At 71.2% G+C, this 230686-nt stretch carries 189 protein-coding genes and 4 pseudogenes (2 of these 193 cut by a window edge); 123 read left to right on the forward strand and 70 right to left on the reverse strand.

Annotation, left to right across the window (positions count from 1 at the left end):
• On the reverse strand, positions 1 to 339 hold the beginning of the coding sequence (locus JOD54_RS17995; RefSeq protein WP_204451638.1) for a sensor histidine kinase. The gene continues 1416 nt to the left of window position 1, outside the view; 339 of the gene's 1755 nt are visible here — the first part of the coding sequence; it begins with the start codon at positions 337 to 339; the stop codon falls past the left edge of the window.
• A 199-nt stretch (positions 340 to 538) separates the two neighbouring features.
• Here JOD54_RS17995 and JOD54_RS18000 point away from each other — a divergent pair, with 199 nt between their 5' ends.
• The 4 genes from JOD54_RS18000 (at position 539) to JOD54_RS18015 (ending at position 8487) form a co-directional block, all read left to right on the forward strand.
• The gene (locus JOD54_RS18000; protein ID WP_204451639.1) at positions 539 to 2311 is read left to right on the forward strand and encodes a PAS domain-containing sensor histidine kinase; all 1773 of its coding nucleotides are present in this window, start codon (positions 539 to 541) and stop codon (positions 2309 to 2311) included.
• Positions 2308 to 2997, forward strand: a complete 690-nt coding sequence (locus JOD54_RS18005) for a response regulator transcription factor (RefSeq protein WP_204451640.1) — start codon at positions 2308 to 2310, stop codon at positions 2995 to 2997. The genes JOD54_RS18000 and JOD54_RS18005 overlap by 4 nt, the downstream gene beginning before the upstream one ends.
• Positions 2998 to 3343: 346 nt before the next feature.
• Positions 3344 to 4720: a helix-turn-helix domain-containing protein gene (locus JOD54_RS18010; RefSeq protein WP_204451641.1), complete on the forward strand. Its 1377-nt coding sequence runs from the start codon at positions 3344 to 3346 to the stop codon at positions 4718 to 4720.
• A 266-nt stretch (positions 4721 to 4986) separates the two neighbouring features.
• Positions 4987 to 8487, forward strand: a complete 3501-nt coding sequence (locus tag JOD54_RS18015) for a M28 family peptidase (protein WP_239573418.1) — start codon at positions 4987 to 4989, stop codon at positions 8485 to 8487.
• A 117-nt stretch (positions 8488 to 8604) separates the two neighbouring features.
• On the opposite strand, the gene JOD54_RS18020 is transcribed toward JOD54_RS18015, so the two are convergent.
• Positions 8605 to 9732, reverse strand: coding sequence for an LLM class flavin-dependent oxidoreductase (locus JOD54_RS18020; RefSeq protein ID WP_204451642.1), 1128 nt, complete (start codon positions 9730 to 9732; stop codon positions 8605 to 8607).
• A gap of 198 nt (positions 9733 to 9930) precedes the next feature.
• On the opposite strand from JOD54_RS18020, the gene JOD54_RS35105 reads away from it, so the two are divergent.
• From JOD54_RS35105 to JOD54_RS18090, 14 genes are all read left to right on the forward strand, one after another.
• Positions 9931 to 11622 (forward strand): sugar nucleotide-binding protein, encoded by a 1692-nt coding sequence (locus JOD54_RS35105; protein ID WP_204451643.1) that lies wholly within the window; start codon positions 9931 to 9933, stop codon positions 11620 to 11622.
• A 629-nt stretch (positions 11623 to 12251) separates the two neighbouring features.
• Positions 12252 to 13292 (forward strand): glycosyltransferase family 2 protein, encoded by a 1041-nt coding sequence (locus tag JOD54_RS18030; protein ID WP_204451644.1) that lies wholly within the window; start codon positions 12252 to 12254, stop codon positions 13290 to 13292.
• Between the two features lie 76 nt (positions 13293 to 13368).
• Complete coding sequence (locus JOD54_RS18035) at positions 13369 to 15303, forward strand: primary-amine oxidase (RefSeq protein WP_204451645.1); 1935 nt, start codon at positions 13369 to 13371, stop codon at positions 15301 to 15303.
• A 305-nt stretch (positions 15304 to 15608) separates the two neighbouring features.
• Complete coding sequence (locus JOD54_RS18040; protein WP_204451646.1) at positions 15609 to 16310, forward strand: ABC transporter ATP-binding protein; 702 nt, start codon at positions 15609 to 15611, stop codon at positions 16308 to 16310.
• 63 nt (positions 16311 to 16373) lie between these two features.
• A complete protein-coding gene (locus JOD54_RS18045; RefSeq protein WP_204451647.1) occupies positions 16374 to 18143 on the forward strand; it encodes a branched-chain amino acid ABC transporter ATP-binding protein/permease in 1770 nt (589 codons plus the stop codon).
• A 65-nt stretch (positions 18144 to 18208) separates the two neighbouring features.
• Positions 18209 to 19372, forward strand: a complete 1164-nt coding sequence (locus JOD54_RS18050) for an ABC transporter substrate-binding protein (RefSeq protein ID WP_204451648.1) — start codon at positions 18209 to 18211, stop codon at positions 19370 to 19372.
• 45 nt (positions 19373 to 19417) lie between these two features.
• Positions 19418 to 20284: a branched-chain amino acid ABC transporter permease gene (locus JOD54_RS18055; RefSeq protein ID WP_204451649.1), complete on the forward strand. Its 867-nt coding sequence runs from the start codon at positions 19418 to 19420 to the stop codon at positions 20282 to 20284.
• Positions 20285 to 20363: 79 nt separating this feature from the next.
• The gene (locus JOD54_RS18060; RefSeq protein ID WP_239573420.1) at positions 20364 to 21494 is read left to right on the forward strand and encodes a zinc-binding dehydrogenase; all 1131 of its coding nucleotides are present in this window, start codon (positions 20364 to 20366) and stop codon (positions 21492 to 21494) included.
• Positions 21491 to 22468, forward strand: a complete 978-nt coding sequence (locus JOD54_RS18065) for a methyltransferase (protein WP_204451650.1) — start codon at positions 21491 to 21493, stop codon at positions 22466 to 22468. Before JOD54_RS18060 ends, JOD54_RS18065 begins: the two co-directional genes overlap by 4 nt.
• Positions 22465 to 23214: an SDR family NAD(P)-dependent oxidoreductase gene (locus tag JOD54_RS18070; protein WP_204451651.1), complete on the forward strand. Its 750-nt coding sequence runs from the start codon at positions 22465 to 22467 to the stop codon at positions 23212 to 23214. The genes JOD54_RS18065 and JOD54_RS18070 overlap by 4 nt, the downstream gene beginning before the upstream one ends.
• A gap of 6 nt (positions 23215 to 23220) precedes the next feature.
• Positions 23221 to 25374, forward strand: coding sequence for a N,N-dimethylformamidase beta subunit family domain-containing protein (locus JOD54_RS18075; protein WP_204451652.1), 2154 nt, complete (start codon positions 23221 to 23223; stop codon positions 25372 to 25374).
• A gap of 13 nt (positions 25375 to 25387) precedes the next feature.
• Complete coding sequence (gene lipP1, locus JOD54_RS18080) at positions 25388 to 26359, forward strand: LipP1 family hormone-sensitive lipase (protein ID WP_204451653.1); 972 nt, start codon at positions 25388 to 25390, stop codon at positions 26357 to 26359.
• Positions 26356 to 27327: an aldo/keto reductase gene (locus tag JOD54_RS18085; RefSeq protein ID WP_204451654.1), complete on the forward strand. Its 972-nt coding sequence runs from the start codon at positions 26356 to 26358 to the stop codon at positions 27325 to 27327. The genes lipP1 and JOD54_RS18085 overlap by 4 nt, the downstream gene beginning before the upstream one ends.
• A gap of 154 nt (positions 27328 to 27481) precedes the next feature.
• A complete protein-coding gene (locus JOD54_RS18090; RefSeq protein ID WP_204451655.1) occupies positions 27482 to 28513 on the forward strand; it encodes a helix-turn-helix transcriptional regulator in 1032 nt (343 codons plus the stop codon).
• 752 nt (positions 28514 to 29265) lie between these two features.
• On the opposite strand, the gene JOD54_RS18095 is transcribed toward JOD54_RS18090, so the two are convergent.
• On the reverse strand, positions 29266 to 29811 hold the full coding sequence (locus JOD54_RS18095; RefSeq protein WP_204451656.1) for a dihydrofolate reductase family protein: 546 nt from the start codon (positions 29809 to 29811) through the stop codon (positions 29266 to 29268).
• 20 nt (positions 29812 to 29831) lie between these two features.
• Positions 29832 to 30599 carry an MBL fold metallo-hydrolase gene (locus JOD54_RS18100; protein WP_204451657.1) on the reverse strand — a complete coding sequence of 256 codons (768 nt, stop codon included), beginning with the start codon at positions 30597 to 30599 and terminating at the stop codon, positions 29832 to 29834.
• A 198-nt stretch (positions 30600 to 30797) separates the two neighbouring features.
• On the opposite strand from JOD54_RS18100, the gene JOD54_RS18105 reads away from it, so the two are divergent.
• Positions 30798 to 31463 carry a L,D-transpeptidase family protein gene (locus JOD54_RS18105; protein ID WP_204451658.1) on the forward strand — a complete coding sequence of 222 codons (666 nt, stop codon included), beginning with the start codon at positions 30798 to 30800 and terminating at the stop codon, positions 31461 to 31463.
• Between the two features lies 1 nt (position 31464).
• On the opposite strand, the gene JOD54_RS18110 is transcribed toward JOD54_RS18105, so the two are convergent.
• The 7 genes from JOD54_RS18110 to JOD54_RS18140 all read right to left on the reverse strand — a co-directional run bounded on the left by JOD54_RS18110 (position 31465) and on the right by JOD54_RS18140 (position 38854).
• Positions 31465 to 33384 carry a caspase family protein gene (locus tag JOD54_RS18110; RefSeq protein WP_204451659.1) on the reverse strand — a complete coding sequence of 640 codons (1920 nt, stop codon included), beginning with the start codon at positions 33382 to 33384 and terminating at the stop codon, positions 31465 to 31467.
• 18 nt (positions 33385 to 33402) lie between these two features.
• Positions 33403 to 33792 carry an effector-associated constant component EACC1 gene (locus JOD54_RS18115; RefSeq protein WP_204451660.1) on the reverse strand — a complete coding sequence of 130 codons (390 nt, stop codon included), beginning with the start codon at positions 33790 to 33792 and terminating at the stop codon, positions 33403 to 33405.
• A gap of 37 nt (positions 33793 to 33829) precedes the next feature.
• On the reverse strand, positions 33830 to 35257 hold the full coding sequence (locus JOD54_RS18120) for an aldehyde dehydrogenase family protein (RefSeq protein ID WP_204451661.1): 1428 nt from the start codon (positions 35255 to 35257) through the stop codon (positions 33830 to 33832).
• Positions 35254 to 36705: an aldehyde dehydrogenase family protein gene (locus JOD54_RS18125; RefSeq protein ID WP_204451662.1), complete on the reverse strand. Its 1452-nt coding sequence runs from the start codon at positions 36703 to 36705 to the stop codon at positions 35254 to 35256. Before JOD54_RS18125 ends, JOD54_RS18120 begins: the two co-directional genes overlap by 4 nt.
• Before the next feature lie 157 nt (positions 36706 to 36862).
• The gene (locus JOD54_RS18130; RefSeq protein ID WP_204451663.1) at positions 36863 to 37396 is read right to left on the reverse strand and encodes a DUF3558 domain-containing protein; all 534 of its coding nucleotides are present in this window, start codon (positions 37394 to 37396) and stop codon (positions 36863 to 36865) included.
• Positions 37397 to 37411: 15 nt separating this feature from the next.
• A complete protein-coding gene (locus JOD54_RS18135) occupies positions 37412 to 37789 on the reverse strand; it encodes a hypothetical protein (RefSeq protein WP_204451664.1) in 378 nt (125 codons plus the stop codon).
• A 99-nt stretch (positions 37790 to 37888) separates the two neighbouring features.
• Positions 37889 to 38854 (reverse strand): AraC-like ligand-binding domain-containing protein, encoded by a 966-nt coding sequence (locus JOD54_RS18140; protein WP_204451665.1) that lies wholly within the window; start codon positions 38852 to 38854, stop codon positions 37889 to 37891.
• A 264-nt stretch (positions 38855 to 39118) separates the two neighbouring features.
• Between JOD54_RS18140 and hpaD the strand changes: the two genes are divergently transcribed.
• From hpaD to JOD54_RS18200, 12 genes are all read left to right on the forward strand, one after another.
• The gene (gene hpaD, locus JOD54_RS18145; protein WP_239573421.1) at positions 39119 to 39985 is read left to right on the forward strand and encodes a 3,4-dihydroxyphenylacetate 2,3-dioxygenase; all 867 of its coding nucleotides are present in this window, start codon (positions 39119 to 39121) and stop codon (positions 39983 to 39985) included.
• Positions 39982 to 41379, forward strand: coding sequence for a fumarylacetoacetate hydrolase family protein (locus JOD54_RS18150; RefSeq protein WP_204451667.1), 1398 nt, complete (start codon positions 39982 to 39984; stop codon positions 41377 to 41379). Before hpaD ends, JOD54_RS18150 begins: the two co-directional genes overlap by 4 nt.
• A complete protein-coding gene (locus JOD54_RS18155; protein ID WP_204451668.1) occupies positions 41376 to 42032 on the forward strand; it encodes a GntR family transcriptional regulator in 657 nt (218 codons plus the stop codon). The genes JOD54_RS18150 and JOD54_RS18155 overlap by 4 nt, the downstream gene beginning before the upstream one ends.
• A 64-nt stretch (positions 42033 to 42096) precedes the next feature.
• On the forward strand, positions 42097 to 43023 hold the full coding sequence (gene dapA / locus JOD54_RS18160; RefSeq protein ID WP_204451669.1) for a 4-hydroxy-tetrahydrodipicolinate synthase: 927 nt from the start codon (positions 42097 to 42099) through the stop codon (positions 43021 to 43023).
• Between the two features lie 41 nt (positions 43024 to 43064).
• Positions 43065 to 44564 carry a 5-carboxymethyl-2-hydroxymuconate semialdehyde dehydrogenase gene (gene hpaE / locus JOD54_RS18165; RefSeq protein ID WP_204451670.1) on the forward strand — a complete coding sequence of 500 codons (1500 nt, stop codon included), beginning with the start codon at positions 43065 to 43067 and terminating at the stop codon, positions 44562 to 44564.
• A 132-nt stretch (positions 44565 to 44696) separates the two neighbouring features.
• Positions 44697 to 45374: an SDR family NAD(P)-dependent oxidoreductase gene (locus tag JOD54_RS18170; protein WP_204451671.1), complete on the forward strand. Its 678-nt coding sequence runs from the start codon at positions 44697 to 44699 to the stop codon at positions 45372 to 45374.
• On the forward strand, positions 45371 to 46159 hold the full coding sequence (locus JOD54_RS18175; protein WP_204451672.1) for an SDR family NAD(P)-dependent oxidoreductase: 789 nt from the start codon (positions 45371 to 45373) through the stop codon (positions 46157 to 46159). Before JOD54_RS18170 ends, JOD54_RS18175 begins: the two co-directional genes overlap by 4 nt.
• 129 nt (positions 46160 to 46288) lie before the next feature.
• Positions 46289 to 46696, forward strand: a complete 408-nt coding sequence (locus JOD54_RS18180) for a type III secretion system chaperone family protein (protein WP_204451673.1) — start codon at positions 46289 to 46291, stop codon at positions 46694 to 46696.
• 585 nt (positions 46697 to 47281) lie between these two features.
• Complete coding sequence (locus JOD54_RS18185; RefSeq protein WP_204451674.1) at positions 47282 to 51343, forward strand: Pls/PosA family non-ribosomal peptide synthetase; 4062 nt, start codon at positions 47282 to 47284, stop codon at positions 51341 to 51343.
• Complete coding sequence (locus JOD54_RS18190) at positions 51340 to 52701, forward strand: diaminobutyrate--2-oxoglutarate transaminase family protein (RefSeq protein ID WP_204451675.1); 1362 nt, start codon at positions 51340 to 51342, stop codon at positions 52699 to 52701. Before JOD54_RS18185 ends, JOD54_RS18190 begins: the two co-directional genes overlap by 4 nt.
• Position 52702: 1 nt before the next feature.
• Positions 52703 to 53983: an aspartate kinase gene (locus tag JOD54_RS18195; RefSeq protein WP_204451676.1), complete on the forward strand. Its 1281-nt coding sequence runs from the start codon at positions 52703 to 52705 to the stop codon at positions 53981 to 53983.
• Positions 53984 to 55372: 1389 nt separating this feature from the next.
• Positions 55373 to 56902 carry an adenylate/guanylate cyclase domain-containing protein gene (locus tag JOD54_RS18200; protein ID WP_204451677.1) on the forward strand — a complete coding sequence of 510 codons (1530 nt, stop codon included), beginning with the start codon at positions 55373 to 55375 and terminating at the stop codon, positions 56900 to 56902.
• A 235-nt stretch (positions 56903 to 57137) separates the two neighbouring features.
• On the opposite strand, the gene JOD54_RS18205 is transcribed toward JOD54_RS18200, so the two are convergent.
• A complete protein-coding gene (locus tag JOD54_RS18205) occupies positions 57138 to 59453 on the reverse strand; it encodes an Hsp70 family protein (RefSeq protein WP_204451678.1) in 2316 nt (771 codons plus the stop codon).
• A gap of 106 nt (positions 59454 to 59559) precedes the next feature.
• On the opposite strand from JOD54_RS18205, the gene JOD54_RS18210 reads away from it, so the two are divergent.
• From JOD54_RS18210 to JOD54_RS18220, 3 genes are all read left to right on the forward strand, one after another.
• The gene (locus JOD54_RS18210; protein WP_204451679.1) at positions 59560 to 60180 is read left to right on the forward strand and encodes an L-threonylcarbamoyladenylate synthase; all 621 of its coding nucleotides are present in this window, start codon (positions 59560 to 59562) and stop codon (positions 60178 to 60180) included.
• Between the two features lie 164 nt (positions 60181 to 60344).
• The gene (locus tag JOD54_RS18215; protein WP_204451680.1) at positions 60345 to 61295 is read left to right on the forward strand and encodes a hypothetical protein; all 951 of its coding nucleotides are present in this window, start codon (positions 60345 to 60347) and stop codon (positions 61293 to 61295) included.
• Between the two features lie 71 nt (positions 61296 to 61366).
• Positions 61367 to 62128 (forward strand): Calx-beta domain-containing protein, encoded by a 762-nt coding sequence (locus JOD54_RS18220; protein WP_204451681.1) that lies wholly within the window; start codon positions 61367 to 61369, stop codon positions 62126 to 62128.
• 333 nt (positions 62129 to 62461) lie between these two features.
• Here the strand turns inward: JOD54_RS18220 and JOD54_RS18225 are convergent, their stop codons facing one another.
• The gene (locus tag JOD54_RS18225) at positions 62462 to 64075 is read right to left on the reverse strand and encodes a vWA domain-containing protein (RefSeq protein ID WP_204451682.1); all 1614 of its coding nucleotides are present in this window, start codon (positions 64073 to 64075) and stop codon (positions 62462 to 62464) included.
• 68 nt (positions 64076 to 64143) lie between these two features.
• On the opposite strand from JOD54_RS18225, the pseudogene JOD54_RS34230 reads away from it, so the two are divergent.
• Positions 64144 to 65535, forward strand: a pseudogene (locus JOD54_RS34230) (AfsR/SARP family transcriptional regulator); the annotation flags it as partial.
• A gap of 275 nt (positions 65536 to 65810) precedes the next feature.
• On the opposite strand, the gene JOD54_RS34235 reads toward JOD54_RS34230, so the two are convergent.
• Positions 65811 to 66137 (reverse strand): hypothetical protein, encoded by a 327-nt coding sequence (locus tag JOD54_RS34235; protein ID WP_239573423.1) that lies wholly within the window; start codon positions 66135 to 66137, stop codon positions 65811 to 65813.
• On the opposite strand from JOD54_RS34235, the gene JOD54_RS34240 reads away from it, so the two are divergent.
• Complete coding sequence (locus tag JOD54_RS34240) at positions 66125 to 67261, forward strand: tetratricopeptide repeat protein (protein WP_307860151.1); 1137 nt, start codon at positions 66125 to 66127, stop codon at positions 67259 to 67261. The two genes, JOD54_RS34235 and JOD54_RS34240, sit on opposite strands and share 13 nt — an antisense overlap.
• A 284-nt stretch (positions 67262 to 67545) precedes the next feature.
• On the opposite strand, the gene JOD54_RS18235 is transcribed toward JOD54_RS34240, so the two are convergent.
• On the reverse strand, positions 67546 to 68103 hold the full coding sequence (locus JOD54_RS18235; protein WP_204451683.1) for a GNAT family N-acetyltransferase: 558 nt from the start codon (positions 68101 to 68103) through the stop codon (positions 67546 to 67548).
• Between the two features lie 48 nt (positions 68104 to 68151).
• On the reverse strand, positions 68152 to 68616 hold the full coding sequence (locus tag JOD54_RS18240) for a DUF6328 family protein (protein WP_204451684.1): 465 nt from the start codon (positions 68614 to 68616) through the stop codon (positions 68152 to 68154).
• A gap of 97 nt (positions 68617 to 68713) precedes the next feature.
• On the opposite strand from JOD54_RS18240, the gene JOD54_RS18245 reads away from it, so the two are divergent.
• A complete protein-coding gene (locus JOD54_RS18245; protein ID WP_204451685.1) occupies positions 68714 to 69016 on the forward strand; it encodes a GNAT family N-acetyltransferase in 303 nt (100 codons plus the stop codon).
• On the opposite strand, the gene JOD54_RS18250 is transcribed toward JOD54_RS18245, so the two are convergent.
• A complete protein-coding gene (locus tag JOD54_RS18250) occupies positions 69013 to 69516 on the reverse strand; it encodes a hypothetical protein (protein WP_204451686.1) in 504 nt (167 codons plus the stop codon). The genes JOD54_RS18245 and JOD54_RS18250 overlap by 4 nt on opposite strands.
• A 122-nt stretch (positions 69517 to 69638) precedes the next feature.
• Here JOD54_RS18250 and JOD54_RS18255 point away from each other — a divergent pair, with 122 nt between their 5' ends.
• Complete coding sequence (locus JOD54_RS18255; RefSeq protein ID WP_204451687.1) at positions 69639 to 70340, forward strand: maleylpyruvate isomerase N-terminal domain-containing protein; 702 nt, start codon at positions 69639 to 69641, stop codon at positions 70338 to 70340.
• Between the two features lie 4 nt (positions 70341 to 70344).
• Here the strand turns inward: JOD54_RS18255 and JOD54_RS18260 are convergent, their stop codons facing one another.
• Positions 70345 to 71784 (reverse strand): DHA2 family efflux MFS transporter permease subunit, encoded by a 1440-nt coding sequence (locus tag JOD54_RS18260; protein ID WP_204451688.1) that lies wholly within the window; start codon positions 71782 to 71784, stop codon positions 70345 to 70347.
• 90 nt (positions 71785 to 71874) lie between these two features.
• Here JOD54_RS18260 and JOD54_RS18265 point away from each other — a divergent pair, with 90 nt between their 5' ends.
• Positions 71875 to 72591, forward strand: coding sequence for a TetR/AcrR family transcriptional regulator (locus JOD54_RS18265; RefSeq protein WP_204451689.1), 717 nt, complete (start codon positions 71875 to 71877; stop codon positions 72589 to 72591).
• 591 nt (positions 72592 to 73182) lie between these two features.
• On the opposite strand, the gene JOD54_RS18270 is transcribed toward JOD54_RS18265, so the two are convergent.
• The 3 genes from JOD54_RS18270 to JOD54_RS18280 all read right to left on the reverse strand — a co-directional run bounded on the left by JOD54_RS18270 (position 73183) and on the right by JOD54_RS18280 (position 76607).
• Entirely contained in the window at positions 73183 to 73974 is a 792-nt protein-coding gene (locus JOD54_RS18270; protein WP_204451690.1) for a TetR/AcrR family transcriptional regulator, read from the reverse strand.
• Positions 73975 to 74448: 474 nt separating this feature from the next.
• Entirely contained in the window at positions 74449 to 75783 is a 1335-nt protein-coding gene (locus JOD54_RS35585) for a DUF2637 domain-containing protein (RefSeq protein WP_204451691.1), read from the reverse strand.
• A gap of 125 nt (positions 75784 to 75908) precedes the next feature.
• The gene (locus tag JOD54_RS18280) at positions 75909 to 76607 is read right to left on the reverse strand and encodes a hypothetical protein (protein ID WP_204451692.1); all 699 of its coding nucleotides are present in this window, start codon (positions 76605 to 76607) and stop codon (positions 75909 to 75911) included.
• 123 nt (positions 76608 to 76730) lie between these two features.
• On the opposite strand from JOD54_RS18280, the gene JOD54_RS18285 reads away from it, so the two are divergent.
• The gene (locus JOD54_RS18285; protein ID WP_204451693.1) at positions 76731 to 77936 is read left to right on the forward strand and encodes a threonine synthase; all 1206 of its coding nucleotides are present in this window, start codon (positions 76731 to 76733) and stop codon (positions 77934 to 77936) included.
• Here JOD54_RS18285 and JOD54_RS18290 read toward each other — a convergent pair.
• Both JOD54_RS18290 and JOD54_RS18295 read right to left on the reverse strand, forming a co-directional pair.
• On the reverse strand, positions 77933 to 80014 hold the full coding sequence (locus tag JOD54_RS18290; RefSeq protein ID WP_307860152.1) for a diguanylate cyclase: 2082 nt from the start codon (positions 80012 to 80014) through the stop codon (positions 77933 to 77935). The genes JOD54_RS18285 and JOD54_RS18290 overlap by 4 nt on opposite strands.
• 126 nt (positions 80015 to 80140) lie before the next feature.
• Positions 80141 to 81316, reverse strand: coding sequence for a glycoside hydrolase family 19 protein (locus JOD54_RS18295; protein WP_204451694.1), 1176 nt, complete (start codon positions 81314 to 81316; stop codon positions 80141 to 80143).
• 216 nt (positions 81317 to 81532) lie between these two features.
• Between JOD54_RS18295 and JOD54_RS18300 the strand changes: the two genes are divergently transcribed.
• A complete protein-coding gene (locus tag JOD54_RS18300) occupies positions 81533 to 82192 on the forward strand; it encodes a thiaminase II/PqqC family protein (RefSeq protein WP_204451695.1) in 660 nt (219 codons plus the stop codon).
• 209 nt (positions 82193 to 82401) lie between these two features.
• The gene (locus JOD54_RS18305; RefSeq protein ID WP_204451696.1) at positions 82402 to 82821 is read left to right on the forward strand and encodes a histone-like nucleoid-structuring protein Lsr2; all 420 of its coding nucleotides are present in this window, start codon (positions 82402 to 82404) and stop codon (positions 82819 to 82821) included.
• 136 nt (positions 82822 to 82957) lie between these two features.
• Here the strand turns inward: JOD54_RS18305 and JOD54_RS18310 are convergent, their stop codons facing one another.
• Together JOD54_RS18310 and JOD54_RS18315 are read right to left on the reverse strand one after the other, a co-directional pair.
• The gene (locus JOD54_RS18310; protein ID WP_204451697.1) at positions 82958 to 84118 is read right to left on the reverse strand and encodes an RNA polymerase sigma factor; all 1161 of its coding nucleotides are present in this window, start codon (positions 84116 to 84118) and stop codon (positions 82958 to 82960) included.
• Between the two features lie 8 nt (positions 84119 to 84126).
• The gene (locus tag JOD54_RS18315; protein WP_204451698.1) at positions 84127 to 84513 is read right to left on the reverse strand and encodes a YciI family protein; all 387 of its coding nucleotides are present in this window, start codon (positions 84511 to 84513) and stop codon (positions 84127 to 84129) included.
• 239 nt (positions 84514 to 84752) lie between these two features.
• On the opposite strand from JOD54_RS18315, the gene JOD54_RS18320 reads away from it, so the two are divergent.
• The 9 genes from JOD54_RS18320 (at position 84753) to JOD54_RS18360 (ending at position 96892) form a co-directional block, all read left to right on the forward strand.
• On the forward strand, positions 84753 to 86039 hold the full coding sequence (locus JOD54_RS18320; protein ID WP_204451699.1) for a GlnX family signal transduction membrane protein: 1287 nt from the start codon (positions 84753 to 84755) through the stop codon (positions 86037 to 86039).
• The gene (locus JOD54_RS35590) at positions 86036 to 87058 is read left to right on the forward strand and encodes a transporter substrate-binding domain-containing protein (RefSeq protein ID WP_204451700.1); all 1023 of its coding nucleotides are present in this window, start codon (positions 86036 to 86038) and stop codon (positions 87056 to 87058) included. Before JOD54_RS18320 ends, JOD54_RS35590 begins: the two co-directional genes overlap by 4 nt.
• A 3-nt stretch (positions 87059 to 87061) precedes the next feature.
• On the forward strand, positions 87062 to 88180 hold the full coding sequence (locus JOD54_RS18330; RefSeq protein ID WP_204451701.1) for a caspase family protein: 1119 nt from the start codon (positions 87062 to 87064) through the stop codon (positions 88178 to 88180).
• 188 nt (positions 88181 to 88368) lie between these two features.
• A complete protein-coding gene (locus tag JOD54_RS18335) occupies positions 88369 to 90408 on the forward strand; it encodes a serine/threonine-protein kinase (RefSeq protein ID WP_443601568.1) in 2040 nt (679 codons plus the stop codon).
• A gap of 4 nt (positions 90409 to 90412) precedes the next feature.
• Positions 90413 to 91291 (forward strand): PP2C family protein-serine/threonine phosphatase, encoded by an 879-nt coding sequence (locus tag JOD54_RS18340; protein WP_204451703.1) that lies wholly within the window; start codon positions 90413 to 90415, stop codon positions 91289 to 91291.
• Complete coding sequence (locus JOD54_RS18345) at positions 91288 to 92565, forward strand: vWA domain-containing protein (protein ID WP_204451704.1); 1278 nt, start codon at positions 91288 to 91290, stop codon at positions 92563 to 92565. Before JOD54_RS18340 ends, JOD54_RS18345 begins: the two co-directional genes overlap by 4 nt.
• Positions 92566 to 92568: 3 nt before the next feature.
• Complete coding sequence (locus JOD54_RS18350) at positions 92569 to 93198, forward strand: FHA domain-containing protein (RefSeq protein ID WP_204451705.1); 630 nt, start codon at positions 92569 to 92571, stop codon at positions 93196 to 93198.
• Positions 93199 to 93203: 5 nt separating this feature from the next.
• Positions 93204 to 96017, forward strand: a complete 2814-nt coding sequence (locus JOD54_RS18355) for an NACHT domain-containing protein (protein WP_204451706.1) — start codon at positions 93204 to 93206, stop codon at positions 96015 to 96017.
• Positions 95999 to 96892 (forward strand): spermidine synthase, encoded by an 894-nt coding sequence (locus JOD54_RS18360; RefSeq protein ID WP_204451707.1) that lies wholly within the window; start codon positions 95999 to 96001, stop codon positions 96890 to 96892. Before JOD54_RS18355 ends, JOD54_RS18360 begins: the two co-directional genes overlap by 19 nt.
• A 548-nt stretch (positions 96893 to 97440) precedes the next feature.
• On the opposite strand, the gene JOD54_RS18365 is transcribed toward JOD54_RS18360, so the two are convergent.
• The 6 genes from JOD54_RS18365 to efeU form a co-directional block, all read right to left on the reverse strand.
• Positions 97441 to 98304: an IS3 family transposase gene (locus JOD54_RS18365; protein WP_372440260.1), complete on the reverse strand. Its 864-nt coding sequence runs from the start codon at positions 98302 to 98304 to the stop codon at positions 97441 to 97443.
• A gap of 26 nt (positions 98305 to 98330) precedes the next feature.
• Positions 98331 to 98639 (reverse strand): transposase, encoded by a 309-nt coding sequence (locus JOD54_RS36020; protein WP_372440325.1) that lies wholly within the window; start codon positions 98637 to 98639, stop codon positions 98331 to 98333.
• 308 nt (positions 98640 to 98947) lie between these two features.
• Positions 98948 to 99523, reverse strand: coding sequence for an NADPH-dependent FMN reductase (locus JOD54_RS18370; protein WP_204451709.1), 576 nt, complete (start codon positions 99521 to 99523; stop codon positions 98948 to 98950).
• 65 nt (positions 99524 to 99588) lie between these two features.
• The gene (gene efeB, locus JOD54_RS18375; RefSeq protein WP_204451710.1) at positions 99589 to 100824 is read right to left on the reverse strand and encodes an iron uptake transporter deferrochelatase/peroxidase subunit; all 1236 of its coding nucleotides are present in this window, start codon (positions 100822 to 100824) and stop codon (positions 99589 to 99591) included.
• On the reverse strand, positions 100821 to 101969 hold the full coding sequence (gene efeO / locus JOD54_RS18380; RefSeq protein ID WP_204451711.1) for an iron uptake system protein EfeO: 1149 nt from the start codon (positions 101967 to 101969) through the stop codon (positions 100821 to 100823). Before efeO ends, efeB begins: the two co-directional genes overlap by 4 nt.
• Positions 101966 to 102802: an iron uptake transporter permease EfeU gene (gene efeU, locus JOD54_RS18385; protein WP_204456361.1), complete on the reverse strand. Its 837-nt coding sequence runs from the start codon at positions 102800 to 102802 to the stop codon at positions 101966 to 101968. The genes efeO and efeU overlap by 4 nt, the downstream gene beginning before the upstream one ends.
• A gap of 210 nt (positions 102803 to 103012) precedes the next feature.
• Between efeU and JOD54_RS18390 the strand changes: the two genes are divergently transcribed.
• Complete coding sequence (locus JOD54_RS18390) at positions 103013 to 104539, forward strand: serine/threonine-protein kinase (RefSeq protein ID WP_204451712.1); 1527 nt, start codon at positions 103013 to 103015, stop codon at positions 104537 to 104539.
• On the opposite strand, the gene JOD54_RS35595 is transcribed toward JOD54_RS18390, so the two are convergent.
• Positions 104521 to 105933, reverse strand: a complete 1413-nt coding sequence (locus tag JOD54_RS35595; RefSeq protein ID WP_307860154.1) for a phosphotransferase family protein — start codon at positions 105931 to 105933, stop codon at positions 104521 to 104523. The two genes, JOD54_RS18390 and JOD54_RS35595, sit on opposite strands and share 19 nt — an antisense overlap.
• Before the next feature lie 432 nt (positions 105934 to 106365).
• Between JOD54_RS35595 and JOD54_RS18400 the strand changes: the two genes are divergently transcribed.
• Complete coding sequence (locus JOD54_RS18400; RefSeq protein WP_204451714.1) at positions 106366 to 106974, forward strand: immunity 21 family protein; 609 nt, start codon at positions 106366 to 106368, stop codon at positions 106972 to 106974.
• Here the strand turns inward: JOD54_RS18400 and JOD54_RS18405 are convergent.
• The 5 genes from JOD54_RS18405 to JOD54_RS18425 all read right to left on the reverse strand — a co-directional run bounded on the left by JOD54_RS18405 (position 106919) and on the right by JOD54_RS18425 (position 112844).
• On the reverse strand, positions 106919 to 109951 hold the full coding sequence (locus JOD54_RS18405) for an alpha-amylase family glycosyl hydrolase (protein WP_204451715.1): 3033 nt from the start codon (positions 109949 to 109951) through the stop codon (positions 106919 to 106921). The genes JOD54_RS18400 and JOD54_RS18405 overlap by 56 nt on opposite strands.
• A gap of 92 nt (positions 109952 to 110043) precedes the next feature.
• Positions 110044 to 110184 (reverse strand): hypothetical protein, encoded by a 141-nt coding sequence (locus JOD54_RS18410; protein ID WP_204451716.1) that lies wholly within the window; start codon positions 110182 to 110184, stop codon positions 110044 to 110046.
• Positions 110185 to 111526: 1342 nt separating this feature from the next.
• The gene (locus JOD54_RS18415) at positions 111527 to 112129 is read right to left on the reverse strand and encodes a hypothetical protein (protein WP_204451717.1); all 603 of its coding nucleotides are present in this window, start codon (positions 112127 to 112129) and stop codon (positions 111527 to 111529) included.
• Positions 112130 to 112137: 8 nt separating this feature from the next.
• Positions 112138 to 112473, reverse strand: a complete 336-nt coding sequence (locus JOD54_RS18420; RefSeq protein WP_204451718.1) for a fluoride efflux transporter FluC — start codon at positions 112471 to 112473, stop codon at positions 112138 to 112140.
• Complete coding sequence (locus tag JOD54_RS18425; protein ID WP_204451719.1) at positions 112470 to 112844, reverse strand: fluoride efflux transporter FluC; 375 nt, start codon at positions 112842 to 112844, stop codon at positions 112470 to 112472. The genes JOD54_RS18420 and JOD54_RS18425 overlap by 4 nt, the downstream gene beginning before the upstream one ends.
• A 65-nt stretch (positions 112845 to 112909) precedes the next feature.
• On the opposite strand from JOD54_RS18425, the gene JOD54_RS18430 reads away from it, so the two are divergent.
• The 6 genes from JOD54_RS18430 (at position 112910) to JOD54_RS18455 (ending at position 119112) form a co-directional block, all read left to right on the forward strand.
• The gene (locus JOD54_RS18430) at positions 112910 to 113452 is read left to right on the forward strand and encodes a GNAT family N-acetyltransferase (RefSeq protein WP_204451720.1); all 543 of its coding nucleotides are present in this window, start codon (positions 112910 to 112912) and stop codon (positions 113450 to 113452) included.
• 231 nt (positions 113453 to 113683) lie between these two features.
• Positions 113684 to 115108, forward strand: a complete 1425-nt coding sequence (ngcE, locus tag JOD54_RS18435; RefSeq protein WP_239573425.1) for an N-acetylglucosamine/diacetylchitobiose ABC transporter substrate-binding protein — start codon at positions 113684 to 113686, stop codon at positions 115106 to 115108.
• Positions 115105 to 116007: a carbohydrate ABC transporter permease gene (locus JOD54_RS18440; protein WP_239573426.1), complete on the forward strand. Its 903-nt coding sequence runs from the start codon at positions 115105 to 115107 to the stop codon at positions 116005 to 116007. The genes ngcE and JOD54_RS18440 overlap by 4 nt, the downstream gene beginning before the upstream one ends.
• The gene (locus tag JOD54_RS18445; protein WP_204451721.1) at positions 116007 to 116912 is read left to right on the forward strand and encodes a carbohydrate ABC transporter permease; all 906 of its coding nucleotides are present in this window, start codon (positions 116007 to 116009) and stop codon (positions 116910 to 116912) included. Before JOD54_RS18440 ends, JOD54_RS18445 begins: the two co-directional genes overlap by 1 nt.
• Entirely contained in the window at positions 116909 to 118165 is a 1257-nt protein-coding gene (locus JOD54_RS18450; protein ID WP_204451722.1) for a 6-phospho-beta-glucosidase, read from the forward strand. Before JOD54_RS18445 ends, JOD54_RS18450 begins: the two co-directional genes overlap by 4 nt.
• Complete coding sequence (locus tag JOD54_RS18455; RefSeq protein WP_204451723.1) at positions 118162 to 119112, forward strand: N-acetylglucosamine kinase; 951 nt, start codon at positions 118162 to 118164, stop codon at positions 119110 to 119112. Before JOD54_RS18450 ends, JOD54_RS18455 begins: the two co-directional genes overlap by 4 nt.
• Before the next feature lie 48 nt (positions 119113 to 119160).
• On the opposite strand, the gene JOD54_RS18460 is transcribed toward JOD54_RS18455, so the two are convergent.
• The 3 genes from JOD54_RS18460 to JOD54_RS18470 form a co-directional block, all read right to left on the reverse strand.
• Complete coding sequence (locus JOD54_RS18460; protein WP_204451724.1) at positions 119161 to 119892, reverse strand: hypothetical protein; 732 nt, start codon at positions 119890 to 119892, stop codon at positions 119161 to 119163.
• 23 nt (positions 119893 to 119915) lie between these two features.
• Positions 119916 to 120887 carry a fatty acid desaturase family protein gene (locus tag JOD54_RS18465; protein ID WP_204451725.1) on the reverse strand — a complete coding sequence of 324 codons (972 nt, stop codon included), beginning with the start codon at positions 120885 to 120887 and terminating at the stop codon, positions 119916 to 119918.
• 246 nt (positions 120888 to 121133) lie between these two features.
• The gene (locus JOD54_RS18470) at positions 121134 to 122222 is read right to left on the reverse strand and encodes an ABC transporter ATP-binding protein (protein ID WP_204451726.1); all 1089 of its coding nucleotides are present in this window, start codon (positions 122220 to 122222) and stop codon (positions 121134 to 121136) included.
• Between the two features lie 208 nt (positions 122223 to 122430).
• Between JOD54_RS18470 and JOD54_RS18475 the strand changes: the two genes are divergently transcribed.
• The 6 genes from JOD54_RS18475 (at position 122431) to JOD54_RS18500 (ending at position 128540) form a co-directional block, all read left to right on the forward strand.
• Positions 122431 to 123711 carry an ABC transporter substrate-binding protein gene (locus JOD54_RS18475; RefSeq protein WP_204451727.1) on the forward strand — a complete coding sequence of 427 codons (1281 nt, stop codon included), beginning with the start codon at positions 122431 to 122433 and terminating at the stop codon, positions 123709 to 123711.
• A 76-nt stretch (positions 123712 to 123787) separates the two neighbouring features.
• On the forward strand, positions 123788 to 124723 hold the full coding sequence (locus JOD54_RS18480; RefSeq protein ID WP_204451728.1) for a carbohydrate ABC transporter permease: 936 nt from the start codon (positions 123788 to 123790) through the stop codon (positions 124721 to 124723).
• Positions 124720 to 125529, forward strand: a complete 810-nt coding sequence (locus tag JOD54_RS18485; RefSeq protein ID WP_204451729.1) for a carbohydrate ABC transporter permease — start codon at positions 124720 to 124722, stop codon at positions 125527 to 125529. Before JOD54_RS18480 ends, JOD54_RS18485 begins: the two co-directional genes overlap by 4 nt.
• A gap of 73 nt (positions 125530 to 125602) precedes the next feature.
• On the forward strand, positions 125603 to 126022 hold the full coding sequence (locus JOD54_RS18490) for a MarR family transcriptional regulator (RefSeq protein WP_239574777.1): 420 nt from the start codon (positions 125603 to 125605) through the stop codon (positions 126020 to 126022).
• A gap of 107 nt (positions 126023 to 126129) precedes the next feature.
• Positions 126130 to 127779: a glutamate--tRNA ligase gene (locus JOD54_RS18495; RefSeq protein ID WP_204451730.1), complete on the forward strand. Its 1650-nt coding sequence runs from the start codon at positions 126130 to 126132 to the stop codon at positions 127777 to 127779.
• 515 nt (positions 127780 to 128294) lie between these two features.
• A complete protein-coding gene (locus JOD54_RS18500; protein ID WP_204451731.1) occupies positions 128295 to 128540 on the forward strand; it encodes a hypothetical protein in 246 nt (81 codons plus the stop codon).
• Between the two features lie 238 nt (positions 128541 to 128778).
• On the opposite strand, the gene JOD54_RS18505 is transcribed toward JOD54_RS18500, so the two are convergent.
• Together JOD54_RS18505 and JOD54_RS18510 are read right to left on the reverse strand one after the other, a co-directional pair.
• A complete protein-coding gene (locus tag JOD54_RS18505; protein ID WP_307860155.1) occupies positions 128779 to 129222 on the reverse strand; it encodes an anthrone oxygenase family protein in 444 nt (147 codons plus the stop codon).
• A 508-nt stretch (positions 129223 to 129730) separates the two neighbouring features.
• Positions 129731 to 131131, reverse strand: a complete 1401-nt coding sequence (locus JOD54_RS18510) for a M14 family zinc carboxypeptidase (RefSeq protein WP_204451732.1) — start codon at positions 131129 to 131131, stop codon at positions 129731 to 129733.
• Positions 131132 to 131536: 405 nt separating this feature from the next.
• On the opposite strand from JOD54_RS18510, the gene JOD54_RS18515 reads away from it, so the two are divergent.
• Complete coding sequence (locus JOD54_RS18515; RefSeq protein WP_204451733.1) at positions 131537 to 133957, forward strand: chitinase C-terminal domain-containing protein; 2421 nt, start codon at positions 131537 to 131539, stop codon at positions 133955 to 133957.
• A 115-nt stretch (positions 133958 to 134072) separates the two neighbouring features.
• Here the strand turns inward: JOD54_RS18515 and JOD54_RS18520 are convergent, their stop codons facing one another.
• The gene (locus tag JOD54_RS18520; RefSeq protein ID WP_204456366.1) at positions 134073 to 134495 is read right to left on the reverse strand and encodes an NAD(P)-binding domain-containing protein; all 423 of its coding nucleotides are present in this window, start codon (positions 134493 to 134495) and stop codon (positions 134073 to 134075) included.
• On the opposite strand from JOD54_RS18520, the gene JOD54_RS18525 reads away from it, so the two are divergent.
• Both JOD54_RS18525 and JOD54_RS18530 read left to right on the forward strand, forming a co-directional pair.
• Complete coding sequence (locus tag JOD54_RS18525; RefSeq protein ID WP_204451734.1) at positions 134383 to 134688, forward strand: hypothetical protein; 306 nt, start codon at positions 134383 to 134385, stop codon at positions 134686 to 134688. The two genes, JOD54_RS18520 and JOD54_RS18525, sit on opposite strands and share 113 nt — an antisense overlap.
• Before the next feature lie 231 nt (positions 134689 to 134919).
• Positions 134920 to 135483 carry a snapalysin family zinc-dependent metalloprotease gene (locus tag JOD54_RS18530; RefSeq protein ID WP_204451735.1) on the forward strand — a complete coding sequence of 188 codons (564 nt, stop codon included), beginning with the start codon at positions 134920 to 134922 and terminating at the stop codon, positions 135481 to 135483.
• 129 nt (positions 135484 to 135612) lie between these two features.
• Here JOD54_RS18530 and JOD54_RS18535 read toward each other — a convergent pair whose 3' ends face one another.
• On the reverse strand, positions 135613 to 138066 hold the full coding sequence (locus tag JOD54_RS18535; RefSeq protein ID WP_204451736.1) for a tetratricopeptide repeat protein: 2454 nt from the start codon (positions 138064 to 138066) through the stop codon (positions 135613 to 135615).
• Between the two features lie 39 nt (positions 138067 to 138105).
• Positions 138106 to 139299, reverse strand: coding sequence for a DNA polymerase IV (dinB, locus tag JOD54_RS18540; protein WP_204451737.1), 1194 nt, complete (start codon positions 139297 to 139299; stop codon positions 138106 to 138108).
• Positions 139300 to 139345: 46 nt separating this feature from the next.
• Between dinB and JOD54_RS18545 the strand changes: the two genes are divergently transcribed.
• The 5 genes from JOD54_RS18545 to JOD54_RS18565 all read left to right on the forward strand — a co-directional run bounded on the left by JOD54_RS18545 (position 139346) and on the right by JOD54_RS18565 (position 142087).
• Entirely contained in the window at positions 139346 to 139744 is a 399-nt protein-coding gene (locus JOD54_RS18545; RefSeq protein ID WP_204451738.1) for a DUF1801 domain-containing protein, read from the forward strand.
• A gap of 29 nt (positions 139745 to 139773) precedes the next feature.
• On the forward strand, positions 139774 to 140160 hold the full coding sequence (locus JOD54_RS18550) for a MerR family transcriptional regulator (protein ID WP_204451739.1): 387 nt from the start codon (positions 139774 to 139776) through the stop codon (positions 140158 to 140160).
• The gene (gene trxA / locus JOD54_RS18555; protein ID WP_443601569.1) at positions 140157 to 140480 is read left to right on the forward strand and encodes a thioredoxin; all 324 of its coding nucleotides are present in this window, start codon (positions 140157 to 140159) and stop codon (positions 140478 to 140480) included. The genes JOD54_RS18550 and trxA overlap by 4 nt, the downstream gene beginning before the upstream one ends.
• A gap of 72 nt (positions 140481 to 140552) precedes the next feature.
• The gene (locus tag JOD54_RS18560; protein ID WP_204451740.1) at positions 140553 to 141098 is read left to right on the forward strand and encodes a hypothetical protein; all 546 of its coding nucleotides are present in this window, start codon (positions 140553 to 140555) and stop codon (positions 141096 to 141098) included.
• A gap of 191 nt (positions 141099 to 141289) precedes the next feature.
• Positions 141290 to 142087, forward strand: a complete 798-nt coding sequence (locus JOD54_RS18565) for a TRAFAC clade GTPase domain-containing protein (RefSeq protein WP_204451741.1) — start codon at positions 141290 to 141292, stop codon at positions 142085 to 142087.
• A gap of 124 nt (positions 142088 to 142211) precedes the next feature.
• Here JOD54_RS18565 and metH read toward each other — a convergent pair whose 3' ends face one another.
• From metH to JOD54_RS18580, 3 genes are all read right to left on the reverse strand, one after another.
• The gene (gene metH / locus JOD54_RS18570) at positions 142212 to 145817 is read right to left on the reverse strand and encodes a methionine synthase (RefSeq protein WP_307860156.1); all 3606 of its coding nucleotides are present in this window, start codon (positions 145815 to 145817) and stop codon (positions 142212 to 142214) included.
• A gap of 174 nt (positions 145818 to 145991) precedes the next feature.
• Positions 145992 to 146396, reverse strand: coding sequence for a phage tail protein (locus tag JOD54_RS18575; protein WP_204451742.1), 405 nt, complete (start codon positions 146394 to 146396; stop codon positions 145992 to 145994).
• Positions 146393 to 148219 carry a putative baseplate assembly protein gene (locus tag JOD54_RS18580; RefSeq protein WP_204451743.1) on the reverse strand — a complete coding sequence of 609 codons (1827 nt, stop codon included), beginning with the start codon at positions 148217 to 148219 and terminating at the stop codon, positions 146393 to 146395. The genes JOD54_RS18575 and JOD54_RS18580 overlap by 4 nt, the downstream gene beginning before the upstream one ends.
• 10 nt (positions 148220 to 148229) lie before the next feature.
• Between JOD54_RS18580 and JOD54_RS18585 the strand changes: the two genes are divergently transcribed.
• Positions 148230 to 149561 (forward strand): caspase family protein, encoded by a 1332-nt coding sequence (locus JOD54_RS18585; protein ID WP_204451744.1) that lies wholly within the window; start codon positions 148230 to 148232, stop codon positions 149559 to 149561.
• Here the strand turns inward: JOD54_RS18585 and JOD54_RS18590 are convergent.
• From JOD54_RS18590 to JOD54_RS18600, 3 genes are read right to left on the reverse strand one after another with little or no spacing between them, the layout of a single operon-like run.
• Positions 149558 to 150529, reverse strand: a complete 972-nt coding sequence (locus tag JOD54_RS18590) for a magnesium transporter CorA family protein (protein ID WP_204451745.1) — start codon at positions 150527 to 150529, stop codon at positions 149558 to 149560. The genes JOD54_RS18585 and JOD54_RS18590 overlap by 4 nt on opposite strands.
• Positions 150526 to 151551 carry a type III polyketide synthase gene (locus JOD54_RS18595; RefSeq protein WP_204451746.1) on the reverse strand — a complete coding sequence of 342 codons (1026 nt, stop codon included), beginning with the start codon at positions 151549 to 151551 and terminating at the stop codon, positions 150526 to 150528. The genes JOD54_RS18590 and JOD54_RS18595 overlap by 4 nt, the downstream gene beginning before the upstream one ends.
• Positions 151551 to 152231: a methyltransferase domain-containing protein gene (locus JOD54_RS18600; RefSeq protein ID WP_204451747.1), complete on the reverse strand. Its 681-nt coding sequence runs from the start codon at positions 152229 to 152231 to the stop codon at positions 151551 to 151553. The genes JOD54_RS18595 and JOD54_RS18600 overlap by 1 nt, the downstream gene beginning before the upstream one ends.
• 52 nt (positions 152232 to 152283) lie before the next feature.
• On the opposite strand from JOD54_RS18600, the gene JOD54_RS18605 reads away from it, so the two are divergent.
• Both JOD54_RS18605 and JOD54_RS18610 read left to right on the forward strand, forming a co-directional pair.
• Positions 152284 to 153075 carry a UbiA family prenyltransferase gene (locus JOD54_RS18605; protein WP_204451748.1) on the forward strand — a complete coding sequence of 264 codons (792 nt, stop codon included), beginning with the start codon at positions 152284 to 152286 and terminating at the stop codon, positions 153073 to 153075.
• A gap of 282 nt (positions 153076 to 153357) precedes the next feature.
• Entirely contained in the window at positions 153358 to 153717 is a 360-nt protein-coding gene (locus tag JOD54_RS18610) for a hypothetical protein (protein ID WP_204451749.1), read from the forward strand.
• A gap of 749 nt (positions 153718 to 154466) precedes the next feature.
• Here JOD54_RS18610 and JOD54_RS18615 read toward each other — a convergent pair.
• From JOD54_RS18615 to JOD54_RS18625, 3 genes are all read right to left on the reverse strand, one after another.
• Positions 154467 to 154829, reverse strand: a complete 363-nt coding sequence (locus tag JOD54_RS18615; protein WP_204451750.1) for a hypothetical protein — start codon at positions 154827 to 154829, stop codon at positions 154467 to 154469.
• Positions 154826 to 157537, reverse strand: a complete 2712-nt coding sequence (locus JOD54_RS18620) for an FtsK/SpoIIIE domain-containing protein (protein ID WP_204451751.1) — start codon at positions 157535 to 157537, stop codon at positions 154826 to 154828. Before JOD54_RS18620 ends, JOD54_RS18615 begins: the two co-directional genes overlap by 4 nt.
• 111 nt (positions 157538 to 157648) lie before the next feature.
• Positions 157649 to 157909, reverse strand: a complete 261-nt coding sequence (locus JOD54_RS18625) for a hypothetical protein (protein WP_204451752.1) — start codon at positions 157907 to 157909, stop codon at positions 157649 to 157651.
• Positions 157910 to 158524: 615 nt separating this feature from the next.
• Between JOD54_RS18625 and JOD54_RS18630 the strand changes: the two genes are divergently transcribed.
• The 13 genes from JOD54_RS18630 (at position 158525) to JOD54_RS18690 (ending at position 170846) form a co-directional block, all read left to right on the forward strand.
• Complete coding sequence (locus tag JOD54_RS18630; protein WP_204451753.1) at positions 158525 to 159499, forward strand: LysR family transcriptional regulator; 975 nt, start codon at positions 158525 to 158527, stop codon at positions 159497 to 159499.
• Between the two features lie 281 nt (positions 159500 to 159780).
• On the forward strand, positions 159781 to 160734 hold the full coding sequence (locus tag JOD54_RS18635; RefSeq protein WP_239573428.1) for a DMT family transporter: 954 nt from the start codon (positions 159781 to 159783) through the stop codon (positions 160732 to 160734).
• Between the two features lie 44 nt (positions 160735 to 160778).
• On the forward strand, positions 160779 to 161042 hold the full coding sequence (locus tag JOD54_RS18640) for an acyl carrier protein (RefSeq protein ID WP_204451754.1): 264 nt from the start codon (positions 160779 to 160781) through the stop codon (positions 161040 to 161042).
• 6 nt (positions 161043 to 161048) lie between these two features.
• Positions 161049 to 162236: an aminotransferase class I/II-fold pyridoxal phosphate-dependent enzyme gene (locus JOD54_RS18645; protein WP_204451755.1), complete on the forward strand. Its 1188-nt coding sequence runs from the start codon at positions 161049 to 161051 to the stop codon at positions 162234 to 162236.
• 12 nt (positions 162237 to 162248) lie between these two features.
• Complete coding sequence (locus JOD54_RS18650; RefSeq protein WP_307860157.1) at positions 162249 to 163238, forward strand: beta-ketoacyl-ACP synthase 3; 990 nt, start codon at positions 162249 to 162251, stop codon at positions 163236 to 163238.
• A gap of 88 nt (positions 163239 to 163326) precedes the next feature.
• The gene (locus JOD54_RS18655; RefSeq protein ID WP_204451756.1) at positions 163327 to 163653 is read left to right on the forward strand and encodes an antibiotic biosynthesis monooxygenase family protein; all 327 of its coding nucleotides are present in this window, start codon (positions 163327 to 163329) and stop codon (positions 163651 to 163653) included.
• A gap of 60 nt (positions 163654 to 163713) precedes the next feature.
• Positions 163714 to 164889: an acyl-CoA dehydrogenase family protein gene (locus JOD54_RS18660; RefSeq protein ID WP_204451757.1), complete on the forward strand. Its 1176-nt coding sequence runs from the start codon at positions 163714 to 163716 to the stop codon at positions 164887 to 164889.
• Entirely contained in the window at positions 164889 to 165899 is a 1011-nt protein-coding gene (locus tag JOD54_RS18665) for a s-methyl-5-thioribose-1-phosphate isomerase (protein ID WP_204451758.1), read from the forward strand. Before JOD54_RS18660 ends, JOD54_RS18665 begins: the two co-directional genes overlap by 1 nt.
• Positions 165900 to 165941: 42 nt before the next feature.
• Positions 165942 to 166664, forward strand: coding sequence for an acireductone synthase (gene mtnC / locus JOD54_RS18670; RefSeq protein WP_204451759.1), 723 nt, complete (start codon positions 165942 to 165944; stop codon positions 166662 to 166664).
• On the forward strand, positions 166657 to 167274 hold the full coding sequence (gene mtnB, locus JOD54_RS18675; protein ID WP_204451760.1) for a methylthioribulose 1-phosphate dehydratase: 618 nt from the start codon (positions 166657 to 166659) through the stop codon (positions 167272 to 167274). The genes mtnC and mtnB overlap by 8 nt, the downstream gene beginning before the upstream one ends.
• A 4-nt stretch (positions 167275 to 167278) precedes the next feature.
• Entirely contained in the window at positions 167279 to 167848 is a 570-nt protein-coding gene (locus tag JOD54_RS18680; protein ID WP_204451761.1) for a 1,2-dihydroxy-3-keto-5-methylthiopentene dioxygenase, read from the forward strand.
• A gap of 71 nt (positions 167849 to 167919) precedes the next feature.
• A complete protein-coding gene (locus JOD54_RS18685) occupies positions 167920 to 170352 on the forward strand; it encodes an SEFIR domain-containing protein (RefSeq protein WP_204451762.1) in 2433 nt (810 codons plus the stop codon).
• A complete protein-coding gene (locus JOD54_RS18690) occupies positions 170349 to 170846 on the forward strand; it encodes an SEFIR domain-containing protein (protein WP_204451763.1) in 498 nt (165 codons plus the stop codon). The genes JOD54_RS18685 and JOD54_RS18690 overlap by 4 nt, the downstream gene beginning before the upstream one ends.
• A 39-nt stretch (positions 170847 to 170885) precedes the next feature.
• On the opposite strand, the gene JOD54_RS18695 is transcribed toward JOD54_RS18690, so the two are convergent.
• Both JOD54_RS18695 and JOD54_RS18700 read right to left on the reverse strand, forming a co-directional pair.
• Positions 170886 to 171527: a DUF305 domain-containing protein gene (locus tag JOD54_RS18695; protein WP_204451764.1), complete on the reverse strand. Its 642-nt coding sequence runs from the start codon at positions 171525 to 171527 to the stop codon at positions 170886 to 170888.
• Positions 171528 to 171583: 56 nt separating this feature from the next.
• Positions 171584 to 172360 (reverse strand): lytic polysaccharide monooxygenase, encoded by a 777-nt coding sequence (locus JOD54_RS18700; protein WP_204451765.1) that lies wholly within the window; start codon positions 172358 to 172360, stop codon positions 171584 to 171586.
• Between the two features lie 493 nt (positions 172361 to 172853).
• On the opposite strand from JOD54_RS18700, the gene JOD54_RS18705 reads away from it, so the two are divergent.
• From JOD54_RS18705 to JOD54_RS18720, 4 genes are all read left to right on the forward strand, one after another.
• Entirely contained in the window at positions 172854 to 174914 is a 2061-nt protein-coding gene (locus JOD54_RS18705) for a DNA gyrase/topoisomerase IV subunit B (protein WP_204451766.1), read from the forward strand.
• A 69-nt stretch (positions 174915 to 174983) separates the two neighbouring features.
• The gene (locus tag JOD54_RS18710) at positions 174984 to 178388 is read left to right on the forward strand and encodes a DNA topoisomerase (ATP-hydrolyzing) (RefSeq protein WP_204451767.1); all 3405 of its coding nucleotides are present in this window, start codon (positions 174984 to 174986) and stop codon (positions 178386 to 178388) included.
• A gap of 738 nt (positions 178389 to 179126) precedes the next feature.
• Positions 179127 to 181841 (forward strand): helix-turn-helix transcriptional regulator, encoded by a 2715-nt coding sequence (locus JOD54_RS35600; RefSeq protein WP_204451768.1) that lies wholly within the window; start codon positions 179127 to 179129, stop codon positions 181839 to 181841.
• Positions 181842 to 182409: 568 nt separating this feature from the next.
• The gene (locus tag JOD54_RS18720) at positions 182410 to 183546 is read left to right on the forward strand and encodes a S1 family peptidase (protein ID WP_204451769.1); all 1137 of its coding nucleotides are present in this window, start codon (positions 182410 to 182412) and stop codon (positions 183544 to 183546) included.
• A gap of 241 nt (positions 183547 to 183787) precedes the next feature.
• On the opposite strand, the gene JOD54_RS18725 is transcribed toward JOD54_RS18720, so the two are convergent.
• The gene (locus tag JOD54_RS18725; protein WP_204451770.1) at positions 183788 to 186532 is read right to left on the reverse strand and encodes a LuxR C-terminal-related transcriptional regulator; all 2745 of its coding nucleotides are present in this window, start codon (positions 186530 to 186532) and stop codon (positions 183788 to 183790) included.
• Positions 186533 to 186952: 420 nt separating this feature from the next.
• On the opposite strand from JOD54_RS18725, the pseudogene JOD54_RS18730 reads away from it, so the two are divergent.
• A pseudogene (locus tag JOD54_RS18730) lies at positions 186953 to 187411 on the forward strand (dioxygenase family protein); the annotation flags it as partial.
• Positions 187412 to 187728: 317 nt separating this feature from the next.
• Here the strand turns inward: JOD54_RS18730 and JOD54_RS18735 are convergent.
• Together JOD54_RS18735 and JOD54_RS18740 are read right to left on the reverse strand one after the other, a co-directional pair.
• On the reverse strand, positions 187729 to 188532 hold the full coding sequence (locus JOD54_RS18735; RefSeq protein ID WP_307860159.1) for a GntR family transcriptional regulator: 804 nt from the start codon (positions 188530 to 188532) through the stop codon (positions 187729 to 187731).
• Between the two features lie 132 nt (positions 188533 to 188664).
• Positions 188665 to 189642, reverse strand: a complete 978-nt coding sequence (locus JOD54_RS18740) for a GDP-L-fucose synthase family protein (protein ID WP_239573430.1) — start codon at positions 189640 to 189642, stop codon at positions 188665 to 188667.
• On the opposite strand from JOD54_RS18740, the gene JOD54_RS34260 reads away from it, so the two are divergent.
• Together JOD54_RS34260 and surE are read left to right on the forward strand one after the other, a co-directional pair.
• A complete protein-coding gene (locus JOD54_RS34260; protein WP_239573431.1) occupies positions 189641 to 189796 on the forward strand; it encodes a hypothetical protein in 156 nt (51 codons plus the stop codon). The genes JOD54_RS18740 and JOD54_RS34260 overlap by 2 nt on opposite strands.
• 257 nt (positions 189797 to 190053) lie before the next feature.
• On the forward strand, positions 190054 to 190824 hold the full coding sequence (gene surE, locus JOD54_RS18745) for a 5'/3'-nucleotidase SurE (RefSeq protein WP_204451771.1): 771 nt from the start codon (positions 190054 to 190056) through the stop codon (positions 190822 to 190824).
• Positions 190825 to 190843: 19 nt separating this feature from the next.
• Here the strand turns inward: surE and JOD54_RS18750 are convergent, their stop codons facing one another.
• The 3 genes from JOD54_RS18750 to JOD54_RS18760 all read right to left on the reverse strand — a co-directional run bounded on the left by JOD54_RS18750 (position 190844) and on the right by JOD54_RS18760 (position 193661).
• A complete protein-coding gene (locus JOD54_RS18750; protein WP_204451772.1) occupies positions 190844 to 191215 on the reverse strand; it encodes an STAS domain-containing protein in 372 nt (123 codons plus the stop codon).
• Positions 191216 to 191342: 127 nt separating this feature from the next.
• Positions 191343 to 192311 (reverse strand): helix-turn-helix transcriptional regulator, encoded by a 969-nt coding sequence (locus JOD54_RS18755; RefSeq protein ID WP_204451773.1) that lies wholly within the window; start codon positions 192309 to 192311, stop codon positions 191343 to 191345.
• 270 nt (positions 192312 to 192581) lie between these two features.
• Positions 192582 to 193661 carry a PucR family transcriptional regulator gene (locus JOD54_RS18760; protein ID WP_204451774.1) on the reverse strand — a complete coding sequence of 360 codons (1080 nt, stop codon included), beginning with the start codon at positions 193659 to 193661 and terminating at the stop codon, positions 192582 to 192584.
• Positions 193662 to 193923: 262 nt separating this feature from the next.
• Between JOD54_RS18760 and JOD54_RS18765 the strand changes: the two genes are divergently transcribed.
• The 10 genes from JOD54_RS18765 (at position 193924) to JOD54_RS18810 (ending at position 204750) form a co-directional block, all read left to right on the forward strand.
• Entirely contained in the window at positions 193924 to 195018 is a 1095-nt protein-coding gene (locus JOD54_RS18765; protein ID WP_204451775.1) for a hypothetical protein, read from the forward strand.
• Between the two features lie 9 nt (positions 195019 to 195027).
• Positions 195028 to 196041, forward strand: coding sequence for an ABC transporter ATP-binding protein (locus JOD54_RS18770; RefSeq protein ID WP_204451776.1), 1014 nt, complete (start codon positions 195028 to 195030; stop codon positions 196039 to 196041).
• Positions 196042 to 196834: 793 nt separating this feature from the next.
• Positions 196835 to 197614 (forward strand): MlaE family ABC transporter permease, encoded by a 780-nt coding sequence (locus JOD54_RS18775; RefSeq protein WP_204451777.1) that lies wholly within the window; start codon positions 196835 to 196837, stop codon positions 197612 to 197614.
• Positions 197614 to 198423 carry an MlaE family ABC transporter permease gene (locus JOD54_RS18780; RefSeq protein WP_204451778.1) on the forward strand — a complete coding sequence of 270 codons (810 nt, stop codon included), beginning with the start codon at positions 197614 to 197616 and terminating at the stop codon, positions 198421 to 198423. The genes JOD54_RS18775 and JOD54_RS18780 overlap by 1 nt, the downstream gene beginning before the upstream one ends.
• The gene (locus JOD54_RS18785; RefSeq protein WP_204451779.1) at positions 198420 to 199619 is read left to right on the forward strand and encodes an MCE family protein; all 1200 of its coding nucleotides are present in this window, start codon (positions 198420 to 198422) and stop codon (positions 199617 to 199619) included. Before JOD54_RS18780 ends, JOD54_RS18785 begins: the two co-directional genes overlap by 4 nt.
• The gene (locus tag JOD54_RS18790) at positions 199616 to 200638 is read left to right on the forward strand and encodes an MCE family protein (RefSeq protein WP_204451780.1); all 1023 of its coding nucleotides are present in this window, start codon (positions 199616 to 199618) and stop codon (positions 200636 to 200638) included. The genes JOD54_RS18785 and JOD54_RS18790 overlap by 4 nt, the downstream gene beginning before the upstream one ends.
• Entirely contained in the window at positions 200635 to 201627 is a 993-nt protein-coding gene (locus JOD54_RS18795; protein WP_307860160.1) for an MCE family protein, read from the forward strand. The genes JOD54_RS18790 and JOD54_RS18795 overlap by 4 nt, the downstream gene beginning before the upstream one ends.
• Positions 201627 to 202598, forward strand: coding sequence for an MCE family protein (locus JOD54_RS18800; protein ID WP_204451781.1), 972 nt, complete (start codon positions 201627 to 201629; stop codon positions 202596 to 202598). Before JOD54_RS18795 ends, JOD54_RS18800 begins: the two co-directional genes overlap by 1 nt.
• Positions 202595 to 203563: an MCE family protein gene (locus tag JOD54_RS18805; protein ID WP_204451782.1), complete on the forward strand. Its 969-nt coding sequence runs from the start codon at positions 202595 to 202597 to the stop codon at positions 203561 to 203563. Before JOD54_RS18800 ends, JOD54_RS18805 begins: the two co-directional genes overlap by 4 nt.
• Positions 203563 to 204750, forward strand: a complete 1188-nt coding sequence (locus JOD54_RS18810) for an MCE family protein (RefSeq protein WP_204451783.1) — start codon at positions 203563 to 203565, stop codon at positions 204748 to 204750. The genes JOD54_RS18805 and JOD54_RS18810 overlap by 1 nt, the downstream gene beginning before the upstream one ends.
• A 955-nt stretch (positions 204751 to 205705) precedes the next feature.
• Here JOD54_RS18810 and JOD54_RS18815 read toward each other — a convergent pair.
• Positions 205706 to 206236 carry a hypothetical protein gene (locus tag JOD54_RS18815; RefSeq protein WP_204451784.1) on the reverse strand — a complete coding sequence of 177 codons (531 nt, stop codon included), beginning with the start codon at positions 206234 to 206236 and terminating at the stop codon, positions 205706 to 205708.
• A gap of 294 nt (positions 206237 to 206530) precedes the next feature.
• On the opposite strand from JOD54_RS18815, the gene JOD54_RS18820 reads away from it, so the two are divergent.
• The gene (locus tag JOD54_RS18820) at positions 206531 to 207781 is read left to right on the forward strand and encodes a PucR family transcriptional regulator (RefSeq protein WP_204451785.1); all 1251 of its coding nucleotides are present in this window, start codon (positions 206531 to 206533) and stop codon (positions 207779 to 207781) included.
• Positions 207782 to 207794: 13 nt separating this feature from the next.
• On the opposite strand, the gene JOD54_RS18825 is transcribed toward JOD54_RS18820, so the two are convergent.
• Positions 207795 to 208934, reverse strand: coding sequence for a hypothetical protein (locus tag JOD54_RS18825; RefSeq protein ID WP_204451786.1), 1140 nt, complete (start codon positions 208932 to 208934; stop codon positions 207795 to 207797).
• A gap of 128 nt (positions 208935 to 209062) precedes the next feature.
• Here JOD54_RS18825 and JOD54_RS18830 point away from each other — a divergent pair, with 128 nt between their 5' ends.
• Both JOD54_RS18830 and JOD54_RS18835 read left to right on the forward strand, forming a co-directional pair.
• A complete protein-coding gene (locus JOD54_RS18830) occupies positions 209063 to 209701 on the forward strand; it encodes a class I SAM-dependent methyltransferase (RefSeq protein WP_204451787.1) in 639 nt (212 codons plus the stop codon).
• A 94-nt stretch (positions 209702 to 209795) separates the two neighbouring features.
• Positions 209796 to 210965: a PucR family transcriptional regulator gene (locus JOD54_RS18835; RefSeq protein ID WP_204451788.1), complete on the forward strand. Its 1170-nt coding sequence runs from the start codon at positions 209796 to 209798 to the stop codon at positions 210963 to 210965.
• Between the two features lie 44 nt (positions 210966 to 211009).
• Here JOD54_RS18835 and JOD54_RS36030 read toward each other — a convergent pair whose 3' ends face one another.
• The 4 genes and pseudogenes from JOD54_RS36030 to JOD54_RS18845 all read right to left on the reverse strand — a co-directional run.
• Positions 211010 to 211330: a proprotein convertase P-domain-containing protein gene (locus JOD54_RS36030; protein ID WP_372440406.1), complete on the reverse strand. Its 321-nt coding sequence runs from the start codon at positions 211328 to 211330 to the stop codon at positions 211010 to 211012.
• 84 nt (positions 211331 to 211414) lie between these two features.
• A pseudogene (locus tag JOD54_RS18840) lies at positions 211415 to 212215 on the reverse strand (S1 family peptidase); the annotation flags it as partial.
• 68 nt (positions 212216 to 212283) lie between these two features.
• Complete coding sequence (locus JOD54_RS36035) at positions 212284 to 212712, reverse strand: proprotein convertase P-domain-containing protein (protein WP_372440407.1); 429 nt, start codon at positions 212710 to 212712, stop codon at positions 212284 to 212286.
• A pseudogene (locus tag JOD54_RS18845) lies at positions 212695 to 213945 on the reverse strand (M14 family metallopeptidase); the annotation flags it as partial. The pseudogene JOD54_RS18845 and the gene JOD54_RS36035, both read right to left, overlap by 18 nt.
• A 552-nt stretch (positions 213946 to 214497) precedes the next feature.
• Here JOD54_RS18845 and JOD54_RS35605 point away from each other — a divergent pair.
• The 4 genes from JOD54_RS35605 to JOD54_RS18865 all read left to right on the forward strand — a co-directional run bounded on the left by JOD54_RS35605 (position 214498) and on the right by JOD54_RS18865 (position 217758).
• A complete protein-coding gene (locus JOD54_RS35605) occupies positions 214498 to 215403 on the forward strand; it encodes an XRE family transcriptional regulator (RefSeq protein WP_204451790.1) in 906 nt (301 codons plus the stop codon).
• A 48-nt stretch (positions 215404 to 215451) separates the two neighbouring features.
• The gene (locus JOD54_RS35610; protein ID WP_204451791.1) at positions 215452 to 215775 is read left to right on the forward strand and encodes a hypothetical protein; all 324 of its coding nucleotides are present in this window, start codon (positions 215452 to 215454) and stop codon (positions 215773 to 215775) included.
• A complete protein-coding gene (locus JOD54_RS35615; protein ID WP_204451792.1) occupies positions 215772 to 216683 on the forward strand; it encodes a carbohydrate kinase family protein in 912 nt (303 codons plus the stop codon). The genes JOD54_RS35610 and JOD54_RS35615 overlap by 4 nt, the downstream gene beginning before the upstream one ends.
• A gap of 232 nt (positions 216684 to 216915) precedes the next feature.
• Positions 216916 to 217758, forward strand: a complete 843-nt coding sequence (locus JOD54_RS18865; protein ID WP_204451793.1) for an SAM-dependent methyltransferase — start codon at positions 216916 to 216918, stop codon at positions 217756 to 217758.
• A gap of 25 nt (positions 217759 to 217783) precedes the next feature.
• Here JOD54_RS18865 and JOD54_RS18870 read toward each other — a convergent pair whose 3' ends face one another.
• Entirely contained in the window at positions 217784 to 218539 is a 756-nt protein-coding gene (locus tag JOD54_RS18870) for an EI24 domain-containing protein (protein ID WP_307860161.1), read from the reverse strand.
• Positions 218540 to 218624: 85 nt separating this feature from the next.
• Here JOD54_RS18870 and JOD54_RS18875 point away from each other — a divergent pair, with 85 nt between their 5' ends.
• From JOD54_RS18875 to JOD54_RS18915, 9 genes are all read left to right on the forward strand, one after another.
• The gene (locus tag JOD54_RS18875) at positions 218625 to 220496 is read left to right on the forward strand and encodes an ABC transporter ATP-binding protein (RefSeq protein ID WP_239573434.1); all 1872 of its coding nucleotides are present in this window, start codon (positions 218625 to 218627) and stop codon (positions 220494 to 220496) included.
• A 154-nt stretch (positions 220497 to 220650) separates the two neighbouring features.
• Positions 220651 to 220890 carry a hypothetical protein gene (locus JOD54_RS18880; protein WP_204451795.1) on the forward strand — a complete coding sequence of 80 codons (240 nt, stop codon included), beginning with the start codon at positions 220651 to 220653 and terminating at the stop codon, positions 220888 to 220890.
• 561 nt (positions 220891 to 221451) lie between these two features.
• Positions 221452 to 222516 carry a sensor histidine kinase gene (locus JOD54_RS18885; protein ID WP_204451796.1) on the forward strand — a complete coding sequence of 355 codons (1065 nt, stop codon included), beginning with the start codon at positions 221452 to 221454 and terminating at the stop codon, positions 222514 to 222516.
• Entirely contained in the window at positions 222513 to 223310 is a 798-nt protein-coding gene (locus tag JOD54_RS18890) for a LytR/AlgR family response regulator transcription factor (protein WP_307860162.1), read from the forward strand. Before JOD54_RS18885 ends, JOD54_RS18890 begins: the two co-directional genes overlap by 4 nt.
• Positions 223307 to 223657: a hypothetical protein gene (locus tag JOD54_RS18895; RefSeq protein WP_204451797.1), complete on the forward strand. Its 351-nt coding sequence runs from the start codon at positions 223307 to 223309 to the stop codon at positions 223655 to 223657. The genes JOD54_RS18890 and JOD54_RS18895 overlap by 4 nt, the downstream gene beginning before the upstream one ends.
• Positions 223654 to 225411 (forward strand): sodium/solute symporter, encoded by a 1758-nt coding sequence (locus JOD54_RS18900; RefSeq protein ID WP_204451798.1) that lies wholly within the window; start codon positions 223654 to 223656, stop codon positions 225409 to 225411. The genes JOD54_RS18895 and JOD54_RS18900 overlap by 4 nt, the downstream gene beginning before the upstream one ends.
• A 62-nt stretch (positions 225412 to 225473) precedes the next feature.
• Positions 225474 to 225827, forward strand: a complete 354-nt coding sequence (locus tag JOD54_RS18905; RefSeq protein ID WP_204451799.1) for a DUF485 domain-containing protein — start codon at positions 225474 to 225476, stop codon at positions 225825 to 225827.
• Entirely contained in the window at positions 225824 to 227449 is a 1626-nt protein-coding gene (locus tag JOD54_RS18910; protein WP_204451800.1) for a monocarboxylic acid transporter, read from the forward strand. Before JOD54_RS18905 ends, JOD54_RS18910 begins: the two co-directional genes overlap by 4 nt.
• Before the next feature lie 230 nt (positions 227450 to 227679).
• Positions 227680 to 228327, forward strand: coding sequence for an HNH endonuclease family protein (locus tag JOD54_RS18915; protein WP_204451801.1), 648 nt, complete (start codon positions 227680 to 227682; stop codon positions 228325 to 228327).
• Positions 228328 to 228385: 58 nt separating this feature from the next.
• Here JOD54_RS18915 and JOD54_RS18920 read toward each other — a convergent pair whose 3' ends face one another.
• On the reverse strand, positions 228386 to 229102 hold the full coding sequence (locus tag JOD54_RS18920) for a S1 family peptidase (protein WP_204451802.1): 717 nt from the start codon (positions 229100 to 229102) through the stop codon (positions 228386 to 228388).
• Between the two features lie 391 nt (positions 229103 to 229493).
• On the opposite strand from JOD54_RS18920, the gene paaZ reads away from it, so the two are divergent.
• A protein-coding gene (paaZ, locus tag JOD54_RS18925) for a phenylacetic acid degradation bifunctional protein PaaZ (protein ID WP_204456377.1) crosses the window boundary here: on the forward strand, positions 229494 to 230686 show its 5' portion. 832 nt of this gene lie beyond the right edge of the window; 1193 of the gene's 2025 nt are visible here — the first part of the coding sequence; its start codon is at positions 229494 to 229496; the stop codon falls past the right edge of the window.

Consider the following 230686-nt stretch of genomic DNA (forward strand, 5'->3'; position numbering starts at 1 on the left):
GACGATGCTGGGCATCTGCGCGATCACCGCGTCCCGGAAGTCGATCACCCCGCCGTCGGCGCGGGCGGCGTCGAGCGCGGCGGCGACGGTGTCCACCAGCGGCTCCAGCCTCGGGTCGGGCTCGCCGTCGCAGCGCACCGAGACCGCCCCGCCCGAGGTCAGCGCGACGGTGACCGAGGCGTCGGGCACCTCGGTGCCCACGCCAGCGTCGAGCACCCCCGGCAGTCCGCGCAGCAGGCCGAGCGCGGCGTACACCGCCCGACCCGAGCGGTCGGCCCAGGTGACGGCGCGCACCGCGGCCGCGCAGTCCCACGGGGAGCCCGCGGTGGTGTCCGCCATGTGACCTCCTTGATGTGATCAGTGTGGCGAACAGCGGGCACCAGGTCGCGGTGATGACAACCGTTCCGCACCGGATTCGCTACCGGGGTCCACTCGATACGGTGAAAATCGTCCATCGTGGACCGGATCGGCTGGCTCGGACCGGCCGCGCTCGTAATGTGGCTCGGGGGACGCCCCGTACCGCCACTGGAGTGAACCTATGTCGTCTGACCAGGCAGGCCAGCGAGCCAGGCCCGCCCTCGCGGGCCTGCTCGACGAGGCCACCCGCCTGCTCGGCGGCGACGACCCGGCGCAGGTCACCGACCTGCTGCACGAGGCCGTCCGCGGTGGCCTCGACCCCGACGACACCACGGTGCTGCGCTCGGTCATCGGGCTGGTCAGCGCGCTCAACGACCGCGACGACGACGTGGTCCCGCTGCCCCGCTCCGGCCTGCAGCCGGTCGCCGACCGGGCCCTGGTGGTCACCGTCAACCCCGACGGCAGCATGAACGCGGCGCCCGACGCCCTGCGCGACGTGCTCGGCTACCCCCTCGGCACGGTCGACCCGCACCAGCTCGGCACCCTGGTGCACCCGCACGACATCGGCGGCCTGCAGCGCGCCTACGCCTCCCTGGCCGCCTCGCCGGGGTCGCAGGTCGAGGTGGACGTGCGCATCCGGCACGCCGACGGCCGGTGGCTGGTGCTGGCGGTCAGCATGATCAACCTGTTGGAGACCACCGGCATCAACGCCGTGGTCGCCCACGGGCACAACGTCACCGAGAAGCGCGCCGCCGACCGGGCGCTTGCCGTGGAGCGGGCCAGGCTGCGCGAGCTGGTGCTGCACCTGGCGGGCGGGGTGGTCGTCGACGACGGGTACCGGGTGCTGATGGACAACACCGCCTTCGACCGGATCTTCCGCCCCGGCCGCGAGGTCACCGGCGCCACCGTGGCCGAGCTGCTCGACCTGATCGCCAGCGAGTGCACCGACCCGGGCGTCGCCTGGGAGATGCTCGACCGGATGGTGCGCTCCGGGCGGGTGCACCGGGCGGTGCGGCTGCTGCTGGCAGGCGGGCGGGTGGTCACCTGCGACCTGGTGCCGCTGCGGGCCAGCTCCTCGATGGGCACCCTCTGGTACTTCCGCGACATCACCCGCGAGTCGGTGGCCCGCTCGGAGCTGGAGGAGACCAACCGGGCGCTGGAGGAGGCGGCCAACCTCAAGAGCCGCTTCGTGGCCACCGTCTCGCACGAGCTGCGCACACCGCTGACCGCGGTGCTGGCCTTCGCCGAGATGATGGAGGACACCCCGGAGCCGCTCTCGGCCCAGCAGGCCGCGCACCTGGCGGTGATCAGCCGCAACGCCAACCGGTTGCTGCGCCTGGTCGACGACCTGCTGCTGCTCTCGCGGCTGGAGACCCACCAGCTGTCGATGTCGTTCACCGACATCGACGTGGCCGACCTGGTCACCAAGGCCACCGAGAACCACGTGCCGATCGGGGCGCGGGCGGGCATCTCGGTCACCTCGGCGGTGGGCGCGGGCCCGCACATCCACGGCGACCCGGCCCGGCTCACCCAGGTGCTGGACAACGTCCTGACCAACGCGCTGAAGTTCACCAGGGCGGGCGGCGCGGTGCGGGTCGAGGCGCGCTCGGACGCGGCCAGCTGGACCATCTCGGTGTCCGACACCGGCATCGGCGTGCCCGCCGCGGACCTGCCCGGTCTGTTCGAGGCGTTCACCAGGGCCTCCAACGCGGGCGCGGCGGGCATCCCCGGCAGCGGGCTGGGGTTGTCCATCTGCAAGCAGATCGTCGCGGTGCACCAGGGGGCGATGTCCATCGAGAGCACCGAGGGCGTCGGCACCACGGTGCTGGTGACCCTGCCAGCCGAGGTCGGGGTGGACGACGAGCTCGGCGACGCGCGCGGCGGCGAGCGGCGGGGCGGCACGGGGGTCGGGATCAGCGGGGGGATCGGGACCGGCGGGATGGGGCGGCGATGAGCAACGTGCTGGTGGTGGAGGACGAGCCGGACATCGCGCTGGCGCTGCGGGTGATCCTGGAGCGGGCCGGGCACGAGGTGACCGTCGCCCCCGACGGGCGCCAGGGCCTGCGCGCGCTGCACGAGTCGCACCCGACGCTGGTGCTGCTCGACATCGGGCTGCCGGTGATCGACGGCTGGATGGTGCTCGAGCGCATCCGCGACGTCAGCGACGTGCCGGTGCTGCTGCTCACCGCGCACGGCATGGAGGCCGACAAGGTCCGCGGCCTGCGCGGCGGCGCCGACGACTACCTGACCAAGCCGTTCTCCACCAGCGAGCTGCTCGCCCGCATCGAGGCCATCCTGCGCCGCACCGAGCAGGCGGGTGGCACCAGCCAGGCCGAGGTCTACGACGACGGCGTGGTGCGGATGGACCACCGCTCCCGCCGGGTGTTCGTCAACGGCGTCGAGGCCGAGGTCAACGCCACCGAGTACCGGCTGCTGGCGACGTTCGTGCAGCACCGGGGCGCGGTGCTCTCGCCGCGCCAGCTGCTCAACCTGGTGTGGAACGACCCGACCGGCATCGGTGCCGACCGGGTCAAGTTCGCCGTGCTGCGGCTGCGCCGCAAGCTCAACTGGTCGGCCGACGACTCGCCGATCAAGGCCGCCCGCGGCATGGGCTACCGCTACGACGTGCCCAAGTCCTGACCGCCCGGCGATCCGGGCACACCGCCGCGATCCGAGCACACCGCTCGATATCGACAGACCGTACCAATTCGGCCAGCCGCCGCAATGTGGACAATAGGCGCATCGGACGCATTCGCGATGTCCGGTGTCGTGGTGGATGTCCGTTTATCGGTGGTCGTGAATAAGCACCGATATCGCGGCCGAATGCTGACGGTGAATACCGCGAATTGACACGCCGATCTCCGCTGATCGCCGTCTGTTTATTTCCCATGTTCTGAGTGTGGGGCAGAACACACCGGGTTTTCCGGGGCGGTGCTACGCTCCCCGCTTTCGACGGCCCGTGCGGGCCAGGCGAGCGGGAGGCGGCATGGCTGGCCACGCGAGCGGGCAGTCCGCGCACTGGCCCGAGTTCGGCCGCCGGATGCGCGAGTGGCGCAGGCGGGCCGGGCTGACCCAGGCCCAGCTCGGCCTGCGGGTCGGCTACCACCACAGCCTCATCTCCAAGCTCGAGAGCGGCGTCCGGGTTCCCCCCTCCGGCCTGGTCGAATGCCTCGACACGATCCTCGGCGCGGACGGCGAACTGGTCGCGCTGTGCCGCGAACCCGCCCGTGAACCCGAGCCACCGCAACGCACCCTGCTGTCGCTGCTGCCCGGCGCCGGTCAGGAATCGGTGCCGGTCACCGTCCGGTTCTGGCCCGCGGACCTGCCCGTCGACGGTGTCGGCTGCCCGCTGCACGGCCCGGTGGGCTGCCCGGTTCCCGACCTCGACACCGCCCGTGACCTGCTCGCCCTGCTCGGCCCCGGCCGTCGGGCGCCCCGCGGCCTCGACCCCGACCTGACCCACGTGCTGACCGCGTTGCTCGGCGAGTACAGCCGGGTCAGCCTGGAGAGCGAGTCGGCCTCGGTCTTACCCGCGGTCGAGTGGGTGCTGCACGCGCTGACCCGCCTCGGTGACGCCGCCGACGAGCCGCACGCCGCCCACCTGCGGCTGACCGCGCACTACTCGGCGATCGCGGGCAGGCTGCGGATGCACCGGGGGCAGACCACGCTCAGCATGGCCTGGTTCGGCCACGGCCTGGCCCGCGCCGACCTGGTCGGCGACGTCGGCGCCCGGGTCCGGCTGTTGGCCGAGGTCAGCACCCTGGCCAGGCTCGACGGCGACGCCGACACGGCTCTGGCCTGCGGTCGGGCGATGGCCGTCGCCGACACCGCCCGCCCGTGGACCACCGTCCTGGCCCAGTTATCCCTGGCCAGGGGGCACGCGATCGCCGGGGACGACGCCGAGGCGTTACGCGCCATGGCCGCCGCCGAGACCGCGCTGGGGCGGCTGGGGGAGCGCGACCACCTGGAGGTCCCCTGGCTGGTCGGGGACATGGGCAGGCTCCGGGTCGACGCCGCCGCCGGTGCCGCGCTGCGCGACCTGGCCGCGCTCACCGGGGACCGGGCGCTCGCCAGGCAGGCCGTGGTCGTGACCGGGCAATCAGTGGCCCTGGTGCCCGAGCGGATGCGCCCCGCCGCGCTGCTGCTGGCGGTGCGGCTGGCCGACGCGCACGCCTGCGCCGGGGAACCGGACGCCGCGGTGGCGCTCGCCGAGCCGGTGTGGTCCGCGGCCGAGGCGGCGGGCCGCTCGACCATCACCGCGGAGCTCGCCGGGCTGCGCACCAGGCTCGGCCGCCGCTGGGGCGCGGTCGCCTCGGTCCGCGCGTTCGCCGAGCGGACCGGTGGGCATACGGTCCGGCCATAGCAGGAAATGATTCTCGGCGAATCGGACAAATAGAACTCCGGCATTTACCAGGGGCGATGCGGAAAAGCCCCGGTGGGCCCCGTGTGACGAATTTGCCGGTGTTTGACAATCGGTCGTTCCCACTGTGGATTCCATTGACTGTTTCATGGCCATATCTGAATGCTTCGCTGCGCTCGGTGACGTCCCGATCCCCACCCGGCGGTGCTCAGCCCACGAGGCGGGAGCCGGGGCGCGTCGAGCAACACCCTGCCCACAAGGAGTATTCGATGAAGCGCAGAACGATGACGGCCGGGGTCGCCCTGGCTGTCTTCGCCGGGACGGCGGTCGCCTTGACCGTCAGCCCGGTGTTCGCCAGCCAGGAGCAGCAGGCCCAAGCCCAGGACCGCCAGGCGCTCGCCGTCTCCGCCGCCGACCGCGCCGCGGTCAGCGGCGCCGACGCCCTGGCCAAGGGTCCGGACGAGGCGTACTCGCGTGACCTGGTCACGCCGTACTTCAACGACCTCTACTCGGTCTCCTACCAGCGCAGCTACCGCGGCCTGCCGGTCGTCGGCGGCGACGCCACCGTCCTGGCCGACGGCCAGGGCCGGGTCCAGGCGATCATGGCCGCCACGAAGTCGAAGGTGGCCGTCCCGTCCACCTCCGCCGTGGTCACCAAGGCCGCCGCCGAGCAGACCTCGCGCGGCCTGCAGGCCAAGACCACCAAGGTCGAGTCCAGCCGCCTGGTCGTCAAGGTCGTCAACGACGCGCCCAAGCTGGCCTGGGAGCACGTGCTGGTCGGCTCGACCAAGGAGGGTGGCCCGAGCCACCTCAACGTCTGGGTCGACGCCAACTCCGGCGCGGTCCTGGACAAGGTCGAGGACGCCGCCCACGGCACCGTCAACGGTGAGTGGAACGGCAACGTCAACATCGACACCACCAACTCCGGCGGCACCTACCGCCTCGTGGACCCGAACCGCCCGGGTCTGCAGTGCGCTGACTACTCCGGTGGCACCGTCTTCTCGAAGTCCTCGGACTCCTGGGGCACCGGCTCGGAGACGAGCAAGGAGACCGGCTGCGGCGAGCTGATGTACGCCGCCCAGCAGGAGTGGAACATGCTCCGCGACTGGATGGGCCGCAACGGGCACAACGGCTCCGGCCGCAGCTGGCCCGCGAAGGTCGGTCTGAACGAGCAGAACGCCTACTGGGACGGCTCGCAGATCACCATCGGCAAGAACTCCGCGGGCAAGTGGATCGCGTCCATGGACGTCGTCGGCCACGAGTACGGCCACGGCCTGGACCAGAACACCCCCGGTGGCACCTCTTCGGAGTCGGGTCTCGGCGAGGGCACGGGTGACATCTTCGGCGCCCTGACCGAGGCCTACGCCAACAACGCCAAGGACGTCCCGGACTACCTGGTCGGCGAGACGATCAACCTCGTCGGCAACGGTCCGATCCGCAACATGTACAACCCGTCCCTGGTGAGCAACAACCCCAACTGCTACAGCTCCTCGATCCCCAACACCGAGGTGCACGCGGCCGCTGGCCCGCTCAACCACTGGTTCTACCTGCTCGCCGAGGGCAACAACCCCGGCGGCGGCAAGCCGACCAGCCCGATCTGCTCCGGCGGCCCGTCCTCGGTCACCGGCCTGGGCATCAAGGACGCCGGTCGCATCTTCTACGGCGGCATGCTCCTCAAGACCTCGGGCATGACCTACAAGAAGTACCGCGTCGCGACGCTGACCGCCGCGAAGAACCTCGACTCCACCTGCAACTTCTTCAACAAGACCAAGGCCGCGTGGGACGCCATCACCCTGCCCGCGCAGTCCGGTGAGCCCACCTGCACCGGCACCCCGGGCAACGAGTTCAGCGTCTCGCTGAACCCGTCCTCGGGCTCGATCGCCAAGGGCAACTCGGGCACCTTCTCCGTCGCGACCCAGACCACCTCTGGCTCGGCGCAGAACGTGACCCTGTCCGCCTCGGGTCAGCCCTCGGGCGTGACCGTGTCGTTCTCGCCGACCTCGGTGCAGACCGGCTCGTCCTCCACCGCGACCGTCAACGTCGGTTCCTCGGTGGCCAACGGCACCTACTCGATCACCGTGACCGCGGCGGGCGCCACCAGCCACACCGCGACCTACTCGCTGACCGTGACCGGTGGCGGCAACCCGGACCCGGGCGCGCCGAACATCGACGTGGCCGCGGTCCAGGCGCACCTGACCCAGCTCAACACCATCGCGACGAACGCGGGCGGCAACCGCCGCGCGGGTAGCTCCGGCTACACCCAGTCCGTCGCCTACATCAAGGGCAAGCTGCAGCAGGCGGGCTTCACCGTCGCCGAGCAGAGCTGCAGCAGCTGCACCTACGTGTCGAACAACCTGATCGCCGACTGGCCCGGTGGCGACACCGCCCAGACGATCATGTTCGGCGCGCACCTGGACAGCGTCTCCGCGGGCCCCGGCATCAACGACAACGGCTCGGGCTCGGCCACGCTGCTGGAGAACGCCCTGCAGCTCGCCGCCAAGAACCCGACCATGCTCAAGCACGTCCGGTTCGCCTGGTGGACCGACGAGGAGCAGGGCCTCAACGGCTCGAAGTTCTACGTCAACCAGCTGAGCTCGACCGCGAAGTCGCAGATCAAGGCGTACTACAACTTCGACATGGTGGCCTCCAAGAACGGCGGCTACTTCATCAACAACATCAACACCACCGCGGCCGCGCCGCTCAAGGAGTACTGGACCTCGCTGAACCTGGCGCCGCAGGAGAACGTCGAGGGCGCTGGCCGCTCCGACGACTACTCGTTCCAGAACGCGGGCATCCCGTCCTCGGGCTACGCCACCGGTGCGTCGGCGCGCAAGACCGCCGCTGAGGCGCAGAAGTGGGGCGGCACCGCGAACGCCGCCTACGACTCCTGCTACCACAGCTCCTGCGACACCACCTCCAACATCAACGCCACGGCCCTCGACCGCAGCGCTGACGGTGTCGCGTACACGATCTGGAAGCAGGCCGTGGGCACCACCACGCCGACCAACGACTTCTCCGTGTCGTTGAACCCGACCTCTGGCACCGTCCAGCCGGGCAACTCGGCCACCACCACGGTGTCGACCCAGACCACCTCTGGCTCGGCGCAGAACGTCACCCTGTCGGCCACCGGCGCTCCCTCGGGCGTGACCGTGTCCTTCAGCCCGTCCTCGGTGCAGACCGGCTCGTCCTCGACCGCGACCATCAACGTCGGGTCGTCCACCGCCTCGGGCAACTACCAGATCACGATCTCCGGTGTCGGGTCGGCCACGCGTTCGGCGACCTACAACCTGACCGTGGGCAACACCAACCCGGGCAACTGCACCGGCTCGAACGTCATCGTCAACGGCGGCTTCGAGTCCGGCACCTCGCCGTGGACCACCACCTCGGGCGTCATCGACAGCTCGGCGCAGGAGGCCCCGCACGGCGGTTCCTGGAAGGCGTGGCTCAACGGCTGGGGCTCCACCCGGACCGACAGCGCGGCGCAGACCGTCACCATCCCGGCGGGCTGCACCAACTCCACGCTGACCTACTGGCTGCGCATCACCACCAACGAGACCGAGAACGTCCAGTACGACAAGCTGACCGTGACCGTGGGTGGTACCACCGTCGCCAGCTACTCGAACGTGGACGCGGGCGGCTCGTACGTGCAGCGCACGATCAACGTCGGCCAGTACGCGGGTCAGTCGGTCACCGTGAAGTTCAACGGTGTCGAGGACGCGTCGCTGCAGACCAGCTTCCTCATCGACGATGTGGCGCTGCAGACCAGCTGATCACCTGATCGCGACAACTGAATAGCAGAACCGGCGGGGTGGGACTCGAAGTCCCACCCCGCCGGTTCTTGTTCCCCCCGAACGGGTCTGCGGTGGATCCACAGTGGACCCGTGGGTCTAGCTGATCCACTCCTTGGCCAGCAGCTCGAACGAGCGCACCCGGTCGGCGTGCTGGTGGGTGAGCGTGGTGACCATCAGCTCGTCGGCGCCGGTGACCCGCTGCAGCGTGCGCAGCTTGTCGGCGACCTCGTCTGCGGTGCCGACGAATTGGGTCTGGACGCGGTCGTCGACCAGGCCGCGCAGCTCCTCGGTCCACTCGAAGGCCGCCGCCTCGGCCGGGGTCGGGAACGGGATGGCGCCGTCGCCCGCCCGGATGCTGAGCACCCACTGGGCATAGGGCGCGGCGAGCTCGCGCGCGGTGGCGCTGTCCTCGGCGACCACGACGTCCGCGGAGACCATCACGTGCGGCCGCGGGAAGGCCACTGACGGGACGAACGCCGCCCGGTAGGCCTCGACCGCCTCCAGCACCGACGACGGGCTCACGTGGTAGTTCGCGGTGAACGGCAGGCCCAGCTCCGCAGCCGCTTGAGCGCTCGGTCCCGCGCTGGAGCCCAGCACCCAGACCTGGGTGTCGGTGCCCTCCGCGGCGGGGGCGTGGAACCGCGTCCCGTCCTCGGCGGTGTAGCCCGCGGTGAGGAAGGCCAGGATCTGCCGGACCTGCTCGCTGTAGTCGACGTCCTCCTCCCGGGCCCCGAGCAGCCGCTGACCGGCCTCCAGCCTGCGCCGGACCTCCGGGTCGCCCAGGTTCGCCTTGGCCTTGCCGGGGATGAGCAGCCCGTCCACCAGGCGCGCGGGTGCCGCCGGGGCGTTCGCCGCGTTGAACTTGCCCGCCCAGTCGCGGGCCCGGACCAGGCCGGAGCGGCCGAGGCCGAGGTCGACCCGGCCGGGGTGCGCCAGCGCGATGGTGCCGAACTGCTCGGCCACCGAGACCGGGGTGTAGTAGCCCAGCAGCACCGCGCCGGACCCCACCCGGATGCTGCTGGTCGCGCCCGCGATCAGCGCGCTGAGCACGGCGGGCGCCGCCGAGGCCACCCCGCTGGCGAAGTGGTGCTCGGCGACCCAGAACCGCTGGTAGCCGAACTGCTCGGCCCGCCTGGCCAGGTCGATCGTGTCGCGCACCGCCTCGGCAGGCGTGCGGCCGGAGGCCACCGCCGCCAAGTCCAAGATGGACAGTGGGATGGACATGGCTGGTCCCTTCCTCGCCCCGACCTCGATCATCTCGACGCTACCGCCCGGTCGGGGGGTGGTCCGCGATGTGGAACGCCGGGAATACGCACCGCCGGTGACCGGTTGCGCCCGGGTTCGACCCGTTCGGCGCAGTATCGGCGGCCGGGCCGCGAACGATCTTCTCGACGGTGGGACCTGTCCCGGGGGGAGACGCTCTTGTCCGCGGTTGAGGTGCTCGACGACGGTGTGTCGGGTCGGTGGTTGGTCACCGGGGCGTGTGGGCAGCTCGGTGCCCACGTGATGGAACAGCTGGCGCACACGGGTGCCGCTGTGCTGGGGGTCGGCGCGCGGCCGTGCCCCGGTGCGCACGGAACCGTTCTGCCCCTTGACCTCCGCCGCGGTGACGACCTGGACGCGGTGCTGCGCCGGTACCGGCCGACCCACGTGGTCCACTTGGCCGCGGTGTCCGCGCCGGGGCAGGTGGCGCTCGACCCGCGGCGCGGGTGGGCGCTCAACACCGTTGTGGCGCGGCGGTTGGCCGCGTACGCGCGTCAAGAGGACGCGTGGATGCTTTACCCGTCAAGCGATTTCATCTGGGAGGGCACCGCTCGACGGCGCTACCGGGAGCAGGACGCACCCGTGGCGCGGTCCGCCTACGCGTGCACCAAGCTCGCGGGGGAACGGGCTGTGCTGGAGGAGAACGCGGGTGTTGTCGCCCGGTTCTCCTTGCTGCAAGGCGATCCCCTGTGCCCGAGGCAGACGACGTGGACCCGGGTCGGGGCCGCGTTGCGGGCCGGGCGCGAAGTGCCGGTGTGCGCGGACGAGTACCGGACCCCCTTGGCGCTCACCGCGGCGGCGCGGGTTGTCGTTGGCCTGGGGCAGCGACGGGCACGCGGTCTGCTGCACGTCGCTGGGCCGGAGGTGCTGACCCCGCGCGACTTGGTAGCTCGTGTCGCTGAGGGCATCGGGGTGGTGCCGCGGCTGCGCGTGATCTCCCGCCGCGACCTGCCCGGTGGTGCCGAACGCCCGGCGAACATGGCGATGTCCGGTGCGCTGCTGGCCGCCAGGTGGCCGGAGTTGGCGCCGGGACCGCTGCGGGTGCGGCCCGCGTTCGGCGTGGTGATCCCGGTGTACCGGGGCGCGGACGTGCTGCACCGGTCGATCGGGTCGCTGGCCGAGCAGGAGTTCCCCGGCGACCTGCACGTCGCGCTCGCGGTCAACGACGGTGAACCCCGCACGCTGCGCGCCGCCCAGCGGCTGGCCCCCGTGCTGCGCGCCGCCGGTGCCCGCTGCGCCGTGCTGCTCACCCCGCCCGGCCGGGTCCCCGCCATCAACGCCGCCGAAGCCGTGCTGCCCGCAGGCCCCCGCCTCTACCTCGACCAGGACGCCGTCCTCTCACCCGGCAGCCTGACCGGTCTCGCCCGCGCCCTGGCCCCCGGCACCGGCACCCACTTCGCCGTCCCCACCGTCCACATAGCCCACACCGACAGCGTCGTGTCCCGCGCCTACTACCGGACCTGGCGCTCCCTGCCCTACGTCCGCCAATCCCCAGCCACCATGGGCGCCTACGCCGTCTCCGCCCTCGGCCGCACCCGCTGGCCCCACTTCGCCCCCATCCGCTCCGACGACAAGTGGGTCCGCTGGCACTTCGCCCCCGAAGAACGCGCGGTCGTCACGACGGCGAGCTACGAGGTGATCGTCCCGAGAGGGCCCCGCGAGCTGGTAAGGGCACGTCGCCGCTACCAGAAGGGCAACGACGAGCTGACGTCGCTGCCGATGGCGCACGGGGACGGGGAGGGGCGGCATCGAGGAGTGGTGGGCGCCCTGCTGCGCCGACCGGCGTCGGGGGCGGTCTTCCTGGGGGTACACGCGGCGGCCGTGGTGCTGGACCGGTGGTCACCGCGGTGAGGGTGGATGTGGTGGTGCCTGCCCGGGATGAGCGGACGCGGCGCTGGATGTGCTGATGCCCGCTTGGGATGAGGGGGCGCTGGTGGGGCCTGTGTCCGATCGGTGTTGGCCAGTAGCGCCGGGCTGGATGTGCGGGTGGTGCGGGGCTGCGTCGGCGTCGAGCGGCGGGCGGGTTGCCGTGCGGCAGCAGTGGGGCGGGGTGCTTCTGGCCGCGGGGCTATGGAGGGGCGGTCCGTGTGGGCTAGGGCGCGGTGGTGGTGACTTGGGGGCTGGTGGCCGCTTGGGCGAGGTGGGGCTGTGTGGGCATGCGTTGGTTGGCGGGACGGTGGTGCGGGGTGGGGGATGAGGTGCCTGCTCAGGTGATAGGGCGTAGCGGGGGTGGCTCTGGGGCTGGCGGTGCGGGGTGTTCTGGCCGCGGGGTGTGGAGGGGCGGTCCGTGTGGGGCTGGGGCGCCGCGGTGAGGGTGGATGTGGTGCCTGCTCGGGAGAAAGCGGCGTGGCGTTGATCGATCGCGTGGGTGTGGGGCGAGTGCGTGGCATTGGTGCGGGCGGGGTGGCTTCGCGCTGTTGGGGTGGGCGCCCGGGGTTGGTGTCTCAGGAGGCTGGTGTGGGTGTGGGGGATGGGCCGTGATGAGGGTGGATGTGGTGGTGCCCGCTCGGGATGAGGGGGCACTGGTGGGGGCCTGTGTCCGATCGGTGTTGGCCGGTAGCGCCGGGCTGGATGTGCGGGTGGTGGTGGTCGCCAACGGGTGTTCGGATGACACGGGGGAGCGGGCTCGGGAGGCTGGGGCCGTTGTCGTCGAGACCGCGGGGGAGGGGAAGGCGGCGGCGTTGAACGTGGGGTTGGCGCATTGCCGGTCGGGGGCGGTGGTGTTCCTCGATGCCGACACCGTTTTGACGCCGGGGGCTTTGGGGGCGATGGCTCGGGCCTTGGATGTGCCGCGGCCCAGGTTGGTGGGGCCGCGGCCGTTGTTGGTCGAGCCGTCGGGGTGGTTGGCGCGGAGTTTCGCCGCTGTGTGGCTGCGGTTGCCGGGGGTTGCCGGGGATGTTGTGGGGGCCGGGTGTTACGCGGTCAACGCGGCTGGGCGTGCCCTGGTGCCCGAGTTCCCGGACGTGGTCGCCGATGATGCTTGGGTGCGGACCAGGTTCGAGGAGCGGGTCGTTGCCGGGACCTTCCTGTTCGTGCTGCCCAGCGGCCGCGAGCTGATCAACGTCGTGCGGCGGTGGCGGGACGGCAACGCGGCTCTGCCGGAGTCGCCGTCCGCGGGCACGGGCATCAACCTGGCCTTCGTCGCACGTCGGCCGCGCCTGTGGCCGTACCTGCCCGGTTTCCTCGCCGTCCTCGCACTGGGCAGGCGGCAGCGCGGTTGGGCGAGGTCGGAGGCCGTGCGCCACACCGGCCGCATGGCCTCCTCCTACACCTTCCTCACCGAAACGACCCCCACCGCGGACGCCTACGAGCAGCTCCACACCCTGGCGTCGAGGTTCCCCCAGGCTGGTCTCTACGGCGCGGGACCCGGCGACCTGGTCCGGCGCGGCAGGCCGGTCGGTGTCGCGCTGGTGGAGACCCGGCTCTGGGACCGCGTCGGGCGGCCCACCGACCTGGGCACCCTCTACGCCAGGGCCCGCGCGGTCGGCGCCACCCCGATGACCACGCCGCTGGCCCGCTGAGCGGCGTTCCCTGCCGAACAACCGGTGTGCCCCCCACGGCTAGACCGGTCCCGCGATCGGTCGGATACTCGCGACCATGACGGCGACGACACCCCAGGTCCGGCATCCCCTCGACCCCCTGACCGGCGCGGAGATCGCCCTGGTCCGCGCGGTCCTGGTCGACGCGGGCCGGGTTGGCGAGACCACGCGGTTCCCCAGCGTGCTGCTGCTGGAGCCGCCCAAGGCCGAGGTCAGGGCGCACACCGACGGGGCGGCGTTCAGCCGCCGGGCGCAGGCCGTGGTGCTCGACGTCGCCACCGGGGTGGCCAGTGAGGCCGTGGTCGACCTGGTGGCCGGGGCGCTGCTCGACTGGCGCGACCTGGAGCCCGGTGCCGGTCAGCCCGCCGTGCTGTTCGAGGAGTACGACCGCAGCGCCGACCTGGTGCGCGCCGACGAGCGCTGGCAGGCCGCGCTGCGCCGCCGCGGTGTCGAGGACTTCTCGCTGGCCTTCGTCGCGCCGCTGTCGCCCGGGTTCTTCGACTACCCCGAAGAGAAGGACCGCCGGGTCCTGCGGGCGCTGACCTTCCTGCGCGACTTCGAGGAGGACAGCCCCTGGGCGCACCCGGTGGAGGGGCTGCTGGCCAAGGTCGACCTGATCACCGGCGAGGTCATCTCGGTGGACGACGTCGGCGACGTCCCGGTGCCCGCCGAGCACGGCAACTTCGACGCCGCGCACGTCGGGCCGGCCCGCACCACGCTCAAGCCGATCGAGATCACCCAGCCCGAGGGCGTGAGCTACACCGTCGACGGCAACGAGGTCAGCTGGGAGGGGTGGAAGTTCCGGGTCGGGTTCAACGCCCGCGAGGGCCTCACCCTGCACCGCGTCGAGTTCGACGGCGACTCGGTGGCCAACCGGGTGTCCATGGCCGAGATGGTCGTCCCCTACGGCGACCCGGCGCCCTGGCGGTACTGGATCTCCTACTTCGACGCGGGCGAGTACCTGCTCGGCAAGAACGCCAACAGCCTCAAGCTGGGCTGCGACTGCCTGGGCGTCATCCACTACTTCGACGCCGTCGTCGCCGACGACCACGCCAACGCGGTGACCATCCCGCAGGCGATCTGCATGCACGAGGAGGACTACGGGATCCTCTGGAAGCACACCAACATCCTCACCGGCGCCACCGAGGTCCGCCGCTCGCGCAGGCTGGTCGTGTCGTTCTTCGCCACCATCGGCAACTACGACTACGGCTTCTTCTGGTACTTCTACCTCGACGGCACCATCCAGCTGGAGGCCAAGGCCACCGGCGTGGTGTTCTGCGGTTCCGCCGAGCCGGGCAGCACCTCCCCGTACGCCGCCGAGATCGCCCCCGGCCTGATGGCCCCGGTCCACCAGCACCTGTTCTGCGCCCGGCTGGACATGGAGGTCGCGGGGGAGCGCAACACCGTCGACGAGGTCGACGTGGTCGGCATCCCCCTGGGCCCCGACAACCCCTACGGCAACGCGTTCACCACGACCACCACGACGCTGAGCAGCGAGGCGGGCGCCCAGCGGCTGTCCGACGCGACCAAGGCCCGCACCTGGGTCATCCGCAACGACGACAACACCAACCGGCTCGGCAAGCCGCGCGCCTACCAGCTGATGCCGCACACCGGCCCCACGCTGCTGGCCCAGCCCGAGTCCACTGTCGCCGCCAGGGCCGCGTTCGCCACCAAGCACCTGTGGGTCACCCAGCACGACGACGCCGAGCGCTTCCCGGCGGGCGACTACCCCAACCAGCACCCCGGCCAGGCGGGTCTCCCGACGTGGACGAAAGCCGACCGCGACCTGGAGAACCAGGACGTCGTGCTCTGGCACGTGTTCGGCCCGACGCACGTGCCCAGGCCGGAGGACTGGCCGGTGATGCCGGTCGACTACAGCGGGTTCACCCTGCGCCCGCACGGCTTCCGCGACCGCAACCCGGCCATGGACCTGCCCGACGGCGCCAAGTCCTGTTCGCACTGCCCGCCGGGCCAGTGCGGTTGCAATCATTGACCGGACCGGAACCGAGTGCTGACCAAGGAGCTCGCCGCAGGTTGATTCCTGCAACTTGCATCTACAGCTGTTGATCGACCTCGCTCACGCCACCACGCTGGCTGGATAGCGACGAGAACGCGCCCCGCCCTGGACATCCGGGGGCGGGATCCGCGCGTGCGGACGCACGTGCACCGACCGGTGCCGCGCCGTCCCACCGCATTTCGGTATTTCTACGGACACCGTGACCCGCCCCACAGGCGCACGCTGTTCGTCACACCGCCACCGCGCGTTCCCCCCGCTGTTGTCCGAGGATGGTGTTCCCCGTGAGTGTTCTGTCCATTGAGGACGTCTGGGTCGAGCGGTCGGGCCTGCCGATCGTGCGCGGCGCGGCGGTCTCGGTCGGCGCTGGGCAGGTCACCGTCCTGCTCGGTGCCAACGGCGCGGGCAAGACCACCCTGCTCGAAGGGGTCTCCGGGGCGATCCCGATCGCCAGGGGCGCCATCACGCTGGCGGGCGCGCGGGTGGAGAAGCTGCGGGCCTGGCGCCGGGCGCGGGCCGGACTGGCCCACGTCGAGCAGAACCGCACCGTGTTCCGGGACCTGTCCACCGCGGACAACCTGCTCGCCGCCTGCCGCCCCGGCGGCACCATCGACGAGGTGCTCGACCTGTTCCCGGAGCTGCGCAAGCAGATCAACGCCCCGGCAGGCCTGCTCTCCGGCGGCGAGCAGCAGATGCTGGTCGTGGGCAGGGCGCTGCTGGGCAGGCCCAAGGTGCTGCTGGTCGACGAGATGTCGCTGGGTCTGGCGCCGATCGTGGTCGAGCGCCTGGCCAGGGCGATCCGCCAGCTCGCCGACTCCGGGGTCGGGGTGCTGCTGGTCGAGCAGTTCGCCAACCTCGCGCTGGGCATCGCCGACCGCGCGTACGTGATGGCCAGGGGCGAGATGGTCTACGCCGGTGACGGATCGGCCCTGCTGGCCAACGAGTCGCTGCTGCGCGCCCTCTACCTGGGCGACACCCGCGTCTGAGCCCCGCGTTCGCCCCCCCACGACTGGATCCCCCTGAGACCCCGGCGACTGGAGTCACCCGAAGTGGACACTGTGCGTAAGACCCGGCCGAAGGGCGGGTTCCTGGCCGCGGCGGGCCCGCTGGGCAAGCCCCTGCCGCTGGCGCTCGTCGTCGCCGCGGTCGTGGTGGTCGTGCTGTCCGCGGTGGCGAGCACGTCGATGCTGTTCAACCTCACCAGCGCGGCCGTGTCGATCGTGTTCATGCAGAGCTACGGCCTCATCACCGGCCGCGCGGGCGTGATCTCGCTGTGCCAGCTGTCCTTCGCCGCCATCGGCGCCTGGACCGTCGGCTGGGCCAACGTCAACGACGTCCCCGGCGGCCTCTACGTGTGGCTGCTGCTGGGCGGCCTGGTCGCCGTCGTCGCCGGTCTGCTCATCGGCCTGCCCGCGCTGCGCCTGCGCGGGGTGAACCTGGCCGTGGCCACCTTCGCCTTCGCCATCGCGCTCGACGTCGTCTTCGGCGGCCTGAACTTCCCCGGCCAGGACGACTACGACTTCGTCACCCGCCCTGACCTGTTCGACACCGACCAGGCGTACTTCGTGTTCACCGCCATCGTCGCCGCGGCCATCTTCGTCGGCCTGTACTTCCTCGACCGCAGCCGCCTCGGCGGCGCCCTGGTCGAGATCCGCCACTCCGAGCGGGCCGCCGCCGCGCACGGCATCAGCGTCACCCAGGGCAAGCTCGCCGCCTTCGCGCTCAGCGCCTTCGTCGCGGGCATCGGCGGCGGGCTCATGGCCGGTCAGCTCGGTGTGGTCACCGCAGGCAACTTCTCGTCGTTCGCCTCGGTCGCGATGTTCGCCATCGCCCTGTTCGTCGGCACCAACAACGCCGAGGGCGCCATCGCGGGCGGCCTGCTCGGCGCGTTCGTCCCGGTGCTGATGGACGCGATCGGCATCCCGCAGGACCTCGCGTCGCTGCTGTTCGGCCTCGGCGCGATCCAGGTGCTGCGGCTGGGCCAGAGCCAGACCGACCTGATGCGCACCCAGCGCCGCCGCAAGCGGGCCGCCAAGAACCCGCTGCCGCCGATCGCGGCGCCGCCGGTGCCGGTGTTCCCCAAGCGCAGGCCGGTGCGCCCGGTCGGCAGGGGCGCGCCCGCGCTGGAGGTCAAGGACCTGCGGGTCGCCTTCGGCAACCTCGTCGCGGTCGACGACGTGAACCTGGTGCTGCCGCGCGGGCACATCGTCGGCCTGGTCGGCCCGAACGGCGCGGGCAAGTCCACCCTGATCAACACCGTCACCGGGTTCACCGCCAACTACACCGGGCGGGTCCTGCTCAACGGCAAGCGCATCGATGCGCTGGCCGCCCACCACCGGGCCCGCGCCGGTGTCCGCCGCTCCTTCCAGCAGCTGCGCGTGCCGACCTCGATCTCCGTGGGCATGTTCCTGCAGGTCGCGGCCGGTAAGACGCTCCCGGCCAAGGAGATCGCCGAGCAGCTGCGCCTGTTCGGCTGCCCGCCCGCCGACACGCCCATGGAGGCCGTCGACGTGGCCACCCGGCGCCTGCTGGAGGTCGCGGGCCTGGCCGCGGGCCGCCCGCCGGTGCTGCTGCTCGACGAGCCCGCCGCCGGGCACTCCAGCGACGAGACCCGTCTGCTGGTCGAGCGCCTCTCGGAGATCCCCGAGCGCTTCGACACCTCCCTGCTGCTGGTCGAACACGACATCGAGGTGGTCAGGGCCACCTGCGACCAGGTCGTGGTGCTCGACTTCGGCCGGGTCATCGCCGCAGGACCGCCCGAGCAGGTCCTGTCCGACCCCACGGTGATCGCCGCCTACCTCGGCGACGCCACCCGCTGACCCCTCCGGGGCGCGCCCCCGCGCTCCGGCCGTTCACACCACAACCGGGTTCAGGAGTCCTCACCATGAGCAGAGCGTTAGTCAAGATCGGTGGCATCGTCGGTGCCGCGGTCATAGCCACCTCCCTGGTGGCGGGCTGCGGGTCCAGCGGGGACACGATCAAGATCGGCGCCATCGCGGGCCTCACCGGCAACTTCATCACCGAGGAGGTCGTCAAGACCGCGGGGCGGGTCTTCGACGACGTCAACGACGCCGGGGGGATCGGCGGCAAGAAGATCGAGTACATCGTCAAGGACGACGCGGGCAACCCGCAGCGCACCGCCCAGGTCGCCCGCGAGCTCGCCGACGACGGCGTGGTCGCCATGGCCGGGTCCGGCAGCTTCACCGACTGCGACGTCAACGACGCCTTCTACCGGCAGCAGAAGATCAGCTCGGTGATGGCCGTCGGCGCCAGCCCCAAGTGCTACCAGAGCCCCAACATCGCCCCGGTCAACGTCGGGCCGTTCACCCTCATCACCGCGGAGCTGCTCTTCGCCTCCGAGACGCTGGGCAACCAGAAGGTCTGCAACTTCACCGTCGTGCTGCCCGGTTCCGAGCAGGCGGTCAACGACGCCATCGGGCAGTGGGAGAAGATCAGCGGCAAGAAGCTGGTCGTCAACGACACCACCGTGCAGCAGAGCGGCGACCTGACCCCGTACCTGCTCAAGGCCAAGCAGGCGGGCTGCGACGCGGTGCTGTTCAACCCGGGCGAGCAGCTGGTGGTGCCGTTCCTCAAGGCCGCGCAGACCCAGGGGATGTCCGATGTGGACTTCCTGCTGCTGGCCCCGGCCTACACCGAGAGCGTCGCCAAGGCCGTCGGCGGCCTCGGGCTGAAGGTCTACGCCGGTAGCGAGTTCGAGCCGTTCACCGCCGCCAGCGACGCCAACAAGGGCTGGAAGGACGCCGTGACCCGCGCAGGCGCCCAGCCCACCGCGTTCTCCCAGGGCGGCTACCTCGCCGCGCGGTTCGTGGTGGACGTGCTCAAGTCCATCAAGGGCGACATCACCCGCGAATCGGTCAACGAGGCGCTGCGCTCGATGCAGCCGATCTCCAACCCGATGGTGGGCACCCCGTTCATCTTCGGCCCCGGCGAGCGGCACGCGCCCAACCAGGCCTCGAAGATGGTCGAGCTCAAGGACAGCGCCTGGGTCCCGCTCGGCGACTTCATCACGGTCCCGACCTCCTCCTGACCTTTCCCGCTCGGTTCTCACCCCTCTCCCGACCCGGAGGCTGTCGTGCTCCAACTGTCCGCGGCCATCGCCGGGCTGGTCACCGGCGGCGCGTACGCCCTGATGGGGCTGTCCACGCTGCTGACCTACCGGCTGGTGTCGGTGGTGAACTTCGCCCAGGCCGCCGTCGGCGCGTTCGGCGCGTTCGCCATGGTCATCCTCTACGAGGAGGGCTGGCCGCTGGTCCTGGCGGTGCCCGCGGGCATGATCGTGGGCGCGGCGCTGCACTGCGGGCTCGGCGCGATCATGGTCCGCTGGTTCGCCGAGTCGAGCGAGGGTGTCAAGGCCGCGGTGACGATCGCCGTCTACACCGGTCTTGTGGCTGTGGGGCTGCGCCTGTTCGGGGCGCAGCACCCGCACCGCTTCCCCAGCCCGTTCGACGACCCGGCGTTCACCCTCGGTGGCGTGGTGGTCACCTGGACCGCCATCGTCACCATGGTGCTGGCGGTGGTCTTCGCCGCCGCGCCCGCATTCCTGTTGCGCAGGACCAAGATCGGGCTGCTGCTGCGCGCCCAGGCCGAGCGCCCCACCACCGCCGAGTTGATCGGCGTGCGGGTGCCCCGGCTGTCGATGATCGTGTGGGGCGTGGCGGGCGCGGCGAGCTCGCTGGCCATCATGATCATCGCTCCGCAGCTGGCCAGCGACTTCGGCTCCCAGGCCGCGCTGATCACGCCCGCGCTGGCGGCGGTGCTCATCGGCGCGTTCCGCAGTTTCCCGGTCACGCTGCTCGGCGGTCTCGCGCTGGGTGTGTTGCAGGGCTTGGCTAGTACCTGGCAGGCGGTGCAGCAGTTCCGCGGTGTCCTGCCCTTCGTGGTCATCCTGGTAGTCCTGGTCTGGACCCGCAGGGGAGACCGCTGGGACGAGCCCGCGTAATCGTTTGGCCGGGCATCCCTTGTCCAGCCAGCCTCTTTATAGTCTACTGTTGTAGAACAACGGTTCTGGAGGAGTCGGCATGAGGCCACGAGTGACCATGGCCGCGGTGCTGCGTGAGTTCAACGCGCCACTGGAGGTCGAGGAGGTCCCGCTGCCAGCGGACCTCCCGCCTGGCTCCGCGCTGGTGAAGGTGACCCGCACGACCCTGTGCGGCACCGACGCGCACCTGTGGCAGGGCGTGCTGCCCTTCGTCGGGCTGCCGCTGGTCCTCGGGCACGAGATGGTGGGCGAGGTGGTCGCGCTCGGTCCGCACGCCGAACACGACGCGCTCGGCCGACCGGTCGAGGTGGGTACCAGGCTGGTGTGGTCGGAATCGGTGTGCGGACACTGCCACGGCTGCACCGTGCTGCGCGAGCCGGTCCTGTGCTCCGACCGGGGTTACGGGTTCCGGCAGCGGGCGGACAAGTGGCCGTTCGTCATCGGTGGCCTCAGCCAGTACACCTACCTGCCGCCCGGCGCGCACCGACTGGTCGTACCGGAGGGCATGCCCGACACCTGGGCGGCGTCGGCGGGCTGCGCGGTCAAGACCGTGCTGCGCGCCTTCACCAACGCGGGCGGGGTACGGCCTGAGTCCACTGTGGTCATTCAGGGGGCCGGGCCGCTCGGTCTGGTCGGCACCGCGCTCGCCCGCGCCGCCGGTGCGGGTCGGGTGATCACCATCGGCGGGCCGGACACCCGGCTGGCGATCGCGCGTTCCTACGGCGCGGACGTCACCATCTCCGTCGAGGAGGTGTCCGACCCCGACGAGCGGGTGGCCAGGGTCGAGGAGCTGACCGAGGCCCGCGGCGCGGAGCTGGTGTTCGACTTCGCCGGGTCCCCGTCGGCCAACCGCGAGGGCGTGCTCATGTGCGGCCTGCGCGGCAAGCACGTGGTGGTCGGCCTGACCGGGCCCCAGGCCATGCCGGTGCCGATGGACGTGGTGATGAGCCGCGAGATCCAGGTCATCGGCTCGCTCAACGGCGACGTGTCCGACCTGGACCGCTCGCTGCGCTTCCTCGGCGCCTTCAAGGACCGCTTCGACTGGGACGCCATGTTCGGCGCGCCAGTCGGCCTGGCCGGTGCGGACCAGGCCATCAAGGACATGGCGGCGATGACGGCGGTCAAGGCCGTCGTCGACCCCGCTCTCGATCTAGAGGAGATCTCCGGATGACCACTCAGCCCGTCGACCCCAGCCCCCTGGCCGCGGTCGCCTCCGGCTTCATGGCGGCCAAGCAGTTCTTCGCCGCCAGCGAGCTCGGCCTCTTCGCCGCGCTCGCCGACGGCCCGGCCACCTCGGCCGCGGTCGCCGAGACCGCCGGTGTGCCGGAGCGCTCGGCCCGCATCCTGCTCGACGCCATGGTCGGCCTCGAGCTGCTCACCTTCGCCGACGGCCAGTACACCAACACCGCGGCCACCGCCGCCTACCTCGCGGGCGGCGAGGGCCTCGACCTGCGGCCGTGGCTGGCGTTCTGGGACGCGCTGAGCTACCCGCATTGGCTGGGCTACACCGACTCGATGCGCACCGCGCAGCCGCAGCCGTTCGACATGGGTGGCGAGCGCATGGAGACCTTCATGGGCGGTGTGCAGACCTACAACTCGCTGCACGCCCAGCAGTTGGCCGAGGTCTACGACTTCACCGCGCACGAGAACCTGCTCGACCTGGCCGGTCTGTCGACCGCGTTCCTCGACGAGGCGCACAAGCGCAACCCCAAGCTGCGCGGCGCGTTCGTCAGCACCGACATGATGCTGCAGATGGCCAAGGGCGGCGCCCCGGCCGGGTTCGAGGACTTCGTCGAGTTCCACGAGGCCGACCCGCTGACCACCGAGGTCCCGGGCCACTACGACTCGGTGCTGCTCGAGCACGTGCTGCACCGGTTCACCCCCGAGGAGAACAAGACCATCCTCACCCGGGCCCGCGCCGCGGTCGACGCCGGTGCCGCGCTGCTGGTGCTGGACTTCCTGCTCGACGCCACCGACGGCCGCCGCCTCGACCCGGTCCTCGCGGGCGAGTACCTGGTCATCGACGGCACCGTGGTCTACCCCGAGGACGAGGTCAAGGGCTGGCTCGAGGCCACCGGCTGGCGCTGGGTGGAGACCCGCCCGGTGCCCGGTTCGCCCCGGGTGATCATCGCGGAAGCGGTGTGAGCGCGCGCTTCGCGGGCAAGGTCGCCTTCGTGACCGGTGGGGCGGGTGGCATCGGCGGCGCCGTTGCCACCGCCCTGGCGGCGGAGGGCGCCAAGGTCGCGGTCGCCGACCTCGACCTCGACGCCGCCAAGGCGGTCGCCGAGGGCATCGGCGGCCTGCCGCTGGGCCTCGACGTCGGTGACGCCGACAGCGTCGTCGCCGCGGTCAAGGCCGCGACCGACGAGCTCGGCCCGATCGACGTCCTGGTGCACACCGCCGGGATCGTCGGTGGCGGCGGACCGCTCACCGACCTGCCCATCGAGGTGTTCGACGCGGTCAACCGGGTCAACTTCCGCGGCACGTTCCTCATCACCCAGGCGGTGGCCAACGCGATGATCGCCGCGGGCACCGGGGGCGCGATGGTGCACATCAGCTCCGCGGGCGCGTTCTCCCCGACCCCGGGTCTCGGGCACTACGAGGCCACCAAGGCGGGCATGAACGCGCTGATCCGCTCGGCCGCGGTCGAACTCGCCGAGCACGGCATCCGGGTCAACGCCGTGGCCCCCGGCCCGGTCGACACCCCGATGACCAACTTCTCCGCCGCGCCGCCGGAGGCGCTGGCGTTCTGGACCGAGCGGATCCCGCTCGGCCGCATCGCCACCCCCGCCGACCTGGTGCCCCAGGTGCTGCTGTTCGCCTCCGAGGACACCCGGCACATCACCGGCACCGTCCTCGCCGTCGACGGCGGCCAACTGCTGAAGGGATGACCCGCGGTGACTCGTCGCCTGGTCGACCACACAGACGCCCCGATCGTCGCCTACACCGACCGGATCTCCGCCCGGCCCGGTGAGCGGATCAGCGTCCGCGCCAGCTCCACCGAGCCGGCAGCGCGGGTGCGGCTGCTGCTGGTGGACCACGACGGCACGGTCCCGGTCCGGGTCCCGGTCACCGCCGGGCTCCCGGACCGGGTCACCGTGGCGCACGAGCACCTCGACCAGGGCTCCTACGGCCTGGTGCCCGAGCCGCCGACCTTCGCCGACGCCGTGACCTTCGCGGTGTGGGTGTGGCCGACCCTGCTCGGGGCGGGCCGGGTCGGCGTGCTCACCCAGGACGGCGTCGCCGACCTGGGCATCGACGCGACGGGTCGCCCCGAGTTCACCGCGCACACCGACGACGGCCCGGTCACCGTGACCGCGTCGGCGCCGGTGAGCGTGCGCCGCTGGTACCTGCTCACCGGGTCCTACTCCGAGCGCGGTGCCCGCCTGCAGGTCCGCCCGGCGGCCCCGCTGGCCAGGGAGAAGTCGGCCACCGTGGTCGTCGCCCCGCCCCGCGGCGCGCTCAGCGCCGCCGCCACCCCGCTGGTGTTCGCCGCCCGCGTCGTCGACGGGGTCGTCACCGACAACTACGACGGCAAGATCAGCGCGCCCTGCCTGTTCGACCGCGCCCTCGACGCCGCCCAGGTCGCCGAACTGGCCGCCGACACCACCGGCGCCTGGCACCGCGGTGCCGCGGCGCAGTGGGACCTCGCCCAGGACATCGGCGGCGACCGGCTGCTCGACCTCGTCGACGGCAGGCACGGCACCCTCCACAACGGACCCCAGCGCGGGGTCACCGCGCACGACTGGACCGGCGAGGTCCTGGACTGGCGCTTCGCCGACACCGGCTACGGCGCCGTGCACTTCCACAGCAGCGACCTGGAGGACGCGGGCTGGCCCGAGGTCCTGGCCGTCGACCTGCCGGAGGACCTGCCCGGCGGCTGCTACGCCGTCGAGCTCACCACCTCCGCCGGGGTCGACCGCGTCCCGTTCTTCGTGCGACCGCGCGCGGATGCCCCCCGTGCGCCCATCGCCTTCCTCGTGCCGACGCTGAGCTACCTCGCCTACGCGCTCGAACACGTCCACATGCCGTTCCTGCCCGAGGACCCCGCCGAGATCGCCGCCCCGTTCGCCAGGCGCAACCGGCTGCACAGCCTCTACGACCGCCACAGCGACGGCAGCGGCGCCGCGACCGCGTCCCTGCTGCGCCCGCTGCTCGGCGTCCGCGACGACCACGTGTTCCGGCACGCCAGCGGCCCGCACCAGTACAGCGAGGACCTGCACCTGGTCGGCTGGCTGGGTCGCCAGGGCTTCCACTTCGACGTCGTCACCGACCACGACCTCGACGCCGAGGGGGCCGAGGCGCTGGCCGGGTACGGCACCGTCGTCACCGGCAGCCACCCCGAGTACTGGACCGGCGCCATGCTCGACGCCGTCACCGGGCACCTGCACGGCGGTGGCGCGCTGGCCTACCTCGGCGGCAACGGCGCCTACTGGGTCACCGCCGTCCACCCCGAGAAGCGCCACGTCGCCGAGCTGCGCCGCGGCTACTCCGGCGTGCGCATGTGGGAGAGCGAGCCCGGCGAGCTGCACCTGGCCGCCACCGGTGAGCCGGGCGGGTTGTGGGCCGAGCGCGGTCGGTCCCCGCACCGGCTGTTCGGCATCGGCACCTCGGCGGCGGGTCTGACCCAGGGCGGCGCCTACGAGATCGTCGCCAAGCCCGGTGACCAGGCTGTGGACGCGCTGCTGCGCGGCATCGACCGCGACACCCCGTTGGGGCAGTTCGGCGCACTGCTCGGTGGTGCCGCGTCGTTCGAGACCGACGGCTACGACGAACTGCTCGGCAGCCCACCCGACACCAAGCTCCTCGGCCGGGCGCTGCTCGGCGACGCGTACATGTCCGCCGACACCGGCCCCACCACCCCGCACCCGCTGTCGGACCCGGTGGACCGCCGCCGCTCCGACCTGACCCTGCTCGACACCCCCGGTGGCGGCCAGGTGTTCTCCGTCGGGTCCATCGGCTGGTGCGCCGCCCTGTCGCACCGCGGCGACGCCAACGACGTCTCCCGGCTCACCGCCGCGGTACTGCGTTCCTTCGGCACGGATCGATAGGAAGGAGCTCCCGATGCCGTTGCACCCCGAAGCCAAGGCGATCATCGAGGCCACCACGGCCGCGGGCGGGCTCATCCCGGAGCACCTGCCCGCCGCGCAGGTGCGGGCGACCTTCGCCGAGAACTGGCGGATGCCCGACGACCTGGAGCCGGTCGGCCGGGTCTACGAGCGCGCCATCCCAGGACCAGGCGGCGAGCTGCGGGTCCGCGTCTACGAGCCCACCGGCGAGGGGCCGTTCCCCGGTCTGCTGTGGTTCCACGGCGGCGGCTGGGTGATCGGCTCCTTCGCCGAGAACGAGGCCACCTGCCGGACCCTGTGCCGCGAGGCCGAGGCCGTCGTGGTGTCGGTGGAGTACCGGCTGGCGCCCGAGCACAGGTTCCCCGCCGCGGCCGAGGACGCCGACGCCGCGCTGAGCTGGGTCACCGAGCGCGGCGCCGAACTCGACATCGACACCACCCGCGTCGCGGTGGCGGGGGAGAGCTCCGGGGCCAACCTCGCCGCGGTGGCCTGCCTGATGGCCAAGGACCGCGGCGACCGGTTACCGCTGCTGCAGGTGCTGGCCGCTCCGGTGATCGCGCCACCCGCCGACCGGCCGTCCTACGTGGACTACGCGACCGACCACTTCCTCACCCGCTCGTCGATGGAGTGGTTCTGGGCGCAGTACCCGCGCGACGCCGCCGACCTGGACAACCCCTACCTGAACCCGCTGGCCGCGACCGACCTGTCCGGCCTGCCGCCCGCGCTGGTGATGACCGCCGAGTACGACCCGCTGCGCGACGAGGGCGAGGAGTACGCCCACCGGCTGATGGACGCGGGCGTGCCGACCGAACTGGTGCGCTACCACGGCCAGATCCACGGCTTCTTCGCACTGCTGGCCGACCAGCTCAGCATCTCCCCGATGGCCCACCAGCGCGCCATCGACGCGCTGCGCAAGGTCTTCACCCAGGGCTTGACCCTGCAACCCGGTCCCGAGAGGCAATCATGACCACCGTCCCCCGCCGCCGGATCGGCGGCACCGGTCCCGAGGTGTCCGTGCTGTCCATGGGCTCCTGGCACATCTACGACCGGATGCCCTTCCAGGAGGCCGTGGCGATGCTCCGCCGCGCCGCCGACGCGGGCATCACCCTGTTCGACGCCGCCTACTACGGCGGGTTCACCATCGACGGCAACACCATCCCCGAGTCCTACACAGACATCATCTTCGGCCGGGCGATCGAGGTCGCGGGCATCGCGCGCGAAGACTGGAAGCTCTCGGCGAAGCTGTGGCTGCAGGGCTTCCCGGAGGTGTCCTTCGAGTCGCAGTTGGACTTCCTGCTGCCCCGGATCGGCATCGAGCACGCCGACTTCGCCATCCTCGGCGACCTGTTCGGCACCGAACCGGACATGAAGGCGCTCACCGGCGCGCTCGGCGAGCTCATCGCCAAGGGCAAGCTCGGCGGCTGGGGCGTCAACAACTGGTCGGTCGACCACATCCGCGCCGCGCACGAGGCCGCCACCGCGCTCGGGGTGCCCGGCCCGCAGATGGCGCAGCTCAAGTACAGCGTGGTCCGCCGGTCCATCCCCGACGGCGCCCCGTTCCGCGCGCTGGCCGAGGAGATCGGCATCACCATCCAGGCCTCCGACGTGTTCGAGGGCGGCATCCTCGCCGGGAAGCTGACCCCCGATCGCATGATCGGCCGTGACCCGGGTGGCATCCGCGACCAGGTCGCCGCCGCGGCCGTCCGGCTGGAAGAAATCGCTCAGCGTTACGGCGCGACCGCGGCCCAGGCGGGTATCGCGTTCTGCCTCGCCGACCCGCTCACCACCACCGTGCTGTTCGGCACCTCCCGGCTCGCCCAGCTCGAAGCCAACCTCGGCGCCGTCGAGCTGGCCGAGCGGCACGGCGCGGAGATCCGCGAGGCGGTGGCCGACCTGTGGCTGGACAAGGATGTGGTCGACCCCTTCGGTCACTGAAGGTAATCACGCGATAGTACTACCGGGAACACCGGGTTGACCCCAGGCGCACGGAGCGCGATCGGCGGGGGTCACCCGGTCTCCTGGGTATTGCCCCGTTCGGCTCAATGCCCGTAAATTTCTGTAACTGGCATTGGCGCGAGGAGGCGGCCCGATGGACCCGACGATGGTGACGTCGGCGCTGCGGATCGGGGCCGCCCTCGGCAGCGCGGCCGACGTCGAGTGGGACGAGGTGTTCGACGCGATCACCGGCGCCGTCCCCGACGTGTGCGCCGCCCAGGTCGTGGGCTGGGACCCGGTCGTGAGCCGCTTCGTCGTCCTCGCCGAGCGCGGCTACTCCCGGTCGATCTCCCACGACCTCGCCCACGAGCTCCCGCGCACCCGCTGGGGCGGCCAGCTGTTCGACTCCGACGTCCCGCTGCTCATGGACGACGCCCCGCACAACTTCCGCGACTCGCCGCACTACCAGGAGAACCTGCGCCCGGCCGGGCTCGAGGACGGGCTCTCGGCCGCGCTGCGGCTCGACCGGCATCGCGTGGTCGGGATGCTGCACATCAACGCCTCGGTGCAACAGGCGTTCGGCGAGCGCACCCGCGCCTTTGTCGGCGAGCTCGAGCGGACCGTGGCGCGCCGGGTCGACCCGCTGCGGTCGCCGCGCTTCGAGGCCTGGTTCGGCCCGGAGTGGACCGCCAGCCGCCTCGTCCCCGGCGGCACCCCGCTCCCGCTGGCCGACCGCGCCGCCTCGCCGCTGGCCGACGACCCCAAGATCCAGGCCATCGGCGCCGCCTTCGCCGACCTGGGCGTCGGCACCGTCGCGTTCCTCTGGCCCGGCCCCGACGGCTGGTACCGGGTCCGCCTCCTGCGTATCCCCGACGGCGTCCGCACCGGCGTGATCCTGGCCTCGGCCCCCTACGCCAACAACATCGGCCTCACCGCCCGCGAGGTCGACGTCGCCACCGGCATCGTGGCGGGCCTGAGCAACCAGGCCATCGCCGAAAGCCTCGTGGTCAGCCGCCGAACCGTGGAAACGTACGTGGAACGCCTCCTGGGCAAACTCGACTGCCAATCCCGAGGCGAAGCCGCAGGCGTAGCGGCCCGCGCGGGCATAATCCGCCCCACCGCCACCCCCGGCGGCGTAGGCGACCTCCACCGCCTAACCCGCGGCGCCGACCCCCACTGGCCCTAGCAGCTCTCGTGGTTCCGCCGCGTCGCCAGCCCGACCTGCCTCGCGGTATCCACAACCCCCTCAACCATCCACAGATTTTCGCGACCCCCCGCCCGCACTCCCACTCCCGATAGACTGGCCCCGGGGACGCCCCCCAGTGGAGTGGTGGGGGTTGTGGGTCGCGGGGAGGGTCTCCGTTTTGGCTGCGAGGTCACCCGGCTGGGCTGCCGCGAGCGGTTGCGGTGGCGAGCTTCGGGTGCCGCGGTAGAGCCCATCGCCCGCGTGATGCGCCGCGCTGCCGTCGTGGTGGCGCGCAAGCCATGCTTGGCCACCAAGCCCCGAGATGCGCCTCTGGTTGCCCGCAGGAGTTCTGCCGACCCCCACTGGCCCTAGCCGCTCTCGTGTTTCCGCCGCGTTGCCAGCCCGACCCGCCGTTTCGCGGTGTCCACAACCCCCTCCGCCATCCACAGTTTTTCGCCACCCCCCGCCCGCACCCGCACTCCCGATAGACTGGCCCCGGGGACGCCCCCCAGTGGAGTGGTGGGGGTTGTGGCTCGCGGGGAGGGTCTCCGTTTTGGTTTGTGAGCTCACAGGCTGGGCTGCCGCGAGCGGTTGCGGTGGCGAGCTTCCGGTCACCCGCAGGAGAGTCCACCGCCGGCGTGGTGCGCCCGCGCAACGCTCAATCGGCTGACGGCCAGCCAGTGCTAACGGCGTTGTTCGGCCACCGCAGGCGGGGCCACTGCCCCCAGAGCCGCTCGTGTGGTGCCTGGTGACTACCGGCGCGGTTCGTACCGGGTCGCGACCATGCCCGAAGTGAACTCGCGGCGGCCCACCGGCGTCAGGTCGAGGGGCCGGGACAGGCCCGCGAACAGCGTCGGTCCGTAGCCCGCCACCCTGGGGTGCACCAGGAACTCGTACTCGTCGATCAGCCCGAGCTCCGCCAACGCCATCGGCAGCATCACGCCGCCCACGTACACCTCGTCGTGGTCCCCCTTGAGCCGCTCAACAGCTTCGCCCAGGTCGCCGCGTACGAGTTCGGCGTTCCAGTCGACCTGCTCCAACGTGGACGACACGACGTACTTCTTGGCGGCGCTGATGGCTTGGGCGAAGGGCTCCGTCCACTCCGGTTTGGTGCCCGGCTCCGCTGGGGGCCGCCACGCCGATTCCATCATCTGGTAGATCACGCGGCCGAACAGCAGGGCGTCGGCGCGGGCCAGGGTTTCGGCGGCGTACCGGTGCGACTCCTCGTCCGGGTCCACCGCGTTGTGGTCGTAGCAGCCGTCGAGGGTGAGGTTGATCGAGTAGCGCAGGAGACCCATCGGCCCAGCGTACCGACCGCTCACACCGGTGTCGGCGCGCCGGGAGCGAGCCAGCGGAACCGGTCGCGGACCTCCGCCGGGGCGTTCGACAGGGCAGCTTCGACCTCGCCTCGGCCGTCGTGGAAGTGGGACCAGCCCTCGTAGTGGACGGGGATCGCCACCCGGGGCTTGAGCGCCGCGCACAGGGCCACCGCTTCGGCGCCGGTCATGGTGTAGCGCAGCGGGCCGGTCAGCGGGAACCGCACGCCGCCCAGGTGCAGGACGGCGACGTCCACCGACAGCCGGTCGACGACCTGGTCGGTGCCAGCGAACGGGACGGTGTCGCCGGAGATCCACAGCGTGCCGGTGCTGGTGCCCACGGCGAAACCGGTGACCTCGCCGACGACCGGGCGCGACAACGCCGGACCGTGCCTGGCTGGGGTGGCGGTGATCCGCAGCGGCGGCTTGCCCGGTGCTTCGAGGACCGTCTCCGCCCACGGCGCCAACCCGGTGCCGGTACCCAGCCTGCGCGCGCCCGCGACCGTCGTGACCAGCCGGGGCACCGACGGCAGCATCGCGCGCCCCGCGATGTCCAGGTTGTCGCCGTGGTGGTCGTGGGTGAGCAGGACGGCGTCGAGCGGGCCGAGGTCGGCGGGGGAGCGGGCGGGCCCGGCGAGCTTCACCGACGAGATGCCCCAGCCGAACCCGTAGCGGGCTCCCGGCGGGTCGAACGTCGGGTCGGTCAGCAGCCGCCAGCCGTCCACTTCGATCAGGGTCGTCGGGCCGCCGATGTGGGTCACCGTGGTCACGCTGTCACCGCCAGGTCGTGGGAGACCCCATGATCACACCCGGCCCGCACCCCCGGGCAGCCCCCGAACGGCCGCGCTCGCTAACCTCGCCCGAGGTGATCGTCACCAACTGGGGGTGGCGGCCGCGGGTCCGGCGTGCTGGTCGGCCCGTGTGGGTCCATAGTGGACTTCAGGTGAGTCGACCAGGGGAGACGTGCGATGCGGGTGCGCTGGGTTGTCCTGTTGGCGGTGCTGGGGCTGTTCACCGCCCCCGCGACGGCCTCGGCCGCGGCCGGGACGCTGCCGCTGCCCTACTCCGGTGACGCCAACCAGGTGATCACCGTGGTCGCCGCGAGCCCAACCGCGACCACCGCGACCCTGGTCGCCTGGAAGCGCACCGCGACCGGCTGGACCGCCCAGATCGGCCCGCTCAAGGCGTACGTGGGCTCCGGCGGGGTCGGGCAGGCCAGCGAGGGCAGCACGAAGACCCCGGCCGGGGTGTGGGCGCTCACCGAGTCCTTCGGCCACAAGCCCCCCGTCGGCAGCCGCCTGCCCTACCGCCAGGTCGACACCTCCGACTGGTGGGTGTCGGACGTGAACGCGGCCCAGTACAACACCCCGTACCGCTGCGCCCCAGGCAGTTGCCCGTTCAACGAGGCGGCGGGGGAGAACCTGGGCAAGGTCGGCCGCGCCTACGACCGGGCCGTGGTCATGGACTACAACCGCTCCCCGGTCGTCAAGGGCGCGGGCTCCGCGTTCTTCCTGCACGTGAGCACCAACCAGCCCACAGCGGGCTGCGTCAGCCTCTCCGCGCCCCTCATGGAGACGGTGTTCAACTGGCTGGACCCCGCCGCCCACCCCGTAATCAACATCGGCGTCGCCTGACTCAGCCCCGCACCCGCTCCGGCCACAACGCCACCACCGCGGCCGCCACGGCGATCGCGATGTGGACGATCGACAGGGTGACCTCCCGCGAGAACAACGGCGGCTGGATCAACAGCAGCGTCGCGGCCACCGCACCCACCCGCGCGGTCCGCACGGCGAGACGTCCGTTGAGCAGGGGCTGTGCCGCGAGGGCGACGGTCGCGGCGACCGCGTACACCGGCCAGTCGTTGGTCTCCTGGGTGAAGCTGACGCAGGCGTTGGTGATCAGCAGCAGCTGGAAGGCGGCGGTTCGGAACACGGGTTCGCGGTCGCGGGCGCGGACGATCAGATCGGACGTCGCCACCGCGATCAGAATCGCCGCCCCCGGCAGAAGGTCATCCCAGGAATCGCTCCGGTAGAGCATGAGGAGCGTGAGCACACCGCCTACACCGGCTGCGAGCACCCAGTACCAGGCGGGCCCGTGCATCCCGCTGTAGACCAGCAGCGCGACCAGAGCACCGAACAGGCCGTAGGTGAGGACCCGGCCGGGCAGAGTCGGGTCCACGACGGCGAACCTGGTGGTGAACGCGATGATCACCGCCGCAAAGGCGAAACCGGTGCCGAGAAGCAGTTCCTGCGCGCGCTCCTCGCGAACGGCGATCAAGCCCACCAACGTCCCGGCCAGCAGCCAGATCGCCACAGGGCCGACAACGATGAAGGAGAAGGAAAGCGGCGAGGTCACCTGGGTGAGCACAGGAGCGAGTTGGTCTATGTCGCCGGGAATCATCGCCAGCACAACGGCGGCGGCGGCGGCGAGCACGGCACCGATGACCCGCCACACGATTCGGTCGACTGGTTCGCGGGTGGCCTCTGGCCCTTTGAGGACCCATTCCTCCTGTGCGGTGTCATCGTTGGCAGGTTCGGGTGGAGGCTCATGATCCAGGGGTGGAGCCGTGCTCCCAGCCGCAGGAGCTTCGGGCTGGACAGCGGCCAACGCCTGGGTCGCGGCGGCGGCCACGGTGCGGCTGTCGTCCTCGACGAGGGAGTCCAAGGCCAGGTGGGCGGCCAGGGCCAAGCCCTCGTGGCCGCCGGTCAGCAGCCGGGCCAGGTCGTCGACCGCGGCGGCTCGAACCGACCGGTTCGGGTGCAGCACCGCTTCCCGCAGTTCCAGCGGCAACTCCGACGGCACCGACACCGGGCGGCCGCGGCGGGCGATGTACAGGTCGCCCTGCAGGTCGAAGACCCACTTGCCCGGGGTCTGGTTCGGGGTGGCGGCGCGGACCTTGTCGTAGACGTACTCGTAGAGCTCGTCCAGGCCGACCCGGCCGTCTTGGTCGCGGTCGGCGTCGCCGGTGCGCAAGCCCTCGACCAGCGCGCTGGTGAACACCGATGGCGCGCCCGCCGCCGTGTCGGTGAGTTCCTGGCCCTCGAAGGCGTACTCCATCGCGCTCGACGCCGTGATCACCGCGCGGCCGCGGCCCTGGAACTGCTCCTCCAACGCCATCGACGTCCCAGCGCGGGCCACCATGCCCCGGCCGAAGGCGCCCGCGTAGCAGCAGTCCAACAGCAGCACGACCCGGCGCGCCCGGGTGCGGCCCATCAACCGCCGCACGAAGTTGGCCGCGACGGCGGTCGCGCCGAGCCGGTTGAGCTTGGTGCCGGTGGTGGCGAAGTACAGGTCGCCGCTCTCGTCCTTGACGCCGTGGCCGGAGAAGTAGAGCAGCAACAGGTCATCGGGGGCGCGGTCGGCGAAGAAGTCCTCGATGGCCTCGTTGGTGTCCGCCGCGCTCTCGTTGTGCAGCGTCCGGACCGAGAACCCACCGATGTCCGGATCCCCCAACACCCCGGCCAACTGATCGGCGTCCTGCCTGGGCGCCCGCAGCTCCCGCAGCCCGCTGTCCTGGTAGGCGTCATTGGCGACGATCAGCGCGTACCGACCCATGGCCGGTGACCGTACCGGCTACGGCGTGAGCTCCGGCGGCGTGGTCGGCTTGTCGCCCGCGGTGAGGAAGGATTCGATCAGCCGCTGGTCTTTGCGGGCGCGGGCGCCGGTGATCTCCAGGGTGCGGCCGTCCTCGGCGGTGATGGTGAGGGTGCGGTCGGAGGCGCGGGTGATCCAGTCCCGCACCGCGCGGGCGAGTTCCACCAGCACGGGGGAGGAGCTGATCGCGACCACCAGCGTGGTCACCACGCCGGGGTCCACGCCCTTGCTGTGCGCCGGAGGGGCCTCGTCACCCCCGAAGTCGACCGCGTCGACGTCGAGGTCGAGCAGCTCCGACCGCAACTGCCGGGTCAGGCCGTCGGCCTCGGCCGGATCAGCCCCGTGCACGCGCACCGAGATCGACTTCATTGGCCAACGGTAGCGGGGGCGCGGCCCCCGCCACCGGTCAGGTCGCGAACTCGGTGAGCACCATGACCTTGGGCTCGGTGAGGTCCAGCATCGCCGACTGCACGCCTTCGCGGCCGACGCCCGAGTCCTTGATGCCGCCGTAGGGCATCTGGTCGGCCCGGTAGGTCGGCACGTCGCCGATCACCACGCCGCCGACCTGGAGCTTGGCGGTGGCGTGTGCGGCGACCCGCAGGTCGTGGGTGAACACGCCCGCTTGGAGGCCGTAGCGGGAGCGGTTGGCCGAGGCGATGGCGGCGTCGACGGAGGGGACGCGTTCGACGACGATGACCGGGCCGAAGACCTCCTCGGTGACCACGGCGCACCCCTCGGGCACGTCGGAGAGCACGACCGGGTCGATGGCGTTGCCGTCGGTCCTGCCCCCGGTGAGCAGCGTGGCGCCCCTGGTCACCGCGTCGGCGACCCAGTCGCTGACCCGGCGCGCGGCGTCGGCGTTGATCAGCGGGCCGACATGGGTCACCGGGTGCGCCGGGTCGCCGGTCGGCAGGCTCCGCACGTGCTTGACCAGGGCGGGCACGAACTCGTCGTAGACGTCGGTGTGCGCGTAGACCCGCTGCACCGACACGCACGACTGGCCCGCCTGGTGCGTGCCGAACGCGGCGATCCTGGCCGCGGCGCCGTCGACGTCGGTCCAGTCCGGGGCGATGATGACCGGCGCGTTGCCGCCGAGTTCGAGCAGCACGTGCTTGCGCGGGTTGGCGTCGTTGATCCGCCAGCCCACCGCGTCGGAACCGGTGAACGAGATGACCGGCAGCCTCGGGTCGCCGACCATGTCCGCGATCTGGGCGTTGGTCATCGGCAGCACCGACCAGGCGCCCGGCGGCAGGTCCGTCTCAGCGAGCAGTTCACCGAGCAGCAACGCCGACAGCGGGGTGGCAGGCGCGGGCTTGATGATCACCGGGCAGCCCGCGGCGATCGCCGGGGCCAGCTTGTGCGCGACCAGGTTCACCGGGAAGTTGAACGGGGTGATGCCCAGCACCGGACCGCGCGGCACCTGGCGGACCAGGGCCACCCGGTCCTCGGAGCCGGGCTCGGTGTCGAGCCGCTGCACGGTGCCGGAGAACCGGCGGGCCTCCTCGGCGCCCCAGCGGAACGTGGCGACCGCGCGGGTCACCTCGGTGCGCGCCCAGGTGATCGGCTTGCCCGACTCGCCGGTGATCAGCGCGGCGACCTCCTCCAGCCGCTCCTGCAGCCGCCGAGACACGTGGTCGAGAGCGTCCGCGCGCACGTGCGCGGGCAGCGCCGCGACCTCGTCGCGGGCGGCGGCCGCGGCGGCCACCGCCTCCTCGATGTCCTCGGCGGTGGCGTTGCTGGTGACCCCGGTGACCGCGGCGTCATATGGGCTGCGCACGGTCACCGGGGAGTTCGAGGTGCGGGGCTTGCCCGCGACCCAATAGGGGGTGCTCACTGGCCCGCCTGGCCGTAGTGCATCCAGACGCCCTTGATCTCGGTGTACGCCTCGATCGCGTAGGGCCCCATCTCGCGACCCCACCCGCTGGACTTGAAACCGCCCCAGGGCGCGGCGGCGTCGGGGATGCAGGGCATGTTCACGAAGACAGCGCCCGCGCGGATGCCGTCGGCGAGCCGGTGCGCGGTGCGCACGTCATCGGTCCACACGGAGGCCGCGAGGCCGTAGGGGGAGTCGTTGACGCGGTAGAGCAGCTCCTCCTCGCCGTCGTAGTCCAGGACGGTGAGGACCGGGCCGAAGATCTCCTCGCGCACGATCGCCATGTCGTCGGAGACCCCGGCGAAGACGGTGGGGTGGTAGAAGTTGCCCTTCGCGAGGTCACCTTCGCCGCGCGAGCCGCCAGCGACCAGCTGCGCACCGGCGGTGACGCCACCGCGCACGTAAGAGTCGACCTTGGCGAGGTGCTCGGCCGTGACAAGAGGGCCGAGCTGGGTGTCGGCGGCACTGCCCGGCCCGATCTTAAGACCGTCAACGGCCTTGCCCAGCTTCGTGGCGAACTCGTCCACGCGGTTCTTGTCCACATAGAGGCGCGCGAATGCCGCGCAAACCTGCCCGCTGTTGAGCAGGCCCCCCGCCACGGCACCGGCCACGGCGGCATCGATGTTCGCGTCCTTGGCGATGACCGTGGGGGTTTTACCGCCGAGCTCGAGGGTGACCCTCTTAAGGTCGTTGGCCGACGCGGCGACGATGTCCTTGCCGACCGCAGTCGACCCGGTGAAGGAGACCTTGTCGACGCCGGGGTGGCGGACGAGGGCCTTACCGGCCTCGGGGCCGCCGGTGATCAGGTTGACCACGCCAGCGGGGACCCCGGCCTCGGCACACAGCCGGGTCAGGAAGGCGGCGGTCAGCGAGGTCTGCTCCGCGGGCTTGAGCACCACGGTGTTGCCGCACGCCAGCGCGGGCGCCAGCTTCCAGGTCATGATCATCAGGGGGAAGTTCCACGGGGCGATCAGCGCGCACACGCCCACCGGCTCCCGCTTGTCGAACTGCAGCGTGTCCGGGAACGAGACGTTCCGGACCGCGCCGTCGATCTTGGTCGCGAAGCCCGCGAAGTACCGGAAGTGCTCGACGGCGCCGGTCACGCTGACCGCCTTCGCCACCCCCAGCGGCTGCCCCTGGTCCAACGTCTCCAGCGCCGCGATCTCGTCGCCGTGCGCCTCGAGCAGGTCCGCGATCTTCCACAGGATCCGCGCCCGCTCGGTCGCCGGAACCCGCCCCCACACCGGCAGCGCCGCCCGAGCCGCCGCCACCGCCGCGTCGACCTCCGCCGCCCCGGCGTCCACCAGGGTCGCGATCGGCTCCCCGCTGGCGGGGTCCAGGCTCACGAACTCCCCGGCTCCCGTCGGGCGCACCCACTCCCCGTCGATGTAAAGCCCCTCGGTGCGCATCGGCTCCCCTTCCTTGCCGCCATGGACGAACGCGACCCCCAGTCTCGAACGCCACCCCACCATCCCGATTGCTCCCCAGCGCATGCCCGTTGACCACCTGCGCCCGACGACATCGAGGCGGCCCCCGCGTGGGGACCGCCTCGGGGGAGGGGTGCGCCTAGGGAAGCTCGGGCTCCACGAGCTTCGCCGCAGCGAGGGCGGGCGCACACAGCTTCGCGGGATCGGTACCCGCCGCGACCACGTCGATCCGCGATGTCTCGGTGAGCTGGAGGCTCACCACACAGCCCAGGTTGTCCTCATCGATCCCCTGGGCGGCCTTATGCGTGCCGACCTGGACGTCTGTGGTCTGGCTGCGGAGGTCCTTGAGCCCGAGTCCCGGTATGTACGCGACGTCGAGCGTGTAGCTGTCCGCCGACGACTCCTTGCGCACCCGCCAACTGCACGCCGTCGCGCCGGTGATCGTCCTCGGCTTGGGGTCGCCCGTGACGCCGATCTCCTTGGCCGCGGACTCGGTCAGCAGGTCGCAGGGGTCGATCGGGTTGGGTTCAGTCGAGGTGGGCTTGGTCGGACGCGATGGTCCGGAGGTCTGCGTAGTGGGTACTCCTGGCTCGGGCGTCCCCGCAGTCTGCTCGGTGCACCCCGTGAGCAGGACCAGTCCGGCGACGGGCACGAGCAGGAGCGATCGCCTCACAGTCCAGAGACCCCTTCAGTTCAGTCCGCGCGCAGCCTGCTGATCAACCTGTTGATAGTTTGCCATGGCTTGGCGGATGGCCTCCTCGCCCTGGGTGAGGGAGGCGCGTAGCTGCAGCAACTGCGTGATGAAGCCCCGGTCGTCGGTCGCGACCTGTTGCAGGTAGGGCTTCATGATCTCCGCGTTGTTCGAGCTCCCCAGCTGGGCGACCCGAGTGAGCAGGCGCAACTCCACCTGCTGCTCGTCGATCCACTCGATGAGGTTGGCGATGGCTTTCAGCAGGGCTGTGCCGCCGTGTTCGTTGACGGCGAAGCCGCCTCGGGCGGCGGCTGAGGCGAACTCGCCCATCTGCGCTCCGATGGCGCCCGCCACGCCGCCTTCGTTGTCGTGCATCGTGCTCCCCTGGTGTGCTCCCGGGGCGACCCTAGCAACGATGCCCGGCGGGCAACTACGCAATGGCGCGATTGGGGTACGCGGTGTGAACGCGGGGGCTCAGTCGGCGCGGTGGGTGGCGCTGCGTTGGCGGTATTCGGAGGGGCTGAGGCCGTATTCGGTCTTGAAGGCGCGGCTGAGGTAGGAGGCGTCGACCAGGCCCCAGCGGGCGCCGATGGCTCCGATGGCCAATTGCTGCTTCGAGGGGTCGGCGAGGTCTTGGCCGCAGCGCTCGAGGCGGCGTTGGCGGATCCAGCCGGACACGGTGACGCCCGCGTCGCTGAAGAGCTTGTGGAGGTAGCGGGTGGAGATGTGGTGGGCCGCGGCGATCTCGGTGGGGGACAGGGCCGGGTCGTTGAGGTGGGTCTCCACATAGGACTTGATCTTGACCAGCAGTGCGCCTCGAGTGGACTCGGCGGGCACGCCCGAGTAGTCGACGCGGTCGGCGAGGGCGGTGCCGAGGAGGTCGACGACGTTGCGGGCGAGGCGGACGCTGCCGTAGACCTGCGGGTCGTCGAGGTTGCGGGCGAGCTGGACCAGGATGGACGACACGATGCCCGAGACGCCGGAGCCGCCGGAGAAGCGGGTGGCGGTGAGCTGTTCCACGTGGCCGGACGGCAGGCACAGCATGTCGCGGGGGAACATCAAGACCAAAGTGGACGACACGTCGTCGAAGGCCAGGGTGTAGGGCCTGGTCGTGTCGTAGATGGCGAAGTCGCCGGGGTCGAGGGCGGCTTGGCGGCCGTCCTGCGACAGCCGCGCGGTGCCGTGCAGCTGCAGGCCCAGCTTGTACATCTCCGGGTTGGCCCTGGCGATCGCGCGCTGCGTGCGGCGGACGGTGTGCGCGTCGGCGGTGGCCTCGTACACGGCGACGCTGCCCAGGTTCTGCCCGCGCAGCCGACCGCGGAAGGCCGCGCGCTCACCCGGGGCGGCCTCCAGCGGCACGAACGTCTGCGACACCGCGGACTCCCACAGGTCGAACTGCTGCGCCGCAGGCGCGCCCGCCGTCGTCACCGAATACGTCAACGCTGACCTCCTTGCCAGAGTGACACTGCGTGACTGGGAACACTCTGCCCCGCGCCCCGGTCCCGTCAAGGGTCGGCCCCGCACCGAGTCCGACCCGCAACACGTGATGCGCTCCGGGACAACCGCTGTGCACGCCGTACCAACCACCCAACGCCAAACCTGGGTACACCTGTTCCCATCGGCGGCACGCGCCGCCACCGGAGCCGAAATCATATGCGATCGGCTACATGATTTCGACGACGAAGTCCGATGGAGGAGGTCACCATGGGTGAGCTGGTCCTGGCAGCCAAGATCACGCACGTCCCGTCGATCTGGTTGTCCATCCAGCCCGGCAAGAACCACGGCATCCGCAGGCCCGCGGAGCTGGGGTTGGCCGAGGTCGGCCGCCGTGCCCGCGAGCGCGGTGCCGACACCTTCCTGGTGGCCGACTCGCACTGGATGAACAGCATGTCCTTCCACGTCAACGGCAAGGCGCGGCACGCGGGCAGCTACGCCTCGCACGAGCTGCCGCACTTCATCGCCGACCTGGAGTACGACTACGACGGCGCGCCCGACCTGGCCGCGCTCATCGGCGAGGAGATCAACGCCGGTGGACAGAAAGCGATGGTCCACGACGTCAAGGACCTGGGCCTGGAGTACGCGACGCTGGTGCCGATGCACTTCATGAACCGGCCGGAGAACACCGAGGGCGCCCAGCCGCTCAAGGTGCTGCCGATCGGCTGCAACATCTACTCCACCATCGACGAGAACCGCCGCGTCGGCGAGGCCATGCTGCGCGCCATCAAGCGCTCCGACCGCAAGGTCGCGTTCCTGGCCTCCGGCAGCCTCTCGCACCAGTTCCCCACCAACGAGATCTCCTCGCAGTACCTCAACAAGATCTCCAACCCGTTCAACGAGCAGGCCGACCGGGTCGTGCTCGACCAGTGGCGGGACGGCCGGATCGCGGAGTTCCTGGAGACGCTGCCGACCTACAACGCGCGCTGCACCGGCGAGGCGGCGATGGCCGACACCGCCATGATGTTCGGCCTGCTCGGCTGGAAGGACTACAGCGGGAGAGGTGAGCAGCTGTGCGACTACTTCCCCAGCAGCGGCACCGGCCAGGTCATCGTCGACTTCCCGGTCCCGGCGTGAGCGCGCACCCGCTGGGTCTCCAGCCGTCGAAGATCATCGCGGTGCACCTGAACTACCGCAGCCGCGCCGCCGAGCGGGGTCGCTTCCCCGAGGAGCCGTCCTACTTCGTCAAGCCGCCGTCGTCGCTGTCGCACTCGGGCGCCGACCTGGTCCGCCCCAAGGGCACCGTGCTCTCGGCCTTCGAGGGCGAGATCGCCGTCGTCATCGGCAAGCGGGCCAAGAACGTGAGCCGTTCGCAGGCGTTGGACTACGTCAAGGGCGTCGCGGCGGCCAACGACTTCGGCGTGCACGACCTGCGCTACGCCGACCGCGGCTCCAACCTGCGCAGCAAGGGCGCCGACGGCTACACCCCCGTCGGTCCGGTCCTGCTGGACCCGCGCACCGCCGACCTGACCCTGCGCACCTGGGTCAACGGCGTGCTGGTGCAGGAGGCCAAGGTCGACGACCTGCTGTTCGACTTCGCCTACCTGATCGCCGACCTGACCCGCACCATCACCCTCGAGGTCGACGACATCATCCTGTGCGGCACCCCCACCGGCGCCACCGTCGTCGAGCCGGGTGACGTCGTCGAGGTGGCCATCGGCGACACCGAGCGCCTGGTCAACACCGTCGTCGAGGCCGAGGCCGAGCTGCCCAAGCCGGGCGCGCGGCCGCAGGTGACCCCGACGGACCGCTCGATCGCTTACGGCAAGGACGTTCCCGCGATCAGGCCCGAGACCGAGGCGGCGCTCAAGGCGGTGTCCACCGCGACGCTGTCGAGTCAGTTGCGCAAGCGCGGTCTGAACCACACGTTCCTCACCGGACTCGCCCCCGCGCGCCCCGACCTGCGCATGGTCGGCACAGCGCACACGCTTCGCTACCTGCCGTTGCGGGAGGACATGTTCGACGAGCGCGGCGGCGGCATGAACGCGCAGAAGCGCGCCGTCGAGGCGATCGGCGACGGCCAGGTCCTGGTCATCGACTGCCGCGACGAGCACGGCGCGGGCACCATCGGCGACATCCTCGCCCTGCGCGCGGCGCGTCGCGGCGCGGTCGGCATCGTCACCGACGGGTGCCTGCGCGACAGCCCGTCCTTCCGCGAGTTGGAGATCCCGACCTACTCGGCCGGTGCGCACGCCGCGGTCCTGGGCCGCAAGCACGTGCCGTGGGAGATCGGTGTGGACGTGGCCTGCGCCGGTGTGCTGGTGCGCCCCGGTGACGTGCTGGTCGGCGACGGCGAGGGCGTCATCCTGATCCCGCCCGCCATCGTCGACGAGGTCGCCGCGGACGCGCTGGAGATGGAGCGCCAGGAGAAGTTCATCCTGGCCAGGGTCGACGAGGGCGAGTCCGTCGACGGCCTCTACCCGCTGGGTCCGAAGTGGCGGGAAGCCTACGACCGCTGGGACGGCGAATGACCACCCCGGCGCTGGACGGCCGCTCCAAGACCCAGTACGCCTACGAGACGCTCAAGCAGCGCATCGTGGACGGCTGGTACGGCCCGGGCACCCGGCTGGTGTTCGACCGCATCGCCCGCGACCTCGGCGTCAGCGCCGTCCCGGTGCGCGAGGCGGTGCGGCGGCTGGAGGCCGAGGGCTGGGTGGTCTTCGAGCGCAACGTCGGCGCCCAGGTCGCGGGGGTCGACCCGGACCAGTACCGGCACGCCATGCACACGCTGGCGCTGCTGGAGGGCCACGCGATGGCCACCGCGCGGTTCACCCCCGCCGCGCTGACCCGCGCGGCGACCCTCAACGACCGGATGCGCGCCACGCTGGCCGAGTTCGACCCGCTGGGCTTCACCCGGCTCAACCGCGAGTTCCACCTGCTGCTGTGCGGCGGTTGCGCGAACCCGCACCTGCGCGACCTGATCACCCGGGAGTGGAACCTGCTCGACGTGCTGCGCCGCTCCACCTTCGCCATCGTGCCCGGCCGGGCCAGGGAGTCGGTGGACGAGCACGACGAGCTGCTGCGCCTGCTGCGCACCGGGGCGCCCGCCGCCGAGGTCGAGGCGTTCGCCCGCCAGCACAAGCTCAACACCGTCAGCGCCGTGTCCACGGTGTCGTGGCGGTAGCGCTCGCGCCCGACCGGGCGATGCTCTCCCCGCACGTCCGCGAATGTCTACAGTTGGAGACGAAATGAAGTTCCGCGCCACCCCGTCGCTGATCAAGGGGTCGATCGCCCCGGTGGTCACCCCGTTCACCGCCGATGGCGCGGTGGACACCGAGGGCCTGCGCAGGCTCGTGCGCTGGCAGCTCGAGTCCGGCTCGCACGGCATCTCCATCGGCGGCTCCACCGGCGAGCCCAGCGCGCAGAGCGTCGCCGAGCGGATCGCCGCGATGAAGGCCGTTGCCGAGGAGATCGACGACCGGGTGCCGTTCCTGCCCGGCACCGGCTCCACCAAGCTCGAGGAGACCCTGGAGATCACCGAGGCCGCGCACAAGCTCGGCGCCGACCTCGCCCTGGTCATCACCCCGTACTACAGCCGCCCCACCCAGGACGGCCTGATCGCCTGGTACGGCACCGTGGCGCGGGAGTTCCCCGACCAGCCGATCGTGATCTACAACGTGCCCTCGCGCACCGCGGTGGACATCGCGCCGGAGACCGTGGCGACCCTGCGTCGCAGCCACGACAACATCGTGGGCATCAAGGAGACCACCAAGGACTTCGAGCACTTCTCGCACGTGCTGCACAAGTGCGGCCGCGACTTCCTGATGTGGTCGGGCATCGAGCTGCTCTGCCTGCCGCTGCTGGCCATCGGCGGCATCGGCTTCGTCAGCGCGCTGGCCAACATCGCCCCGGCCGCGGTCGCCAAGATGTACGAGCTCTACGTCGCCGGTGACCACGACGGCGCCATCGACCTGCACTACCAGTTGGCGCCGCTGGTGGAGCTGCTGTTCGTCGAGACCAACCCGGCGCCCGCCAAGCACATCCTCAAGGACCTCGGCCTCATCGAGAGCGGTTTCGTCCGCGCGCCGCTGATCGAGCCGACCCCCAAGGGCCTGGAGCGCATCACCGCGCTGCGCGCCCAGGCCGAGCACCTGCTCGTCCGCCCCTCCCTCTGACCGTTGAGCCGACCCCGAGCTGATTCCACCTAGGAGCAACCATGGCCGAGCAGGCTGTTCCCCGCCCCGTCGACCTGCCAAGCGACCTGCGGCACTTCATCGACGGCAAGCCGGCGTCCAGTGTGGACGGTGCGACGTTCCCGGTCGCCGACCCGGTGACCAACGAGGTCTACGGCCGCGTGGCCGCCGGTGACGCCGCCGACATCGACCTGGCCGTCGCCGCGGCCAAGCGCGCCTTCACCGACGGCCCGTGGCCGCGGCTGAGCGCCCGCGAGCGCGCCAAGATCCTGAACAAGATCGCCGACGGCATCGAGGTCCGCGCCGAGCGCCTCGCCGAGCTGGAGTGCTTCGACACCGGCCTGCCGATCACCCAGGCCCGCGGCCAGGCGCACCGCGCCGCGGAGAACTTCCGCTACTTCGCCGACGTCATCGTCGCCATCCACGACGAGGCCTACGTCGTCGGCGACAAGCAGGTCAACTACTCGGTGCGCCAGCCTGCCGGTGTCGCCGGCCTGATCACCCCGTGGAACACCCCGTTCATGCTCGAGACCTGGAAGCTGGCCCCCAGCCTGGCCTCCGGCTGCACCGTGGTGCTCAAGCCCGCCGAGTGGTCGCCGCTGTCGGCGAGCCTGCTGCCGGAGATCATGGCCGAGGCAGGCGTGCCCGACGGCGTGTTCAACCTGGTGCACGGCATCGGCGAGCAGGCGGGCGCCGCGCTGGTCGCGCACCCCGACGTCCCGCGCATCTCCTTCACCGGCGAGAGCGGCACCGGCCAGATCATCATGCGCTCCTCGGCCGACAACCTGAAGGAGGTGTCGATGGAGCTCGGCGGCAAGTCGCCGTGCGTGGTCTTCGCCGACGCCGACTTCGACCGGGCCGTCGACGCCGCGGTGTTCGGCGTGTTCTCCCTCAACGGCGAGCGCTGCACCGCCAGCTCCCGGGTCCTGGTCCAGCGCGAGATCTACGACCGCTTCGTCGAGGCGCTGGGCGCCCGCGCCGCCGCGGTCAAGGTCGGCCTGCCGTCCGACCCGGCCACCGAGGTCGGCGCGCTGATCCACCCCGAGCACTACGCCCGGGTGCTGGAGTACGTCGAGATCGGCAAGCGGGAGTCCCGCCTCGTCGCCGGTGGCGTGCGCCCCGATGGCCTGCCGGAGGGCAACTTCCTGCAGCCCACCGTGTTCGCCGACGTGCGCCCGGACGCCACGATCTTCCAGGAGGAGATCTTCGGCCCCGTGGTCGGCGTGACGCCGTTCGACACCGAGGAGGAGGCCGTCGAGCTGGCCAACGCCACCAAGTACGGCCTCGCCGGGTACGTGTGGACCAGCGACCTGCAGCGCGGCCACCGGGTCGCCCGCGCCGTGCAGTCGGGCATGGTCTGGATCAACTCGCACAACGTGCGCGACCTGCGCACCCCGTTCGGCGGCATCAAGGCCAGCGGCGTCGGCCAGGAGGGCGGCGTGCACAGCATCGACTTCTACAGCGACGTGCGCGCCATCCACGTGGCGGTCGGGGACCTGCACACCCCCCAGTTCGGCAAGTAGTGGGGCGGGCCTCGTGACCCGGTCCCGGACCGGGTCACGAGGTTGGCGCCGGGCGAACATTCGTTGTCCGGCGGCGCACTAGTGACCTTCGACGTGCCGGAAACCGGTGAGCGGGCAATTAGCGTGCCCGCCATGGGCAGCGTGGACGGCGGTTGGCGCCTCGACGGGAAGGTCGCACTGGTCACCGGAGCGGGATCGGGTGCCGGAGCGGCGATCGCCCGCGGCCTCGACGCCGCGGGTGCCACCGTCGCGGTGCTCGACGGGGACTCCACCGGGGCCGAGTTGGCCTCGCGGGGCCTGCGCCGCGGCATGGTGGTGCGCGCCGACGTGACCGACCCGGTCCAGGTCGACGGTGCGGTGCGCGCGGTTGTCGACCACTTCGGCAGGCTCGACCTGCTGGTCAGCAACGCCGGTGCCTGCGAGTGCGGGCCGACCGCCGCGGGCTCCACAATGGACATAACGGACGAGCAGTGGCACGCCGCGCTCGCCGCCAGGCTCGACGGCACCTTCTACGCCACCCGGGCCGCGCTGCGGGCGATGAAGGGCCAGGGCAGTGGCGTCATCGTGACCGTCGCCGCCGGGTGCGGCCACCTCGCCCAGCACGGCGCGGTCGACGGCGCGGTGCGCGGCTTCACCGCCGCGGTCGCGCGCGACGTCGCCCCGTTGGGCATCCTGGTCGGCGGGGTCGCCCCGGACTGCGCCGACTACCTGGTGCCAGACGACATCGCCGCCGCCGTCCTGGGCCTGCTCGGCCCCGGCGGGGAGCGGCTCACCGGACAGACGATCACGACGAGAGGGACGAGCGGATGAGGTTCGCGGACACGGTGGTCCTGATCACCGGCGCAGGCACGGGTATCGGCGCCGCCACGGCGCGGCGCGTGGTCGCCGAGGGCGGCAAGGTCGTGCTGACCGGCCGCCGGGAGGCCCCGCTGCGCGAGGTCGGCGACCCGCTGGGCGACGACGCGCTGGTGGTGCCCGGCGACGCGGCGGACTCCGCGTCGATGAAGGCGGTCGTGGCGGCCACCCTGGAGCGCTTCGGCAGGCTCGACGTGGTGGTGGCCAACGCGGGCGGCCACGGCCTCGGCTCGGCGCTGGAGACCAGCGACGCCAGTTGGCAGCAGGCCATCGAGGTCAACCTGACCACGGCGTTCATCACCATCCGCGAGTCGCTGCCCGCGCTGACCGAGCGCGGCGGGTCGGTCGTGCTGGTGTCCTCGCTGGCCGGGCTGTTCGCGGGCCCCGCCGTCGCCGGGTACGTCACCACCAAGCACGCGCTGATCGGCCTGACCCGCTCGATCGCCCGCGACTACGGCAAGCACGGCGTGCGCGCCAACGCGGTCTGCCCCGGCTGGGTGCGCACCCCGATGGCCGACCTGCAGATGGACGAACTGGCCGCCATCAAGGGAACCGACCGCGACGGCGCCTACGGCATCGCCACCGAGAACGTCCCGCTTGGCCGCCCGGCCACCTCCGAGGAGGTCGCCGCCGTGATCACCTTCCTCGCCTCCAAGGACGCCGCCATCGTCAGCGGCGCCGTGGTCACCGCCGACGCGGGCTCCAGCGCCGTCGACCTGCCCACCATCGCCTTCGACTAGGTCGCGTCCCGACCCCACCAACCACCCGGCGGCGGCCCATGCAGGGGGCCGCCGCCGGTGCTGGGCCGAAGCCGCCGGAAAGCCGACGACCACCGCCACGGTGCGCACCCCGGCCGCTACTCTGTGGCCATGGCGACATGGCGCGAGCTGGTCCAGTACGTGCGCGAGGAGTACGAGGTCATCTCCGACTCCGATGACGAGATCCGCATCCTGTTCAACTTCGAGGAGTTCGACGAGGACGACGAACGCACCCAGGTCGTGATCGTGGCCAGGGAGGTGCTCGACGCCAAGCACGAGTGGGTGCAGATCGCCTCGCCGGTCGGGGTGGCGGACAAGGTGGACCTCAAGGGGTTGCTGGTCGAGATCGGCCAGTCCTCCATCGCCTGCGGCGCGGCCATCATGGGCGACCACGTGGTGCTGCGGCACTCGCTGCCGCTCAAGGACCTCGACATCCACGAGTTCACCGACCCGCTCGAACTGCTGGCGGGGACCGCCGACCAGATCGAGGAGATGTTCTTCGGCGGCGACAACTACTAGTCCCGCCCAGCTACCCACCCCACCGGCGCTCGCCGGTGGGGTTTTTCACGCCATCGGCGGCGGTTAAGCGCACCGGATGGCGGAATGTCCGGTCTGGGAAACCCGGTCAGGGGCATGGGGGGCAATGCGCTCAGGATTTCCTCACCCCGTCATCGGCCGCCGGGGGTGTGTGAATGGCCGTGTCCCCGGCTTTGTTATGGATGGGTGTTATCACGTATTCGCCTTCCTGGTCGCGTGATGCCGCGCCCGGCCCATCTCGTTGCGGCGTTCGGGCCAGCCCGTCCGGCGGTATTCACAGCCCGTTCCGGGCAATCGTGTGAATCCATAAGATCGTGTTATGAGCGAATTCGCTCCACGTTCGAGACTGTTGCCGGTTTCTATTCCCAGAATGGGAACTGTGGGAACGCTGGTCCTTTCGGGTAACCCTGTGTGAATTCCTTTACCCCGAAGGGTCTACATGTGGTTACTTAGCCACGGTTATGTTTCTCGTGTCGCCGGATCTGCGACAACTGTGAATCGCTGTGAACCGTCGGTCGGCGGTCGGGTGGATTTCGCCTGCCCGCTCGAGGTGAAAGGAATTCGATTATGGCAGCACCGGAGTCCGTCGCCGAGGCGCTCGTCGACGACACCGGGGTCCTGGTCGGGGCTGGCCACACCCACGACGCGCGGTGGCGGCGCGGCGAGCGCCTGCAGCACCTGTTCGAGCGCTCGGACCGGCCCGCCGTGGACACCGGTGAGCTGGTCATGACCTACGCCGAACTCGACGACCGGGCCACCAGGCTGGCCCGGTACCTGCTCAGCCGCGGCGTCGGCTCCGGCGACCGGGTCGGGCTGCTGTTCGACCAGGCGTGGCGCTCCTACGTCGCGATGCTCGCCGTGCTCAAGGTGCACGCCGCCTACGTCCCGCTCGACCCGGGGTTCCCCGCCGACCGCGTCGGCTACATCGTCGGCGACGCCGATGTCGCGCTGGTGCTCACCCAGCAGCACCTGCTGCCCGTGCTCGGCGAGAGCGGCACCGCCGTGCTCAGCGTGGACACCGCGGCCGACGCCATCGACGCGCTCGACCCGTCCCCCCTGCGCGCCGACGAGCTCAGCGGCCCGACCGACGACCTCTGCTACATCATCTACACCTCGGGTTCCACCGGCAGGCCCAAGGGCGTCGCGGTCGAGCACGCCAGCATCTGCAACTTCGTCCGGGTCGCGGGCGAGGTGTACGGCATCCGCCCCGACGACCGGGTCTACCAGGGCATGACCATCGCCTTCGACTTCTCCGTCGAGGAGATCTGGGTCCCCTGGGTGGTCGGCGCGACCCTGGTCCCGCGCCCCTCCGGCGCCGCGCTGGTCGGCTACGAGCTCGCCGAGTTCCTCGCCGAGCGCCGGGTCACCGCGTTGTGCTGCGTGCCGACCCTGCTGGCCACGCTGGAGGACGACCTACCGGACCTGCGGTTCCTGCTGGTCTCCGGCGAGGCCTGCCCGCGCGACCTCATCGCCCGCTGGCACCGCGCGGACCGCCGCTTCCTCAACGTCTACGGCCCCACCGAGGCCACCGTCACCGCCACCTGGACCACCGTCGACCCCGACCGCCCGGTCACCATCGGCGTTCCGCTGCCCACCTACTCAGTGGTCATCCTCGACCCCGACCGGACGACAGCCCTTCCGCGGGGGTCCACCGGTGAGATCGGCATCGCCGGGATCGGCCTGGCGCGCGGCTACCTCAACCGCGACGACCTCACCGGCAAGGCGTTCATCGATGACTTCCTCGGCATCGAGAACAACCCCTCCGGGCGCATCTACCGCACCGGCGACCTCGGCCGCGTCGACGACGGCGGCCACATCCAGTACCTGGGCCGCATCGACACCCAGGTCAAGGTCCGCGGCTACCGCATCGAGCTGACCGAGGTCGAATCGGTGCTGCTCAACGCCCCCGGTGTCGTCGCGGCCGTGGTGGACACCCATCGGCCCGACCCCGCCACCACCGAACTGGTCGGCTACTACACCGCCCGCGACGACCTCGACCAGGACGACCTGCGCGCCCACTTACGCAGGCACCTGCCCGGCTACATGGTCCCGGCCTACCTCGAGCGCCTCGACACCATCCCGATGACGCCGAGCAACAAGGCCGACCGCAAGAACCTCCCGGCCCCCAGCGGTTCCCGCAGTTCCTCCACAGTGGACTACCGTGCCCCGGAGACCCCCGTCGAGTCCGCCTTGGCCGAGGAGTTGGCCGCGGTGCTCGGCGTGGAGCGGGTCTCCGCCGACGGGCACTTCTTCACCGACCTCGCCGTGGACTCCCTGCTGATGTCCCGCTTCTGCGCCCGGGTGCGGCAACGCGACGACCTGCCCACCCTGACCATGCGGCAGGTCTACCAACACCCCACCGTCCGCGAACTCGCTGCCGCGCTGCCCACGGCGACCGCGCCCGTGCGGACGCGCGTGCAGGACTCCGTCGACCCGATCCGCGGTTGGCGCTACCTGCTTTGCGGGGCAGCGCAAACGCTTTTCCTGCTGTCCTATGTGTACTTCGCTGCCCTGGTGCTCGACGTCGGCATCGGGTGGATCCTCGCGGGCACCGATCCGCTCGGCATGTACACCCGAGCCGTCGTGTTCAGCGCGGCGACCCTGGTCACCGCATGCACGGTCCCCGTCCTGCTCAAGTGGCTGCTCGTCGGCCGCTGGAAACCGCGGTCGTTCCGGGTCTGGGGGTTGACCTACTTCCGGTTCTGGGTCGTGCGGTCCCTGCTGCGGTTCAACCCGATCCGGCTGTTCGCCGGATCACCCCTGGTCGTGCTGTACCTGCGGGCGTTGGGCGCGAAGGTCGGCTCGGGCGCGATCGTGCTCACCCAGAACCTCCCGGTGTGCACCGACCTGCTGACCATCGGCGACGGCGCCGTCATCCGCAAGGACACCTGGCTCACCGGCTACCGGGCCCAGGCGGGCGTGATCACCACCGGCCGGGTCACCGTCGGCGCGGGCGCCTACCTCGGCGAGGCCGCCGTCCTCGACATCGACACCGCCCTCGGCGACGACGCCCAACTCGGCCACGCCTCGTGCCTGCACCCGGGTACGGCCGTCCCGGCGGGGGAGAGCTGGCACGGCTCACCGGCCCGACCCGCGCCGTCGTCCTTCCGCGCGGACATCGCCGCGAAGGTCACCGCCTGGCGCCGCTTCGGCTACAGCTCCCTGCAACTGGCCACGATGGTCGTGTGGTCGCTGCCGGTCGTCCTGCTCGTCAGCGACCTGCTCTCCGACGCGTTCCTCGCGGTGGCGCCGGTGAACCCCGGCGACATCACCTTCTACGCGGTCCAACTGGCGGCGGCGTCAGCGCTCTACGTCGGTGGTGCCATGATGGGACTCATCGTGGTGACCACAATTCCGAGGCTGCTGAGCCTCCCGCTCAAACCCGATGTGGTCTACCCGCTCTACGGTGTCAAGTACACCCTGCAACGCACCACGACGCGCCTGACCAACTCGCGCACGTACCTCTACCTGTTCGGCGACAGCTCCTACATCGTCGGCTACCTGCGCTGGATCGGCTACGACCTCGGCCGCGTCGAGCAGACCGGCTCCAACTTCGGCGTCGAGCTCAAGCAGGACTCACCGCTGCTGAGCACCGTCGGCTCCGGCACGATGGTCTCCGACGGCCTGTCGGTGGTCAACGCCGACTACTCGGGCAGCGCCTTCCGGGTCCGGCGCACCGAGATCGGGCCGCGCAACTTCCTCGGCAACAACATCGTCTACCCGCCCGGCGGCCGCACCGGCGACAACGTCCTGCTGGCGACGAAGGTCATGGTCCCCACCGACGGGGCCGTCCGCGCCGACACCGGCCTGCTCGGCTCGCCCGCCTTCGAGATCCCGCGCACGGTGCGCCGCGACACCTCGTTCGACCACCTCAAGACCGGGCAGACCTTCCGCGAGCGGCTGGCGGCCAAGAACCGGCACAACCTCGTCACCATCGGCCTGTTCGTGCTGGTCCGCTGCGTCGACCTGTGGGCGGTGGTGGTGCTCAACGCGATCGCGGCCGGCCTGCACCCGCGGTTCGGCACCGTCGCCACCGCCCTCGGCCTGCTCGCCACCTACCTGTTCGTGGTGGCCTTCGGCATCCTCGTCGAACGCGCCGCGCTGGGGTTCGGCCGCCTCAAGCCCCGGTTCTGCTCCATCTACGACCCGGCGTTCTGGCGCCACGAGCGGTTCTGGAAGCTCAGCGCGGGCCGCTACCTGGCCCTGTTCAACGGAACCCCGCTCAAGGTGCTCGTCTGGCGCCTGCTCGGTGTCCGGATGGGACCCCGGGTGTTCGACGACGGGTGCGCCGTCCCCGAGAAGACCCTGGTGACCATCGGCGCCGACGCGGTCCTCAACCCCGGCAGCGTCGTGCAGGGCCACTCGCTCGAAGACGCCACCTTCAAGTCCGACCACATCGTCCTCGGCGCGGGCACCACCCTCGGCGTCGCCGCCTTCACCCACTACGGCACGCGGGTCGCCGAGCACACCGTCGTCGACGCCGACGCCTTCCTGATGAAGGGCAGCGAGACCGACACCGCGTCGCGCTGGCGCGGCAACCCCGCCACCGAACTCACCGGTTCGGACCCCACGACCGTCCCGAACGCCACCCGCCACCCTGCAGAGCTGAACCCGGGAGTGAGCCGATGACCGACCTGATCGCCCAGATGACCCAGCCGCGCGTCGAGGGTGCCCTGCCCGGACCGGGATCGGCGGCCTACCTGGCCCGCCAGGCGCGCACCGAGTCCAACGCGCGCAGCTACCCCAGGGGCCTGCCGATCGCCATCGAACGCGGCGAGGGCAGCTTCGTGCGCGACGTCGACGGCAACGTGTTCATCGACTTCCTCGCCGGGGCCGGGGTGCTCTCCCTCGGGCACAACCACCCCGAGCTGGTGCGGGCCATGGTCGAGCAGCTCGGCTCGCTCACCCACGCGCTGGACTTCCCGACCCCCGCCAAGGACGCCTTCGTCGAGGCGCAGCTGTCGATGCTGCCCCCGGCGATGCGCGAGCGCACCAGGATCCACTTCTGCGGACCCACGGGCGCCAACGCCGTCGACGCCGCGATCAAGCTGTGCAAGACCGCCACCGGGCGCGGCGACATCGTGTCCTTCCAGGGCGGCTTCCACGGCGCCAGCCACGCGGCGATGGCGGTCACCGGTCTGGTCTCGCAGAAGCAGCCGGTCGCCAACGGCATGCCGGGGGTGCACTTCTTCCCGTACTCCTCCTGCGGCCACTGCCCGCTCGGGATGCGCCAGGACACCTGCGAGACCAACTGCGCCACCTACTTCGAGCGCTCGCTGCGCGACCCCAACGGCGGCCTGCCCAAGCCAGCCGCGGTGATCATGGAGCTGGTGCAGGGCGAGGGCGGGGTCATCCCCGCGCGGCCCGAGTTCGTCCGCCGGGTCCGCGCGGTCACCGCCGAGCTGGACATCCCGCTGATCGTCGACGAGGTGCAGACCGGCTGCGGCCGCACCGGCACCTGGTTCGCCTTCGAGCGCTACGGCATCACCCCGGACGTGGTCGTGGCGTCCAAGGCGCTCAGCGGCGTCGGCTCCCCGGTCGCGGTGATCTTCTACGACGAGCGGCTCGACGTGTGGCGCCCCGGCGCGCACACCGGCACCTTCCGTGGCAACCAGCTCGCCTTCGCCGCCGGGACCGAGGCGGTGCGGATCGTGCGCCGCGACAACGTGCTCGGCAACGTCGTCGCCCGCGGTGAGCAGGTCGCCGACCGGCTCGCCGTGCTCGCCGCCCACCCGCTGGTGCGCGAGGTCCGCGGCCTCGGCCTGATGTGGGGCGTTGAGCTGACCGACGCCGCCGACGGCAGGAGCGCCGCCGAGTTGGCCGCCGCGGTGCGCACCGACGTGCTGCACCACGGCCTCATCCTCGAGCTCGGCGGCCGCGACGACCGCGTCGTGCGGCTGCTGCCGCCGCTCAACGTCACCCCCGAGGTCCTCGACACCGCCTGCGACATCCTGCTCGCGGCCATCGCCCGGTTGGAGCGCGGTTGAGATGGCACTCGTGGTGCAGAAGTACGGCGGGTCCTCGCTGGGGACCCCCGAGCGGATCCGGCGCGTCGCCGAGCGGGTGATCGCCACCAGGGCCGCCGGGCACGACGTGGTCGTGGTGGCCTCGGCGATGGGCGACACCACCGACGAGCTGCTCGACCTGGCCGCAGGCGTGTCCGGCGCGCCGGGCCCGGCCCGCGAACTGGACATGCTGCTGACCTCGGGTGAGCGGATCTCCAACGCGCTGCTGGCCATCGCCATGACCGACCTCGGCCAGCCCGCGTGCTCGCTGTCGGGTCCCCAGGCCGGGGTGTTCACCACGCCGGAGCACGGTCACGCCCGCATCGTCGACGTGCTACCCACCCGGGTCCGCCAGGAACTCGACCGCGGCCAGGTCGTGCTGGTCGCCGGGTTCCAGGGCCTGTGCAAGGACACCGACGACATCACCACCCTGGGCCGCGGCGGCTCCGACACCACCGCGGTCGCCATCGCCGCCGCCCTGCGCGCCGACGTCTGCGAGATCTACACCGACGTCGACGGCGTGTGCACCGCCGACCCCAGGGTGGTGCCAGCCGCGCGGCTGCTCGACCGCGTCCCACCGGCGCAGATGCTGGAACTGGCCGCGCACGGCGCGAAGGTGCTGATGCCGCGCTCGGTCGAGTACGCCCGCAGGCACGGGGTCCGCCTGCACGTGCGGTCCTCGTTCACCGACCGGCCGGGGACCCTCGTCGCCGACCGGGCCCACCCCGCGGAGCAGGAGGTCGAGATGGAGCAGACGGCGGTCACCGCGATCGCGCACGACCGGGGCGTAGCCCTGGTGTCGGTCACCGGCGTCCCCGACGACCCGGCCCGCACGGCCAAGGTCTTCCGGGTGCTCGCCGACGCCGAGGTCGAGGTCGGCACCCCGGTGCACAAGGACTCCCGGGGCCGCGTGGACCTGTCCTTCACCGTGCCGCACGGGTCCGCCCCGGCCGCGGTCGCCGCACTGCACGCCGCGGTGGCCGACATCGGCTTCGCCGCGGTCACCTGCGACCAGCGCGTCGGCACCGTGTCGGTGGTCGGCGCGGGCCTGTGCGCCGAGGTCACCGCGACCGTCTGCGAGACCTTCGCGGCGCTGCGGGTGCGGATCGGCCTGCTCACCACCTCCGCGCTGCGGATCACCGCACTGTGCACCCAGGACGAACTGGACCGGGCGGTACGCGCACTGCACGAGGTGTTCGCACTCTCAGCCGACCACGTCGGCGACCACGCCACCGTCTACGCCGGGAGCGGCCGCGGCTGGTGACCGGGCGCGCGGGCGTGTAACACCGCGCCCGCGCGCCGCGACCTGGTGTGTGCGGCCCCGCCCACGTTTTCTGACAGCCCCCCGATCAGCTGGACGGGGCCGCACTCCCTCCCCGCTCGACGCCCCCGTCGAGCCCATGATCACCACCGCCGAGGTCGACCCCGCCGCACCTTCCAGGTCATCACCCCGGCCGGATCTCCGTGGGACATCCTCCAGTCCGAAATGGACTAACCGATGGGTGGAGGTGATGGCAGCTCTGGGGAGAAACACGCCAGCCCGGCGACTGCTCTCAGAGGCCGCTGCCTCTAACTGCTCGATGGGGCGGGCTTGTTGTGCGTGGGGCCCCTGCGCCAGTCGTGGCAGGACCGCAAAGCTGGGGCCGAAGAGCATGGCCCTGCAGCGCGCAGCGCTACGACTGGCGCTCCCCTGCGCAAAACAAGTCTGCCCCATCGAGCCGCCGCGCCCGGCCCAGCCGTCCGGGGCCGGGCCGGCCTGCCTCACCGCTGCTCTCGGAGGCCGCTGCCTCTAACTGCTCGATGGGGCGAACTTGTTTTGCGCGGGGCCCCTGCGCCAGCCGTGGCAGGACCGCAAAGCTGGGGCCGAAAAGCATGGCCCTGTCCGCGCAGAACGCTACGACTGCCGCCACCCCACGCAAAACAAGTCCGCCCCATCGAGCCGTCACATTCAGCCCTCGAGTTGGCCCACCCGACCCAGCCTCCCGAGTTGGCCCGCCCAGCCCCGCCGCCCGAGTCAGCCGCGCCAGCCCCGCCACTGCTCTCAGAGGCCGCTCGCTCTAACTGCTCGATGGGGCGGACTTGTTTTGCGCGGGGCCCCTGCGCCAGCCGTGGCAGGACCGCAAAGCTGGGGCCGAAGAGCATGGCCCTGTCCGCGCAGAACGCTACGACTGCCGCCACCCCACGCAAAACAAGTCCGCCCCATCGAGCCGCCGCACCCAGCCCCCCGAGCCAGCCCACCCAACCCAGCCCCCCGAGCCAACCCACGCAACCCAACCACCCGAGCCAGCCCGCTCAACCCGACCCCCGAGCCAGCCCACCCAACCCAGCCCACCGAGCCCGCCCCGCCAGCCTCACCACCGCTCCTCGGAAGCTGCCCGCATGCTCTGCTCGATGGGGTGGACCTGTTTTGTGTGGGGGAGCGGCACCCGTAGCCTGACCGGCGGCTGGCTGGGCCGTCCCTTTGGCCCCCAGCTTTTCAGGCCCAGCATGGGTGTCGCAGGGGCCCCGCACAAAACAGGTCCACCCCATCGAGCCCACCCACACCACCGCGATCCAGAGCAATGCCGAAGGCGAGCCGACCTCCGAAGTCACCCCACCGCCCCCCAGCTGCAATGTCGCGAAGCGACGAGCCGCCCCCAGCTACCCTGACCCGATGCAGCCCCCCGCCCCCTTCGGCTCCCGCCTCCTCGGCCCAGCCGACCAACGCGGCCCCTCCCTCCGCCGCCGGGTCCAAACGCTGCTCACCATCACCCTCCTCACCGCCAACATCCTCGGCGCCGCCGTAGCCGTCACCCTCTCCACCTGGGTCATCCCCGGCCCACCCCCCACCACCGCCACCCGCCTGATGCTCACCACCGCCGTCCCCGCCTACGTCCTGCTCGCCCTGGCCGTCGGCACCGTCTGGGGCACCAGCCGCGCGCTCCGAGCCCTCCGCTGGGCGACCCACGACCGCACCCCCACCGACCACGACCGCCGCGCCACCCTCCGCGTCCCCCAAGACCTCACCCGCATGCAGGCCACCCTCTGGGCGCTGGCCACCGTCCTGTTCACCACCACGGTCGCCGTCCTGCAACCGGCGCTGGTGTTCACCGTGGCCTTCACCGCCGCTTTCGCGGGCATCGTCGTGTGCGCAAACGCTTACCTGCTCAGCGAATTCGCCCTCCGCCCGGTGGCGGCGCGGGCGTTGGGTGGTGCACCCCTGGCCGAGGAACCGCTGGGCGGCAACGGTGTTCGGGTGCGGATGCTCGGGTTCTGGTGCCTGGGAACCGGTGTGCCCGTCGCGGGGCTGCTCCTCGTCGCCGTCTTCGCCTTGGTGCGCGACACCGTGGTCACCACGAGGCTCGCCGTCACCGTGATCGTCCTGACCGGGGTGGTCCTGGTGGTGGGTCTGCTGGTCACCGAGTTCACCGCCCGCGCGATCGTCGGCCCGGTCCGGTCGGTCCGCGACGGGATGGCGTTGGTGCGCGGGGGCGCGTTGGACACCAGGGTCCCGGTCTACGACGGCACGGAACTCGGGCTGCTGCAGGCGGGGTTCAACCGGATGGCCACCGGGCTCGCCGAGCGGGAGCGGATCCGGGACCTGTTCGGCAGGCACGTCGGCCCGCAGGTCGCCGAGGCCGCGCTCGCCGCCGAGGTCGACCACCAGGTGCTCGACGTGGCCGTGGTGTTCGTGGACCTGGTCGGGTCGACCACGCTGGCGGCGACCAGGCCGCCGACGGAGGTGGTGGACCTGCTGAACCGGTTCTTCGCGATCGTGGTCGACGAGGTGGACCGGCGGGGCGGGCTGATCAACAAGTTCGTCGGGGACGCCGCGCTGGCGGTGTTCGGGGCGCCGCTGCCGCTGCCCGACCACGCGGGGCGGGCGCTGGCGGCGGCGCGGGCGATCGCCGAGCGGCTGCCCAGGGAGTTGCCGTCGTGTCAGGCCGGGATCGGGGTGGCCGCAGGTCCAGCCGTGGCGGGCAACATCGGCGACGAACGGCGCTTCGAATACACCGTGATCGGCGACCCGGTGAATGAAGCGGCCCGGCTCACCGAATTGGCGAAATCGACCCCGGGCGGGCTCGTCGCCTCTTCCCGGGCCGTGGAAAGGGCCGCCGCCGCCGAATCGGCCCGCTGGCGCACGACCGACCGGATAACCCTGCGCGGCCGAACCGAGGACACCCTCCTCGCCGTCCCCGACTAGCGGCTCGACCCGGAAGGTCGACAGGGTCTCGGCCCGCCCACGACGTCGCTGGCCGCATTGCCGAAACGACCGAGTAACCGGGCAGTTGCACGGGGCTACCGGTGTGGAGTCGTCGGGCGGGCGCAGCGTGCTTCCCGGGGCGCCCGAGTCGTCCAGTCAGGCAGCCGCGCCATTCGCTGCGGGCGGAGCGTGAACCCGTTCGGCCCTCCCGTCAGTCCCCAGCAACCTGGCCCGCTCAGCCAGGCAGGCGCACCAGCGTGGCCGGTCCGGTCCGTGAATCCCCAGGTGCGGTGTCCGGCGCGTGTAGCGCGAACCCCTGTCCCACCGGCTCCAGCCAGCCCTCCGCCGCCGCGACTTGTTCCACTCGGGCGCCGTTGACCACCAGGACCTGGGAGATCCCTTCGCTCATCCGCGTCCCCACCCACAGCAGGTCGCCGTCCACCCGCAGCCGTGGTGCCTCCGCCCGGTCCACCGACGCCAAGTTCCCGAGCAGGCCCGGGTAGGTCCCCAGCCCGCGCGGGGCCCGCTCGTCGTACATGTGCAGGGCTAACCCTCGGTTGGGCACCAGCGAGTCCTGCACGACCCCGTAGACCCGGTTGGCCGTCGCCACCCACCTGGCCGCCCCAGCGCGGGGGCGCTCGACGAACAGTGACCGGTCAGGGCCTGCGAATGTCTCCAGGCCGCTGTTGGTGCTCAGGAACCACCCGTCGCGCTCCAAGGCCTGGTGCACCCACAGGCCGGTCGTGTCCTGCTGTTCGGCGATCACCGTCAGTTGCCCTTCGGCGTCGACCGTGCCGATGACCTGGCTGGGGACGATGGTCGAGGTGCGCAGGCCGGTGCGGCGGCGGGTGATCTTGCCGAGGACAACGGCGGCGGTTCGGCCGTCGCCGAGGGCGGTGGGTGGGACCGAGGTGGGCATCGCCTGGTCGAGCAGCCTGCGGCGGACGCCGTCCTCGTTGACGAACCAGGTCGCGGTCGAGCCCAGTGGTCGGGGCACGGCGTTGACCGGGGTGAACGAGGCCGCGGGGCGGATCACCACGACCTGCAGGTCGCCGGTCTCGCCCCACGGCAGGCCGACGGTGTTGTCCACCGGGCCGGTCGAGGGTCCGCGCAGGAACACCCAGCCGTGGCCGCCCTGGGCCAGCAGCCACGGGTCGTGCGCGGTGACCAGGTCGGTGGTCGAGCGGATGATCAGCTCCGGGCTCAGCGCGTGCACCCGGACCACCTGCTCGCGCCGCTCGGCCACCAGCACCAGGTCGTCGGCGATCGCCCAGCCGGTCACCAGGCTCATCGGCAGTTCGCGCTCCACCCGGCCGCCCCGGTCGAGCTTGCGGATCTGGTGACCGCCCGCGCCGACGCCCCAGGTGTAGATCGCGCCGTTGGCCGCCTGGGCGTCGAGCACGTCGGTGGCCAACACCGGCAGGGCACTGGCCCCGGGGCGCCGCGGCGCGGTCACCGGGCGCGCGGTCAGCGTGCGCTGCGCCCACCGGGCGGCACCGAGGGCGACCACCGTCTTCGGGTCCGGCGCGGTGCGCACCAGCCCGTCGTACTGGGCCCGCAGCGCGTCGCGCACCAGCGGGATCCGGCTCGCGCCGCCGGTCAGGAAGATGCCGCGCAGGTCGCGGGGGTCGCGGCCGCTGCCCTCGATGCTCTGCGCGAGCAGCCGCGTCGTCCGCCGCACGTCCTCGCCGACCAGCGCGTCGAACTCGGCGCGGGTGATCCGCACGTCGGTGTCGGCGCCGGGGACGTACTGCACGGCGTCCTCGTGCTCCGAGAGCGACTCCTTGGCCAGCCGCGCCTCGGTCAGCAGGGCGGCGGCCGCGGCCTGCCAGCGCCGGTCCGGGTTGGAGCTGACCTGCTCCCACCACTCGGGGGCGAGCCTGCCCAGTTGGGCGCCGAAGTGGTGGAACACGCGCTCGTCGAAGGTCTCGCCGCCGATCTCCGGGTCGCCGCCGGGGGAGCCGACCACGCTGAAGCCGGAGCCCTCCGCGGTGAGCACGGCGGTGTCGAAGGTGCCGCCGCCCAGGTCGTAGACCGCGACGCTGTCGCGGCCGCCGATCCCGTCGGCGGCGTGCGTGTGGCTGTAGTGCACGGCCGCGGCGACCGGCTCCTCGACCAGCTCGACCGGCCTGCCGGGCAGCACCACCTCGGCGACCTCCAGCAGCACCTGCCGCTGCGCGGGGCTCCACGCCACCGGGTGGGTGAGCACCAGCGACGCGGGCGCCGACCCGTCGAACCGGGTCCTCGCCTCGCCGACGACCAGCTCCAGCAGCGCCGCCAGGGCCCGCTGCGCGGTCACCGGCTCCCCGCCGAGCAGCATCGGGCGGCGGCCGACGTAGCGCCTGGGGTTGCGCTCGCCGCGCTCGGGCCCCCGGCCGACCATGCGCTGGGCCAGGGTGCCCGCGACCAGGGCGCCGGACTCGTCGAGCACGATGGTGGAGGGGATCCTGCGCTCCCCGGACACCTCGAGCGACTCCACCTGCGTGGCGGTCGCGATCGCCGCCGATGAGAAGCTCGTGCCCAGGTCAACGCCAAGACTCCACCGCGTCACGGCGCCCCCGTCCCACTTGATAGCCCATTCGTGTGTACTCCTACAGGATCGCTGGTGGCCGGACGGCGTTTCGGTCCGGGGTGCCCGCGGTCCGTAGACTCCCGCCATGGCGACGTACTTCGACGTGCACCCGGACAACCCGCAGCGGCGCTCCCTGGCCCAGGTGGTTGCCCTCCTGCGCGACGGCGGCCTGGTCGCCTACCCCACCGATTCCTGCTACGCGCTGGGCTGCGCCCTGGGCAACCGCGAGGGCATCGACCGGATCCGGCAGATCCGCAAGCTCGACGACCGGCACCACTTCACCCTCGTCTGCCAGGACTTCGCCCAACTCGGGCAGTTCGTGCACCTGGACAACGCGGTGTTCCGGGCGGTCAAGGCCTCCACCCCGGGCAGCTACACCTTCATCCTGCCCGCCTCCAAGGAGGTCCCCAAGCGGCTGCTGCACCCGAAGAAGCGGACCGTGGGGGTGCGCATCCCCGACCACACCGTGGCCCAGGCGCTGCTCGCCGAGCTCGGTGAGCCGCTGCTGTCGTCCACGCTGCTGCTGCCGGGGCAGGCCGAGCCGATGGTGTCGGGCTGGGAGATCAAGGAGGAACTCGACCACGTGCTCGACGCGGTGCTCGACTCCGGCGAGTGCGGGACCATGCCGACCACGGTCGTGGACTTTTCCGAGGGCGCGCCGGAAATCATCCGGTACGGGGCCGGGGACGCGGCAAGATTTGAGTAGCGGTTTTCGGTTGCACGGTGTGTCTATGCCCACCTTCGTTGTATAACGGGGCTATTACGCTACTGTCTGCTCCCGTGTCGGACCATGACCCTTCACCCGATCAGCCGTTGCGCGAGGTGCCGAAGTTCCCCCCGCGTCCCACGGAGCCGGTGTCGACTCCCGCCGTGATCGTGAGCACCCTGCCGGACGAGCTGCCCTGGTCGCCGAGGACCAGCGCGCGGCCGCCCACCGCCGCGGAGCTCCCCGCGGCCCGGCCTGACGCGGAGATCCCCGCGCAGCCGGTACCCGCCGCTGTGGCCCCCACCGCGGCCGCGCCCCAGCCCGGTGCGCCCGCGGTTGCCCAGTTGGCCATGGCGCAGTCCAGCCCGGTTCACCCCAGCCCGGCTCAGTCCGCCGCGGTTCGGACTGCCACGGGATTGCCCGTGGTGTCGCGGCCGGAGGCCACCACGGTGACCATCCCGGTGGCCCTGCCCTCGCCGAAGCCGGGAACCGTCGGCCCAGGCCCGTCCTGGCTGATAGACCAGCCGCCGAACCGTTCGCGCCGCAAGTGGGTGTACGCGGCCTTAGGCGTGGTCGCCGCCCTCTTGGCCGGGCTCGTCCTGTGGCTGACAGCGGGCAATGACGACCCGCCGCCGGTCACGCCGCCGAAGGCGGGCGGGGAGTACCTGTTCCAGCGGATGGGGGAGACCGTCGAACCCGCCCGCGACAGCGACTGCGCCGAGCACGCCTACGGCAAGGTCAAGCAGTTCCTGATCGCGAACCCGTGCAGGCAGCTGACCAGGGCGCTGTTCATCACCGCCACCGACAGCGGCCGCACGGTCTACACCTCGGTGGCGGTGGTGCGGATGCCGGACCGTTCGACCGCCGAGAAGCTCGAACTCCTGGTGCGCCAGGACGACACCGGCAGCGTCAACGACCTCCTGCGCGAGAAGAAGGCCGTGGTGCCGGGGCTCGACCGCTTGAGCCGGGGTGGTTTCTCGGCGACGACCAGCGACCGCGACGTGGTCATCACCGAATCAGACAGCGCCGACCGCGACGAGGACACCGCCGCGCACAAGGCCGAGATGAAGCGCGTGAGCGTCGAGGCGCTGAGGTTGGCCGAGGAGCTCGGGTAGCCCCTCACAACCGCGCCACAACCGGCTTGCGCTAACTACAGCCGGGGGCGCACAGAGAGAGGGGTAGGTCCATGAGGGCTCTGTTGCTCACGGCGGTCGCGGTCGCCGTGGCACTGCCGGTGGTACCGGCGCAGACCTGGTCGACGGCGGCGTGCGGTCCGGCGGCGGTCTCCGTCGGCGACTACCGGCAGTACGAGGGGACGGGGTCGGGCACGACCCCGTTCTCCTTCACCGTCACCGTGACCACCGCGCCGGGCTGCACCGCAACCGGCTCGGTCGGCTACGTCACCGAGCACACCAGCACCGGCCCGACCGACATCGTCGCCACCTCCGGCACCCTCACCTGGACCGACGCCACCGACGCCAAGCTCGTGGTGGTCGGCGTGGTCCGCGACGGCACCCCGGAGCCGGAAGAGGCGTTCGCGCTGCGCCTGCACTCCCCGCAGAACCTGGTGATCACCCGCGACCGCGGCCGCGGCCAGATCATCGACGACGACCTGCCCGCCGTCGAAACCGGCCTCGACGGCGGCAAGATCTGCTGGCGCTACGAATCCTCCACCGTCGAGGTCGGCGTGCACACCAACACCCCGGCCAGGGCCCCGATCACGATCCACTACCGGACCGTGCACACCGGCGCCAACCCCCCCGGCTACTACCCGGTCAAGGACGGCATCATCACCATCCCCACCGGCAGCACCCGGGGCACCGCCACCATCCGCCTCAAGACCGACCCCAACCTCCCCGACGAACAGTTCTACGTCGAGATCTTCTCCCCGTCGGCGGGCACCCTGGGCCTGTCCCGGGTCCCGATCACGGTGAAGTCCAAGCGATAGGGCGGCAGTACCGGGCCCGGTCACCCCTGGGCGGGGGTGGCCGGGCCTTCCGCTGCCCTGGCCCTGCCACGAGGTTCACGGTTCGGTGGGGAGTCGCACAGCGACGATGCGGTTCAGGGGGCCGGCCGAACTGCTGGCGGTGGGGAACAACACCGCAGAGACACCGGTGTTCCGGTGCCTCTGCGGTGTTCCGGGTTCCACTGCGCGGCTTGCCGCCCCTTGGTTGGCTTCTGGTCCGCGGCCGGGACCCGCGGTCACACGAGGCCGGACATGGGCGAGTGGCCCGGGCACCCCGCGCAGGTGTCCGGGCCACTCGTTTCCCCACCCCGCGGCTTAGCCGGTGGTCAGGCGGAACTCGACCCCGCCGAGGTCCTCGTTCTTCTCATCGGTCTGGTTCACCCGCAGCACCGCTCGGGTCTGCTCGGTGGCGGTGAACTCCAGCTTGGTCTCGAAGCGCTCCTTCGGGTCGATCACCAGGCCGAGGAAGCGGGCCTGCTTGAGGTCGACGATCTCGAAGCGGGATTCGTCGACCTGGCGGACGCCTTCGAGTTTGCCGCCGCTGGCCTTGAAGCGGGCGGCGAGCTCACGGCCGAGGTCGATGGTGACCTTGCCCGCGAAGGGGGTGTCCTGGGCGGTGAAGACCAGGTTGGTCACGGCCCTCGGGTTCGGGTTGGCCAGGGTGAACGGGCGGGTGGTCGGCTGGCCGGGGGTGACCTTGACCGTGTCGACGTTGCGCCAGGCGATGTTGTTGTTGTTGCGGGTGTTGGTCAGCGTGTTGGGGCCCTCGGCGAAGGTCATGGGGTCCGTCGCGGACTCCCAGCGGGCCAGCAGGCAGAAGTGGCCTGGGCCGGGCACGCCGTTCCACGGGACGACCACGCTGGTCACGCCCGCGGGCACGGTCACGTTGACCGCGGTGTTGATGTGCGTCCAGTGCGTCGGCCAGACCGCGGCGCCGCCCTGGGCGGTGTAGTACAGCTTGAGGTTGCCGTAGCCGGTGCCCGAGCCGTTGGGGCCGGGGTTGTTCAGCTTGACGTGGATGAAGCTGTTCGAGCCGACGACCGGGTTGGCGCCCGCGCAGGGGGCGGCGGTCGGGCAGACGGTGATGTCCGGGCTGGTCCAGATCGGGTTCAGGCCGTGCGGTTCCACGCCGGTGTCGGCGGTGTGGTCGCGGATGAACACGTCGGTGCGCCTGCAGTTGCGCAGGGACTGCTGGATGGTGGTCGCGGTGTTGGAGCCGTTGGCCGCCGCGAGGGTGTAGACGCCGCCGGTGGTGTTGGCGTAGTCCTGCATGATCGACACGATCGGTGCCGACACCCCGCCGGTCGGCACGTACACGCTGTTGATCTTGATGCGGTTCTGCGCCTCGAGCGCGCGCTGGTGGGCGTTGGTGACGTCGACCGGGGCGTGCACGTCGTCGAAGCCGCCGGGGGGCGCGTCGGTGACCAGCACGATCATCTTGGTCGCGTTCGAGCGCCACGTGCCGTTGAAGTCGCCGACCTGCGGGCGGCCCAGCGCGGGCAGGTTGTTGATCGCGGTGTTCAGCGCCTCGTCGGAGGCCTCGGGGGTGTTGCCGCCGCCGCCCGCCGCCAGCGCGTTGACCGCGGCGGTCACCGCCGCCTGGTTGCCGGAGGCCAGGTCGTTGATCACCCGGACGTTGTCCTTGAAGCTGACCAGGCCGAGCTTGAAGTCCCCACCGGAGAGCGTCGACACGTCGGAGATGATCGAGTTGATGCCGGTCTTGATGTTGGCGATCGCCGCGCCCATGCTGCCGGTGTCATCGATGACGAAGGTGACGTCCATCGGGCCGCACGGACTCGCCGCGGGCGGCGGGACCGCCTTGGCCACGGCGGGTTCGGCGGTGGCGGGTAAGGCGGGCAGCACGGCGGCGACCATCGCCGCGGTGGCGGCGATGAGCGTCCGGCGGCGCCCGGTTGAGCTGGTCGGCATGGGTCTCTCCTAGCGGGACTCACGGGGTGTACAGGGCTGGCGGAAGCTTGGTCGCCACCGGTTGTGGCATGGTTGTCGCGGAACGCAACCGGCCCCGCGCGGCCCGCGGCACCCCAGCTCAACCACTTGGGTGTTTGCGCAGCGCAGCGGGGTCGTTACGCTCCCTTTACCGAGCGGCGCGGAAGGAGCTGGGCGTGACCCGACCCGGCGAGCTGCGTGTGCTGGGTCCGGTCGAGGCCGTCGGCCCGGCCGGGCGCGCGCTGGTGCACGGCACCCGCCAGCGGGCCGTGCTGGGCGTGCTGGCCCTGCACGCCGGGTCCGTGCTGCCCGCTTCCCGGCTGATCGACGTGCTGTGGGGGGAGAACCCGCCGCGCACCGCGGTCAAGACCCTGCACAGCCACGTCGCCAGGGTCCGGCAGGCGCTCACCGCCTGCGGCTTCCCGACCGTCCTGCGCACCAGGGAGCCCGGCTACCTGCTCGAAGTCGAACCCGAGGTGGTCGACGCGCTGCGCTTCCAGCGGCTGGTCCGCGCGGCCCGCGAGCACCTGGGTCGGGACAGCGCCGAGTCCGCCGCGCCGCTGCTGCGCGAGGCGCTGGCGCTGTGGCGCGGGGACGCCTTCGCCGACGCCGCGCTGGAGAGCTGGGGCTGCGGCGAGGTCGACACCCTGCACGAGCTGCGGCTCTCGGCGGTGGAAGACCTGTGGGACGCCGAGCTGCGTCTGGGTGGGCACGCCGAGGCGGCCAGGGAGTTGCCCAGGCTGGTCGCCGCGCATCCGACCCGCGAGCGGCTGGCCGGGCTGTGCATGCTGGCCCTGCACCGGCGCGGCCAGCACACCGACGCACTCGGCGTCTTCCGCACCCTGCGCGCCAGGCTGGCCGAGGAGTTCGGTGTCGACCCCGGCCGCGAGCTGGTCGACCTGCACACCGCCATCCTGCGCCGCGACCCCGACCTGGACCCCCGGCCCGCCGCGCGCGGCCCGGCACAGTTGCCCGCCAGGGTCGGGCACTTCACCGGTCGTGCGGGCGAGTTGTCCACACTGGACTCCCTGCTGGCGGGCTCCGACGAACGACCTGTCGTGGTGATCTCCGCCGCCGCGGGCATGGGCAAGACGTCGCTCGCCGTGCAGTGGGCGCACAGCGTCGCCGACCGCTTCCCCGACGGGCAACTCTTCCTCGACCTGGGTGGCCACGACGCCGGTCGCGCTCTTACCGCCGCCGACGCCTTAGCGCATCTATTACGAGCATTAGACGTGCCGGACGAGCGCATGCCCGCTGAACTCACCGAGCGGTCCGCGCTCTACCGCTCGTTGCTGCACGGTCGGCGCTGCCTTCTGCTGGTGGACAACGCCGGTGACGCCGAGCAGGTCCTCCCGTTGGTGCCCGGTGGCGGGCGCTCGCTGCTCGTTGTCACGAGTAGGCAGACGTTGGCGGCACTGGGGACCAGACACGCTGTTGTGCCTGTCGCGATCGACAGCCTCGAACACAGCGAATCACTTGAGCTGCTCACCAGGGTCATCGGCGCTGATCGGATCAACAAAGAACCCGGCGCCGCGGCCAGGTTGAGCCGGTTGTGCGGTGGGATGCCGCTCGCGCTGCGCCTCGCGGCGGCCCGCCTGGTCGCGGCTCCTGGCCGATCGGTGGCCGAGTCCGCGGCGGAGCTGGTGGGCGCGGGCAGGCTCGACACGCTCGCGGTGGAGGGCGACACGCGGACGGTCCGAGCCGTGTTCGCGAGTGCCTACGACCCGCTGGAGCCGGGGTGGGCCCGCATGTTCCGACTGCTCGGGGTGGCGCCGGGCAGCACCGTCAGCGCGTCGTTGGGCGCGACGCTGTGCGGGGTTCCGGTGGAGCGCGCGCGGGAGTCCCTCGCGGCGCTGACCACGGCCCACCTGATCACCGAGGTCGACCACGACCGGTTCCGCTTCCACGACCTGGTAAGAGAATTCGCCGCGGGCAGGGCCAAGCGGGACGAACGCGCGCTGGCGCTGTCGCGGCTGGTCGACTGGTACCTGGTTGTCGCGGACGAGGCCAACCGCGTGATCGACCCGAACCGTGACCTGGTCACCCCCCACACTGCGGCACCCACGGTCGCGCGTCCCGTTCGAGGACCGGCACGGCGCGTTGGCCTTCCTCGACGCCGAGCGGCCCAACCTGCGCGCGGTGGCGCAGTGCGCCCGCGAGCTGGGCAGGCTCGACTCGGCCTGGCAGTTCACCTACCTGCTCACCAGCTTCTTCGACGCCACCGGCCACTGGCACGACCGCGTCGAACTCTGCCGCCAAGGCGCCGCCGCCGCGACCGCCCTCGGCGACGCTGTTGCCGAAGCCGAAATGCTGCGCGCCCTCGGCGTCGCCTACTTCATGACCCGCCGCCTACGCGAAGCCCTCGAAACCAACCAACGCGCCCTGCGCACCGTTCGTGCCGCGGGCGACCTCGTAGGCGAGGGGCACGTGCACAACAACATCGCCAACGCCTACGCGGAATTGCGCCGGTTCGACGAGGCCATCGCCGCGCACCGGCTCGCCGTCGCCCGCTGCGCCGAGGCGGGCAGCGACCTCGGCCGGGCCCTGTCGCAGCGCAACCTCGGGCACACCTTCGTCCGCATGGGCCGAGCCGAGGAAAGCCTCGTCCCGCTGACCGACGCCCTCGCCACCTTCCGCGGCCTGGGCAACGCCCGCCTCGAAGCCGCGACCCTCGACACCCTCGGCGAGGCGTGGCTGCAGCGCGGCGACCACCGCACCGCGCTGGCGCACCTCGGCGAGGCCGTGGCGGTGAGCCGGGCCATTGGTGACCGGTGGCTGGAGTGGGAGTCGCTGCTCGACACCGGCCGAGCCCACCTCGACGCGGGCGACATCCCCCAAGCCCGCACACACTTCCGCGAAGCACTGGACCTCAGCCGAGAAGTGGGCGACCGCCACGGCGAAGCCTCCGCCCTCAACCAACTCGGCCGCGTCTACCTCGCCGCCGGTGACCTCGCCGCCGCCAGGGACCACCTGGAACGCAGCCTCTCCATCCGAGCTGCCGTCCCCGACGACTACGAACTCGCCCACCTCCACCGAGACCTAGGCGACCTCGAATCCCGCACCGGCGACACCAGCACCGCCACCCACCACTGGACCCGCGCCCGATCGCTCTACCACCAGGCCAACGCCACCGTCGAGGCCAACGAGCTCGCCGCCCGCATCCCTTAGGTGCCTGCACCGGCTCCGCGGCTGTACCGGGAGGGCAGTGACAGGGCTAAGGTGCCGCCCGCTTTGCGCGGTTCGCCACCCGCCACTGGGTTTCGCGCGCGGCCAAGGAGAATCCCTCTCCTGCGGCACGGCTGCTGGCCACCGGCCCGTGCGCGTGTGCGGCACCGGCTCGGCCGACTGTCATGTGCTGCGTCTCCAGGCCAACCCGCCATGGGTCGCGCGTGTTCGCTCTACCACCAGGCCAACGCCACCGTCGAGGCCAACGAGCTCGCTGCCCGCATCCCTTAGACCTCAGGGAAGTCCCAGCGGTCGAGGAACTCCGGCAGGGTCATGCCGAGCAGGTGGGCGTCCCAGTGCTTGCCGCCGAAGAACTCGTGGGATCGGAGGCGGCCTTCTTCGGTGAAGCCGAGGGATCGGTGCAGGGCCAGAGAGCCCTCGTTGAACTCGTAGACCTTCACCTCGCACTTGGTGAACCTCTGCTCCCCGAACATGTAGCGCAGGAGCAGGCCCACGGCGTCGGCGGCGTAGCCGCGGCGTTGGTACTGGTGGCCGATCCCGATGCCGTAGCTGAACCGGCCCGCGCGGCGGTCGACGCCCGCGGTGCTGAGGCTGCCCACGAGGTGGCCGGTCTCGCGGGATTCGATCGCGAGGTCGAGGTTCTCGCTGACCTGGGTGGACCGGCTCGTCGCGGCTTCGCGGAACCAGCGGGCCGAGCGCGGCGGGTACACCCGGTCGACCGCGCGCATGTCGCCGGTGTGTTCGGCGAAGCCCTGGAAGACCTGCCAGTCTTCCGGTTCGACGCCGCGCAGCCGCACCCGGGTTCCGGTCCACAGCGAGCTCATGCCGCGCAGTCAACCAACGCAGGGCCCGGCGGGGCCAGCGGATATCGGCTACTCGGCGCGTTCGCGGATCGGCACGGCGAACCACAGCAGCATGATCAGCAGGCCGCACACCCCGGCGACGGCGAACGCGCCCCAGCCGCCGATCACCATCTCGGCCAGCAGCAGCACCGACGCGGTGACCGCCAGGGACAGGCACACCATCCCGGCGATCGTGGTGCGCGTGGCCAGCCGCATGATCTCGGCGCGCTTGCCCTGCCGGAACAGGATCCGGTGCCAGGCGGCAGGCGCGGTCAGCAGCCCGACGGACGCGACCGCGAACAGCACCGCCACCAGGTGCGTCGCCCGTTCGAAGGTGTTCGCGTCGCGGGTGTAGACCTCGGTGAACGCGATCGAGAGCAGGAACCCGAACAGGATCTGCACCCCCGCTTGGGCCACCCGCAGCTCTTGCAGCAGTTCGTTGAGGTTGCGGGTCAGCCGCTGCTGGGGCGACTCTTCGGGCTCTGCGGCGGTCATGGGGGCTCCTGCTCGTCGGTGGGGACCTGATCCGAACATTCCTCGCCTCAGCCCCGGGCAAACCGGACAGCGCCGCGGCGACCGTAGGATCGGGCGCATGACCGTCGAAGTGGTGGACGTCGCCGAGCGCGGCCGGTTCGAGGCCCGGGTGGACGGGCGGGTAGCCGGGTTCGCCGAGTACCTGCGCGGCGCTGACCTGGTCGTGTACCCGCACACGGAGGTCGACTCCGCGTTCGAGGGCCAAGGCGTGGGCGGCGTACTGGCCAGGGCCGCCCTGGAGGACGCCCGCGCCCGGGGCCTGGCGGTCTTGGCGACCTGCCCGTTCATCGCCGCCTGGATGCGGCGGCACCCCGAGTACCTGGACCTCGCCTACCAGAACCGGTCCAGCGCCGCCGACTAGCGGCGGTGGTCGGCCAGGATCCGGCGCAGGTAGTCCGCCAGCCCGACCGTGCGGTCGTCGAGCTCCACCTCGACCGGCGCCGGGTAGGGCTCCCACGCCGAGATCAGCGCCCGCACCACCGACCCATCGTGGCGCAGCGCGGCGCTCTCGCCCCGCGCGACCGGCGTGTACACCGGGCGCACCGTGGTCTGCGCCATGCTGATGACCACGCCCCGGCCCAGGCTCCAGCCGCGCACCCCGCCCGGCTCGGCGACCACCCGGTGCCGCACCTTGGCGCCCTCGGTGGTCTCCCGGTGCTCGCCGCGGGGGAGCTTCTCCACGTGCTCGACCGGCAGCGGCGCGGGCAGCAGCCCACCGGCGAACGCCGCCGCAGGGAAGTCGCGCACCGCTTGTTCCACCTGGGCCAACACATCGGGGCCCGCCACCTTGCGCCGCTCGGCGTCGCGGGCCAGCCAGCGGGGCCAGGCGAGCGGGTCGAGCAACGTGCTCAGGTCGATCACGGCGTGATCGTACGTCCGACCACCGGTGGCTCTCATGCGTGGATCCCCTGCGGCATGCGCGGCAGCCTAGGCGCGGCGGGTGAACGCCACCCTCGCGCCGGATGGCGTTACCGTGTTGCCCCATGGACCACGCCGCGGTACTGGTCGACCACACCGCCCGGCTGGCCGCGCTCGCCGCGGCCGACCCGGCCACCGAGATCCCCACCTGCCCCGGCTGGACCCTCGACAAGCTGATCAGGCACGTCGGGCGCGGTCACCGCTGGGCGGCGGCGATCGTGCGCGGCGGCGAGTTCGTCCAGCCCACCGAGGTGCCGGAGGGCACGCCCACCGGTGATCCGGCGGCGTGGCTGGAATCCGCGTCCGGGCTGCTGCTCGACGCCGTCGCCGCGACCGGGGCGGACAGTCCGGTCTGGACGTTCACCGGTCCGCGCCCCGCCGGGTGGTGGCTCCGCCGCCGGGCCTGCGAGGCGGTCGTGCACCACGCGGACGCGGCCTTGGCGCTCGCGTCGCCGTTCACCGCGACCCCCGAGGCGGCCGCCGACACCATCTCCGAGTGGTTGACGCTGCTGGCCGACGGGCTCGCCGACAACCCGATCCTGGCCGAGGGCACCAGCCTGCATCTGCACGCCACCGACGGCGCGGGGGAGTGGCTGGTGCGCCCGGGACCGGTGTGGGAGCAGGCTCACGCCAAGGCGACGGTGGCTCTGCGCGCGCCGGTCACCGACCTCATGCTCGTGCTCCTGCGCAGGAGTCCCCTTGAGACGGTGGAAGTCCTCGGCGACCGCGGTGTCGCCGAGGACTGGTTGGAGCACACCGCTTTCTGAGTCCCTACCCGACTTCGGCGTCCTCCGGGCGCGCCCGCCGGGGCAGCAGGAAGCCGAGCACCGCGACCGCGACGATCAACCCCACCGTCACCCACAGCACGGCCCGCACCGACCCGGGCTGGTCGCCGCTCTCGAAGTGCTGGAAGAACACCGTCCCCAGGACCGCGACCCCGGCGGCGCCACCGAGCTGCTGCACCGCGTTGAGCACCCCCGAGGCCGACCCGACCATCGGCAGCGTCACCCCGGCCAGCACGATGTCGAAGAACGGCGCGATCAGCAGCCCCATCCCGATCCCGCACACCAGCAGCCCCGGCGCCAGGTCCCAGCCGGTCGCGATCCCGGTCGAGCCGAACTCGGCGATCACCAGCACGATCCCCGCCGCCATGATCAGCGCGCCGATCTGCAGCACCGGGCGGCCGTACTTGCGCCCGAGCACCGCCCCGGACAGGCCCGCGCCGATCGCCGCGCCCAGCGCCCACGGCGCCACCGCGATGCCCGCGTCCAGCGCCGACATGCGCAACCCCAGCTGCAGGTACAGGCCGAGGGTGAGGATCAGCCCGGACATCGCCGCGAAGAACGCCACCCCGACGACCAGGCCGCCGGTGAACGCGCGGGAGGTGAACAGCGCCGGTTCGACCAGCGGCGCTCGGCCCGCGCCGTGCCTGCGGACCTGGTGCACCCCGAACACCGCCAGCACCGGGACCGACGCGGCCAGCATCGCGAACATCCAGCCGGGCCAGCCCTGCTCGCGGCCCTGCACCAGCGGGTAGATCAGCAGCACCAGGCCGGTGCTGACCAGCACCATGCCCACCACGTCCACCTTCGGCGCGTGCTCGGCCCGCGACTCCGGTAAGACCTTCCACGCCAGCGCCAGTGCGGCAAGGCCGATCGGCAGGTTGATCAGGAACACCGTGCGCCAGCCCGCGTCCCCGGGGTTCCAGGCGACCAGGGCGCCTGCCAGGATCGGACCGCCCACGCTGGCCAGGCCCATGGCCGGGCCGAACGCGCCGAACGCCGCGCCCAGCTCCTTGGGCGGGAAGATCGACCGGATCACGCCGAAGCCCTGCGGGATCAGCGCGGCGCCGAAGAGCCCCTGCAGCACCCGGCTGACCACCAGCATCGCGGGCGACAACGCCAGCCCGCACAGCACGGACGTGACGATGAACCCGGCCAGCCCGATCAGGAACATCCGCCGCCGCCCGTAGCGGTCGCCCAGGCGGCCGCCGGTGATCAGGCCGACCGCGAAGGCCAGCGTGTACCCGGCCGCGACCCACTGGATCATGGTGCTGCCGCCGCCGAGGTGGTCCTGGATGGACGGTGCGGCGATGCCCACCACGGTCGCGTCCAGCAGGTCCATGATCTCCGCGGCCAGCACCGCGACCAGCACCCACCACCGCCACTTGTACGGCGCTTGTGTCGGCGCCCCCACCTCGATCGCGGTCATCGACCCCACCCCTGATTCTTCTCGAACACCGTTCGTTGACGAACGCTGTTCTACTAGCGAACAGTGTTCGTGTCAACTAGGCTTTCCCGCATGACCGCCGCCGAGCACCCCCCCGAGCCGCCCTGGTGGACCCCGCCGAAGAACAGCGGCCCCCGGCGCTCGCTCACCAGGGCGACGATCCTCGCCGCGGCCCGCCCGATCCTGCGCGCCGAGGGCATCGACGGCCTGAGCATGCGGCGGCTGGCCACCGAACTGGGCACCGGCCCCGCCTCGCTCTACGCCCACGTCGCCAACAAGGACGAACTGCTCGACCTGCTGTTCGACCAGGTCGCGGGGGAGATCCCGCTGCCGGAGCCGGACCCGGCGCGCTGGCGCGAGCAGTTCACCGCCCTGTGGACCGCCGCGCACGAAACGCTCATGGACAACGGCGACATCGCCAGGGTGAGCCTCGGCCGGGTCCCCCTCGGCCCCAACTCCATGCGCGCCGCCGAGACGACAGTGGTGATCCTGCGCGGCGCGGGCATCCCACCTCAGCCGGTGGCTTGGGCGCTGGACGCCGTCCCGCTCTACGTCGCCGCCAGCGCCGTCGAAAACGCGATCGGCGTCGCCCAGGCCCGAGTGGGCAACCCCCCCGAAGAGCACTACGCCAGAGTCGCCGAGTACTTCGCCGCCCTGTCGCCCACGCACTACCCGCTGATGAGCGGCATGGCCCGAGAACTCGCCGAAGGCGGCCGAACCGAGCGGTTCGCGTTCGGCCTCGACCTGCTCGTCCGCGGCCTGGAGTCACACATCGCGCCCCAGGGGTGACGCGAGCTCGCCGGGGGCGGCCTCGAACTGGCGATCGGCCTCGAAGCCGCTCGGCCGAGGGGCGGCCTGGGGCGAGCCGGGCGAAGATGCCTGATCTTGAGTTGTGCGCGACGACCGATGTCGGCCTGCGCGTCGGTGAGGCCGGTCTGGTGGGCAGCCGGTCCTGGTGCGCCGCTCGGCCGGAGGCGTTCGGCCGCACGGTGGCGGCTCGGACGCGTGGGCAGTTGGGCGAGGCACTGCTCCCGGGTGGTGCTGCGCGACGACCGATGTCGGCTTGCGCGTTGGCGAGGCTGAGTCTGGTGGCCAACCGGTCTTGGTGCGCCGCTCGGCCTGGAGGCGTTCGGCCGCACGGTGGCGGCTCGGACGCGTGGGCAGTTGGGCGAGTGCACCTGCTCCCCACTGGTGCGGCCACCGGGACCGACTTGTGCGCCATTGAGACCGACCTCGTCCCGCCGCCGGTGCGGGCCTCGGTGGTCAGCCTTCGAAAGCGCCCGGTCACATGGCGCGAGCCCGGCGGGGGCGCTCGCTACCGGGATCGGTCCACAAGGGGCGGTGGGGCGATCCCGGTCACAGTGGACGGTCGGGTTCGGGTCAGCCCGTCGTGTCGCGGGAGTCGACCAGGGCCTGCACGCCGTCGAGGATGCGGGCTAGGCCGAACTCGAACACGTGCTTGGGGTCCTCCGCCGCTCGGCCGACCGCGCTGACCACGGCGGCGGCGAGCGGGTAGCGGCTCTGGTCGAGCAGCGTGGTGAGGACCGGGTTGTGCGCGGCCCACCACTGCTGCTCGCTGACCCCGCTCTCGCCGTCCCCGCTGGCCTCCACCGCGCGCCGCGCGGAGGTCTCCGCGTGTCCGATCACCAGCGTGAGCACGGTGTCCATCTCGGTTTCGGTCAGCCCGATCCCGGCGACGGTGCCCAGCTCGTAGTCGAACTTGGCGATCACGTTGGGGCCCAGCGGTGGGCGGCTCACCCCGACCCGCAGCATCCACGGGTGCCGGTGGTAGAGCTCCCAGTTCTGCTTGGCGACCTGTTCGAGCCGCTCGCGCCAGCACCGCCGGTTGTCCTCGGGCGACTGCGCGCTCACGCGGTGTGTGTCGGCGTAGACGGTGTCGAGCATCAGGTCTATCAGCTCGGCCTTGCCCGGCACGTAGGTGTAGAGCGACATCGTGCCCACGTTGAGCTTGTCGGCCACCCGGCGCATGGACAGCGCGCCGAGCCCGTCGGTGTCGGCGACCTCGATGGCCGCGGCCACGATCCGGTCGACGCTCAGGTCACGCCTGCCGTTGCGGACCGGCGCCTGGGTCTGCTTGCGCCACAGCAGCGCGAGGCTGCGCGCGGGATCGCCGCCGCCCCCGGTGTGGTCCTTCGTCGCGTCCTTTGCCATGGTGGCCCGATCCTAACTGGTCCGCCTCGGTGCGGTCGGCGACGCACAGGCCCGGGCCAATCCGGCCACCTGCGGATCACCGACCGTGATCGGTCCCAACGTTCTCGTGTGGACGATCGGCCCGCCAGCCCCCGGTGCGCGCCACCCACCGGGACCGCGCTGCCCACGCGGTCCGCCCGGCACCCGATTCGACTGGACCATCCGTCCCCTCCTGTCGTGCATAGGGATACCAGCGGCGGGTGCCCGGGCGGTCGGGAACCGGCCCCGACGCGCCCGGCGCGCGCAGCCGGTCGCCGAACGGGCGGTGCCGCGGCTGCCCCCGCGACCCCGCAGGACCCCCACCGTACCGGAGTTCGTACGGTATACGCCCCCATGCGCGCGGGGCCCGGACCGATTGCCGGTCCGAGCCCCGTTCCGCGAGCGGATTCACGTGGTGGCGACCCCCGCGCGTGTCGATCACGCGGTGGTCGACGGCTACGGCGCGATGGCGCGCAGCGACTCGATGCTGTTGAGCTCGCTCTCGCGCACCGAGACACCCCTGGCGTGGGTGACCCGCCACAGCGTGGTCAGGCTCTGCAGCGGGTGCAGGAACCAGCCCCACGCGCCGATCACCGGCAGCGACCTGGCGACCCGGCCCCTGGCCCGGCGCTCGCTGCGCGAGTGCCAGCCGATGTGCAGTTCGAACAGCAGGATGCCGACCGCGGCTGGCGCGGCGAACATGATCGACGCCTCGATGCCGTAGCCCTTGCCCGCGGCGTGCTCCCAGTTCAGGTACACGCTGCCCGCGAGCAGGGCCAGCAGCGCGAACCGGGGGCCCGCGCCGGAGTAGGGCGACAGGGCGTACCGGTGCGCCAGGCCCGCGACGATCAGCGCGGACGCGTCGAACACCAGCGACACCACGGCGGCCAGCGGGGTGGGGATGCTGAACCCGCGGGCGTACTCGAACAGCGACCACCAGGAGATGCCCATCGCGGCGACCAGCACCACGATCCAGGCCATGTTCGCCGACCACGACAGCACGGTGGGCACCTTCGGCGTCAGCGGCGCCGCGGGCTCCATCAGCGGGTTGTCGATCCGCTCGGCGCGCGCGGTGACGTAGGCGTCGACCGGGGCCTGCTCGGCGACGACGACGGCGTTGCTCCTGGGGGCCTCGGCGAGCGCCTTGGGCTCCTCGGTCCGCTCGTCGTCGTCGGCGTCGACGACGGCCGCGTCGACCTTGGCGGCGTCGACATCGACATCGACATCGTTGGTGTCGGGCTCGGCGGGGTGGGGGGCGGCGGTCGGCGTCGCGGTGTCCGCGTCCGGGGTCACCTTGTCCTGGGTCGCCTCGTCCGGGTTGGCCTTGTCCGGGCTGGCGGTGTCGAGGACGGCGGTGTCGAGGGTCGCGGTGTCCGCGCCGGGGTTTCTGTCGGTGTCCACGGTGTCCGAGTCGGGTGAGGGGATGGGGGTGGGGTCGTCCTGGCGGGGCTGGGCGCCGACCGGGGTGAGGTCGACGACCGTGGGCGACTCGTCCGCCGCGGGGGCCTCCGCGCTCGAGCGCAGCGCGTCGAGTTCGGCGAGCAGTTCCGGGCTCATCGCCACCAGGTCGCCGGTGTCGCCGATGCGGTTCTCGCCGCGCCAGGTGTTGATGATGCCGGTCGCGTAGGCCCGGGTGACGCCGTTGACCCCGTAGGCGGCCAGCCACTGCTGCACCGCGTGCGTGGTCGGCGGGTCGACCTGCGCGCACGCGTAGCGGATCTTGTCGGCCAGGCTGACCGTGGCCGCGATGGCCTCGGCGTGCTCGGGGTCTATGTCGATCTTCGGACTCACCTGCGCGCTCCTGTCGATGGATGGCTGCGGATGACGCGGACCCGGTGTCGAGTCGATGGGTGAGAGCACTCTGTCGGACGCGCTCGGCGGGCGTCCACCCGGGGGGTGCTGGCCGCGACCGAGGATCAACGATCTTGACCGACTCGTGCCCTCGCCGTTATCAAGGTCGACTTCGCAGGCCGCCGCCGGTCCACAGTGGACCGGCGGCGCCAGGTCAGCGCCACCGCGACCACCAGCAGCGACAGCAGCGGGCGCGGTCCGCCCACGATCGTGGAGATCGTGATGTCGCCCACCACCGCGCCGACGGTGGCCGCGAACAGCCACCCGGGTGCGGTCGCGGGTTTGGCCCCGCGCGCCCACGGCGTGCGGCCACCGGGCTTGACCACCGACAACCACGCCTGCGCCGCGATCGCGGCCACCATCACCGCGGTGCCGACCAGTTGCGGCACCGGCGCGACGGCCCGCTCACCCGCGCGCGCCGCGGCCACCAGGTCGTTGAGCCCGGCGGAGAGCACGAAGATGCCGATGTTGAGCTGCGCGACGGTCACCCCGAACTTGGCCAGCACCCACCAGTGCCGGAAGAAACCCCACGCGGTGCCCGCTGACAGCACGATCCCGGTCGCGGCGGAGGCGTTGGCGAACGGCGCGAGCAGCGCGGTGTCCACGACGTGGGCCATCTCCGCGGCGCCGAGCCGGATCGCCGGGTCGTCGGTGGTGTTGCCGACGACCAGCAGCGTGAACAGGACCAGCGCCTGCGCCATCCAGCCGACGGAGGTGATCACGTGCAGCCAGACGGTGCTCTGCCGCCAGCGGTTCTTCCCCATGTCGATCACCGTGGCGCTGGTGGCCGTCGGCGCGGTAGCGGCGTGATCCCGGTCCCGACCCTGGATTCGGCCCCTAGGGGATGCCTACGGTGGGGGGTGAACCGATCCCCTGGAGGGTGTGCTGTGGCGTTCTCGACGCTGTCCCACTTGGAGTGCCCTAAGTGCGGTGCGCACCTCGACGCGGCGGTGGTGCAGGGGACGTGTTCCTGCGGCTCACCCCTGCTCGCCCGGTATGACCTGGATGCCGCGCGGGGGATGGCGCCTGCCGGGCGGGAAGCGACGCTGTGGCGCTACCACGAGGTTCTCCCCGTCGCGTCGCCGTCGGCGGTGATCAGCCTGGGGGAGGGGATGACCCCGCTGTTGCCGCTGCCCGTGCACGGCAAGCGCTTGGGCGTCCCCGATCTCTGGATGAAGGACGAGGGGCTGATCCCCACGGGCTCCTTCAAAGCGCGCGGCGCGGCGGTGGGCGTGTCCCGCGCGGCGGAGCTGGGGGTACGCGGGATCGCCATGCCCACCAACGGCAACGCGGGCGCCGCTTGGGCGCTCTACGCGGCCAGGGCGGGGATGCGCTCGCTGATCGCGATGCCGGTGGACGCACCCGAGATCACCCGCGCGGAGTGCGTCGCCGCCGGTGCCGAGCTCTACTTGGTCGACGGTCTGATCTCGCACGCGGGCGCGCTGATCCGGGAAGCCTTAAAGCAGCGCCCGGACTACCAGGACGTGTCGACGCTGAAAGAGCCGTACCGCATCGAAGGCAAGAAGACGATGGGGTACGAGATCGTGGAACAGCTCGGGATGCGCGCCCCGGACGTGATCCTCTACCCGACCGGTGGCGGGGTGGGGCTGATCGGCATCCACAAGGCGCTCGATGAGATGCGCGCGATGGGCTGGCTCAATCCCGAGACCCGCTTGGTCGCGGTGCAGGCCGAAGGCTGCCGCCCGATCGTCGACGCGTGGGAATCCGGGGCCACCGAAAGCGCCGCCCCCGAAGCACCGACCACGATCGCCTTCGGCATCAACGTCCCCAAACCCCTGGGCGACTTCCTGATCCTGCGCGCCCTCGCGGAGACCTCCGGCACGGCGGTCGCCGTCACCGACGAAGAACTCCTCACCGCACAACGACAACTGGCCCGCGACGAAGGCACCTTCATCTGCCCGGAAGGCGCGGCCTGCTTCGCCGCCCTCACCCGCCTCCGGGAAACCGGCTGGCTCAACGGAACCGAACGGGTGGTGGTCCTCAACACCGGCACCGGCGTCAAGTACCCGGACACGGTGTCGGTGGAAGTTCCCACGGTTCCCGCGGACGGCGCCCTGCCTGGCCCCAGTTAGCTCTTGCCGAGCAGGGGCCTGCTCGCGGCGAGCACTCCCCGTTCCTGCAAGGCCACGAACACCTCCACCAACGCCGGTTCGAACTGCGTGCCGCTGCCCGCCACCAACTCCGCGCACGCCCGCTCGACCGTCACCGCCGCCTGGTACGGCCGGTCCGCCAGCATGGCCACCCAGGCGGTGCACACGGCCACCACCCGCGCCTCCGGCCGGATCTCGCCCCCGCGTAGACCATCCGGATAACCCGTTCCGTCCCAGCGTTCAGCGTGCTGCCGGACCACAGCCGCGACCGCGGTGTGCCCCGGGACCACCGACACCATGCGGTGGCCGTGCTCGGGGTGGGCGCGCACCAAGCCCCACTCGGCTTCGGTCAACGGGCCGGGCTTCACCAGCACCGACCGCGGGATCGCGATCTTGCCGATGTCGTGCAGCCGTCCCGCCAGTTCGGCGGTCCGGGTGGACTCCTCGTCCAGGCCGGACTCGGTGGCCACCAGGCGCGCGACCCTGGCCACCGCTCGGCTGCGCCGCTCACCGGCGAGCAGGGCGTCGACCTCGTCGGCGAGCAGGTGCAGGTAGTCGAGGCCGTCGACCGGGGCCTCGGCCGCGGCGACGCCGAACACGACCTGGTCGCGGCCCGCGTCCTTGGCCGCGTAGAGGGCCCGGTCGGCGATGGACACCAGGTCGTTGGGGTCGGTGCCGTGCGTCGGGTGCACCGCGGTGCCGACCGACACCGTCACCCGCACGCGCTTGCCGGTGGGCAGCGTGATCTCCTCGCCAGCCACGGTCCGGCGCAGCCGCTCGGCGATGATCGGCAGGGTCCGCGCGGTGGCGCCGGGCAGGATCAGCGCGAACTCCTCGCCGCCGTAGCGGGCCAGCACCTCGCCCGCGCGCACGGTGGCCCGCAGCCGCGCGGAGATCTCCACCAGCACCTGGTCGCCAGCCGGGTGGCCGTCGCGGTCGTTGATGGTCTTGAAGTGGTCGACGTCGGCGATCAGCACCGCCACCGAGCCGCCGGTGCGGCGCGCCTTGGCGATCTCCAGCGGCAGTTGCGCCTCGAAGAACCGGCGGGTGTGCAGCCCGGTGAGCGCGTCGGTGATGGCCAGCCTGCGCTGGTCGGACACCAGGGCGGCGAGCCGGGCGATGGTGAGCGCGAACAACAGCGCGCAGGTCCCCGCGACCACCGGTACGTCGCGCACCGACCCGCCCGCCCACTGCGCGAACAGCACCGCGGGGGCGATCAGCGCGGCACCGGACAGGCCCGCGATGCGCACCGGGCTCAGCGGCGCGTCCGGCACCGGCGACGGCTCGGCCATCGCCCGCATCGTCGGGTGCAGCGCGCTCGCGCCCAGCGCCAGGTTGCCGGTCAGCCAGATCGCGTCCAGGAAGTTGCCCGCCTGGAAGGTGCCGTTGAGCTGCTGCACCACGTAGATCGTGTCCGCGGTCATGATCGCGGCGAGCCAGCCGATGAACAGGAAGAACGCGGGCGGGCGCGACCCGCGGCCCAGCAGCAGGCCCAGCGCGACGGTCATCAGCGCCAAGTCCATCACCGGGTAGCCCAGCGAGACGACCTCGACCAGCAGTGGGGCGCCGAGGCGGGTCTGCGGGCCGAGCACGTACAGCCACGACAGCATCGCCGCGACCACCGCCAGCGTCCCGGCGTCGAGCAGACCGGCCACACCGTGCCCGGGGGTGCGGCGGCGGATCAGCAGCACGATCCCGGCCACGGCCAGCGGGTAGTGCGCCAGGTAGAACGGGTCCGCCAGCGACGGGTACGCGGTCACGTCGAAGACGTAGTGCGAGATGTAGAAGATCGCGTCGGCCAGCGCGTAGACCAGTTGGCTCGCCGCGATCAGCAGCCACGGCAACGCGGGCCGCGGCCGGTGCCAGACCATGCCGGTGCACACCGCCACCGCAGCCGAGGTGCTGATCAGGCAGTACAGCACGACCCGCAGCGGGAAGCCGCCCGCGGTCACCGGGGCGAGGTAGTAGCCGACGACCAGTACCGCGCCCACGGCCAGGTACAGCGCCCACAGCCAACGGGCGGCACGCCGGGAACTGGCGGATGCGGCGGAATCGACCACTCGGACAGAGTGGCATAGCGGCTTTCGGCCCCGCGACACGACTCGGCGGGTGATCATCACGTTAGGCCGAACGTGTCACGGGGGCGGCACCGGGTCACCCGGTGGCCGCCCCCGTGGCACGGTGGGTCAGCAGCTCAGGTTCGAGCCCGGGGTGGTGCCCAACAGCTGGGTGAACCGCTGGTAGGCGTTGATCCGGCTCTGCACCTGGGCCGGGTTGCCGCCGTTGCACTCCAGCGCGCCGTTGATGCTGCGGATGGTCTCGCCGAAGCCGCGGCCGTTGACCATCGCGTCGTGCGGGGTCATCGTGCCGGGGCCCTTCTGGGTGTTCCAGTACCAGAGCGCGGTCTTCCAGGCCACGGCCGGGTCCTGCTCGACCAGGAACGGGTTGCGCAGCAGGTCGATGCCCAGCGCGTCACCGGCGGCCTTGTAGTTGAAGTTCCAGCTCAGCTGGATCGGGCCGCGGCCGTAGTACGCCGCCTGACCGGCCGGGCAGCCGTAAGGCTGGGCGGCGTCGCAGTAGTGCGGGTAGTTGGCCTCGTTGATCTCCTTGATGTAGACCAACCCGCCGGTCTCGTGGTTGACGTTGGCCAGGAACGCCGCCGCCTCTTGGCGCTTGGTGGTGTCGGTGCCGGTGTTGGCGAAACCGGGGTACGCCGCCAGCGCGTCGGTGAGGCCCTTGTAGGTGTAGAAGCTGTTGCGGCTGGGGAACATCTGGTTGAACTGCGCCTCGGACACCACGAACCCGGTGTTGGGGTTGGTGGTGGTCGGACCCGTGGTCGTGGTAGTTGGCCGCGTCGTGGTGGTCGGCGTCGTCGTGGTCGTGGGCGTGCCGCAGTTGTACGGGTCCCAGTACCAGGTGCTCACCACCGGGCTGTAGCCCGGGTTGTCGTGCTCGGCGATGTAGAACTTGCCGTCGGTGAACCGGACGACGTCGCCGGTCTTGTACTGCTTGCCCTGGACCCAGTCCGGGTGCAGGCAGCCGTCCGGGCCGGTGGTGGGCGTGGTCGGCCGGGTCGTCGTCGTGGTGGTCGTCGGCCGCGTGGTGGTGGTCGGCGTGGTGCCGCCGCAGGCGCCCTGGTCGGCCCACACCTGGGCCTGGCCGGGGGTCTCGTTCTGGGTCCACCACTTGGCCGACCAGTTGCGGCCGCTGTGGGAGGCGGTCTTGCCGCCGGTGTAGACGGTCGCACTGCTCCACGCGGGCGCGCAATCGGCGGCTGAGGCGGTGACGGTCGGCAGCAGGAACGCCAGCCCACCCACCGTCGCCACCGCGATCGCCGCGGCGATGATGCGGTTTCTCGACACGTGATCACTCCTTAGGGGCCCGCCGCGCAGGGAGCGGTGGGTCGAAAATCACCTAAGCCGATGGGCCAACCGGCGTCAAGGTCTAGACCATTGCCGCTCGGTGGCGGCGGGTACCCGGTCGGCGGGCGGCTGACCGGGGGCCGGAGATGATCTGACGGCCCGCCGGAGATGATCTAGTGTGGGCCCGGGTCCGCAGGCGCGCTTGGGAGGTCGGCGATGGGTGAGTCTGGCAAGGAACTGTTGGAGCGGGTGCAGCGCGAGCTGCTGCCGGGGGAGCACGACAACCGGTTCGTCCCGGCCGTCGCGTGCGGATCGGCGCCGCTGGTGGCGCTCGCCGCGCTGGCCGCCGAGCAGCACCGGATCATCGCCAGCGACTGGCGCACCTTCCTCACCCTGGCCGCGCAGGCCGTGGACCCGGCCGCGCGCGAGGTGTTCAGCTCGCTGGCCTCCGGCGAGGGGCTGGCGCTGGCCAAGCTGGGCGACTTCGCCGCCGCGTGCGGGCTCGACGAGGACGCCATCCGCGACTACGAGCCCCGGCCGGGGTGCCAGGCCTACCCGGCCTACCTGGCGTGGCTCGCCCTCAACGGGAACCCCAGGGACGCGCTGCTGGCGATCCTGGCCAACTTCGCCGCCTGGGGCGGGTACTGCGCCGCGATCTCCGCGGGCCTGCGCGAGCACTACGGCTTCGACGAGACCGGCACCGGCTTCTTCGACTTCTTCGCCACCCCGGTCCCGGAACTGGAAGCGCTCTACCCGGTGGCGCTGCAGCAGGCCCTCGACGACGGCTGGACCCCCGACCGGGCCATCGGCTACGGGCGGCTCCTGCAGGGCTACGAGCTGATGTTCTGGAACACCCTCGCCGACATCACCGCCTGAACCGGCTGGCGCACAAGCGTTCCGCACGGCCCTCCGGGTTCCCGGGGGGCCGTCGCGCGTTCTCGGCGGTCCGCCCTGCCGCCCACCCCGCCGTCCACATCAGAGTGCCGGAGTGGACACCGCCACCCGGGTCGCTCCGCGCCCGGTCTTTTGGGCTGCTAACTTCCACAGCAACCCAAGCGACCAGTGTGTGCGATGAGGTGCCCAGAATGGCTCAGAAAACCATTGTCCAGCTCTACGACGACCTCGACGGCTCCAGCGGCGAGGACATCCGTTCGGTCGAGTTCAGCCTGGACGGCGTCAACTACGAGATCGACCTGAACGAGGCCAACGCCGAGCGGTTGCGCGGCGAACTGGCCGATTACGTCGCCGCGGCCCGCCGGACCGGTGGCCGGGTCAAGCGGCCCGTCGCGCCGGGCAAGCCCGCCGGTGAGGGCCGCAGCAAGGAGCAGACCAAGGCCATTCGCGATTGGGCCAGGCGCAACGGCCACGACATCTCCGAGCGCGGGCGCATCCCGTCGGCCGTCGTGGACGCTTTCGAGACCGCGCACGCCGAGCCGGAACCCGAGCCCGCGCCCGCCAAGCCGAAGAGCCGCGCGAAGGTGAGGAAGGCCACCTTCTCGAATTGACGCCCACCCCACCCGGCTGGGCGGATCCGGCCGGGTGGGGGGCGCGATCGGGGTAAGTGCGCGAATTCGCCCGCGTCGAGTGGGCGAATTCGCCGGATAGTTCCACGAACGGGTATTCCCGGTTCCGACTTCCCGGTCACCGGAGTCGGGCGGCTCTGCCGAGCAGGTGGTCCCGTTCGGGTGTGCTCGTCGTCTGCCGCGCTGCCGCCAGGTACTGCTCCCTGGCGAGGTCGGGCTCGCCAGCCAGTTCCCACAGGTGCGCGCGCACGGCGGCGAGCCGGTGGTTGGTCGCCAACCGCTCGGCCACTCGCTCGGTCAGCGCCAGCCCCGCGGTGGGGCCGTGCACCATCGCGGTCGCGACCGCCCGGTTGAGGGTCACCACCGGGTTGTCGGTGACCTGTTCCAGCAGGTGGTAGAGCGCGAGGATCTGCGGCCAGTCGGTGTCGCCCGCGGCGCGGGCCTCGGCGTGCACGGCGGCGATGGCCGCCTGCAGCGCGTACGGGCCGAACACCGCGCCCCGGGTGAGCGCGGCCTCGACCAGCGCCGTCCCGCGCGCGATCAGCGCCCCGTCCCACAGCGCGCGGTCCTGCTCGGCCAGCGGAACCAGCGCCCCGCCCGCCGTAGCCCTGGCCGCGCGGCGGGCGTCGGTGAGCAGCATCAGCGCCAGCAGCCCGGTCACCTCGGCTTCGTCCCCGCGCAGCCGGTGCACGTGCTCGGTGAGCCGGATCGCCTCTGCAGCCAGGTCCGCGCGACCCATGTGGCCCTCGGTGAACACCAGGTAGAGCACCTGCAGCACCGCGGCGAGGGAGCCGGGCTCGGCGAACCCGCCGCCGTGGTCGCGGATCCGGTGCTTGGCCCGGGTGATCCGCTTGGCCATGGTCGGCTCCGGCACCAGGAACGCGCGGGCGATCTCGGCGGTGGTGAGCCCGGCGACCGCGCGCAGCGTCAACGGCACCTGGGCGTCCTGCGGCAGCGCCGGGTGGCAGCACAGGAACAGCAGCGTCAGCGTGTCGTCCGCGTCGGGCACCGAGACCTCGTCGCGGTCGGCCGACGCGGCGAGGGCCTCCTCCCGGCGCTTGCGGGCCTGGTCGGCGCGCAGGCTGTCGACCAGCCTGCGCGCCGCGACCCGGATCAGCCACGCCTTCGGATCCGTCGGTGTCCCCTCGACCGGCCACTGCGTGTGGGCGGCGATGAGGGCCTCTTGGACGGCGTCCTCGGCGGCGTCGAAGTGCCCGTACCGGCGCACGACGGCACCGAGCACCTGCGGCACGAGCGACCGCGCGAGGGCTGTGTCCACGGCAGGTGCTACAGCTCGCCGGTGGGGCTCATCAGCGGCCGGATCTCCACGGTGTCGCCCGTGCCCGCGACCACCCGCGCGGCGATCTCGGCGGCCCGCTCCGCCGTGGCGCAGTCGATGATGCTGTAGCTGACCAGCACCTCCTTGGCCTCCGCGAACGGCCCGTCGGTGGCCACCGGTGCCCCGGCCGAGGGTCGCACGGTGCGGCTGTGCGCCGGGTCGGCGAGGCCCTCGGCCCCGACGAACTCGCCTGAGGCGACCAGCTCCTGGCCGAGCTCGGCGAAGAACTCGCAGGCGGCGGCCACTTCGGCGGGCATCTGCCCGGTCGCCGTCCACTCCCGGGTGGTGGCCTCCCACGCCTCGCGGTTGGTGTAGGCCAGCAGCATGTACTTCATGGTCTTGCTCCTCGTCCAGTGAACCAGCGGTCACGCCCTTCGCGTGACCTGGCGACCGGGACGTCGGAGCCGGGGCCGCCGGATGGACAGGTCGGCCGAGACTAGCGGTATTTCGCCACGAGGGGCTCAAGCGTCCGTTCGGGTGGCCCCCGTTGTGCTGCGATAACGGTGTCGCGGTGCCCGAGCGATTACGCAGAGGCAGAGCAAGGGGCGCACTTGGGGGAGGGGGCGGGGCGTACGTGGCCTGGCGGTCGGTCGTCGCCGCGCACTTCAGGCGAACTGAGGGGAAGCTGACGCTCGCGGTGGCCGCGGTGCTGGCCGCCGCTGCGGTGGCGGGCCTGGTCGGGGTGCTGAGCATCGGGCAGCGTGCCGATCTGCTCACTGACCTGGCCGAACGCAAGGGCGCGGTCAACGCGGCCGCTGGGGAGTTCTATAGAGCTCTGGCGGACGCGGACGCCACGTCGTTCTCGGTGGTCCTGGTCAGCGGCGAGCGGGTCGCGGTGCAGCAGCAGGCGTTCCGCGACGACATCGTCGCCGCGGCGGCAGCGCTGGACTACGCCGCAAAGGCCGTGCCCGAGGTGACGTCAACAGCCAGGATCAACGAACTCACCAGTTCGGCACGGCGCGCCTACCTCGCCACGGGGGCTCTTACAACGGCTGAGCGCTTATCGGTCCTATCGTCCCTGTTGCCCGTTTACACAGGTTTGGTCGAAGCGGGGTGGGTCTATTCCAGCCGCGTTGACCCCGTCGGCACCTCTTACCTCAATGAAGCCTCCCTACTGGCGCGGGAAACCATGCTGGAACTGGCTAAGGACCTGCGGGACGCGACCCCACCTTTCGGCGTCGACTCATTCCCGTGGTTTGCGGTGGCGGTAGGGCTGGCGGTCGTTTTGCTTCTCATCGCGCTCCAGCGCTACCTGGCCCGCCGGACTCGTAGGCGGTTCAACATCGGCATGGTCGCCGCGACGGTTCTTACGCTTGTCGCGTTCGGGTGGCTCACCGCCGCATCGGTCATCGCGGCCGCGCACGCGTCCACCAGCGCCGAGCTGTCCAGGACCCGGCTCGTCCCGTTGACCGAGATCCGTGCCGAGGCCCGCAACCTCGATGGTGCGCAGGCCCGAGCGTTGATCTTCCCGTTGATCGGCGACCTCGACGGGTTGACCGCCCAGGTGAACCGCATCGACGGCAAGCTGACCGCGGTCCGTGCCGCGCCGCTGGGCACCGAGTCCCAGTACGCGCTCGACGCGGCCTCCGTGGTGGTCGAGCAGTGGCGCGCGGCGATCACCAGGGACTTCTCCGCGACCCGGCCCAGCTACGGGGAGATCGCCAAGGCCATCACCGCGGCCGAGGAGCTCAAGGACGACCTCGACCCGGCCATCGCGTCGGCCTCGCGCGAGGTCGACCAGTCCATCCAGGACGCCAGGGCCGCCTTGGCGGGGACCGATGTGGGGGTGGCCGTGTTGATGGCCGTCGCGGCCGCGGCCGCCGTCGGGGGCCTGTGGCCCCGGATCGCGGAGTACCGGTGACCGCCCGGCGGGGGTGGACCCGCCTGACCGCCGTCGTGGCCGCTGCCGCGGTCGCGGCGTGCACCCCAGCGCCTCGTGGCGACGTTCCCCGCCCGAGCGCGCCGCAGCCTCGGCCGCCCGCTGTCGAGGCCACGCAGGCGCAACCGCGCACGGTGGGGTGCAAGGGCAGCACGGCGAGCCTGCGCCCGGATGGCACCGAACTCGTCCGGTTGCCGCGCGGCGGGGCCATCGACCGGATCAGGCAGCGGGGGCAGTTGCGGGTCGGCGTCAGCCAGACCGCGGGCAGGCTCAGCTCGCGCAACCTGCGCACCGGCGCGGTCGAGGGCTTGGAGGCCGACCTGGCGATCGCCATCGCCAGGGCCATCTTCCCCGACCGCGACCCGGCGACCGTGCCCGACCTGATCCAGTACGTCGCCATGCCGACCAGGGACCGGTTCCTGGCGCTGACCACGACCGAGAACGGCAACTACCCGCCCGCGACCAACGTGGCCAAGGTCGACCTGATCATCGCCGACGCCAGCGTCACCTGCGAGCGGGTCGACACCTACGGCGTGCGGTTCTCCGTGCCGTACCTGCAGACCCGCCAGGGCCTGCTCACCTACCGCGGCACGCTCAGCGGCTGGGACCCGCGCACCGGGATCACCGGCCGCACGGTGTGCGCGGGCGCGGGCACGATCAACCTGGACCGGATCACCAAGCTCGGCGGCATCGCGGTGCCGGTCGTGGACACCACCGACTGCTTGGTCCAGCTCCAGCGCCACCAGGTCGACGCGGTGTCCACCGATGACGTGATCCTGGAGGGGTTCCGCGACCAGGACCCCAACACCGAGATCTTCCCCGGCGTGGTCGACACCGTGGACCTGGCCGCCGTGGCCATCGCCAACCGCGACGAGGACCTGGTCCGGGTGGTCAACGCCGCGTTGGAGCGCATGCGCGGCCAGCAGATGACCCAGCTCTACGCGAAGTGGTTCCCCGGTCGGACGATGGTCATGCCGCCCGCGGACTACGAGGGTGGGTGACCGGTGATAGACCACGTACCTGACCCGGCCCGGTCGCGCGCCGTCCTGATCGGCGTGGGCGACTACAAGAACCTGCCTGCCCTACCGACGGCGACCGCCGCGTTGGGCGGCTTGCACTCGGTTCTCACCTCGCCTGACGGCCTCGCCTTGTCGCATTGCGCGGTCCTGGCCAACCCGACCTCGGCTGCCGAGATAGTCCGAGTTCTCGACCAAGCCGCAGCCGAAGCCGAGGACCTCTTACTGGTCCACTGCGCTGGGCGGGTCTTGACCGAAGAGGGCGGTACACCGCATCTAGCGACTGTCGGCACGGATGGGCGCTACCTCGCGACGACTGCCCTACCGCTCGCCGAGATCCGTAGGATCTTGAGGCGCTGTCAGGCATCCAGGCGTGTCCTACTGCTCGACTGCGTGCCAGGGCACGTCATCGGTGACAGCCTCGACGAGAGCGGCGTGTTCGTCCTCTCGGCCCCTGAGCACACCCAGGACCTTTTGGCCGCCTTACGCGATGGCATCGCGGGGGAGGGGCCGTTGCTCACGCTGACGGCACTCGCCGCAGTGGTCTCGTCGGGCCGTGTGCACGACGGTGGACTCGGTGCCGCGGTCATCGCCGCCAACCCGGTCGACCGGGTGCGTGAGTTGCGCGGCCGGATCACCGAGGCCGCGCAGTTGTTGGCCATGCTGGTCACCGAGCACGCCGACACCGCGAACGTGGTCGCCGACGCCCGGCACAAGATCCTCTCGGCCGACCGGCTGGTCATCGGCGATGTCGTCGCGGACGCCGCGGGCGCGGTCCGCGACCTCGAGTCCGCCGCCGCGGCAGGCCACTGGTCCCGGGTGTCCGGGGCGATCGACGACGTCGAGGCGATCATCCACGCCGGGTCCAAGAGCCTCAGCGTCGTGCACGCCCAGGCCAAGGGCCTGCTGGCGCGGCGCGAGGAGTTGCGCGGTCGGTTGGCGGTGTACCTGGCCATGGCGGTGCGGGTGGGGATGGCTGAGGACCCGGAGTTGGCGGCCGCGCACCGCGCCGCGCACCGGTTGTTGTGGACCGCGCCGTGTGACCTCCCCGAGGCCACGGTCGCGGTGACCACCTATCAGAACGCGGTGATTCGGAGGCGCTCATGACGGCGCGGACCCCGTGTGTTCGACCGGGTTGCGACGGCTCTTACCTGGAAGACGGCTCGTGCGACGAGTGCGGCTTCCTCGCTCCCACGGGCACGGTGGTCAAGGCGGCCACACCGAAGCCCGAAGTCGCGTCCGTGCCGTCAGCGCGTCGCGGCAGTGAGACGTGGCGCGGGGTGACGGGCAGGGGGATGACGACCGGCAGCCGAACGCCGACGCGGCCGGGCGGCACCATCGTCGAGCAGGTGACGCTGCCGCCGTTCACCATGGCCGATCCCGCTGACGCTGTCCTGTCCGATCCCAAAGTCCCCTACAGCAGGCGGGTATGCCCCGCTTGCGAGGAGTTGGTCGGGCAGCCGCGCGGAGACCGCGCAGGGCTGGACGAGGGGTTCTGCCCGCGCGACCGCACGCCGTTCTCCTATGTGCCGAACCTGGCCAAGGGCAGCCGGGTGGAGCGCTATGAGGTCCTGGGTTGCCTCGCCTATGGCGGCCTGGGGTGGATCTACCTCGCGCGAGACCTGCACCTGGCCGACGGCACCGCCGAGCGCTGGGTGGTCCTCAAAGGACTCATCAACTCGCACGACCCGGCCGCGGTCGAGGCGGCCGCCTCGGAGAAGCAGTACCTGGTCACCGTGGACCACCCGAACGTCGTCACGATCAACGACTTCGTGGAGCACACCGATCCGCGCACCGGTGTGGTCGCGGGCTACATCGTGATGGAGTACCTGCCCGGCCGAACCCTCTACGAGATGTTGCAGCGCAGCCGCGACGCCCAGGGCGAGCGGGCGCCGCTACCGGTGCCCGTGGTGCTGCGGTACGCCGACGACATCCTGGCCGCCTTCGGGTACCTGCACCGCAGGGGCCTGGTCTATTGCGACCTCAAGCCGCACAACGCGATGCAGGTCAACCAACGCGTCAAACTCATCGACCTCGGTGCCGTCATGCGCGACGACAGCGACAGGGACCCGTATGGCACCGAGGGTTTCATGGCCCCCGAGGTGCAGAGCGGTGCCCACCGCCCAACCAAGCATTCCGACCTCTACACCGTCGGCCGCACCATGGCCGTCCTGAGTTTCCCGTTCGCCGCGTTCAGCAGCGCCCACGTCCACGACCTCCCGGCAAGCTTGCCCTTCGACGGCCCATACGAGTCCTTCGGCCACCTCTTGCGTCGTGCGGCGCACCCCGACCCCGCCTCGCGGTTTCACACGGCCGAGGACATGCGCGAGCAGGTGCTGGGTGTGCTGGCCGAGGTCCTCGCCCACGAGCAGGACGAACCGCGCGGCACGGTCTCGACCCGGTTCACCCGCGAGCGCCGGGTGTTCGGGACAGGCGCGGGCGTTGTCGCGGCCGAGGATGTCCCGCCCGTGTCGTGGGCGGAGGTCCCTGGCGCGTTGCCCAGTCCGCTGGTCGACCCCGCCGACCCCGCCGCCGGGTTCCTCGCGACCCTCGGCAGCGTGGCACCGGACCGGTTGATCGAAACACTGCTCGGTGCGGTCGAGCGGACCCCGGAGCTCTTGCTGCGCCTCGCGGACGCGCACATCGTCGCCGGTGACGTGACCACGGCCCGGAAGGTGCTCGACGAGTTCACCACCGCGCTGCCCGGTGACTGGCGCACGGGGTGGTACCTCGGTGTCGCCGCGTTGGCGGATGACGACCCCGCTGCCGCCGCGACCCACTTCGAAGCCGTCTACGCCGCCCTCCCCGGTGAGCTTGCCCCCAAGTTGGCGTTGGCAGCGGCACTTGAGTGGAACAAGGACACCGAACGCGCCCTTGGCCTCTATGGACGGGTGTGGAACACGGACCGCTCTTACGTCAGCGCGGCCTTTGGCCTCGCTCGCATGCTTAGTGCGAACGGCGAGCCCACTAGTGCCGTCGAGGTTCTCGACGACGTGCCCGAGAGTTCCACCCACCACACCGCGGCCCGCATCGCTGCCATCCGCACCCAGGTCGGCGATCCGGCGGAACTGCCCGAAGCGATCTCCCGCCTCGACGCGCTCACACTCGACGCCGAACGCCTGGCCCGGCTCGACATCGAGGTCCACGGCGCGGCGCTGCTCGCGCTCGCGGGCTCGGCCCCGCTGCCCTCCGACGAACACGTCGACGAGGAGACCCGCCTGCGGACCCGGCTCGAACGCTCCTACCGGGCGCTGGCCAAGCTCACCACCGATCGGGACGTGCGGTCCAGGCTCGTCGACCGCGCCAACGAGGTCCGACCGAAGACGATGGTCTGACCCGGTGACGGCACTCGTCTGCGTCAACTGCGGCGCCACCCTCCAGCCGGGGTGGCTGTTCTGCGAGGACTGCGGCCGGGACCAACGCGCACTGCCCACCGGCGAGCCGCGCGTCGAGCACTCCACGCAGAGACCAGACCTGGACCTCGACCGGGTCGCCGCCATCACCGACCGGGGCAGGCGCAGGGAGCGCAACGAGGACGCGGTAGCCATCGGGACGCTCGGTGACGTAGCCGCGGCCGTTGTGTGCGACGGGGTCGCCTCGGCGCCGGGGTCCGAGATGGCAGCCATCCGCGCCGCGGAGGCAGGTCTGGCGGAGTTGTTGGCCGCTATCGCGCGCGGGGAGGAACCGATCGCCGCGACAACCGCGGCCGCGAACTCAGCCGCAGACGCCGCCGCGCTGTTGGGCGACCCGTCCGATAAGAACCCACCTTGCTGCACCTACGTCTCCGCGCTCGTCACAGCTGAGGACGTCACCGTGGGGTGGGTCGGTGACAGCCCCGCCTACTGGGCGGGCTCAACGGGGATGCGCAGGCTCACTGTCGACGACTCGGCGGCGGGCAGGCTCATCGCGCAAGGCGTAGGCATCGAAGACCCGCGTATGGCCGAACCCGGCGTCCACGCGTTGGAACGCTGGCTCGGGGCCGACGCCGGGCCGATCAGCGCCCAAGTGCGCCGCTTCAGCCCACCCGAACCCGGCCTCGTCTTGCTGTGCAGCGACGGCCTCTCCCGCTACGTCGACGCCGGGCTGGTCGCCCCGGCCGACCACCTCGGCACCCCCGCCGCGGTCACCCGCACCCTGCTCGGCCGCGCGCTGGCCGCGGGCGGCCACGACAACGTCACCGTCGCCGCGATCACCGCGACCGGAGGAGGACCGGCATGACCCTCGAGTTCGAGGTCCACGTCGACCAGAACGAGTACCTGCCCTCGGGCGCGCGGACCATGGACGCGGTCGTCTCGGTCACCCTCACCGGGGACACCCTGGGCCAGCCGGGCACCGACCGGGGCCTGGCCAGGGTCATCATGATCGACACATCCGGGTCCATGTCCGGCAACAAGATCGCCCAGGCCAAACTGGCGGTCAACGCGGTCGTCGCCGCCCTGCCCGACGGGGTGGCCTTCGCCATCGTCGCGGGCACCGAGATCGCCACCATGGTCTACCCGAGCACCCCGACCCTGGCCGAGGCCTCCTCCAGCACCCGCAACAAGGCGCGGCAGGCCGTCGGCAAGCTGGTGGCGGGCGGCGGCACCGCGATCGGCACCTGGCTGCGCCTGGCCGAGCAGTTGTTCGCGACCACCACCGCCCCGATCCGGCACGCGGTGCTGCTCACCGACGGCCGCAACGAACACGAGACCACCGAACAGTTCTACGAGACGGTGACCTCCTGCGAGGGCAAGTTCACCTGCGACGCGCGCGGGGTCGGCGACGGGGGATGGCAAGCGCGCACCCTAGAGCGCATCGCCGACACACTGCACGGTTCGGTGCGCGGCCTCCCTGACGCGGCGGCACTCGTCGCGGAGTTCAAGGAGATCACCGAGAACCTCATGGGCACAGCCGCGGTCGACGTCACACTACGGCTGTGGACGCCCGCTCACGCGCGGCTGCGGTTCCTCAAACAGGTCTTCCCGCGCATAGTCGACCTGACCGACCGTGGCATCGTCATCAGCCCGCGCGTGCGCGAGTACCCCACCGGCCATTGGTCGGCCGAAACCCGTGACTTCCACCTGTCCATAGAGGTCGACACGGGCGAGGTGGGGGAGGGGCTGGTCGCGGCGCGGGTCAGCATGTCCGTCGGCGACCAGCAGTCCGCCGAGCACCGCGTCCGCGCGTTCTGGACCGATGACCCGGTGCTGTCCACCCGGATCAGCCCCCAGGTCGCGCACTTCACCGGCCAGCAGCGGATGGCCGACCTGGTCCGCGAGGGGGTCGACGCGCACCAGGCCGGTGACCTGCCGCTGGCCAGCGACCGCCTCGGCCGCGCCATCGACCTGGCCAAGGAGCACGGCAACACCGAGACCGCCGCCCACCTGGCCCGCCTGGTCGAGGACGACGGCACGGGCACCCACCGGGTCCGCGACCGGATGGCCGACGTGCTCAAGGAAATGGCCCACATCGAGTCCAAGCGCACCACCCGGGTGCGCTCCGCCGAGGAGTAGCCCATGCCCCGGTGCCCCAAGGGCCACGAGTCCACCGACCCGACCGAGTGCGACGTGTGCGGCCGCCCCCTCGGCGCCGCCCCCGTCCCCGCGCACCCCACCGCCCCCGAACCCACCGCGGCCTGGGACTGCCCGCAGAGCCACCCCGGCCAAACCGGCCGCTTCTGCGAGGTCTGCGGCTACGACTCGCTCCTGCCCGCCGAACAGCAGCAGCGCCAAGCTGTCCCCTCCGCCGAACCCCAGTGGTCCCTCACCGTCGCCGCCGACCGCGCGTACTACGACGAGACCAAGGCCAACACCAACGACCTGCGCATCGACTTCCCCCGGTTCGTCCCGCCCCGCCGCTTCACCCTGGCAGGCGACTCCCTGGTCATCGGCCGCGCCGACCCCACCAGGGGCATCCACCCCGACATCGACCTCACCGGCCCCCCGGAAGACCGGGCCATCGGCCGCTCCCACGCCATGCTGGTCCCCGCGGAATCCGGCTGGACCATCGTCGACCTCCACTCCACCAACCGCACCTTCGTCAACAACATCCAGACCCCCATCCCCCCAGACCACCCCACCCCCCTAACCCCCGGCGACCACATCTACCTAGGCGCCTGGACCGTCCTCACCCTCCACGCCGAGTAGCCCCAGTGCCACGCAATCCGCCTATCACCTTCCAGGGCGCGCTCAAGGTCCTCGGCCACCACGACCGCCCCTGGCTAGACCGCCTCGACTCCCTCCTCGGCGGCGTCATCCTCGCGTCGGTCGGTATCGCGCCTATAGAAGGCCTGTGGGCCTTGGTCGACCAGAAGAACGAAGCGGTCCGCCTCGTCCGCACCGGCCTGGACGCGGTCTCAGACAAACTCCTAGGCACGAATGGCGTCGAACGCCAAGACCTCTTGGTCGCCTCCCACACCATCCTCATCATGACCGCCTACTTCGAAGTCGTGGACGAACAGCGCAAGATCCCTCACCGCGACCGGGTGGTATTGGCGACGGGCGTCGCGCTCAACGAGAAGAACTGGCTGAAGCTCCTCTACACCAATCCGCTGCCTGCTCCGTGCGCCACCAAGACCTTCGCGACTCTGCTGACCGATATCAGCGGCTGGGCCTCCCTGATGATCGCCTCCGCCGGGATCGCCGAGTCGGCCAACGCCTTGGGCGACGAGATCGCCTCCCGGTACCACGCCCACTTCCTGCGGATGGCGGAACGGATTCCCGAGTTCCGGATCTGGGCCGAGCTGGCCGAGCGCGCCGCAGTCGGTTCAATCCTGGGCAGGCTGTCCGAACAACTGGCCCACGGCCCCGCCAACCCGCCCCGAGACCTGCGCAAGACCCTCGCCGACGCGAACACCGCCGAACTGGACGAGCCACTGGTTCGCGCGGACGGTGCCGCCACCGTGTTCCCCAGGGTGCGCGAGATCTTCCAGACCCCGAGGGTTCGCCTCACCACCCGCGACAGCAGATCGCTGCTGGCCGACGAGAACTGGTGGGACGAGGAAGGCGTTCGCGTCGACCTGGACCGTGTGTTGGCCGTCCACTTCAGCACCCCGGCCGCGACCGAACGGCCGATGCTGCTGCTCGGCCACCCCGGTGCGGGCAAGTCGTTGCTGACCAAGGTCCTGGCCGCGAGCCTGCCCGCCGCGAACTACACGGTCGTCCGGGTGCCGCTGCGCCACGTCGACGCCAACGCCCAAGTGGACTCCCAGATCCAGACGGCCCTCGACCGGCTCACCCACCGCCGGGTCAGTTGGCCCGACCTCGCCGAGCAGACCAGCGGAACCCTCCGCGTCGTGCTCCTGGACGGCCTCGACGAACTCCTCCAGGCGACCACCCACGACCGCACCGGCTACCTGCACGACGTGGAGACCTTCCAACGCCGCGAGGCCGCATACGGGTACCCGGTCGCCGTCGTCGTCACCTCGCGCACCCTGGTCGTCGACCGGGTGACCGTCCCCGACGGGGTCCCGGTCGTCAAACTGGAGGACTTCGACACCGAACAGGTCGAGGCGTGGAAGGCGGAGTGGAACCACGCCAATGAACACTCCGGCGTGCGCCTGCTGCCCTCCCGCCTGGCCGAGAACGTCGCTGAACTGGCCAGGCAGCCGCTCCTGCTGATGATGCTGGCGGTCTACTACGCGGACTGGGAGGCACCGGAGCCAACCGCGCAGATGTCGTTGACCGACCTCTACGAGCGGATGTTCGAGCTGTTCGCCCGCCGCGAGGCCGAGAAACGGGCGATTGCCGATGTGGACGCCACCGTCCGGTTGACCCTCCGGCGGTTGTCGGTCGCGGCCCTGGGGATGCTCAACCGCGGCGCCCAGTCGATCACCGAAGCGGATCTCGCCGCGGACCTGACCGCCCTCGACGAACCGGTGACCAGCGGCAAACGCCTGCTGGCCGAGTTCTTCTTCGTGCACTCCCCGCAAGCCCGCGGTGACACTGAGCACCGCGCCTATGAGTTCCTCCACCTGACCTTCGGCGAGTACCTGGTCGCCGACCGTGTGGTGGAGGTCCTGCGCGACGTCGCCGACAGCGCGTTCGGCAGACGCGCCAAGCACCGCCCCGATGACGACCTGCTGTTCACCCTGTTGTCGCACCAGCCGCTGTCCATCCAACGGCCGGTCCTCGATTTCATCGCCGCCAAGCTCGCGAAGCTGCCGCCGGATGAGACCGAGAAGATCGCTGAGACGCTCGAGGAATTGCTGGCCCGCTACCACGAGCCGCGGACGGCGAGCCGGTTCGACAAGTACCGGCCACTACCCGACCACAGCGTCCGCCAAACCGCCGCGTTCAGCGTGAACCTGGTGCTCCTGCGCATCGCCTGCCCCCAGGGCGACCTCGATCTCGCCGCCATGCGCCTTGTCGACAAGGACAGGTGGCGGTCCCTGGTGCGGCTCTGGTACGCGGGACTCGATTCGACCGCCCTGCTCTCGATCGGCGCCAGCATGGATGTGCGCGATGACCGTGTCCGCTCCGGCGGCACGGGGTTGCTGCCGCTAGGGCTCACCGTCGCCCGGTTGCTCGGCGACCGCGACCTCCAGGCGCGTCTGCTGATCGGGCACGCTGTTCAAGGACGGTACGTGTACCACGAACCAGCCGACTACCAAGAGTGGCTGGATCAGACCTACGCCTGGCTGGTCGGCTTCGCCGCTCGCCCCACCGGAGGAATGTTCGGTTTCACGTACCCACCTGAACCGTACGACCCCACCCGGTTGTCGACGGTCATCGATCTGGCGACGCACGTCTTGCGGATCCGATCCCTTGAGTGGCATCCCCACTTCCTGGCTGAGTTTCTCGTCTGGCTGGCCGATCTCCCGGGCGATCGGAGGTGGCTGGTCGACATCGTCGCGCTGCACGGCGCCGCTGCCCGCCGCGCTCTGGTCGAGGAGATCCGGTCGACCCCCACCAGCAGGCTGCTCATCGAGGAACTCGCCCAGCTCGAATGGGACGCCCCTGCCTAGCTCGGTGGGACCGGGCGTGGTGTGCTGTGCGGGTGACTGGTCCGAGACAGGGGCGCTTTCCCGTGCGGTTCGGGACCGCGGAGGTGGTGCGGGACCTGGACCGGGCGAACGGGTGGTTGCTCAGCGTCGACGGGGTGGCGCAGTCCTACGTCGACGTTGACGATCCGACGCACCTGGAGTTCGACTACGTGCGGCGGATCGCGGACGTGCTGGACTGCTGGGGGGAGGCGGGGGCGGCGGTCGACGCGCTGCACCTGGGGGGTGGGGCGTGCACGGTGGCGCGCTACCTGTCGGTGACCCGGCCGGGGTCGCGGCAGGTGGTGATCGACGCCGACGGGGGGATGGTGGCGCTGGTGCGCGACCAGTTCGGCGTCGACGCGATCCCGGGGGTGACCGTCCACGTGGGAGACGGCCGGGCCGGGGCGACCGACCGCGAGGACCTGTCCGCCGACGTCGTGGTGGTCGACGCCTTCGAGCGGGGAATGGTCTCGGCGGGCCTGTTCAGCGTGGAAGCGACCAGAGAACTCTCCCGAGTCCTCCGCGCCGACGGCGTCTACCTCGCCAACCTCTCCGACGGCCCCGGCCTCCCCTTCGCCAGCCGCGCAGTCGCCACCCTCTCAGCGGTCTTCGGCAACGTCCTCCTCCTAGCCGAACCCGCCGTCCTCCGCGGCCGCCGCTACGGCAACATCGTCCTGGCCGCCTCCGCCGTGGACCTCCCCACCGACCACATAGCCGCGCGAGCCGCCAACGCCGCCTTCCCCGCCCGCTGCGTGACGGCTGCCGAACTCCGCGCCCTGGTAGGCCCGGCCCGCCCCCTGACCGACGCCGAACCAATCACCCCGCCGGTGCCGCCCAAGGACCCCTTCGCTACCTGATCTCGAGTCGGCTCCTCGCCTTCGGCATTGCGACCCGGACCCGTGGTGGTGCGGTGTGCTCGATGGGGCGGGGTCGGCTCGCCTTCGGCATTGCGCTGGATCGTGGTGGGTGGGGTGGGCTCGATGGGTCGGGGTCGGCTCGCCTTCGGCATCGCGACCCGGACCCGTCGTGGTCCGGTGTGCTCGATGGGGCGAACTTGGTTTGCGCGGGGCCCCTGCGCTACCCGTGGCAGGACCGCAAAGCTGGGGCCGAAAAGCATGGCCCTGCAGCGCACAACGCTACGGATACCGCCACCCCACACAAACCAAGTCCGCCCCATCGAGCATTGGGCGGGCGGCTTCCGAGGAGCGGTCGTCGGCTTGGGTGGGACGGCTCGGGGGGTTGCTCTGGCACCAACCAGCCCACCGAGTCGGCCCACCCAACCCAACCCACCGAGTCAGCCCACCCAAACCCAACCCACCGAGCCAACCCCGCCAGCCCCACCACCGCCCCCGGAAGTCGCTGGTGAGGAGCCGCGCGGTTTCCGGACAGGGGATTAACTGTCTATTCAAGCGGCGATTTGTTGGTTCTTGTGTTCGATGTATACCTCGTGCGGTGGGCGGTAGCCTATCGCTGAGTGAAGTCGTCGGCGATTATACCAGAACTCGATGTAGCGAGTGATGTGCTGCCGGGCTTCGTCTCGGGTGGAGTAAGCCATCCGGTTGACGCATTCGTTTTTGAGTGTGCCGAAGAACGATTCGGCCATCGCGTTGTCGAAACAGATTCCGGTTCGCCCTGCTGATTGCTTCAACCGGAGGCTGGTGAGGACGTTGTGGTACTCGGTGGACATGTAATTGCTGCCGCGGTCGCTGTGAAATATCGCACCGTCGGCGAGTGGGCGGTTTCGGGCCGCGTTGCGGATAGCGCGGCTGATGAGCGGTGTCTGGTAGTTGTCGTCCATCGCGTAGCCGATCACTTCTTTCGTGCAGCAATCCAGCACGGTGGCCAGGTAAAGCCAGCCTTCCATCGTGGGAACGTAGGTGATGTCGCCGACCAGCTTGCGTCCCGGCGCGGGCGCGGTGAAGTCACGGCCGACCAGGTCGCCCACCGGCGCGGCCGCCGCGGTGGTCAGCCCGAACCGCCGGGGTCTTGGCTGGCAGGGAACCAGCCCCAGTTCACGCATGAGGTGCCGGACCAGTTCAACACCCACGCACACGCCTGCCCGCCGCAACTGGGCATGGACCCGCCGGTGGCCGTAAGTCGAGTCCGAGGCCTCGAACGCGTCCCGGATAAACGCTTTCAGCTCCTCTCGCCGTCGCGCGGTGGCCGATTCCGCCCGGCCGCGCCATTCGTAGTAGCCGGACCTGGAAACGTCGAGCAGTCGGCACATGAACAGGACTGGATACGCGTACTTCGCAGGTTCAAGTCGCATCGTTTCGATGAACTCGTACTTGCTGACTACTCGGCATCCTTCGCGAAGTACGCTGCGGCTTTTTTCAGGAAAGACACTTCCATCTCGAGTTCGCGGTTACGGCGTTCCAACTCTCGTAGTCGCGCTCGTTCGTCCATTGCCAACGGCTCCGACACGGCGACGGCCGAGTCCGCGCCTTGTTCCCGCTCATAGCTCCGCACCCATACACGCAGTGTCTCCGAGTTCATATTCAACTCGCGCGCCGTCTCGGCGATCGGCCGTTTCGACCGCAACGCCATCTGAACTGCTTCCTCACGAAACTCCGGCGAGTACGGACTCCGATGGGCCACGTGCACTCCCTCAACTTCCCGACAGGACAATCTTACTGGGTTCCTGTCCGGAAACCTCGAGGCCCCTCACTGGTGCCAACTGCTCGATGGGGTGGACCTGTTTTGCGTGGGGGAGCGGCAGTCGTAGCGTTCCTGCGCGGACAGGGCCACGCTTTTCGGCCCCTGCTTTGCGGTCCTGCCACGGCTGTCGTAGGGGCCCCACGCAAAACAGGTCCACCACATCGAGCCCGCACTTAAATCGCGGATCCACGCCGATGCCGAAGGCGAGGCGAGGATCCGATGCAAGGCGCGAAGCGACGAGCCGAAAGACAGCGCTACACCGACGCGTGCGTCCGAGCCCGCAACGGCGCCAGCGCCGTGCTCCACGCCACCACCTGATCCAGCAGCGTCGTCAGCGCAGGCACGTTGTACTCCCCAGGCTTGAACACGCTGTAGTTCTCGAACTCCGTGACCAGCGACAGCGCCACCTGTTGCCGCACATCAGCCATCTGCAGTTCGCCCGCGATCAGCCGCAGGTGTTCCACCGCCCGCGTGCCGCCCACCGAGCCGTAGGACACGAACCCGATGGCCTTGTTGTTCCACTCGGCGTACAGGTAGTCCATGGCGTTCTTCAGCACCCCGGACGTGCTGTGGTTGTACTCGGGGGTGATCACCACGAACCCGTCGAACGAGGCGATCTTGGCCGCCCATTCCCTGGTGTGCTCGTTTTCGTACTGCCCCATCGACGGTGGGGTGGGTTCGTCGAGGTGGGGCAGGGGGTAGTCGCGCAGGTCGACGAGTTCGTACTCGGCGTCGGCGCGGCGGGTGGCGATGTCGCGCACCCATGTGGCCACCTGTTCCCCGTTGCGGTTGGGCCGGGTGCTGCCGAGGATGATGCCGATCCTGGTCACCGTGTGCTCCCTTGAGAGGCGTCCACTCCGGACCCAGGCTACGACGGACACCGCACCCCAGCGACTCAGTCGAACAGCCGCTGGCCCCAGAACGCCCCGTCGGCCAACCCGGGTGGGCACGCGAAGTGACCGGATCCGGTGTGCTCCAGGTACTCCATCATCCGGTCGCGTGAGGACAGTGCCTGTTGCATCGGCACGAACTGGGTGCGCGAGTCGCGGTTGAAGCACACGAAGAACAGGCCGGCGTCCAGGTGCCCGAAGCCGTCCGATCCGTCGGTGAAGTTGTAGCCGCGGCGCAGGATCTTGGCCCCGTCGAGGTTCTCCGCGGCCAGCCGGATGTGTGAGTCCTCGGCCACCAGGGCCGCCCCGCCAGCGCCGCGCACGTGCGGGTCGACCTGGTCGAACTCGTCGCGCTGCCCGAGCGGCGCCCCGCTGCCCTTGGCCCTGCCGACGATGTCCTCCTGCTCGGCCAGCGAGGTGCGGTCCCAGATCTCGATGTGCATCCGGATCCGGCGCGCCACCAGGTAGGTCCCGCCGACCATCCACTCCGGACCCCCGGTCACCCACACGTGCTCGGCCAGCGCCGCCGGGTCCTCGGCCTTGAGGTTGTTGGTGCCGTCCTTGAACCCGAACAGGTTGCGCGGGGTCGCCTGACCGGTGGACGTCGAGGAGGTCCGGCCGAAGCCGAGCTGCGACCAGCGCACCGCGACCTTGCCGAACCCGATCCTGGCCAGGTTGCGGATGGCGTGCACCGCCACCTGCGGGTCGTTCGCGCACGCCTGCACGCAGATGTCGCCACCGCCGCGGCGCGGGTCGAGGTCGTCGCGGGGGAAGCGGGGCAGGTCGATGAGGGCTTCGGGGCGCTTGGCCGCCAGCCCGAACCGGTCGTCGAACAGCGTCGGACCGAACCCGATCGTCAGCGTCAACGCCGACGCGGGCAGGTCGAGCGCCTCCCCGGTGTCGGCGGGCGGCGCCTCCCGGTGCCCGCCGACGGCCCCGCCCTCGGCCGCCTCCTGGCCCGCGGTCATCCGTTCGGCGGCCGCCGTCCACGCCCGCAGCAGTGCGACGAGCTCCGCGCGGTCCTTGGTCGTCACGTCGAACGCGACGAAGTGCATCCGGTCCTGGGCGGGCGTCACGATCCCGGCCTGGTGCTGCCCGCGGAAGGGCACCACCGATGAGGCCGGGACCGCCGCGTCCTGCCGCTGTTCCCCGGTCGCGAGCACTCCAGCGGCAGCGCCCAGCCCGGCGACCGCGACACCCGCGCCCGCCAGGCCGAACAACCCGCGCCGGGAAACGCTCACTTCTGCGCCACGACCTCGGCGACCTTGCTGATCGGCTCGCCCAGGGCGTCCACGGCCTCGGCGAACGCCTTGACCTCGGCCTCGCTCAGGTCGGTGTAGAGCTTGTAGCCGTCGCCGGTGTGCTGCTTGTCCAGCAGGTCGGTGACCACCTTGAAGCGCTCTTCCAGCGTCTTGGCCAGCGCCGGGTCGCGCTCGTTGACGACCTCGCGCAGCGCGTTCACCGCAGCCGCCGAGCCCTCCACGTTCGCCCGGAAGTCCCACAGGTCGGTGTGCGAGAAGATGTCCTCCTCGCCGGTGATCTTGCCGGTGGCGACCTCGTCGAGCAGTTCTTTGGCGCCGTTGGCCAGCTGCAGCGGGGTCAGCTCGACCGTCTTGGCCCTGGTGGCGATCTCGTTGACGTCGGTGGCCAGCCGGTCGGCGATGGCGCCGCTGTCGGCCTGCAGCCCGCTGACCCACAGGTCCTTCTCCAGCCGGTGGAACCCGGTGAACTCCTGGCCCGCCTCCAGGTCGGCCTCGCGCGCGTCGATGCGCGGGTCGAGGTCGCCGAAGCTCTCGGCCACCGGCTCGATGCGCTCCCAGTAGGTCCGCGCCACCGGGAACAGCGCCTTGGCCTCGTCGACCTTGCCCGCCTTCACCGCCGCAACGAACTCACCCGTCTTGGCCACCAGCGGCTCGACCTGGGAGTTGATGTAGTTCTGGTAGCTCTTGGTCGCCTCTGCCAGCTTGGTGTTGGTGTCGACCTGCCTGGTCGCCGAGCCCTTGACGGTGAACTCGGCGCGGATGCCGTCGCCGGTCATGCCCGGCCTGCACGAGGTCTGGTACTTGCCGCCGTCGGGCACCTCGACGATCAGCCGCCTGGTCAGGCCCGGGGTGATGTTCTCGACCTCACCCATGATCCGGTCGCCCTCGCCGTAGAGGTAGAACTCGGTGACCCGGGTGCCCTTGTTGCTGACCTCGAAGGTGATCGTCCCCGCGTCGGCCTCCGCGCGGGTCAGCCCGCACGCGTCGTCCTTGGCCTCGACCGCGATCGGCCCGCCCGCCGCGGCGGTGCCGCCGCCGGTGCCGCCGCCGCTGGAGCCGCAGGCGCTCAGCGGGATCAGGACGGCTAGACCGGCCAGGCCGATGCCCAGGTCCTTGAGTCTCACGGGGTGGCTCCTTGCGCGGGGACGGGGCCCGCGACCTTGCGCGCGGGCCAGAGGAAGACGGTGAGGGTGATGGCCACGTAGGCGACCCAGGCGATGGCCTGCAGGACGCTGGTGCGCGCCGAGTAGTTGAAGACGCCCTTGAGCAGCGCGCCGTACCAGGAGTCCTCGGGCACCGGCCCGGACAGGTCGAACGCCAGGGTGTTGAGGCCGGGCAGCACCGCGGCCTCCTGCAGGTCGTGCAGGCCGTAGCCGAGCACCCCGGCGGCGACGAAGATCAGCAGAACGCCGGTCCAGGTGAAGAAGCGGCTCAGGTTGATCCGCAGCGCGCCCCGGTAGAGCGCCCAGCCGAGCACGACCGCGATGCCGATGCCGATCAGGAAACCGACCAGCGGTCCGCTGTTGGTGCCCGCGGACTGGGTGGTCGCGTAGAAGAAGACGGCGGTCTCCAGCCCCTCCCGGCCGACCGAGAGGAACGCGACGCCCGCGATCGCGGCTGGCCCGATGGCCAGCGCGTCCGACAGCTTCCCGCGCAGTTCCCCGCTGATCTTGCGGGCGGCGCCGCGCATCCAGAACACCATCCCGGTGACGAACGCGACCGCCACCAGCGACATCACGCCGCCGAAGGTCTCCTGCGCCTCGAAGTCCAGGGTGCTGCTGGTGAAGGTGATCAGCGCACCGACCCCGACCGCGAGCGCCACGGCCACCCCGACGCCCAGCCACACCCAGCGGATCTCGCGGCGCCGGTCGGACTTGACCAGGTACGCCAGCAGGATGCTCACGACCAGCGTGGCCTCCAGGCCCTCCCGCAGGCCGACCAGGGCGCTGGCGAACACGTACTCCACGCTGCACCTCCGCCGGATTCGGTAAGCCTTACCTGGTCGAACCGTAGGTAAGCCTTACCTGGGCTGTCCAGTGCGACGAGCGTGACATCGGCCCGTTAACCAGGGAAAATGTCCGAATCCTCCTGGTAGGCACGCTTGTGGTGCCACCCGTTCGGGTAACGAATCGGTAGCCTGCCTGGGGAGGAACGGGGGAGGGGTCTGGTGCGCGAACTGCTGGTCCACGATCCGCGCCGGGTCGGTGACTACGCGTTGCTGGGCAGGCTCGGCCGGGGCGCGATGGGCACGGTGTACCTGGGGCGCTCCCCAGGCGGCCGGTTCGTCGCGGTCAAGGTCGCCAGGGGTGAGCTGGCCGAGGACCCCGACTTCCGGCAGCGGTTCCGCCTGGAGATCGCCATGGCCCGCGCCGTCGGCGGCTTCTGGACCGCCGCCGTGGTCGGCGCCGACCCCGACGCCGAGCGGCCCTGGCTGGCCACCGAGTACGTGCCTGGTCCGACCCTGACCGAGGCCGTGCGCACCGGCGGTCCGCTGCCCGAACCCGCGCTGCGCGCCCTGCTGGCCGGTCTCGCGGAAGCGTTGGCGGCCATCCACGCCGCGGGTCTCGTCCACCGAGACCTGAAGCCGTCGAACGTGCTGCTCGCCGAGGACGGACCCCGGGTCATCGACTTCGGCATCGCCAAAGCAGTGCGCTCAACCGCGATGACGGCCACTGGCGTGCTCTTCGGGACTCCGGGGTACCTGTCGCCTGAGCAGATCTCTGGGGGCGATGTAGGGCCCGCGAGTGACGTGTTCGCTCTAGGTGCGGTCATGGTCTATGCGGCGACGGGCACGGGGCCGTTCGGGAATGGGGAGGTCGCCGCGCTGCTCTATAGGGCGGTGCACACCGGGCCAGACCTGGACGGGGTGCCTAGTGAGCTGCGCCCGGTGGTGTCGCGATGCCTGAACACGCATCCACAGGCTCGGCCGACGCCGGCGGACCTGCTGGCGGAGGTGGGGGAGGCGCCGACCGGGCACTGGCTACCGGCGCAGGTGCGGACGCTGGTCGAGCGGCACCACACCGAACTCCTCAAGCCCGTGAAACCCCCAACCCCGACCCTGGTGGACCGTCCCGCCGCCCTGCCTCCTCCTCCAGTCGGGTTACCCGGTGCAAAGTCCGGCGCTGGCAACCTGCCCAAGGCCGCATCGCCTCCTGGCCAGTCGCCTTCCGCGGTGAACGCCGATGCCTTGCGGTTGCGCACAACCCGGGTCGTGCCGTTGTTGTGGGCGGTGCTGGCGGGTGGGTGCACCATCGTCGCGATGGCCGCGGTGGCGAAGAGTTCTCGGTATGGGGAGCAGGGGGTGGCCGCGGCCGCGGCGGTTGTCGCTGTGCTGTTCGGGCTTTCGGCGGTTCGGTCCTTGTTCCGCGTGTTCATGGTCCGCCCCCGCGCGGTTGTGGTCGCCGACACGGGTTTGCGGGTGTCTTCGGCGGACGGCGAGCGGCTGGTGCCGTGGCGTGACGTGTCGCGCGTGCGGGTGGTCGGCGACGGCGGCAAACCCTGGCTGGTCCTGTGGCTGCGCGACCCGTCCACCGCCGACCCGGCGCTGGGCAAGCGCCACTCCCGCCGCCACGGCGGTTTCCGCGTCTACCCGGTGTCGCACCACCACGGCAAACAACGCCGCGCCCGCGACGTCCTGGAGTTGCGCTCCAGCCTCCAACACCACGCCGGTGGAACCTACGACCCCACGCCCTGACGAAGCCACTCCAGCGCCGGGCCCGCCTGCGCTCGTTGGAACTCCCTGAGCGTGGGCAAACCGGGCGGCGGTGGCAGCAGCGCGGAGTGCGCGAAGTACCCCGCGACCGCCGCCACAACGGCATTGAGCGCGTCCCGGTCCACCTTCCACCCGGACCCAGCCCAGAGCTCAGCCGCGGGTGGTCCGCCCCGCGCGGTCCAACTCGGCGCCAGGAACACCAGATCCGCCCAGGGCGCGCCCTTCGCCGCGTGCGGCCAGTCCACAAAGTACACCCGCTCCTCGGTCAGCAGGATGTTGTCCGCGCGCAAATCCCCGTGCACCAACGAATCCCCCGCCACGGCCGCCGCCCAGCCCGACTCCAACTCGGCGAACCGCTCCACATTCGCCCGGCACCAGCCGTCCAACCGACCCGTGAGCACCGGGTCCCCCGCGAGGCTGCGCCACCCCTGGAACCCGTCGTCCTGAAACCGCGGCACCTCCACCGGACACGGCGTCCCCACCTCCGCCAACTCATCGAGCGCCCCCTGCACCCGCCCCCATTCCCCCACCCCAGGCACCCACCCGTCAACGTCCTCGAAGACCAACACCACCCAGTCCCCATCATCGTCAACCCACAACAACCCCGGCGCCGAAACCCGAGCGGGCAACCGAGCCGCGATCACCGCCTCCCGCCGGTGAAACACCGGCGAAACCGCGTTGATCCCCCCACTAACCCCCTTGACGAACACACAACGCCCCGACTCCCCCCAAACCCGAGCCGCCACCCCCGGCGAGAACCCACCCACCTGGGTGACCGCCCGCACCACCCCCTCCCCGAACCACTCCTCAAACCGCCCCCGAACCCCCACCGGCACCGAGCCCCACTCAACCCGCCCACCTCCGCGCATACCCCGTACCCCATCACCACCCCCGCCTCCCCACAATCCGATTCCCGCAGTGGTGGCCCCGGAACCGGGCCGTGCGGACAGGGTGTTCTGGCAGATGGTGGACGAGGCGGGTTGCTGCGAGGGCGGGTTGGCGCCAGCGTTCCCTGGGCGCTGGGCGCTGGGCGCTGGGCGCTGGGCGCTCGCGACGGACTGGCCCCTGCTGCTGCTAGCCCAGCTCACCGAGCCAACCCACCCAACCCAGCCCCCCCCCCCCCGAGCCAGCCCACCCAACCCGACCACCGCTCCCGGAACCCACTGGTGCCACCCCAGCCACCCGACCCCGACCACCGAACCCAGCCACTGGACACTCGGAAGCCGAGGTGCCAGATGCTCGATGGGGCGGACCTGTTTTGCGTGGGGGAGCGGTGCCCGTAGCGTTGTGCGCTGCAGGGCCATGCTTTTCGGCCCCAGCTTTGCGGTCCTGCCACGGGTGGCGCAGGGGCCCCGCGCAAAACAGGTCCGCCCCATCGAGCACCCCCACACCCCACGGACCGGGTTGCAATGCCGCAGGCGAGCCGACCCCGAAGCCGCTGGTGCCACCCCAGCCCCACCGAGCCAACCCCGCCAACCCGACCACCGCTCCCAGAAGCCGCCGGTGCCACCCCAACCGACCGAGTCAGCCCCGCCAACCCGACCACCGCTCCCGGAAGCCGCCCACCCGAACTGCTCGATGGGGCGGACTTGTTTTGCGTGGGGGAGCGGCAGTCGTAGCCTTGCCTCGCTGCAGGGCCATGCTTTTCGGCCCCGGCTTGTGCGGTCCTGCCACGGCTGGTGCAGGGGCCCCGCGCAAAACAAGTTCGCCCCATCGAGCCCACCCAACCCACCCCGGATCCAGCGCAATGCCGAAGGCGAGCCGACCGCCCCGACAGTGAAGCCAAAACCAGCAGGCACAATCACGGCATGAGCGCCACCAGCCGACGCGTCCCGCCCCCTGTCTGGGTGGAGTCGATGGGCGGACCTTTGATCGTCATCCCCGTCTCCGCGCTGGCCGCGTGGCGCGGGTGCACGGAGACCGGCGTCATGGTCGGCGACGCCACCGCTCCAGACGACTACGACCGGGCCTGCGCGCTGGACGGCCTGGCTGGTGTCCTCGCCGTCGGCGAGACGGGCTCCCAGGCGTTGGTGCTGGCAGACGAGCCAGCCACCACCTGCTACCTGCCCGAACACCGAGCCTTCCTGCGTTGGCTCGCTGCCGACTCCGAAGCCGGACTGATCGCCGCGGCAGAGACTATCCTCGCGAACTCGGCCACCGAGTGGGTGGACTGCGGCACATGGGTATCGGACGGCCCGGCTGTGCTCATGGACTCCGCCGAAGCGGGCTCCGGATTGGACGTCGAGTACCCGGGCGGTGGGGTGCCCGCGCAGGCGCCCGTCCCGCTGCCCGCAGGCCGCTGGAGGGTTCGGGCCAGCTACACCGAGGCGGACGAGGAGAACTGGGTCGGCCTGGTCCAGCTCATCCCGACAACACGTACACCGCCGATCCGTCCGGTGACGCCGACCCCGAGATGAACCACACCTCATACCCCACAACCCCCACCTCAAGCACCTGATCCGCCCCCGGATCCTTCACCTCCCCCTGATGAACGATATGGCTCAACCCACCCGCCCCCGCCGCCAACGGAACCGACCACAACACCCCAAACGAATCCCGCCCACTGGGCAAACTGGAAGCAGCCCAATCCGGACTAGGCGTCAACGATCCGGCCCAGTGGTACAGCGTCCACCCAGAATAATCTCCGCCAGGCCGATGATAATGAAGTACAGCCCTATTCTCCGCAGCCGCAAGTGAAGCAAAGACCCGAGAATCCCCTTCCCGCAGCCACAACGCCGACCTGGCAGGCTGAATCCGCCGAAGAACCACGCCGCCACTAACGAGATCGAACTCAACCGCAGGCGCCGTCGCCACCGCGCCGAAGGCGTCGCGGCCAGCGAAAGGGATGTCCGGGCGGCCAGGAACTCGTAGCGCGAGATCTGTGTAGTCTCCGGAAAGGCGTTTGTAGTGCACCGTCACCGAGCCCGCGGCCTCGATTTCCGAGGTGTACTGCGTGTCCGACCCCTGCCGTAGCCAGAGTTGGCCGGTGGGGGTGATCAGGCGGTCGCCGCCGTCTTTTTGGTCACCTTTGTGGATTACCACGCCGACTTGGCGGGCGCCGGGGAGGAGGCGGATCCACGCGAATCGGCCGTAGTGGGTTTCGCCCGTGAAGGGGAGTGGGCGGTCCCAGGCTGTGGGGGTTTCGACGTCGCCCCAGGTGTGTAGGCCCCAGCCGTCGTAGTCGCCTGCGGGGCGGTTGTAGTGGATGACCAGCCAGGCCGGTCCTGCGGGTTCGGGGGGTGCGGCCACCAGCCGGATCGCCGCGCTGTCGGCGCCCAGCGGGCCGGAGCCGTCCTTGGCGACCACCCGGAACTCCACCTCCGCGCCCACTCCGGCCCCCGGCAACGCCATCACGTCGGCGAACACCCGGTACGGCGCCGCGTCGTCGGTCCCCAGCACTGTCCACCCCCGCGTTCCCTTGACCCGCGCCGCGAACGTGGCCTGCGCGAACGGCGCCAAGATCCCGTCTGCCCGCACTTCCACGCGCTCGTCGAGCACCGTTCCCACCGCTGGCGCCACCAGCGTCGGGACGACCGAGGCGTCCCGCAGCCGTTCGGTTGCCCGCAGCGCCAACACCGACAGTGCGGGCACGACAACCCGCACTTTCCCTCCTGTGGCCCGCACACGACCCCCGCGCTCCGGGAACTCGACCTGGTACGAACCGGAAGACACCGGAATGTCCACTGTGGTCGAACTCAGCCCCGCGTTGGCCACCACCACGTGCTCACGCCGGTCCCTCGCCGACAACCTGCTGAACGCCACCACATCACCCTGCGCGAACCTCAGTGCTTGCGCCCCGTCCGCCCACACGTCATCGCGGTCCACAAAGGACGACAACGACGCGAGTTGACGGTAGAGCGGGTGCGCGCGGTTGAAGTTGTCCTGCGCCCCTGTCCGCCCGGCTCCCACGAACGTCTCGGCCATGAACTCCGGTGTGCTGCTGGCGAACATGTCCTGCCGCGCCAGCTTGTCCCCACCATGGCCGGCGAAACCCTGCTCGTCGCCGTAGTAGACGACCGGGTTGCCGCGCCACAGGTACATCAGCGCGTTCCCCAACCGCAGTCGCGACAACAGCTCCGAGTCGCTGATCCCCGGACGCCGGTCCCGTAACATCCACGCGATCCGGCCCATGTCGTGGTTGCCGAGGAACGTGGGCAGCGACGCGGCGTTGGAGTCCGCGTCGGTGTAGTGGTCGTCGGCGAGCAGGACATCGGCCAGGCGGTCGGCGCCGCGGCCGGAGAGGAAGTCCGCCGCGCCAGCCTGGAACGGGAAGTCGAGGGTGGCCTGCATGGTGCCGGTGGTGGTGTAGGACGAGGTGAGCTCGGCGTCGTCGCTGTACACCTCGCCGAACACGAAGAAGTCGGGCTTGCCGCGCGCCTTCGCGTACGCCTTCACCTTGGGCGCCAATGCTTGCCAGAACTCCATGTTGACGTGCTTGACCGTGTCGACCCGGTACCCGTCGATCCCCAGCACGTCGATCCAGCTCGTGAAGATCTCCGTCATCCCCCGCACCACCCTGGGGTGCTCGGTCATCAGGTCGTCGAGGCCGAAGAAGTCGCCGTACTCGGTGGACTCACCGGCGAACGTCGAATCACCCCGGTTGTGGTAGAGCGAGGGATCGTTGAGCCAGGCGGGAGTCTTCGCCGCCGGGTCGGTCACCACAGGCGTGTACGGGAACTCCGCGATCGCGGGGAAGTCGGGTTTGCCCGCGTGCGCCTTGATGTCGACGACGTTCCCGTCCGCGTCCCGGTACGGATACGCGCTGGTGCTCCGGTACTGGTTGCCGGGTTCGGCGTAGGAGATGACGTCCGCCGTGTGGTTGGCGACGATGTCGAAGAACACCTTCATCCCCAGCCGGTGCGCGTCCGCGATCACCGCGCGCATGTCCGCCGTCGACCCGAAGTGCGGGTCCAACCGGGTGAAGTCGGTCGTCCAGTACCCGTGGTACCCGGCGGAGACGTCCGCGCCGCTGCCCTGCACCCACCGGTTGGCGAACATCGGCGTCATCCAGATCGCCGTCGTCCCCATCCCGCGCAAGTAGTCCATTTTGGACCGAAGCCCGGCGAGGTCACCGCCGTGGTAGAAGCCCTTGTCCGCCGGGTCGAACCCGGTCTTGAGCCGGTCGGTCTCCGCGGACCCGCCCCGGTCGTTGCGCCCGTCGCCGTTGGCGAACCGGTCCGGCATGACGAAGTAGAACCGCTCCCCGGTCAGGTCCGAGCGCAGAGCGGGTCGCGCCAGCTCCCGATCACCCGGCCGCACCCCCGGTGCGATGTCCACGACCTCAGCGACCGCCAGTCGCTCGGTCGCCGCCCGGCCCGGGTCCGCCACGGCGGGCACCACCACCGTCCACGCCGCCAGTGCCACCGCCGTGCCCACCCGGGCGCCCCGACCCATGCCGACCTCCTCGCGTGAAGGTCACTGCACCAAACCACGGCCCGGGTCCGCCTCGATAGCGCCGACCGGAGGTGGTCGTGCCCACCATCGGGTCACGTCTCCCGCAGACCGAGCCTGCGCAGTTCCAGCCCAGCCAGCGCCCGCACCGCCACCGGGTCGCCTGACCGCCACCCTTCGGCCACCGGTCCCGTCCCGGCCGACCGGGTGAGCGGTTGCGTGCTCAGCGCCCGCACCGCGCCCGACCGCCACGCTTCGGTGACCGGTTCCGCCCGGGCTGGCCGGAGGGGTTGTGCCGACCGTCGGGGCACGTGCCCCGCAGGGCGAGTCTGCGCAGCTCCTACCCGGCCAGCGCCCGCACCGCCGCCTGATCGCCATCCCTCGGCAACTGGCCCCGCCCCGGCTGGCAGGGTGAGCGGTTGCGTGCTCAGCGCTCCGCACCGCCGCCGAGTCCGTCTGCCCGCGACCCTTCGGCGACCGGACCCGTCCCGGCCGACTGGAGTGGTTGTGCCGACTATCGGGTTGTGTCTGCCGCAGGCCGAGCCCGCGCAGTTCCTGCCCGGCTAGCGCCCGCACCGCCGCCGCCGGGTTCGTCTGCCCGCGACCCTTCGGTGACCGGCTCCGCCCGGGCCGACTGGAGTGGTTGTGCCGTCTGCCGCAGGCTGAGCTTGCGCAGTTCCTGCCCGGCTAGCGTCCGCACCGCCGCCGGACCCGTCGACCGCGACCCTTCGGCGACCGGTCCCGCCCGGGCCGACTGGGGGGCCGTGCCCACCATCAAGTCACGTCTCCCGCAGGCCGAGCCTGCGCAGCTCCAACCCGGCGCCCGCACCGCCGCCGGATCCCCTGACCGCGACTCTTCGGGGACCGGTCCCGCCCCGGCCGACCGGGTGAGCGGTTGCGTGCTCGACGCCAGTACCGCCGCCGGGTCGCCCGAGTGCCACTGTTCGGGGACCGGTCCCGCCCCGGCCAACCGGGTGAGAGGTTGCTTGCGCAGCGCCCCGCACGGCCGCCGGGTCGCCCGAATGCCAACCTTCGGCCACCGTCCCCGCCTGGCCAGCCGGAGGGGTTGTGCCCGCCATCGGGGCACGTGTCCCGCAGACCGAGCCTGGGTAGCTCCAGGCCGGCCGGCGCCCGCACCGCCGCCGGACCCGCCGACCGCCACCGTCCGGGCTGACCGAAGGGGTCGCCCACCATCAAGTCACGTCTCCCGCAGACCGAGCCTGCGCAGCTCCAACCCGGCCAGCGCCCGCGCTGCCACCGGATCCCCTGACCGCCACCCCTCAGCCACCGCCCCCGCCCGGGCCGACCGGAGGGGCTGTGCCCACCATCGGGTCACGTCTTCCGCAGGCTGAGCCTGCGCAGCTCCAGCCGAGCCAGCGTCTGCACCGCTGCCGGACCCGCCGACTGCCACCGGCTCCGCCCGGGCCGGCCGGAGGGGTTGTGCCCACCGGCAAGTCACGTCTTCCGCAGGCTGAGCCTGCGCAATTCCAGTTCGGCCAGCGTCTGCACCGCCGCCGGACCCGCCGACCGCCACCGGCTCCGCCCGGGCCAGCCGGAGGGGTCATGCCCACCGGCAAGTCACGTCTCCCGCAGACCAAGCCTGCGCAGCTCCAACCCGGCCAGCGCCCGCACCGCCGCCGGATCCCCCGACCGCCACCCCTCAGCCACCGCCCCCGCCCCAGCCAACCGGGTAAGCGGTTGCGTGCTCAGCGCCCGCGCCGCCAGCAGGTCGAGTCCGGGGTCGCCCAGTGCGCGCAGCCGCACGGCGCCGGTCGCCTGTCTGGTGTACCTGACCCGCAGCGGCAGCCAGGTCACCAGTAGGAACGCCAGCGGCACCACGACCAGCACTGCGGTCGACCAGTACGCCAACTCCTCCACCGCCTGGATCTGGCGCCACCCGGCCTCGCTCACCCGTGCCCCCGCACTCGCCCCGCTGCGCAGCGCCTCAGCCACCGAGTCGCCCACCAGCGGGATCGAGTCCGCCTTGTCTGCCGCGGTGTTGAACGTCCCCTGCAGGGCGGTGCCCGCGTCCATCAGCCGGTCGCCCGGGGCCCGCAGCGCCAGGATCGTTTCCCGGGCGGTCACCGCGAACCACACGGCCAGCGCGGCCACGGCCACGGCGGCGGCGTCGGCCACCAGTTGGCGCAGGGCCCGGTCGGGGCGTTCGGCGTAGACCTTCATGGATCTCCTCACGTGAGGGCCAGGCCACCCCAGAATGCCCCGACGCCCGCCAGCACCGACACCGCCACGTTGCCCAGCGCGCGCCACCGCTGGCCCTGCTCGACCAGCACCAGGGTCTCGTAGGAGAAGGTCGAGTACGTCGTCAGCGCCCCGCAGAGGCCGATCCCCAGCAGCGCCTGCAACTGCCCGACGCCGAGCACCACCCCCAGGACGAAGCTGCCCACGACGTTGACCACGAGCGTCCCCCACGGGAAGCCGGACGGCCGCGGGATGGCCCGGTCGACCAGATAGCGCAAAGGCGCACCGACCGCCGCGCCCAGCGCCACTTGAATGACCTCGTTCATCGCGGGACCGCCATTCGCCGGGTGATCGCGGTGCCCACCCACACGGCCGCGAGCGCGGCGACGAGGGTTCCGAGCAGATAACCGACTGCCGCCACTGGATCCGTGCCGGTCATCCGCTGGAAATCCGCCGTATACGCGGAGAAAGTGGTGAAACCTCCCAAAACGCCCGTGCCCAGGAATGGTCGGACCAGTGGGTGCGGGGTGCGGACCTCGGTGAGCAGGACCATCAGGCACCCCATGGTCAGACATCCGACCGCGTTGATCGCCAGCGTCGTCCACGGCGAGGGCCACAGCACACCCGCCCCGTACCTGGCGAGCGCGCCGAGCACGCCACCTGCGGATACCGCCGCCACCACCGCCGAGGGCCTCATCGCACTCCAGTGTTATGGATCGGCGAACTGTTGTGCGCGCCGTGTCCGGTGTAGAGGATGCCGCCATGGAGTTGCTGGCCGCCACCGACCTGCCCGGCGTCGTCGACGACCTCGCCGATCTGCTGGTCGACGCGGTCGCCGGGGGAGCGTCGGTGGGGTTCCTGCACCCGCTCGACCGGGCGGTCGCCGCGAAGTGGTGGCTCGGACTGCAGTCCGCCTTGGCCGAGGGGCGGGTACTGCTGTGGGTCGCCCGTGTCGACGGCCGGGTCGTCGGGACCGTGCAGCTGCGGCTGTCGGACTACGAGAACGGTCCGCACCGGGCCGAGTTGGCCAAGCTGCTCGTGCACCGGCACGTGCGCGGGCGCGGCATCGGCCGATCCCTGCTGGAGTGCGCCGAGCGCGGCGCCCTCGAGCGGGGGCGCACCCTGCTGCTGCTCGACACCGAGACCGGCAGCCCCGCCGAGCGGCTCTACTCCTCCGGCGGGTGGGTCGAGATGGGGGTTGTCCCCGGTCACGCCCTCAATCCCGCTGGCGAACTCCGGCCGACCACGTTCTACCGAAGACACCTCTCGCCGCCATTGGGCCGCCCGGGTGAGCGCGAACTCTGAAACGCGTCACTTTGGCCCTCGAAAGAGCGCGCGTCAAGAGGGTGTTGTCGGTGTTCGGCCCGCGACAAAACAGCATGATCACGTTCAACGTTGGTGCTGGCCAAGGGTGTTATCGGCGGAGTATGGTCTAGACCACATCACCCATCTGTCCGATTGCCCGGCGCGCGGCACCGGCTCGACCATGAGCGGGCCCGCGAACCGGTCGCGTGACGGTCGAAGGAGTATGCGCAAATGTCCGCTGCGCTCCCGCAGAACCCCAGTCGTCGGTCCGTGCTCAAGGGCATCGGGATGGCCGCGCTCGCGGCAGGCCCGCTGTCGGCGTGCGCCTTCGGATCCTCCGACCAGCCCAGCTCCGGCGGCCCGACCGGCGAGAAGTCCGGCACCAACCCGTTCGGCGTCGTGGCCAACGCCCCGCTCGAGGTCGTGATCTTCAAGGGCGGCCTCGGCGACGCCTACGCCACCGAAGTGCACGAGCCGCTCTACAAGAAGGCCTTCCCCCAGGCCGAGATCAAGCACGTCCCCACCCAGCAGATTGCCCAGACGCTGCAGCCGCGCTTCGCGGGCGGCAACGTGCCCGACATGATCTCCAACGCGGGCTCGGACATGATGGACAACGGCGCGCTGCAGAGCGAGGGCCAGTTGCTCGACCTGTCCCCGCTGTTCGCCGCCCCGGCCATCGGCGGCACCGGCACCGTCCGCGACACCCTGCTGCCCGGCGTGGTCGAGGCGGGCCTCATCGGCGGCAAGCCCTACCTGCTCAAGTACATCTACACCGTCTACGGCCTCTGGTACGACTCGGCGCTGTTCAAGGCGAAGGGCTGGGAGCCCGCCAAGGACTTCGCCGAGTTCGACACCCTGCTCGGCAAGATCAAGGCCGCGGGCCTGCAGCCCTACGCCTACGCGGGCAAGAACGCCTCGTACTACCAGTACTGGATGATCGCCATCTCCGCGGCGCAGATCGGCGGCAACCAGGTCCTGGTCGACATGGACAACCTCAAGGAGGGGGTCTGGACCTCCGACCCGGTCCGCCAGGCGGCCGAGGCGTGGGCCTCGATCGGCAAGAAGTACCTCGACCCGGCCAACGAGGGCCTGACCCACACCGAGGTCCAGACCGCGCAGAACCAGGGCAAGATCGGCTTCTACCCCTCGGGCTCCTGGCTGGAGAACGAGCAGAAGGAGCAGACCCCGGCGGCGTTCCAGTACGCGCTGGCGCCCACCCCGAGCGTCACCTCCTCGGACAAGCTGCCCTTCGGCGCCGTGCGCGCCGCGGCTGGCGAGTCCTACATCGTGCCGTCGAAGGCCAAGAACTCCGCCGGTGGCCTGGAGTACCTGCGCATCATGCTCTCCAAGGACGGCGCGCGCGGCTTCACCGAGAAGACCGGCAACATCACCGTCGTCAAGGGCGCCGCGGACGGTCTCAAGCTGTCCCCGGGTGCGCAGAGCTCCAACGACGCGCTGAACAAGGCCGGTGACAACATCATCACCTACAACCTGTTCGAGGACTGGTACAAGGAGTTCGAGACCGAGCTGCGCTCCAAGACCAACGCGCTGATGTTCGGCCGCATCACCGCCGACCAGTTCTGCAAGGACGTCCAGGCCAAGGCCGACGCGGTCAAGGCGGACTCCTCGATCACCAAGCAGACCCGCTCCTCATGAAGATGCCCCGCGGCGGCGCCAGGTTCGTCATCGGCTTCCTGGCGCTGCCGGTCATCCTCTACGTCGTCTTCGTCATCGCGCCCTACCTGCAGGCGTTCTACCTCGCCTTCACCGACTGGCGCGGTGTGTCGGCCAGCCCGAAGTTCTCCGGGTTCGACAACTTCACCAAGCTGCTGGGCGACCCGACCTTCTGGACCGCGGTCGGCCACCACGTGGTGCTGCTGCTCGTGCTGCCGCTGGCGACGTTGGCCATCGCGCTGTTCTTCGCGTTCCTGCTCAACATGGGCTCGGGCACCAAGGGCGTGCGCGGGTCGAAGTTCTACCAAGCGGTGTTCTTCTTCCCGCAGGTCCTCGCGGTCGCGGTGATCGGCGTGCTGTTCCAGGCGGTGTACCGCCCCGACCAGGGTGGTGTGCTCAACGGCCTGCTCGACCTGGTCGGCATCGAACCGATCGGCTGGCTCACCAAGCCGAGCCTGGCGCTGTGGTCGCTGATCGCGGTCCTGGTGTGGCAGGCGGTCGGCTTCTACGTGGTGCTCTTCGCCGCGGGCATGGCCAACATCCCCAGGGAGGTCATCGAAGCGGCCGAGATCGACGGCTGCGGCCGGGCCAGGATGTTCTTCCAGATCACCCTGCCGCTGCTGTGGGACACCGTGCAGGTCGCGTGGGTGTACCTGGGGATCGCCGCGTTCGACGGGTTCGCGCTCGTGGCGACCCTGTCGGTGGACCGGGGTGGGCCCGACCAGTCGACCACGGTGCTGCCGCTGGAGATCTGGCGGACCGCGTTCACCTTCTCCAAGTTCGGCTACGCCTCGGCGATGGGTGTCGCGTTGTTCGTGCTGAGCCTCACCTTCGCCGTGCTCACCCTGCGGGTGACCCGGCGGGAACGGATCGAGTTCTGATGAGCAACCTCACCGTCGACCGGCCGGTCGAGCGCGGGGGCGCGGGGCGGGTGCGGCGGTCGTCGGGCAAGCGCGGCGGCGGGGTCCTCGGTGGACTCTCGCACCTGGCCCTGGCGATCTGGGCGGCCACGGTCATCCTGCCGATCCTGTGGACGTTCCTGGCCTCGTTCAAGACCAACACCCAGATCTTCAGCGAGCCGCTCGGGTTGCCCAGCTCGGTACACTGGGACTCGTGGGGGCGCGCCTGGGAGAAGGCCAACGTCGGGCAGTACCTGCTCAACAGCGTCTTCGTGGTGGCGCTCTCGACCGCGGGAACCATGCTGCTGGGGTCGATGGCCGCCTACGTGCTGGCCCGCTTCTCCTTCCGCGGCAACCGGCTCATCTACGTCATGTTCGTCTCGGGCATGGTGTTCCCGGTGTTCCTGGCCCTGGTTCCGCTGTTCTTCGTGGTGCGCAACCTGGGCCTGCTCGACACCCACACCGGGCTGATCCTGGTCTACATCGCCTACTCGCTGCCGTTCACGGTCTTCTTCCTGACCGCGTTCTTCCGCACCCTGCCCTCGCAGATCGCGGAAGCGGCGCTGATCGACGGGGCCTCGCACACCAGGACCTTCTTCCAGATCATGGTGCCGATGGCCAAGCCGGGCCTGATCAGCATCACCATCTTCAACGTGATCGGCCAGTGGAACCAGTACCTGCTGCCGATCGTGCTGCTCTCGGGCAACGTCGAGGACAAGTGGGTGCTGACCCAGGGCATCGCCAACATCTCCACCAACGCCGGGTACCAGGCCGACTGGCCGAGCCTGTTCGCCGCGCTGACCATGACGATCATCCCGGCGCTGGCGGTCTACCTGGTCTTCCAGCGGCAGATCCAAGCAGGCCTCACCTCGGGAGCCCTCAAGTGAAACTCGCTGTCGTCGGCGGCGGCTCGACCTACACCCCGGAACTGGTGGACGGCATCGCCCGGCTGCACACCGAGTTACCGGTCACCGAGCTGTCGCTGGTCGACCCGGACACCCACCGGCTGGAGCTGGTGGCCGGGGTGTCCGCGCGGATACTGGCCCGCGCCGGGCACCCGGCGCGGGTCACCACCAGCACCGAGCTGGAACTGGGGGTCGCGGGCGCCGACGCGGTGCTGCTGCAGCTGCGCGTCGGCGGCCAGGCCATGCGCCACCAGGACGAGACCGTGCCGCTGGAGTGCGGCTGCGTCGGCCAGGAGACCGTCGGCGCAGGCGGGCTCGCGATGGCGCTGCGGACCGTGCCGGTGGTGCTCGACGCGGCCGAGCGGATCGCCGCGGTGGCACCGCGGGCGTGGATCGTGGACTTCACCAACCCGGTCGGCATCGTGACCCGCGCCCTGCTCGATGCCGGGCACCGCGCGATCGGGCTGTGCAACGTCGCCATCGGGTTCCAGCGCCGGTTCGCCGCGCTGCTCGACGTCGACCCGGCGCGGGTCGCCCTCGACCACGTCGGGCTCAACCACCTGACCTGGGTCCGCTCGGTGTACGTGCGCGGCGAGGACGTGCTGCCCCGGCTGATCGAGCAGCACGGCGAGGTGATCGCCAAGCAGGTCGGCCTGCCCGAGCACGTGCTGCGCGCGCTGGGGGTCGTGCCGTCGTACTACCTGCGCTACTTCTACGAGCACGACGCGGTGGTGGCCGAGCAGCGGGTGTCGCCGTCGCGGGCCAGCGCGGTCGCCGACGTCGAGGACAAGCTGCTCGCCCTCTACGCCGACCCGTCGGTCGACACCAAGCCGGACCTGCTGGGCAGCCGAGGCGGCGCCTTCTACTCGGAGGCGGCGGTCGCCCTGCTCGCCTCGCTGTTCGGCGAGGGCGGCGACGTGCACGTGGTGAACGTGCGCAACAACGGGACTCTGCCGTTCCTGCCGGACAACGCGGTGATCGAGGTCCCCGCGACGGTCACCAGCGCCGGCGCGCAGACCTGGCCGATCGCCCCGGTGTCGCCGCTGCTGGCGGGGCTGATCGGGCACGTGTCGGCTTACGAGTCGCTGGCCGTGCGGGCGGCGGTGACCGGGGGAGCGGACCTGGTGACCGAGGCCCTGCTGGCGCACCCGCTGATCGGCCAGGTGTCGGTCGCGGAGAAGCTGGCCGAGCGGCTGATCGAGGTCAACCGACCGCACCTGCCCTGGGCGCGATGAAGACGGTCCTGGCGGTCGACGGCGGCAACAGCAAGACCGACATCGCACTCGTGCGGGAGGACGGGGTCGTGCTGGCGCGCGGGCGCGGCCCCGGGTTCGAACCCCACTCGGTCGGTGTCGCCGCCGCCGTCGACGTCGTCGCCCACACCGCCGCGGATCTGTCGTTGCCCGTCGCGGACCACCTCGCGGCCTACGTCGCCGGTGCCGACCTCCCCGAGGAAGAGGTAGCCCTCCGCGACGAGTTCCTCCGCTGCGGCCTGGCAACGACGGCCGAGGTCGGCAACGACACCTTCGCACTGTTGCGCGCGGGTACCACGTCGTCCTGGGGCGTCGCCGTCGTCTGCGGCGCGGGCGTCAACGCCGCGGGCATCGCCCCCGACGGCCGAATCGCCCGCTTCCCCGCCCTGGGCCGCCTCACCGGCGACTGGGGCGGCGGCGGTCACCTCGGCGAGGAAGTCCTCTGGCACGCCGTCCGCGCCGAGGACGGCCGCGGTGTCCCCACTGAGCTCTCCGCCATCGTCCGCGACCACTTCTCGGCCCTCTCAGCCACCGACGTGGCCCTGGCCATCCACCGAGGCACCCTTCCCCGCCACCGCCTAGGCGAACTGACCCCGGCCCTGCTGGCGTCGACCGACCCCACCGCCCGCACCATCACCGCCCGCCTGGCCGAAGAGATCTGCCTCCTGGGCCACTCCATCCTGACCCGCCTGGACCTCCTCACCACCCCCACGGAGGTGATCCTCGGCGGCGGCGTCCTCACCAGCCACACCCCCACCCTGACGTCGGCGATCGAGTCGGGCTACGCCTCCCGTGCCCCCCACGCCCGCCTGATCGTGGCCAGCCAACCCCCAATCCTCGGCGCCATCCACCTGGGTCTCGCCCAGATCGCCGCGTCCCCGGACGCGCACGACAGGGCAGCCGCCAGCATCACCGCAGGCGCCGAGTAGCGGCCCACATCACCGCAGGGCCACCCACATCGACAATGCGCCCGGGTGTCACAGTTCCCCCGGCCGCTTCTCGGCCAAGGCGAAGGTGCGTTCGACCGACGAGAGCATGTCGGCGCAAATCCGGTTCTCGTCCTCGGTGAGACCAGCCGACAGCGCGGTGACCCTGGCCCGGGTGTCCTCGAGCGCCCGAGCGCAGATCTGGCTGTTGACCAGGTCGAGCTCCGACTCGGCCAGGGTGTAGGCCTTCAGGTCCGGGGCGTAGTCGTACCCGACCTGGCCGGTGCCGATCTCGGGGTTGATCAGGGCGAGGCTGACCCCGCGGATCATGGTGAGGTCGTGGGGCCCTTGGGTCGCCGAAAGGCTCTTCTGCAGGGTCGGGAACGGTTCGTGGTCGTCGAACATCCTCGTTGATGACTCGGGGTCGGTGGCGAAGGTGTAGTACCCCTGCTCCGAGCAGGTCGCCTCGACGATCTCGGTCGGGCCGAGCAGCGGTAGGAACGTCGACCGGTCGGACGGGAAGCTGGGGCGGTACCCGACCGTGCGGAAGAAGCGGGCGAGCTCGGTCTTCCACTCGAAGGCGGCCGCGAACTCCTGGCCGGTCTCCTGGCGCACGAGACCCAGGTCGACGCCCAACTCCACGTGGTGGTGGATCACCTTGGCGATGCGGATCTTGGCCAGCGCGGTGCTGACCGAGGTGGCGACCTCCGCGCTGCGCCGGGCGAGGCACCACAACGAGTGCGCGTGGATGTAGATGCGGCGGCCGGGATCGGCTGGGGACATGTCTGCGCCTTCTGGTGAGTGGTTCACAGTCTGTGGCCGCCGGTCCAGATGTCGCGCAGGACCGAGTTCTCGAAGCGGTTGCCGAAGAAGAAGCCACCGCAGCGCGCGTGGGTCCCGTAGGACCGCCACGCCGTCGTGCAGGCCCCGTCGAGGGCTTTGAGCCGGTGGTGCGGAACGCTGGGGAACCAGTGGTGCAGCAGGTGGTAGATGTCATCGGAGTGCGATCCGATCAGCCACCTGCTCACCGGGTTGCCGCGCCAGTTCCGGCTGCCCCAGGACCAGCCGAACGCGCGGAGCCCGCCGTGTTCGCCCAGTTCGGCCCAGTAGCCGATGCACTGGAACGTGGTGAGCCACGGCAGGATCCAGCAGAAGACGACGACGTGGGCGACGACCGACCCGGTCGTGCACAGCGCGACCACGGCGGCCGCGGTCAGCGCGGCGATGGCCAGCAGCCGCACCCGGTCGCCGACCAGCGTGCGGTAGAGCCGCCACAACGGCATGACCGGGATGATCGTCAGCACGACGTGTTTCACGACGAATCCCGCGAACGAGACGCGCTCGTGGGAGGCGTATTCCGTGTTCGTGGCGGTGTACAGGTCGAGATCCGGGTCCTGCGAGCTCCGCCAGAGATGTCTGTGGTGCAATCCGTGTTCGACGACAAACCGCTTGAACGGGACAAAGATCGGCCAAGAGCACAACACCGCGCCCGCCAGGTTGTTCACCCGTCGATCGCGGAACAGTTTGAAGTGCCCGGCTTCGTGCATCAGGTTGGCCAGCGCGCGCATCCTGCTGCCGATGACCACCGCGACGAGAACATAGACAAACGGATCGGCGACGAGCAGGTGCACGGTGATCGCGCCGATGATGACCAGCCAGTCAACCGCCAGGTAGACCCAGTTCCGCCAGTTGTCCCGCGTCGACAACGCCCGGACAAGGGATTTGACCTCCGCAGGCGGCGCTTGCGCCTGCTGGACGCCATTCGGTGACCCGCCCATGTGACCCCACCTCTGCCGTCGGATCCTGCCGCGTTGGGTGCCGTTGCTCAACATCGGCACCGTGATCCGGACTGTTACGCGGAGATGACAGTTTGGGCCGAACGGCTCCTATTCCACGGGCGGGACAAGGCAGCACAAGAATACTGCGAAAGTGTGAACGCGAACTGGCAAGGCGACCGATCAACCGTCGTGACAGCCGGTGGGCGGATGGTGTAGGCCGACCAGCAGAACGGCCGTTCCGAGGTTCTAGATCACCCGATCGCCGGTTTCCGGGTGGAAGAGGTGGAGTTCGTCCGGGTTGCGGATGGCCACTCGGATGGTGTCGCCGAGGGTGGGTGGGGTTCGGCCGTCGACGCGGATGACCACTCGGGTGGGGTCGGGGTCTTGGGGGAGGGACCCGTGGACCAGGGCGTCGGCGCCGAGTTCTTCGACGAGTTCCACCACGACGTCGAAGCCGGGGGTGTCTGTGGTGACCGGGGTGAGGGATTCGGGGCGGATTCCCAGGGTGACCTCGCCGGTGGTGACGGCGGCGAGGGCTTCTCGGGGGAGGGGCACCACGAGGCCGCCGATGGTCGCCCCGGCTTCGGTGATGGCGGTGGTGCGCAGGTTCATCGACGGGGAGCCGATGAAGCCCGCCACGAAAGCGTTGTCGGGGCGGTCGTAGAGGGCTCGGGGGGTGTCGCACTGCTGGAGCACGCCGTCCTTGAGGACCGCGACCCGGTGGCCCATGGTCATGGCCTCGACCTGGTCGTGGGTGACGTAGATCGTGGTGGTCTGCAGCCTGCGCTGCAGCGCGGCGATGTTCGCCCGGGTCTCCACCCGCAGTTTCGCGTCCAGGTTCGACAGCGGTTCGTCCATCAGGAACACCGCCGGGTCGCGCACGATCGCCCGGCCCATCGCGACCCGTTGCCGCTGGCCGCCGGAGAGCGCTTTGGGTTTGCGGCCGAGGTAGGGCTCCAGGTCGAGCAGGCGCGCGGCCTCGAGCACCTTCTCCGAAATGGCCGCTTTGGTCAACCCCTGCAACTTCAAAGCGAACCCCATATTCTGGGCGACCGTCATATGGGGGTAGAGCGCGTAGGACTGGAACACCATCGCGATATCCCGGCCCTTCGGCGGGATCGCGGTGACATCGCGCGAACCGATCCACACCCGGCCCTCGTCGACCTCCTCCAGACCGGCCAGCATCCGCAGCGCGGTGGACTTGCCGGAGCCGGAAGGCCCTACCAGCACCAGGAATTCACCGTCGTCGATGGACAGGTCGAGCCCGTCGACCGCGCGCACCGGTGGCGAACCGGGGTACACCCGCGACGCCGTCTCGTACCGCACTTCGGCCATCGGTCACCTCACGTCCAGATCGCACACGGGCCCACCAGGGTGCCGCATCCCCGCCGAACGCACCAGGCGAATGGCGGGCATTGCCCGAAAGCGTCATCCGAATGCCGCACCGGGTGGTCACGAAACGGTAACGAGGTGCACTTGTGCATTTCCCGGCGTGTACCGGTGGGAGAACAGTGCGAACCCCGCCGCGCATTCAGGAGGGCTCATGTTCCGGTACCGCCGACTCACCGTGATCGCCGCCGCAGCGCTGGTGCTGGGCGCGAGCGGGTGCGGATCGGACACCGCGGGCCAACCGCCGCCCACCCAAGCGCTCGAGGGCATCGGGCCGATCACCCTGGTCACCGGCAAGGACACCTCGGGCAACCTGCAGAACCAGGTCGACGAGTGGAACTCCGCGCACCCGGACCAGAAGGTCACGGTGATCGAACTGCCGGAGGACGCCGACGCGCAGCGCCAGCAGATGGTGCAGAACGCCCAGACCAAGTCCGACGCGTACGGCGTGCTCAACCTCGATGTCGTGTGGACGGCCGAGTTCGCGGCCAACCAGTGGGTGGTTCCCCTGCCGGAGAACGACTTCCCGCTGGGCGAGTTGCTCCCCGCCACCGTCGAGACCGGCAAGTACTTCAAGAAGCTCTACGCCGTGCCGATCACCTCAGACGGCGGACTCCTGTACTACCGCAAGGACTTGCTCGACGCCGCGGGACTGCAAGCGCCCACGACCTGGTCGCAGCTGGCCGAGGCGTGCGCCAAGGTCCTGCCCTCGGCACCGGGGGTTTCCTGCTATGCCGGGCAGTTCGAGAAGTACGAGGGCCTGACGGTCAACTTCAGCGAGGCCGTCAACTCCGCGGGTGGTTCCGTCGTCGGTGAGGACGGCAAGCCGACGCTGGACACCGAAGCCGCGCGCAAGGGTTTGCAGTTCCTGGTCGACGGCGTCAAGTCGGGTCTGATCCCGCAGAAGGCCCGCACCTTCAAGGAGGAGGAAGGCAGGCGCGCGTTCCAAGCGGGCGAGCTGCTGTTCCACCGCCAGTGGCCCTACCAGTACGCCAAGGCCAGCGCCACCGACGGGTCCTCCGCCGTCGCGGGCAAGTTCGCCGTCGCGCCCCTGCCGGGGCTCGACAGCCCCGGCGCGTCGTCGTTGGGCGGGCACAACTACGCGGTCAGCGCCTTCACCAAGAACAAGAAGACCGCCGTGGACTTCATCAAGTACTCCGCCAGCGAGCAGCAGCAGCGCAAGAACCTGGAGAAGACCTCGCAGGCGCCGACCTGGTCCGCGCTCTACGACGAGGCCGACCTGGTCGCCAAGTTCCCGTACCTCACGCAGCTCAAGAAGAGCATCGAGGGCGCGAAGAAGCGACCGGGGGTGGTCAAGTACCAGGAGGTGTCGCGGGCGATCCAGGAAGCCGCCTACGGCGCCATGAGCGGTGACGCGCCCGTTGACGAGGCGCTGAAGTCGTTGCAGGGCAAGCTCGAGGCACTCACCAAGTGAGCCAGGCAGGCGGTGGGGTACCCCCAGGCCCCGCCGCCTGCCCTCCTGGAGGTCGGCTGTGGTCACTTTCGCCCCGGTGGAACCGGGTTCCGCCGCGCCGGGCCGCCGCGCGGGTGCTGGGCGGCTCGCCGCGCTGCTCGTGTCACCGACCTTGCTGGTGCTCGGCCTCGTCGTGCTCTACCCGATCATCTCCGCTGTGCGGTTGGCCTTCTACCAGCGCAACGACGGCGTCGACCCGGAGACCGGCCTGCTCGTGCAGGGCGTCCGGTTCGTCGGCATCGAGAACTTCACCGACATGTTCACCGGTGAGACCGCCGACCGGTTCCTCAACGCCCTGGCCAACACCACGACCTTCACCGTCGTCGCGGTGTCGATCGAGGTGGTCCTCGGTGTGCTGATGGCGCTGGTGATGCACCGCGCGTTCCGCGGCAGGGCGTTGGTGCGCGCGGCGATCCTGGTCCCGTGGGCGGTGCCGACCGCGATCGCGGGTCTGTTGTGGCGCTGGGTGTTCCAGGCCGACGGCGTCGCCAACGACCTGCTTCCCGGTGCGCCGGTGCTGTGGACGACGGACGGCGTCCAGGCGTGGTTCGCCGTCGTCATCGCCGACACCTGGAAGACCGCACCGTTCATCGGGTTGCTCGTGCTCGCCGGGTTGCAGGTGATCTCCGCCGAGATCTACGAGGCCGCCCGACTCGACGGCGCCGGGCCGTGGCGCACCTTCTTCGCCATCACGCTCCCGCTGGTCAAGCCGACGCTGCTGGTCGCGGTGCTGTTCCGGGTGCTCGACACGCTGCGCATGTTCGACCTGCCCTACACCCTCATCGGGCCGGGCAAGAGCGCTACGGACACCGTGACCGTGTTGGCCTTCGAGGAAGCGGTGAAGTTCGGCAAGTACGGACCCGCGTCGGCGTACGCGGTCGTGCTGTTCGTCTACGTCGCCTTGGTGGCCTTCGCGTTCGTGCGGCTGCTGGGTGCCGATGTGTTCGGCACCAAGGAGAGGCGGAAGCGATGAGGTGGCGCTACCTCGGTATCGCGGCGATCGTGGTGTACTGCCTGGCGCCGTTCTACTGGATGCTGGTGTCGAGTTTGCGCCGCACCAGCGACATCTTCGACTCCGGTCCGCTGCCGGACCCGATCTCGCTGGAGTCCTACCGCGCGGCTTTCGCCAGTGGCAACGGGTTCCTGCGCGCGCTACTCAACAGCTTCGTCGTCGCCGGGGTGACCACCGCGCTCGTGCTGCTGCTGGCCACGTTCGCGGGCTACGCCTTGGCGCGCTTGGAGTTCCGCGGGAAGTACGTCGTGCTGGCCCTGATCATCGCCACCAGCATGTTCCCCGGCATCTCGCTACTGGTGCCGCTGCTGGAGCTGTTCTCCGGCATCGGCTGGATCAACACCTACCAGGCGATGATCGTGCCGTCGGTGGGGTGGGTGCTGCCGCTGGCGGTGTGGAACCTGACCGCGTTCTTCCGGCAGATGCCGCACGAGCTCGAGGAGGCCGCCCAGATCGACGGCTGCACCCCGGCCGGGGCCTTCCGCAGGGTGATCCTGCCGCTGGCCGCGCCCGGGGTGTTCACCACCGCGATCATCACGTTCATCGCCGCGTGGAACGAGTTCATCATCGCGCTGTCGGTGGTCAACAAGAACGAGCTCAAGACGGCGCCGGTGATCACCAGCCAGTTCACCGGGACCACCAACTTCGACTCGCCGTTCGGCACCCAGATGGCCGCGGGCGTGATCGTCACGATCCCGCTGGTCGTGCTGGTCCTGGTGTTCCAGCGGCGGATCGTGGCGGGCTTGACCTCGGGCGGGGTGAAGTAGGGGGTCAAGTAATCTCCACCCGGTGAGCGACCCGCAGGCCATCGGCACCCGGTTGCGGCACGTCCTGGAGCTGATGGAGGCCGACGTCGCCCGGGTATACGCCGACGCGGGTCTCGGCTGGTACCGGCCGCGGTTCAGCCCCTACCTGCGCCTGCTCGCCGCCGACGGTCCCCGGTCCATCCGGGGCCTGGCGACCGGGGTCGGCGTCACGCACTCCGCCGCGAGCCAGACCGTCGCCCAGTTGCGGCGCGACGGCCTGGTGACCTTGGAACCGGGCGCCGACGCCCGACAGCGGATCGTGCGGCTGACCGACCGTGCCCTCGACCTGCTGCCGTTCGTCGACGCCGAGTGGGCCGCGACCGCGGCCGCGGCGACCGAGCTGGACGCGGAGCTGCCCCACCCGCTGAGCGCGGTGCTCGCAGCGCTGGAGGAGGCACTGGCGCGGCGCCCGCTGCGGGATCGGATCGCAGGTCGGGCGGGGTCCGCCGAGTAGCCCGGTCGTCACCCGGTCGAGCGGGCGAGCCGGTCGGTGCGGAGTTGCGATTGCTAAGCTGGCCGCCGATTCCCAGCACGGACCCCGGAAGTGAGACGGACCTGATCATGGTCGAGCGCGCTGTTGTTGATGCCCTGTTCCCGGCGGACCTGCCGGAGCCGGGGGACTGGGAGCGGCAGTACCCGGCGCGGCGGTTGCCCGAGGGCGCCAGGGTCACCCGGTTCGGGCCGTCGCCCACGGGGTTCGTGCACATCGGCGGGGTGTACGTCTCGACCATCGACAAGGACGTGTCCAGCCGCTCCGGCGGGGTGTACTTCGTGCGGGTCGAGGACACCGACCAGTCCCGCGAGGTCGAGGGGGCGGTGGCGCAGTTCACCCGGGCCTTCGACTACTTCGACCTGCACCCGGACGAGTCGGACGCGGCGGGGGAGTACGGGCCCTACCACCAGTCGGCGCGCGAGCGGATCTACCTGACCTACGTGCGCGAGCTGCTGCGGGAGGGCAAGGCCTACCTGTGCTTCGCCACCAAGGAGGAGCTCGCCGACATCTCCGCCAGGCAGCAGGCGACGAAGCTGCCGACCGGGTACTACGGGACCTGGGCGATCTGGCGCGACGCGGACCCGGCCGCGGTGGCCGCGAAGCTGGCCGAGGGCGCGCCCTACGTGGTCCGCTTCCGGGTGCCCGACGACACCGAGCCCCGGGTGCGCTTCACCGACGAGATCCGCGGCGCGCTCGAGGCCGAGGCCAACCGCAACGACGCGGTCATCCTCAAGTCCTCCGACACCTCGCCCCGGCTGCCCACCTACCACTTCGCGCACGCGGTCGACGACCACCTGATGCGGGTCTCGCTGGTGGTGCGCGGCGAGGAGTGGATCTCGTCGGTGCCGCTGCACCTGCAGCTGTTCGCCGCGCTGGGCTTCGAGCCGATCCCGTACGCGCACATCGCGCCGCTGATGAAGCAGATCCCCGGCGGCAAGCGCAAGCTGTCCAAGCGCAAGGACCCCGAGGCGGGCGTCGACTTCTACATCGAGGCGGGCTACCCGGCCAGGGCGATCCTGTACTACCTGCGCGGCCTGGCCAACGGTCGGCTCGCCGAGCTGCCGCTGGACGAGGCGCTGGCCACCCCGATCCGGCTCGACCAGTGCGGGGTCGCCGGTCCGCTGGTCGACCTGGTGAAGCTCGAGGACATCAGCGCCGACCACATCGCGACGCTGACCAGCGAGCAGGTGTTCGAGGCCGTGCTGGCGTGGGCGCGCCACCACGACGCCGACCTGGCCGCGGCCCTCGACGCGCAGCGCGACGAGGCGCTGCGGGCGATCGCCGTGGAGCGGGAGGGCGTGGAGAACCCGCGCAAGGACCTGCGCAAGTGGTCGGACTTCCGTTCGGCCTACGGGTTCTTCCTGCCCAGCCTGTTCACCCCGCTGGCGGGCCCGACCGACGACCGGGTCACCCCGCTCGGTGTCGCCGCCGACGTCGTGACCACCTTCGCGGGCGACCTGGCCGACGGCTACCAGCACGCCGACGACGCGCAGGAGTGGTTCAACCAGATCCGCGAGCTGGCCGCCAAGCACGGTTTCGCGGGCAGCCCCAAGGACTACAAGAAGAACCCCGACGCCTACCCCGGCTCGATCAGGGAGGCCTCGCAGCTGGTCAGGGTCGCCCTGAGCGGCTCGACCCGCAGCCCCGACCTGCACGCCATCAGCCAGGCCCTCGGCGCCGAGGAGACGCTGCGCAGGCTGCGCGCCCTGGCGGGCTGACCCGGAGTTGACCACCGGTGGCGTCCACAGCTCCGCTGTGGACGCCACCGGTGTTCGTGGTGCCCGTACCCGGCCGGGGTGGACCGGTCCAGGGGGTGGCCGCCGGGACGTGGCGGTGCGGTGCGGGGCGAGTCGGTTCGCTGGAAATCGACTTCCGGGTGGGACCGGCGCCGTACCGCCCGGTGTCGGGGTGACTTCCTTAGCGCCACGCGACCAATGATCGGATCCGACGTTCCACGTCGGATTGTTCAGGTCCGCTAATATAGCGTCCATGTAATGGTCAGGTGTTATGCCCGGGTGCGCAGGCAATGGGATTGCAACTTGCACTTTTGGTTTTTATTTTTTCACGGGTGATCCCCCGTTCGGCCGTGTTATGGCGGTAGGGTGGCGGTACCTCCACCGGCGGTTCGGAAAAAGATCGGCCTAATTCACCCGATCGTGATCACCCTGTGGCGTTCGGGTGGCATTCTGGCAGCATGACCGCCACTGGGCGGCACCTCGAGGGGGTGGGGGATATGCGCGAGAATGTCTACGAGGGGACCGCGGACCGCATTGCCGGATCGGACTACCCGAGACCGGTGAGCGACCCGGTCATCGTCGACCGCGCGGACGCCGCCGAGGCGCTCTTGCGATTCTTCCTCGCCAACGCCGACGCCAATGACCACGACGCCAACGACCACCTCGTCGAACAGCTCTGCCGCCGCCTGCGCGAAACCCCGCCGGTCCCCGCGCCGCTGGTCCCGCTCGTCGAGTGCGACTGAGGCGAGCAGATCGGCGCATTTCGGAATATCAGTGTATTGGCCAACCATGACGTCGGATCCGGCGTCCCCCCGGCCTTCGCCGGGGAGGGGCTACGGAAGCGCCGCGCGCCGCGCGCGGGCGCAACCCACTGGTTCGCTCGGCGGCTTTCGATGATCACCGGTCGGCGCGATAGTCAGTGCCGCGATGACCGGTGCGCACGCGAGCACACCCGTGCTGGCGAGCGCACCCGACCGTGGGTCACCCGACCACGAACGCCACGGCCGCCCCTGTCGAGGCGACCGTTCGCACGTGGTTCCACGCCGTCCACCGCCGCAGGTAGCCGGGCCAGTACTCGGCTGCCTCGGCGGTGCCCGGCGTGAGCGCGTCCAACTCGGTGTTCCACGGCACGTTGCGCACCCCGGTCACCACGAACACCCCGACCAGGTAGAGCGCGGCGCCCAGCACCCTCGGCCACGGCCCGGTGATCGCCAGCAGCACGCCGAGCGCACCGGTGCCCAGGAACGGGACGAGGAACAGCGGGTTGATGATCACGCGGTTGACCGAGCGCATGGTCGCCACGCCGACCTCGGCGGGCAGCGGCGCCAGCGCGGGCATGACCACGACGGAGAAGGTGTAGAACAGCCCGGCCATCAGGCCCGACCCGACGGCGGCCGCTGCCGCGGCGATCTCCAGGGCGTCCACGGTGGACAGGCTAGCGGTTCGTCCACGCGCGGAGGAAATCAGCCGGACGGGGGCGGGGGTGGCCACCGACCGGGGGTGGACCGGTCCACAGCGCGGCCGGGGGGCATACACCGAATTGCCGCTGGGGGGATTTGCCAGAGGGGGGATTTACAGGGTCTGGTCGCGCCCCTGCATGACGCGACCAGACCCGGCGCTCGGGTCTCAGCGAGGGCACGGACCCGTGAACGCGTTCCCGTCGGTCAGGCGCCCTCCCGGGGGAACGGGTACACCATAGAGCGTCCGCCCCCGCCGTGGGCAGGGACTGGCGGCCAAGTGTGGAGAAACCCGGGAAAAAAGTCGCGGGGGCCGGGCGCGTGAGGGTGCGCCCGGCCCCCGCCATGGCCTCCGCGGGGGCGCAGGCATCGCCCAGGCGGAGGTGGGGGTGCCGCCGCCCCTGTGTCGACTGGGCGCCCCCGCGGTGGTACCGCGTCCCGGCGGGCCGGTCGCACCGGCCCGCCAGGACGTCGAGTCAGCTGCCGTACGGTCGGGCCGTCTTGCTCGCCGCGTAGAGCAGCATGCCCTTGACCTTCGGCCAGTACAGGCTCGTCTGGCAGGAGTACGCCGGGGTGAACCCGGAGCAGCTGCCGCTGGGGTTGCCGATCTCCCACACGAAGCTCGACACGCCCAGCTCGTCGTAGACCCAGTCGTCGGTCGCGCCGCCCGCGTTGTAGAGGATCTCCCCGGGCTGCCCGTAGCGCCAGCCACCGGCCAGCGACGCCATCTGCCTGGCGATGGCGCGCAGGCTCGCGTCGTTGCCCGACTTCACCGAGGAGTTGAAGCCCCACGGGAACAGCACCATGTTCGAGTAGCTGTGCATGCTCACGACCATGCCGGTGGTGTCGGCTGGCGCGGCCGCGGTGGTGCCGGTCGCGCGCCGGTCCTTGTAGAGCGAGCGCCACAGCGACTGCAGGGCCTTGGTCTCGACCTCGGAGTTGGCGCTGGCGCCGCGGTAGGTCTCCGAGCACGGCTGGGTGCTGCTGCCGACGCCGTAGCCGGAGCTGGTGTTGCGGTTGAGGTCGATGCCGACCTGGCTCGACCCGCCGGTGGTGCCGCAGCCGGAGCCGTTGGTGTTGTTGGCGTTCTTGCGCTGCAGGTACGGGTACGAACCGCCGCGCTGCACGATGTCGACCCCGTCGGGGTTGGCGATCGGCACCACCCAGACCTCGGTGCTGTTGAGCAGGTTCGTCACCTGGGTGTCGGTGCCGTAGCCGTCGGTCAGGTGATCGATCCAGCGGTAGGCGGCGTCACCGGTGGTGATCTCGCGCGCGTGCAGCTGACCCATCACGAACAGCCGGGGCTTGGGCGCGGAGGTCGACAGCGCGCAGTCGCCTGCGTTCTTCTTCGTGATGCAGATGGCCTTGAGGTCGTAGCCGCCGGAGCCGCGGGTCTTGCGCCACGAGTCGCCGTAGTCGACGACGGTCGCGAGCGCGGCGTGGTCGCGGGCCACCTGGTCGAGGTGGGCGTACTGGGCGTTGACCGTCCGGTAGCCGCCGTAGTAGGTCTCCTCGGCCACCGCGGCGTCCAGCGTCGCCGCCTGGCCACTGCGCGCCGGCGGCGCCCAGTTCAGCGGCGGCAGCACCTGCTCGACGGCGGTGCGGTAGCCGCCCGCGCGCAGCCGGGTGCCGACCTCGGCCGAACCCATGACGAACAGGTCCGCGCCCTGGCGCTCTTCGAGCACGTCGAAGCCCGCGCGCAGCAGCGATTCCGACTGGGCGGCGCCGCCGCTGACGCGGTACAGGTAGCTCGTGCTCGGCTGCGGCGCGGCGGGGGAGGGGGCCGCGGAGGCCCCCGGGAATGCTCCGGCGAGCACGGCTGTGGCCGCCGCGGCGGCCACCGTCATCGCCAGCGCGGAACGTCGGGTGATCGACACCCTGCCTCCTCGCGGTCGCGAGCCCGGTCCCCGGGGCAGGGTGGGGCCGTGGCTCGCAGCGGGTCGCGCGCCGTGGTGCACCGCGCGCGATCGGATCTCACCGAGCGTGCACCATGCCCGGGTCGGCGCGCCCATCCCAACAATGCATAGCGGATCCCTATGCCGGTACTGGGAAAATGGGATCACCTCACCAGCGGCGACGCCCCTCGACCGTCCACGTCGGACCATAAGTCGGCGTGAGTGGCCGGCGATTCACGCGATCATCCGATGACCGGTGAGTGAAGCCCGTGGGAACTGGGAAGGAAATAATTGGTCTAGACCGGTTGAGTTAGCTGGTTTAGACCAATTACGATCACATGCACATCCCTGCATCCCTGCGCTCCAATGTCCCCCAGGAGGTGAAGCGTGGTCAGAAAGAGCCTTCCCCTGCTCCTCTTGCTGGCTCTGCTCTCCGGTATCACCGTCGCGATCGCCGCGGCGCCGAGCAACCAGGCCGCGGCGGCCGACAACAACGACTGCCGCCCGGACGGGTTGGCCACCACCGCGAACCTCGCGGTGCCCTACTGTCTGGCCTACGACACCGACGGTCGCGAGAAGATGGGCGCGGACCACCCGCGCCGCGTGATCGGCTACTTCACCAGTTGGCGCACCGGCAAGAACGGCCAGCCCGCCTACCTGGCCAGCAACATCCCGTGGACGAAGATCACCCACATCAACTACGCCTTCGCGCACATCGACGGCGCGGGCAAGGTCTCCGTCGGCCCCGACGGCCCGGACAACGCCGCCACCGGCATGACCTGGCCCGGCGTCGCGGGCGCCGAGATGGACCCGTCGCTGCCCTACAAGGGGCACTTCAACCTGCTCACCAAGTACAAGAAGCAGTACCCGAACGTCAAGACGCTGATCTCCATCGGCGGCTGGGCCGAGACCGGTGGCTACCTCGGCGCTGACGGCAAGCGCGTGGCCGACGGCGGCTTCTACACCATGACCGACTCCGCCGCGAAGATCAACACCTTCGCCGACTCGGCGGTCGAGTTCATCCGCAAGTACGGGTTCAACGGCGTGGACATCGACTACGAGTACGCGACCTCGATGCCCAACTCCGGCAACCCCGACGACTTCTCCTTCTCCAACGCGCGCCGGGCCAAGCTGATGGCCGGGTACGTGACGCTGATGAAGACGCTGCGCGAGAAGCTGGACGCGGCCGCGGTCGCGGACAACAAGTACTACTCGCTCTCGGTCGCCGCGCCCTCCTCCGGCTACATGCTGCGCGGGCAGGAGACCTACCAGGTCACCCAGTACCTGGACTACCTCAACATGATGACCTACGACCTGCACGGCGCGTGGAACAACTTCGTCGGCCCGAACGCGGCGCTCTACGACGACGGCAAGGACGCGGAGCTGCAGTTCTGGCAGTACTACACGACTTCGCAGTACGCGGGTCTCGGGTACCTCAACAGCGACTGGTCGTACCACTACTTCAGAGGTGCGATGGGTGCGGGCCGGATCAACCTCGGCGTGCCGTACTACACCCGCGGCTGGCAGAACGTCTCCGGTGGTACCAACGGGTTGTGGGGTTCTGCCCCGCTGCCGGACCAGACGAAGTGCCCGCCGGGTACCGGTGGCACGGTCGGGTCGAAGGTGTCCTGCGGCAACGGCGCCATCGGCATCGACAACCTGTGGCACGACGAGGACACCAAGGGCAGCGAGGTCCCCGCGGGCTCCAACCCGTTGTGGCACACCAAGAACCTGCAAGAGGGCAAGGTCGGCAGCTACGCCGCGTCCTACGGCCTCGACCCGGTCAACAAGCCGGAGGACCGGATCACCGGCAGCTACGCCCGCAACTACGACTCGACCCTGGTCGCGCCGTGGCTGTGGAACGCGCAGAAGAAGGTGTTCCTCTCCACCGAGGACGAGCAGTCGCTGGGCACCAAGGCGCAGTACGTCGTCGACCGCGGCCTCGGCGGCATCATGATCTGGGAGCTGGCCGGTGACTACGCCTACGACCAGACCAAGGGCGAGTGGTTCATGGGCAACACGCTGACCACGCTGCTCTACGACAAGTTCAAGACCGCCTCGCCCTACGGCGCCGGCAAGGCCAAGATCACCATGCCCAGCGACGTGCTGGACGTGAAGTTCCAGCTCGGCGGCTTCCCGGTCGGCGACGCGAACTACCCGATCACGCCCAAGGCCAAGGTCACCAACTCCTCGACCCAGACCCTGCCCGGCGGCACCGAGATCCAGTTCGACTACGGCACCTCGGCCCCGCCGACCATCGGGCAGCAGTCCGGCTGGAGCCTGTCGGTGGTCTCCACCGGCCACACCGGCCCCAACATCGGTGGCATCAAGGGCGACCTGCACCGCTTCTCGCTGAAGCTGCCGTCCTGGCAGAGCCTGGCGCCGGGCGCCAGCGCCGAGGTGCAGCTGTCCTACTACCTGCCGATCGCGACCCCGTCGAACATCACCATCACCTTCGGCGGCAAGTCCTACACCGCGGCGCAGGAGTACCTGCGCGGCACGGGCGGGTCCAACCCGCCGTCGTCGACGACCACGACGACCACCACCCCGCCGTCGTCCTCCACGACGACGACCACCACCACCCCGCCGTCGTCGAGCACCACGACCACCACGACGACGACCACCACGACCACCACCAAGCCGCCGACCTGCACCGCCCCCGCCTGGGACGCGGCCAAGGTCTACGCGGCGGGCGGCCAGACCGTGTCCTACAACGGCCGCCAGTACAAGAACAAGTGGTGGACCCAGGGTGACCGGCCCGACCTGAGTGGGCAGTGGGGGGTGTGGCAGGACCTCGGCGCCTGCTGATGTCCTGGTAACAGCAACGCGGGACGGCCGCCGGTGTACCCGGCCCGGTGGTCGCCCCGCGGTCCACTCGGACCGGCCCTGGGAAACCCTGCCCCGGGGCCGGTCCTCCTTTTGGTCAGGTGCTGGGGATGGCCGCGTTGGGGTTGGTCCCCGCGAAGGCGAGGCCGATGACGAAGCCCGCGACCTCCTCCAGCTGCCTTGCCCGGCTCAGCGGGCCGAGCACGGCCGGGGTGGCGCCCAGGTCGCGCACCAAGGCCGCCGCGGTGTCCAAGGCCGGTTGGTGGTCGCCGCAGAGGGGGACGACCGTGCCCGCGGCGTCGGCCCAGTGCGCAGCGGGGAACAGGTGGAACGCCTTGACCACGTGCGCGCCGCTGCGTTCGGCGATCTCCGCCGCTTCCCGCAACGTTGCCGCTGTGGTGCCCCAGGTGTCCGCGAGCGCCGATGCGCGCGCGGGTGAGCGACCCGCGATGGTGATGTGGTGGCCCGCTGTGGCCCAAGCCGCACCGAGAGCGGTGGCGACCGCGCCGGTGCCGAGGATTCCCGATTCGCATGCCGCCGACGGTAAGCAGTTCGACGCGCACCGAACGGTAGGTGTGGATGGGCGGGTGTTCGCCGAAGCCCCTCCCCGGGTGGAGTACGCGTTGTCGGCACTGGGCGTGAGCTTCGTCGACGGCCCGTTGCGCGCAATGGGGGACTGGGTCCTCGAACACGGTGACGCACTGCGTGGTTGAGAATTCCTCTTGTACGCTGGACAAACGTCCCGTTACATCTGGGAAATCCCCACTTGTCGCCTTTGGGGTACCCGATCAGCCCACGCCACCTGCGGTTATGTGAACCTGCACGGCGTAATAAGGCCACTTGATGTGGTCGCCCTATATCTGGCCGTGATGCGGATTCCTACACTCGGTGAGCCGGTGTTCGCGAGAACACTTTCCCTGCATCGCAAACGCTAGGAGTGCCTTATGTCCCTGCGTGGATACACGCGCGTCCTCATCGCGGGTGCCACCCTGGTCCTCGGTCTCGCCGGGCTGACCGCCACCGCGTCCGCCGCCCCCGCCTCCTCCTCGGTGGCCGCACCCGCGGCCGCGGCCGTGCGGACGGTGTACTACAGCGCCAGTTCCTACAGCGCCCAGGCCGACCAGGCCGCCCAGATCTGGAACTCCAAGGCGCCCAACCTGCGCCTGGTCCGCGGTGGCAGCGCCACCATCCGCATCTCCGCCACCACCGGCGGCGGCTCGCGGGCCTACCCCTGCGGCTTCGGCTGCGCCACCATCTACATCGACACCCGCGACGTCGCCGCGGGCAACGACGCCCTGCGCATCGTCGCCCACGAGATGGGCCACGGCCTCGGCCTGCCCGACAACTACAACGGCGTCTGCTCCTACCTGATGTCCGGTGGTTCCGCGGGCACCTCCTGCCGCAACCCGTACCCGAACGCCCAGGAAGCGGCCCGGGTCAACCAGCTGGCCGGTGGCCGCCTCGCCGCCTTCGCCCCCACCGTGAAGTCCGGCCCCTACACGGGCTGACCAGCCCACCCCCCGCGGTCTGTCCCCCGGCCAGTCCCAAGCCGCGTAGACCGCACCACCCGAAGCCCCGGCGGGCGTCCCACCCGCCGGGGCTTCGGCCTTCCCGCGGCCCGATCCCCGCCGATCCGGTCACCCGATCTCGCGGCGGAGGTTCTGCTCCATCCGCGCGGCGCCCGCCACGTCGCCGAGCTCGAGGAACGCTGTCCTGGCGCGACTCCAGTACGCCTTCGCCTCGGTCGGTCGCTCGAGCCCCCACATCGCGCGGCCCAGGTTCTGCAGCACCACGGCCACGCCACCGCCGTCACCGGAGTCCAGGAACAGCTGCTCGGTTCGGAGCAGGGTGTCGGCGGCTGCCTGGAACAGCTGCGCATCGAGCTGCGCGACGGCCGCGTTGTTCGCCGCCGCCGCCTCGAGGTAGCGCTCGCCATTGGCCCGGAACAGCTCCTCGGCGCGCCCGTGCGCGACCACCGCGCGGTCGAGCTGCCCCGCCTCCCGGAAGGTCGAGCCCAAGTTGTTCCAGGTCAACCCTTCCATGTGCCGGTCACCCAACCGCTCGGCCAAAGCCAGGTTCCGCTCGTACACGGCGATCGCCTCGCCCGGGCGTCCCGCCGAAGCGATCGTCGCCGCCAGGTTGTCGCGCGCGGTGGCCTCGCTGTACACGTCCTCCATCTCCAGCGCCGCGTCCAGCGCGATCTGGAGCGCGACTGCCGCCTCGTCCAACCGCCCCACCTCGCGCAGGACAGCTCCGGCGCTGGCACGGGCCACCATTTCGCCGCGCCGGTCGCCGAGGTCCCCGAAAAGTTCGCTCGCGTGCTCGAGCACCGCCAGGGCTTCTTCGAACCGCCGGGACTCGTGCAGTGCGAGACCCAGGTTGCTCAGCGCCGCACCCTCGTTCCGAGGGTCCCCGATCGCCCGGTAGAGCTCGCGAGCCCGCGCGTGTGCCTGAACGGATTCGCCGATCCGACGCAGGTTGAGCAGGATGTTGCCCAGGTTGTTCCACGTCGCCGCTTCCCCGCCCGCGTCGCCCGCCTCGCTGTACACGGTCGCGGCACTCACTTGGAGGACCACTGCCTCGTCGAACCGCCTGCTCCTGCTGAGGGCGTTGGCGAGGATCACCGTGCAGTTGGCGAAGGTGCCCCGGTCGAGGTGGGTGGCGCTGGCGCGCGCGTGCGTCGCCACGGTGACCAGGTCCGTGAGGTACCACCGCCAGGTCAGGTACGTCGACAGCGCGGTGCCCAACCGGGCTGCGTGCTCGTGGTCGTCGGTGGTGGCGGCTTCGATCACCGCGTCCACCAGGCAGGCGCGTTCCGCGTCGAGCCACTGGAGTGCTTCGACCGAGTCGGCGAAACGACCCTCGACCCGGTCGCCCGGTAGTGCGCGCAGCCGCTCGTCAGCGGCGTTGGCGGTCTGCGCGAAGTGCTCGAACAACCGCGCGCGCGACGCTGCCAGGCCAGTTGCGTCAAGACCGGGAGCCTCGCGGTTGGTGGTGTGCGCGCGGATGAGGTCGTGCGGTCCCCAACGGTCGGAGCCGGTGGGGCGCAACAGGTACGCGTGCCGCAGGCCGCGGAGCGCGACCCTGGCCTGATCCACCTGGCACTCGGCGAGAACGGCCGCGGAGGCGGTGGAGACGTCCGGCCCGGGGGCCACGCACACCAGCCGCAGCAAGCGAGCCCGGTCGGGGTGGTGCTCGACCAGGCGGAGCCAAGACCAGTCGAACACCGCTGCCAGCGCCTGTTCACCCCTGGCGTACCCCTCCACCCCGGGAGCCTGCCGCAACTGCCGCGCGAGCTCACCAGGTGTCAGCTCGGGTTCGTCGAGGAGCAACGCCGCGGCGATGCGCAGTGCCAGCGGGAGGCCGCCACACGCGGCAGCCAACTCGTGCGGATCGCTCGCAGTCCCCAGGACCTCATCCAGCAGCGCACACGCCTCGGCCGACGCGAGGACGTCAAGGTCCACCCGCGCGGCAGCAGGCAGGTGCAAGGTGTCGCGCGTGGTCACCAACCAGCGGTGCGGGGCCTGCCGGGGGAGCAGGTCGCGCACCTGGTCGCCTGCGGCCACGTTGTCGAAGACCAGCAGCACACCGGAGTCCTGAGCGGCGAACTGGTCGAGCACCTGCCCGTACACCGCGGCCTGTTCGCCCGTGTCGGTCGGGATCTGTTCGCCGGGGACACCGAAGACCCGCAACAAGGGGCCGAACACCGCCGAGGCCGGTACCTGCCGCTCGGCGCTGTAGCCGTGCATGTCGACCCAGAAGACCCCGCCGGGGAACCACTCCTGCCGCACCACCTGCACGGCGGCGTGCTGGGCGACGGTGGTCTTGCCGACGCCGCCCATTCCCGCCAGGACGACGCCTCCCACCCCGCGCTCGTAGGCGGTCGCGACCTGCTCGACGACCTGCGCGCGGCCGACGAACACCTCGCCCGCTGTTTCCGACTCGCGCACCCGGTGCACCACGGCGACGCCGACCCGCTCCGGCGGCGGGAAGACAACCTGATCGATGTGGCCCGCCTGCACCAGGTTGCCGATCTGCCCCTCCGCGCGGTTCACCACTCGAGCAGCGGGATCGGGGCCTCGCTCACGCATCCACCAACTGTGGACCACTCCACGCCCCGCCGCGACACGCTAGTCCGGGAGCAGCGGCATCTCGACGGGGTCGGGGTGTTTGAGCAGTGCCGCGCGGGTCACCGCTGAGGAGCCGAAGCGGGTGCGCAGGGAGTCGAGGGTGGTGTCCAGGGCGGCCAGGTCTGGCCCCGCGAAGGGCAACTCCAGTTGCACCGCGTCGTCGTCGAAGTTGGAGAGGGAGAGGCCGATCAGGGTGATGCCCCGGTCGGCGATCATGGGCCAGGCGGCGGTGAGCAGGCCGCGGGCGGCGGTCAGGATGGTCGCGGTGCTGGTGGTGGGTTTGGGCACCGTGTGCGACCGGGTGGCGCGGGAGAAGTCGGCGAAGCGCAGGCGCAGGGTCACGGTCCGGCAGGCTCGGCCCGCGGCGCGCAGGCGACGGCCGAGGCGGTCGACCAGGCCCGCGGTGAACTCGTCGAGTTCGGTGAAGGTGCGGCGGCGGGAGCCCAGGGCCCGTTGGGATCCCATGGATCGGCGGCGTTGCCCGACCCGCACCCGGCGGGGGTCGCGGTTGTGGGCCAGGGCGTGCAGGTGCCGTCCGGCGGCGACGCCGAGCATGCTGACGAGTTCGCGGACGTCGAACGCGGCGACCTGCCCGACGGTGGTGATGCCGTGCGCGCGCAGCTTGCCGGAGGTGACCGCGCCGACTCCCCACAGGCGTTCCACCGGGAGCGGGTGCAGGAACGCCAACTCCGCGTCGTGCGGGACCACCAGCAGCCCGTCCGGCTTGGCGACACCGCTGGCGACCTTCGCGAGGAACTTCGTCCTGGCGACCCCGACGGTGATCGGCAGCCCCACCCGGCTCGCCACCGCCGCGCGCAGGTCCGCGGCGACCACCCGGGGCGGGCCGACGATCTTGCGCAGTCCGCCCACGTCCAGGAACGCCTCGTCGATGGAGATGCCCTCCACCAGTGGCGTCGTGTCGCGGAAGACCTCGAACACCGCCTTCGACGCCGCCGAGTACGCCGACATCCGCGGTGACACGACGATCGCGTCCGGGCACAGCAGCCGTGCTTGGCGGCCGTTCATCGCGGTCCGCACCCCGCGCGCCTTGGCCTCGTAGCTGGCCGCGAGGACCACGCCCATGCCGACGATCACCGGCCGCCCGCGCAGCGCCGGGTCGTCGCGCTGCTCGACCGAGGCGTAGAACGCGTCCAGGTCGGCGTGCAGGATCGGGCCCTCGTTCGACACGAACATATGTTCGCATGGGGTGTCAACGCCGCAGGTCAGCTACCGTGTGCGCATGACCGTCGCCGAGGAGTACGCGCACCGCCACACCGCCGACGAGGCCGCCGCGGTGCTCACGCTGCACGAGGCCGTCAGCGCCGCGCACGAACTCGACGTCGCGGTGAAGTACGGGCTGCTGATGTACACGGTGGACGGCGGGTGGCGGCACTGGGTGGCGGGCATCAACGTCACCAAACGCGGCGCCTGCCTGCGGTTCCTCTGGGGCGTGCTGCTCGACGACCCGCTCAAGGTGCTGCGCCGGGGCACGTCCACCCTGATGACCTGGGACTTCACCCTCGGCACCGAGATCGACACCGCCCGCGTCGGCGACTACGTGCGCGAGGCGGTGGCCAAGCGCGAGCACTTCAAGGCCAACGCCGACGAGATCGCGGCCGAGGCGAAACGCTTGCGTTGACGTGAGCGGCAACGTTTACCGTCGGTCCCATGCGGATTGGTGAGCTGGCCAAACGGGCCGGGACGACGACGCGGGCACTGCGGTTCTACGAGGCGCAGGGCCTGCTCGCCGCCCAGCGCGCCGCCAACGGCTACCGCTCCTACGACGAGGACGACGTGCGCGTGGTCGCCGAGATCCGCGCACTGCAGGCCGCCGGTTTCAGCCTCGCCGAGACCCGCCCGTTCGTCGCCTGCCTGCGCGCGGGCAACACCGCCGGTGACGCGTGCGCGGACTCCGTGGAGGTCTACCGCCGCAAACTGGCCGACGTCGAGGCGTGCCTGGACCAGCTCACCGACCTGCGCGCGGACCTGACCCGCAAACTCGCCGCCGCCCTGGCCCGTGAGCCGCACCCGACCTGCACAGTGGAGACCCCGTGATCGCGACAGACGCCACCTTCGCCGAAGCTGTCCTGACCACCGAAGGCCCGGTCCTGGTCGACTTCTGGGCCCAGTGGTGCCCGCCCTGCCACATGATCGCCCCCGTCCTCGACCAGATCGCCCAAGAACGCCCGATCACCATCGTCAAGGTCAACACCGACGAAAACCCCGGCGTCGCCCGCGACTACCAGGTCATGTCGTTGCCGACCCTGATCCTCTTCCACAACGGCCAACCCATAGCCACCTTCGTCGGCGCCCGCCCCAAGGCGCGACTCTTGGAAGAACTCGACAAGGCCCTCGCCGCGGTCGCCCCTGAGTAACACTCCCCGCTCCGTGACGATCTAGGCTGTGCCGCCGCGCGCGGCCAGTCCAGCCGAAACGGAGCCGCACTCGTGACTGCCGCGGAAGACGGCGCGGACCTACCCCACCAGGTCCCCTTCACCCGAGCGGCCCGCACCCCGGTCGGCGCCCCCAGCGGCTACGAGGACCGCAGGGTGATCGACCTGCTCGTCATCGTCATCGCCCCGCTGCTGTTCCCCTGGCTTGTCCTCGCGATCACCCGCAACAGCCGGGGACAGGACGTGCTGGCAGGCTTCTCGTTGGTGGACATGGCCTTCGGCCTCGCCGCGGTCGGGTTCGCCGTCATGGTCAAGGCCATGGCCGACCGCCGACCGCCCTGGGAGCGCGTCGGCCTGGTCGCGTTCCTCGCGATGCCCGCCGAGACCGCGATAGCCATCCGGGCCGACGACATGGCGGCCACTGGCAGACTCACCTCCGAGGTCGCGGGCTGCGCGCCGCCATGCGACCTCGGCGAGCTCAAGGAGTTGGCGGTGGGAATCCAGCAGAGCGCCCCGTCGTGGCTGCACTGGGTGGCGGCGTTCGTCGTGGGTGCGATCCTGTGCGGGATGGCCGCCCGCGCCATCTGGAAGGACCTGTGATGGCGCCCCTGTCCCCGGCGCGGCGGGATCTGCCTGTCCTCGTGGCCGCGATCGGCGTTGTCACCGCGGCTGCCGTCAATCTGTTGACCTCCGAGGACCCCTCGCGAGACTGGTGGGTCTGGCTCGCGCTGGGTGGATCTCTACTGGCTATCGCAGTGATGCAATTCCTGCAACTCCGTGGCATCGGGGAGGTGCGAACGCTGAGCTTCCGCGTCGCGGTGACCGGATTGCCGCAGGTGGGCAAGACTGTGTTCAGCGTGTTGCTCCTCGACGTGCTGATGAACGAGCGGCGGCCCGGGATCGAGTTCACCGCCGAGTCGCGGTCGGCCATCTCCGTGTACCGGGCGATCCGCAACATCCCCGCGGGCCTGTGGCCGAAGTCGACGGTGCGGGGTGTGGTGTCCACCTACTCCGGGAAGATCGAGGCCAAGCGGACGGTGGTCGACCTGGAGATCGGGGACTCCGCGGGCGAGCACTGGATGGAGTTGGAGCCCAACAGCGACAACGACCCCGGCTACCTCGAGTACGTCCTGTCCGCGCACGCCGTGGCGCACGTGATCCCGCTGGGAGACCTCCTCAAGCCCGACGCGCGGGAGCGGGTCGCGGCGGATGTCGAGGACCTGAAACTGGTGGCGCGCCTGCGGCGGCAGGCCGCGGGGTCGTCGGCTCGAATGCCGCTGCTGATCATCCTGTCGAAGGCGGACCTCGTCATCGCCCTGCCCGAACTGCAGCGGCCGGAGGTGGGGTTGTTCCAGATCGACGAGCACCCCGCGGTTCCCGCGTTGACCACCGTTGGTCGCGGGTATCCCCAGGCGGTCGAAATCCTGGAGAAGGTCGTCGAGCAGTTGCGCACGGAGTACGCGTCCGTGTCGTTCACGGTCACCTCGGCACCCGCGATCGTGGAGAACCGCCTGTCGGTCGGCGACCGCGGCGCGGGGTTGGTCGACTGGGTGATGCGCAACGCCGAGACCGCGGCCAAGCGCGGCTGAGCGAAGTCCGCCTCGTCGGTGCCAGTACGGGCTGACGTTGTCCGCCTGCTGTGCCAACCGGAGCGGCCAGCGAGCGCGCGCCACCACTCAAGGGGTCGCGCGCACCCGCCAGGCCACAGTGGACCTACTTGGGTTCGTAGGCCAGGTTGGGGCGCAGCCAACGCTCCACTTCGGACAGGTCCGTCCCCGTACGCGTGGCATAGTCGGTGATCTGGTCCTTGCCCACCCGGCCGACGGTGAAGTAGCGGCTGTCTGGGTGGGCGAAGATCAGGCCGCTGACCGCTGCCGCTGGGGTCATGGCGTAGGACTCGGTGAGGTGGATTCCCTGGGCTTCCGCGTCGAGCAGGTCGAACAGGGGGCGCTTGAGGGTGTGGTCTGGGCTGGCGGGGTAGCCGAGGGCGGGGCGGATGCCGCGGTAGCGCTCGGCGTGGAGGTCAGCCAGGTCGGGGGTGGCGTCGGGTTCGAACCACTCCCGGCGGGCCTGGAGGTGGACCCATTCGGCGAAGGACTCGGCGAGGCGGTCGGCGAGGGCCTTGACCATGATGGCCTTGTAGTCGTCCTGGACGGCCTCGTACTCGCGGGCCATTTCCTCGGCGCCGTGCACCGACACCGCGAAACCACCCAGGTAATCGCCGGACGGGGCGACGTAGTCGGACAGGCAGCGGTTGGGGCGGTTCTCCGGCTTTTGGGTCTGCTGGCGCAGCATCGGGAAGCGGACACCGTCGACGAACAGGTCGTCGCCGTCCGACAACGCGGGCCAGAAGCCGTAGACGCCCTGGAAGCGGAAGCGGTGGCCGATCTCGTCGAGCATCGCCTGGGCGTCGTCGAACAGTTCGCGGGCGACCGGCTGGTCCAGGATCGCCGGGTACTTGCCCTTGAGCTCCCAGGCCAGGAACAGGAACTGCCAGTCGACCATCGCGCGCAGCTCCGCCAGCGACGGGCTGACCTCGCGGACGCCGGTGAACGTCGGGGTCGGCAGGTCGGCGAAGTCGACCTGTTCGCGGTTGAGCCGGGCCTCGGCCAGCGTCAGCAGCGGCTTGGCGTGCCGGTTCTCGTGCGCCTCGCGCAGCGCCGCCTGCTCGGCCCGGTTGGCCGTGTCCAGTTCGTCGGCCCGCGTGGTGTCCATCAGGTTCGACACCACCCCCACGACCCGGGACGCGTCGAGCACGTGCACCGTCGTGCCGTCGTAGGCGGGCGCGATCCGCACCGCGGTGTGCTGCCGGGAGGTCGTCGCGCCGCCGATGAGCACGGGCAGCTTCAGGCCGCGCCGCTGCATCTCGCCCGCGACGGTCACCATCTCGTCCAGCGACGGCGTGATCAGCCCGGACAGCCCGACCACGTCGGCGCCCTCGGCGACCGCGGTGTCGAGGATGACCGACGCGGGCACCATCACGCCGAGGTCGATCACCTCGTAGTTGTTGCAGCCGAGCACGACGCCGACGATGTTCTTGCCGATGTCGTGCACGTCGCCCTTGACCGTGGCCAGCACGACCTTGCCCTGGCCGCGGCTGGTGTCGATGCGGCCCTCCAGCCGCGCCTTCTCCTTCTCCGCCTCCATGAACGGCTCCAGGTAGGCCACCGAGCGCTTCATCACCCGCGCGCTCTTGACCACCTGCGGCAGGAACATCTTCCCGGACCCGAACAGGTCGCCGACGATCTTCATGCCGTCCATCAGCGGGCCCTCGATCACCTCGAGCGGCCGCGGCAGCCCCGCGCGCGCCTCTTCGGTGTCGGCCTCGATGAAGTCCACGATCCCGTGCACCAGCGCGTAGGACAGCCGCTCGCCGACCGGGCCCTCGCGCCACGACAGGTCGACGGTGCGCTTGGTCTTGGAGCCCTTGACCGTCTCGGCGAACTCGACCAGCCGGTCGGTGGCGTCCTCGCGCCGGTCGAACAGCACGTCCTCGACCAGTTCCAGCAGGTCCTTGGGGATGTCCTCGTAGACCACCAGCTGACCGGCGTTGACGATGCCCATGTCCAGGCCCGCCCGCACCGCGTGCAGCAGGAACGCCGAGTGCATCGCTTCGCGCACGGTGTCGTTGCCGCGGAAGGAGAACGACAGGTTCGAGATGCCGCCGGAGGTGCGCGCCCCCGGGCAGCGCTGCTTGATCAGCGGCAGCGCGTCGATGAACGACTTGGCGTACCCGTTGTGCTCGCTGATGCCGGTCGCCACGGCCAGCACGTTGGGGTCGAACACGATGTCCTCGGCGGGGAACCCGACCCGCTGGGTGAGCAGGTCGTAGGCCCGCGCGCAGATGTCGACCTTGCGCTCGGTGGTGTCGGCCTGGCCCTTCTCGTCGAAGGCCATCACCACCACGCCCGCGCCGTAGTCGCGGATGGCGCGCGCCTGGGCCAGGAACTGCTCCTCGCCCTCCTTGAGGCTGATCGAGTTGACCACGCCCTTGCCCTGCACGCACTTGAGCCCGGCCTCCAGCACGCTCCACCGCGAGCTGTCGACCATCACCGGGATCCGCGCCACCTCGGGCTCGGTGGCGATCAGGTTCAGGAAGGTGGTCATCGCCTGCTCGCTGTCGAGCAGGTCGGCGTCCATGTTCACGTCGAGCAGGTTCGCCCCGCCGCGCACCTGGTCGAGCGCCACGTCCACCGCGGCCTGGTGGTTGTCGCCCTCGATCAGCCTGCGGAACTTGGCCGACCCGGTGACGTTGGTGCGCTCGCCGATCATCACGAACCCGGTGTCGGCGCCGATCGCGAACGGCTCCAGGCCGCTGAACCGGCTGGCCTTCTCGACCTCGGGAACGGTGCGCGGCGCCAGGCCGCGCACGGACTCGGCGATCGCGGCGATGTGCGCCGGCGTGGTCCCGCAGCAGCCGCCGACGAGGTTGACCATGCCGGACTCGACGAACTCGGTCAGCAGCCCGCTGGTCTCGGCCGGGGTCTCGTCGTAGCCGCCGAACGCGTTGGGCAGACCGGCGTTGGGGTGGGTCGCGACGTAGGTGCCCGCCAGCCGCGACAGCTCCGCGACGTGCGGGCGGACCTGCTCGGCGCCCAGCGCGCAGTTGACCCCGACGATCAGCGGTTCGGCGTGCTCGACCGAGCGCCAGAACGCCTCGACCGTCTGCCCGGACAGGGTGCGCCCGCTCAGGTCGACGATGGTCACCGAGATCCACAGCGGCAGCTCGGGGGCCACCTCGCGGGCCGCGGCGATGGCGGCCTTGCTGTTGAGCGTGTCGAAGATCGTCTCGATCAGCAGCAGGTCGACCCCGCCCTCGGCGAGCGCGGCGATCTGGTCGGCGTAGGCGGCCTTGACCTGGTCGAAGGTGACCGCGCGGTAGGCCGGGTCCTCCACCTTGGGCGAGAGCGACAGGGTCACGTTCAGCGGCCCGACCGAGCCCGCGACGAACCGGTCGCCGAGCTCGTCGGCGGCTTGGCGGGCCAGTTGCGCGCCGCGCAGGTTCATCTCCGCCGCGTAGTCCTGCAGGCCGTAGTCGGCCTGGGCGATGGTGGAGGCGGTGAAGGTGTTGGTGGTGGTGATGTCCGCGCCCGCGGCCAGGTACTGGCGGTGCACGTCCAGGATCAGGTCGGGGCGGGTGAGGTTGAGCAGGTCGGGGTCGCCCGCGACGTCGCGCGGGTGGTCGGCGAAGCGGTCACCGTGGTAGTCGGCGTCGGTGAGCGAGGCGCCCTGCAGCATGGTCCCCCACGCGCCGTCGAGCACCACGACGCGCTGGCCGAGCAGCTCCCGCAGCCGGTCGATCCGGGCTTGATCGCTCACGTGCACACCTCCGGTATCCGGAGGCGCCCTTGCCGCGTGGCCCGCCCGACGAGGGGTGGACCTGAGCCGAGCGTGGCGGGCGGGGCACCCCCGACCCGTTGCAGCGCCTCTCGGCTTCGGGCACCGACTTTACCCGAACCGCCCGGCCCCGATGCCACGTCCCACCCCGCTGGATCACTCGTTCGGGCGGACCTGGACGCGCACGGTGGCGCGGGTGTGGGCGGGCACGGCCGCCGCCACCGCGTCCCGCACGGGGTCGGCGAGATCGGCCTCCGGCAGGGTCACCGTGACGGTGACGGTGGTGCCGACCTCGGTGACCTCGGCGGTCCCGCCGTAGAGGGCGACCAGGGCGTGCAGCCCGGCGACGGTACCGCGACGGCGGTGCGCGGCCATGGCGTGGGCCACCTGCCCCCGCAGCGGCCCGGTCGGCAGGGTCGTGTCCGCTCCCACGATGTGGGCGATCCACCGCAGCACGTCCGGCGCGGCGGTCGCCGGATCCAGGAGCTCCCGGGGGTCTTCGGCAGTCGCGCGGAGCGCGGCGAACAGGGCGGTCACCGCGGTCGGGATGGGGTCGGTCACGTGGCGAGCACCCGCACCTGGTGGTCGGCGGAGAACAGGAGCGCGTCGCGGTCGACGGTGATCTTCGTGGCCGAGTCGCCCCTGGAGCGGTTGTGCGTGTCCACCAGGTAGAGCCGCACGTCGTCCACCCCGGAGACGCCCTCGACCTGGTGCAGCACGGCATAGATGTCGCCTACGTGCACCGCGCGCCCTAAGGGCCACCCGGTTCCGGTGGGGCCACCGATGATCGGGTGCAGGTACGAGTAGAGCGCGCGTAAGGCGGCGTCGTGCGTTCGCGTGGCGCTCACCCCTGGTGCCCTCTGGACTTGGGCGACGACAGTTACTCCGCCGTAGCGCGGCGCGTCCACGACGACCCTGGTGCCGATGACCCGGCGTTCGTCCAGGTAGTCGCTCACCGTGCGCAGCGTGTTCTGGTCGAGCCCTAGGTCATTGAAGTCGACGCGTCCCATTTCGTCGCTGGGCGCGTTAGGCACGAGCAGTACGTTGATCGCGCCGTCGTCGCCGAGGACGCAGTGCGCCCGCGCCAGCTCAGGAGCGGCTTCTCGTGCTAGGTACTCGTAGTCCTGCGCGGTGACCGCCCGGTCGCGGGCTCGCAGCGCGAACGGCGCCCGCCGCCATACCTCGTCGACCGTTTCCGCGTCGCGCCCACCGGTCGCGGGCAGCGGGTTGGTCACGGTCACGTCGGGGAAGCCTTCGAGCACGCGTAGTGCCTCCGCGGGCACGTTGCCGCGCGTGCCGCCGCCCGCCCAGTACTCGCGCACCCGCACCAGCGCGCCTGCCCGGGGGAGTGCGCCACGCTGGACCAAGACGTCGTCTTCGGTGACCGCCGGGCCGAACCGCACGGTGTCGCCGTCGAGCACGACGTGCCGGTCCTCGGCGCCGCTGCCGGTGAAGTCCTCGACGACGGTCCACGTGTCCCACCCGTCCACGCCGCCGACCTCGACCACCGGCGCCGGACCGACCACCGGCCGCTGGTGCGCACCGAGCCCTTGACCGGGTTCGCCCGTTGTTGAACCGAGGGGCTCGTCGAGCACGAGCCTGCCGTGCGCGGCGGTGACGACCCCGCCGACCGTGCGGGCGCTAACCCGGAACCAGATGTGGGTCTCGTCGAGTTCGGCGGCACCGCGGAACCTGATCCACGCACCGCTGATCCCGCTGATCGCGAGCTCGCCGTGGTTGTCGGGCACGCGGACGAGCATCGTGCCGCTGCGCGACAGGCCCCCGGTGGTGTCGCGGTGCACGGCGGCAGGCCGCCACGTCTCGCCGTCCCACGCCTCCACGACCCAGGTCGGCCTGCTGTCCTTGAGCGTGGACGCGTCGGTGAAGGTGAACTCGACCAGGCAGTTCGACAGCGGGGTCGAGAAGCCCAGGTACAGGCCGCTGTCGGTGGCCGAGGAGACCTCGTACCCGCCGCCGAGGTCGAGGACCTGCGCGGCGTCGCCGTCGAACCGGGTCAGCGCCCCGACCACCTCGGCGGCCGCCACCCGCAGGTCGTGTTCGGTGGTGAACTCCACGCCCTCCACAGTGGACGCTCGGGTGCCGCGCGGGAGGGTGACCGGGTGCGCCGAGCGGACCTCCAGCACGGCCTTGGCCATCCGCGCCCGGGCCGGGCGCAGGCCGAGCACGTCGAGCAGCGGGCCGCGCAGCAGCTCAGGCAGCCGGGTGAGCTGGAAGATCACCTCGTCCGCGAGGTGCGCGACACCCGACAGCACTGCCGTCACCCGCTCGTCGCGCCCGGCACCGGGGTCGCGCCGCTCGGCCACGCGTGTCGCCTCGGCCAGCAGGTCCTGGAAACGCCGGTCGTCGACGCGCGCCTCGGTCATGATGGTCACTATGGCACCGGCCTCCTCCCAGCAGCGCACGTATCGGGCGCTGCTGGTGACCAACTGGGCGTTCCCCGAGGACCCCGGCCTCGCCCCGCTCCTGGGCCCCGAGCACGACGCGGAGGTGCTGCGGTCCGCGCTCACCGCCCCCGGTGTCGGCTTGCACCGGCTCGCCGACGTGCGGGTGGTGGCCGACGCCAGCCGGGCCGACATCCTGCTCGCGCTCGACGAGTTCTTCGGCGAGGCCACCCGCGACGACCAGCTGCTGCTCTACTACAGCGGCCACGGCAAGCTCGACCTGCACGGGAAGCTGCACCTCGCCGCCCGCGACACCCAGTCCGGCCGGATCATGGCCACCGGGGTCCCCGCGAGCCTGGTGGTCGACATGATGGCCGCGTCCCGTGCCAAGGCGAAGGTCGTGCTGCTCGACTGTTGTCACGCGGGCGGCTTTAAGGCGGCCCCCGACCTACCCCGCCACCTCAGCGGTAAGGGGGTGTTCGTCATCGCCAGCGCGCTGTCGGTGCAGTTGACCAGGGACGCCGAGCGGCCGGGGGAGCCCAGTCCGTTCACCGGTTTCGCCGCCGACTGCCTGGCCACCGGTCAGCCGGACCGCGACGGGGACGGCTACGTGTCCGTAGACGACCTCTACCACCACATCTCCGACCGAATGTCCGACGCCGGGCTGTCCACACCGCAGCGCACCTTCGACGACACCGTCGACAGCGTCGCCGTCGCCCGCGTCCCGTTGCCGGTCCCTCGCGTCGAGCCCCGGGCGACGCTCACAGTGGACTCCTCGGCGGTTGTCGCCGACTTCCTACGTGCAGAGGCCGAAACCAAGCCGTGGGTCGCGGCCCCGCTCTATAGGGCCGTTGCCGCTGCCCAACACGGCGACTGGAGCACACTCGCCGCACTCCGCCTAGCCCGCCTCACCGACAATGCGAACGAGCGCGTCAAGGCTTACCGCCAAGTGGTAGCCGCCAACCATCCCGAATGGTCACCTGAGGCTGCCTACGCACTCGCCGAAGCGACCATCAATTCAGCGGCTGCCGCCTTCAACCCCGAGGTTGTCGTCGACGCCTATAAGGCGGTTGTCGAGTACAACCACCCCGCGGTCTCGCCGCGCGCCGCGCTCAAGGTCGCCGAACTTCAAATCCCCATGGTCACCGATCCCCACGAGGCCATCCGGGCAGTCGGCGCGTACCTCGACCTGGCCGCGACCGACCCCGAGCTGGCCGAGATGGCGATGCTCACCTACTGCCTGCTCTACGAGGCGGCGGACGAGCCAGAGGTCGCCAAGGCGTACCTGCGCCGCGCGGAGGCGCTCAAGGGCAGGACGCCCTAGAGCCAGTCCTTGCGCTTGAACATCAGGTAGAGGGCCGCGCCCAGCACGACCATCACCCCGGACGACATCCAGAACCCCCACGTTTCGCCGGTGCCGGGGTACGGCACGTTCTGGCCGTAGAAGCCGGTGATCGCGGTCGGCACGGCGATGATCGCGGCCCACCCGGTGACCTTCTTCATGATCAGGTTGAGCCGGTTGCCCTGGATGGTCAGCTGGGTCTCGCGCAGCGCGGTGACGTGGTCGCGCAACGACTCCGTCCACTCGGTCGCGTGCGCGACGTGGTCGCGGATGTCGCCGAAGTAGGGCTCCAATTCCTCGTCGACCAGGTCGGGCACCCTGGTCAGGCCGGTCATGATGTCGCGCATCGGGATCACCACCCGCCGCAGGTGCGACAGGCTTCGCCGCAGCCGCACCGCTTCCCGTTGCAGTCGCCGCACGTCCGGGTCGTCCTCGAAGACCACGCCCTCGAGGTCCTCGATCAGCTCGTCGAGGGTCGCGGCCGCCTGGAGGTGCCCGTCCACGACGAAGTCGAGCAGGGCGTGCAGCAGCACCCCGACCCGGTCACCGGTCAGCACCGAGTCGGCGCAGCGCCGCGCGACCGGCGTCATGTCGAACCCGTCGTGCACGGTGACCAGCGCTTTCGGCGTCACGAAGACCGACAGCTCCGCCGTGGTCAGCGTCCCGTCGTCGGCCATCGACACCGCGTAGACCGCGAGGAACTGGTGCGTGCGGTACAGGTCCACCTTGGGCCGCTGGTGGCGCTGCGCGGCGTCCTCCAAGGCCAGTTCGTGCAGGCCCAGCTCCGCACCTGCCCGCATCAGCTCCGCGTCGTCGCTGTGGTCGGCGTCGCTGTGGTCGATGTCGACCCAGGCCACCGTTCCCTCGGCCGCCAGCCGCTCGCGCAAGCCCGCCAGCGGGACGTCCTCGTCGACCAGCGCGCCGTCGCGGTAGACCCGGGTCGTGCTCACCCGGATCGTCGCAGCAGCGCGGTGTAGAGGGTCAACCCCGGTCCGAACGCCATGGCCACCACCAGCTCTCCCGGCCGCGCGCCGATCTCGCGCAGCACCAGCACCACTGTCGCCGACGAGCAGTTGCCGTGCTCGGCCAGCACCGCCCGCGAGGGTGCCATGGCGGCCTCGGTCAGCCCCAACTCGAGCCGCACCGTGTCCAGGATCCTCGGCCCACCCGGGTGCACCGCCCAGCCCGCGACATCGTCCACCGTGGCCCCGTGGCGGGCCAGCATCTTCTCCACGACCGGCCGCACGGCACCCGCGAGGGCGTCGGGGACCCGCGCGGACAGGCCCATCCGGAAGCCGAGGTCGGTGACCCGCCAGGTCATCAGGTCGCGGCTGTCGGTGTCGGTGTGCGCGGCGACGTCCAGCAGCTCCCACCCCGGCGCGTCCGGCTCCACGACCACGGCGGCCGCGGCGTCGCTGAACAACGCGTGCGCCACCACCTGCTCGGGGTCGTCGTCCGGCGGCTGGACGTGCAACGACGTCAGCTCGACGCACACCAGCGCCGCGGGCAGCCCGCGCGCGGTCGCGAAGTCGCACACGGCGCCAAGACCGGGGATCGCTGCGTAGCAGCCCATGTGGCCGATCAGCAGCCGCTGGGTGTCGGCCGCGAGCCCCAGCCCGTCGGCGAGCGCGACGTCCACCCCGGGCGTGCCGTACCCGGTGCACGACACGACGGCCAGCAGGCCCAGATCACCGGGGGAGCGGCCCGCCGCGGCGAGCGCGTCGACCAGAGCAGCGGTGGCCAGCGGCGGTGCCTGCTCGGCGAAGCGCGCCATCCGCCGCTCGGTCGACCACCCGGAGATGTCCTCGGTGACCGGGTCCACGACGGTGTGCCTAGCGCGCACGCCCGCGCCCGCGAAGATCCGCCGCGCGAGGCCGCCGCCACCGGTGTGCGCGCGGAAGTAGCCGTCCCATAGAGCCTCTTGCGTGATGCGCGGCGGGGTCGCCACACCGATCCCGGTCACCGCCGCCATCAGCTCTCCTTCGTCCCTACCCCGTGGAACAACACGGCTGTGGTCGGCACCGGGATCATCCGCACCCCGTCGCGCGCGCCCACCGCCCAGCCGAGCAGGTCCAACGCCGAGGGGCGGATGCCCCGCAGCCGCAACCGAACCCCGTGCTCGGCGCACGCGGCGACCAGCGCCGCCCGGTCGACCAGCAGGCTCGGGTCGTGCACACCGCGCGGCACACCAGGCAGCCGTTCGGCGACGGTGATCGCGAGGAACCGGCACAGCGCTGTGTTGGCGAGTGTGTCCAGCACTAGAAGCCCGCCTGGTCTTAAGAGCCCGCACGCTTGGCCAATGGCTCGCGGTAGATCTGACAGGTGCTCGAGAACTTCCCCTGCGACAACGACATCCGCGCAGCCGGGCTTGAGAGGAACGCGAAGCACATCACCGCGAATCGCCTTCACACCGTGTGCGGCCGCTAGGTGCGGGCCTTCGCGCGATAGGTCGACCCCGACGTGGAGGTAGCCCTTGGCGCTGATGTGCGGGGCGAGCAAGCCGCCACCGCACCCCAGGTCGACCAGAACCGCCCCAGGACGCCGTGCAGGGGGGATGAGCTGGGCGCGTGCCTCGGCCAGCCAGTGCAACGCGGCGAATGCCCCACGGGGACGCCACCACTGCGCGGCGAGGTCGTCGTAGAGCGTGGTCATCGTCTGAGGCTGGCACACGGGTACCCCCTCTGCTTGACGTACCGTGGGCCGCGTGACACCGCTCGTGCGCGCATCCCACCCGGAGCCTGCCGTCGCGGTGACCCTCGCCGCAACGGGTCTGGCCGCCGGACTGGGCCAGAGTTGGTGGGGTAGTACCGCTGTCGCCGCCGCGGTACTGGCCGGGCAGTTGTCGGTGGGGTGGCTCAACGACCTTGTGGACGTCTCCCGGGACGCCGCTGTCGGTCGGACCGACAAGCCGGTCGCGCAAGGACGGATCTCCGCGCGGTCGGTGCGGACCGCGGTCCTGATCAGTGCGCTGGCCGCAGTGGGGCTGTCGTTCCTTTCCGGGCTTGGTGCCGGGCTCGCGCATGTCGTGGCTCTTATGTCCGCGTGGGCCTATGACCTTCGACTGAAAGCCACAGTCTTTTCGCTAGCCCCCTACGCGGTGTCGTTTGGGCTCTTAACCGCATTCGTCACTCTTGGACTGCCGTCGCCTTACTGGCCGCCGTGGTGGCTAGTGGCGACCGCGTCCCTCTTGGGCTGCGCGGCGCACTTCGCGAACGCGTTGCCGGACCTCGCCGATGACCGTAAGACCGGCGTGGTGGGCCTACCGCACCGAGTCGGTCCTACTGGCTCCAGAGTGGCCGCCGCGTTGTTGGTCCTGGCCGCGTCCGCCACCCTGGTCGTCGGGGTACCGACGGTGGTGGGCTTCGTCGCGTTGGGGGCCGCCGCGCTCGTGACCGCCGTGGGACTGGTCCTCGGCGGCCGCCCGCGTTCCCGCGCCACGTTCCACGCGATGCTCGTCGTCGCAGTCCTCGACGCGGCCGTGCTCGTCGCCCGATAGCGCCGCACGGTCGGGTGACAGCTCGGAAATCACCCGATCGGCTGCGCCGCCGCCCATCGCGCGGGCCGGGGTCAGCGCAGCGTGCACACCGGCCGCACCCACCGCCACCGCCCGCCCACGATGGTGCTGACCAGCGGTTATGTCCGTCCACTGAGGGCTCAGCGTCAGCTATGTGCTTGCGCCATCACCCAGCGGCGCGGACTGGTCCCGGCGCGGGCGCGCTGCTAGCTGTTGGGGCAGCCCGAGTACCTCGTACACCGACCAGAAAGGGCGCCCCGACAGATGAGGTTCCCCGCGCCAGCCGCTGTTGTGATCGCCGCGGCCCTGGCCCTGCTGCCCCTCCCCGCGAGCGCGGACCCCGTGACCGAGCTCGACCACCTGGCCGCCCAGCTCACCACCCCCACCGAGGTCGACGCCGTCCTCGACCGGCTGCCCCCGGTCCTGGCCGACCTGCGCGAGATCACCGAAAGCCAAGACGCCCTCCACGTCCTGGCCAACACCCAAGCGTTCGTCGCCACCGCAGGAGAACTGCCCGCGCCGGTGGTGGTCGCGGTCCTGCCCAGCCTGCTGCACCTGCTATCGGCCCTGCTCACCCCGGATCTCCCGCTGATCCCACTGCTCCCGCTCTTGCCCTCGACATAACCGGACACCAGCGCCACCCCCGCGCCCTGACCCCGCGCGGTGAGGTGGCCACCCCGGGCCCGCGACCCCGATGCTCCCGGTCGCACCGCGGGCCCGCCGCCCCGCTTCCGGCCCCCCGGCCCGGAAGCGGGGCCTTTTCTGGCTCGATGGGGCGGCTCGCCTTCGGCATTGCGACCGGGTCCGTGGGGTGTGGGTGTGCTCGATGGGGCGGACTTGTTTTGCGCGGGGCCCCTGCACCAGCCGTGGCAGGACCGCAAAAGCCGGGGCCGAAAAGCATGGCCCTGCAGCGAGGCAAGGCTACGACTGCCGCCACCCCACACAAAACAAGTCCGCCCCATCGAGCAGTTCGGGTGGGCGGCTTCCTCGGAGCGGTGGTCGGGCTGGCGGGCTGACCCGGTCGGCTGGGTTGGCGGGGCTAGCTCGGTGGTCGGGCTGGCGGGGCTGGCTCGGGGGGCTGGGTTGGCGGGGTCGGTTCGTGGTGGCTGGGTGTGCTCGATGGGGCGAACTTGGTTTGCGCGGGGCCCCTGCGCTACCCGTGGCAGGACCGCAAAGCTGGGGCCGAAAAGCGTGGCCCTATCCGCGCTGAAACGCTACGACTGCCGCCACCCCACGCAAACCAAGTCCGCCCCATCGAGCATTGGGTGGGCGGCTTCCTAGGAGCGGTGGCCGAGTTGGCGGGGCTGACTCGATCGGCTGAGGTGGCACCAGCGGCTTCCAGGAGGCGAGGTGCTGGCCCCGAGATTGTGCTCTCAGATGCGGCGGGGCCAGATGGCTCGGCGGAGGGTGGTGTTGAACTCCTTGGTGGCGGGTTCGATTTGGCGGAGGTAGTCGCGCAGTTGGTCCGGGTTGGCGGACGGGTCGGGGGTGGGGCGGGGGGTGGTGGTGAGCCACTTCAGGTCGCCTGCTGCGGTGATGACCTGGCGCCACCAGGCGTTGATCTCGCCGTCGACTTGGGCTTGGGCTTTGGCGGCGGCGGTGACGCGCTGGTCGGCGGCGTTGATCTCGGCTACCAGGTCGACCGCGCGGCGGCGTTCGTGTTCGGAGTGGGCTCGGGCGGCGTGGTGGGCGGTTTCCAGCAGTTCCTTGTAGCGGGCCACCGGGTCCTCGGTCACCGCTCCTCCAGCGCGCTCGTCGGGTCGAACGGGATCAGCACGTCGGGGCGGCTGTGCGTGGTCCGGTCGAAGAACACCGCCCGGTGCGGTCGCGGCGACCAGTCCACCAGTTGCCCGGCGGCGAGCTGGTTGAGCTCCGAGCCCTGCACGTCCAGGGCCACCCAGGCGCCGACGTCGTCGTTGCCGCCGAAGCCGAGGGTGTCCTTGAGCCGGGCGACGCCGCGCCACCAGCCGAAGGTGTGCACGTTGCCCGCGGGGCCGTGCTTGAGCAGCGCCCGGAACTTGTCGAGTCCACTTTGGACAACCCCGGTTTCCTTGTGTTCCAACAACTGTGTGGCACCGTCCACGGCGTAGAAGAACACGAACCGCTTGCCGGGGCAGGTCTGCTCGGTCATGTCGGCGATGGTCGAGTCGAACCGCGCCCGCACCCGGTGTCCCTGGTGGGCAAGTGCCTCCGCGACCGCCGTCACGTTGTCCCGCAACGACTCCACGTGACACCACAGCTCGAACTCGCACTCGTCCGGCTTGTACGCGCGACCCAGCGACAATGCCGCGCTCGCCATGACAGCCAGCGCGTCCTCCACAGCGGTCCCCAGCACCGCCAGGTTCCGCCCCGGCGCCGCCTCCAGCCGCAGCACCGCCGCCCGGTCGGCGACGTCGATGATCTGGCCCAGCACCGGGCCGCGCGGCGTCGCGAACTCCGCGGTGGTCAGCAACGACGGCTGGTGCGCGCCGTCGAACAGTCGCGGTGCGCTTGACTCGACCTCGCGCCACAGCCGTCGCTGCAGTTCGTCGAAGGTGCCCCGGCTCGACGCGTCGGGCACGTGCGCGACCTCGTTGCCGTGCGCGATGCCGGACTCGTGGTTGACCACCACGTGCCAGCGCTGCAGCGTGTTGGCCGCCAGGTTGTCCTGCGCCAGCACCCGCTTGGCCTTGGGCATCGCGATCCGCAGCGTGCACTGGTCGTACACCGCGGGCTTGCCCCAGAACGCCTCGATCCCGGCGATGTCCTGGCTGGCCAGCACCAGGTGGATCCCCTGTGAGCGGCCCCGCCGCGCCACGTCCTCCAGCAGCGCCGCCGCCTGCTGGGTGATCTGGTCGCGGCCGGAGAACAGCGCCTGGAACTCGTCGATCACCGCGACCACCCTGGGCCAGCTCACCTCCGGCTCCGCGTCGCGCAGTTCGGCGAGCTTGGTGACCTCCTGGCGCTTGGCCGCCTCAGCGCGCCTGGCCAGTTCCTGCGACAGGTACCGCAGCAGCGCCAACCCGAACTCGCGGTCGGTGTTGACGTTCACCCCGACCAGCCGCGCCTGCGGCAGCCAACTCGGGTCCTTGGTGCCCGGCGTCAACCCCGCGAAGGACACGCCTTCCTTGAAGTCCAACAGGTACAGCTCCAGCTCGCGCGGTGGGTACCGCGCGGCGAGCCCGCCGAGCATCGCGTACAGCAGGTTCGTCTTGCCCGACCCGCTCGGCCCGGCCACCAGCGCGTGCGGGGTCGCGTCGCCGAGGACCAGCTCCACCGGGTCGCCCTCGTCGAACCCGATGACCGTGCGCAGCTCCTCCCGCGAGCTCTCCCGCCCGAGCACGCGCGGCAGCAGGTCGATGAACGAGCGCGGCCGACCCCGGCGCACCACCATGTCGTCGCGGATCGCCGTCGCCGCGCGGATCGCCGCCGCCGCCGACACCGGCGGGTCGGCGCGCACGACGACACCGGAGCCGGTGACGCTGGAGGTGGCCTGCTCCTGGTCGGTGAAGGTGACCGTCTCCAGTGGACTGCTCGCCGACACCGGCATGTCCACCAGGATCAGGTGCACGCCCGCGTCCGGTCCGGTGCGGGCGATCCGGTTGAGCTCCCGGTACTGCTCCTCGTCGAGCCGCTCACCGTTGCCGAACAGCACCGCCACCCGCCACGGCTCCACCCGCCGCCCCGCCGCCGCGCAGGCGTCCTTGAGCGTGGTCCGCCCTGCCCGCAACGCGTTGGCGTGCACCTTGCGGATGTGCCCGGCCAGCAGCGCCAACAGGTCGTCGAGCCGGGTCGGGTCGTGCACGACGAGCAACCCGGCGGCGGTCAGCGGGTGCAGGTTGGGCAGCGGCCCGGTCAGGTGCCCGATGTCCCACAGGTGCAGCCGCACCAGTCCGGGGGTGAACGTGCTCAACACCCGCAGCAGCAGGGTTTCCACGATGGAGTCCACCGCGGCCCGGTCGCCGCGCGCGGAGTTCAGCCGCAGGTGGGCGTGTTCGAGCAGCGGCACCGCCAGCGGGAACCCGTGTTCGGGCGACTCGTGCTCCACGTGCGCTGTGCCGATCCGCCACATCCGGGGCGCGCTCACCCCGGGGTCGGTGCCCACCGCGCCCAGCCACTCCTGCCACGGCTGACCCGCCGGACCGGGGGTGTGCGCCGCCACCAGCTCGCGCACCGCGCCAAGGCCGTCACGGCGCCATTCGGCGTAGCTGTCGTCGCGTTCGCGGGTGATCCGCTCCCAGACCGGGGCCAGCGCCGGGTCGGTCAGCTGCTCGGCGATCTCGCGGTCGCGGCCTGCCTTGGCCAGGCCGATGCGCTGCACCGCCCGCTCGAACTCCAGCTGCCGCTTGTGCAGCACCGCCCGCTCGTGCCCGCCCACCGCAGCGCCCAGGGCCTGGTTGAGCACGGAACGCAACCGCGCCAGCGCGTTCTCGGCGCGCTGTCTGCGCTCCCGCCTACCCAGCATCGTGGGACCCCATCAGCTCGTGTGCGGCCGGTGTCAGTACGTGGTTGTTCGGCGCCCCCGCGCGGACCGGCGTGCTCCGCCGGTCAAGTGAAGCCGATCGCGGCGACCGGGTCAGCGCCCGCCCAGGTATCCCTCGGCGGCGGAGATGCCCGCGTACAGCGCGTCGCGCGCGTCGGCCAGTGCCCGCTCGGCCTCGGCGAGCAGGCCCTGCGAGCGGGCCAGCTCGGCGGGAGCGTGCCCGGAACTGGCGGTCGCCAACGCCCCGCGCGCCTCGTCGAGTTCCAAGCTCGCCTGCGCGATCGCCGCGATCCCCGACCGCGCCTTCTCCGTGGCCACCGCGATCCAGGAACGGATCTCCTCTACGCCCGCCATACCTGTACAGGCTAGTGCTGATGATCTCCGTCGGCCGAACCGGGTTCGGCTCGCTACTCCGATCGTGTCGGTGGTGATCCCTGGGAAGCGTTATGCCGATCTGTGATCTGTTCGCCCTGATCACGCCCGGTTTACCGTCGGTTCACCCACAGCGCGGGCGCGGGACGCGCCCGTTCGGAGGAGGTGCCGCACGCACTTGGTGGCGTCGCCGATCACCCCGGCCGCACCGGTGATCGCGTTCGCGCCGCTCACGACCCCCGCCGGGGGACCGAGAGCACGGCCGCCCCGATCCCGACGGGCGCGGTCGGGGCGGCGAGCCCCCACCCGACCGGGCGGTCGGTCCCCCTGCCCGCGACCCCGGACACGTCGCGGTCACGCGGGGAGCCCCGGTCGGCTCGCCGATCCGCCGCTCGGGACCGGCGGGTACCCCCGGTGGCCGGGTTGCCGCGCGCAGCGGCCCCGGCCGGGTTCACCCCAGTGGTGGACCCCGCCGCGGTCACCGGGACAGTGCTGTGAAGGGGTGCGCGGCGCGTCGTGCACCCCTTCACAGCACGCGCGCACGAGAGGTACCGTCGCGGAACCACCGGATCACCCGCGGTGGGATGCGGAGGGATCGTGGAGCTGGAGATCCGCCACCTGCGCGCGCTGGCAGCCATCGACGAGACCGGTAGCCTCACCCAAGCCGCGCGCCGCCTAGGCATGTCCCAACCCGCCCTCTCCGGACTCCTGCAGCGCATAGAGCGCAATGTCGGCGGTCGCCTGTTCTTCCGGGCCGAGTACGGCTGCCTCCCGACGCCGCTGGGGGCGGAGGTCCTCAACGAGGCGCGAGTGGTGCTCAGCGGTATGGCAGCAATAGCGGAGCGCGTGGGGGAGTGGTCCCGACGCGGCTTGCCCTCAGACCCGCTCCGCGTAGGCGGCTACTGCGGCTTCTTGCACATAGAGGTCAGCCGCTGGCTGCACGATCAGCCGTGGTGTTCGGGCGTCAGCGTCCAAGAGGACATCGACGAACGGATCAGCGTCGACAAGGTCGCCATCGGCGCCCTCGACCTGGCCCTGGTGTACCGCGCACCCCTGTCCGGCCTCCCCCAGCCACAAGGCGTCCGCAGCGTGGTCGTGCACCCGCAGGAGCCGGTCTTCATCGCCCTGGCCCACGACCACCCCCTGCTCAGCCTGCCCGCCATCACCCTCGCCCACGTCGCCGAACACCCGTGGGTCGACGAACCGCCGGGCACCACCCGCTGGGGCACCTACGTCAACCAGGTCTGCCGCGACCACGGCGTGGTGCTGGAGCAGCCGCACAGCACCCAGTGCCTGGCCACCATGCTGGAACTGGTCTCCGCCCGGTTCGCGATCGGCCCAGCCCTGGCCACCAGCCGCGACCACCCCGGCGCCATCGCCATCCGCGCGATCGAGGACCACCCGCTCACCCAGGAGCTGCGCCTCTACTACCGCCCCGGCACCACGGTCGCCGCCCACATCGAAGAGATCCACAGCCAGGTCGTGGCCGCCTTCCACCGCCGCCAGGGCTGCAACGCCGCCTACGACCTCTGGTGGCGCGACCGCGGCCGAGCCCTCGCCCTCACCGGCTGACCCCCGCGCGGGCGCCATTCCCACCCGGCGTCTGGTTTTCCCAGTCCGGAAAGCAATGAAAATAAGTGGCCACAGCGTCACCCGGTTGTCGCACGCTGCGCTTCACGCCCGGCTGCTAGCATCATTGTTACGCGAGGTCATCAGGCCGATTTGTCCGGACTGCTCGCGGGGTGGTCGATAAAGCGTCAAGGTTGTTCCGGCCACTGATCAATGGGGCATTCTTCGCTTGGCAGGGCGATATCCACGCGATCGCACAGGTAGCCGCGATCTGTTCTCGGGGGATGGATTCAATGTCACGCGCGGGCAATTCCGCGACCAGGGTCCTGGTCGCTTACGTGGCCCTGGCACTCACCTGGGGGTCGAGCTTCTTCTTCATCAAGATCGCGGTGGCCGGGCTGACGCCGCAGCAGTTGGTCCTGGGCCGGTTGGTGCTGGGAGCGGTGACGCTCAACCTCATCCTGCTGCTCACCGGGCGCCGGTGGCCGAGGGACCCGCGGTTGATCGGGCACCTCGCCGTGGTGGCGTTCCTGCTCTGCGTGTTGCCGCTGCTGCTGTTCGCGTGGGCCGGGCGCCACATCCCGTCCGGTCTGTCCAGCATCTACAACGCGACCACACCGCTGATGACCATGGCGATCGGGTTGGCCCTGCTGCCCGCCGAGCGGCTCACCGCGCTGCGCTCGCTGGGGATCCTCATCGGCGCGGTCGGCATCGTCGTGGTGCTGGCGCCGTGGGCGCTGCTGGCCGATCTCGGTGAGCTCTCGGGCACCGGGCTGCCGCAGCTGGCCTGCCTCGTCGGCACCGCCAGCTACGGGCTCGCGTTCACCCACCTGCGCAAACACGTGTCCGGGCGGCACCAGCACGACGCGGCGACGATCGCCGCGGTGCAGGTGGCGCTCGCGGCGGCGATGATGCTGCTCGTCGCCCCCTTCACCGCTGTCACACCGGTGTCGCTGACCACACCGATCGTGCTGAGCGTGGTCGTGCTCGGGGTGTTGGCCAGCGGGATCGCCTACATCTGGAACACCTTCATCGTCGAGCACTGGGGTGCCACACCCGCCTCCACCGTGACCTACGTGTCGCCGCTGGTGGGGGTCGCGCTGGGCATCGCCGTCCTCGGTGAGGACATCACGTGGAACCAGCCCGTCGGCGCGCTGGTCGTCGTGTTCGGGATCCTGCTGAGCCAGGGCTTGCTCAGCCGCCGGGCCGAACACGCCGAGCAACTCGCCAGGAAGTAGCGCCACGCGCGCGGCCGCGTTCTCCAGGAACAGAGGAAAATCGTATGAGTGCTGAGCTCAATGACGTCCTCATCACCCTCATCCAGGACGAGACGGGAATCGAGGAGGTCGCCGACAACACCGTTCTCGTCGACCTGGGAATGGATTCCCTCACGTTCTCCGAGATTCTGATGAACATCGAGAAGGACTACGGCGTCGACCTCGACCGGGTGCTGCGGGAGTTCGCCGTCGACGGCGCCGCGACGGTGCGGCACCTGACCGAAGCCATTTCCACTGAATTCGCCAGGGCCGCGCGCACCGGAGGGTGAGAACCGATGTCCACACCGACCGCACCGATCAAGCTGGACGAGACCTACGGCGAGTGGGAACGGGCGGGTGTCTCGCCCTTCTTCCCGGTGATCGAGGCCAACACCGGCACCTCGGTGCGCACCGACAAGCACGAGGCGCTGCTGATGTTCGGCTCGTGCGACTACCTCGGCCTCTCGCAGGAGCCCGCGCTCAAGGCCGCGGCGGTCGAAGCGGTGCAGCGCTTCGGCACCAACACCTACGGCGCCCAACTGCTGTGCGGGCACACCCGGATCCACCGCGACGTCGAGGAGGTGCTCGGTGGGCTGTCGGCCCTGTCCTCGGCCGTGCTGTTCCCCTCCGGCATGGCGGCCAACCTCGCGGTGATCACCGCGCTCGCGGGCCCGGACGACGTGGTCATCAACGACCGGACCGACCACGTGTCCATCTTCATGGGCAGCAAGCTCTCCGGCGCCGAGGTGCGGACGTTCCCGCACAACAACACGGCGCGCCTGGAGCAGCTGCTGCGCAAGTCCGCCGACAAGCGCAGGCGCGTGGTCGTGGTGGACGGGCTCTACAGCGCCGACGGCGACTACGCCCCGCTCGACGAGATCGTCCGCCTCGCCAAGGCCCACGACGCCCTGGTGGTGGTCGACGAGGCGCACTCGTTCGGCGTGGTCGGGCCCACCGGGCTCGGCGTCGCCGAGCACTTCGGGGTCCTGGACCAGGTCGACGTCGTGGTGGGCACGATGAGCAAGGCCCTGGGCAGCGTCGGCGGGTTCGTGCTGACCACCCCGCTGATCGAGCCCCTGCTGCGCTACCTGTCGCCGTCCTACACCAGTTCGCGCGGCTCCGCGCCGGGCGTGGTCGGGGCGACGCTGGCCTCGCTCAACCACCTGGCGCTGCACGGTCCCACCCTGCGCGCCCGGCTCCAGGCCAACGTGACCCTGGTGCTGGGCGGCCTGCGCGCGGCGGGGGTCGACGTCCTCAACACCCGCAGCCACATCGTGCCGGTGCTGGTCGGCGACGAGGACAAGACGATCGCGGTGGCCAACTGGTTGATGGAGCGGGGGGTGTTCACCGCGGCCTTCGTCCACCCGCACGTGCCCGCGCGAACCGGTCGGCTGCGCGTCGGCATCACCGCCGCGCACACCACGCGGGAATGCGAATCGCTGGTCGCCCTGCTGGTCAGGGCCAAGCACGAGTTCACGTTCTGAAGGGGGCGCGTTGTGCCATCAGCCGTGCTGTGCGGACTGGGAGCCTGGCTCCCGCCCGATGTGGTGACCAACGCCGACGTGGCGGCGCGCACCGGCACCACAGACGAGTGGATCACGGCGCGCACCGGGATCCGCCAACGCCACGTCGTGCGCGCCGGGACCGGGACCGCGGATCTCGCGGTGGAAGCCGGGTCGCGGGCGCTCAAGAGCGCGGGCCTCGACGCCGTCGATTACGTGGTGCTCGCGACCACCACCCCGGACCGCCTGTGCCCGGCGACCGCGCCGGAGGTGGCGCACCGCCTGGGGCTCGCCGGAGTGCCCGCCTTCGACGTCTCGGCCGTGTGCTCGGGGTTCCTCTACGCCACGCAGGTCGCCCGTGCGCTCATCTCGGGCGGGCAGGCCGAGACGGTCCTGGTCGTCGCCGCGGAGAGCTTCACCACCCTGGTCGACCCCGATGACCGGGCGACCGCGCCCATCTTCGGCGACGGCGCGGGGGCCGCGGTGTACCGGGCGGGTGACCCGGACGAACCCGGCGCGGTGGCGGCGGTCGCCCTGCACAGCGACGGCGGCCTTGCCGACCTGATCGCCGTCGACGGCGGTGGCGCGTTGGCCAGGTCGGCTGGCGACACCGCACCCGCTCACATCCGGATGTTCGGCCGGTCCACCTTCGCCCACGCCATCAAGAACATGGAGGCCGTCACCAGGGAGGTCTTGGCGATCGCCGGCTGGGACCTGGCCGAGGTCAAGCACGTGGTCGGGCACCAGGCCAACGCCAGGATCCTCACCGCGGTGACCCAGCGCCTCGGCCTGCCCGACGACGCGGCCGTCCTGCACCTCGACCAGGTCGGCAACACCGCGGGCGCCTCCATCCCGCTGGCACTGCACCACGGCAGCGCCACGGGTCGGATCAGGGCGGGCGACCGCCTCGTCCTGCCCGCCTTCGGCGCCGGGGCCACTTGGGGCGCCGCCGCGCTCGTGTGGCCCGATCTGGTCCCCGGTTGAACCGCCCGAGCGGACGCGGTGCCCACCGGAGCGGACCTAGCCCGTTACGGGCACGACACCGGCGGTGGTGGCCTGTTTGACTGGACACATGAGCCTCACCACCACGCCTGAGCCGCCTTACTACGCGGTCATCTTCTGCTCGGTGCTCAGTTCCGACGACGAGGGTTACCACGAGACAGCCGATCGGATGTTCGAGCTGGTGGAGGCCTCACCCGGGTTCCTCGGCTACGACTCCGTGCGCGACGCCGATCGGGTGGGGATCACCGTGGCGTACTTCGCCGATGAGGAGTCCATCGCGGTGTGGCGGGAGCAGCCGGAGCACGTCAGGACCAGGGAGCGCGGGCGGACGCAGTGGTATGACGCGTTCCAGGTGCGGGTGGCCAGGGTGGAGCGGGCGTACGGGAGTCCCACATAGCGGTCGCCGCCGCGCCGACCGGCATACTGCCGGGGGAGTACTGAGGACGGCGGGAGTGTGATGGGGCACCAGCGGTGGGTCGAGGTGGCGCGGGACGTGGCCGCGCGGCTGGCGGCCGATGCGGTGGAGCGGGAGCGCAAGGGCGCCGAGCCGCTGGTCGAGGTGGCGTTGTTGCGCGAGAGCGGGCTGTTGCCGCTGCTGGTCCCCGCCGCGCACGGGGGGCACGGGCAGGACTGGGCCGTGGCGCACGCGGTGCTGGCTGAGGTCGCCGCGGCCGACTCGTCCGTGGGGCACCTGCTGGGCTACCACTACCTGCACGTGTGGCGCACCACCCTGTTCGACCGGCCGGACCTGACCGAGGAGCTCAACCGGGCCACCGCCGAGCAGCGCTGGTTCTGGGCCGGTGTCGCGAATCCGCGCGACGACGCCCTCGTGCTGTCCGATGTGGACGGTGGATACCTGGTCGCTGGCCGCAAGTTCTTCGCCACCGGTGCCAGCGTCGCGGACCGGCTGGTGGTCAGCGGGGCGCACGCCACCACCGGCCGCAAGATCACCTTCACCCTCGACGCGACCGCCGGGGGGATCCGCTACCTCGGCGACTGGGACAACCTCGGCCAGCGGCTCTCGGCCAGCGGGGGCGTCGAGTTCACCGACGTCTTCGTCGCCGAGCACGACGTCCTCGGGCCGCAGCCGCTGCCGGGTGACGCCCTCGCGCAGCGCGATTCCCTTGCCCCGCTGGGCTTCCAGCTGGTCCTCAGCCGGGTCCTCGCCGCGATCGGCCGGGGCGCGCTCACCGAGGCCGCCCGCTACACCCGGGAAACCGCGCGCGCCTGGCCCGCTTCCGGTGTCGAGCACGCCACCGACGACCCGCACATCCTCGCGGGGTACGGCAGCCTGTTGTCGCGCCTGGAAGCGGCCGACCTGCTCGTCGACGCCGCCGCGCGAGCATTCGCCGACGCCGCCGCCCGTGGTGACGCGCTGTCGGCCGACGAGCGTGGACGGACCTCGATCCGGGTCTCGCACGCCAAGGTCGTCACCTCCGACCTCGCCGTCGAGATCACCAACCGGCTCTTCGAGTTCACCGGTGCCCGCGCCACCTCCGCCAAGCACGGCATCGACCGCTTCTGGCGCAACGCCCGCACCCTCACCCTGCACGACCCGACCGTCTACAAGGCCGCCGAGGTGGGCAAGCACCTGCTGACCGGCGAGTTCCCCGCGCCGACCGGGTACAGCTGATGCCGAGACCGACCCTGGACGAGAGCGTCAGGCTCGACCCCGAGGCCGTCGCCATCCTCGACCGCAGGCGCTTCCCGTTCGAGCGGGTCTGGGTGCGCTGCGCGACGGTCGAGGAGGTCGCCGTCGCGATCGAGGACATGGTCACCCAGTCCTCCGGTCCGTACTTCGCCGCCCTGTTCGGCATGGTCCTCGCGGCCAGGGACGCGGCGGGACTGCCCGTGGCGGACGCCCGTGCCGCGCTGGACCGGGCCGGTGGGCGCCTGATCGCCAGCCGCGCCACCAACAACCACCTGCGCAAGGCCGTCGCCGCCGTCCTCGCCGAGGTCGACGCCGCCGGGCCGGTCGCGGGGGAGGAGTTGGTCGCCGCGGCCACGCGGGGAGCGGAAGCGGGGGACGCGCTCTACCGCGCCAAGAGCCGCGCCCTCGGCGAGCACAGCGCCAAGCTCCTGCCCGACGGTGCCCGCGTCCTCACCCACTGCTGGGCCGACGCCTACCTGATCGAGACCGTCGCCGCGGCCCAGCGGCTCGGCAAGGACGTGTCGTTCGTCTGCACCGAGACCCGCCCGTACCTGCAGGGCGCCCGGCTCACCGCCGAGACCCTCGCCGAGATGGGCGTCGACACCACGCTGATCACCGACGGCATGGGCGCCTCCGTGCTGCAGCGCGGCCTGGTCGACGTGCTGCTCACCGCCGCGGACCGGGTCACCATGGACGGGCACGTGGTCAACAAGGTCGGCACCCTCGGCCTCGCCGTCGCCGCGCACGCCTTCGGGGTGCCGTTCCTGGCCCAGGTCCAGGCCCCCGACCCGGCCGCGCCGACCGCGGCAGACGTCCCCATCGAGCACCGCGACGGCAGCGAGGTGCTGCACACCCTGGGGGTGCGCACCGCCAGCGACAAGGTCCGCGGCCACTACCCGGCCTTCGACGTGACCCCGCCGCGGTTCGTCACCACCATCGTCACCGACCGCGGCCCCTTCGTCCCCGCCGCCGTCTCCGACTACCACCGCTGATCGCCGCTCGGCGCCCCGTCGCCGTCGGCAGAGAGAGGAACCGTGACCGACACCCTGTCCGCCCAGTGGGTCGTGCTCGACATCGAGGGCACCCTGATGCCGACCGCGGGCGTCCACGTGGTGCTCTACGACTACGCCCGCCCCCGGCTGGGCCCCTGGATCGACGCGCACCCGACCGACCCGGTGGTGGTCTCGGCCGTCGCGCGGACCAAGGCCGAAGCCGGGCTGCCGGACAGCGCCGACACCGCGGCCGTGGTGGCGGTGCTGCACGGGTGGATGGCCGCCGACCGCAAGGCCGCGCCGCTCAAGGACCTCCAGGGCCTCATCTGGCAGGACGGCTACGCCCGCGGCGGCCTCGTCTCCGAGTACTTCCCCGACGTCGTCCCCACCTTGCGCGGCTGGCACGAGGCCGGGCTGAAGCTCGCCGTGTTCTCCTCCGGCTCCGTCGCGGGCCAGATCGCGTCGTTCTCCACGACGACCGAAGGCGACCTGACCACCCTCTTCCGCCACCACTTCGACACGGTCAACGCGGGCCCCAAGCGCGAAGCGGCCTCTTACGCCGCCATCGCCGAAGGCATCGGCGGACCCACCCCGCAGCGGATCGTGTTCCTGTCCGACGTTCCCGCCGAACTCGACGCCGCCGCCGAGGCGGGCTGGCAGACCATCGGCCTAGCCCGCGACGGCGAGCCGTACGCGGGCGCCGACTTCGGTGACCACAGGGTCGCCAAGACCTTCGACGATTTCCGGATCGTGCCCGATGCCTGACCGGGCGACCCAGGCCATCGTCTCCGCGGGCCAGGCCATCGCCGTCGAGTCCGCCCGGTACACGGCGCTGGGCTGGATGCGCGGCACCTCGGGCAACCTGTCGGTGACCCTCGGCCGCGACCCGCTGCGCCTGGCCGTCACCGCCAGCGGCCTGGACAAGGGCGAGCTCACCGCGCACGACGTCGTCGAGGTCGACGGCACCGGAGCCGCCCTGCCCGGGCAGCGCCTGCGTCCCTCCGCGGAGGCGGGCCTGCACGCGCGCATCGCCGCGGTCTCCGGCGCTGGCGCGGTCGTCCACCTGCACATGCTCGCCCCGGTCGTGGCCGCCGAGCGGTGGCCGGACGGCATCGAGCTGCGCGACCTGGAGATGCTCAAGGGCTTCGGCAGGCGCGCGCACGACGACCTGGTGCGCGTCCCGGTCGTGCCCAACTCCCAGGACATGGGCGTGCTCGGTGACGCGTTCGAGGCGGGGTACGACCCCGGGACGCCCGCGCTGGTCGTCGCCAGGCACGGGGTGTACGTGTGGGGGGACGACCTGATGGTCGCCAGGCACCGCGCCGAGTGCCTGGAATGGCTGCTGCGGTTCAAGACCGCCATCGCGGAAGGGTGACCCGATGACCTTGTTGACCGTCTGGCCCGACACCGACCCCGCCACCGTGCTGACCCGCACCCGCGACGAGGCCGAGATCCGGGCCGTCCTGGCCGAGCTCGGTGTCCGCTTCACCCGCTGGCCCGTGGTCGACCTCCCGCGCAACCCGCCGTCCGACGAGGTCATCAAGGCCTACCAGACCCGGGTCGACGAGGTCTCCGCGCGCGAGGGCTACCACTTCGTCGACGCCGTCACCATGACCCCGGTCGACACCGACGCCTGGCGCGAACAGGCCGCCACCGCCCGCGCCAAGTTCCTCTCCGAACACACCCACGACGACGACGAGGACCGCTTCTTCGCCCGCGGCTCCGGCATCTTCTACCTGCACATCGACGGCAAGGTCCACGCCGTCCTGTGCGAGGCGGGCGACCTGCTCAGCGTGCCCGCCAACACCACCCACTGGTTCGACATGGGCACCCGCCCCGACTACATCTCCATCCGCTTCTTCCACGACGACAACGGCTGGATCGCCAACTTCCTCGACGACTCCATCGCCCACCACTTCCCCACCTACGACGAGATCACCGCGCAATAGGATCTTCCCCGCAACGACCCGGTCCACCCCAGCGATGGACCGGGTGGCGGAACAGCAGATCGGGGTGATCAGTGGCGCGTCGGGTGTTGCTCTCCTACGCGCACGAGTCCGAGGAGCACCGCGCGCTGGTCCGCTCGTTCTGGGCGTTCCTGCGCGGCAACGGTGTGGACGCGGTGTTCGACCAGGTCGCCGAAGACCAGCGGCAGGACTGGTCGCTGTGGACGGCCGAGCAGATCCGCGCCGCCGAAGTCGTCCTCTGCGTGGCCTCCCCGCAGTACCGCCACGCCGAGGGCAACGGCGTCCGCTGGGAAGCCCGCCTGATCCGCGCCGAGTTCTACGCCAGCGGCGGCGACCTGCAGAAGTTCGTCCCCGTAGTCCTCCCCGGCCACTCGCCCGACGGCGTCCCCGACTTCCTCGCCCCCGCCACCACCACCGTCTACACCGTCCGCGACCTCACGGTGCCCGGTGCCGAGGACCTGCTCCGCTTCATCCTCCGCAAGCCAAGGCTCGCCAGCCTCCCCCTCGCCGCCGAACCCGACCTGGACACCTGGACCGCGGAGGCCGTCGCCCCCGCGCCCCCCGACCAAGTCATCTCCCCGAACATCGGCGACATGACCCCGGTGGTCGGGCGTGATCAGGAGCTGGCCGACCTGCGCGCCGCCTTCACCGCGCCGAAGAAGGGCCGCGCCCCGGTGGTCCGGGTCCTGACCGGCATGGGCGGGGTCGGCAAGAGCAGCCTCGCCCGCGCCTACGCCGAACAGCACCTGGACGACTACGGCGTGGTCTGGTGGATCCACGCCGAGGATAAGGCCGCCCTCGACCGCCAATATCGCGACCTCCTCGACCTGGTCCGCCCGGCGTCCGAGGCCACCCTGGTCCGCAACCCCGTGCACGCGGTCAACACCTGGCTGTCCGACTACAAACGCCCCTGGCTGCTCATCCTCGACAACGTGCCGAGCACGGCCGCGCTCAACGGCCTCTACCCGGCCAGGGGCAACGGCCACGTCCTGGTGACCAGCCAAGCAGGCCGCTGGCCCAAGCCCGACACCGTCCACCACATTGTCCCCCTACCGCACGCGGCCGCCGTCGAACTGCTCACCACCACCTCCGAAGACACCGACGCCGAGGCGGCCGCGGAACTCGCCGACGAACTCGGCGGTCTCCCCTTGGCCCTCACCCAAGCCGCCGCCTTCGCCGCCACCAACGGCATCGCTCTCGCCACCTACCTGCGCTTCTACCGAGACCGCAGCGCTGATCTGCAGGCCGACAACCAACCCGACGACTACCCCCACACCGTCGCCACCACGTGGCTGTTGGCCATCGAGCGCCTGAGCCCGCTGGCCCGCGAAGTCCTCGACACCATCGCCTACCTCGCCCCGGACGCCATCCCGGTCACGGTGTTGCACCCGTTAGCCGACGAACTGGCCTTGGTCCGCGCCATCGGCGAACTCCGCTCCCACAGCCTGATCACCCGAGGCCCAGAAGCAACGATCTCAGTCCACCGCCTGATCCAATCCGTGACCCGCCACCGCGATGGACTCGCCCACGCCGCTCGGGCAAGGGAGCTGGTTGCCGTCACTCTGCCCAAGCCCGTTCTGGTCCTGGAGACCATGAAGGTGTGGCAGGACCTCCACGCGCACGCCCTCGCCGTGGTAGGTCACCTTCCGGACGACCTGGAGACCTTCGAGCTCCGACTCCGGATCGCGCTGCTGTACGACGACATCGGTGAGCGGCGGATCGCGGAGCTGCAGATCGCGGAGATGGTCGACGAAATGGTGGCGGCCTCGTACGGCGACAGTGCGCTGGTGCTTCGGGCTCGAGCCTCCCTGGCGGTGTGGATAAAGGACTTTGAGCGCGGGCGGTCGCTGCTGGAAGGGATCGCCGAGGAGCAGGCGCTGCTGCTCGACGCCGACCACCCGCACCTGCTGGACACCCGGTACTGGATCGCGCACTGCGTCTTCGAGCTGGGTGAGTACGAGCGTGCCGTGGAGCTGTTCGACGAGGTCGCCTCAGCCCGGGCCCGGGTGCTGGGGCCAAGCGCGTACCGCACCTTGCTTGCCAGGAGCTTCGTCGCCGACGCCGTGTCGGCGCTGGGCCGACCGGAGGAGGCCATCGCCATCTACGAGGAGATCCAAGCCGCGGCGGTCGCCGAGTTCGGGGAGGTCAGCGTGGAGGTCATCGATCTGCAACCGCAGTATGCGGACCTGATCGGCGATGGTGGCAACCCGGTCGCGGCGCGCGACATCTTCACGACCATGGTGGAGCGGCTCGCTACGTTGCGCGGCGAGTTCGACCCGCTGACGATCGGGCTTCACCTGCCCTTGGCGTCCTGGACGGCGATTGCGGGCAATCCGCAGAACGCGGTGCGCATCGTGATTCGCATGCTGACCCTCCTGCGCAGGAGCTTGAGCAAGCAGAACCCGCTGGTGAAGCAGTTCGAAGAGGGACTGCACTCGATCAAGAGTGGCCAAGCCGCGGGCAGGTCGCGGCGGAGGAGGCGATGACGGTGCCGAGGGTGTTCCTCTCCTACGCCCAAGAGGACAACCACAACGAAGTGGTTCAGGGCTTCTGGGAGTTTCTCCGCACCAACGGCATCGACGCCCGCTTGGACCAGCTCGCCGCGGGGGAGCGGCAGGATTGGGTGCTCTGGATGGGGGAGCAGATCCGCGAGGCCGACGTCGTTCTGTGCATTGCCTCTGAGCGGTACCGGGAGCGGGCAGAGGGCCGCGCGAACCCCGACGAAGGCAGGGGTGCCCAGTGGGAGGCCCGCCTGATCCGGGACACCTTCCACGCAAACCAGCACGACCTGCGGCGGTTCGTCCCCGTTGTCCTCCCCGGCCAGTCCACCGCCGGGATCCCCGACTTCCTGGCCCCGTCGACCACCACCTACTACGTGGTCGAGGACTTCACGAAAGAAGGCGCCGAGAAGCTGCTGAGGTTCCTGCTCAAGAAGCCGAAGCTGCTTGACGTCCCGCTCGGTGCACAACCGGATCTGTGACCGTGCGGGTCCCGGAGAAGGCCGGGACCCGCACGGAGCTCACTGCTGGTAGTTCAGCAACTGCTGGATCTGGCCGGTCCGGGACTTGACCACCTTGTCCGCGAACGCCTTCACCTCCGCGCTGGCGCCTTCCTTGCCCTCGGTCAGCGCGAACTCCACCGCGTTGTGCTGGTGGGCGGTCAGCAGTGCGATGAACTGCTTCTCGAACTCGCTGTCGGGCAGTTTCCCCAGCTCGGCCAGTGCCTGGGCGTCGGTCACCGGCATGCCGCCGTGGTGGGAGTGGGCGTTGGGGTCGGGGTTGACGTCGGTGGACTGGGACCAGCCGGAGAGCCACTTCTTCATCTGGCCGACCTCCTGCTCCTGGGTCAGCCGGATGGCGGCGGCCAGGTTGCGCAGGTCTTCGCGGATCGGTCGCTTGTCGGCGAGGTGGATCAGCTCGATGCCGCGGTTGTGGTTGGCGATCGCCATCTGCAGGAACATCACGTCGGCCAGGTTGTAGTCGCTGACGGCGGGGGCGGCGCTGGCGGCGCCGCTCGCGGTGGTCAGCGGGGCCGCGGCCGAGGAGGCCGGGGTGGTGGGCGCCAGGTGGTCGGCGTGGCCCGCCGCGTGGTCGGTGTGGCCGTTGCCCGCGCAGCCCGCGAGCGCGACGAGGCAGGCGGCGGCGATGAGTGGACGTCTCATGGGTGCCTCCTTGGGGGACCCGGTCCGGACCCGCCGAGGCCCGGACCGGGTGGCCATCAGTTCTTGGCCCAGAGAGCCGGGGTGGTGCTCGGCTCCCAGCCCGCCAACGCGGTGTGGGCCTGCAGGCAGCGGTAGGAGCCACCGTTGTAGGTCACGGTCGCGCCTGCCGCGTAGTTGGTGCCCGCCGCCCACGTGCCCGACTGCGGCGGCGTGGTCGTGGTGGTCGGCTGCGTGGTGGTCGTCGTCGGACGAGTGGTGGTCGTCGTCGGCTGCGTGGTCGTGGTGGTCGGCTGGGTGGTGGTGGTGCCACCGCCGCCGACCTGCAGGTCGACGCAGCTGTAGAAGGCCATCGCGGTGTCGGCGATGTTCCACACGGCGAGCAGCTTCACCCGGCCGGACTTGCCGCCCAGGTTGACGGTGTGGGTCTTGGTCGCACCGGGCTGCGCGCCGTTGTCGTTGAAGACCGCGACCCGCTCGCTGCCGATGAAGTATTCCCAGGTCGAGGTCGCGTGCCGGGCGGTGAGCGTCCAGGTGAAGTTCACCGAGTTGCCGACCGAGGCCGCGGGCCAGTTCTTCGACTCGTCGCTGAGCTGGGAGAACTGCGAGAGACCGCCGTGGCAGTTCTTCTGCCCCTTGGGCCCCTCGACGCTCTGCGGCTCGTAGATGACCGGGCCGCAGTTGCTGACCTTGCCCGCCGCGCAGTTGGCCTGGCGGCTGGGCGGGGAGCTGATGTAGCCGTGCGCCGCGGCCTGGCTCGCGGGCAGGGCGACCATCAACAGCGGGGCGATGGTCGCCCCTGCCGCTGCCGCGGCGAATTTGCGCTTGTGCTTCATGGTTGCGTGCTCCTCCACAGGAGTGGACGGCGTTTCCGCGGGCCGCCGTTGGCGACCCGCGCAGGGGTGGAAACGGGGAGCGGGGGACGCCGCTTCCCGTCGGGCGTCGGCCGGACCCGGACGCCGGAGGGGTTGGTGCAGTTCAGCTGGGTCTAGATGTGCTGTGGTCTAGACCATAAACGCGCCTCTGATCACCCGTCAAGACGGCGCCTACCGCCGGGTCGGCGGTAAATTCACACAACCTCGCCCACGGTCGGCCCGGCGCGCAAGCGGCCGGACGGCCTATGTCATCACCAGCTGACCCGGGCGCCCGCGTGGCGCGGACCACCCGGCGCGCCGCGCGCGGCGCGCCACGGTTGTCATGGTGGGCCGATACCCTCCGGTACCTTGGGACACCTGTTCGAGCGGCACCGGTCGCGCGGACGCCGAGCGCGGGTTCGGGGCGGGGACGACCGCCCCGGGGCCGGGACAACAGCAGCGGGAGAACGACCCAGTGACTGCCGAGACCCTGTACGGGGCCGACGACCTCACGCACCTGGAGGGTCTGGAGGCGGTGCGCAAGCGGCCCGGCATGTACATCGGGTCCACCGACAGCCGGGGCATCAATCACCTGTTCACCGAGATCGTCGACAACTCCACCGACGAGGGCGTCGCGGGCCACGCCAGCCGGGTGGTGGTCACCCTGCACGCCGACGGCAGCGTCCAGGTCGACGACGACGGCCGCGGCATCCCCACCGGCGTGCACGCCAAATCCGGTTTGTCCGGTGTGGAGCTGGTGCTGACCAGGCTGCACGCGGGCGGCAAGTTCGGCGGCTCCGGCTACAAGACCTCCGGCGGCCTGCACGGCGTCGGCGCCTCCGCGGTCAACGCCCTGTCGCACCGCTTCGACGTCACCGTCAAGCGCGACGGCAAGGTCTACCGGATGTCCTTTGCGCACGGCGTGCCCGGCGTGTTCGACGGCGACGGGCCCAAGGCGCCGTTCACCCGCCAGTCCGGCCTCGAGGTCGTCGGCAGGATGCGCCGCAACGACACCACCGGCACCTCCAGCCGGTATTGGTACGACGCGCGGTACTTCGAGAACGGCGCCGCGCTCGACGTCGAGTCGGTCCGCGCGAAGCTGCGCAACACCGCGTTCCTGGTCCCCGGCGTCACCTACGTGCTGCGCCAGGAGGACCCCGAGGCGCCCGGCAGGTTCGCCGAGGAGTCCTTCCAGTTCCCCAACGGCCTCGTGGACATGGTCGAGTTCCTCAGCCCTGACGGCGAGCGCGCGGTCTCCGGCACCCTCCTGGTCACCGGCGAGGGCAGCTACCAGGAGAACGCCGCCGACGAGAACGGGGTGATGCGGTCCAAGGTGGAGCGCCGCGCCGAGGTCGAGGTGGCGCTGCGCTGGGGCACCGGCTACGAGCGCACCGTGGAGTGCTTCACCAACACCATCCGCAACGTGCACGGCGGCACGCACCGCAAGGGCTTCGAGCGGGCGGCGGTCAAGGCGCTGCAGGAGGCGATCACCAAGACCCGGGGTCTGCTCAAGCCCAGGGAGGACCCGCCGACCCTCGACGACGTGCTCGAGGGCATGACCGCGGTCGTGCACGTGCGCATCCCCGAGCCGCAGTTCACCTCCCAGACCAAGGACGAGCTGTCCACCGCGGGCATCACCAAGGTCATCCAGGGCGTGGTGGACAAGCACCTGCGCGAGTGGACCGAGGACCGGCGCAGCAAGGCCGAGGCCAAGGTCGTGCTGCAGAAGATCGTCGACGCGGGCCGGGTGCGGATCGCGCAGAAGCAGCAGAAGGACGCCGCGCGCCGCAAGACCGCGCTCGAGGGCGCCGCGATGCCCGCCAAGCTCGTCGACTGCCGCACCACCGGGGTCGCGCGCAGCGAGCTGTTCCTGGTCGAGGGCGACAGCGCGCTCGGCTCGGCGCGGATGGCCAGGGTCTCGGAGTACCAGGCGCTGCTGCCGCTGCGCGGCAAGATCCTCAACGTGCAGAAGGCCAGCCTCGCCGACACCCTGCGCAACGCCGAGATCGCCGCCATCGTGCAGGTGCTCGGCGCGGGCACCGGCCGCACCTTCGACCTGGCCGCGATGCGCTACGGCCGGGTCATCCTGATGGCCGACGCCGATGTGGACGGCTCGCACATCCGGACCCTGCTGATCACCCTGTTCGCCAAGTACATGCGCCCGGTCATCGACGACGGCAGGCTCTACGCCGCGATGCCGCCGCTGCACAAGATCACCACCCGCGGCCGGGGCGCGGAGACGGTCTTCACCTTCACCCAGCGCGAGATGGAGACCACCGTGGCCCGCCTGGAGAAGGCGGGCAGGCAGGTGGTCACGCCGGTGCCCCGGTTCAAGGGCCTCGGCGAGATGGACGCCGACGAGCTGTGGGAGACCACGATGAACCCGGCCACCCGCTCGGTGCGGCGCATCACCATGGGTGACGCCGAGGCCGCCGAGACCGCGCTGGAACTGCTGATGGGGGAGAAGGTGGAGCCGCGGCGCAACTGGCTGGTCGACTCCGCCGCCCGCGTCGACCAGTCCGCCATCGACCTCTGAGACACCCAGCCGCCCGCGCGCACACCCGGCGGGCGCTGACAGCTGAGAGCACGAGAGAGAGCCGCCACCATGGCACGCCGCAAGGCCCCCGCGACCAAGGTCGACCCCACCGCGTTCGACCGCGCGGGCGCGACCGTCGTCGACAACCCGGTGCGCACGGAGATCGAGGACTCCTACCTGGAGTACGCCTACTCGGTCATCCACTCCCGCGCGCTGCCCGACGCGCGCGACGGCCTCAAGCCGGTGCACCGCCGAATCCTGTTCTCCATGCACGAGCAGGGCTACCGGCCCACGCACGCCTACGTGAAGTCCTCCCGCGTGGTCGGCGACTGCTTCGTGCGCGGCGCGCTGGTGTCCACCCCCGGTGGTCTGCGCCCGATCCAGGAGATCGAGCTGGGTGACGCGGTGCTGGACCCGGCCGGGCTGCCGGTGCCGGTGGTGGCCGTGTACGAGAACCCGGTCTCGGAACTGGTCCGCGTGCACTGGACCAATGGGCACAGCATGCTCGTCACCCCGGGCCAGCGGTTCCGGGTCGGCACCGGCGAGTGGGTCGCCGCCCGCGACCTCGCCGGGCACAGCACGGTGGCGGGCAGCGGCGCCCGCGAGGTCACCTTCAGCGACGACGGCTCGGCCTACGTGCTCGGGCTGGTGACGGCGGCGGGAACGGCCGTGGACGGGGACGTCCGGGTCGAGTCGCTGGACTCGGCGCCGGTGGACCTCGTGCACGGGTGGGCGATCGGCGCCGGGCTCGACGCGCGGCGCGACAAGCGCGAGGCCCGCACCCCGACCCAGCGCGACCGGCACATCCTGACCATCGCGGGCGGCCCGCTGCCCCCGCGCGACGCGGTGCCCGCGGTGGTCCTGGCCGACCGGGCGTCATGGGCGCCCTACTTGGCTGGCCTGTTCGACGGCGCCGGGCACGTCCGGCGCGGCGCGGGCCGGATCGCGGGTGTGGCCGATCCGGCGTTGCTGCGCCAGGTGTGGTGCCTGCTCGCTGACCTGGGCATCGACGCCGAGGTGTCGGACCGGGGGATGACCGTGTCCGGCCCGGCCGCCGCCCGGCTGGCGTCGCTGCTGCTGCCCTGGGTGCGCGACGCGCACAAGCACGGTGGTCTGCTGCGGATCGCCGGTCCGGCCGCCGAGCCGGTCACCGTCGCCGCCGTGGTGCCCGCCGGGGAGGGCACCACCTACGACATCCAGGTCGGCTCCGCCGAGCACGCCTTCGTGGTCGAGGGCCACGTGGTGCACAACTGCATGGGCAAGTACCACCCGCACGGCGACACCGCGATCTACGACGCGATGGTCCGCCTCGCCCAGGACTTCTCGCTCAACGCACCGCTGGTCGACGGGCACGGCAACTTCGGCTCACCGGATGACGGCCCCGCCGCCAGCCGCTACACCGAGGCGCGGATGTCCAACGAGGCGATGCTGCTCGTCGGCGAGCTCGGCGAGGACACCGTCGACTTCCGGCCCAACTACGACGGCTCGCTGCTCGAACCGGTGGTGCTGCCAGCGGCGTTCCCGAACCTGCTGGTCAACGGGACCTCGGGCATCGCGGTCGGCATGGCCACCAACATGATCCCGCACAACCTGGGCGAGGTGGTGGCCGCCGCCAGGCACCTGATCACCCACCCGGACGCCGACCTCGACAAGCTGATGGAGTTCATCCCCGGCCCCGACCTGCCCACCGGCGGGCTGCTGCTGGGCCTCGACGAGGTCCGCAAGGCCTACGAGACCGGCCGGGGCGTGGTGCGGATGCGCGCCAAGGTGGAGATCGGCCCGCTGGAGGGCAGCCGCCGCCAGGCCATCACGGTCACCGAGCTGCCCTACCAGGTCGGCTCGGAGAAGATCATCGAGAAGATCACCGAAGAGGTGAACAAGAGCAAGCGGCTCACCGGCATCGCCGACGTCAAGGACCTCACCGACCGGGAGAACGGCACCCGGCTGGTGATCGAGTGCAAGGTCGGGGTGAACCCGCAGGCGCTGCTGTCGGACCTGTACCGGCTGACCCCGATGGAGCAGTCCTTCGGCATCAACAACCTGGTGCTCGTCGACGGGCAGCCGCGCACGCTGGGCCTCAAGGCGCTGCTGGAGGTCTTCCTGCGGCACCGCTACGAGGTGGTCACCCGGCGCACCCGCTACCGCAAGCGCAAGCGCGAGGACCGGCTGCACCTGGTCGAGGGCCTGCTGCTGGCCCTGGTCGACATCGACAAGGTCATCCGCCTGATCCGCGGCAGCGACGACGCCGCGGCCGCGAAGGCGGGCCTGATCAGCCGGTTCAAGCTCTCCGAGATCCAGGCCACCTACATCCTCGACACGCCGCTGCGCCGCCTCACCAAGTACGACAAGCTCGAACTCGAGGAGGAGCAGGAGAAGCTGCGCCGCGAGGTCGAGGAGCTCTCGAAGATCCTCGACGACGACAAGGTGCTGCGCCGGGTCGTGTCGACGGAGCTGGGCAAGGTCGCCAAGGACCGCACCGCCGAGCGCCGCACCTCGCTGGTCGACGGCGACCTCAAGGAGGTGCTGGCCGCCTCAAAGCCCGCCGGGCCGCTGGAGGTCACCGACGACCCGTGCCAGGTGATCCTGTCGGCGACCGGCCTGGTCGCGCGCACCGCCGCCGAGTCGGAGGAGGCCTCCGAGGGCCGCACCCGCAAGGGGCGCGCCCGCCACGACGCGGTCGCGGCGCTGGTGCACTCGACCGCGCGCGGGCAGGTCCTGCTGATCACCAACCGCGGCCGGGCGGTCAAGACCGACGTGCTGCCGCTGCCGGTGCTGCCCGAGCAGAGCGGCACCGTGTCGGTCAGCGGCGGGATGGCCGCCGGCGAACTGGTGCCGCTGTCGACGGGGGAGCGGGTGATCGGCATCGCCCCGCTCGGCGACCAGGCGGCGGGCTCACCCGGCCTGGCGCTGGGTACCCGCCAGGGCGTGGTGAAGGTGTGCGCCCCGGAGTGGCCGGTCCGCTCCGACGAGTTCGAGGTGATCACCCTCAAGGAGGGCGACGAGGTCGTCGGAGCCACCTGGCTGCGCGACGGCTCCGAGACCCTCGTGTTCGTGACGGCCGAGGCGTCCCTGCTGCGCTACGCCGCGTCCCTCGTCCGCCCCCAGGGCCTCAAGGGCGGCGGAATGGCGGGCGTCACCCTGCCCTCCGGCGGCAAGGTCGTCTTCTTCGGCGGCATCCGCATCGACGACCCCGACCACGGCGACCCCTTGGTAGTAACGTCCACCGGCCAGTCCGTCAAGGTCACCCCCTTCGCCGAATACCCCCCCAAGGGCCGAGCCACCGGCGGCGTCCGAGCCCACCGCTTCCTCAAGGGCGAAACCGCCCTGACCCTCGCCTGGATCGGCCCCCGCCCCGCAGGCTCATCCCGCACCGGCTCCGCAATAGAACTTCCCACCCCCGACCCCCGCCGCGACGCCTCCGGCCACCCCCACCCCGGCCCCGACGTCATCGGCCACTTGGTCGAGCGAGCCTAGAAAGGCCCACCAACTCCTGAGCCAGCTCACCGGCTCAGCCCTGCCAGTCCGCCTCGGGCATCGGGGGTCGGCTCGTCGCCTGGCGGCGACCTCGCGACCCGGGCGGTGGGGTGTGGGGGGTGCTCGATGGGGCGAACTTGGTTTGCGCGGGGCCCCTGCGCTACCCGTGGCAGGACCGCAAAGCTGGGGCCGAAAAGCATGGCCCTGTCCGCGCACAACGCTACGGGCACCGCCACCCCACACAAACCAAGTCCGCCCCATCGAGCATTTAGGTGGGCGGCTTCCTGGGAGCGGTGGCCGGGCTGGCGGGGCTGGCTCGGTGGGCTGGGGTGGGTGGGACGGCTCGGGAGATTGTTCTGGCACCACCGCTCCCGGAAGCAGCCCACCCAAACCCAGCCCACCGAGCCAACCCCGCCAGCCCAACCACCCGACTCCGACCACCGAACCCAGCCACTGGACACTCGGACCTTCCGGTGCCAGATGCTCGATGGGGCGGACCTGTTTTGCGTGGGGGAGCGGCAGTCGTAGCGTTGTGCGCTGCAGGGCCATGCTTTTCGGCCCCAGCTTTGCGGTCCTGCCACGGCTGGCGCAGGGGCCCCGCGCAAAACAGGTTCGCCCCATCGAGCACCCCCAACCCACCACGGACCGGGCAGCAATGCCGCAGGCGAGCCGTTGTCCAGCGCCAACCACCTCTGTACTGTGTCGGCACCCATAAACCCAATGAGGTGAGTTGCGCTCGTGATCGGTGCCGTAGTAGGCCGCGACCCACTCCTAGCCGAGATCCACGACCGCCTGTCGCACGGCGGCGGCGTAGTCCTCACCGGCCCCAGCGGCATCGGCAAGACCACCATCCTCGACGCCCTCACCGCCGCACACCCATCAGTCCTCCGCGCCACCGCAGCCGAAGGCGAACGCTGGATCCGCAGCGGCGTCCTCGCCGAACTCCTGGCCCAAGTACCCTCCCCGATCATCGCCGCGCTGCCCGACGAGTTCCGGGCCGCCGCGACCGAGGTCCTCACCGGCCGCCGCGACGACGGTGGGATGCCGTTGCGGCATGCCTGGCACCTGTCGTTGCTTGCCATGGCCGCCAAAGCGCCGGTGCTCGTGCTGCTCGATGACGTCCAGTGGATCGATGCGGTGTCTGCGGAGGTCATCGCCTACGCGGTGCGCCGCATCGGGTCTGCGCCGGTTCGTGGGGTGGTCGCGGGGCGGCTACCCGAGATCGTGCCGCTCGATGACGATGGCCCTAGCGCGATCCCGCCCACCGCGCTCATCCCCGGTCCCGTGCTGCGCTTACCCGTCCCGCCGCTGACCGCCGAAGACCTCGCCGCGCTGTTCGATGCCTACGGACTACCCGCGCGCACTGCCGCTGCGATCCACGCAGACTCGGCGGGCAATCCCTACCTAGCGCTCACCTTGGCTGGCGCGTCCACTGACCGTGAACCTCTCCCGCCCTCCGTGGCCCTCTTAGTCCGGGAACGGTTGGCTCAACTCGCACCGACAGAACGCGAAACCCTGCTCTGGTGCGCTCTCGCATCCCGCCCCACCGTGCGCCTCTTACACCGCGCGGGACGTGGTGATGCTGCTCGCGATATCGCCCGTGCGGCCGAGGTCGGTCTCGTGGTGACCGACGCGGAGAACATCAGGTTCACCCCACCCGCTGCCGCGACTCTTATCGCCGACCTCGCCAACGCCGAGGATCGCGTCGCAGCGCACACTGAACTCGCCGCGGCCGTCACCTTCGATGCCGACCGGGAACGCCACCGCGCGCTGGCTTCCGCGGACCCGGGCGCCGCCGTGGCCCGCTCGCTGGTCGTCGCCGCGGAAAGCGCGCAGCGCCAGGGATCCCGCGACCTCGCCGCCGAGCTGTACCTGCTCGCGGCCGACCGCACCCCGCCCGACCACCAGGTTCACCGCGTGCAGTGGCTGGTCGCGGCCGCCGAGACCGCTGCCGTCGCCGCGCGGCCCGAGTTGGCCCGCCGCGCCGCCGAGGCTGTGTTGGAGGGTGACGCCGCGCCGCTACAGCGGGTCAAGGCGCGGATGGCGTTGATCCACCTCGCGGGCCAGAGCGTCGCCACGGAGCGGGAGTTGTTCGCGCTGGCCATGGCCGACGCGGGGGACTGCCCGCGCTCGGGCGGGTTGCTGCACCTGTGGCAGTCCTGGGCGGCGATGATCAACGGGTGGCCTGCGGAGTCGATCGCCGAGTCCACCAAGTCCGCAGAGCTGGCCCGCGCCGTGGGCGACACCTCCATCGAGGCGATGGCCCTGGCGGGTGTCGCGCTGATGAAGCGCCTGGCAGGCGAACCGGACTTCGACGACCCGCTGCGCGCCGCGCTGGCCCTGCCGCCGCCGGACATGGACGGGTGGCTGCACTTCTCCCCGGTGTACGTCATGGCCCGCTTCGCCGCGCTCGACGAACGGCTCGAGGACGCCCGCGCCATGTTCCTGGGCATGCTCGGCATGGTCGAGCGCGGCGCGGTCGAGGAACTGGTCAACGTGCTCAGCGCCCTCGCCGAGGTCTCCACCAGGATGGGCCGCTGCCGCGACGCCGTGGACTACGCCGCCCGTGCACAACGCATCTGCGGCCAGGCCCGGCTCAGTCCAGGACCCGGGTGGTACACCAGCGCGATGGCGGAACTGGCCGGTGGCAGCGTCGACCGCGCACTCACCTACGCCGAGCGCGGTGTGCGGGCTTCGGAGCAGGAGTCCGATCTCGTGTACTTGCGCAGGCACCTGCACTTGCTCGGCCAAGCCCTACTGCGCACGGGTAGGCCTAGCGAGGCCGTCGCCGCACTACGCCGCGTCCCTGAGCTCGAGGCGCCGCGCGGTATCCGCGACCCTACGATGTTGCGCTGGCACAGCGACTTGGTCGCTGGCCTAGTGGCGACCGGTGAGCTCGACGAGGCGGCTGACTTGCTCGTCGACTGCCGCGACCGCTTGACCAGGGTCCCCGAACCCGCTGGCGTGGCCGCGCAACTCGACCGCGCCGAGGCGTTCCTGCAGGCCGCCCGCGGCGACACCGACTCCGCGGTGGACCTGTTGCGCGGAGCCGAATCGGTGTTCACCGCGTTGGGTCAGCCGCTGGAGACCGGGCACTGCCTGCTCGTGCGCGCCCGCGTCGAACGCGGCAGGCGCCGCTACGCCGCGGCCCGCGAACCCGCCCGCCGCGCGGTAGCCCTGTTCACCGCCGCCGAGGCGACCCCGTGGACCGAGCACGCCGAGCGGATGCTCGCCCGGCTCGCCGGGGCCGTTGACGCCGGGCGCCCGCGCAGCGAGCTGACCGGCACGGAGGCCCGCATCGCCGAGATGGTCGCCGAGGGCGCCACCAACCGGGAGATCGCCGACCGCCTGTTCATCAGCGTCAAGACCGTCGAGGCGGCCCTCACCAGGGTCTACCGCAAACTCGGCATCCGCTCCCGCACCCAGTTGGCGGCGCACCTGCGCGAGGGGTGAGCGGCGAGGGTTTCCCCCGATGACCGCGCGCCTCGGCGCCACCTACGGTTGGCGCCAACAGGTCGGACCTCCTCGAAAAGCCCCGTTGAACAGGTGCGGTGCTGGGCGGTGAATGTCGGTGCCACCGGCGTCCGGATCGTCGGTGGCGGATTTCGGCTGTCGGATTCCCGGTGGTCGGATCGACCTGGCCGTGTGTGCGGACCCCGTCGGCGTACTCATCCTTGCGCCCGAGGTCGGCGGGGTCCGCGCCGCGTGTGGAAGCCTTGACGGTCCAGGCATTCACAGTTAACTCCGGTGCCCGGTCGCCCGTGGTGACCGTGGTCCATTCCGGTGGTCGTTGAAGGCGAAATCGCTTCGGACTGAATGGGAAATGCGCTGGATATCGCCTGTTTTCCCACTGCGCGCATATCCGGTAACAAGTTCCCCTTGCCCTGTGCTGTCACCACGAGCACCATTCGGAACACCACCGGATACGTCGCGAGTGAGGGCTTAGCGCATTCGGTGGCAACACTCGGGCCCGTGTCGATGGGGCCTGTTTTCCCCTGCATCTCCCACCGTTGGAGCACATGTGAAACGCACACTCATCGCCGCAGTGGTGTTGACCGCCGCGGCGGGCGCCGTGGCCGCCGTCCCCGCTTTCGCGGGCCAGCAGGCCGCTCCCGCCGCCGACACCGCGGGTGTCTCCGCCGAGGTCCTCAGCGCCATGGAGCGCGACCTCGGCCTGTCCCGCGACGCCGCGCTGGCCCGGCTCGACAGCGAGACCAAGGCCACCGCGCTCGAGGCCGACCTGCGCGGGCGGCTCAGCGACTCCTTCGGCGGCGCCTACTACAACGCGGGCACCGGCAAGCTCGTCGTCGGCGTCACCGACGCGGGCAAGGCCGCCCAGGTCCGCGCGGGCGGCGCCGACGCGACCGTGGTGCGCCACAGCGCCCGCCACCTCGACGCCACCGCCGCCGGGCTCGACACCAAGACCGCGCCCACCGGCGTCACCGGCTGGTACGTCGACGTCCAGCGCAACACCGTCACCCTGACCACCGCGCGGGGCACCGCCGCGGCCGCGAAGGACTTCGTGGCCACCTCGGGCCTCGACGCCTCGGCCATCACGGTCGTGGAGTCCACCGAGTCGCCCCGCCCGCTCTACGACGTGCGCGGCGGCGACGCCTACTACATCGGCTCCGGCTCGCGCTGCTCGGTCGGCTTCTCGGTGCAGGGCGGCTTCGTCACCGCCGGGCACTGCGGCCGCTCGGGCGCCACGACCAAGGGCTCCAACCAGGTCGCCCAGGGCACCTTCGCCGGGTCCTCCTTCCCCGGCAACGACTACGCCTGGGTCCGCACCAACACCAACTGGACCCCGCGCGGCGTCGTCAACCGCTACAGCGGCTCCACCACCGTCGCGGTCAAGGGCGGCACCGAGGCCGCGGTCGGCGCGTCCATCTGCCGCTCCGGCTCCACCACCGGCTGGCGCTGCGGCACCGTCCAGGCCAAGAACCAGAGCGTCAACTACCCGCAGGGCACCGTGAGCGGCCTGATCCGCACCAACGCCTGCGCTGAGCCCGGCGACTCCGGCGGCTCGTGGCTCTCGGGCAACCAGGCCCAGGGCGTCACCTCCGGCGGCTCCGGCAACTGCTCCTCCGGTGGCACCACGTACTTCCAGCCCCTGACCGAGATCCTCTCCGTCTACGGCCTGCGCCTCGTCACCAGCTGACGCACCCGCACCAGGACCCGGGCGCCCTCACGGGCGCCCGGGTTCGCTTGTCCGCTGGGGGATTGATCGCAGGGCAGGCAGGTCCGGGCGCGGGCTGCTTGCGGGGCGAGGGCCACGGAGTCTTCGGTGTGGCGCCTCCAGTGCGAGCAGCGCCTGTCCTCCTGTGCGGCTGGTGCGTCGTCTGGTGGCACCGGTTTTCACCGGGGTGGCGGGTGTTCGGCCCGTCCGCCAGCAGGGCGGGTCAGTCGCAGGGGAGGTCGGTCCTGGTGCGGACGCCGCATTTGCGGAGGGCGTTGGCGACGTGGTCCTCCACCGTGCGGACCGAGATGAACAGGGCCTCCGCGATCTCCTTGTTCGTACTACCCCGCGCCGCCATCCGCGCCACCGCTGCTTCCCGGGGTGACAAGGCGTCCCCGTATCCCCTCCTGCCGCCTCGGTGGCGGGGGGTGATGCCGTGTTTGCGCAGGACCTGGGCGCAGCGGGCGGCGTCCCAGCGGGCGCCCAGGTCGGTGAAGCCCGCGACCACGTCCAGCATCGGCTGCTTGTCCCCGCCTGCCAGCCGCACTTCCGCGAACGCCTCCCGGGCCTGCAGCAGCGCGTACGGGCGCCCCATCGCCTCGTACTCGCCCTGGGCCGCGGCGAACAGGTCCGCCGCCTTGGCCCTGGTCGCGACATACCCGGCGGCTTGCAGCGCGGCGGCGCCCGCGGCGGGGGCGTCCCGGTCGAGGACGGCCTCGGCGAACTCGCGGTGCAGCGCGATCGCCCCGGTGCGGTCCCCGACGGCCACCATCGCCGCGCACGCGGGGGGCACGATCGCCGTCGCCCACACCCAGTTCCCGTGGCGGCGGACCACGGTCAGCGCGGGCCCCAGCAACGCCACCGCCTCGTCCGCGCGGCCACCGGAGAGCGCGATCCTGGCCCGGGCCGCCATCGCCGCGGTCAGCAGCGGGATGGTCAGCGGGGCGTTGTGGTCGGTGATCGCCCGCAGGTCCACCTCGGCGTCGGCCAGCGCCCCGGTGGCCAGCGCCAGTTCCGCCGACACCAGCCGCGCCTCGGTGTCGAGCATCGGCAGCCGGTGCGCCCCCGCGCCCGCCCGCACGTGCCCGACCCGCTCGGCCAGGTCCGTCCACCGACCGGCGGCGAAGTCCAGCCGCGACCGGGTCCCGGCGACCAGCCGGTTGGTGTAGAGGCTCGAGTCCTCGTCGACCAGGGTCGGGATCAGCGCGAGCAGTTCCCGCGCCCGCGCGTCGTGCCCCAGCCACACCGCCGCGTCGGCGCCGTTGCTGGCCCCGCGCAACAGGTGCAGCCGGGCCTCCGGTGTCGACCCGCGCGCCAGCGCCGCCCGCCACACCGCCCAGCCGTCCGGGTCCCCCGAGTACATCAGCACCGAGGCGTGGTTGACGTGCACCGCGGTGTGCACGGCGTGGTCGTCGAACGAGCCGAGCATGTCCAGCGCCCGCTTCGCCCAGGCCAGGTGCTCGGTGATCGTGCCGGAGGTGAACGACGGGATCGCCAGCGCCGCCATCGCCCTGGCCGCCAGGTCCGGTCGCGCGTCGAGTTCGCCGACGGCGGTGCGCAGTTGCTCGCGCCCCGCCCCCGCCTCCCCGGTCTGCGACACCAGCAGCATGCCCAGCCCGAACCGGATCTCGCCGCGCAGCCCCTCCGGCAGGTCGGGCACCGCGAGCACCGACCGCAGCGCCGCCACCGCCTCGTTGTGGCGCAGACCGGGTTGCGCTGCCCGGCTCAGCAGCGCCGCGACCCTGGCCCTGGTCGGGACATCGATGCCGGACCCGGCCACCACATCGGCCAGCAGGTCCACCGCGGTGTCCCCGTCGCCCAAGGCGACCGCCCTGGTCGCGGCGGCCTCGGCGTGGCGGACCCAGTCGGCGACCAGCCCGGCGTGCTTGCAGTGCCTGGCCAACCTGGCGTGCGGCACCGGGTTGGCCTCGGCGAGCGCCGCCGCCGCGGCTCGGTGCGCGCGGCGCAGTTCGTCGGGGGCGAGCAGGTCGATCACCGCGCGGGTCGCCAGCGCGTGCCGGGTGGCCAGCAGCCCGGGCGCGCACTGCCGGAGCAGGCCGTGCGCGAGGGCACGGTCGATCGCCCCGGCCGCGGTGGGCCTGTCCAGCCCGGCGACCCGGCTCAGCAGGTGTTCGTCCACCGGCGCGGCCAGGGTGGCCGCGGCGGCGACCACGTCACGTACCGCGGCGGGCAGTGCCGCCAACCGTTCCGCGATCGACCCGCGCAGGGCCACCGGCGCGGTCAACCGGTCCAGCACCGACCGCGGCGCGTCGGCCAACCGGGGCGCGGGTTCGGCGGGCAGCGCCCGGCACACCTCCTCGACCACGAACGGCACGCCACCGGTCAACTCGTGTAGACGTGTGGCGAACTCGTCGGTGACCTTGGTCAGCCCGAGCAGCGCCGCGGCGAGCTCACCGACGTCGGCGACCCGCAGCGGGCGCACCGTCGTCTCCACCGCGCGCGCCCACCGGGGCAGGTACCCGGCCAGGTCGACCACCGGCCGCTCGGTGCGCACGTTCTCCGGCCGGTAGGTCACCAGCAGCTTCAACCTCGGCGGTAGCCCGCGGCACAGGAACCGCAGGAACTCGTAGGTCGTCTCGTCGGACCAGTGCAGGTCTTCCACGACGAGCACCGCCGGTCCCAGTTCGGCCAGACCCGCGCGAACTCTGGGAAAAACGTCCACCCGGTCCACCCGACCCACCGGCGGGCTGAACACGTCCAGACCTTTCAGCGCGTCGAGCACCGGGCCAAGTGGGAACGGCTCGCGCAGCGGCGGGCACTCACCGACCAACCAGTGGTGCCCGAGCAGGTCGGGGTGTCCGCGCAACTCGTCGACCATGCGGCTCTTGCCGATCCCCGCCTCGCCCGCGACCAGCAGGAGCGCGGGCGCGGTCGCCGAGGACAGCCGGGCCAGCTCGCTCGCGCGGCCGACCAGCGGCGCGCGGTCGACCGGTGGTGATCTGTCCACAGTGGTTCCCAGAGGAGCCGTTTCCATGCTGCACCTTTTGCCGGGGGCGAACGACTCGCGGAGCCCGGAGGCGTGCGTTCACCACGGATCCGCTCACGGTAGCGCCTGAGTTAAGCCCGTATCACCACGGATTGCAACGGGTCTGTCACTGCAACAGCATCGTCTGTGCCAATCCGTGACGATCGCCAACCCGGTGGTCTCGTCGTAGGAGGTACTCCCGAAGTGACTGAACTCCCACCCCTGGAAGAAGCGGGCGAGGGCAACATCACCCGCAAGCGCCTGCTGCAGCTCGGTGCCCTCGTGGTTCCCGCCGCTGGGCTCATCGGCGCCACCGCCGCGGGCGGTTTCGCCGCGGCCAGCCCCGCCGACGTCCGCCCGGACGGCGCCGAGGCGCTCAACCTGGCCTGCACCCCCGGCCAGCAGACCACCATCGCGCAGACCGAGGGCCCGTACTTCAAGCCGGGTTCCCCGCAGCGCACCAGCCTGATCCAGCCCGGCACCACCGGGACCAGGCTGACCGTGAGCGGCTACGTTTTCAGCCGCTCGTGCAGGCCGCTGGCCAACGCGCTGCTGGACTTCTGGCAGGCCGACAGCCGGGGCGCCTACGACAACTCCGGCTACACCTTCCGCGGCCACCAGTACACCGACGCCAACGGCAAGTACACCCTGACCACGATCGTGCCCGGCCTCTACCCCGGCCGCACCCGGCACATCCACGTCAAGGTGCAGAACCCCGGCGGTCGGATCCTCACCACGCAGACGTACTTCCCCGGTGAGCCGCGCAACAACACCGACACCATCTACGACCCGCGGCTGCTGATGAACGTCCGCACGGTCGGTTCGGCGAAGGAAGCCACCTTCGACTTCGTGCTGAACGTGGCCTGATGAACGACCACCGCGCTCCGGTGTGGACAGTCCGAGGGCTGTGCGCGCCAGGCGCGGCACCACGTCCGACGGCGTGACCCGCCGCCGGTCGACGCCACCCGACGCGGCGGAAAACCGAAGGCGGACCGTGCACCTACGCCTCGCGCCCCGCCACCGCCCGCGTCGGGCCCGGCGGCACGGCGGTACAGGTGTTGACGTCGGGCTCGCGGTCGCCCCCGAGCCGGACCGGCCGGGGAACGGCCACGGGGGTAGGGGCGCCGGGCACAGCAGGGCCCGGCGCCCCGTCTCTACGCCTGGAGAGAAAACCCAGCTCACCGCGACCAGTCGGCCCTGTGGTGTCCACTGTGGACGTCGAGCTGGTAGCCCTTGGCGGAAAACCGCGCCAGCACGCTGAACCGGTCGCCGCGCACCACCGTGTGCCGCCACTCCACCGGGGTCCGCTCGGCAAGGCCGAGCCGGTCGATGGCCAGCGCCGCGGTGGTCTCCGGTGTCGCCAGCAACCGCCGCTCACCCGGGGTCGGCAGCACCGCGCGGATGCGCTCCTGCCCGCCGGTGAGCCGGATCCCGCACCGGCTGTCGAGTTCGCGGTACAGCGAGGTCTCGGCGAAGTCCGCCTCGCGCAGCGCCGCGGTCAGCGCGTACGGCAGCCACACCCGGTCCACCGCCAGCGGTGCCCCGCCCGCGAACCGCACCCGCTCCAGGTACAGCAGCGGCGTCGACTCCTCCAGCCCCAGCTTGCTGGCCACCACCCCGTCGGCGCGCACGTCGAGCGTGCGGACCTGGCTGTAGGCGCTCATCCCGCTGTCGCGCACCGACGCGAACAGGCTGTAGAGCGCCCCGAGCGGCTGGGTGATCTCGGTCTGCCTGCCCAACCTCGGCGGGTGCCCGCGCCCGGCGACCACGGTGCCGTCGGCGCGCAGCCTGCGCAGCGCCTCGCGCACCGTGTTGCGGCTGACCGCGTACTCCGCGGCCAGCGCCAACTCGCCGGGGAAGGCGTGCTCGAACTCGCCGCCCTCGACCCGGCGCAGCAGGTCGGCGTGCAGTTGCGCCCACAGCGGGGTGGACAGCGTGCGGTCGAGCCGGGTCGCACCGGGGCGGTCGACGGCCGGGATCACCCCCGCTCACCCCCTCGAGTCCGCGCGGATCGGTCCCGGTCGAACCTAGCAGGTGGGTGCGGGCGGCCGGTGGCACAACCGCCGATCCCGCCCCTCGAGACCCCGGACCGTCCACACAGGAGCGAGCGCGGGTCAGCCGACCATCTCGTGGCCGCGCACGGCCTCGCGCTGGCGGGGCAGCGCGGTGTTGTCGAGGTACCACTCGTAGGTGGCCGCGATGCCCGCCCGCAGCCGGGTCCTGGGCTCCCAGCCCAGGCCGGTCATGGTGCGGATGTCGAGCACCCGGCGCGGCGCCCCGTCCGGGGCGGCGGGGTCGAACTCGATCGCGCCGGTGTAGCCGATGGTCTCCGCCAGCATCTTCGCCAGGTCCGCGGTGCTGATGTCGCGGCCGGTGCCGATGTTGACCGGGGTCGGGTCGTCGTACTGCTCCAGCAGCGCCACGCACGCCTCGGCGAGGTCGTCGACGTGCAGGAACTCCCGGCGCGGGGTGCCGCTGCCCGGCACGGTCACCGACGGCGCCCCGATCTGGGCGGCCTCGTGGACCGCGCGCATGAGCCCGGCGAGCCCGTGCGGGGCGTGGAAGTCGTCGCCGGGCCCGTAGAGGTTGGTCGGCAACGCGCTGATCCACGCCAGCCCGTCCTGCTCGCGCACCGCCCGCACCTGCGCCAGCCCGGCGATCTTGGCGATGGCGTAGAACTCGGTCGCGGGTTCCAGCGGGCCGCTCATCAGCGAGGACTCCCGGATCGGCTGCCGGGATTCCCTGGGGTACAGGCACGCCGAGGCCAGGAACAGCAGCCTGGGCACCGCGACCACGCGGGCCGCGTCGAGCACCGAGGTCTGGATGCGCAGGTTGTCCGACAGCACGTCGGCAGGCCCGCCCGCCCCGCCGCGGCCGCCGCGCTCGGCCGCCAGCACGACCACGTCCGGGCGGTGCTCGGCCAGCCAGGCGCCCGCCGCCGCCCGGTCCCGCAGGTCCACTTCGGACGACGTGGCCAGCACCAGGTTCTCGTGGCCAGCCGCGCGCAACCGCCTGCACAGCGCCGACCCGGCCAGGCCGCGGTGGCCCGCGACGAGGATCCGGCTCGCCGGGGTGAGCTGCGGAGCACGCATGGGCAGTCCCTCCGTCCTGTGGCCTGCCGGTCCCCGGGGTCCGCCTGTCCCGGTGATCACCGGCGGTCCCGGCCAGGATGGCATCCACCAGCCCGCCGCGCCGCTGCCCGCCCCGGCGCGGGTGGCCGGTGGCGGGCCGGGGCTCGCCCGGTAGACCACAGCCAGTGGCATATGGCCGGGTTTGGGCCCTCTGGCATCACCCATCACGTGGGGATGCGACGCCGTGGTGATCACGCGCTGTCGGTCTCGACCCGGTGCCGTGCGGGCGTTACCCCTCGATCGGGGTCATATTCGAGTGGGGTTTCGCACCGGCATCTGACCCGCCGCGTCGTCGTCGCACCCGCGGTCTGTGCCAACCTGGATCGCGAGCCCCGCGCCCGGCGCGGGTGGGAGCACCCGGGAAGGGGCGGCATGGCCGAGACAGCCCTGGTCACCAACGACGACGGCATCGACTCACCGGGGCTGCACGCCCTGGCGCGGGCCGCCGTGCGCGCGGGCCTGGCGGTCACCGTCGCCGCCCCGGCGGCCGAGGCCAGCGGCACCGGCGCCGGTCTGACCGCCACCGAGGACCACCGCCACCTGGTCGTCGAGCCGAGGGACCTGCCCGGCGTGCCCACCCCCGCCCTCGCCGTCTCGGCCCACCCGGGCCTGATCGCCCTGGTCGGCTGCAACGGCGGCTTCGGCCCCAGCCCCGACCTGGTCATCTCCGGCATCAACCGCGGCGCCAACACCGGCCGCTCCGTCCTGCACTCGGGCACCGTCGGCGCCGCCCTCACCGCGGCCGTCGTCGGTATCAGCGCCCTGGCCTTCTCCCTCGACATCCCCCTCGACGAGTCGGCGGCGGCGCACTGGGAGACCGTGGAAGCGGTGTTCCCCGAAGTCCTGGCCGCCCTCCGAGACTTCCCCCCAGGCACAGTCCTCAACGTCAACGTCCCCAACGTGCCCCCCGACCAGCTCAAACCGATCCGGTGGGCCCGCCTGGCCGAGTTCGGCTGGGTCACCAACGCCGTCCACCGCCTCGAAGACGGCCGAGTGGAACTGACCACGGTGAAGGTCGAGGAGAAACCCGCCGAAGGTACCGACGGAGCCCTCCTCACCGCAGGCCACGTCACGGTGACAGCCCTGAGTTCAGTCTCCGAAGACCCCACCGTCCACGGCCACCCCACCTACTGGTCCAGCTGACGACTTCCCGCAGTTGACCTCAGCGGCGCCGCTGCTGCGGGATCCGCACGCTGGCCGCCGCCAAGGCGTCCGCGACGGTCGCGTAGGGGGCTATCTCGCCCAGTAGCCGGGTTACTTCCATTGCCCTCAGCACCGGCGCGGCGCAGCAGGCGACGGCCACCTCACCGCCAGCGGTGCGGGCTTGGTGCTGGGCCTGGGTCAGCATGGCCAGGCCGCACGCGCCGACGAAACCGACGTGGGTCAGGTCGACCACCAGCAGGCGGGGTCGGCGGGCGAGGCGGACGGTGAGGGCGGCGGCGATGGTGGGGCGGGTCGCGAGGTCGATGTCGCCGCGGAGGCGCAGGACGGGGATGTCGCGGGCGGTCATCCGGTCGTGGCTGATCGAGATCATGTGTGGCGCTCCCTGTGTCGGGGCGGCCACGAGGAAAATGAAGTCCGAGTTCGCGTTGCTACCCGAAGCGCATCTCCGACGCAGCGTCACCTTGCGGTCGGGTCACCACCCACGCTACGCCCCGGGTCTACAGCCAGCCCCGGCGCGCGGCGAGCAGGCCCGCTTGGAACCGCGTGTCGGCGCCCAGCGTGGTCATCATCTCGCCGATGCGGCGGACCACCGTGCGCTGGGCGACCCCCAGTGCCCTGGCGATCGCCTGGTCCTTGAGCCCGGCGGCCATCAGCGAGAGCACCTGCCGGTCGCGTTCGGAGAGGGTGGCGGCACGTTCGGCGCTGCCACCGAGGACGGGCGCGGCTTGGTCCCAGAGCGCCTCGAAGCACACCACCAGGCCCTCGACCAGGGGCGCGGCGTGCACGAGCAGCCGGGTCCTGGTTTCGGCGGAGGCGAACGAGACCGGCATCAGCGCCACCCGGCGGTCGACGATCATCATCTTCATCGGGGCCGAGGCGAGGGTCCTGGCCTGCTCGCCCGCCTCGATGCAGGCCATCATCTGCTCGTAGTGGCCGGGCAGCGCCAGCGCCGGACCGTGGTAGAGCGACCGGTACCGCACCCCCCGGCTCAGGGAGACCAGCTCCTGGTCGTTCTGCACCGGTGTGCCGTGCAGGTACGGCGGCGCGTCGATGATCAGCACCTCTTCGCGGGCGCCGAGCTGCAGCTGGGCCAGCCGGTGCTGGATCGCGTCGTTGCCCTCCAGGATCTCCACCAGGCTCGACTCGGCGGAGGTGGGCGTCTCGCGCAGCCGCAGCGCCAGTTCGCGGGCGGCGGCGCGCAGCCCCTCGAGTTCCTGCTGCCTGCGCGACACCAGCGCCTCGATCGAGACCTCCGGCGGCGCCACCACGTACCGCATGGGCCGCGCGAGCAGGGTGGACACCAGCCCGGCCGCGGTGAGGTTGCGCAGTGCGCGGCGGACCGCGGGCAGCGGCAGCTCGGCCGAGTCGGCGATGTCCTGGGCGGTGCCGCGCGGCGTGGTGGCCAGCGCGAGGTACACGGCGTTGTCCGTCTCGCTGAGGCCGACCGGCCCTAACAGGTGCGCCATGGCGGAACTCTAGTCGCGCGCGCCGCGCCATCACAGCCCCTCGTGGTGGGTCCTGTGAAAATCCACCGGTGTCCTGATCACGCCGTTGTCCTGTTGCGCCCTCGTTCCCCGGCGGCGCGCGGGGCAGGCTGGGTGAGCGCGATCAACCTCCTCGAAATTCCTGCTGAAAGGCCCGCCATGTCCCACGCGATCCGACGCACCCGCCGCCCTGCGCGGGCTTTCGCGTCAGCGTGATCCTGAGCTGGGCCACCCACGCCCGGGTGGTCCAGCTCAGCGGGGACCGGCCAGCGCCTGACCGCGCAACGCGAGTTCCAGCGCCAGCCGCCGGGGCGGGTCGACCAGGTCGGCGCCCAGCAGCCCGGTCAGCTGCCGCACCCGGTAGCGCACGGTCTGCGGGTGCACGTCCAGGTGGGCCGCGATCTCGTTGACACCCTGGGTTCGCAGCCACACCCGCAGCGTCGCGATGAGCCGGTCCCGCTGCTTCGGCGGGAGTGACGCCAGCGGCTCCAGGGCCCGGTCGGTCAGCCTGGCAAGGAGGAACTCGTCCGAGGTCAGCAGCAGCGCGGCCAGGTGGTCGGCACAACGCAGCACACCAGTACCGGGCAGGACACCCCTGGCGACCAGCTCCACCGCGCGCCGCGCGATCAGCAGCGACTCGCGGGCTCGCGCGGGCGGCACCGGCGGCCCGACGACAACCAGCCCCGCCAGGTCCGGCGGTACGCGGTCTGCGGGCACCAGCAGGCACGGGTTGTCCGGGTCGACGAGCCCAACTGTGTCGACGTCTTGTGCGTGCTCCAGCAGCACGACGCTGACCTCCTCGGGCACCGGCCACTCGGCGGCGGCCGCCAGGTCGACGAGCTCGGCCGGGGTCGCCTCGCCCGCCAGCAGGAGGTGCAACAACCGGCGCCTGCGCTCGCGGAGCACGTCGTCGGCCTGATCGCGGGCCGCGGCGTACCCGGCCCGCGCGGTCGCGCACAGGTCATCGACGTGCGCGAACACCAGATCGGCTAGGTCGAGCAGCACCTCGGTGGACACCCCGCCGTCGCGGCCGAGTTCGCTGAGCCGCCGCCACAGGACGCGCGCACCGACCCGCACCGCGGTCTGCAGCGCGTCCAGGGATCGCCCCTTCGCGTACTCGACCCGGCCCGCGTACCGCAACGCCGCAGTCGGGTCACCGCCCGGTCGGAGCGCCGCCGTGACCGCCGCGACCAGCACCCGGCTGCCCGCGTACTCCGGCACCGCCGCCTTGATCTCCGCGACGACCTCGGCGACCAGGTCGGTCCGCCGCAACCGGGCGACCAGCTCCACCGGCACCGCCGCCCACAGGCCCGTCTGCCGCTGCCCGGTCATGGCCGCTCCCTCCCGAAGCCCGGCGGGTGTTGCTCGGCCGACGATAAATATCCGGTGTCGCGGGTGTCAACGATCTCCCGGGGACAAACCCGAATGCCGTTCTTGCGCGCCGCGTGACAATTCTGCGGGGCGGCGCGACATGTCGTTGTCGCCGAAGTGACCCGCTGGTAACGTCGCCATTGCTGACGCGAAAAGCGTTGCGGTGCAACAGTTTCGGCATTCTGGTGAATGGGGCCCGATGGGTTTCTCCTGTCCTTCCCGAGTGACGCTCGGGGTCGCGGCCGCCCTGCTGGCCGCCGGTGCGGGCGTCGTGGCGGTGGACGCGCAAGAGCGCGCCGCGGCGCCCGGCACCTTCGGGTGCGCGCTGCCGGGCGGGGAGTACGTCGACGTCCCGGTGGAGTTCGGTCTCACGGTGCCCGAGGCGGCCCCGGTCGGCACCCCGGTCACCGTGACCCCCTCCGCGCGCCTCGTCCTGCCCGCGACTCTCCGCTCCTATGGGTCCACAGTGGAGGGATTGGTCGCCGCTGAGATCGTTGTGCGGCAGGAGAAAACGTCGGAGGAGCTTGACATCGCGGCTGCTGAGTTGCCCGCTGCGGGTGACTTGACTGTCACGGCGGCCAGTGAGGGCGTCGAAGTGACGCCGGAGCAGGGCAAGGCACAGGTTCGGCTCACCGGTCTGACGGCCTCGCTGCGCGTCGGTCAGACCACGATCTCGTGCACCGCCAACGCGGTGGAGGGCGCTCTGGGGTCGGTCGACATCACTCCAGCCGCCGTGGCCGACTTGCCGCCCGGGTTGCCGTACAACTTCGACCTGACCGTCACCACCCGCCTGGCCAAGCTCAAGTCGGATGTGGTCATCGGCCCGGGGACGTTCAGTTCGGTCATCGGCTTCCTCCCTGGCCCGGACGGCCGCTTGCCGCTCACCGGCGACCTGTCGCTGCCGCCCGCGAAGGCGTACCTGGTGGTGTTCCGGTTCATGCCGGTCACCAACACCATCACGCTCACCCCGGTCGGCCAGGCCACCGGCAGCGCGGTGCTCACCATCGACGGCACCCCGAACGCCAACGCCGACATCGACGTCGTCCTGCGCGTGGACCTGCGGGTGTCGGAGGTCTTCCAGGACGGCGTGCCGCTGGCCGTCGGCGACGCCTGCCACACCGCGACCCCGATCGACATCCGGCTCAGGGGCAAGGTGCTGGTGGTGCCCGGCTCGGTCAGCACGCTCACCAGCGTGATCACCATCCCGCCGTTCACCGGCTGCGGCACCACCGAGGACCTCGACCCGCTGATCACCGGTCTGGTCTCCGGCCCGGGCAACCCGCTCACCAACCGGCTCGTCACCCGGCCGCCGGTCTAGGGGGCCGCGATGGGCGTCGAGGTGGTGGTGGAGGGCCTGGGCAAGTCGTTCGGCACCCAGGCCATCTGGCGGGACGTCACGCTGACCCTGCCCGCCGGGGAGGTCAGCGTCCTGTTGGGACCGTCAGGCACCGGCAAGTCGGTGTTCCTCAAGTGCTTGATCGGCCTGCTGCGCCCGGAACGCGGCCGGGTGCTGATCAACGGCGTCGACCTGTGCTCCTGCGCCGAACGCGACACCTACGAGATCCGCAAGCTCTTCGGCGTGCTGTTCCAGGACGGCGCCCTGTTCGGCTCGATGTCGGTCTACGACAACATCGCCTTCCCGCTGCGCGAGCACACCCGCAAGAGCGAGAAGGAGGTGCGCGCCATCGTCATGTCCACAATGGACAAGGTCGGCATGCGCGGCGCCGAGCACAAACTCCCCGCCGAGATCTCCGGCGGCATGCGCAAGCGCGCAGGCCTGGCCCGCGCCCTGGTCCTCGACCCCCACATCATCCTGTGCGACGAGCCAGACTCCGGCCTCGACCCGGTCCGCACCGCCCTGCTCAGCCAACTGCTCATCGACCTCAACGCCCAAACCGACGCCACCATCCTGATCGTCACCCACAACACCACGGTGGCGCGCACCGTGCCGGACAACCTGGGCATGCTCTTCCGCAAGGAGTTGGTGGTGTTCGGCCCCCGAGAACTCCTCCTCACGACCGACATCCCCGTGGTGTCCCAATTCCTCAACGGCCACAAAGAAGGCCCCATCGGCATGTCCGAGGAGAACGACACCCCCGACGCAGGCCCAACCACCCACTCAGGCCCTCACGAGATCACCCCCCAACTACCCCCCACCCCCGGCCTCCCACCCCGCGCCGCCGTCCGCCGACGCAAGCTCCGCCTCCTGCGCACCCTCGACACCCTCCCCGCCCACACCCGCACCGCCACCCTCGCCACCATGACCCCCGAAGACCTCGACCACTACGAAACCTGGCGCCGCCGCACCTCCGCCATCCCCTTCGCAGGCGGCCCCCAATGACCTCGCCCCGCCACATCCACGCCGCGCGCGTGCTCTCGCCGACCACTCTTAGCAGAGTCGCCGCTGTCCACCTGCCGCCCCATCGCAGCCATCCAGTTCGCCGGTGGCCCTCGATGACTCCGCCTCGCTCCCACTGCGCCGAGGCCCACCTGCTGCTGCGCCTCGGCCATTCCACAGACCGGCGGCGCTCGATGCCCCAGCCCCGCCGCCACCCCATCCACGCCGCACGCATGCCACTGCGGAACACCGTGGTCCCGGGCGCTGTGGTGGTTGGTCTCGCCGTTCCCCACCTGGTGCCGCCGCACCTCGGCCATCCCGATCACCGGCGGTTCCCGGTGACTTCGCCTTGCCGCCACCGCACCGCGCGCGTTCTATCGCCGAACGCCGTGGTCAGCCGCGCCGTTCCCCTACTGCCGTCGCGCCATCGCCCTCCACACCCCTCGACGATCCCACCTTCCGCCCGCCTCCGACGCCGCGCCGGCACACTCCCACGTCCGCGAGTCCCTGCTCCTAGCCCGAGTCATCGCACCCGGCGGCCCCCTATGACCCCGCCCCGCCAGCACCGCGCCGCGCGCGTGCTCTCGCCGCCCACCCTGATCGGTCTCGTCGCCGCGCACCTGCCGCCGCACCTCAGCCATCCCCATCACCGGCGGCCCCCGATGACCCCACTCCGCCACATCCACGTCGCACGCTTGCCACTTCGGCGCACCCCATCCACCGCCCACCTCCGGCACCACATCCCGCCCGCACACCTCAGCGACAGCGAGCCCCGACACCTCCCCGGCGGCCCCCGATGAGCGCCCCCCTCCGCGCCGCAACCGGGGTGTTGCGGGAACTCGGCGGTCTCTTCGCGCTGGGGCTCGATGTCGTGGTGGGGATGGCGCGGCCGGTGCGGTGGGGGGAGGTGGTGCGGCAGTTCTGGTTCATCGCCAGTGTGTCGATCTTGCCCGCGGCGTTGGTCGCGATCCCGTTCGGGGCGGTGATCACGTTGCAGTTGGGGTCGTTGACCGCGCAGATCGGGGCTGAGTCCTTCAACGGGGCGGCCAGCGTGCTCGCTGTGATCCAGCAGGCGAGTCCGATCGTCACCACGCTGGTCGTCGCGGGGGCGGGGGGTTCGGCGATCTGCGCGGACCTCGGGTCGCGGACCATCCGCGAGGAGATCGACGCGATGCGGGTGTTGGGGGTGTCGCCGGTTCAGCGGTTGGTGGTGCCGAGGGTGGTGGCGGCGATGGCGGTGGCCGCCCTGCTCAACGGGATGGTCAGCGTGGTCGGGGTGTGCGGCGGCTACTTCTTCACCGTCGTCGTCCAGGACGGGACGCCGGGGGCGTTCCTGTCCAGCTTCTCCGCCCTCGCCCAGTTGCCGGACCTCTGGGTGGCCGAGTTCAAGGCGTTGCTCTTCGGGTTCCTCGCCGGGCTCGTCGCCGCTTACCGGGGGCTCAACCCGCGCGGCGGCCCGAAGGGCGTCGGCGACGTGGTCAACCAGTCCGTGGTCATCACCTTCCTGCTGCTGTTCTTCGTGAACTTCGTGATCAGCGTGGTGTACCTGCGAATCGTCCCGGCGAAGGGGGCCTGATGATCACGCGCACCGCGGGCGCGCTGGAGCGCCTCGGCGAGCAGTTGCGGTTCTCCCTGCGCGCTCTCGCCTGGATCCCGTTCGCCCTCACCCGCTACTCCCGCGAGGTCGTCCGCCTGCTGGCCGAGGTCAGTTTCGGCAGCGGTGCCCTCGCGGTGATCGGCGGCACGATCGGGGTCATGGTGGGTCTCAGCGTCTTCACCGGCACCGTCGTCGGCCTGCAGGGGTTCGCCGCGCTCAACCAGATCGGCACCTCCGCGTTCGCCGGGTTCCTCTCCGCGTACTTCAACACCCGCGAGATCGCCCCGCTGGTCGCCGGGCTCGCCCTGTCGTCGACCGTCGGGTCCGGGTTCACCGCCCAGCTCGGCGCGATGCGCATCTCCGAGGAGATCGACGCGCTGGAGGTGATGGCGGTGCGGTCCATGCCGTACCTGGTGACCACCCGGATCGTCGCCGGGTTCGCCGCGATCATCCCGCTCTACGTCGTCGGCCTGCTGACCTCCTACCTCGCCGCCCGCGTCACCACCGTCGGCGTCTACGGCCAGTCGGCGGGCACCTACGACCACTACTTCTCGCTGTTCCTGCCACCGGAGGACGTCATCTGGTCGTTCGTGAAGGTGCTCGTGTTCAGCGTCGCGATCATCCTCACCCACTGCTTCTACGGCTACCGCGCTTCCGGGGGCCCGGCGGGTGTCGGGGTCGCCGTCGGCCGGTCGGTGCGGACCGCGATCGTCGTGGTGTCCATTATGGACTTCTTTCTCAGCCTCGCGATCTGGGGCGCTTCAACGACTGTGCGGGTGGCCGGATGAGCCGCCTGCGCGACCAGGCGCTCGGACTGGTCTTCCTCCTGCTGCTCGGCGCGCTGGGCTGGCTCGCCGTGGCCGTCTACGCCAAGGAGTTCACCTCCGCCGCCGTGGTGACGTTGCGCGCCGACCGGGTCGGCAACCAGCTCAGGGTCAACGCCGACGTCAAGGTGCGCGGTGTGATCGTCGGCAGCGTCCGGGCGGTCAGCACCACCGGTGACGGCGTGTCCGTCGAGTTGGCCATCGATCCCGACCGGCTCGGCCAGCTCCCCAGCAACTCGACCGCTCGGCTGCTGCCCAAGACCCTGTTCGGCCAGCGCTACGTCAGCCTGGTCCTGCCCGACGAGCCCGCCCGCCCCCTCGCCGACGGCGATGTCATCCGCCAGGACACCACGACGCGCGCCATCGAGGTCGAGAAGGCGCTGCGCGACTTGATGCCCGTGCTGCAAGCCGTCGCGCCGCACAAGCTCTCCAGCACGCTCGGTGCCCTCTCGCAGGCGCTGGAGGGCAGGGGCAAGTCGCTGGGGGAGACCCTGGTCGGCCTCAACTCCTACCTCGACCAGCTCAACCCGAGCCTGCCGAAGATCCAGGCCGACATCACCGCGCTCGCCGACACGTTCGCCGTCTACGAGACCGCCGGACCCGACATCGTCGACGCCTTGGCCGGGTTGACCGTCACCACAAAGACTTTCGCTGAGCAGAAGGACAACGTCGCCGCCCTCTTCGACACCATGACCGACACCGCCGCCGACCTCGAAGGCTTCGTGACGGCCAACCGCGCCACCCTGATCGGCCTGTCCGCCGCCAGCCGCCCCACCCTGGAACTGCTGGCCCGCTACTCACCCGAGTTCCCCTGCCTCACCCAGGCCGCCGTCGCCCTCAGGCCGCGCGTCGACACCGTGCTCGGCAAGGGCACCAACGAACCGGGCCTGCACGTCAAGCTCACAGTCAAGCCCGGTCGCGGCGCCTACCAGCCCGGCCGCGACAAACCCGCCTTCACCGCGACCGGCGGCCCCCGCTGCTACCCGGCGGGCCTCAGCCAGGGCAGCGTGATCCCGGCCGTGGCGAACTCGCCGCAGGAAGGCCGGTTCATCGCCGAGTTGCTTGCCCCGGTGGAAGGCGTCACCCCGGCTGAGATGGGTGATTGGGGTGGCCTGCTCGTCGGACCACTGCTGCGCGGCGCGGAGGTGGAGCTCTCATGACCGCGGACCTGCGCGGGCCGCTGCTCAAAGGCGCCGTCTTCACCGTGGTCACGGTCCTGGCGACCCTCCTGCTCGCCGCGACCATCGCCAACCGGGGCACCGGCGACACCGCCGTCTACAAGGCCCGCTTCACCGATGTCACCTCGCTCAACGCGGGTGACGACATCCGCATGGCCGGGGTCCGGGTCGGGCAGGTGCGCGACATCTCGGTGGTGGACCGCCGGTTCAGCGAGGTCGAGTTCGATGTGGACCGCCGCTACGCCCTGGCCCCGTCGATCACCGCCACGGTCCGCTTCCGCAACCTCATCGGCCAGCGCTACATCGCCCTCGACCAGGGCGCGGACTCCGGGAAGCTGGCCGAAGGCAGCACCATCCCGCTCGAGCGCACCAGACCCGCCGTGGACCTGACCGCCATGTTCAACGGGTTCAAGCCGCTCCTGCAAGCGCTTTCGCCCGAGGACGTGAACAAGCTGTCGCTTCAGATCGTCCAAGTCCTGCAGGGCGAGAGCGGCACCGTGGGTGATCTGGTGCGCCACATCGGGTCGCTGACCACCACGCTCGCCGCCAAGGACGACGTGGTCGGTCGAGTGATCGACAACCTCAACACCGTTCTGTCGCAGGTAGATGCCAAAGATGAGCAGCTGTCCACTTTGGTGCTCACCACGCAGCAGCTGGTCAGCGGGCTGGCCAAGGACGCCGCCCCGATCGGTGACGCCATCGACGGCATCGCCGCGCTCACCAACGCCACGGCAGGCCTGCTCGACCAGGGCCGCGAGCCCCTGCGCCGCGATGTCGACGCCCTGGGTTCGTTGTCGAAGTCGTTGGCCGACAACACACCCGAGTTCGAGAAGTTCCTCACCGCACTCCCGGTCAAGTACGAGGCCATCGGGCGGACCGCCTCCTACGGTTCCTGGCTGAACTTCTACCTCTGCTCGGCTACAACCGACGTCGCCCCCGCCCCCGGCCAGGCCCCCGGCGACATCGGGATCCCGATCACCGACGCGAGGTGCCGCCCGTGAAGCCGTTCCAGGAGCGCGACCCGGTCCGGATGGGCCTGGTCGGAGCGCTGACCATGGCGTTGGTCGCCCTGCTGGTGTTCGGCTGGGACCACCTCCCTGCCCTCGGCGGCACCACCTACACCGCCCAGTTCCGCGAGGCGGCGGGCCTCAAACCCGACGACGAGGTCAGGGTCGCCGGGGTGAAGGTCGGCGCGGTCACCAAGGTCGAGCTGACCGGCACCCACGTCACGGTCACCTTCCGCGCCAAAGACGTCTGGCTCGGCGACCAGACCGTGGCCGCCATCAAGATCAAAACCCTGCTCGGGCAGAAGAACCTTGCCCTGGACCCGTTGGGAACCGAGGAACTCGACCCCGACACCCCGATCCCGCTCGAGCGCACGCTCACCGCCTACGACGTCAACGACGCGTTCGCTGACCTGGCCAAGACGACCGGTGAGATCGACACCGATCAGCTCGCCGAGAGCTTCCGGACGCTGTCGCGGACCTTCTCCGCCACCACCCCCGACGACGTCCGCACCGCGCTCGACGGCCTGTCCCGCCTCTCGCGCACCATCGCCGGTCGTGACCAGGAGCTCAAGCGGTTGTTGGCCAGCACCAAGGGGATCAGCAAGACCCTGGCCGACCGCGGCGACCAGTTCCAGGCGCTCATCAACGACGGTGACACGCTGCTCGCCGAGTTCGCCCGCCGCCGCGACGCGATCAGCGCGCTGCTCACCGGCACCAGGGACCTGTCCAAGCAGCTGTCCGGCCTGGTCGCCGACAACCAGCAGCAGCTCGCGCCCGCGCTGCGGCAACTGGAACGCGTCACCGAGGTGTTGCGCCGCAACCAGGACAACCTCGACCGGAGCCTGCGCCTGGCCGGTCCGTTCTACCGGCTCGTCGGCAACGCCGTGGGCAACGGGCACTGGATCGACAGCTACATCTGCGGCCTCATCCCGGTCGCCGACGGGTCCGCGGGCTGCGTCCCGCCCGCACCGGGGGGACGCTGATGCTCCGCCGCACGCTGAAGTTCCTCGCGCTGGGGGCGGTGTCGGTGCTGCTCGTCGTCGTCGGCACCGCCGCGCTGTTCGACACCGGGAAGTACCGCACGGTCACCGCCTACTTCGCCGCCGCCGTGGGCCTCTACCCGGGCTCTGACGTGCGGGTGCTCGGGGTCGCGGTGGGCATCGTAGACGCTGTGGAACCGTTGGGGCCCAACGTCAAGGTCACCATGACCATCGACGCGGGCGCGCCGGTCCCGCCCGGCGCGACCGCGCTGGTCATCACCCCCAGCCTGGTCAGCGACCGCTACGTGCAACTGGCCCCGGTGGCCACCGACGACCGGCGCATCGCCGACGGCGCCGTCATCCCGCAGACCCGCACGGTCGTGCCGGTGGAGCTCGACGAGCTGTTCACCAGCCTCGACCGGCTGACCACCGCCCTGGGCCCGCAGGGCGCCAACGCCGACGGCGCGCTCAGCGACCTGATCCACACCGGCCAGGCGTACCTGGAGGGCAACGGCGCCGACCTGGGGCAGACGATCCGCGATCTCGGCGACCTGGCCCGCACCCTCAACGGCTCCCAGGACGACCTGTTCAGCACCGTCGACGGCCTGTCCAAGTTCACCGCGGTGCTTGCCGCCAACGACGGCCAATTGCGCCGGGTCAACGAGAAGCTGTCCACGGTCACCGGATTCCTCGCCGACGAACGCGCCAACTTCGACGCCGCGCTGCACGAGCTGGCCGGGGCGCTGAGCGTGGTGCAGGGCTTCGTCCGGGACAACCGCGGCCTGGTCAAGTCCAACGTGGACAACCTGATCAGCACGACGAAGGTGTTGGTGGACCAACGGGCATCCCTGGCCGAGGCACTCGACGCCACCCCGCTGGCGCTGTCGAACCTGTTGCGCGCCTACGACCCGGCGACGCGCACGATCGACAGCCGGGCGAACCTGAACGAGTACTCCTTCCCCGGAGGTCGATGATGCGCGCGCTGGTCTTGGTGCTCGTGGCCGTGTTGGCCTCCGGCTGCGGTTCCGGTCTCTACGGTGTCGACCTGCCCGGCGGCGCCGATGTCGGTGACCACCCGTTCCGCGTGACGGCGGTGTTCCGGGACGTGCTCGACCTCGTGCCGCAGTCGGGGGTCAAGGTCGAGGACGTGGCGGTGGGCGAGGTCGAGCGGATCGACCTCGCTCCGGACGGGCGGTCGGCGCTGGTGACGATGGTGGTCAACGGGTCGGTGCGGCTCTCCGGCACCGCGCTGGCCCGGCTGCGGCAGTCGAGCGTGCTGGGGGAGAAGTTCGTCGAGCTCGACGACCCGGCGGAGGAAGCCCGCGAGGGCACCCTGACCGACGGCGCGGTCATCCCGCTGGAGCGCACCAACCGCAACCCGGAGGTCGAGGAGGTCTTCGGGGCGCTCGCGATGCTGCTCAACGGCGGGGGAGTGGCGCAGCTGCGCGACATCACCCGTGAACTCAACGCGGCGCTCGACGGGAACACCGGCGACATCCGCGCACTTCTGTCCACTGTGAACACTTTCACCGCCGGGCTGGACGCGCACCGCACCGAGATCACCCGCGCGCTGGACAGCCTCGACCGGCTGTCCGCGGCGCTGGGGGAGCGGGCGCCGCGGATCGCGGGACTGCTCGACGGGCTCGGGCCGGGCATCCAAGTCCTGGCCGACCAACGCGGTCAGTTCGTCTCGATGCTCACCGCGCTCGACTCGCTGTCGGGGGTCGCCACCGACACCGTGACCAAGGTGCGGGCCGACCTGGTCGCCTCGCTGCGGGCGCTGGAGCCGACGCTGCGGCAGTTGGAGAAGGCCGGGCAGCAGTTGCCGCAGGCCATGGACCTGCTGTTCACCTTCCCCTTCACCGACGCCGCCCTCGACGCGATCAAGGGCGACTACCTCAACGCCCACCTGTCGTTCGACTCCCGCGGCGGCCGCTGATGCTCACGCGCCGGGTGCGGGTCCAGGTGGCCGCGTTCGCCCTCATCGCCCTGGTCGGCGTCAGCTACGTCGGCGCCAGGTACGTGGGCCTCTTCGGTGTCGGCGGCTACGTGGTGAAGGCCAGGCTGGCCGACTCGGGCGGGGTGTTCACCAACGCGGAGGTCACCTACCGCGGCGTCGGCATCGGCCGGGTCGGCGACCTGCACCTGGTCCCCGACGGCGTCGAGGTCGACCTGCACCTGCGCGACGACGCACCGCCGGTCCCCGCCGAGGTCGACGTCGTCGTCGCCAACCGCTCCGCCGTCGGCGAGCAGTACCTGGACCTGCGCCCCCGCCGCGACGGCGAACCCCACCTGCGGGAGGGGTCGGTCATCGCCCGCGCCCACAGCCGCCTCCCGCTGCCGAGCGAAACCGTCCTGCTCAACCTCGACCGCCTCGTCAACTCCGTCCCCGGCGACGAACTGCGCTCCGTGGTCGACGAGCTCTACCTGGCCACCCAGGGCACCGGCCCCAGCCTCCAAGCCCTCCTCGACGCGTCCGCGGCCTTCACCGAGGCCGCCACCGCGCACCTGCCCCAAACCCTGTCCCTGATCACCGACTCCGGCACGGTCTTGACGACCCAGGCGGCCCAGTCCACCGCCATCAAGGACTTCGCCGCCAACACCAAGCTCATCGCCGCCCAACTGACCCACTCCGACGCCGACCTCCGCACCATCCTCACCACCGCCCCGGGCGCCGCCACCGAGATCCGCACCCTCCTCCACGAAACCGGCCCCACCCTGAGCGTCCTGTTCGCCAACCTGCTGACCACCACCAACGTCCTGGCCCCCCGCCAACCCGCCCTGGAACAACTCCTGGTCACCACCCCCCAAGCCCTGGCCGCCGCCCAAGAAACAATCCACCCCGACGGCGCCCACTTCAGCCTGGTCACCACCTACTTCACCCCCACCCCCTGCACCACCGGCTACGAAGCCACCCCCCACCGCAACGGCCTGGACACCACCCCCGCCCCGTGGAACACCAACGCCCACTGCGCCACACCCCCCACCACAGGGAACGTCCGAGGCTCCCAAAACGCCCCCTCCCCCGGCGTCCCCCCAGCCACCCGCCCCGGAACCTTCACCCCCACCGCCGACACCCCCCGCCTGCGCGGCTCCCTGTCCGAACTCCTCTCCCTAACCCCCTAGACGACACTCCACGGACGGAGCGAGCGGACATCCAGACCAGGGCGAGTGATCCAAGGCCGCCAACCGCCTGGCCAAGCCCAGTCGCCCCAAAACCCGGAAGCTCCCCTGCCATCCCCCACCCGACCCCGACGCCTCAAGCAACCACCGCTCCCAGAAACCGCTGGCGCCACCCCAACCCACCGAGTCACCCCGCCTGCCCGCCCACCGCTCCCGGCAGCGGCCGTGCCACCCATCCCACCGGCCCAGCCCACCCAACCTGGCCACCGCTCCCGGAAGCCACTGGTGCCACCCCAGCCCACCGAAGCCGACCCCGCCAGCCCGACCACCGCTCCCCGGAAGCCGCCCACCTACTGCTCGATGGGGCGGACTTGGTTTGTGTGGGGTGGCGGTGCCCGTAGCGTTGTGCGCGGACAGGGCCATGCTTTTCGGCCCCGGCTTTTGCGGTCCTGTCACGGGTAGCGCAGGGGCCCCGCGCAAACCAAGTTCGCCCCATCGAGCACACCCGACCCACCCGAACCGGCCCCGCCAACCCAGCCCGCTGAGTCAGCCCTGCCAGCCCGGCCACTGGACACTCGGAGTCGCTGGTGCCATCTGCTCGATGGGGTGGATCTGTTTTGTGTGGGGGGACGGCAGTCGTAGCGTCGCTTCGCTGCAGGGCCATGCTTTTCGGCCCCTGCTTTGCGGTCCTGCCACGGCTGTCGTAGGGGCCCCACGCAAAACAGGTCCACCGCATCGAGCCTGCAGTTAACTCGCGACCGGGCCCGATGGCGCAGCCGAGGCGAGGACCCGATGCAAGGCGCGAAGCGACGAGCCGAAGATCATCTACCCCAAGATCCCCCGAATACACAGCCTACCGAGGCACACCGACAAACCAGGCACACGAACAGCGCCCTGTGGACAAACTAGACCGTTGTGGATGAGCTAGACCGTTGTGGACAACCTCCGAGAACGGAGATCACCCCACCCCGTCCAACGCCCGGCAACTCCCCGCCTCCCGATAAGCGTCCTCAATCCCCGGATTCTCCCGCAAATCCCGCAACGGCCCCCGATTGTCCGCCAACCCACTCAACCCGTCCGCCAACTCCGCCACCGCCATCTGAAACGCCACCGGATCCGCCACCGACACCCCAGCCAGTTTCGACCGCGCCGAATCCACCGAAGTTCGAGCCCCCTCCAGCCCCGCCAACGCCTTCTCCACCGCCGCCCCGCCATCCGCCACCGGCGGCGCTCCCGCATTCGTGATCCCGTCCCCAACAGCCGTCAGCGACTCGCTCAGCGACGTCAGGAACGTCAGCAGCCCCTCCTTCGCCCGCACCGGATCACCAGGATCCACGGCAGGCAACTGCGACAGCCGCGCACCGTTGAGCACCATCGTCGAACAGATCCGGTCCACCCACCCCACAGCGGGTGCCTGCGCGGGCGGGGCGGAGCAAGCTGATGCCAACGCGGCGCCGGTGATGGCCAGCGCGATGCGGGGTGACGGCATGGGGGCCTCCAAGGCGGTCTGGCTGGACCGTACTGACACGGCCGCCGGGCCCGGAAGCGTCGAGCGTGTTTTTATCACCTCCGCACACATTCCGGACGCGGCTTTGCGCGATCGCACAATTGTCACCGCAACACAAAACGGAGGTTCGGTTTCCACCGGGACCACACCCGTGGTACGCGGACTTCTGCGCCATACGAGTGTTCCACTCCCCGGACATCCGTTTCGATTGACACCTTCGCGCGGGCGAACTTATGGTCGCTGGCACAAAACAACGGGTCGGTGGAAGGGGACGGCATGGTGCACCGGCTCGATGAACGGGCGATCGCGTTGTGGGCGAGTCTGCCGAGGGAGTTGGTGGCGCGGTTCCGGCCGGTGGTCGGGCGGCTCACGCAGGACATGGTCCGGGAGATCCAGCGGGCGGTGCCCGCGTACGCGCAACCGCTGGAGGGGCATTTCGGGGCGATCATGATGGCGGGGGTGGAGCAGTCGGTGCTGCGGATCCTCGACACCGTGGGGATCGGGGGGCCGTCGGACGAGAACTGGGCGGCGGTGTTCCGGCAGTTGGGCAGGGTGGAGTTCGCGGAGGGCCGCAGCCTCGACTGCCTGCAGACCGCCTACCGCGTCGGCGGTCGGGTCGCGTGGCGGCACCTCGCGGCGTGGGGGCAGCAGCAGCGGCTGCCCACCGCGATGCTCACCGTCGCGGCCGAGGCGATCTTCGCCTACGTCGACGAGATCTCCACGCTGTCCATCGAGGGCTACACCGCCGCGCAGGCGCAGTCCGCGGGCGTCATCGAGCGCGCCAGGCGCAGGCTGGTCGAACTCGTCCTCAGCGACCCGCCCGGGTCGATGACCGCTCTCACCGAACTGGCCGCCACCGCCCGCTGGCGCGTGCCCGACACCGTCGCCGTGGTCGTCGTCGAGCAGGCCGTCGACGGTGAACCCGATGTGCTGGCCGGACCGCACGACCCCGAGGTCCTCGTCGACCTGGACCTCCCGTGCCTCGTGCTGCCCGACCCCGCGCGGCAGCTGCGCGCCCTGCACCCCCACCTGCGCGGCCGCCGCGCCTGCGTCGGGCCGCTCGTCCCGCTGCGCGAGGCCGCGACCTCGCTGAACTGGGCGCGCCGGGCGATGGCGTTGGTGCGCAGGGGCATCATCGGCGGCGACACCTCGCTCACCTGGTGCCACGACCACCTGTCCACCCTGTGGCTGCTGGCCGACGAGTTCCTCGTCCGCGAACTCCGCCGCCGCGCCCTCGCCCCGCTGACGGGCCTGACCGCCAAACAGCGCGCCCGCACCGCCGAGACCCTCCTCGCCTGGCTCGAAACCCGCGGCAGCGCCCCCGAGATCGCCCAACGCCTCGACATCCACCCGCAGACCGTGCGCTACCGCATGCGCCAGGTGGACAAGCTGTTCGGCCCCCAACTCGCCAACCCCGACACCCGGCTGGAGCTGGAGATCGCCCTGCGCGCCGACCGCCTGCTGCGCACGGGCGAAGACCTACCGCCCACGCCACCGCGCAGGCGACCCAACACCGTCCACAGTTGACACTCCGCCTGGACTACCTGGGTGGCCGGACCGTCCAGCGCAGGGGGATCTGGCGGTAGTCGGGGGTGCTGGACGAGCCGATGATGGTGCCGGTGTTGTTGAGGGCGACCGGGGTGGCGTTCGCCGTACCCGCGGTTCCGAGGTCGTAGGACCGACCGGCCCGCCACAGGAACGCCCTGGTCTGCGCCCCGTCCGGCGACTTGGACCACCCGACGACGTCGCCGAGGTCGTTCACCGCGACCGCCGCGCTCTGCCCACCGGCAGGCGACCCCAACTCGATCGCCACCCCGTCGCGCCACAGCGTCGCCCGCCCGCCGGACACGCCCACGATGTCGCCGCGCTCGTTGATCGCCTGCCGGTTGCTCGACACCGTCGCGTCACCGGCCCCCGCCAACGCGGGCAGCGCGCTCACCTGCGTGCCCTCCCACCGCAGTCCGACGCCGTTCTGGTTGCCGACGATCACGCCGCTCTCGTTGGCCGCGACCGGGATCGGCTCCCGGGTGCCGCCGGGGTGGGCGGCCAACCGGGCGCATCCCTGGGCATCGCAACGGAAGGCGTAGGAGTCACTGCCGAACATGGGCAGGAAGTAGCCCGCCGCGGTGCCGTTCTCGGTCACCACGCCCAGCGACACGTGCGGCCCGGCCGTCGGCGCGGCGAGCCTGGTGAAGGTCCCGTCGCGCCAGAGCCCGATGTTCTCCATGTGGTAGCCCTGGACGGAGTTCGGGTAGGTCACCGGGACGTAGCCGCTGTCGGTGATGTCCCCGGTCGACACGTACGACCGCGACGGCCCCGACAGCACCGACTCGGTCCCACCCGCCCACACCTTGGGCGTCCGCTCGTAGTACCCGCTGCCGCCGGGGACGTACTCGGTCCCCACGACCTGCCCCAGGTTGTTGATCCCGCTCGGCGACCCCACCCCCAGTTGCGCCACGGTGTTGCCCTGCCACAACCACGCCCGCTCGGCGTTGTCGAGCGCGCCACCACCCACGATCTGCCCGCTGTCGTTGATGTCGCGCACCTGCGCGCTGGTCACCCCCTGCGGAAACGGCAAGGCCCCGTCGGTCAACAACGGACTCCGAAACGCCGCGTCGGCGGGCACCCCCAACACCGGAACCAGGACGACGACGACCGCACCCACCCAGCAACGCCTCATATCGGTCAACCTACCGGCGCGCCCTCCACTGCAGACAGCGCCTGAACAGCCCAAATTTCGCCATCTCGAACCTCGAACCTCTTACCCCACAAGAGATCTCACTCCCGTGCTCGACGTAGGGTCACCCCGTGACCGATCCGTTCCCCTCACTCGAGGCCAAGGCCGCCTACGACGCCGTCGCGGCCCAGTACGCCGAGCTGTTCAGCGATTCGCTCAGGACCAGGCCACTCGAACGCGCGCTGCTGGCCGCGTTCGCCGAACTCGTGCTCGCCGGTGACTCCGGTCCGGTTGGCGACATCGGCTGCGGACCAGGCCACGTGACCGCGTACCTGAAGGCTCTGGGACCCGACACCTTCGGCATCGACCTGTCCGCCGAGATGGTCGCGTTGGCCCGCCGGGCACACCCGGACCTGAAGTTCGACGAAGGGGACATGACGGCCCTCGACCTGCCCGACGCGTCCCTCAGCGGCATCCTCGCGCTCTACTCGGTCATCCACACCCCGCCGCCGCGGCTGCCCGCCGTCTTCGCCGAGTTCCACCGGGTTCTGGCGCGGGGTGGCCACCTGCTGCTCGGGTTTTTCGCCTGCGACGACCCGGTGCCCCAGGGGTTCGACCACAAGGTGCTGCTCGCCTACCGCTGGTCGCCCGACACCCTCGCGGACCTGCTCCGCCGGGCCGGGCTTGTCGAGGTGGCCCGGTTGCTGCGCGAGCCCCACGACGGTGAGCGGTTCCAGCAGGGCCATCTCCTGGTGCGCAAGCGCTCTTGAGCGGGGCTTTGTGCCCGTGGACAAGGCTGGCTGGACTTCGTTGACACCTCCAGCCGTCCGTTCTTAGCGTCGGGGAACACCTCCGGGAGGGACGATGACGCTGGCGCACCGGGCGGGGGAGAGCGCGGTACCGCTGTGGGGGGCGGTCGTGCCGGAGTTGGCCGGGCGGGTGCGGCCGATGGCGGGGGCGCTGATCCGGGACGCGGTGGTCGCCATCCAGGACGCCGTGCCGCAGTACCGGCGGCCGTTGGCGGGGAAGTTCCGGGAGGTGCTGGTCGGGGCGGTGCGGGCGGCGGTGCTGCAGTGCTTCGAGTTCATCGAGGACCCGCGCGCCGACCGCGACGAGTGGCTCGCGGTGCTGCGGCACGCCGGTCGGGTCGAGTTCCACGAGGGCCGCACCATGGACGCCCTGCAGACCGCGGTCCGCGTCGGCGCCCGGTCGGTGTGGCGCCACGTCAGCGCGGCCGGGCAGGACCTGGGCATCGAGGCCGACACCCTGCTGGCGGTGGCCGAAGCGATCTTCGCCTACGTCGACGACCTGTGCGTGGTGGCGGTCGAGGGCTACACGCAGGCCCGGGCAGCCGCCGGGGGAGCACTGGACCAGCGCCGCACCCGACTGCTGCACGCCCTCCTCACCGACCCGCCCCCCAGCACCCGAGCAATAGCCGACCTCGCCGCCGCAGCAGCCTGGCCCCTACCCCCCGCCCTGTCCGTGGTCTTGCTGGACCACCCCACCGACCGCCTCCCACCCAACGCCCTCACTGACCTAACCCACCCAGACCCCCACCTCGTCATAGCCACCCCCACCGACCCCGCCGACTGGGCCGCCCGCGTCGTCATCGGTCCCGCTGTGCCCCCTCAAGACGCCTGCCGCTCGTTGCGGGTGGCTCAGCGGGCACTCGCGCTCGTGCACCGCGGCATCCTCCCCGCAGGTCAGGTGATCCGGTGCGACGACCACCTGGTCACCCTCCTGCTGTTCGCCGATGAGGCCCTCGTCCACCAGATCGCCAGGCCCGTGGTCGACGCTCTCGCGCGTCTCACCGACAAGCAGCGGGACCGGGTCGCCGGGACGTTGCGGGTGTGGTTGGACACCCGGGGCGACATCGCCGAGGCGGCGGGCAGGTTGGGGGTGCACCCGCAGACGGTGCGGTACCGGATGAACCACCTCGACGCGCTGCTCGGGGAGCGCCTGGCGGATCCGGAGCAGCGCTTCCTGCTGGAGCTGACCGCCGGGGTCTGGGGAAAGGGTGATGCCCCCGCCTGACGGTTCAGGCGGGGGCATCGGGTCGGACCAGACCGGACCGGGGACTAGAAGGTGAGCTTCCAGCTGTTGATGTAGCCGGTGTCCTGGCGGTAGGTGTCCTGGACCTTGAGCTTCCAGGTCCCGTTGGCCACCTCGGTCGAGGCGTTGACCGTGTAGGTCGCGACGACGTTGTCCGCCGAGTCGCTGGTGGACGAGTTCTTCAACCGGTAGGTCGACCCGTCCGGTGCCACCAGGTCGATGAGCAGGTCACCGCGGTAGGTGTGCACGATGTTGACGTCGACCTTGAGCGTCGCCGGGGCGTTGCCGGAGATGCCCGACACCGCGATGTCGCTGGTGACGGCGGCGCCCGCGTCCGGGATCTGCACGTCGTTGGTGTTCTCGAAGGTGCGGCCAGACGGCGGGTTCGTCGTCGTGGTCGGCGGGGTCGTGGTGGTGGGCGGGGTGCCGCCCAGCTCCGAGGCCTTCGCCGCGATGGCCGAGGACAGCGCGCTCACCTCGGCGTACACGCCGGGGTAGTTCGGCCGGGCGCAGCCCTGGCCGTAGGAGACGATGCCGACCTGCACCCAGTTGTTGGCGTTGTCGCGCCGGAACATCGGGCCGCCGGAGTCGCCCTGGCAGGTGTCGGTGCCGCCCTGGGTGTAGCCCGCGCAGATCTCCACCGCGGCCTTCATGCTCGGGTAGGCCGACTTGCAGGTGGCGTCCGACACGAACGGCACCTGTGCCTTGAGCAGGTACCGCTGCTGCGCGCCGCCCTCGGACGCCGCGCCCCAGCCCGCGATGGTGAAGGTGCCGGAGTCGTAGGCGGTGGTGGTCGCGATGGGCAGCAGCGCCGCGCCGGTGATCGGGCTCGACAGCTGGATCAGCGCCCAGTCACCGCCCGCGGAGCCGGAGTAGCCCGGGTTGCGGTAAACGTACTTCGACGTCCTGGTGACCCGGCCGGAGTCCTGCAGGTCGACCACGCCGTAGGTGGCGGTGATGCCGGTGTTGTTGCCGGTGCTGTTCACGCAGTGCGCCGCGGTCAGCACGAGGCTCTCCGAGTACATGGCGCCACCGCAGCCCATCGACAGCCGCACCATCCAGGGGAACTCCCCCTGGGTGGCGCGGGTGCCGCCGACGACCTGCGGGCTCATGTCGGTGGGCGGCTGGGCTGCCGGGGCGGCGGCGAGTGCCTGACCCGCCACCGCGGCGGCCGCGGCCACCGTGCCCACCGCGAGCACCAGCGCCTTCTGGAGCTTGGTGATCCTCTTCAACGGTCTTTCCTCTCGTGTCCACACAGCACGGGCCCGTGCTGTAGCAGGGCGTGGAATCCGGGGGACGGCTAGAAGGTGAGCTTCCAGCTGTCGATGTAGCCGGTGTCGGACCGGTAGGTGTCCTGGGCGCGCAGCTTCCAGGTGCCGTTCGCGACCTCGGTGGAGGCGTTCACCGTGTAGGTCGCGATGATGTTGTCCGCCGAGTCGCTGGTGCTGGAGTTCTTCAGCCGGTAGGTCGACCCGTCCGGGGCGACCAGGTCCAGCACCACGTCACCGCGGTAGGTGTGCTTGACGTCCACGTCGACCTTGAGCGCGGCAGGGGCGTTGCCGCTGACCCCGGTGACGGTGACGTCGCTGGTGACCGCGGCGCCCGCGTCCGGGATCTGCACGTCGGCGGTGTTCTCGAAGACCTTGCCGCCCGGGTCCGGCGGGGTCGTGCCGCAGGTGCCGCCGGTCGCCCTCGGCGGGCAGTCGGAGTAGTCGAGCAGGTGCAGCACCGCGGCCTTGTTGCGCGAGGTCTCCCGGCTGATCACCTCGTCCGGCGGGTAGAAGCCGCCACCGGCGGACCCGGTCGGGTACATCTCGAAGGTGAACGCCCAGATCTTGTGCGCGCCCCACAGGTAGTCGTCGATCGCGCCGTCGGTGATGTAGAGCGCCGAGTCCTGCTCCGGGGTGTAGCCGTTGGTCTGCGCCATGGCCTTGCCCAGCGTCTGGAAGGTGTTGTACTCCGCGCGCGTCATCCCGGGCACGACCTGGTCGTAGGTCCAGCCGAAGGGCCACATGACCAGTTCGCTGTAGGAGTGGAAGTCGATCGCGGTGCTGATCTGCTGCTTGCCGCCGACGACCCGGCTCTTGACGAAGTTCTGCACCGTGGACACCTCCGGCGCCGACCCGGCCGACGGGCCGCGGTAGGTGTCGGAGCTGGGGCTGGTGGAGGAGCCGCCGCAGCAGCCCCACTTGAAGTCCCAGTTGCGGTTGAGGTCGGTGCCCACCGCGCTCGAGCCGGAGTTGGGCTGCCGGTTCTTGCGCCAGCTGCGGTAGGAGCCGGTGGCGATGTCGTACTCGCCGCCGTCGGGGTTGAGGTCGGGCAGGATCCAGATCTCCCGCGTGTCGACCAGGCCCTTGATCCGGCTGTCGGTGGCGTAGCTGTCGGTGAACAGGTTGAGCAGGTAGATCGCCATCTCGACGGTGATGTGCTCGCGGGCGTGCTGGTGGTGGGTGAACAGCACCTCCGGCTCGTTCTCGTCGGTGGCGACGTTGTCGGAGATCTTGATCGCGTACAGGTCCCGGTTCTGGTAGGACTTGCCGATCACCTGCTTGCTGATCAGGCCGGGGTGGTCGGTGATCGCCTTGTTCAGCTCGGCGACCATCTCCGCGTAGTTGTGGTAGCCCGCGTCGGCGCTGGGGAAGTCCATCGTCCCCTGGGCGCCGCGGTCGGTCGGCGGCGCGGCGTCGGCCACGACGGTGTACCCGAGGGCGCGGATCTTCGCGGCCTCGGCGGGCGTCGCGGTGATCAGCAGCCTGCTGTCTTCCGTGCCGTTGATCGCCGCGCCGGTGGCCGCGATGGCGCTGCGCTGGGGGGCGGTGCGCACACCGGACACGGAGTACTCCGCGCTCGCGCGCGCCTGCGCCGCACCGGGCTGGCCGCCGCTGGCGACACCGCCGGTGGACACCACCACCGCCGCCGCGACCGCGATCGCGGCGAACAAGGTGAATCGAGTGCGTTTCAACGTACCTCCCGCAGGGGGCGCCGCGAACGGCGCTGGAGGGTTTGCCGCGACCGAGCCGCACCCGCTCGTTCGCGGCACCGATAGCGTTACCGGCGAATACTGGCCCCTGTGTGATGGTCCCGGCAAGAGCGGGCCTGCAGTGGGATGTTGCCGTTTCTTCACACCTGTTGTGGCCGCACTCCGCGCTCGCCGGAAATCGCGACCCGCGATGCGGATGCGCTCCGCTATGGCCCGCACGCCCGCGCACGTTCGTCGTAGTGGTCCGGACCAAGCGCTGGTCAGAACGGTGACAGACCGCGATCGTCGCTGTTTGTCAACAGTGAAAACCCTTGCCTACCCGGTCGGCCGATACCTCTCGCCCGCCTTGTCCGACTCCGGTTTCGGTATGTCACCGGGATTACCGGATCGGGGTATCTCCATTCGGTGGGCGGTGTACGGCGTTAATTGCGCGGCGATTTCCACGGCCGCTGCCCCCAAATCGAACGCGGTACTGCCGATCGTGCAACGATCCACCCCTTCCGCTCCCGGCGACCCTTGGCTACGTTCCGGTAGGTGGACCCGGCCCCGCACTGCTTCGCCGACGCCCTGCGCGCGGCCATCGCCGACAGCGAGATCACCCTCGAACGCGTCGCCGAGCAACTGCGCGCCAGGGGCACCCCGGTCAGTCTCGCCACGCTGAGCTACTGGCAGACCGGCCGCAGCCGCCCCGAGCGCCCCCGCTCGATCGCCGCCCTCGGCCACCTGGAGGACCTGCTCGGCCTCGGCGCGGGGGCGCTGCGCGGCCTGTTGGAGGCGCCCCGCCCGCGCGGCCGCTCCGCCAGGCGCACCCCCCGCCCGCTCGCCGCGTCCGCCCCGTGGGCCGACACGGCGGAGTTCCGCAGGCTCGTCGCCGAGCTCGACCTCAGCCACGACACCGCCATCACCCGGCTCTCCGCGCACGACCGGATCGTGATCGGCCCCGACCGCGCCAAGACCGTCCAGCGCACCCGCCAGGTGCTGCGCGCCGAACGCGACGGCGTCGACCGGCTGGTGGTCACCGGCTGGGCCGAGCGGGAGGGCGGCGCCCCGCCGACGCTCACCGGCACCCGCAACTGCACCCTCGGCCGGGTCAACGTCGACCTGCGCGGCGGTCAGGTCGCCGCCGAGCTGCTCTTCGACCGCCCGCTCGGCCGCCGCGAGACGATCATCGTCGAGCACGAGTACCACCTGCCCAGCCCCCGCCCGATCGCCTACGGCCACCAGCGGGTCAGCCGGATGCCGGTCCGCGAGTACCTGCTGGAGGTCCGCTTCGACCCCCGCGCCCTCCCGCGCTACTGCGTCCAGTTCACCGACGTGGGCGGCCGCGAGCAGGTCAGGGCGCTGACCCTGGACTCCGCCTACACCGTGCACACCATGGCCCTCGACCTGGAGCCTGGCCGCCACGGCATCCGCTGGGCCTGGGGCACCCCGGAGGTCTAGGCGCGTCGTCGTCGCGGGTTTGTCGGGCGGGTGCGGCATGCTGGGGCGGTGAGCACCGAGCCGCTGATCCAGGATCCGCTCTACGCCGGGCTCTCGGCGTTGGCCAGGCAGGAGGCCACCCGCTTCGCCGAGCGCAACCTGCGGGTGCGCCGGTCGCCGGTCGTGCACGCGGTGCGGATGACGCCGTGGGTGGCCGGGCTGGCGATGCCCGCGCCCGCCTGCGGCCAGGGCTGGTCGGGCGCCGGTGCGGGGGAGCTGCACCCGGCGGCGGAACCGGTCAACTGCGGTCACTGCCTCGCCTCGGCCGAGGCCAGGGCCGCGGCCGTCACCGGTGCGTCGACCTCGCAGCCGACTTTGCCGTTCCCCGCGTGACGCCGGTGATCAGCGTCCTCGGCGAGGCGCTGGTGGACCTCGTGGCGGCGCCGGACGGGCGGACGTTCACCGCGCACCCCGGTGGCGGCCCGGCCAACGCCGCGATCGCCGTCGCCCGCCTCGGTGGCGCGGCCGTGCTCAGCACCCGCTTCGGCGACGACCTCTTCGGCGCCATGGTCCGCGCGCACCTCGACGACGCGGGCGTCCGGACCGTCGTGCTGCCCTCGGCCACCAACGAGACCAGCGTCGCCTTCGCCGCCACCGACGAGCACGGCGTGGCGACATACGACTTCCGCGTGGCCTGGGACGTCGACTCCGTCCCCCTGGTGCCGGGCGCCCGGTTCCTGCACACCGGGTCCCTCGCCGCGGCGCTCGCGCCCAGCGTGGTCGAGTCGGCCATGCGCGCCTCCCGCGCCGCCAAGGTGCCGGTGAGCTTCGACCCCAACATCCGGCCCGCCCTCGCCGGGCGCCCCGAGGTGGCCCGGTCCCGGTTCGAGCGGCAGGTCGGCCTCGCGGACGTGGTCAAGGTCAGCGAAGAGGACCTCGAGTGGCTCTACCCGGGTACCGACCCGGAGAGCCGCGCCGAGTCGCTGCTCATCCTGGGGCCCCGGCTGGTGGTGCTGACCAGGGGGCCGCGCGGCGCGCTCGCCGTCACGACCTCCCTGGCCGTCGAGCGCCCTGCCCCGCCAACCGCCGTGGTCGACACCGTCGGCGCGGGCGACGCCTTCACGGCGGGACTGCTGTGCGCGCTCGCCGCCGCGGGCGGTCCGATCAGCGGTCTCGACGAGGCGACCCTCGCGGGCGCGCTGGAACTCGCCAACGCCGTCGGGGCGCTCACCTGTGCCCGCCCGGGGGCCGACCCGCCGCGCCGCGCCGAACTCGGTGTGTGGGCCCGGGTGCTCGACTGAGCGGCGGCCATCACCGGGCCGGGTGACCGATTGTCGGGGTCTGAGGTCCGACCACCCGGCCATCCGGCCCAACATCACCCGTACGGCGTTCCATCTTCCGGGTGACGGTTGCGCCGGAGGGTCTCGCCGGGGCGCCGCACCGAGTACGACGTACGGTGGGGGCCGTTCGCAGCGGTCGCCCGGTGTCCTAGTCTGTTCACCGTCCGTTGCCGCGTCCTGTGGAGTCAGTCACATGCCTGCTGCCGAGTCCGAACCCTGGGGAGAGCTGCCCCGGGGCATGGCGATCGACTTCGACGCGCCCAACCAGGCTCGGCTCTTCGACGCCCTTCTCGGAGGTCGGGACAACTACGCCGCCGACCGCGAGGCCGTGGAGCGGCTCGCCGCGCTGGCCCCCGGTGTGCGGCAGATGGCCCGCGACCACCGCGAGTGGTTCTGCCGGGCGCTGCGGCTGCTGGTGACCCAGCGTGGCGTGGACCAGTTCATCGATCTGGGCTCCGGGCTGCCCACCGTGGACAACACCCACCAGATCGTGCAGCGGCACAACCCCGAGGCCAAGGTCGTCTACATCGACAACGACCCGGTCGTGCTCGCGCACGGCAGGGCGCTGCTCGAGGAGAACGACAACACGCACATGCTCGACTACGACATCACCGAGCCCGAGTACGTGACCTCCGACCCCGACCTGCGCCGCAGGCTCGACTTCGACCGCCCCATCGGCCTGATGCTCTGCGCCGTCACCGGCCACCTGCTCGACGACGTCGTGGCCCGCACCACCGTCCACGGCTGGATCGACGCCCTCGCCCCCGGCTCCTACGTCGTGATCAGCCAGCAATACGACCACGCCGACGGCAGCCACTACGCCGACCTCGCCACCGCACTGCGCGACGGGTTCCGCAACACCAGGATCGCCACCGCGTTCCGCGACCGCACCGAGGTCGAGTGCTGGTTCAAGGGCCTCGAGCTGATCGAGCCCGGCCTGACCTTCCTGCACGAGTGGTGGCCGGACGGCCCGAGGATGACCCCCCTGACCGACATGAACTTCATGATGCTCGGCGGCATGGGCCGCAAGCTCTGACCCGACCGGGGAAGCGCGGCGCCGCTTAGCGGCCCGCGCCGACCCGGTGGGCGAGGAGGGTGCCACCTGCCATTGCCGCTGGGAAGACCAAGAGGGCGGCGAAGGGGATCAGGCACAGCAGGTACACGGGGATGCCGAAGCCCAGGGTCAGCGCCCGCCGCCCGCGCAGGGCTCGGCGCCGGTCGCGCAGGCTGACGCCGCGGCGGACGAAGGGGATGGCGGTGAGTTCGATCGCCAGCAGCCAGGCGCCGACGCAGACCGCCAGGACCGGCACCACCGTCTGGCCGAGCACCGGGATGAAGCCGAGGGCGAACAGCACGATGGCCCACGCCAGTCCGCGCAGCACCAGCAGCAGCGCGTCGCGCAGTCCGATCCACGCCGCTCGTGCCCAGCCGATCTCCTGGACGCCGGGGACGCCGCCGAGTTCGCGGTCCTCGACCTCCTCGGCGATGCTCTCGTAGAACGGTCCGCCGACGATCAGGGTCAGGGCGGTGAACAGCAGCAGCGACACCGCCGCGACCGCGACCACCAGCGAGATCCCGACCCCGATCCGCAGCGCGGTGCGCAAGGTCGCCGACCAGTCGTCGGCGAACGGGGTGGCCCAGGCGACCAGGTCGTCGGCGTTGACGGCGAGGGTGATCAGCCCGGCGAACAGCAGCACGCTGGTCAGCAGCACCGGCAGCGCGCCGCGCAGCAGCAGGGACCGGTTGCTCAGGACGAGGGTGAGGCCGCGGCCGAGAAGCCGGGCGCCGGTGCCGAGGTCGCGCAGTGCGGTGATCACGGGCGGCATCCTACGGCGTAGTTGACCTCGACATTACTGGAGGTTTTACCGTCGGGGCAGGCACAGTGATCGAGGGGGAACGCGCATGGACATGCAGATGGTGGCCTGGAGCTCGCTCTACCGGACGCTCAACTCCAGCGAGGGGCGGCCGAGCGGCTGGGCCACCCTGCGCCGGGTCGCGGCCTTCGCCGGACCGCACCGCCGCCGGATCGGCTGGTTCTTACTGGTCAGCGTCGTGCTCTCGGCGCTGGCGGTGGCCACCCCGGTGCTGGCCGGGCGCGTGGTCGACGCGATCGTGCACCACGCCGAGCCGGGCGTGGTCCTCTGGCTGGCCGCGGTGATCGCCGTCGCCGCGGTGGTGGAGGCCGGGTTCGGGCTGGTGGGCCGGAACCTGTCGGCGGGCATCGGCGAGGGGCTGATCCTGGACCTGCGCACCCGGGTGTTCGACCACGTGCAGCGGATGCCGGTCGCGTTCTTCACCCGCACCCGCACCGGCGCGCTGGTCAGCAGGCTCAACAACGACGTCATCGGCGCGCAGCGGGCCTTCAGCGACACCCTGTCCGGGGTGGTCGGCAACCTGGTGACGCTCACCCTGACGCTGGTCGTGATGATCGGCATCTCCTGGCAGGTGACCGTGCTGGCGCTGGTGCTGCTGCCGGTGTTCGTGATCCCCGCGCGCCGCATGGGCCGCAGGCTGGCGGACCTGCGCCGGGAGGCCGCCGAGCACAACGCGGCGATGAGCACCAGGATGACCGAGCGGTTCTCCGCGCCGGGCGCGACGCTGGTGAAGCTGTTCGGCCGCCCCGACCGCGAGTCGGCCGAGTTCGCCGCCCGCGCCGCCAGGGTCCGCGACATCGGCGTGCGTTCGGCCATGGTCCAGTGGGTGTTCGTCACCGCGCTCACCCTGGTCTCCGCGCTCGCGCTCGCCCTCGTCTACGGGCTCGGCGGGTACCTGGCGTTGACCGGTGCCCTGGAGCCGGGCGCGGTCGTGGCCCTCGCGCTGCTGCTGACCCGGCTCTACGCGCCCCTGACCGCGCTGGCCGGTGCCCGCGTCGAGGTGATGAGCGCGCTGGTCAGCTTCGAGCGCGTCTTCGAGGTCCTCGACCTGGTGCCGTTGATCACCGACGCGCCCGGCGCCGAGCCCGTCCCCGACGGCCCGGTCTCCGTCGAGTTCGACCACGTCGACTTCGGCTACCCGGCCGCGGACAAGGTGTCCCTCGCCTCCCTGGAGGAAGTGGCCACTTTGGACACCCGAGCGGGCGGGAAGGTGTTGCACCAGGTGTCTTTCCGGGCCGAACCCGGCACGCTGGTCGCCATCGTCGGCTCCTCCGGCGCGGGGAAGTCGACCATCGCCCAGCTCGCCACCCGCCTCTACGACCCCGATTCCGGCGCGGTCCGCCTCGCGGGCGTCGACGTCCGCTCCGTGACCGCGGGCTCCCTGCGCGACACGGTCGGCCTGGTCACCCAGGACGGGCACCTGTTCCACGAATCCATCCGCGCCAACCTGCTGCTGGCCAACCCCGCCGCCACCGACACCGAGTTGTGGGACGCGTTGCGCCGCGCCCGGCTCGCCGACGTGGTCGCCGCGCTCCCGGAGTCCTTGGACACCCTCGTCGGCGAACGCGGGTACCACCTGTCCGGCGGTGAGCGGCAGCGGCTGACGATCGCTCGGCTGCTGCTGGCCCGGCCGCGGGTGGTCATCCTCGACGAGGCCACCGCGCACCTGGACGCCACCTCCGAGGCGGCCGTGCAGGAGGCGCTCGCGGAAGCCCTCGTCGGTCGCACGGCCATCGTGATCGCGCACCGGCTCGCCACGGTCCGGGCGGCCGACGAGATCCTGGTCGTCGAGGGCGGGCGGATCGTGGAGCGGGGAACGCACACCGCCCTGATCGCCGCGGGCGGCCGGTACGCGCAGCTGCACCGGACCCAGTTCGCCACCGAACCCGCGGCCGCCTGATCGCGGTTCCCACGAACGGGTGAAGTCGTTCCCACGGGCGAGGTCTTGTCCCGATAGGACAGTCGAGGATCGGTCGAAGCGGTGCAGCTCAACGGCTCGCGGCCGGTAACGCTACGGCAACCGGGGGACTTCACAGGCAGGTCATGCTTGACCAATGCCTCGATCCGCCGACACCGCAGCCGACCTCCGCGCCATCGCCGACGAGGTCTGCGCGGACCTCACCGACGCGTACCCGGCGCTGCGGACCGTGGTGCAGGCGGTCGTGCTGCAGGCCGCGGGGGAGTTGGTCATCCGCGCGCGGGCACCCCGCGAGTTCCGCTTACTGCTGCACCGCCGCGCCGACGCCCGGTTGGCCGCCATGGCGGGGGTGTTCACCCCGATCCGATCGGACTGAGCCCGGCCCCGGGCCTGCTCCGCCCGCGACTGGCACGTCCGTGCTGGCCGCCACGGAGGACACCGTGTCGGCGGCCGCCTTCTCGCCGGTGCGGGGTCGTCGATGCTGCCCGGCCCGCCTGCGGTGCGTCGGGGGGCTCGTCGCGGATGGCCAGGGGAGGCGCCGTGCTCGCGCGGGCGGTGGATCTCAGCCCCCTTTGTATGGCGGGCGGGGATCTTCGCGGGGGTTGTTGATGGCGCCGGTGACGACCACTGTTCGCCCGCCTGCGGCGCGTCGGAAACGACTTGCCGGGGCAGGTCATCACCGTGGATGGCCAGGGCGGCGCCGTGTTCGTGTGGGCGGGCCGTCTCGACTCACCCTGTTGTGTGGCTGGGGGGGCTTCTCGCCAGGGTGGGGTCGTCGATGGTGCCGGTGACGTCTGCCGTCCGCCTGCCTGCGGGGGCAGGCCGTCGTCGCGGGCATCCCAGGGAGATGCCGTGCTCGCGCGGGCGGTCGATCTCAGCTCACCCCTTCGTGTGGTGGGCGCTTACCATCTACGCCAGCCGCCGAAGGGGACCGCCGATGCCGCAGGACGACCAGCGTTCGTGGCTGCCGTTCGCCCGGCGGGCTCCCGCCGATCCCGGCGCGGTCCTGGCCTCGGCGCGCCGCATCGGGGAGGATCTGGCCGACGGTCTCACCGGTACGGGGGTCGCCTCCGCGGCCCGGGGCCTGCGCGGTCTCGTCGCCGCCGACGCCGTTGGGTTGGCCGATCTTTCCGGCCGCCCGACCTGGGCGGGCCCGGTTCCCGGCGGTACGAAGTGGTTGGCCCAGGTCGACGAGGTCCTGCACAGCGAGACCCGCGTCGGCCGCCCGCCGCTGGTCGTCTCGCCGTTGCACGTGCACGACGAGTTGGCCGGTGTGCTCGTCGTCGCCGGGGCGGTGTCGCCCCGAGCGAGCCGGGAGGCCACCGAACTGGTGGTCGCCGCGCTGGAGCGGGCCAGGTTGGAGGCCTCCGCCGAGCAGGCCGCCCAGGCCGAGCTGCGGGCCCTGCGCGCCGAGATCTCCCCGCACTTCGTCTACAACGCGCTGACCGTCATCGCCGCGCTGGTGCACTCCGACCCCGAGCGCTCGCACGAGCTGATGCTCGACTTCGCCGACTACAACCGCTACAGCCTGGCCCGCCACGGCGACTACACCACTGTGGCCGAGGAGTTCCACGCGATCGAGACGTACCTGGCGCTGCAGCGGGCGGTGCTGGGGGAGCGGCTGCGGGTGCAGGTGCGGGTCGCGCCCGAGGTGCTCGCGGTGGCCATCCCGTACCTGGTGCTGCAGCCGCTGGTGGAGAACGCGGTGCGCCACGGCGTCGAGCCGCGGCCCACCGGCGGGGTCGTGCAGGTGCGGGGCGAGGCCGAGGGCGGCGACTGCGTCATCACCGTCGACGACGACGGGGTGGGGATGGCCCCCGCGCACGCCGAGGCGATCCTGGCCGGTCGCGGTCCCGCCGACAGCGTCGGGTTGGCCAACGTCGACCGCAGGCTGCGCAACGTCTACGGCCCCTGGTACGGGCTGGTGGTGGAGACCGAGCGGGACGCGGGCACCAGGGTGGTCGTCCGGATGCCGATGTTCGCCCCGGGGGTCGTGCCGTGAACGCCGAGAGCCAGGTTGGCGCCGCGAACGGGGTGCGGGTGCTGGCCGTCGACGACGTGCGGGCCGCGTTGGACGAGCTGTGCAGGCTGCTGCGCGCCTCCCCGGACGTCGCCAGGGTCCGCGCGGCGCAGGACGCGGTCAGCGCGCTGAAGGTCATCCAGGCCGAGCCGTTCGACGCGGTCTTCCTCGACATCTCCATGCCCGGCCTCAACGGGCTGGAGTTGGCGTCCCTGCTGGCCAAGCTCAGCGACCCGCCGGTGATCGTGTTCGTCACCGCCTACGACGGGCACGCCGTGTCCGCCTACGGCATCGGCGCGGTGGACTACCTGCTCAAACCGGTCCGCGCCGAACGCCTCGCCGACGCGCTGACCCGGGTCGTGCGGGCCACCGCGGCCCGCCGCGCCACCGCCGCCGAGCAGGAGGTGGCGCGCCCCGACGCGATGCCCGCGCTGCCGGTGGAGACCGACGGCAGGACCCGCTACGTGCGCCGCGCCGAGGTCGAGTTCGCCGAGGCGCACGGCGACTACGTCCGGCTGCACACCGCCACCGGCGTGCACCTGGTGCGCATGCCCATCTCCCGGCTGCAGGAGTACTGGGAGGGCTCCGGCTTCGCCAGGGTGCACCGCGGGTTCCTGGTCGCCCTCGACGCGGTCCGCGAGCTGCGCAGCGACTCCGTCGGCGGCATGCTGGCCCACACCGACCTCGGCGACGTCCCGGTGAGCCGCCGCCACGCCCGCGAGTTGCGCGAGCGGTTGCTGCGGGCGGCGCAACGGGGAGAGCTGGGCAAGCGGTGAGCCCGCACCGCAGGGTGGCCGTCACCAGCCCGCAGACCCGGCTCGCGCACGCCCGCCGCCGCCACCGCACCGCGTGGCGGCCGCCCACCATGGACCCGGCCGAGGTGCGCCAGGCCCTGCGGGTCTACCAGGCGCAGCGCACCAGGGCCGCGGCCGCGCTGGGCACCCTGTTCGCGCTGCTGTTCGGCCTCCCGGTCCTGCTCGACCTCACTCCGGAGTGGGACGACGTGCGGGTCTTCGGCGTCCCGTTGTCCTGGATCGCGATCGTGGCCATCCCGTTCCCTGCCATGGTCGCCCTCTCGCACTGGCACCTGCGCCGCGCCGAGCGCGCCGAGGACACCGGGTGATCGCGGTCTTCGCGGTCGCGCCGGTCGTGCTGCTGACCCTGCTGGTCGGGTTGCGCGGGGTCGCGGCGATCCGCACCACCTCCGACTTCCTAGTTGCCTCCCGCCGGGTCTCCCCGCTGCTGAACTCGGCCGCGGTCTCCGGCGAGTACCTCTCCGCCGCCTCGTTCCTCGGCGTCGCCGGGCTCGTGGTCAAGGACGGCATGGGCGCGCTGTGGTACCCGGTGGGGTTCACCGCGGGCTACGTCGCGATGCTCGTGCTGGTCGCCGCCCCGATGCGCCGCTCGGGGGCGGTGACCGTGCCGGACTTCGCCGAGGCGCGGCTGGCGTCCACCCCGCTGCGCAAGCTCGCCGCCGTCACCGTGCTGGTGATCGCCGGGCTCTACCTCGTGCCCCAGTTCCGCACCGCCGGGCTCGTGCTCAGCGTGGTCAGCGACGGCCCGTACTGGGTGGGCGTGGTGATCGCCGCCGTCGTGGTCAGCGTGACCCTGGCCGTCGGCGGGATGCGCGCGGCGACCTACGTGCAGGCCTTCCAGTTCTGCTTCAAGCTGGTGCTGTTCATCGTCCCGGCGATCTGGCTGCTGCTGCAGGTCGGCCCGCAGGTGCGGCACGAGGCTGTGCACCCGGTCGAGTTCACCCACTTCACCCGCGACACCCCGGTCGACTTCGGGCTCGAGGTCACCCTCCTGCTCGACGAGCCGCTGACCGCGCGCACCGGCGACGGGGCGCCGCTGTGGATCCCGGCGGGGGAGTACCGGGTCGCCGAAGGGTCCACTGTGGTCTTCCCGGCGGGCGCGCCGGTGCCCGGCCTGCGCGGCGGCGCGGCACCTGGCGGCCCGGACTGGCAGCGCCCGCTCCTGGACACCTCGCACGCGGGCCACCCGGTGCTCGGGACATGGGCGGTGCTGGTCGCCACGATGCTGGGCACCATGGGCCTGCCGCACGTGCTGATGCGCTTCCACACCAGCCCGGACGGCCGCGCCGCGCGCCGCACCGCCGCGATCACCGTCGGCCTGCTCAGCGTCTTCTACCTGTTCCCCGGCATCTACGGCACGCTCGCCAAGGTGCTGGTGCCGCAGCTGTACCTGTCCGGCGCCACCGACACCGCCGTGGTCGCTCTACCGTCCCAAGTGGACTCCGGGCCGACCGGGACGGTGTTCACCGGGCTGCTCACCGCGGGCGCCTTCGCCGCGTTCCTGGCCACCTCGCTCGGCCTGCTGCTCGTCGTCGCGGGCGCCATCTCCCACGACCTGGTCCCCGGCGGCCTGGCCAGGCTCCGGTTCACCGTCGTGGCCGCGGCCGCCGTCGTGGTCCTGCTCGCCCTGCCCTCGGCCCGCCTGGACGCGGGCGTGCTGGTGACCTGGGGGTTCACCGTGGCGGCGTCGACCTTCTGCCCGCTGCTGGTGTTGGGCATCTGGTGGCCGAGGCTGACCGCCGCCGGTGCGATCGCCGGGGTGGCGGCCGGGCTCGCGGCCACCGCGGGCGCCATCGTGGCGACCCTGTTCGGGCCGCCGGTGTCGGGCTGGCCCGCGATCCTCATCGCCCAGCCCGCGCCCTGGTCGGTGCCGCTGGCCTTCGCCACGATGGTCGGGGTGTCGCTGCTGGGCCGCCCGCCCGCGTGGTCGCAGGCCGCGATGCTGCGGCTGCACCTGCGGGAACGGCACGACCTCGGCCGCGGCGGTGACCTGGGCCACTCGTCCTGGTCGGCACGCCGTTCGTCGGCCGCTCGTCGCATCATCCGTCGATTGGGCCGCTGACCCCTCTGCGCGCCGCGCCCCGTCCCTACGGTGACGCGGAACACCATCGAGGGAGGCGCCCGATGAGTAAGTCCCCAGACCCCGACACGCACCAACCCGACCACGAGCCGGACTGGGCGGAGGTCCACGGCAGCGCCGAGTTCGTCGAACTGCGCCGCCGGTTACGCCGCTTCGTGTTCCCGATGACCGCGATCTTCCTGGTCTGGTACCTGGTCTACGTCCTGCTCGCCGACTACGCGCACGGGTTCATGGCCACCAAACTGGTCGGCGACATCAACGTCGGCCTCGTGCTCGGCCTGCTGCAGTTCGTCTCCACCTTCGTGATCACCAGCCTCTACGTGCGCTACGCCGACCGGAAGCTGGATCCGCTGGCCACCGGCATCCGCGAGCGCGTCGAGGCCGGTGAGGCCAAGTGAGCGCCGTCGCCGCCGGGGTCACCGGCAACAACCCCGCCCTCAACATCGGCATCTTCGCCGTGTTCGTCGCGATCACCCTGGTGGTCGTGTTCCGGGCCAGCCGCAACACCAAGACCGCCGCCGACTACTACGCCGCGGGCCGCGCGTTCACCGGACCGCAGAACGGCGTCGCCATCGCGGGCGACTACCTCTCCGCCGCCTCCTTCCTCGGCATCGCGGGCGCCATCGCGCTCAACGGCTACGACGGGTTCCTCTACTCCATCGGCTTCCTGGTGGCCTGGCTGGTCGCGCTGCTGCTGGTGGCCGAACTGCTGCGCAACACCGGCAAGTACACGATGGGCGACGTGCTGGCGTTCCGGATGCGCCAGCGCCCGGTCCGCGCCGCGGCGGCCACCTCCACCCTGGTGGTGTCCTTCTTCTACCTGCTGGCCCAGATGGCCGGTGCGGGTGGACTGGTCGCGCTGCTGCTGGGCATCACCAACAAGACCGGCCAGGCCGTCGTGATCGCCGCGGTCGGCGTCATCATGATCGTCTACGTGCTGGTCGGCGGCATGAAGGGCACCACGTGGGTGCAGATCATCAAGGCGGCGCTGCTGATCACCGGCGCGCTGGCGATGACCATCTGGGTGCTGGCCAAGTTCGGCTTCAACCTCTCCAGCCTGCTCGGCGGCGCCGTCGACGCGGGCGGCAAGACCGGTGAGGCGCTGCTGAGCCCCGGCAAGCAGTACGGCGCCACCGGGACCAGCAAGCTCGACTTCCTGTCCCTGGGCCTGGCGCTCGTGCTCGGCACCGCGGGGCTGCCGCACATCCTGATGCGCTTCTACACCGTGCCCACCGCCAAGGAGGCCCGCCGCTCGGTGGTCTGGGCGATCTGGCTGATCGGCATCTTCTACCTGTTCACCCTGGTCCTGGGCTACGGCGCGGGCGCCATCGTCGGCCCCGACGCCATCAAGGCGGCGCCGGGCAAGGCCAACTCCGCCGCGCCGCTGCTGGCCCAGGCGCTGGGCGGACCGGTCCTGCTGGGACTGATCGCCGCGGTCGCCTTCGCCACCATCCTGGCCGTGGTGGCCGGGTTGACCATCACCGCCTCGGCGTCGTTCGCCCACGACATCTACGCCAACATCATCAAGAAGGACAAGCTGGCGGACAAGAACGCCGAGGTCCGCGTCGCGCGGATCACCGCGGTGGTCATCGGCATCGTGGCCATCGTCGGCGGCATCGTCGCCAACGGCCAGAACGTGGCGTTCCTGGTCGCGCTGGCCTTCGCGGTGGCGGCGTCGGCGAACCTGCCGACCATCCTGTACTCGCTGTTCTGGAAGCGCTTCAACACCTCCGGCGCCCTCTGGAGCACCTACGGCGGCCTGGCGGCGAGCATCATCCTGATCGTGTTCTCCCCGGCGGTCTCCGGCAAACCCGCCACCGCCTCGACCCCCTCGATGATCCAGGGCGTCGACTTCCACTGGTTCCCCCTGGAGAACCCCGGGATCGTCTCCATCCCGCTGGCGTTCTTCCTCGGCTGGCTCGGCACCGTCCTGTCCAAGGAACGCCGGGACGACAAGTACGCCGAGATGGAGGTCCGCGCCCTCACCGGCGCGGGCGCGGAAAAGGCGACTCCGCACTAGTAACACTCTCTCCCGCCACCCACCCCCTCGTCCCCACCCGGCATCGTTCCCGGCTTGGCGGGGCAGGGGCCGGGCGGGGACGAGGGGGCATGCGAAGGCCCGTCGGCTCCCCTGCGGCCGACGGGCCTTCGCGCGTGGGCGTCGTCATGGGCTCCCGTTCGGCGCGCCTCCCCGGATCGGGTGATGATCAATGGAATGTATGCACTCAGTCCTGCATAACGGGAGTGATCATGCGTTCCACTGTCCCTGTCCTGGCCGCCCTGGCCCTCGCGCTCACCGCCTGCGACCCCAACGCGCTGGGCACCGGTGGCACCTCGGTCCCCGCGCCCGCCCCGGGCGCCCCCGGCGACCACGCCGCCCAACTGGCCGCCCTTGGCCAACCCCAACCCGAGGACACCGGCGCGCACTACGACCGCAAGGCCTGGGGTGAGTGGGCCTACGACTCGGCCAGCAAGTGCAACACCCGCGAGCAGATCCTGGTGCGCGACGGCGACGGCGAGGTCGTCGACGGCCAGTGCAAGCCGACCTGCCCCAAGGACTTCTGCTGGACCAGCCGCTACGACGGCGTCACCACCAAGGACCCGTCGGCCCTGCAGATCGACCACATCGTGCCGATCGCCGAGGCCAACCGCTCCGGCGCGCGCAACTGGACCGCCCCGCAGCGCGCCGCCTACTACAACGACCCGGCCAACCTCGTCGCGGTGACCGCCCGCTCCAACCAGAGCAAGAGCGACGGCGACCCGGGCAAGTGGAGCCCGACCCAGGGCTACTGGTGCGACTACGCCACCGGCTACATCGCGGTGAAGGTCAAGTACAAGCTCACCGTGGACGACGCCGAACTCGCCGGGCTCACCAAGATGCTGGCCACCTGCCCGTGACGGCGCGAGGGGGCCGCGGCCGAAGCCGCGACCCCCTGCTGGAAAGGCGCTGTCCGGGTCAGACGCCCGCGATGCTCTGGATCCAGCTGCGGTAGGAGCCCACCGAGGTGTAGTTGGTGATGCTCTGCCGGTCGCTGGTGGAGGCGACACCGATCTGGCGGCCGTTGCCGAACATCGGGCCACCGGAGTCGCCACCGGCGGTGATGCCGTTGACCCGGCGGGCCTGGACCGCGACACCGTTGTAGGCGTCGCGGGCGTTGGTCGAGGTCACCTGCACGGTCGCGACCTTGAGGTAGCGCGACTGGCAGTTGATCTCCGGCTGGCCGGTGCAGGTGGCACCCCAGCCGTAGACCTGCACCTGCTGGCCGACCCGGGCGTCGGACGTGGTGCCCAGCGGCGCGTAGGTCGCCGACACGCTGCGGTCCAGGCGCGCGATGGCCAGGTCCGAGGCGGAGTGCCGGTAGATCTGCGAGGCGTTGGCGGTGGTGCCACCGGTGGTCTGGTCCAGGCTGCCGATCCGGAAGCTGATCGTGCCGCTGGCCACGCAGTGCTTGGCGGTCAGGATGTACTGCGGGGCGATGATGGTCGCCGAGCAGGACTGCTGGCCGTTGCTGAACAGGCGCGCCGCCCACGGGGCGTTGCTCGCCGTGCCGCCACCGATGATGGCGGGGGTGAGGACCGGGTCCCCGGCGGGCGCGGCGTTGGCGGCGGGCATGGCGGCCAGCACGGACAGCGCGGCACCCGCGACGGCCACCGCGATCTTCGTCTTCTTCATGCGTTTCTCGATTCTGCGGCAATGCCGCGGCAGGGGTGAATCGGGAATGGTCCGCACAGTCGGCCCCGTGCGGGGTAACAATCGTTCCAGCCCGGAATACCGGCGAAATCCCAGGTCAGCTAGTCCCGGCGACCGGCAGCGACCGGACGGTCACGCTGTCAAGAAGCCACCTTTTCACCCAAAAGACACGATCGGCAAGGGTGGGATGTTCCCACCGCGTTCCCATTGTTCGGAATGGCAATTGGTAACGACGCACCCCGGATTGCGTTGAATGGATTTCACGATCCGGGCACCCGCGCGCGGCGCGGCCGGGGTGGCGGCGCCACTAGCATCGGGCGCGGTGGGCACGGCGACGAGGCCGGGTCCGCGATCGACTCAGGAGGTCGACCAGATGGCGCTGCTGCGCAGCTACGTATCCGGCCGCTGGCACACCCCGGACGACGGGGTCCCGCTGCTCGACGCGGTCACCGGCGAGGAGGTCGCCCGGATCTCCTCGGCCGGGGTCGACATGGGCGGCGCGCTCGAGCACGGCCGCCGCGTCGGCGGACCCGCGTTGCGCGAGCTGACCTTCCACCAGCGCGCCGCGCTGCTCAAGGTGCTCGCCACGCACCTCACCGAGCACAAGGACGAGCTCTACGCCCTGTCCGCGCGCACCGGCGCCACCCAGCGCGACTCGCTGGTCGACATCGACGGCGGCATCGGCGTGCTGTTCACCTACAGCGGCAAGGGCCGCCGCGAACTGCCCAACGCGAAGGTCCTCGCCGAGGGCCCGGTCGAGCGGCTCAGCCGCGAGGGCACCTTCGTCGGCAGGCACATCGCCGCGCCGCTGCGCGGGGTCGCGGTGCAGATCAACGCCTTCAACTTCCCGGTCTGGGGTCCGCTGGAGAAGTTCGCCCCCGCGTTCGTCGCGGGCGTGCCGACGCTGATCAAGCCCGCCAGCCAGACCGCCTACGTGACCGCGCGGCTGGTGGAGCTGATGCTCGAGTCGGGCGCCCTGCCCGAGGGCAGCCTGCAGCTGGTCAGCGGCAGCGCGGGCGACCTGCTCGACCACCTCACCCCGCAGGACCTGGTCGGCTTCACCGGATCGGCGACCACCGCCCGCAAGCTGCGCTCGCACCCCACCGTCGTGGCCAACTCGGTCCGCTTCACCGCCGAGGCCGACTCGCTCAACTGCTCGATCCTCGGCCCGGACGCCACCGCGGGCACCCCCGAGTTCGACCTGTTCGTCAAGCAGCTGGTCGCCGAGATGACGGTGAAGGCGGGGCAGAAGTGCACCGCCATCCGCCGCGCGTTCGTCCCCTCCGGGCAGCTGGACGCGGTCGCCGACGCGGTCAGCGCCCGCCTCGCCAAGATCACCGTCGGCAACCCGGCCAACCCGGACGTGCGCATGGGCGCCCTCGCCAGCCTCGACCAGCGCGAGGAGGTCCGCCGCTCGGTGCGGTCACTGGCCGAGGCGGGCACCGTGGTCTTCGGCGCGCTCGACCACGTCGACACCCTCGACGCCGACCCCGAGCGCGGCGCCTTCCTGTCCCCGGTGCTGCTGCGCGCCGACGACCCTGACCGCGCTCAGCCGCACGAGGTCGA

It is taken from the genome of Actinokineospora baliensis (genome assembly GCF_016907695.1).
GTDB lineage: Bacteria > Actinomycetota > Actinomycetes > Mycobacteriales > Pseudonocardiaceae > Actinokineospora > Actinokineospora baliensis.

What these genes read in the sequence shown, in the direction of transcription:
- JOD54_RS18455 (WP_204451723.1), top strand. Translation starts at nt 118,162, where the DNA reads ATGAAGACGGTCCTGGCGGTCGACGGCGGCAACAGCAAGACCGACATC.
- JOD54_RS18210 (WP_204451679.1), top strand. Translation starts at nt 59,560, where the DNA reads ATGGCGACGTACTTCGACGTGCACCCGGACAACCCGCAGCGGCGCTCC.
- JOD54_RS18905 (WP_204451799.1), top strand. Translation starts at nt 225,474, where the DNA reads ATGAGTAAGTCCCCAGACCCCGACACGCACCAACCCGACCACGAGCCG.
- JOD54_RS18545 (WP_204451738.1), top strand. Translation starts at nt 139,346, where the DNA reads ATGACCGTCGCCGAGGAGTACGCGCACCGCCACACCGCCGACGAGGCC.
- JOD54_RS18400 (WP_204451714.1), top strand. Translation starts at nt 106,366, where the DNA reads ATGAGCGCCACCAGCCGACGCGTCCCGCCCCCTGTCTGGGTGGAGTCG.
- JOD54_RS18420 (WP_204451718.1), bottom strand. Translation starts at nt 112,473, where the DNA reads ATGAACGAGGTCATTCAAGTGGCGCTGGGCGCGGCGGTCGGTGCGCCT.
- JOD54_RS18240 (WP_204451684.1), bottom strand. Translation starts at nt 68,616, where the DNA reads ATGACCGCCGCAGAGCCCGAAGAGTCGCCCCAGCAGCGGCTGACCCGC.
- JOD54_RS18640 (WP_204451754.1), top strand. Translation starts at nt 160,779, where the DNA reads ATGAGTGCTGAGCTCAATGACGTCCTCATCACCCTCATCCAGGACGAG.
- JOD54_RS18625 (WP_204451752.1), bottom strand. Translation starts at nt 157,909, where the DNA reads ATGGCGGGCGTAGAGGAGATCCGTTCCTGGATCGCGGTGGCCACGGAG.
- ngcE (WP_239573425.1), top strand. Translation starts at nt 113,684, where the DNA reads ATGTCCGCTGCGCTCCCGCAGAACCCCAGTCGTCGGTCCGTGCTCAAG.
- JOD54_RS18415 (WP_204451717.1), bottom strand. Translation starts at nt 112,129, where the DNA reads ATGAAGGTCTACGCCGAACGCCCCGACCGGGCCCTGCGCCAACTGGTG.
- JOD54_RS18645 (WP_204451755.1), top strand. Translation starts at nt 161,049, where the DNA reads ATGTCCACACCGACCGCACCGATCAAGCTGGACGAGACCTACGGCGAG.
- dinB (WP_204451737.1), bottom strand. Translation starts at nt 139,299, where the DNA reads ATGTTCGTGTCGAACGAGGGCCCGATCCTGCACGCCGACCTGGACGCG.
- JOD54_RS35595 (WP_307860154.1), bottom strand. Translation starts at nt 105,933, where the DNA reads ATGGGGCGGACCTGTTTTGCGCGGGGCCCCTGCGCCACCCGTGGCAGG.
- JOD54_RS18155 (WP_204451668.1), top strand. Translation starts at nt 41,376, where the DNA reads ATGACCACCCCGGCGCTGGACGGCCGCTCCAAGACCCAGTACGCCTAC.
- JOD54_RS18125 (WP_204451662.1), bottom strand. Translation starts at nt 36,705, where the DNA reads ATGCGCACCGAGGGGCTTTACATCGACGGGGAGTGGGTGCGCCCGACG.
- JOD54_RS18535 (WP_204451736.1), bottom strand. Translation starts at nt 138,066, where the DNA reads ATGCGTGAGCGAGGCCCCGATCCCGCTGCTCGAGTGGTGAACCGCGCG.
- JOD54_RS18350 (WP_204451705.1), top strand. Translation starts at nt 92,569, where the DNA reads ATGCCCCGGTGCCCCAAGGGCCACGAGTCCACCGACCCGACCGAGTGC.
- JOD54_RS18585 (WP_204451744.1), top strand. Translation starts at nt 148,230, where the DNA reads ATGGCACCGGCCTCCTCCCAGCAGCGCACGTATCGGGCGCTGCTGGTG.
- JOD54_RS18760 (WP_204451774.1), bottom strand. Translation starts at nt 193,661, where the DNA reads ATGACCGGGCAGCGGCAGACGGGCCTGTGGGCGGCGGTGCCGGTGGAG.
- JOD54_RS18550 (WP_204451739.1), top strand. Translation starts at nt 139,774, where the DNA reads ATGCGGATTGGTGAGCTGGCCAAACGGGCCGGGACGACGACGCGGGCA.
- JOD54_RS18805 (WP_204451782.1), top strand. Translation starts at nt 202,595, where the DNA reads ATGATGCGCGCGCTGGTCTTGGTGCTCGTGGCCGTGTTGGCCTCCGGC.
- JOD54_RS18190 (WP_204451675.1), top strand. Translation starts at nt 51,340, where the DNA reads ATGACCGACCTGATCGCCCAGATGACCCAGCCGCGCGTCGAGGGTGCC.
- JOD54_RS18865 (WP_204451793.1), top strand. Translation starts at nt 216,916, where the DNA reads ATGCCTGCTGCCGAGTCCGAACCCTGGGGAGAGCTGCCCCGGGGCATG.
- JOD54_RS18460 (WP_204451724.1), bottom strand. Translation starts at nt 119,892, where the DNA reads ATGTCCCCAGCCGATCCCGGCCGCCGCATCTACATCCACGCGCACTCG.
- JOD54_RS18445 (WP_204451721.1), top strand. Translation starts at nt 116,007, where the DNA reads ATGAGCAACCTCACCGTCGACCGGCCGGTCGAGCGCGGGGGCGCGGGG.
- JOD54_RS18135 (WP_204451664.1), bottom strand. Translation starts at nt 37,789, where the DNA reads ATGCACGACAACGAAGGCGGCGTGGCGGGCGCCATCGGAGCGCAGATG.
- JOD54_RS18875 (WP_239573434.1), top strand. Translation starts at nt 218,625, where the DNA reads ATGGACATGCAGATGGTGGCCTGGAGCTCGCTCTACCGGACGCTCAAC.
- JOD54_RS18530 (WP_204451735.1), top strand. Translation starts at nt 134,920, where the DNA reads ATGTCCCTGCGTGGATACACGCGCGTCCTCATCGCGGGTGCCACCCTG.
- JOD54_RS18000 (WP_204451639.1), top strand. Translation starts at nt 539, where the DNA reads ATGTCGTCTGACCAGGCAGGCCAGCGAGCCAGGCCCGCCCTCGCGGGC.
- JOD54_RS18600 (WP_204451747.1), bottom strand. Translation starts at nt 152,231, where the DNA reads ATGACCACGCTCTACGACGACCTCGCCGCGCAGTGGTGGCGTCCCCGT.
- JOD54_RS18475 (WP_204451727.1), top strand. Translation starts at nt 122,431, where the DNA reads ATGTTCCGGTACCGCCGACTCACCGTGATCGCCGCCGCAGCGCTGGTG.
- JOD54_RS18110 (WP_204451659.1), bottom strand. Translation starts at nt 33,384, where the DNA reads ATGGGTCGGTACGCGCTGATCGTCGCCAATGACGCCTACCAGGACAGC.
- hpaD (WP_239573421.1), top strand. Translation starts at nt 39,119, where the DNA reads ATGGGTGAGCTGGTCCTGGCAGCCAAGATCACGCACGTCCCGTCGATC.
- JOD54_RS18785 (WP_204451779.1), top strand. Translation starts at nt 198,420, where the DNA reads ATGAGCCGCCTGCGCGACCAGGCGCTCGGACTGGTCTTCCTCCTGCTG.
- JOD54_RS18680 (WP_204451761.1), top strand. Translation starts at nt 167,279, where the DNA reads ATGACCTTGTTGACCGTCTGGCCCGACACCGACCCCGCCACCGTGCTG.
- JOD54_RS18780 (WP_204451778.1), top strand. Translation starts at nt 197,614, where the DNA reads ATGATCACGCGCACCGCGGGCGCGCTGGAGCGCCTCGGCGAGCAGTTG.
- JOD54_RS18245 (WP_204451685.1), top strand. Translation starts at nt 68,714, where the DNA reads ATGACCGTCGAAGTGGTGGACGTCGCCGAGCGCGGCCGGTTCGAGGCC.
- dapA (WP_204451669.1), top strand. Translation starts at nt 42,097, where the DNA reads ATGAAGTTCCGCGCCACCCCGTCGCTGATCAAGGGGTCGATCGCCCCG.
- hpaE (WP_204451670.1), top strand. Translation starts at nt 43,065, where the DNA reads ATGGCCGAGCAGGCTGTTCCCCGCCCCGTCGACCTGCCAAGCGACCTG.
- JOD54_RS18710 (WP_204451767.1), top strand. Translation starts at nt 174,984, where the DNA reads ATGGCACGCCGCAAGGCCCCCGCGACCAAGGTCGACCCCACCGCGTTC.
- JOD54_RS18490 (WP_239574777.1), top strand. Translation starts at nt 125,603, where the DNA reads ATGGAGGCCGACGTCGCCCGGGTATACGCCGACGCGGGTCTCGGCTGG.
- JOD54_RS18260 (WP_204451688.1), bottom strand. Translation starts at nt 71,784, where the DNA reads ATGACCGCGATCGAGGTGGGGGCGCCGACACAAGCGCCGTACAAGTGG.
- JOD54_RS18500 (WP_204451731.1), top strand. Translation starts at nt 128,295, where the DNA reads ATGCGCGAGAATGTCTACGAGGGGACCGCGGACCGCATTGCCGGATCG.
- mtnB (WP_204451760.1), top strand. Translation starts at nt 166,657, where the DNA reads ATGCCTGACCGGGCGACCCAGGCCATCGTCTCCGCGGGCCAGGCCATC.
- JOD54_RS18790 (WP_204451780.1), top strand. Translation starts at nt 199,616, where the DNA reads ATGACCGCGGACCTGCGCGGGCCGCTGCTCAAAGGCGCCGTCTTCACC.
- JOD54_RS18270 (WP_204451690.1), bottom strand. Translation starts at nt 73,974, where the DNA reads ATGGCAAAGGACGCGACGAAGGACCACACCGGGGGCGGCGGCGATCCC.
- JOD54_RS18825 (WP_204451786.1), bottom strand. Translation starts at nt 208,934, where the DNA reads ATGAGGCGTTGCTGGGTGGGTGCGGTCGTCGTCGTCCTGGTTCCGGTG.
- JOD54_RS18740 (WP_239573430.1), bottom strand. Translation starts at nt 189,642, where the DNA reads ATGCGTGCTCCGCAGCTCACCCCGGCGAGCCGGATCCTCGTCGCGGGC.
- JOD54_RS18255 (WP_204451687.1), top strand. Translation starts at nt 69,639, where the DNA reads ATGGACCACGCCGCGGTACTGGTCGACCACACCGCCCGGCTGGCCGCG.
- JOD54_RS18365 (WP_372440260.1), bottom strand. Translation starts at nt 98,304, where the DNA reads ATGCGACTTGAACCTGCGAAGTACGCGTATCCAGTCCTGTTCATGTGC.
- JOD54_RS18750 (WP_204451772.1), bottom strand. Translation starts at nt 191,215, where the DNA reads ATGATCTCGATCAGCCACGACCGGATGACCGCCCGCGACATCCCCGTC.
- JOD54_RS18315 (WP_204451698.1), bottom strand. Translation starts at nt 84,513, where the DNA reads ATGAAGTACATGCTGCTGGCCTACACCAACCGCGAGGCGTGGGAGGCC.
- JOD54_RS18635 (WP_239573428.1), top strand. Translation starts at nt 159,781, where the DNA reads ATGGATTCAATGTCACGCGCGGGCAATTCCGCGACCAGGGTCCTGGTC.
- JOD54_RS18090 (WP_204451655.1), top strand. Translation starts at nt 27,482, where the DNA reads ATGGACCCGACGATGGTGACGTCGGCGCTGCGGATCGGGGCCGCCCTC.
- JOD54_RS18360 (WP_204451707.1), top strand. Translation starts at nt 95,999, where the DNA reads ATGGGACGCCCCTGCCTAGCTCGGTGGGACCGGGCGTGGTGTGCTGTG.
- JOD54_RS18030 (WP_204451644.1), top strand. Translation starts at nt 12,252, where the DNA reads ATGAGGGTGGATGTGGTGGTGCCCGCTCGGGATGAGGGGGCACTGGTG.
- JOD54_RS18440 (WP_239573426.1), top strand. Translation starts at nt 115,105, where the DNA reads ATGAAGATGCCCCGCGGCGGCGCCAGGTTCGTCATCGGCTTCCTGGCG.
- JOD54_RS18915 (WP_204451801.1), top strand. Translation starts at nt 227,680, where the DNA reads ATGCGTTCCACTGTCCCTGTCCTGGCCGCCCTGGCCCTCGCGCTCACC.
- JOD54_RS18200 (WP_204451677.1), top strand. Translation starts at nt 55,373, where the DNA reads ATGCAGCCCCCCGCCCCCTTCGGCTCCCGCCTCCTCGGCCCAGCCGAC.
- JOD54_RS18175 (WP_204451672.1), top strand. Translation starts at nt 45,371, where the DNA reads ATGAGGTTCGCGGACACGGTGGTCCTGATCACCGGCGCAGGCACGGGT.
- JOD54_RS18770 (WP_204451776.1), top strand. Translation starts at nt 195,028, where the DNA reads ATGGGCGTCGAGGTGGTGGTGGAGGGCCTGGGCAAGTCGTTCGGCACC.
- JOD54_RS18495 (WP_204451730.1), top strand. Translation starts at nt 126,130, where the DNA reads ATGGTCGAGCGCGCTGTTGTTGATGCCCTGTTCCCGGCGGACCTGCCG.
- JOD54_RS18015 (WP_239573418.1), top strand. Translation starts at nt 4,987, where the DNA reads ATGAAGCGCAGAACGATGACGGCCGGGGTCGCCCTGGCTGTCTTCGCC.
- JOD54_RS18800 (WP_204451781.1), top strand. Translation starts at nt 201,627, where the DNA reads ATGCTCCGCCGCACGCTGAAGTTCCTCGCGCTGGGGGCGGTGTCGGTG.
- JOD54_RS18050 (WP_204451648.1), top strand. Translation starts at nt 18,209, where the DNA reads ATGAGCAGAGCGTTAGTCAAGATCGGTGGCATCGTCGGTGCCGCGGTC.
- JOD54_RS18170 (WP_204451671.1), top strand. Translation starts at nt 44,697, where the DNA reads ATGGGCAGCGTGGACGGCGGTTGGCGCCTCGACGGGAAGGTCGCACTG.
- JOD54_RS18265 (WP_204451689.1), top strand. Translation starts at nt 71,875, where the DNA reads ATGACCGCCGCCGAGCACCCCCCCGAGCCGCCCTGGTGGACCCCGCCG.
- JOD54_RS18225 (WP_204451682.1), bottom strand. Translation starts at nt 64,075, where the DNA reads ATGCCGACCAGCTCAACCGGGCGCCGCCGGACGCTCATCGCCGCCACC.
- JOD54_RS18620 (WP_204451751.1), bottom strand. Translation starts at nt 157,537, where the DNA reads ATGCTGGGTAGGCGGGAGCGCAGACAGCGCGCCGAGAACGCGCTGGCG.
- JOD54_RS18115 (WP_204451660.1), bottom strand. Translation starts at nt 33,792, where the DNA reads ATGAAGTCGATCTCGGTGCGCGTGCACGGGGCTGATCCGGCCGAGGCC.
- JOD54_RS34260 (WP_239573431.1), top strand. Translation starts at nt 189,641, where the DNA reads ATGGGCAGTCCCTCCGTCCTGTGGCCTGCCGGTCCCCGGGGTCCGCCT.
- JOD54_RS18010 (WP_204451641.1), top strand. Translation starts at nt 3,344, where the DNA reads ATGGCTGGCCACGCGAGCGGGCAGTCCGCGCACTGGCCCGAGTTCGGC.
- JOD54_RS18880 (WP_204451795.1), top strand. Translation starts at nt 220,651, where the DNA reads ATGCCTCGATCCGCCGACACCGCAGCCGACCTCCGCGCCATCGCCGAC.
- JOD54_RS18345 (WP_204451704.1), top strand. Translation starts at nt 91,288, where the DNA reads ATGACCCTCGAGTTCGAGGTCCACGTCGACCAGAACGAGTACCTGCCC.
- JOD54_RS18610 (WP_204451749.1), top strand. Translation starts at nt 153,358, where the DNA reads ATGAGGTTCCCCGCGCCAGCCGCTGTTGTGATCGCCGCGGCCCTGGCC.
- JOD54_RS18065 (WP_204451650.1), top strand. Translation starts at nt 21,491, where the DNA reads ATGACCACTCAGCCCGTCGACCCCAGCCCCCTGGCCGCGGTCGCCTCC.
- JOD54_RS18810 (WP_204451783.1), top strand. Translation starts at nt 203,563, where the DNA reads ATGCTCACGCGCCGGGTGCGGGTCCAGGTGGCCGCGTTCGCCCTCATC.
- JOD54_RS18220 (WP_204451681.1), top strand. Translation starts at nt 61,367, where the DNA reads ATGAGGGCTCTGTTGCTCACGGCGGTCGCGGTCGCCGTGGCACTGCCG.
- JOD54_RS18405 (WP_204451715.1), bottom strand. Translation starts at nt 109,951, where the DNA reads ATGGGTCGGGGCGCCCGGGTGGGCACGGCGGTGGCACTGGCGGCGTGG.
- JOD54_RS18665 (WP_204451758.1), top strand. Translation starts at nt 164,889, where the DNA reads ATGCCGAGACCGACCCTGGACGAGAGCGTCAGGCTCGACCCCGAGGCC.
- JOD54_RS18195 (WP_204451676.1), top strand. Translation starts at nt 52,703, where the DNA reads ATGGCACTCGTGGTGCAGAAGTACGGCGGGTCCTCGCTGGGGACCCCC.
- JOD54_RS18485 (WP_204451729.1), top strand. Translation starts at nt 124,720, where the DNA reads ATGAGGTGGCGCTACCTCGGTATCGCGGCGATCGTGGTGTACTGCCTG.
- lipP1 (WP_204451653.1), top strand. Translation starts at nt 25,388, where the DNA reads ATGCCGTTGCACCCCGAAGCCAAGGCGATCATCGAGGCCACCACGGCC.
- JOD54_RS18660 (WP_204451757.1), top strand. Translation starts at nt 163,714, where the DNA reads ATGGGGCACCAGCGGTGGGTCGAGGTGGCGCGGGACGTGGCCGCGCGG.
- JOD54_RS18815 (WP_204451784.1), bottom strand. Translation starts at nt 206,236, where the DNA reads ATGCCGTCACCCCGCATCGCGCTGGCCATCACCGGCGCCGCGTTGGCA.
- JOD54_RS18020 (WP_204451642.1), bottom strand. Translation starts at nt 9,732, where the DNA reads ATGTCCATCCCACTGTCCATCTTGGACTTGGCGGCGGTGGCCTCCGGC.
- JOD54_RS18595 (WP_204451746.1), bottom strand. Translation starts at nt 151,551, where the DNA reads ATGGCGGCGGTGACCGGGATCGGTGTGGCGACCCCGCCGCGCATCACG.
- JOD54_RS18920 (WP_204451802.1), bottom strand. Translation starts at nt 229,102, where the DNA reads ATGAAGAAGACGAAGATCGCGGTGGCCGTCGCGGGTGCCGCGCTGTCC.
- JOD54_RS18060 (WP_239573420.1), top strand. Translation starts at nt 20,364, where the DNA reads ATGAGGCCACGAGTGACCATGGCCGCGGTGCTGCGTGAGTTCAACGCG.
- JOD54_RS18695 (WP_204451764.1), bottom strand. Translation starts at nt 171,527, where the DNA reads ATGAGACGTCCACTCATCGCCGCCGCCTGCCTCGTCGCGCTCGCGGGC.
- JOD54_RS18820 (WP_204451785.1), top strand. Translation starts at nt 206,531, where the DNA reads ATGGTGCACCGGCTCGATGAACGGGCGATCGCGTTGTGGGCGAGTCTG.
- JOD54_RS18700 (WP_204451765.1), bottom strand. Translation starts at nt 172,360, where the DNA reads ATGAAGCACAAGCGCAAATTCGCCGCGGCAGCGGCAGGGGCGACCATC.
- JOD54_RS18655 (WP_204451756.1), top strand. Translation starts at nt 163,327, where the DNA reads ATGAGCCTCACCACCACGCCTGAGCCGCCTTACTACGCGGTCATCTTC.
- JOD54_RS18430 (WP_204451720.1), top strand. Translation starts at nt 112,910, where the DNA reads ATGGAGTTGCTGGCCGCCACCGACCTGCCCGGCGTCGTCGACGACCTC.
- JOD54_RS18835 (WP_204451788.1), top strand. Translation starts at nt 209,796, where the DNA reads ATGACGCTGGCGCACCGGGCGGGGGAGAGCGCGGTACCGCTGTGGGGG.
- JOD54_RS18005 (WP_204451640.1), top strand. Translation starts at nt 2,308, where the DNA reads ATGAGCAACGTGCTGGTGGTGGAGGACGAGCCGGACATCGCGCTGGCG.
- JOD54_RS18105 (WP_204451658.1), top strand. Translation starts at nt 30,798, where the DNA reads ATGCGGGTGCGCTGGGTTGTCCTGTTGGCGGTGCTGGGGCTGTTCACC.
- JOD54_RS18775 (WP_204451777.1), top strand. Translation starts at nt 196,835, where the DNA reads ATGAGCGCCCCCCTCCGCGCCGCAACCGGGGTGTTGCGGGAACTCGGC.
- JOD54_RS18305 (WP_204451696.1), top strand. Translation starts at nt 82,402, where the DNA reads ATGGCTCAGAAAACCATTGTCCAGCTCTACGACGACCTCGACGGCTCC.
- JOD54_RS18085 (WP_204451654.1), top strand. Translation starts at nt 26,356, where the DNA reads ATGACCACCGTCCCCCGCCGCCGGATCGGCGGCACCGGTCCCGAGGTG.
- JOD54_RS18095 (WP_204451656.1), bottom strand. Translation starts at nt 29,811, where the DNA reads ATGGGTCTCCTGCGCTACTCGATCAACCTCACCCTCGACGGCTGCTAC.
- JOD54_RS18235 (WP_204451683.1), bottom strand. Translation starts at nt 68,103, where the DNA reads ATGAGCTCGCTGTGGACCGGAACCCGGGTGCGGCTGCGCGGCGTCGAA.
- surE (WP_204451771.1), top strand. Translation starts at nt 190,054, where the DNA reads ATGGCCGAGACAGCCCTGGTCACCAACGACGACGGCATCGACTCACCG.
- JOD54_RS18185 (WP_204451674.1), top strand. Translation starts at nt 47,282, where the DNA reads ATGGCAGCACCGGAGTCCGTCGCCGAGGCGCTCGTCGACGACACCGGG.
- JOD54_RS18425 (WP_204451719.1), bottom strand. Translation starts at nt 112,844, where the DNA reads ATGAGGCCCTCGGCGGTGGTGGCGGCGGTATCCGCAGGTGGCGTGCTC.
- JOD54_RS18180 (WP_204451673.1), top strand. Translation starts at nt 46,289, where the DNA reads ATGGCGACATGGCGCGAGCTGGTCCAGTACGTGCGCGAGGAGTACGAG.
- JOD54_RS18300 (WP_204451695.1), top strand. Translation starts at nt 81,533, where the DNA reads ATGGGTGAGTCTGGCAAGGAACTGTTGGAGCGGGTGCAGCGCGAGCTG.
- JOD54_RS18580 (WP_204451743.1), bottom strand. Translation starts at nt 148,219, where the DNA reads ATGACCGAGGCGCGCGTCGACGACCGGCGTTTCCAGGACCTGCTGGCC.
- JOD54_RS18690 (WP_204451763.1), top strand. Translation starts at nt 170,349, where the DNA reads ATGACGGTGCCGAGGGTGTTCCTCTCCTACGCCCAAGAGGACAACCAC.
- JOD54_RS18755 (WP_204451773.1), bottom strand. Translation starts at nt 192,311, where the DNA reads ATGGCGCACCTGTTAGGGCCGGTCGGCCTCAGCGAGACGGACAACGCC.
- JOD54_RS18885 (WP_204451796.1), top strand. Translation starts at nt 221,452, where the DNA reads ATGCCGCAGGACGACCAGCGTTCGTGGCTGCCGTTCGCCCGGCGGGCT.
- JOD54_RS18465 (WP_204451725.1), bottom strand. Translation starts at nt 120,887, where the DNA reads ATGGGCGGGTCACCGAATGGCGTCCAGCAGGCGCAAGCGCCGCCTGCG.
- JOD54_RS18470 (WP_204451726.1), bottom strand. Translation starts at nt 122,222, where the DNA reads ATGGCCGAAGTGCGGTACGAGACGGCGTCGCGGGTGTACCCCGGTTCG.
- JOD54_RS18335 (WP_443601568.1), top strand. Translation starts at nt 88,369, where the DNA reads ATGACGACCGGCAGCCGAACGCCGACGCGGCCGGGCGGCACCATCGTC.
- JOD54_RS18035 (WP_204451645.1), top strand. Translation starts at nt 13,369, where the DNA reads ATGACGGCGACGACACCCCAGGTCCGGCATCCCCTCGACCCCCTGACC.
- JOD54_RS18280 (WP_204451692.1), bottom strand. Translation starts at nt 76,607, where the DNA reads ATGGGGAAGAACCGCTGGCGGCAGAGCACCGTCTGGCTGCACGTGATC.